This window comes from Ralstonia sp. 25C (genome assembly GCF_051904805.1).
Classification (GTDB): domain Bacteria; phylum Pseudomonadota; class Gammaproteobacteria; order Burkholderiales; family Burkholderiaceae; genus Ralstonia.
This window is the reverse complement of record NZ_CP196738.1, coordinates 1,544,164-1,774,849: the sequence shown is the minus strand read 5'-3', so window position 1 is coordinate 1,774,849 and position 230,686 is coordinate 1,544,164. Positions and strand designations below refer to the sequence as shown.

Genomic DNA, 230,686 nt, shown 5'->3' with positions numbered 1-230,686 from the left:
GCCCACCAGGTAGACATCGACGATGTCCGGGCGAATGCCTTGGCTTTGCATGTCCGAAATCGATTGGCCCGAACCGAGCCCGACGAGCACGCGCGACGGCTTGCCCAGCTTGGCGACGAGCGCGGCGCTTGCCGAAGTGTTGGCGGTGCCGCCACCCGTGCTGCCCGTGCCACCGCCACCGGTACCACCGGTGCTGGTGCCGCCGCCCCCGCCGCTACCGTTTCCGCCTTGTGTTCCCGTACCGCTACCCGTGCTTGTCGTGCTGCCACTCTGCGCGCCATCGGTACCGCCGCCACCGCAGCCGAACAATGCCAGGGCAACTGCAGTCACCACGAGAAAGCGTCGCCCCGAAAGCACCCCGCCCCGCGAGCCCGCATCAAGGCCCGCTCCGGGCGCATTGCGCGCCCCGCCTACTGTTTTCATCTTTCCCGACCTCTTTTAATTCGTTTTTATTGAACTGCAGCACTACCGTGCGTTTGGCCCGAAAACATCCGGCCAAACGCCTCTTTCAACTTGCATGGACAACCCGCAATGCTAGCCCCCCGGCCCGCTTTGTCGGCATCCGATTCTAGGGTGGCCGCGCTGCACGGCACAAACACCATCTGGGTATAGGAAACCATACCGGCTCGGCATAACTCGACGGCAAACCGCAATAGCACGGTGGAGGTTGGCCGCCGCTAGGTCGATTCCAGTGAGAATCGGTATAGACGGATTCCAAATCCGCATCAGATTCAATGCGCCTGGGCAATGACACGTATGTCGTATCAATCCTGAATTTTTCTCAACTCTCCGCGATCGGCGCCGGCACGCTGATGAAACGCTCTATCCTTTCCGACCACCCCCCAATCTATCTAATAAGTCGGGTGTAAAAAGTACTCGGGGAGCATTCAAAATGAAAACACGATTCCATGGAGGAATTGGGCATTGGCACGTCCGTCGGTCGCTGACCGCAGCTGCCGCAGCAGCACTCTGGGCTGCCATGCCGGCAGCACACGCAGCCGAACTCGGCGTGCTGCATCTGCATTCAGGGATCGGCCAACCGCTTGATGCGGAAATCGATTTGATGGGCATACGCCCCGAAGACGCGCAAACCCTGGTGCTGCATCCGGGCGGACGCGAAGCCTACCAAGCGGCCGGCTTGCCTTATGGCGCAAGCACGACCTCGCTGCGTACGACATTGATACAGCGGCAAGACGGCAGCTATGCCGTTCACGTATCTTCAACCGTGCCGCATAGCGATCCGATTGCGGACGTCATCGTCGCCCTTGCTGGGCCAGGCGGCGAGCGCGTGGCTGCGTACACGGTGCTGCTCAGCCCACCGGGCAGGGCTGGCGCGCCGGACACCTTCCTGCAGACGCAGCGCAACGTCACACCCGCGTTGCGCGTGTCACCGGCCAGCAGCACCGCGGCGCAACGCGTCAACACCCCGCCGGTGACCACCGCATCTGCACCGGTGGCGATGACCGCATCGGCCAGCCAGCCCCGCGCACAGCAGCCGTCGACCACCACGACCACTTCGGCGAATTCAACCACTTCGGCCACGCCGCCCGCAAGCGAACGCGACGAAGCCACTGCCAGCACCTACACCATCAAGGCCGGCGACAGCCTCTCGGGCATCGCGTTGAACACCTCGCCGGATCAAAAGGACATCTCTTCCGGGCAAGCACAACTCGCGCTGTATCGGAACAATCCGCAGGCCTTCATTGGAGGGAACATCAACCAGCTGCGCGTGGGCGCCACGTTGCATTTGCCGTCGCAAGAACAAGCGCGTGCGGTCACACGCAGCGACGCCGATCGCCAGATCCGCGCACTAACGCAAGCCAATGCCGCCGCCCCAGTCGGCGCCAAACAGCCTCCGGAAACAGACGCATCAACGCACACGCAAGCGCGCCCGATACCCGCCGACGCGGCCGGCAAGGACACGCTGCGCCTGTCCGCCGCGGGCACGCAAGACCGAATGGCAGAGCAACTCAACGACGAACTGGTTGCGGCCAAGCAGAGGATCCGCGAGCTTGAATCGCGCCTCGCGCAGGTGGAGCAAAACGTGGCCGACATGCGGCGGCTTGCGGCGTTGAAGAGTGGAGCCACACCTGCCGCTGCGCAGGGATCGCCCAAGCCAGCGGACGATGCATCGGGCACGCCCCGCGTGGACGGCACGACGCTCGCCACCGATGAGACGCCGCTGTGGATGCGTGCCGACATCGTCGGCCCGGCGGTGGGTGTCTTGCTCGCCGCGTTGGCAGGGGCGCTGGTGTTCTACCGTGTGCGCATGCGCAAGGTGCAATCTGCGCTGACCACCATCTACACGCAGTTCAACGAGGGTGATCCGCTGACCGAACGCGGCCGCCCTCAACAGCGCAACGACCAGAAGGCAAAAGCCCAACGGGCCATACCGCGCAACGCAGTGACGACGCAGTAAGCGCGCCGCAGCCATCACCACCAATGCACCGCTACTCTGCGGTGCGGTCTGTCCCCTCGCCTGTCGCTGTTCAGCGCAGGCGGTGACGCATTCATTTCGCTTTCGCGCGATCGGCTTCGGTGCGACATCCACGCGCGCCGCGGCTCGCCCTTACAGTGCGGCCAGCTTGACCGCTGGCGCAGACCATTTCCCGATGCTGGATGCAATGGATGCGCCCCTTCAACACAGGCACTCAGCCGAATACCAAGGACCGATCATGAAAGCGAAATTCATTCTGACCGTGCTGCTCGCACTGGCCACCGCGACGGCGTTCTCGCCGGTTTACGCAGATGACATGATGGCCGCCCAGCAAGCCGGCAATGGCGGCGGCATGTCGTCGCAACAGCAAAGCAACGAGGATATGGCAGCAGCCCAGCGAGAGGGCGAGGCGGCTGGCATGGTGTGCCAGGGCTGCCACTAAAAAGACAAAAGCTGCGACCACCTTCGCGCGATGGTCGCAGCCCATTCGCCTACGCTCTCTGTCCGGTTGCAAACCGCAGCCGGACGGAGATCTGTCGATCCACCTCAGTTGCTATAGATCAGCCCGCGAGCGACACCATTGACGTAGATGCGGCCATACGTGTTCCAGTCGCCTACAACGACGGCGTTGCCCCCGAACTGGTGCGCGTCATCGTTGAAGCGCGACCACGTTGCGCCGCCATCGTCGGAGCGGAAGATGCCCCATTGGCCATTGACCGTGCCTTCCACGTAGACCGCGGCCGAGTACGGCGCGCCGGTTTGCGCCTTGCCCAGCGTGATATTCGTGGCGCCCAGCGTGCCGTTGGCAGTGGCAAACGCGTTGAGCTTGGTCCAGGTCGCGCCCGAGTCCAGCGAGTGGTACACGGCATTGCCGTCGGCCACCCAGATGTCGCCCTCGGCGTTCGGGTTCACCACCATCGACGTATCGCCCCAGGCATTCCAGGCCATGTTCGCGTTCACCGAGCCCTGGCTCAGCGTGAACGTGTGGCCAGCGTCGGTCGACACATAGACTTTGCCACGCTGCCAGCTCCAGCTTGCACCGCCCGAATCGAAGGCATAGACCTTGTTCGGGTTCTTGCGGTCCACGGCCAGGCGATACGCACGGAAGAAGCCGTTCCAGGTGGCGGTGAACGCCGGCAGGTTGGTTTGCGTCCAGCTCGCGCCATTGTTGGTGGTGTACGACGGCACCGAGTCTTGCGGCGCCCAGACCAGGTTGTTGCGCGACGTGACTGCCACGCTTTGCACTGGGCTCGAGCTGTTCGAGCCACCGTTAGGCATCGACGCGAACTGCGACCAGCTATTGCCGGAGTCGCCGGACCAGAAGGCCTTGACGACGGCACCGTTGGCGTTGTCGACGCCGGTGACCGCAATGTAGGACGGATCGGCCCACGCCATGTCGGCCGCATTGCCGCTGCTCCATCCGGGCATCGGCGCCCGCGTCGGCCGCGTCGCCAGGTCCGTGATCACCCACGCGCCGATGTCGCCAGCGGCGTTGATCAGCTTGTACTGCGCGCCGGCCGGCGGTGCGGCAGCGAACAGCGTAGCGGTCTCTTCCAGGTTGTTGACCTTGGGGCTCCAGGTTGGCGTGGCTGCCGAGGCGTTCGTGGTTTCGCAGATGCCGCCGCCGTGGATGTGCATGATGTGGTCGCGGTTGGCGGGGTCGATCGTGACACCCTCGATCCAGCCGCGGCACGTGTCGGACGTATGCGGCATGTTGGCCTCGACTTCGCGCCAGGTGGTGCCGCCATCATCGGACAGTTGAATTTGCTTGCTGCCGTCGCTCCAGCCTGTCATACCCACCGCAATGCGGGCGGTCGAGCCGGTGCCATAGACGGACAGACCGGCCATCCCCATGCTGGTGGAGCTGGTGAGTTGGGTCCAGGTGCTGTTGTTGCTGCCGCCGAACTTGTAGAGATAGCTGGGGCCGCTGCCGCCCTGCACCTGAGGCGCCGTCGGGCGGAACGTCATGTAGAAGGTGCCGTCGGACGTCTTCACCACGTGGGGGATGTCGTAATTGGCTACGTTGGGCGGAACCGCCACCGGCGCCCACGACGCACCGCCATTGGTGGACCGGTACAGCGTCGACGTCAGGCCTGCCGCCTGGGCGTAGTCGGAGGCGACGGTGGCCCAGATGATCCACGTCGGCTGCCCGGTCCCCTTGGATGGGGTATCGAACACGATTTGTTCGACGCCGATCGGGGTCCCACCGCCTGTCATCGTGGTGCTCGAGAAGCTCGTGACCTGACTCCATGTATGGCCCGAGTCCGTGCTCTTCCAGATACCGGCCCTGCGCGAGCCGAACATCAGCGTCGACGGATTCTGTGGGTCAACCGCCAGGCGTTCGCCGTAGCCCCGGGCGTTATCGTTGCCGCCCACCGCGAACGGCAGGTCGTAGTGCGTCCAGCTGTTGCCGCGGTCGCTCGAAATGTAGATGCGGCCGGGGGCGTTCTGACTCACCGTATCGCCGGTCATCATGTAGACCAGCTGGTCGTTGTTCGGGTCGAGGGCAATGCTCTCCACACCGTGGTACTGGCCTTCGCCGGCGCCGAAACCCAGACCGTCAGTGATGGGCGTCCACGCCGAGTTGGTCGCGTCCCAACGATAGGCGCCGCCAACATCGGTGCGTGCGTACAGCAGGCTCGCGTTGCTCGGGTGGTAGATCAGGCCCGTCACATAACCACCACCGCCCCATTTCACGCTGGTCCAGCTGGTGCCCTGCTGGGTGCTGGCGGGAGTGCCGCCGCTGTTCTTGCCCCCGCCGGTCTGGCCACCACTACCATTGTTCGCGCCTGTGGAACCACCACCGGTGCCGCCTTGCGTCCCAGTACCCATCGTGCTGCCGCTCTGCGTGCCATCGGAGCCACCACCGCAGCCAAATAGCACGCACGTCATTGCCGCGACAGCAATCCATCGCTGTTTCATTTTGCTCATTGATCCACCCGGTTTCTTTTTTGTCGTCAAACCTGCGGCTCTGCCGCACGAACCACCGCCACCCCCTGCTAAAGAGGGGTATCGAGATTTGTGCCGCCATTGAACACAGCCTGTCGACGCGCAGCAACCTTGAAGCAGATTTAGTGAGCTTTATTGAGAATATGCGTACCCAATCGTTCGTTTATGGCGCCACCGAATCTGCTTGTGGCGTGCGGGCGGGCGCGTTATTTCTTCTCGGCGTCCAGGCTCTTGGCGAACGTTGCAATCGCATCCGCCATCGCCGCAGGCTGTTCCGGCGCGAAGGCATGCCCGGCGTTGGGCACGACAACCACCGTCACACGATCGCCCAGCATCGATTTCAGTACCTGTGAGAACCGGCGCGGCGCCACGGCATCGTGCTCGGCCTGCAAGTCGAGGATCGGCGCAGTGCCGGCCGCAAAGTACGCGTCGACCGGGGTCACGTTGCGGGCATGCGATTCGGCCTCATGCGTCTCTTCGTGCCAACCATCGAGCCACACGCGTGGGTCATTGCCCGGCGCAAAGAACGCCTGACGCAGATATTCCAGGCGCTGCGCTTCCGACAGGTGCATGTCACCTGCACCGTCGATAGCCTTGCGCATCTCCGCGTTGATCGGTTTCTCGGCCGAGCCGGGCGGCACCTTGCCAGCGGACGCTGCCACCAGAACCACACCACGCACCAATTCGGGGCGATCCACGGCCACCATACGTGCCGGGAAATTGCCCCAGGCGTGGCCGACCACAACGGCCGGCCCTTGCTTTTCATGCTCGATCACCGCGGCAACGTCGGCAGCAAAGGCATGCATGTCGAGGTTGGCCATCGGCCCCTTGCTTTGACCAATGCCGCGCGGCTCCGGCCTCAGCACACGGAAGCCCTCGGTGACGAGCCTGTCTGCCACCTGATCGTAGTCGCGCCCCGAGCGGCCGAGCGACGGCAGAATGACGATCAGCGGGCCCTTGCCCTGCCGCATCACCTCAATCTGCACGTTGTTGTACTTGACCAGCTCCCGATCCATTTGACCGGCATCCGTAGCTGCCAGCGCAGAGAAGGAAAGCATGGCCGCTGCCAGTGCGGTGCAACCGTATTGGATCAATTTCATGGTGTTCTCCTTGGTATGGATGGGGCGACGACCCGGTTGCGCTTGTTTCAGGCAACAGTTGCCCCACGCGGCTGGATACCAACCGCGGCGCTTCAGACAACGACAGTGGATCGGCTTACTTGGCGGGAATCGGGTCGAGCCCGGTCTGAATCAGCTTGGCAGCGACTTCTGGCGAGCGCAGATACGTGATGAGCCCTTCGGCGGCCTGGCGGTCCTTGGCGTCTTTAGCCACCGCAACCGCAATCACGCTGGTCTTCTGCACCTCGGCCGGGAGCGGGCCCACATATTGGATACCGCTGAATGCGCGCAGCTCACTGATCTGCTGCAAGCCCAGATCCGCCTCGCCACGCTCGAGCGCGGAGCCGACCAGCTCCTTGCCGCGGATCAGCACGCTCTTGGCTTTCATCCGCTCGGCAATGCCTAGACGCTCGAACAGCGTGCCGGTGATGTAGGTGCCGCTTGCACCCTCGGAGAAGGCCACTGACTTGGCCGCCAGCAGTACGTTGCGCAGCTCGTCCACCGTGTGGATCGTTGGCACCGGCAAACCCTTGCGCACCGCCACGCCGACACCCGACCCGACTAGATCCACACGCGACTCCGGAATGAAGTGCCCCTGCTTGACCTGCTCCGTCAACGCGGTGCCGATCATGAAGCAGACGTCCATCGGCTCGCCGTTCTTGATGCGCATCGGCAGAGCATCGGGCGAGCTTCCGTAAGACGGACCCCACGCGATGATGAGATGGTTGCCCGACTGTCTCTCGTAGGCGGGTATGACCTGCTCGAACGCGGCATGCAATGCGCCGGTTGCCAGCACGTGAATATCGGCGGCCCAGGCGGCACCGGCGGCAGCGACCAACGGCACGGCACATAGCGTGCGCGCTGCAAACCGGCGCATCGCGGATTGAAATGGCATGTCTTGTCTCCTTGTTATGGGTGGGCGCCAGGAACAGCCGGTGCCTCAAAAATAGAGCCGCCGTGGGTTGTGGACCAGCACCGCTTGGGCAGCTTCGACGCCGCAGGCGTCTTGTATGAAGGCGAGCAGGCTGCTGTCGTCTGGCACGTCGCCTTTGATGTTGGGATGGGGCCAATCCGTGCCCCAGATAGCGCGGTCCGGCGCGGCTTGCACTAGGCGCCTGACCAGCGGCAAGGCGGCGTCCCATGGGGGGGCCGCGCCTTGCATGAGGCGGTCGACGCCCGACAGCTTGATCCACCGCTTGCTGTAGCGCAGATGGCGCTCCAGCGCGCGCACGGCAACTTCGTCCAGCGGATGTGTCGCATCCTGGCGCGCCATGTGGTCGATCACCAGCGGCACGTCCAGGTCTTCCCACGCGTCGAGCACAGGCAACAGTTGATCCAGTTGCCCATGCAGCAGCACGTGCCAGCCCATTGGCGCCACGCGTTCGGCAAGCTCGCGCAGATGGCCCAGATCTCGATCGCCTGGCAGGTGGCCCATGAAGTTGAAGCGGATGCCACGGACGCCGCCTTCATGCAGGTCGCGCAGGGTTTCGTCAGTCGTGGTGTGGTCGACCAGCGCGACGCCTCGGTAGCGCCCTTGCGTCATGGCCAGCGCTGCCAGCAGCGCGCCGTGATCAGACTGGTAGCACGCCGCCTGCACCAGCACGCCGTGCGTGACACCCAGTTGCGCATGCAGCGCAAGCAACTGCGTCATGGGCGCTTCCGCTGGGCGATACGAGGCATCGGCCGGCAGCGGAAACGCATCCCAGGGCCCGTAGATGTGCGTGTGGCAATCCCACATGCCGCCGTTCAGTGTGCCTTGCATGATCAGTCGCACCGTGCCGTCATGCCGCCGTCGACCACGACTTCCGTGCCGGTGACAAAGCGCGCCTCGTCAGACGCCAGGAACAGCGAGGCATGCGCGGTGTCGCGCCCATCGCCCATGAAGCCGAGCGGAATGCGGGCAAGGCGGCTTTCCAGCAGCTTGTCGACATCGCCGCCAGAGCGCTGGCCCGCCAGGCGCGCTTCCACCATGGGCGTATGCAATTGCCCCGGCACCACGGTATTCACGCGGATGCCCTTCTTCGCATACTCCACCGCCACCACCTTTGAGAGCTGGATCACACCGGCCTTGCACGCTGCATACGCCACTTGCGCCGACCCCGTCCAGCGAATCCCCGACGTGGATGCCGTGTTGACGATGGCACCGCTGCCCTGCGCCTCCATCACCGGCAGCACGTGCTTGCAGGTGAGGTACACGCTCTTGAGGTTGAACGCGACCTGTGCGTCCCATTTGTCCTCCGACAACGCCACGGGGCCGCCAGCAGCAGAGCCACCCACGTTGTTCACCAGGATGTCCACCCGGCCGTACTGTTCGACACAGGCATCCACCATCGCCTTCACGGCGGCGGTGTCGGTCACATCGCAGGTGTACGGCGTGACATCGCCACCGGCCTCGCGCACGCGGCGCAGCGTTTCTTCCATGGCCTCCATGCTCTTGTCGACGGCGAAGATGCGCGCCCCCGCCATCGCAAACAGCACGGCCACGGCGCGGCCATTGCCCCAGCCGGGGCCGACGCAGCCTGCGCCGGTCACGATGGCGACCTTGCCGGCCAAACGGCCCGCGGCCGTGGCTTGTTCAAATTCAATCGTTGCTTGCACGGTGTGTTCCTTATGGCTTATTGCAGATGCGTCGGCAGTTCCGGCATAGCGCCCGCGGGCGGCGGCACATTGAATGCCTTGATGGTCATGGAGATGAGCGTGTAATAGCCGGCAATGCCGACCAGATCGACCACGCCGTCCTGCCCGATGGCGTCCACCAGTTCGGCGTACAGGCCGTCATCCACCTCGCGCCTAGCATGCAGTTGTGTGAGGAAGGCGAAGACGAGTGCCTCGTCACGCAGCTCAAATACCGGGTTCATGCCGTCGCGGATGGCATCGATCACCGCAGGCGACACGCCGGCCTCCAGCGCGAACGGCTTGTGCGCGGCCCATTCGTATTCCGCCAGCCAGTAGCGGCCCATGAAAAGGATGGCCAGTTCGGACAAGCGCGGTGGCAGGCTGCTGTCGTAGCGGCAGTAGCGTCCGAGTGCTTGGGCGCGGTCCGCCAGCAGCGGGCGATGCAGCCAGACAGCGAGTGGGCCTCGCACACCCTTGCGGGGGCCATTGGCGATGGCGTCGTACACGGCGCGCTGGTCGGCGTCCAGCGCATCAGGATTGAGGGCGGGAATGCGTTGCATGTGGGGAGTGCTCGGTGATGGCTCAGTGAGTGAGTGCGTCTTGCGCAACCGCAGCCTGTGCGGCGGGCTTCTGTAGCTTGAGGAGGGACGAACGGGCTTGGCCGCCGGTCTCGCGGTGGAAGGCTTCCGCGTCGAACGCGCCTTCCCAGCGGGCAATGGCGAACACGGCCATGGTGTTGCCCACCACGTTGACGAGTGCTGTGGCGATGGCCATCACGCGGTCGATGCCAAACAGCAAACCCAAACCGGCCACGGGCAGCGAGCGCACCGATTGCAGCGTGGCCGCCAGCTTGACGAACGCCCCGCCGGCCACCGTGGTGCCCCCCTTGGAGGTCAGGCTAAGAATGGCGAGCAACCCTAACTGCTGCCAAAGCGAGAATGGCGTATCCGTCGCCTGCGCAATGAACCCCACGGCGATGGCCATGTAGATCGACGTGCCATCGAGGTTGAAGCTGTAGCCGGCGGGCAGCACGAAACCGACCACCGCTTCATCGCAACCGGCGCGCTGCAGCTTCTCCACCAGACGTGGGAACGCCACCTCGCTCGATGCGGTGCCGAAGATCAGCAGGATCTCGTCACGAATCAGCCTGAGCACGCTGAAGTACGGCAGGCCGATCGTCCAGCTGATCGTGCTGAGCACGCCGAACACGAACAGCAGCGACGCGGCGTAATACAGCACGATGACCTTGAGCAGATACAGCAGCGTCAAACCACCGTAGCTACCCACTGCCGCTGCCATGGCACCAAACGCGCCCAGCGGTGCCAGCTTCATGATGAAGCCGAGCATGCGGAACAGCACCGTCTGCGCCTCGTCAATGCCGCGCAGCAGAGCAGAGTCCGGCCCCACCGACAGGTTGAGTGCCAGGCCTGCCAGGATCGAGATGATCAGCACCTGCACGATGTCGCCCTTGGCAAACGCATCGACCAACGTGTGTGGAATCAGGCTGAGCAGGTAATTGACAGCAGAGATGCCGCCAGCGTTGGCTGTGGCCTTCACGGCATCCGCGCTTTCCCCAAGGTTGGTGGCATGCAGCCCCACGCCCGGCTCGAACACGTTGACCAGCACAAACCCCAGCACCATGGCCACCGTGCTGACCACTTCAAAGTACAGCAGCGATTTCACCCCCATGCGGCCCAGCATGCGCAGGTCACGCACATGCGCCAGGCCCTGCACCAGCGTGCAGAAGATGATGGGGGCCAGCATCATCTTGAGCAGCGCGATGAACGCCTGCCCGATGGGTTTCATGGCGATGGCCCATTGCGGCGCAACGATGCCAAGGACGACTGCACACGCCAGGCCGATCAAGACCTGCACGTACAGCTTCTTCAGGTGTTTCATGGTGTCTCCTGCGTCCAGTCGTTCAGGGGCCTGCCCAAGGAATTGGGCCGACATCCTGGCTGGACTTATTTGCTTGAAAGCTGCCGTCACTGACGACGGGAACCGCAAGGGTTGAGGTGCCGCGTGGGCTGTCTCCGGGGCAAATCCATCGATTTGCTATTTACGGAAAGCATAGATTGACGGTCTTTTCTTGACAAAGACCAAGTGAACATACAAAGCTATGCCGATCCGGTATAGATCAACATAGGTATGGACATCCGCGAACTCAAAAGCTTCATCCGCGTGGCGCGTGCTGGCAGCTTCAGCCGCGCTGCGGCCGAGCTCTATATCGCGCAACCGGCGTTGAGCCGGCAGATTGCAAAGCTGGAAGCGGAGATTGGCGTGCCGTTGCTCGTGCGGCACGGCCGAGGCGTGCGGCTGACTGCTGCGGGGTCACGCTTGCTGGAGCGCGCCGAGATGATCACGCACCTGCTGAGCGAAACCAGCGAAGACGTGCGCGCCAGCGCCGACGAAGAGCGCGGTCACCTGGCAGTCGGTCTGCCGCCGACGATGGGCGCGCTGATTGGCGCCGAGCTGGTTCAGGATTTCTGCGCCCAGTGGCCGCAGGTATCGCTCCATGTGCGCGAGGGTCTGAGCGGTTCGCTGCAGGAATGGGTGCTGGATCGCCGAGTCGATCTGGCCGTGGTCTATAACCAGCCGCCGCTGGATACCTTCAACGTGCGCCCGCTCTTTAGCGAGCCCATGATCCTCGTGGGCCCGCCCGGCACCGACTCTGGCACCGAAGCCGGCAAGCGCGAATACCCGATCCGCGACCTGGCCAGCGTCCCGCTCATCCTGCCGGGGTTGCCGCACAGCAATCGACGCTTGATCGAACAGGCCGCCATTCAACACGGTGTACGTCTGCGCGTTGCGCTGGAGGTGGACAGCGTAGCGCTCACCAAGCAATTGGTGAAAGCCGGTGTGGGGTATTCCATCCTCACCTACATCGCCATCCAGGAGGAAATCGCGCGTGGTGAACTCGTGGCGCATCGCATCGGCCGCCCGGGCATCCGGTCGAGCGTGGCGATCACCACCCTGCGCGAGAATCCGCCCTCGCGCTTCGCCGCCGCCTGGACCAGCCTGCTGCAGAGCAAGCTGAAGCGATTCATCGCCACGGAACCATGGAAGGCCGATGTGGTCTGGCCGAGCGACGCGGCCCCCTAGTCGCTAACACGACCGATGCGCCGCGTCGTGACTGCAGCAATCAGACCGACAGGCAAAGCTTGCCGAAATGCTTGCCCGCCGCCTGATGGGCAAACGCCTGGGCAATCTCGTCCAGCGGGAACGTCTGGTCGATCACGGGCTTCATGCCGGTGGCCTCAATGGCACGCACCATGTCTTGCTGGTGGCGGCGGCTACCGACAATCAACCCCTGCAGCGTCTGGTGACGGCGCATCAGCTCGACCGTGGGCAATGCACCCTCAATGCCGGTCAGCACGCCAATCAACGCAATATGCCCGCCCGTGCGGCAAGCACGAATCGACTGCGCCAGCGTATCCGGCCCACCCACTTCGATGACCTGATCGACCCCGCGGCCCTGGGTGACTTCGAGCACCTTGGCCGCCCAGTCCGCGTCGCGGCGGTAGTTGATCGTGTGATCCGCGCCGAGCGCACGCACGCGCTCCAGCTTTTCGTCGGATGACGACGTGGCAATCACGCTCGCGCCCATCAGCTTGGCAAACTGCAGCGCAAAGATCGACACGCCACCCGTGCCGAGCACAAGCACGGTATCGCCTGCCTTGATGCGCGCATCCACAACAAGGGCGCGCCAGGCAGTCAGCCCTGCCGTCGTGAGCGTTGCCGCTTCGGCATGGGTGTAGCCGCGCGGCGCATGCGTGAACCACTGGGCAGGGCGGACCACGTATTCGCAGGCGTAACCGTCCACGCCGTCGCCAGGCACGGTCTGGAAATCGGACAGCGTTGCGCCGCCGTCCAGCCAGGTCGGGAAGAACGTCGACACGACGCTGTCGCCCACGGCGAATTCGTCCACGCCTTCGCCAACCGCTTCGACGATGCCGGCACCGTCCGACATCGGAATGCGGCCGTCCGCAGTTGGCATCCGGCCGAGGACGACGCCCAGGTCATGGAAGTTCAACGAGCTGGCGTGGATGCGCACGCGGATCTCGCCCGCACGGGGCTGGCCGGGATCAGGCAAATCAACACGTTGGAGATGGTCGAGGCCAGCGGGCTGGCGCAGGGTAATGGCTTTCATGCGGAATATTCCTCTGTGACGTGACAAGGCCACCGCAACACTGCGGCGATTGCGGGCATTGTCGAGGCGTACGTCGCTTACCGCAAGAACGTACAATTTTCACCAGTACGATCATTTTTGTAGGTATCAACCCATGCGACTCAAACGTCTGGATGGCAAGAGCGGCTGCTCTGTGGAAGTCACGCTGTCGGTCATCGGCGGGGTGTGGAAGCCCGTGATCCTGTTCCACCTTCTGCCCGGCAAGAAGCGCTTCATGGAGCTGACGCGGCTGATTCCCAATGCGACACAGCGCATGCTGACGCTGCAATTGCGCGAGTTGGAGGCCGACGGCGTCATCGTGCGGGAGGTCTATCCCCAGGTGCCGCCCAAGGTGGAATATGCGCTGACCCCGTTGGGCGAATCGCTCGCCCCGGTGCTGATCAGCCTGCGTGAATGGGGGGAGTCGTATCGCGCACGCGGGATGGGGCAGACGCAGGAACAAGAACAGGGTCGCCAGCAGCCCGAGGTGGCCTGCGTTTAGCGGTGGGCCGGTCGGCAGCCGTCGCGTTGTTACATTTTTCTTTGCCCCGCCTGTCGCCACCTGTCGATTTCGCGCTCCGTCATTCGACGTACAAAAGAGAGACGCGAATCTCTCGCGGCTCCACCCTCAACTCCAAGGAGAAACAACATGCGATTCATGGTTCTGCGATTGGCTGACAAGGACACCGAAGCCAGTGTGATGCCCAGCGAAGAACTGCTGACCGTCATGGGCAAGTACATGGAAGAGCTCGCCAAGGCGGGCGTGCTGCTCGGCGGCGAAGGGCTGCACCCCAGTTCGCGCGGGGCCCGCGTGGAATTCCACGGCGGCAAGCCGACGGTGATCGATGGGCCATTTACCGAGGCCAAGGAGTTGATCGCCGGCTACACGATGCTGCAGGTCAAATCGGAAGAAGAAGCACTGGAATGGGTCAAGCGCTGGCCGGCGCTGGATGCCGGTGGCAATGTGCGGCTGGAAATCCGCCGCGTGTTCGAGGCCGAAGATTTTGGTGCGGAGTTCACACCCGAAGCGCGCGAGCGTGAAGAACGCCTGCGTGCCGAGCTCGCGGCCAAGCAACAATAAGCGCCCTGACGATGGCCAAGATGGCCGAGATGGCGCAGACTCACCGCACCATCGATGCGGTCTGGCGCATGGAATCGGCCCGCATCATTGCTGGGCTCGCGCGCCTGCTGCGCGACGTGGGCCTAGCCGAAGAGCTGGCGCAGGACGCACTGGTGGCGGCGCTGGAGCAGTGGCCCACCTCCGGCATCCCCGACAACCCGGCGGCATGGCTCACCGCCACCGCCAAGCACCGGGCGATTGATCGGCTGCGCCATCACACACTGGCCGCGCAGAAGCATGCGCTGCTCGCCCTCGAGCTGGAGATCGAACAGGAGTTGGCGCAGGCCGAGTCCAACTCCACCCGCGACGAAGCGATCGGCGACGATCTGCTGCGCCTCGTCTTCATCGCCTGCCACCCGGTGCTGCCACACGAGGGCCGTGTGGCGCTCACCCTGCGGCTGCTCGGCGGCCTCACCACGGACGAGATCGCCCGCGCGTTTCTCGTGCCGGAGCCCACCGTAGCGCAACGCATTGTGCGCGCCAAAAAGACGCTCTCTGCCGCACGCGTGCCGTTTGAACTGCCGGAGCCCGATCAGCTGGCCGAGCGGCTGTCTGCGGTGCTGCAGGTGATCTATCTGATCTTCAACGAAGGCTATGCCGCTACTTCGGGCGATGCATGGACGCGCCCCACGCTGTGCGAAGAAGCGCAGCGCCTGGGCCGCATCCTCGCGGGGCTGATACCGAACGAACCGGAAGTGCACGGCCTGCTGGCGCTGATGGAGCTTCAGGCTTCACGCCTGCGCGCGCGTGTCGGCCCCGGTGGCCGCCCTGTCCTGCTGATGGATCAAGATCGCAGCCGGTGGGACTACCTGCTCATCCAGCGCGGCTTTGCGGCCCTGGCACAGGCAGAAGCGTGCGGGCGCGGACTCGGGCCGTACGGCTTGCAAGCCGCCATTGCGGCGTGCCATGCCAGCGCCCGCCGCGCAGACGACACCGACTGGATACGCATTGCCGCGCTGTATGACGCGCTGGCGCAGCTCGCACCATCACCCGTGGTGGAACTGAACCGCGCGGTGGCGGTGTCCATGGCGTATGGGCCTGCGGCAGGGCTTGAAATCGTCGATGCGCTCACGGCCGAGCCTGCGCTGCGCCATTACCATCTGCTGCCCAGCGTGCGCGCGGACTTTCTCTCACGCCTCAACCGCATGGACGAGGCCCGCGCGGAATACGAGCGCGCAGCGGCCCAGGCGCAGAACGGGCAGGAGCGCGCGCTGTTGCTGGAGCGTGCGGCCAAGTGCATCACACCCGAGTAACCGCACAAACGCTCGCCATTGCCAGGGTGAGCCATTCACCACGAAGGGCGACCGCAATGCACTGATGCTGTAGAAGCACGGTTGCAGCAGATTGCGCGCTGTCGCACATCCGGAATTTGTCTTTCGATATAAGAACGCGCCATTGCAGATTGGCAACATCGAACACAGACTTCAATTCCCTTTACTGCTCAGAGACTTAGCGACAAACGCGAGCATTGAAATATAGATGCTCCGATTTCTACGTATGCCGCTGCGGGTTGTGCAACGCAGAATGATTTGCAAGCGCAGGAGGTGCCCTTGGGGCGGCTGCGCTCACGCAGGTAAGTCATTTCGTTGGTTGCACAAGCGCAGAGGTGTTCAAGATGAGTCGCAAGTTCAAGGTCGTCGCTGTTTCGGGGAGCGTGCAAAGCCCCTCGCGGACACTCGTATTGGTTGAGCAGTTGCTGGCCGCCCTCGCCGAGGTCGCGCCCATCGACACACACCTCATCAAGCTTGAGGACCTGGCCCCCGCCATCGGCGGTGTGTCGTATCGCAATCAATTGCCCAGCGCAGTACAGGCCGAACTGGCTGCCATTGAATCGGCTGATGTGCTGGTGGTGGCAAGCCCGGTGTATCGCGGTTCGTACACCGGGCTGTTCAAGCACCTATTCGATCTGGTCCACCATGAAGCGCTGATCGACGTGCCCGTCCTGCTGGCGGCCACCGGCGGTAGCGACCGCCACGCACTGGTGATCGACCACCAGTTGCGTCCCCTCTTCAGCTTCTTCCAGGCGCGCACGCTGCCGCTGGGCGTGTACGCGTCCGAACAAGATTTCAGCGGCTACGAGATCACCAGCCAGGCGCTGCGCGACCGCATCGCACTGGCCGCATCGCGCGCGCTGCCGCTGCTGACTGCACCGCAGTCTGAAGACATTCGCACCGCCCCAGTGGCGCAAGCCGCCTGAAGCCTAGCTTCGTTTCGCCCCCAATCCAGTACCGGACAAAGGACCATTGCGATGAGCCAATCTTCTTCCAACGCCAACATCAAGTTTGCCTATTGGGTGCCGAACGTCAGCGGGGGGCTGGTGGTCAGCACCATCCCGCAGCGCACCGACTGGAGCCTCGAATACAACCAGAAGCTGGCGCAGACGGCCGAGAGCGCAGGCTTTGACTACGCGCTGAGCCAGATCCGCTTTACCGCCGGCTACGGCGCAGAGCATCAGCACGAATCGGTGTCATTCAGCCAGGCCATCCTGCATGCCACGACCAAGCTGAAAGTGCTGGCCGCCATCCTGCCGGGGCCGTGGCATCCGGCGGTGGTGGCCAAGCAACTGGCCACCATCGACCACATCTCCAACGGCCGCATCGCCATCAACGTGGTCAGTGGCTGGTTCAAGGGCGAGTTCCAGGCGCTGGGCGAGCCGTGGCTCGAGCACGATGAGCGCTATCGCCGCTCCAACGAATTCATCCGCGTGCTCAAGGGCATCTGGACGCAGGACAAGTTCACCTTTAAAGGTGACTTCTACCGTATCAACGACTACACGCTGAGCCCCAAGCCGCTGCAGAAACCGCACCCGGAAATCTTCCAGGGCGGCAGCTCCCGCGCGGCGCGCGACAACGCGGCCAGCGTGTCGGACTGGTACTTCACCAACGGCAACACGCCCGAGGGGATCAAGGCGCAGATCGACGATATCCAGCAGAAAGCCAAGGCCAACGGCCACAAGGTCCGCATCGGGGTGAACGCGTTCATCATCGCGCGCGATACCGAAGAAGAAGCCAAGGCCGTGCTGCAAGACATCATCGACCACGCACACGTGGAGGCCGTCCACGCCTTTGGTGATGCGGTCAAACAAGCCGGCAAGGCCTCGCCCGAGGGCGAAGGCAACTGGGCCAAATCCACCTTTGAAGATCTCGTCCAGTACAACGACGGCTTCCGCACCAACCTGATCGGCACGCCGCAGCAGATTGCCGAGCGCATCGTGCATCTGAAGTCGATTGGCGTAGACCTGATCCTGGCGGGCTTCCTGCACTTCATCGAAGAAGTCGAGTACTTCGGCCGCAAAGTGCTGCCGCTGGTGCGCGAACTGGAAGCCCAGCGCGCCGCCACCAGCGCGCACGCGCCCCAGCCCGAGCCCGCCGCGTCCGTCGCCTGATCTGACACACCCGCGTTTCCCTGCATCGCGCCCGCTCGGCTGAACGGGCGCGGGGGAGTCGTGCTGCCTGTTGCTTTGCGGAGATCCACCATGCCCCAGACGTCCGCTGAACTGCTTGTACCGCCGCCGCTCGCTCGACGCACCACCAAGCCCGAGCCGAATACTGCGGATGCGCCGTCGCTTGCATCTGCCGTTGACGCCAATGCTGTACAGGCCGCAGCACCTGCGCTCCGGCTGGCGGGCATCGACCTGTCGTTTGGCGGTATCCAGGCGCTCAGCGGTATCGACCTGACGGTGGCGCCGGGGGAAATCCGCGCCATCATCGGCCCCAACGGGGCGGGCAAGAGCTCGCTGGTCAACGTCATCAGCGGCCTATACCGGCCGGACCGTGGCGGCATCTGGCTGGATGGCCGGGCGTTCTCCAAGGTATCGCCGGCACGGCTGGCCCGTCTGGGCATTGCGCGCACGTTCCAGAACCTGGCGTTGTTCAAGGGCTTGAGCGTGCGCGACAACATTGCACTGGGCCGCGTGCAGCACAGTCGTTCCGTCTTCGTCGAGCAGTTGGTTGGCCTGGGCCGCGCGCGCCGCGAGCTGGCCGATGCGCGCGAGCGTGCCGAGCAAGCGATCGACTTTGTCGGCCTGACCGACGTGCAAGACCAACTGGCCGGCACGCTGTCTTACGGACAGCAGAAACGCGTTGAACTCGCGCGTGCGCTGGTGGCCCGCCCACGCCTGTTGCTGCTCGATGAGCCGCTGGCCGGCATGACGGTCACGGAGAAGGCGCAGATGGCCGAGCTGATCCGCGCCGCGCGCGACCAGTGGGGCACCACCATCGTGTTGATCGAGCACGACATCGGCATCGTGCTGGGTCTGTCAGACCGCGTGGCGGTGCTCGACTACGGCCGCAAGATCGCCGACGGCACGCCAGACGCGGTGCGCGATGACCCGGCCGTCATCGATGCCTACCTCGGCGTTGCACACGAGGCCGAACACAACGAAAGCAAGGCCGCATGATGGGCGACTTCGATTTCGCGTTCTTTGCCGAGGTGCTGGTCGGCGGCCTGCTCTCCGGCGTGATGTATTCGCTGGTGGCGATTGGCTTTGTGCTGATCTACAAGACCTCGGGTGTGCTCAATTTTGCGCAGGGCGCGCAACTGCTGTTTGCCGCACTCACCTTTGTGAGTCTGGTGGAACGCGGTGTGCCCTTCCCGCTCGCGTTGCTGCTCACGTTTGCATTGATGCTGCTGCTGGGCCTCGGCATCGAGCGCGTGGTGCTGCGGCCGCTGGTCAACCAGCCGCCGATCACGCTGTTCATGGCCACGCTCGGCCTGTCGTACGTGATCGAAGGCGTAGCGCAACTCGTGTGGGGCACACAGGTGCACGAGCTGAACCTCGGTATCTCCGATGCGCCATTGCAGATCGGCGGCATCCTCGTCTCCAGCTTCGACCTGTTTGCTGCCGGCACCGCGGCCGTCATGGTGACGGTGTTGTCGGTGTTCTTCCGCTACACCCGTGTGGGGCTGGCGTTCCGCGCCGTGGCCGACGACACGTTTGCGGCCATCGCTGTCGGCCTGCGCCTGCCGCGCATCTGGGCGACGGTGTGGGCCACGGCCGGGGTGATCGCCCTGGTGGCCGGGCTGCTGTGGGGCGCGCGCCTGGGTGTGCAGTTCTCGCTGTCGCTGGTGGTGCTCAAGGCGCTGCCGGTGCTGGTGCTGGGCGGCTTCGATTCGATTCTTGGCGCAGTGGTCGGCGGCTTGATCATCGGCGCGCTGGAGAAGCTGGCCGAGGTGTATCTCGGCCCGTTTGTCGGCGGCGGCATCGAGAGCTGGATCGCCTACGTGGCCGCGCTGGCCTTCCTGCTGGTCAAACCAGGCGGGCTGTTCGGCCTGCGCCACGCCGAGAGAGCCTGAGAGCACCACGCCATGACAACGACACTGGATTCCACGTCTGCCCCTGCGGCACACAACACCGTCGCTCGACGCACCTTGCGCTGGCCCATCTGGGCAACGCCTGCGGCGACCTTGCTGCTGGCCTACCTCGTGGTGCCGCTGGTGGCATCGGGCTACTGGCTGGACGCCATCCTCATCCCCTTCCTGGCGCTGTCATTGGCGGCGGTGGGCCTGAACCTGCTGACCGGCTATGCGGGCCAGTTGTCGGTGGGCTCGGCCGCGTTCATGGCAGTCGGCGCGTTTGCGGCCTACAACTTCAACCTGCGCGTGGAGGGCTTGCCGTTGCCGGTCAGCATCGTGCTGGCCGGGCTCGCCGCTACCGCTATCGGCGTGGTGTTCGGCTTGCCGAGCCTGCGCTTGCGCGGCTTCTACCTCGCGGTGTCGACGCTTGCTGCGCAGTTCTTCGTGCAGTGGGCGCTGACCAAATATGGCTGGTTCAGCAACAACAACGCATCGGGCGTGATCGACGCACCGCCCATCGTGGTGGCCGGCTTTGCGTTCGATACGCCAGCGCTGCGCTACGTGTTCGCGCTGACGGTGGTGTCGATCCTTACCGCGCTGGTCTGGCGGCTCGTGCACACGCCCACTGGCCACCATTTCATTGCCGTGCGCGACAACGAACTGGCGGCGCGCGTCACTGGCGTGCCCGTACTGCGCACCAAGCTGCTGGCCTTCGCCATCTCGTCGTTCGTCATTGGGGTGGCCGGTGTGCTGTGGGGCTTCGTCTACCTGCGCACGGTGGAGCCGGCGGGCTTCAACCTCGATCGCTCATTCCAGATTCTGTTCATCGTCATCATCGGTGGCTTGGCCACCATCCGGGGCGCGTTCCTCGGTGCGGCGCTGGTGGTGGTGTTCCCGTTGCTGCTCTCCCGCTTTGGCGCCTTCGTGTTTGGCAGCCGATTCGATTCCGGTGTGCTGGACCTCAGCCAGCGCATCGTGATCGGCGCGCTCATCGTGGCCTTCCTCATTGCCGAGCCGCAGGGACTAGCTGCCCTGTTGCAGCGGGTGCTGCGTCGAATCGGTAGCGCAGCACGCCCGGCTTCTCCAACCTGATTTCCCACGTTTTCTCCATTCAACCGACGTCGTATCGATACCAGGAGTTTTTGCACCATGTCTCTCCCCCGCACCATCAAGATGGCATTGCTGGCCGGCGCGCTTGCGATCTCCGGCCTGGGCGTACAGACCGCCCATGCGGATGAGCAGTTCTTTCCGTTGCAAAGCTACCGCGTCGGCCCCTACGCAGCCGGCGGCACGGGGTTCTTTGGCGGCTTCATCGATTACCTGAACCTCGTCAACACGCGCGACGGCGGCGTGGGCGGCGTCAAGCTGACCTGGGAAGAAGGTGAAACGCAGTACGAAGTGGAGCGCGGCGTGGAGGTGTACGAACGCCTGAAGACCCACCCCGGCATCGCCACGTGGAACCCGCTGTCGGTGGGCATTGCCTATGCGCTGCTCGACCGCGTGACGGCTGACAAGGTGCCGCTGCTGACCATCAACCACGGCCGCACCGACACCACCGACGGGCGCGTGTTCAAGTACATCTTCCCGCTGCTGCTCAACCCGTATAGCGAGACCTCGGGCATCGTCAACTACATCGGCACCAAGGAAGGCAGCCTCGACAAGCTCAAGGGCAAGAAGATCGTGGTGCTGTATCACGGCTCGCCGTACGGCAAAGAGACGATCCCCGTCTACGAACTGCTGGCGAAGAAATACGGCTTTACGGTGCAGCAGATCGAGGTGCCGCACCCCGGTAACGAGCAGCAGTCGCAGTGGCTGGCCATCCGCCGCGCCAAACCCGATTACGTCGTGCTGCGCGGCTGGGGCGTGATGAACCCCGTGGCGCTCAAGACGGCGCAGAAGACGGGTTTCCCGGCCGACCACATCATCGGCAACGTGTGGTCCAACTCGGAAGAAGACGTAATTCCGGCCGGCGATGCAGCCAAGGGCTACGTAGCCATCACCACGGTGGCGGCGGGTGTGCAGTACCCGGTGCTTCAGCAGATCACCAAGACGCTGTACGACAACGGCAAGGGCAACCTGCAAGACAAGAAGCGCATCGGCAGCGTGTATCACAACCTTGGGGTGCTCAACGGCATCCTGAACGTGGAAGCCATCCGCATTGCACAAGCCAAGTTCGGCAAGCGGACTTTGACGGGCGATGAAGTCCGCTGGGGCCTGGAGAACCTGAAGATCGACCAGGCCCGTGCAGCGGCGCTGGGCGCCAAGGGCCTGTTCCACTCCATCAACGTCACGTGGGACAACCACGAAGGCGATGGCCGCGTCGCCTTCCAGCAGTGGGACGGCACCAAGTGGAACGTGATCTCCGACTGGATCGCGCCGGATTGGAAACTGCTGCGGCCGATCATCGAGAAATCGTCGCTGGCGTACGCCAAGGAGAAAAACATCAAGGTGCGTACCAGCATCAACGATTGACGGCCGATCCCGCCCACCCCGACCACCTTCCCCGATTTGATGGAGGTTTGACATGACCCAAGCACACGCCAGCACGCTCTTCGGCGCCGAATACGAGGCCCTAGCGCAGAAGTACCGCCCTATCTTCGAGCGCATTCGCGATACCGCCTTGCAGCGCGAGCACGACCGGCAGCTCGGCGTGGACGCCATCCAATGGCTCAAGCAAGCGCGCTTTGGCGCGGTGCGCGTGCCGGCGGAATATGGCGGCGACGGCGCCACGCTGCCGCAATTGTTCCAGCTGCTGATTGAACTGGCTGATGCGGATTCCAACATCGTGCAAGCGCTGCGTGGGCACTTCGCCTTTGTGGAGGATCGACTGAACGCACCGCGCGACGCCCGCACCGAGGTGTGGCTGCGGCGCTTTGCGGCGGGGGATCTGGTCGGCAACGCTTGGACAGAGGTGGGCGATGTGGCCATCGGCGACGTCATCACCCGTGTGTCGAAGCGAGATGGCCGCTGGGTCGTCAACGGCCGCAAGTACTACAGCACCGGCAGCATCTTTGCGGATTGGGTGGACCTGTACGCACGTCTGGAAGACGGCACCGACATCATCGCCGCCGTCAGCTCCCACCAGCCCGGCGTCACGCACCATGACGACTGGAACGGTTTCGGTCAGCGCACCACGGGCAGCGGCACCTCGGTGTATGAAAACGCCACCGTGGAAGACGAGAACATCTTCCCGTTCACCAGCCGCTTCAAGTACCAGACAGCGTTCTACCAGCTCTTCCACCTGGCCACGCTGGCCGGCATTGCACGCGCCATCACGCGGGAAGTCGCGCAACAGGTACGCGAGCGCAAGCGCATCTTCAGCACCGGCAACGCGCCGGCCGTGGCGCAAGACGTGCAGGTGCAGCAGGTGGTGGGCGAGGTGTCCGCCCTCGCCTACGCAGCCGAAGCGACCGCCATCCGCGCGACCTTTGCGGCGCAGCGTGCTTACGACGCGCACTGGGCCGGCGATGCCGCGCAGGAGCACCAGACGAACATCGACGCCGAACTGGAATCCGCACAAGGCCAAGTGGCGATCGCAGACCTCGTGCTGCGCGCGGCCACGCAGTTCTTCAACGCGCTCAGCGCATCGGCCACCGCCTCGGGCAAGGCGCTGGATCGCCACTGGCGCAACGCGCGCACGGTGGCATTGCACAATCCGCTGATCTACAAGGCGCGCATCATCGGCGACTGGCACATCAACGGCACCGAGCCGCCGTACGTCTGGCAGATCGGTGCGGGGCCTGGCGCGGTGGCGGCAGCAGCAACACCGCCGGTCGCCAAGGCGGCTTGAGGGGCCGGCAATGAGTGACTCCGCTGCCATCCTGCGCGTCAACGCCGTCGAGGCGACTTACCAGAACGCCATCGTCGCCCTGCACAACGTGAGCCTCACCGTGCAGCGGGGTGAGGTGCACGCGCTGCTGGGCGCGAATGGCGCGGGTAAATCGACCACGCTCAAGGCCCTCTCAGACCTGCTGGTGCCTGAGCGCGGGCAAGTCACGGCCGGCACCGTCCACTACGACGGCCACGATGTTGCGCGGACCACGCCTGCGCAACTTGTACGCCTGGGGCTCGTGCAAGTACTGGAGGGCCGGCGCTGCTTTCCCAATCTGTCCATCGAAGCCAACCTCATCACGGGTGCACTGGGCCGCAGCGCTTCGCGTGCGGAAACTGCAGCCGATCTGGAGCGCATTTACGCGATCTTCCCGCGTCTGCATGAGCGCCGCCGCATTGCTGCGGGCCTCACATCGGGCGGCGAGCAGCAGATGGCGGCCATTGGCCGCGCACTGATGTCGCGACCGCGCCTGCTGGTGCTGGACGAGCCGTCGATGGGCCTGGCGCCGCTGGTGGTGCAAGACATCTTTGCGCGGCTGCGGCAGCTCAACCGTGACGAAGGGCTGTCGATCCTGGTTGCGGAGCAGAACTCCACGGTCGCACTGCAATACGCAGATCGCGCCACGGTGCTGGAAGCCGGCGTGACCGTGCTCAGCGACACGGCCTACGCGCTGCGCCAGCGCCAGGACATCCAGCATTTCTATTTCGGCCGTGACGTGGCACGGCAAGCGCCGGCATTGGCGTAGTTGGCCTCACCTCTGGCCCCACCCTCTTTCCGATTCTTCATGACGACCGAGACGGCGATCCCTCCTGAAATCGACATTCCGGCGACACCCATCCGCCAGTCAGCCAAGGCGCTGGCGGCGCAGTTTGCACAAACCGCTGTGGAACGCGATGCCGCAGGTGGCACACCACTGGCCGAGCGCAACGCTCTGCGGCGCAGCGGCCTGCTGGCGCTGGCGATTCCCAAGCACTACGGCGGACACGGCGCCAGTTGGGCTGAGACGCTAGACACCGTGCGCGAGTTTGCGCAGGTGGATAGCTCCATCGCGCACGTCTACGGGTTTCACCATCTGCTGCTGGCAACCGTGCGTCTCTTTGCGCGGCCAGACCAATGGGAACCGTGGTACGAACAGACCGCGCGCAAGCACTGGTTCTGGGGCAATGCGCTCAATCCACTGGACGACCGCACCATCGTGCGCCGGTTCGACGGCTGGTACGAATTCTCCGGCAAGAAAAGCTTCTGCTCCGGCGCGCTGGATTCGCAGATGCTGATTGCCTCGGGGCTGGACGAGCACAGCCGCAAGCTGTTGATTGCCGCCGTGCCCACGGCACGCGCCGGCATCACGATCAACAACGACTGGAACGCCTTCGGGCAACGGCAGACCGACAGCGGCAGCGCCCTGTTCGAGAAAGTCCGCGTGGAAGATAACGAACTGCTGCGTGATCCGGGGCCACTGACCACGCCCTTCTCTTCATTGCGTCCGCTGCTGGCCCAGCTTGTGTTTGTGCACGTATTTCTAGGGCTGGCGGAAGGCGCATTCGAACAGGCCAAGCACTACACGCTGCATGAAGCACGCCCCTGGCATCGGTCCCCGGCAGAACGCGCCAGCAAGGATGCCTATACGCTGGCGCACTATGGCGAGTTCTTCGTGGGCCTGGAAAGCGTGCGGCTGCTGGCACAGCAGGCGGCCACCCGGTTTGATGAAGCCTGGGCACAAGGCGCGGTGCTCACCGCGCGCGAGCGCGGCCATGTGGCCGTTGCCGTGGCCATGGCCAAGGTGGCAGCCACGCGCGTTGGGCTGGATTTGACCAGCCGGATGTTTGAGACCACCGGCGCACGCGCCACGCACGGCGCGCTGGGGCTGGACCGCTTCTGGCGCAACCTCCGCACCCAGACGCTGCACGACCCGGTCGACTACAAGCTCCACGAGCTGGGCGACTGGGCGTTGAACGGCGCGCTGCCCGAACCTTCCTTCTACTCCTGAACCCGACGGAATGGACGACCATGGCGACGTTCCCTGTATGGCCTCCGCCGCCGGGCCACGCGCCAGCGGCCAGCGCCCCTGCGTGGATCTTTGAAGATCCGCGCTCACGGGCGCTGCTCGATGAAGTTGAACAGGTGGCGCCCAGCGACGCCACCGTGTTGATCGCCGGCGAAACCGGCACCGGCAAGGAACTCATTGCCCGCTATCTCCACAACCGCAGCACGCGGCAGGATGGCCCGTTCGTGGTGGTCAGCTGTGGCGCCTTTTCTGATGCACTGGTCGATGCCGAACTCTTCGGCCACGAAAATGGCGCGTTTGCCGGCGCCTTCGGCACGCAAGTCGGGTGGTTCGAGCAAGCCAACGGCGGCACCATCTTTCTGGACGAGGTCAACGACCTGCCGCTGCCAGTGCAAAACAAGCTGCTGCGTGTGCTGCAGGAGCGCGAAATCGTGCGCTTGGGTGGGCGCACGCCCATCCCGGTCGATCTGCGGATCGTCGCGGCCACAACCGTCAACCTGGAAACACTGGTCCAGGAAAAGCGCTTTCGCAAGGATCTTTATTACCGGCTGAACGTCGTCAACCTCGATGTCCTCACGCTGAAGGAACGGCCGGGCGATATCGTGCCGCTCGCGCGCTACTTCATCGACACCTACAGCAAGCGGCTGGGCCATGCGCGCGCTACGCTCACGCCCGAGGCCGAGCACCTGCTCACGCATGCACCCTGGCACGGCAACGTGCGCGAACTTGAAAACGTCATCCACCGGACGCTGCTGCTCTGCGACGGCAACACCATCGACGCTACCAGCCTGCGCCTGTCGAACCGCTCCAGCTGCCCTACGCATGCGGAAGTTTCGCCGCCCACCGTGCCTGTCACCGCACCGCCTGCACAGGTACCGGCGGACGTCGGCGCAGACGACGTCGGTGCGCTGCGCAAGGCGATCCAACAGCTCTGCAATGCCAACGTTCCGGATGTCTATCAGGTGGTGGAAGACGCCCTGTTCCGCGAGGTGTTCCGGTACTGCCACTACAGCCAGAGCGAAACCGCGCGCTTGCTGGGCATCAGCCGCAACGTCGTGCGCGCCCGGCTCATTCGCTTGGGGGAGGTAGGCGCGCCACGCAAACCGCCGTTTGCGTCCACAGCGTCGGCAACGCCACACGCAGACACGGTCGGCACGTAGCTTGCTGGGCAGCTTGGGTTGCACGTTGACCGGCCCAAGTTGTGAACCGTTCCTCTTCTTCCCTCCAAAGCATCCAGGCCTTGCGGGGCTTTGCTGCGCTCTACGTCGTCGTATTCCACTCGGGCTTGGCACTCGCCCATGCGGACGTCCCTGCCCTGGCATGGCTGACCACCCATGTGATCAAGCGTGGGCACGTCGGCGTAGATGTGTTCTTCGTCATCAGCGGCTTCATCATCGCGTGGGTTGCTGTGCTCGGCCAAGGTCGGGGCAAGGCACCGGAGGCGCCCGGCGAATTCCTCGTCAAGCGCGCGTTCCGGTTGGCGCCGCCGTACTGGTTGATGTCCATGCTGCATTCCGCCTGGCTCAACCCGGTATCGACGGGCGTGTTGCTGACCTCGCTCGCGTTCATGCCGCAGGCCAATGCGGATGCACCGTACTTCGGGTATCCGGCGCTCTACGTGGGCTGGTCGCTCAACTACGAGGCGTTCTTCTATGCGTTGTGCGCGCTCGGCCTGGCACTGTTTGGCCGCCGCGCGCTGTGGCTGGTGGCGTTGGCGCTGTTCACCACCACGGTCATCGTGCCGTTCTGGCACAGCGGTGTGGTACTGCGCGACCCGGAGGCGCTCTACGCATGGGCGACACCCTTGCAGGCGATGGCCGCCAACCCGCTGGTGCTGGAATTTCTGCTAGGTGCGGGGCTGGCGTGGGTCTATGCGCTGCACCGGCGCCGCCTGACGCCCACCATCGCGCGCGTGCTACTGGCCATGGGGCTGGGCGCGTTCCTGATCTCGGTGATCGCGCCGGCGCCCAAGTTCGACCTGTTCTGGCGTGGGCTGCCGGCGGGCGCGCTGTTGGCTGGGTTGGTCGCCATGGAGCACTGCGGCCAGCTGCGTGTGCCGCGCGTGGCCGTCTGGCTGGGTGAGCTGTCGTACGCACTGTACCTGGCGCACCCCAGCGTGATCGAAGCGACGCACCGGCTGGTAGGCGTGCTGGCGCCGGAATGGATCGGCTCGCAATTGATGCTGTTTGCCGTCAACCTGACGTTGACGCTGGCGCTGGCCACGCTGCTGCATCGCTATGTCGAACAGCCTTCCATGACTCTCGGCCGCCGCACGATCGAATGGATGCGCAACCGGCGGCCCACATGGCGCGCATGGCTGGGGCTGCAGAAGTCGTGAACGGCGCATAACGTTTCCGGTTTTTATTCGTTCCCCGCACGACGGATGTCTCACACAATGGCTGCCTCAGAAACAATCTGTCGCACGCCATGTTTGCTCCTTCCACTAGGTCCCGTTTTGCTTCCGCCGCGCTGGCCGCCGCTTCTCTGTTGACAGCCGTGGCCGCGCATGCCGATGCCACGCTCGACAAGATTCAGCAGCGCAAGAAACTGGTGGTGGGTGTGGTGCTGTCGGGGGGCCCCTTTGGCTCCATCGACCCGGCCACGCAGCGCGCAACGGGCTTCAATGTGGACTTGGCGCAGGCGCTGGCGCGCGGGCTCGGTGTGGAAGTCGAAACCGTGCAAGTGCAGCCCTCCAACCGCGTGCAGTTTCTGCAGCAGGGCCGCGTGGATGTGCTGGTGGCATCCATGGAACTGAACCCCGAGCGCGCCGAACTGCTGGCCCATGTGCCCACACCCTACTACCGCGTGGGCGGCGTGGCGCTGGTGCCCAAGGACAGCCCGGTGCGCCAGTGGAGCGACCTGAAGGGCAAGGACGTGTGCCTGTCGCAAGGCAGCAGCTACACCAAGCCGCTGGCCGCCGACATTGGCGCCACCCCCAAGGGCTTCAAGAGCCCGGCTGAATCACTGCTGGCGCTGCGCGGCAACAACTGCGCCGCTGCCGTGCACGACGCCACGCTGTTGCAGCCGCTGCCGCGCACCAACCCCGAATGGAAGGATTACCGCATCGTCGGCCCCGACCTCATCCCCGCACCCACCGTCATCTGGGCGCGCAAGGGCGAGGACGACACCGTGGCCGCACTCGACCGCGTGGTGCAAGGTTGGCATCGCACCGGCTGGCTGATCGAAACCGAGAAGAAGAACGGCATCCAGCCGCCCTCGCCCGCGCTGGTGGAGTGGCATGACAAGCTGAAGGCCAATCGCAGTTGATCGAGGATCTGTACTTGACCGACGACCTCCTCCAGCGCGCGATTGCGCTGGTCCGTCACACGGGCCTCGACTACGGCTTCCTGGCCGAGGCCTACGAGCGCACTTCGCTGCTGCAAGGCGCGAAGACTTCGTTGCTGGTGATGCTGAGCACCGTGGTGCTGAGCCTTGTCTTTGGGGTGGGGCTGGCGCGGTTGCTGGTGTCGCCGCACAAACGCGTGGCATGGCTGGCACAGGGCTTTATCGAACTCACGCGCAACACGCCGACGCTGGTGCAGTTGTGCTGTGCGTTCCTGGTCGTCAACACGCTCATCACGCAAGCGCTGGCGCAGTGGCAGTTGACCAACCCGCTCACGCCGTTTTTCTGGGCGGTAGCGCTGCTGTCGTTGCACAAGGCGGCGTTTCATGCAGAAGCGTTGCGCGCCGGCATTGAAGCGGTGCCGCCGGCCATGCTCGAAGCCGCCACCTCGCTGGGCTTCAGCGCACGCGAGCGCTTGTGGCGCGTGCAGTTGCCGCTGGCGTTTCGCGCCGCGTTGCCCTCGTTGATGAACAACACGGTGGAATTGGTGAAGGCGTCATCGCTGGCATCCGCCATTGCAGTGGGCGACATCACGTATAGCGCGCTGATGATCTGGACGCAGCGAGACAACGTGCTCGAATGCATGGTGCTGTTGCTGCTGTTCTACGGCGTGGTGACCTACGCAGTGCATGCCCTGGGCGTGTGGATCGAACGCCGGCTACGGATGCCGGGCTATGGCACCGCCGGTCATATCACGCCAGGAGGCATCGCCCATGCCTGACACCCTTCTGGGCACGCTGCTGCACTGGTCGCCCGCGTTGCTGCGCGGGCTCGGCATCAACGTCGGTATCAGCCTGTTGGCGGTTGGGCTGGGCACGCTGGCGGGGCTGGCCATCGGTGCGCTGCATCTGTCGTCGGTGCGCGGTTTGCGGCGGCTGGCCGGTGGCTACGTGGTCGCCTTCCGCAATGCGCCTTGGCTTGTGCTGGTGTATGGCATTGCGTATGCCGTGCCGTTCGAGATCGTCGTACGCGGCCATGCGATTCCGTTTCCGGATTGGCTCAAGGTGACATTCGCGTTGGCGCTGCCGGCAAGCGCCCATGTGGCTGAGATCTTCCGTGGCGCGGTGCTGTCGATTCCATCCACACAGTGGGAAGCGGCAGCGTCGCTGGCCTTCACGCGACGCGACATTCTTTGGCGCATCGTGCTGCCGCAGTGCGTGCGCCGCATGCTGCCCTCGTGGATGAACCTGTATGCCGTCATCACCATGGGCACGGCGATGGCCTCGTTGGTGGGCGTGCATGACCTGCTCGACACCGCGCAGATCGCCAGCAACACCGTCAACCGCACGCCGTTCACGGTGCTGACCTACTTCACCGTGCTCGCCTTGTTCTTCGTCTATTGCTACCCGATTTCGCGCCTGACCCGGCGCATGGAGCGCGCCCATGTCGCTGCCTGATCTTCTGCCTCTTGAGTCGCCTACCCCGGATTCGCTTACCCCGATCGCCACGCCACTCGTCTCGCTGCGCGACGTGCACCTGAGTTTCGGCATCACGCCGGTGTTATCCGGCATCAACCTCGACGTGCATCGCGGGCAAGCCGTGTCGATCATCGGGCCGTCGGGCTCGGGCAAATCAACGCTCCTGCGCTGCATCAGCGGCTTGCTGCGGCCGCAGCGCGGCAGCATCACTGTGGATGGCATCCGCGTCGATCAGCTCGCCACCGAAGGCGACACCATCGCCCTGCGCAAGCGCATCGGCTTCGTGTTCCAGCAATACAACCTGTTTCCGCATCTGAGCGTGCTCGACAACCTGACCGCCGCGCCCGTGCGCGTGCTGGGCAAGACGCGGCCAGATGCGGAAGCCACCGCGCACGCGCTACTCAACAAGGTGGGGCTGGCTAACAAGGCACGCGCTTATCCGGGCCAACTCTCCGGCGGACAGCAACAACGCGTGGCGATTGCCCGTGCGCTGGCCATGCAGCCCGAGCTGATCCTGTTTGACGAAGTGACATCGGCCCTCGATCCGGAAACCGTGGGTGAAGTGCTCAACGTGATCGGCGAGCTGGTCGATGACGGGCTGACCTGCGTGCTGGTGACGCATGAGATGGCCTTCGCGCGCGCCATCAGCGACGAGGTGGTGTTCACCGAGCATGGCGTGGTGGTGGAGCGCGGCCCGGCGGAGCAGGTGTTCTCTGCGCCGACGAGTGACCGGACGCGGGCGTTTCTGTCACGCGCCCTGTCCGGTCATGCGGGTGCGCGGCCGCCCGTGCATGCACCATGGCATGCCGCCTTCGCCAGCGCGACGTTTGCCATTTGACGGTCTAAACCTCAGCCACCAATGGCATGCAGGGCGGCCACCGGCGCGTGCTGCAGGGCCTGCTCCAGATCCGCAATCAGGTCATCGGCATCTTCCAGGCCGACATGCAGACGCAGCACGGCACCGGCCTGGTTCCATTGCGCATGGTCGGTCAGCCGCTCGCGCGGCACCACGGTGACCAGGCTTTCGTACCCGCCCCATGAGGCGCCAATGGCAAACAAGCGCAGTGCATCGGCCACGCGCTCTGCTGCGTGCACGTCCGCGCCTTCGAGCACGAACGAAACGAGTCCATTCGCACCCTTGAAATCCCGCTTCCATAGCGCGTGGCCCGGGTCATCCGGCAGCGCGGGGTAATACACCTGGCCGACACCCGGTTGCGTTTGCAGCCATTGCGCGACGCGCGTGGCGTTGCGCTGGTGCTGTGCCATGCGCACCGGTAGCGTACGCACGCCGCGCAGGGCGAGGTAGGCATCATCCGCACCGACGGTGAGGCCCAGCACATCGTGCGCGGCTGCAATGCGCGCGGCCACGGCTTCGGTGCGGGCGATGACGGCACCCAGCATCACATCCGAATGCCCAGCCACGTATTTGGTGGCGGCCAGCACGGAGACATCCGCCCCCGCATCCAGCGGGCGGAACAGGATGCCCGACGCCCAGGTGTTGTCCATCGCCAGCACGATGTCATGGCGCCGCGCCACGTGGGCAATGGCAGCCAAGTCATAGATTTCGTACAGCAGCGACCCCGGCGATTCCGTATAGATCAGCCGCGTATGCGGCCGGATGGCCGCTTCGAGTTGTCCGTTGGCCGGGTCTACATACAACAGTTCAATGCCCAGCCGCTGCAACAGCCCCGCATCGAGCCGGCGCACGGGCGCGTAGATGCTGTCCGTCACGATGACGTGGTCACCGGGTGAGAGCAGCGCCAGAAACGTCAGCGAAATCGCCAACAAGCCAGACGGCACCAGGAACGCGCGCACGCCGCCTTCCAGCGCCAGCAACGCGTCTTCCAGCGCACGGTGCGTCTGCGAACCATGGCGGCCGTAGCTGGCGACGTTCTCACCGGCCTTGCGACGCGCTTGCACGTCGTGCTGGGCGGCGGTGCTGGCGTGGCGCACGGTGCTGGTGCGCTCGATGGGCACGTTGACGGGCGCCGAGCCATTCACAAACGGCGGGCTGCCTGCATGGATGATGCGTGTGGCAAGCGCTTCAGCGGCGTGGCGGGCGTCGCGCGTCATTGCGCCTCCACTTCGTTCGCTTGCGCCGGCGCATGGGCGTTTGCGTCGGGCACGCCCGGCTTGAAACCGGCGCGCTCCTGCGCATCGAGTTGTGCGACGAGACCAATTTCCCAGGCGAGGTAACCGCGCGCGGCGTCGAGGTTACCGTCGTGGCGATCGTGCACGAAGAAGAGGTAGTCGATGCGCTCGGCATCCGTCGGCGATTCGGGCGTGGCTTCCAATGGATACCCAGCGGCGTGCCAGGCCGCAATGCCTCCATCCAAGCGCTGCACGGAGGCCGCGCCCTGTTCGAACAGATCGACCGCAGCCAGCGCGCTGACGGCAGGATCATCATCCACCAGCACCACATGCGCGCCACGTACATCGACCAACAGGCGCCGTGTCGACCACCGTGCGCCGGGAATGTGCCCTGCGCGATAAGCCGCGCTGCTGCGCAGATCAAACACCTGCACCTGCCCGTTCGCAAAGGCATTGCGCAGTGCACCGGCATCGATGCCCGATGGTGCGACCGGCTGCCAGGCTGCGTCGTCTTGCTCGAGCGCGGCGGCGTTCGCCTCGCTAAGGCCGCCCTCCAGCACGGCAGCATCGTGGCCCATCTGCTGCAGCCAACTGACGATCACCGGGGCGCGAATACCGTCGTCGTCAAAGACGATCAGCCGAGCGCCGCGTACGCCAACGTATTGGTCGGTCGCTTGCAGCAACTGACCGCCCGGCGCATGCACCGCACCGGGCAGGCTGCCACGTGCAAAGGCTTCCGCCGTACGCACATCGAGCAGGAAGACGGTGCGTGCGCCGCGCTGCCGCTCGGCCTGTACGTCGGCGGCGGTGATGCTGGGCACGGAAAACCGACGCGACAACTGGGTCACCGCTTCCTGCGCGCGGCGGCGGGTCGGCACGTCGATCGTGTCGGGGTAGCGGCGGTCCGCGCCATGTTCCAGCGTGAGGCCATGCAGTTGCCAGCCCTGCGTGCCGTTTTCCAGGGCGTAGATCGGGTTGCGTAATCCGAGATTGCGCAGCGTTTGCGCGCCGATAATGCTGCGCGTGCGGCCCGCGCAGTTGACGACAACGGGCGTGTCGTCATCGGGAATGAGTGCAGGCGCACGCAGCGCCAGTTCACCGTTCGGGCACGACACCGCACCGGGAATGGTCATGCGGCGGTATTCCGCGACGGTGCGTCCGTCCAGCAGCACGTGCCGCTTGTGCTCGCGCTGCCAGGCTGCCAGTTCGCCCGCCGTGATATGCGGCGTGTGATAGGCCAGCTCGGCCAGTTCGCCAAACGTCTTGGACGGCACGTTGATGCCCTGGAACAGCGCCAACCCGGCGGCCTGCCACCCTGCGTTACCGCCCTCCAGCACCTGCACATTGCCGTAGCCCAGATCGGCCAGCCGCCGGGCAGCCAATGTAGCGAGCGAGCCGCCATCGGCGTCTGTCACCACCAGGCGCACATCACGCCGGGGCGCCAGCCGCACCGCCTCCACCTCCAGCCGGCTGTAGGGCACGGGCGTGGCGAGAAAGAGGTGCCCCTCACCAAACTCGCCGGCCTCGCGCACGTCGAACAGCGCGATTTCTGCGCCGTCATGTAGCCAGGCTTTGAGCGTAGTGGCGTTGATGGAGGGAATGGCGGAAGTCGACATACATGCCTCGCGTATTGCTGCGTGTTTTTGCGGTTCTAGGAGGCAGCCATGGTAGGCACGCTGGCACGCGTGCACGAACGAAGCGATGCGTCTATCCATATGCAGGATCGTGCGTTGGTGGCGCGGGTTCGGCGCTCTATACTAGGGCGTCATTCTTCTGCCTCATTTCTGCGCCGGACCGCCATGAGCCTCGCCCAGCAACGCGAACACGCCATCCAACAAACCCTTGTCGCCATCCGCGCCATTGCCGCGCAGGACGGCATTACGCGCGCATCACTCTCACGCATTGCTGATCGATTGCATGAACTTGCCGCGCAAGAAGCCCTGTTTCCGCTCGACGCATTTCCGCCGCCCGCAGCGGGCGATGCCGACGCCTCCAGCCGCTACCTGCTGCACGCAGAGCCCGACCAGACCTTTGCGCTGTACCTGAACGCCATCAACCCGGGCAAGACCACGCCGCCGCACAACCACACCACATGGGCCGTCATCGTGGCGCTGGAAGGCGAAGAACTGAACCGCGTCTACACCCGCACCGACGACGGCCGCGACCCCGAGCGTGCCACGCTCGCCCTGTCGCACGAAGTGGTGGTGCAGCCCGGCACACCCATCGCCTTCCTCGACGACGACATCCACAGCATCCACGTGGTGGGCAACACGCCCACGCGGCACTTCCACCTCTATGGCCGCGCGCTGGAAACGCTCACCGGGCGCGTCGGCTATGACCTCGCCACGGGGCGCGTGCTCAACTACAACCGCAACTACATGAGCACGACCAAGCAGGCGGCCTGATCCCCCTCACGCGGTCACACTGAACATCAGCGCCTGGATCTTTCCGTCGACGGGGCCTGAGCCGAACTGCGCGGTCAGGGCATCCGTACACACATCGGTGGCATCGTTCAGGGCACTGGGGCCGAATGCCTCCAACTCGCCGCGCACCGGCGTGCCCTGGCAGTAGGCAATGGCGACCACGCGCGCGGTGTCTGCCCGGCTGCGTGCCGTGACGACATCGTGCGTGACCTCTGCGGTAAAGCCGCCCTGGCGGGCGTCCCGTTGAAGGGGGGCTGGGTCGTAGTGGCCGTGCGGCGTACGCACCAGGAACATCGGCGGATGCTCGGGAAAGCGCTTCGCCAGCGCATTCGTCACCACGTTCGCAAAGTCGTTGTCTTCAATCCGATCCCACACGCTGAAGAGCAGCGTGCCGCCCGGCGTCAGCACACGCTGCGCTTCGGCAAAGGCTTTGGGCCGGTCGGGAAAGAACATCACGCCGAACTGGCAGATCACCAGATCAAAGCTGCCGTCTTCAAACGGTAGTTGCTGCGCATCAGCCTGCTGCCATGTCACGGGCCGGCTCGTGCCGACAGCAGCGGCGCGATCGAGCATCGGCGGGTTCAGGTCAGTCGCGACAATCTCGGTGGCTTCCGGCAGCGCACGCGCGAGTGCACGCGTCACCGCTCCTGTGCCTGCGGCAACTTCCAGCACACGGGTGGGCTTGCAGCGGACGGCCCGTGCAGCCATATCCACCGCATACGGCTCGAAGATCAACGGAACCAGCAGCGTGTCATACAGCTCGGGAATCGCGCCGGCGAAAACCTTGTCCGTGCCATGTGCTTCCATCGTTCACCACCTTTGCCCGGAGGGGTTGGTTGGACATGAATGGTTATAGGCCGGAACCGCGCGCGGGGCACTCCACCATGCCGACTAGGCGGCACCTGCCCAGGCAGACAGACAGTGGCAACTAACCGAATTACGCCAGCCTTCGACTGGCCGCACTCGCCTGTCGAGGCATACGTCCCAACGCCGGTTTCAGCACCGGCGCCTGGTTACCCAGGAATTCCCACAGCCGATTCGCGACCGGCCCGTGCGGCTGATCCCGCCGGCGCGCCACCACCAGTTCCTGCACCATGCCGGGAAAATGTCGCCCCGCGATCGACAGCAACCGCCACTCGCGCAATTCCTCGTCGATCAGGAAGCGCGGCAGATGCCCCCACGCCATACCGTGCAGGATCAGCTCCTTCTTCATCAATTGGTCCGGCGCTGCGCACTGCGGGGCACCGTCGATCACGTAGTGGGATTGCTCGGGCGGGTGGCGCGCGGAGTCGTTGATCACGCACTGCATGAAGCGCTGCATCTGCTGCGGCGTGAGCGTCGATGTAATGGGAAACGGCAGAAAGCCGGGTGCCACCACCGGCACCATGGCGATCTTGCCCAGGTCGATCCATTCCATGCGCACATCGCCTTTCGGCACGCGGTGCACGATCAGATCCGCCTCGTCCTCCAGCAAGCGCTCCCATGGTCCGGTCACGGCTTCGAACTGCAGTTGCAATCGCGTCTGCGGGCATTGGCCGAAGAACGCACTGAGCAAGGCCAGCACCGGCTGCAGCGGGCACAGATCGCCCAGCACCACGCGCAGCTCAGCTTCTTCACCCATCGCCAGTTGCTTAGCGTGGGTCCGCAGTTCATCGCTCTCACGCAGCAGGGATTGCACCTTGCGGTGAAACGATTGCCCCGCCTCCGTCAAGCGCACGCGATAGCCGCTACGGTCCAGCAGGCTCAAGCCCAACTGGTGCTCCAGCTTGGACACCGCCGCAAACACCGAAGGGTGCGAGCGGTGCAGCCGCTCGGCCGCAGCCTGAAAGCTGCCGCCAGTCACCACCGCATCGAAGCACTGCAGCTCATGGAGCGTGAAGTTCTGCATTGTCCGCAAAACCTACAAAGTTCGTCAGAACTTCATAGTATCTCTGAAACGCCCCGGCTCCTACGATGACGCCATCCCAATCGTTGTTCTCAGGAGCCCAACATGACCATCCACAACGACCTGTCCTTCATCACTACCGGCGACGGTGTACGCATCGCCTATCGCTTTGACGGCGCATCGGACAAGCCGGTCCTGCTGCTGTCCAACTCCATCGGTACCGATCTCCACATGTGGGATGTGACGGTGCCGCGGCTGGCCAAGCACTTCCACGTGCTGCGCTACGACGCCCGCGGCCACGGCGCTTCCGATGCGCCGTCGGGCCTGTATTCGATGGACCGGCTTGGCCGCGACGTGGTGGAGCTGCTCGATGCGCTCGGCATCCAGCGTGTGCATATGCTGGGCCTGTCGCTGGGCGGCATCGTGGCGCAATGGCTGGCGATTCATGCGCCGGAGCGCATTGACCGGCTGGTGCTCTCCAACACCGCCGCGCATATCGGACCGACGCAGTATTTCGATCAGGCCATCACGGGATTGCAGCACGCGCCCGATATGCGCGAGACCGCCGAAACCTTCCTGCGCAACTGGTTCCCGGCACCGATGCTGGAAGCGAACGACCCCACGGTGGAACCGTTCCGCCGTGCGCTGCTGGCAACGCCGCGCGAGGGCATCATCGGTGGCTGGGCTGCGGTACGCGATTCCGACCTGCGCCGCACCATCACGCTGATCACGCATCCGACGCTCGTCATTGCCGGCCGGCACGATACGGTGACGTCCGCCCGCCATGGCGAGGAAATCGCGGCTGCCATTCCGGGGGCGCAACTGCGCGTGCTCGACACCGTGCACCTGGCCAACGTGGAGCGGCCGGAGGCATTCCTGGAAGCCGTGCTGGATTTCCTGGCCGTGCATGGAACGGCTTGATGCATCGACACGCAGCAACCCCGCCGGTTAACATGGCGGCCATCCAACCGATGTGCCGCCAGACATGTCCCGCATCAAGAACGAAGACGAATTCGAGCTGCGCCGCGAAAGCGTGCTCGACACCGCTGCCGAGGCCTTTGCGGCTGACAGCTACCCGAGCGTGTCGATGAACCAGCTCGCCGCCGCGTGCGGCGGCTCGAAATCGCGCCTGTACCACTACTACGAAGGCAAGGAAGCGATCCTCTTCGACCTGCTCGACCGCTACACGCGGCGGCTGGCCGACTTGGTCGAACGCGCAGAGAGCGACGCGCAGCACGCCAAGCTTTCATCGCGCGCCACGCTGCACCTGTTGGTCCGCACGTTTCTGGCCGAATACGCGACCTCGCGTACGCGGCATGTGGCTTTGCTCAATGACGTGAAATACCTGTCGCCGGAGCAGCGCGACATCGTGCTCGCGCGTGAGCGAGACGTGGTGGCTGCCGTGGGCCGGCAACTCGGCGCAGCGTATCCTGACAAGGTGGATGAGGCCAACCGCACACCCATCACGATGATGCTGTTCGGCATGATGAACTGGACGTTCACCTGGCTCAAACCCGACGGCCCGCTCTCGTACGAGGGCTATGCCGAGATGGTGATCGGGATGCTGGAGAACGGGCTGGGTGGCCCGAACAGCGACGAGCGCTGAAGCTCAGCGCTCGTCGTAGCTGACCACCACGCGCTGCGTAAGCGGCCGCGCCTGGCAGGTCAGCACAAACCCCTGCTGGATCTCCCAGTCTTCCAGCGTGAAGTTCTTCTCCATCTCCACGCGGCCTTCCAGCACCTTGGCGCGGCACGTGCAGCACACGCCGCCCTTGCACGCATAGGGCAGATCGAGCCCCGCGCTCAGCGCACTGTCGAGCACCTTGGCATCCCCCGCCATCGGCACCTCGTGCGATTTTCCGTCGAGCACCACCGTCAGCGCCACATCGCCCGCCACAGCCGCGCGCTTGCGCGGTTTGGCCGCCGCCGATGCATCGTTCACCGGCACACCAAAGCGCTCGGCATGCACACGCTCGCGCGGTACACCGCGTTCGAGCAGCGCGGCTTCCACCGCATCGATCATCGTGGAAGGACCGCAGATGAAGGCGGCATCAATATTGGCGGGCGGGATCAACGTATCCAAAAAGGCATGCGCCTTCGCGTCATCCAGCCGCCCGTTGAACAGCGCAATCTCCTGCGCCTGCCGCGACAGCACGTGATACAGCACGAAGCGATCGAGATAGCGGTCCTTCAAGTCTTCGAGCGCTTCACCAAAGATGATGCTGTCGACGCTGCGGTTGCCGTACACCAGCGTGAAGCGGCTATGCGGTTCGGCAGCCAGCGTGGTCTTGATGAGAGAGAGAATGGGCGTGATGCCGCTGCCGGCTGCAAAGGCAACGTAGTGGCGTGCACTCTCAGCAGCCAGCGGCACGTAGAAGCGCCCATCAGGCGGCAGCACGTCGAGTGTTTGTCCCACGCGGATGCGGTCATGCAGGTGGTTGGAAAATACGCCCGCGTCGACGCGCTTGACGGCAACACGCAGCTCACCGTGCGCGTCGTAGTCCTGCACCGCGCAGCAGATCGAGTACGAGCGCCGCAGTTCTTCCTGGCCGGGCAACTGACCGGGTGGTACGCGCAATGTCAGGAACTGACCCTGCGTGAAGCGATAGGCGTCGCGCAAATCGCTCGGCACGTCAAAGCGCACGGAAATCGTATCGGCCGTCTCGCCGCGCACTTCGGCAACGCGCAGGGGGTGGAATTGCGGGGTCATGGCGGTTGCTCAGTTGGGCTTAGTACGGCTTGAAGTAGTCGAACGGCTCACGGCAGGCGCGGCAGCGGTACAGCGCCTTGCATGCCGTCGAGCCGAAGGCAGAGATCAACACCGTGTCGTGCGATCCGCATTGCGGGCAGGCGATCTCCTCGGCCTGCGCGGGGCGCATCACCCGAATGGGGCGCGCCTCGCCCACCGTCACCACGTGCGCCGGCGGCGCAATGCCGAAGTCGCGCAGCTTGCGATGTCCTTCGGCGGTGATCCAATCCGTCGTCCATGCCGGCGAGAGCACCGAACGCACGCGATACGCCCCCACATCCGCCGCTTGCAATGCGCGGCTCACATCGTCGGCAATCTGGTCCATCGCCGGGCAACCGGAATAGGTGGGCGTGATCGTTGCCACCAGCGTGCCGGCTTCGTCGATCCGCACATCGCGCAGGATGCCCAGTTCGGCAATCGTGACGACGGGGATTTCCGGATCGGTCACGGTTTCCAGCGCGAGACGTGCGCGGTGCAACCGTTCGGCTACCACGATGCCCCCGGAAACTGACGCGCCAGCCCTTGCATCTCGGCCAGCAGATAGCCCATGTGTTCGGAATGCACGCCCTGCTTGCCAGTGCTGACATAGGGGCTAGGTTCCGGCCAGGTGAGCGTGGCCTCGTCCAATGCATCACGCACTGCGGCTTCCCACGCATCGCGCAGGCCTGCCGGGCGCACGCCGATGCCGGCGTCGGCCACAGCATTCTCGACATCATCCGTAGCAAACCACTCGTTGGTGTACGGCATCAGCCAATCGAGCGCGGCTTGGGCACGCGCATGCGATTCATCCGTGCCATCACCGAAGCGCACCAACCAGTCGCGCGTATGGGCGAGGTGGTAGCGCATCTCCTTGACCGACTTGGCGGCGATGGCAGCCAGCTCGGCATCGGTGGACGCCATCAATGCCTCCCACAGGGGCACCATCAACGCGGCGTACAGAAAGTGTCGGACGATGGTGACGGCGTAGTCGCGCTCGGCAGCCGACGTGGCAACCAGAGGCCCGACATGCGGCAGTTCGAGCAGCGTGTAGTTGCGGAAGGCCTGCTCGGCACGCCAGTAGGCGTAGTCGTCTTCGGTGCGCGGCGTACCGGTCAGCGCGCCTTCGATCTGGCCGGCATGCGTGTAAAGCAACCGCGCCTGGCCGATCAAATCGAGGCTCAGGTTGGAAAGCGCGATGTCTTCTTCCAGCACGGGGCCGTGGCCGGTCCACTCGGCGTTGCGCTGGCCGAGGATGAGCGCGTTGTCAGCGAGACGAAGGAGGTAGTGCAGATGCGCGTCGGAAGTCATCACTGCGGCTCACATGTGGTTGACTTCATCGGGCAACCGATAGAACGTCGGATGCCGGTAGATCTTGTCGGCCATCGGATCGAACAGCATGGACTTGTCGTCCGGCTCGCTGGCGGTGATGGCAGCCGAAGGCACCACCCAGATGGAGATGCCCTCCTGCCGGCGCGTGTAGACATCACGCGCCATCTGCAGCGCCTGTTTGGCATCCACCGCGTGCAGGCTGCCGCAGTGCTTGTGCTCCAGGCCCTGCTTGCTTCGGATGAACACTTCCCACAGCGGCCATTCGTGTTGATGCGTGGTGGTTGTCATCGCGATTCCTCAGGCGGCTTGTTCGGTGGCGGCCGCACGTTCGGCCTGTTTGCGTGCATAGGCGAGCGCGGCTTCGCGCACCCACTCGCCTTCTGCGTGTGCGCGCTTGCGAGTGGCGAGGCGCTCGCGGTTGCATGGGCCGTGGCCATCAAGCACGCGCTTGAATTCGGACCAGTCCAGCGGCGAAAAATCGTAGTGACCGCGTTGCGCATTCCACACGAGGCCGGGATCGGGCAACGTCACGCCCAACACGCGCGCCTGTTCAACGGTGGCATCCACAAAGCGCTGCCGCAGATCATCATTCGAGATGCGCTTGATGCCCCAGGCCATGGTCTGCGCGCTGTTGGGCGACGCGGTATCGGGCGGCCCGAACATCATCAGCACCGGGAACCACCAGCGATTGACGGCCTCTTGCACCATGTCGCGCTGCGCCTGCGTGCCTCCCATCATGGTGAGCAACGATTCGTAGCCCTGACGCTGGTGGAAGGACTCTTCCTTGCAGATACGGATCATGGCGCGCGCATAGGGGCCGTATGAGCATCGACACAGCGGCACCTGATTCATGATGGCTGCGCCATCGACCAGCCAGCCGATCACGCCAACATCCGCCCAGGAGAGCGTCGGGTAATTGAAGATCGACGAATACTTGGCACGCCCCTCGTGCAGCGCATCGATCATCTCGTCGCGTGTGCTGCCGAGCGTTTCTGCGGCGGAATAGAGATAGAGCCCGTGGCCCGCCTCGTCCTGCACCTTGGCCAGGAGAATCGCCTTGCGCTTGAGCGAGGGCGCACGGCTGATCCAGTTGCCCTCGGGCAGCATGCCAACCACCTCCGAATGCGCATGCTGCGAGATCTGCCGCAGCAGCGTCTTGCGGTACGGTGCGGGCATCCAGTCTTGCGGCTCGATCTTGTGGTCGGCGCCGATGCGCGCATCGAAGCGCGCCTGCAACTCGGCTTCGCCTTGGGCGGCGGCGGCCAGCTCCTGTTCGGTGGGCACGCCGCCGGGCTGGTCGAGACTTTGGGTGTACATACGATCCTCCGGCCGCGCTTTGGGGGGTGCGAGGCTGGATCGATTATAAACCGTCCGACCGGTCGGTCAATAACGGGTTTCACCGTATGCCTCGCTTGAGACACACGGTGAACCTATTTCTCGATGACCTAGATGGAGGCGGCGGACGATGCCTCGCCCTGCGTCGCCCCATGCGTGCGGGTGCGCACAAACACACCTGCCAACACCGAGCCAAGCAGGGCTGCAACTGCGCCCAGCAAAAACGCGAGGTGATAGCCGCCATTGAGTGCAGTCGTGGCGTCAACGCCTGCCGCAGCCAGACCTTCGGTGCGGGCAGCCGCAAGGCTCGCCAGGATGGCCAGGCCCAGCGCGCCGCCCATCATGAATGACGTATTGACCACGCCCGACGCCAGACCCGACTCATCCGGCGCGACATCGCTCATCGCCGCCAGGAGCACCGGATTGAATGCCACGCCGGCGCCCAGCCCCAACAGCAACATGCCGGGCAGCACATCCAGCGCAAAACTGCCGCCGGCCGGGGCACGCGCAAACAGCACCAGCCCCACCGCCGCCACCAGTAACCCCAGCGACAGCGGCGCGCGAATGCCAAAGCGCATCACCAGCTTGGCCGACAGGCCCAGCGAGAACACCGCCATGATGATGTTGGCCGGCAGGAAGGCCAGCCCCACCTGCATGGCGCTGTAGTTCAGCACGCGCTGCATGTAGAGCGCCGAGATGAAGAACCACGCAAACATCGCAGCCGCCCACAGTACGCCCACCACGTTGGCCGTGGCCACGTTGCGCAGCGCGAACATGTGCAGCGGCATCAACGGATGCGACACGCGCGATTCGATCACCAGGAACGCGACCATCAGCGCAACGGCAATACCCAACTGCGTCAGCGTTTGCGTGGACGTCCAGCCCGCTTCATTGCCGTGCACGATGGCGTACACCGCCAGCATGAGCGATGCCGTCACGGAAATGGCGCCCGCCACATCCAGCTTGGCGCGATCGGCCAGCGGTTTGCCGGCCGGCAGCAGCGCCACGCAGGCGGCATACACCGCCACGCCAATCGGCAGGTTGACCAGGAAGATCCAGTGCCAGCTCAACGCGCTCGTCAACAAGCCGCCCAGCAACACGCCGATGCTGCCGCCGCCCGCACACACGAAACCGTAGATGCCCATCGCCTTGGCGCGGTCCTCGGGCGAGGTGAACAGGTTCATGATGAGCGACAGCGACACCGCCGACACCACTGCCCCGCCCAGCCCCTGTACGGCACGCGCCGTGATCAGCAGCCCCTGCGAGTTCGCCAGCCCGCACGCAGCCGACGCCAGCGTGAACAGCGTAAGCCCCAGCAAGAACAGCTTGCGATGCCCGAACAGATCACCCAACCGGCCGCCCAGCAACAGGCAGCCGCCAAAGGTCAGCATGTAGGCGTTGACCACCCACACCAGCGAGGTTTCGGTAAAGGCCAAATCCGCCTGAATGGACGGCAGTGCAACGTTCACGATGGTCGTGTCCAGCACGATCATCAGCACGCCCAGGCAGAGCACGATGAGGGCAAGCCAGCGCTTGCGTTCGTCGATGCCATGCGTCATGGAACCACTCCTATGATTTGCCGCTGCGCCTGAGTGTGGCTCAGGATTCCGCAGCCGATTTGAGATTGGCGAGGCCGGTCTCAAAATCCTTGCCGACCACCGCATCCATACTGAAGAACAGGCCCATCACCTTCGAGATGAATGGGCTTGGGCCGAACATGGCCCAGGTCACGTGGGTCACGTCGCCCTTGGGTTGCAGCGTGAATTCAGCCGTGTTGTGGGCTTCGAACGGCTTGAGGAAGTCCAGTTGAATCTGGATGCGGCTGGGCGATGTTGCATCGACAATTTCCATGCGTCCTGCACCCACCTTGCTGGAACCTTCCCACGCATAGTTCGCGCCCTTGCCATTGGTCGGGCCGCCGTATGTGCGCTTCATCGCCGGGTCGAGCTTTTCCCACGGCGACCACGTCGTCCAATGGTGGAAATCGTCGATCAGGGCAAACACCTTTTCGGGCGGCGCCTTGATGTCGATTTCACGCTGAACGCGGAAGCTGTCCGGACGCGTCGCGGCAAAACCGAGCACAGCAACAATGGCAACGACAATGACGATCGCAATGATCTTCAGCATGAAGAGCGCTCCAAGAGAGGGGGCAGCAGGTGAAAGACGCCTTCGCGTCGGGCATGCGAAGGGTCGCGGCCAGAACAGCCGGTCATCCAGGGGTGGTTTCGTTGTTGTTGATCAGGCCCTGGTGAATGCGCAGTCTAGCACCGGGCCATCACCCTGCGCCAAGGCAGGCTTTCCTACGGCTTTGCGTAGTACGGCCGCCGCCGGGCGGCCGTTCGCACAGGCAGTGCGATTACATCGGCTTGGGCGCGATCACCATCCACGTGATGCCAAAGCGGTCGGTCACCATGCCGAACGCGTGGGCAAAAAACGTTTCGGCCATCGGCATCGTGACTTGGCCACCGTCGCCCAGCGCCTTGACGGTGCGCTCGGCCTCGGCCTTGTCAGCCACGCTGACAGACAGCCCGAAGCCCTTGAAATCCGCCTTGCCCGAAGCCATGCCGTCGGACGCCAGGATCTGGGTTTCACCCACGCGGAAGGCGGCGTGCATCACCTTGTCGAGCGGGGGCGCCACGCCGCCGCATTGCTCCGCGGTGGGTTGCGCATCCTTGGGCGCATCCTTGTAGTGCATCACCACATCGACCTTGGCACTCAGCGTCTTCTTGTAGAACTCGAGCGCTTCTTCACAACGGCCTTCGAAGAACAGATACGGTTGAACTTGCATCACAACTCCTTGGGGTAGGGACTCGTTGGGGACTGCAAAGCCGCGCATCACGTCACGCGGTCGGGGGAACCATCGGAACCGGAAAACAGTGGATCAGCTACATGCCGCCTCGGGCACCGGCATCGGCACGGAGGCGTGCTCGTGTACGACCTGCCAGCGGCCATCGCGCTTGCGGAAGCACACCGTGGCGCGCGTCTGCGCATCGTGCTTGGCGCCATCGCGATACCGCGCACGCAGGCGGTTCACGCTGAAGCAATAGGCTAGGTCACCGCTCACCTCAAGGTGCAATTCGACGAACTGGAAATCCGCCTGGCCATCCAGCGCATCGAACCAACCCTGCCAGTTACGGCGATACGCCTCTGCGCCTTTGACAAACAACGGCGGCATCACGTCGAAAACCACCACATCCGGAGCGTAGTGCCGCATCACGGCATCAAGGTCTTTGGCGCGAACGGCTTCTGCCCACGCTTCAATCAGGCTGCGCAGTTGCGATGCATCGTCTACGGCCTCGGTTGCATTCGTCATATCGACCTCCTGAAAGTGCTTGGCATCCTGCGTGACAGCGCCTAGTGTTGATTTGTGAACACTGTCCACAAACGATAGCAGACATAATGAACAGTGTCCACATCGCTTTTGCGGAGTTTCACTGCATGACCCAGGAACCACCTCGCCCGCCCGTGCGCTCAACGTATCGCCATGGCGACTTGCGGCGCGCGCTGCTTGACGCGGGCATCGAGCTGGCGCGTGCTGGCGGGCCGGATGCCATCGTGTTGCGCGAGGCCACGCGCCGTGCCGGTGTCGCGCCGAACGCGGCATACCGCCACTTCGCGGGGCGGCTGGATTTGCTGCAAGGGGTACGCGCAGCGGCACTCGCAGCGCTAGCCCGCGCGATGGAGGCCGAACTGGATGCCATTGACCCAGCCTGGCCGGCAGACGCACAAGCCCGGGCTTCACTGCGCGCCATCGGTGTGGGTTACCTGCGTTTTGCGCAAATGGAGACCGGTTTGTTCCGCACCGCCTTTGCCGTGCCCGATGAGGTGGAAAACGACGCCGACCCCGCCAAAGCCGGCGACAGCGGACTCAACCCGTTTCAGCTACTGAGCCTCGCGCTGGATCGCATGACCGCCGCCGGCGTGCTCCCCGCCGAGCGCCGCCCCGGCGCTGAATATCTCGCGTGGTCTGCCGTGCATGGGCTCGCCCTGCTCATCATCGATGGCCCCTTGCGCAGCCGCCCGCCCGAGCAAACCGGTGCCATCGCCCTGCGCGTGGTCGAGATGGTGGAGAACGGCCTGTAGGCGCGTGCCATGTGCGCGCAGCGTCTGACGACATGCGCAATGCTTCGTTTGCCTGCGCAAGCTTCAATGCAACGATGACCGCCTCGCTGCACCCGCCCACCCGGCGGGTGCATGCCCCATCAACCGGAGCGACCCTCCGCGACGAGGATGTCAACGTGACCCAAGCCCATCTCGAAACCACCGCCACCGCCCACACACGCTACGGCGCCGCGCTGGAAAAAGACCTGTTCGACCGCGTTACCGCCGTGCATGCGCCGCACCTGCCGCCCGCACGTACGGAGCCGCCGCGCGACGCGCAAACGCCAGAAGAGCTGGAAGGCGTGATCGACTACGCAGTGTGGAACGCCGCGCACGACTTGTTCATCGTGCAACTGGCCAGCGCTGGGTTGGACCGGCTGTTTCGCGACGAGCCCGACTTCCAGCTCGCACTGTCGCGCCAGATTGGCGATGACGGTTTTCACGCGGTAGCCTCGCGGGAGCGGATTCGCGTGCTATCGGGGCGCGATCAGATCGGGCGTATCGCGCAGGATGTGCGCCATCACTGGGATGTCCTGGGCGACTACCCGCTGACAAGCCAGGCCGCCTTTCTCGCGTGGGAATTCCACTACGAGCACCACATCCTCGCGCGGCTGCAGGTCAACCGACGCACGTCGCGCGTGCTCGATGTCGCCAACCGCGACTTTGCCGAGAACCGCATCATGCCGGACGAGGAAGTGCACCGCATCCTCATCACGGAGTGGTGGCACAACAAGCTCGACGCCGCGTCGGATGGCGAACGCGAACAGCTCGTTGGCGAAGTGCTGGAAGCCGACGACAAGCTGCAAGTGCTGCTCGGTGACTACCTGCGCGAATCGTGGGCGTTGAACGAACGCGCAGCCGGCATCGACACACGCAACTACGTACCGCTGTATGACGCATGGCGGCGCGAGATTCTGGGCGTACTGCTGCAACGCCCCGCCGACAGCCTGCCCGCCCTCACCAGCCTCGGTGCCTGACTGCGATGGCCAAGAAATCGATTCTGCTCAACGCGTTCAACATGAACTGCGTGGGCCACATCAACCACGGGCTGTGGACCCACCCGCGCGATACCTCCGCCGATTACCGCAAGCTCAGCTACTGGACCGACCTCGCCAAGCTGCTGGAACGCGGCTTGTTCGATGGCCTGTTCATCGCCGATATCGTGGGCGTGTACGACGTCTATCAGCAGTCTGCCGACCTGACGCTGCGCGAGTCGATCCAGCTGCCGGTGAATGACCCGCTGATGCTGGTTTCCGCCATGGCCGGCGTGACGGAGCATCTTGGCTTTGGCCTGACCGTCAACCTGACCAATGAGGCACCGTACCTGTTTGCGCGGCGCTTCTCCACGCTCGACCATCTGACCGAAGGCCGCGTCGGCTGGAACATCGTCACGGGGTATCTGGACAGCGCCGCCCGTGCCATGGGCCTGCGCGAGCAGATCGCGCACGACGAGCGTTACGACCGTGCGGACGAGTTTCTCGATGTGGTCTACCAACTGTGGGAAGGTAGTTGGGAAGACGATGCGGTGCTGCGTGATCGCGCTGCACGCGTGTTTGCACAGCCCGACAAGGTGCACCGCATCCAGCATCATGGCCGCTACTACGACGTAGAGGGCTACCACCTGAGCGAGCCTTCTCCGCAGCGCACGCCGGTGCTGTTTCAGGCGGGTTCATCCGCGCGTGGGCAGACCTTTGCGGGGCAGCATGCGGAGTGCGTGTTCCTCTCGGGCCAGAGCCAATCGGCCACGCGCGATCAGGTGGCGCAGTTGCGGCAAGCCGCCGTACAGGCCGGACGTCGCGCGGACGACGTCAAAGTCTTCATGGGCATCACCGTCGTGGTCGATAAGACCGAGAAGCTGGCACGCGAAAAGCTCGCCGAATACCAACGCTATGCCAGTGCGGAAGCCGGGCTTGCGCATTTCTCGGCAGGCTCTGGCGTCGACTACTCGACCTATGCGTTGGACGATCCGCTGCGGGCGGTGAAGACGAACGCGATCGAGTCCTCCATCCGCCGCGCGACTGGGGGCGACACGCAGTTCACCGTGCGCTGCTTGCTCGATCAACTCGCGCTAGGCGGCCGCTACGCCACCATCGTGGGTGACCCGCAGCAGGTCGCAGACGCGCTGCAGCAGTGGATGGATGTCACCGACATCGACGGTTTCAACCTGGCGCGCACGGTAACGCCGGAAAGCTACGCCGACTTTATCGACTTGGTAGTGCCGGAGCTGCAGAACCGCGGTGTCTACAAGACCGCGTATGCGCCGGGCACCTTGCGCCGCAAGCTGTTTGGCACCGACCGTTTGCCGGACGCGCACCCGGGTGCGCAACGGCGTCGCCAGCCCGCACCGGCGCTGGCGGATCAACCCTAAGCACTGGTCGTCGGCGCGCCCAGCATCTGTTGAAAGAGCGGAAGCAACGCTTCGTACGTCCCCAGGTAGCCCGTTGACCCGGCATAGCGTGACGCACGCGCGGCGCAGAACAGTTCGTTGCGCAAGTCGGCAAGCGAAGCGCGCCTGCGTTCGCGCGCGGCACTCGTGCATGCCTCAAACGAGCCCAGTTCTTCATAGCCGTTGAACGACATGGCAAAGGCGAAGACGCCCGACACGTCTGCCGGGTCGGGCAGGTCTTGCCAAGAGATGTCCTTGTTCATGATGCTCCCCACTGCGCTACGTAATCTGCCTTTCGATCACGCGTTCACGCGGCCATCACGTCCCGCACGCTGACCGCTACGTCCACCTTGTGTTCACCGCCGCCGAGGATCATGCCGCGCAGCAGTGAAACGTCGCTGTAATCGCGCCCGATGGCGAGCGTGACGTGATCGAGATCGGCCAGCACGTCGTTGGTCGGGTCAAGATCCACCCAGCCGCTCTGCGGGCAGAACACCGACACCCACGCGTGCGAGGCATCGGCACCAATCAGGCGCGGCTGTCCGGCCGGGGGTTCGGTCCGCAGATAGCCGCTCACGTAGCGCGCAGGCAGCCCCAGCGCGCGCAGGCAGCCGATCATCACTTGCGCAAAGTCCTGGCAGACGCCCCGGCGCAGGTCAAACGCTTGCGTGGCCGGGGTGTCGAAAGCGGTGGCGGTGGGCGCGTATTCGAAGTCCGCATGCAGGCGATGCATCAGGTCGATGGCGCCGGCCACGATCGGCGTGTCCGCGGCAAAGCTTGCACGCGCATAGCGCTCCAACGCGGGGCTCAGTGCGATGTTGGGCGAGGCAAAACAGAACTCCGCTTCGGGGTAGAACACCGAACCGGCCTGATACCGCAGGCGCTGCGCTACAGACTCCCATGCCGGCGTGGCGGCTGGGTCCAGGTTGGTCCAGCGCGGCAGCAGGCGCACTGTGGTCTCGCTGGTCATGCGCAGGCTCTCGTGCGGGGCATCGAGCGAGAAATACAGCACGTCGTTGCCGAAGCCATCCACACGGCTGGTCAGGTATGAGGGCGTGGGCTCGATCTGCTCGTCGTGCGCGACGATCTCTTGCCACGGGCATGCACGCGGGCGAATGGTCGCCAGATGCTGCGCCGTCTCGACGGCCGTTGCGTAGTGGTAGACCGTGCTGTGGGACACCGTCAGAAGCGCCGCGCGTGCATCCATCAGGCCACCTGCGCGGTTGGCGTGCTGGCGTGGCTGAAGTAGCGCGCGCTGATTTCGTTGGACGCGGCGGCCACGTAGTCGCCCAGCTTGTCGCACAGGGCGATGAGGTTGGCGTAGCGGCCGTCGGCGTCGGTCTCGCACAGCGCTTCCAGCGAGGGAAGCGTCTCGATCGCAGGCATCAGATCCGCAAACGGGGGGCGGCGTGTGTCGGCAGCGGCGCGCTCGATCTGCGCCAGTTTGGCCCGCAGCCGGTCGTACACGCCGTACAGGCCACGCGGGTTGGTCAACTCGACCACCAGCAAGTCCAGCAGAGCCGGCACCTCCAACCGCCCGGGATATAGCGAACGGTAGGTGAGCGTGCTATCGAACAGTTGCAGCAGCAGATCAAACCCCTCGGCGGTAGCCAGCTTGCCTCGCTCGGCCATCACGCGCAGGAAAGTGGCCATGGCCCATACGCGCTCGATATGGCGGCCGGCAAACAGCAGGCGCCAGGCCTCGTCACGCGTCATGCGGTCACCCTGCGCACCGCTGATGGCGGAGAGCTGCGTCGCCAGATACTCGAGCAAGTCGACCAGCGCCACACGGTCGGGCGGGCCTTCGGCCGTGAGGTTGGCCAGCCCATCGCGGAAATCGTTGCGTGCGGCGAGGATGGTTCGCCAATGATCGTTCGACAGGCGCCCACGCACTTCGCCCGACGAGCGCGCCTGCGCAGCCAGGCATTGGCCAATACCCGCTGCGCCCGATTGCTCGCTCAGCCCCGCCACCAGCGCGCGCTCAAATGCGCTCGGGCTGCTGCGCGCGAACACATCGGCGCTGAAGATCAGGCCGCATTCGGCCGCCAGCTCCGTCAGCGTGCCGAACATGGTGTCGGCGTCGTTGGCCTCCAGCGAGCCGAGAATCAGGCGACATAGGCGCACGCCGTTTTCCGCACGCTCGCCATAACGGCCGGACCAGAACAGGTTTTCTGCCGCGCGGCTCGACACCGTACGGTGCTTGCGCGCGAGGTCCGCTGGCCGCATCGGCGAGGGCAGCAAGGTAAACGGCGCAGCCGGTTGCGGCTGATTCGACAGCACCCAGGTATCAACGCTGCTGCCGCCCATCTGCATGGAGGGGGAGACTTGTCGCTCGGCGGCCAGGCGCGTGAAGCCACCGGGCATGACGTGCCAGCCGCCGGCCATATCGGCAATCGCAAACACGCGCAGCACGGACGGACGCCCCGCGAGCATGCCGGCCTCGTAGCGCGGTGCGCAGGAATACGGCAACGGGGCCTGTACCGTAAAGGTATCCGGCGCGCTGTCAATGCGGGCGCGCCAGTCGGCCAGCGATTGCGGGCCGCCCGCCATGCCGGGTGGGCCATCGGAGTGGTTTCCGGGCCAGGTGGGCAACAGCAGCCCGGCGGCCAGGCGGCCCTGTGCTTCATCGCGCGCCAATGCCTCGCCGCACCACCATGTCGGCACGCTGGGCAAGGCCAGTGGCTCGCCGAGCAGCGCCTGGGCAATCCGTGGCAAGAAACCGAGCATGGCCGGTGATTCGACAAAGCCGGCGCCGGGCACATTCGACACCATCACGTTGCCCGCGCGCATCACCTGCAACAGGCCCGGCACGCCAATGGTGGAATCGGCGCGCAACTCCACCGGGTCGCAAAACACGTCGTCCAGGCGGCGCAGCACAGCGTGCACACGCTCCAGCCCGTTGAAGGTCTTCAGGTAGAGCTTGTCGCCGCGCACCGTCAGGTCCTTGCCTTCCACCAGGGTCACGCCCAGATAGCGCGCCAGGAAGGCATGCTCGAAATACGTCTCGCTGAACGGGCCGGGGGTGAGCAACGCAATGTGCGGTGAATCGCCTGCCTCGTCGCCGGACATCGTGGTGCGCGCGGCGGCGGCCAGCGTGCTGATCAACTGCGAATACGTGGGCGCCAGGCGCGTGGCATGCAGCTCGCGAAAGGCATCAGCAAACAGGCTGGAGACGATCAGGCGGTTCTCCAGCCCATAGCCGAGGCCGGACGGGGCTTCCGTGCGGTGGCCGACGACCATCCAGTTGCCGGTGGGCGCTCGGGCCAAGTCCACCGCCACGATGTGCAGGTATTGCCCGCCCGGCGGCGTGAAGCCGCGCACCGCACGCAGATAGCCCGGATGGCCGAACACCAGCGCCGGCGGCACCAGCCCCTGCGCGAGCAACGATTGCGGCCCGTAGGTATCCGCCACGATGGCGTTGAGCAGCCGCGCGCGCTGCATCACGCCCTGCTCGATCACGGCCCAGCTTTCGTGGTCGATCAGGAATGGCAGCAGGTCGAGCGCCCATGGGCGGGGCTCGCCTTTGTCGGCGTAGACGTTGTAGCTGATGTCGTTGTCGCGCACCTGCTGCGCAACGGAGGCGCGGGCCTGCTCCAGCCCGACGAGGCCGCCCTCGCGCACATGCTCAAAAAACTGCCGCCACGGCGCACGCAAGGCGCCCGCGGCGTCGCGCAGCTCATCCCAGTGGCCCTCCCGCACCGGCAGCATGCGAAGGAGGGCCAGCACATCCGCGTGGGCGGCTGCGGGTTCGAGCGGCAGGGTCGACTGGTAAGACAAGATCGGCTTGGCTGGAGGGGATTAGTAGCGGCGCAAATCCAGCGTAAACGGAAACTCCAGACTGCGCTCGGGCGCCCGCACTTCCATGGGCCCGGGCGTGTGCCCGATGGTGAAGAAGCGCGCGCGGCGGCGGCTTTCCGCCTCGTAAGCGTTGACTGGAAACGTCTGGTAATTGCGTCCACCCGGATGCGCCACATGATACTGGCAACCACCCAGCGAGCGGCCGGTCCAGGTGTCGGCCAAGTCGAACGTCAACGGCGCATGCACGCCAATGGTCGGGTGCAACGCCGACGGCTGCGACCACGCCCGGAACCGCACCCCTGCCACCTGCTCGCTCACGCGGCCCGTTGGTTGCAATGGCAAGGGAATGCCGTTGACCGTCACCACATGCCGGTTCTCGTTCAAGCCCAGCACGCGCACCTCCAGCCGTTCGACCGAGGAATCGACATAGCGCACCGTACCGCCCTGGGCGCCCTCCTCGCCCATCACGTGCCACGGTTCCAGCGCGCCGCTGAGCGTGAGCGAGATCCCACCCGTATGCAGCTCACCCACCAGTGGGAAGCGGAACGAAAAATGCGGCGCAAACCAGTGGGGCTCAAAGGCATAACCCACCTCACGCAGGTCGGCGAGCACGTCGTCGAAATCCATCTGCACAAAGGTGCCGAGCAGGAAGCGATCGTGCAGCTCGGTGCCCCAGCGCGTGAGGCGCGTGGTGTACGGCGTCTTCCAGAAGCGGGCGACCAGCGCGCGCAGCAGCAGTTGCTGGACGAGGCTCATGCGCGCGTGCGGCGGCATTTCAAAGCCGCGCAACTCCAGCAGGCCCAGGCGCCCGGTGGGGCCGTCGGGCGAATAGAGCTTATCGATGCAGAACTCGGCGCGGTGCGTGTTGCCGGTCACGTCGATCAGGATGTTGCGCAGGATGCGGTCGATCAGCCAGGGCTGAACGTTGGCCGCACCCAGGCGGTCGAGCTGGTGCTGCAGCTCGGCAAAGGCGATCTCCAGTTCGTACACCTGATCATTGCGTGCCTCGTCCACGCGCGGCGCTTGGCTGGTCGGCCCGATAAACAGCCCCGAGAACAGGTACGACAGCGACGGATGGTTGTGCCAATACGCAATCAGGCTTGCCAGCAGATCGGGCCGGCGCAGGAACGGGCTATCGGCCGGCGTGGCCCCGCCCAGCACGAAGTGGTTGCCGCCGCCGGTGCCGGTGTGGCGGCCATCGAGCATGAACTTCTCGGTGCTCAGGTACGACTGATGCGCCGATTCGTACAGGTATTCCGTATGGTCGACCAGCTGTTCCCAGTTGCTGGCGGGGTGGATGTTGACCTCGATCACACCGGGGTCGGGCGTCACCTGCAGCAGCTTCAGGCGCGGGTCACGCGGCGGCGGATAGCCTTCGATGACGACCTGCACGCGTAGCTCGGCGGCCGTGGCTTCCACAGCGGCCAGCAGGTCGAGGTAGTCGTCCAACACCGTCAGCGGCGGCATGAAGACGTGCAGCTGGCGGTGGCCGGAGCCGAAGGTGTCGTTCTCGACCTTGGGGCCGGCGGCGCGGGCGGGGTCGCGCGCTTCCACGCACACCGCGGTGCGGTGGACCCACGAGGCGGATTCGTTCCGCGCGGGCATGCGGGCATCGGCCCGCGAGCCGGTGCCGAGCGCGGCCGATGCGGCTTTCGCTCCCACTGCAGCGCCGGCAGCGTCGCGCTGGTATTGCATGCGCAACTCCGTTGCCGTACGCAGCGGCGCGCTCGGGCCGAACGGATCGTGCGCGTGCTGATACGGGTAATCGCTCTTGCTGACCCACGGCAGCGAGTCGAGCGGCAGGCGATAGCCCATCGGCGAATCGCCCGGAATCAAATACATGCGCTCGTCGCGGAAGACCCACTGGCCCGTCACCCAGCGCGGGCCGCCCAGCGTGGCATCGTCATTGCGCGCGAGCGGCAGCACGTAGCCGGTCACGGCAGACAGCCCCGCATCAAACACGCGACGCAGGCGCACCCGTTCCATTTCATCGTCGAGCCGCGATTCAAACGGGTCGACATTCACGGGCAGGCGCCGCTCGCGCCAGAGGTAGTACCACGTGTCTTCGTAGCCGGGCTGGATGCATTGCTCATCCACCGACAGCTTGCGCGCCAGATGGTGGAGGAAGCGCTGCGCGTCGTCCGACGTGTAACGGCCGGGCTCGCGTTCGTCGGCAAACAGCGTGGGATCGCTCCAGCAGGGCTGGCCGTCGGTGCGCCAATAGAGCGACAGCGCCCAGCGCGGTAGCTGCTCGCCGGGGTACCACTTGCCCTGGCCGATATGCAGAAAGCCGTTGGCACCGTAGCGCTGGCGCAGCTTGTCCATGAGCCCGACGGCGTAGCTGCGCTTGGTGGGGCCGAGGGCGTCGGTGTTCCACTCGGCGGCATCGCGGTCGCGCACGGCCACAAAGGTGGGCTCGCCGCCCATGGTGAGGCGCACGTCCATGGCGTCGAGGTCGGCGTCCACCTGTGCACCCATGCGCACGACGTCTTCCCAGTGCGCCTCGGTGTAGGGCTTGGTCACGCGCGGCGCTTCCAGCACGCGCGTGATCGACATGGTGTGCTCGAACTCCACCTCGCACTCATCCACCGCGCCCGAGATGGGCGCCGCGCTGCCGGGCTCCGGCGTGCAGGCCACGGGGATGTGCCCCTCGCCAGCCAGCAGGCCGGAGGTGGGGTCAAAGCCGATCCACCCCGCGCCCGGTAGGTACACCTCGCACCAAGCGTGCAGATCGGTGAAGTCCACCTCGGTGCCGCTGGGGCCGTCAACGGCTTTTACATCCGGCGTGAGCTGCAGCAGGTAGCCAGACACAAAGCGCGCCGCCAACCCCAGTTGCCGCAGTGTCTGCACCATCAGCCAACCCGTATCGCGGCACGAGCCGGAGCCGAGCGACAGCGTCTCTTCCGGCGTCTGCACACCGGGCTCCATGCGGATCAGGTAGCGGATGTCCTGCTGCAGGCGCTGGTTCAACTCCACCAGGAAATCGATGGTGCGGCGCGGCGTGCGGTCAATGCTGGCGACAAACGCGGCAAAGTGCGGCGTCATCTCCCGCTTGACGAGGTAGGGCGCCAGCTCGGCGGCCAGCGCATCGTCGTAAGTGAAGGGAAACGCCTCTGCCTCGGGGGTCAGGAAGAAATCGAACGGGTTGTAGACCGCCATCTCGGCGACCAGGTCGATGGTGACCTTGAACTCCCGCGTCTTGTGCGGAAACACCAGCCGCGCCTGGTAGTTGGCAAACGCGTCCTGCTGCCAGTTGATGAAATGCTCGGCCGGCTCCACCCGCATGGAATACGAATGGATGGGCGTGCGGCAGTGCGGCGCCGGTCGCAGGCGCACCACCTGCGGCGACAGCTCGACGAGCCGGTCATAGCGATAATGGGTAACGTGGTTCAGCGCGACTCGGATCGACACACGGACTCCTCGGTGGCTCGTAATGGCGTGCCGGCGCGGTGCCGGCGGGCAGTTCAAGCAAGGTTCATGCCGTTTGTGCGGCATACCCGGCTTGGGGCGACGGACCATCGTGCCACGTGTGCACGGCTGTGCGTATGACACGCCAATGCGGTACAACGTTTGCTGGACGGCTCGCCACTGCCACCCCACCATCTTGGTTGGCGAGCGCCCCAAACGCCAGCCCTTGCCCCGCTCTTGGACCGCCATGAAAACGTTCCACTGCAACCGTTGCCAGCAACTCGTCTTCTTTGAAAACGTCTTGTGCGAGCGCTGCGACGCCCTGCTCGGCTACCTGCCCGACGTCGGCGAGATCAGCGCGTTTGAACCCGCCGACGCGCCAGCAGAAGCAACCGAGCCAGCCGAGACGGCAGAGACAGCCGAGGCCACAGGCAAGCGCTGGCGCAGCCTGCACCCCGATGCACAAGGCCGGCTCTACCGCCAATGCCACAACTACGCGGTCGAAAACGTCTGCAACTGGATGATCCCGGCCGATTCGCCCGACACCCTGTGTCGCGCCTGCCAGTTCACCGACACCATCCCCGACCTGAACGTGCCGGAAAACCGGTTCTATTGGTACAAGATGGAGGTGGCCAAGCGCCGGCTGCTCTATACGCTCATGACGCTGGGCCTGCCGGTGGAATCGCGCCTGGAGAACCCCGAAACCGGGTTGGAATTTGCGTTTCTGGAAAGCAAGGAAGACAGCGAGCCCGTGATGACCGGCCACAACCACGGTCGCATCACGCTCAACATTGCCGAAGCCGACGATGCCGCACGCGAAAAAGCCCGCACCGAACTGGGCGAGCCCTATCGCACCCTGCTTGGACATTTCCGCCACGAATCCGGCCACTACTTCTTCGACCGCCTGATCGCCGGCAAGCCGATGTGGGAAGCCGCTTTCCGCCTACGTTTTGGCGATGAACGCGCCAGCTATGCCGATGCCCTCAAGGCCTACTATGACAACGGGCCGCCGGCTGACTGGGCACAGCACTACATCAGCGCCTACGCCACCATGCACCCATGGGAAGATTGGGCCGAAACCTGGGCGCACTACCTGCACATGGTCAACACCCTGGATACCGCCGTGTCATACGGCCTGGCACTGCTGCCCGACCACCCGGCAGAGCCCGAACTGACCGACCAGACGCCGGTGGAAGAAGCCAGCTTCAACAACCTGATGAGCCGCTGGTTTCCGCTCACCTACGTGCTCAATAGCCTCAATCGCAGCCTGGGTCAGCCCGATGGCTACCCGTTTACGCTGGCATCCCCCGTAATCGACAAGCTGCGTTTCGTGCACCGCATCATCGCGGCATCGGCCAAGAAGCCCGGTTGACCGCACCAATGTTGTGCGGCGCAGGCGCCAGTTTGGATCGAGGGAATATTTCGGGTGGCTGCGGGGTTTACCATCTGAAAGGTCAATCCCAGCATTTCCCCCCGGAGAACGCCATGCCAAACCAACTCGGCAGATGGATCAGCGTGACGGCACTTGCGCTGTGCGCGTGTGCCTCGCTCAACCCCGTGCAAACCGCGCAAAAGATGATCGGCCAGCCAGAAAGTGCCGTGCGAGAAACCTTTGGCGCGCCCACCGAGACCTATCAGCTGGCCAACGGCACGCACCGCTGGATCTACTCCAAGCAGCCGCTCGGGCACGAGGTGTATGCCGCCGATTTTGACGCCAACGGCAAGCTCACCAACTACCGCCAAATGCTGACGGAAAAGGAAATCTACGAAGCGCGCCCCGGCGTATGGACCAAGCGCGATGTGCTCGAACGCTTCGGCACACCAAAAGAGCCGACGCAGTACTACCGGCTCATGAAGCGCGAGGCATGGTCATACCGGATGTACGTTGCCGGCTATCAGCAAGCGCATTTCAACGCCCTGTTCGATGACAACGGCGTGCTGGACCGCACCATGATCGTGGTGGACCCACTGGGCGGCAATGACCGCGATGCCCGTAAATAAGGCCGGGCGCGCGCGTCAAACTGGGCGGCGCATTGCACGCCGCCCTAGGGTACGAATGCTGTGTAATCAGCCCAGCGCCGACGCAATCGCCTGTGCCAGTTCGTTGGCCTCGAACTTGGCGACATAGCCATTGGCGCCCACGCGGCGTACGTGGTCTTCATTGGCCGAGCCCGACAGCGACGAGTGAATCACCACCGGAATCGACTGGAACGCCGGTTCGGTCTTGATCTTGCGCGTGAGCGTGAAGCCGTCCATCTCGGGCATTTCCAGATCGGTCAGCACCAGGGCGATCTTGTCGCGCACGGTCTTGCCCTCGCGGGCGGCGTCACGCGCGATGTTCTGCAGCGTGTCCCACGCCTCCTGGCCGCTCTTGGTCATCACGTACGGTGCGCCCATGGCCTCCAGGCCGTTGGCGATCAGCGTGCGCGCTAGACCCGAATCGTCCGCCACCAGCAGCTTGGAGCCGGGCGGCAGCTTGATGGGGCGCTCGTCGCTATCGGGGGCCAGATCGGTGCGGCGGGTCGGGAACACGTCGACCAGGATCTGCTCCACGTCGATCACCTGTGCCAGGCGCGAGTTCTCGGAATTGCCGTCCAGGCGCGCCAGGCTGGTGATGTTGCTGCTGCCCACGCTGGCCTCGGCCGGGAAGATCTGGCTCCATTCCAGGCGCACGATCTCGTCCACCTCTTCCACCGCAAACCCCTGCGTGGTGCGCGCGTATTCCGTAATCAGCAGAATGTTGGCGCTGCTGTTCTTGGTGCCGATCACGCTGGCGAGGTCGATCACCGGGATGATCTGGCCGCGCACATTCACCGCGCCCAGGATATGGGCGCCGGCATCCGCCACGTGCGTCACGGGCGGCATGACCATGATCTCGCGCACCTTGAACACGTTGATGCCGAACATCTCGCGCTGATTGGAACGCGCAGATTCGCCCAGGCGGAACAGCAACAGCTCGAAGCGGTTGTTGTTCGTCAGATTGGTCCGTTCATCGACTTCGTTGTGCGAATGCTGTGACATTGCGTCTTCCCCCGGTTCAAGCACACGTTATGTGGCGGTAAACGGCATGCCGCCAGCCAACTTGAAGGGTTTTACGCATGTGAACGTCACGCCCCTTCCATCGTAGGGGGAAAACCGCCGCCTACGCGACCTTCACATGCGTGACCAGAAAGTCCAGAAATGCCCGCACCCGGGCCGGCAAATGCGCGCCCTGGCCAACATAGACGGCATGGATGTCCTCGGTTTCGCCGGGGTTGTAGTCTTCCAGCACGGGCACTAGGCGGCCAGCGTCGAGATCAGCGCGCACCTGGAACTCCGCCAAGCGCGCCAGGCCCAGGCCAGCCACGGCGACCGCACGCAGGGCCTCGCCATCGCTGATTTGCATGTTGCCCTGCGGCATCACCTCGGTGCGGCGGCCCCGCCTGGTAAAAGGCCAGCCGTTGACTGCACGCGCGTAACTGAACGCCAGGCAGTTATGGTTTACCAAGTCGGCCGGCGTGCGCGGCGTGCCCGCCCGTGCCAAATAGGCGGGTGAAGCCACGACCATCAGCCGCGTCTGCCCCAGCTTGCGCGCAACCAGCCGCGAGCTCTTCAGCGGCCCACTGCGCAACGCAACATCGGTGCGATCTTCCAGCAGGTCGATCACGCGGTCCGTAAGCGCAATGTCGAGCGACACCTGCGGATGGCACGCCAGAAACGCTGGCACGATCGGCAGCAGCAAGTGGGTGCCGACCGGCACATTGGCGTTGACGCGCAACCGCCCCGAGGGCTGCGCGCCGGATGAAGCCTCGCGCTCAGCCTCATCCAGGTCCGCCAGCACCGCCACGCTGCGCTCATAGAAGGCCGCACCTTCGGGCGTGAGCTGGAAGCGCCGCGTGGAGCGATTCACCATCCGCGTGCCCAGCCGTGCCTCCAACCGCGCCACCAGCTTGCTCACCGCCGACGGCGTCATCCCGCACGCCCGTGCAGCCGCGGAAAAACCGCCCTGCTCCACCACCCGCACGAAGACTTCCATCTCGCCAAAGCGATTGACATCGAGCCGCGACATTGTGATTTCAATTCATAGATGTTGTGCTTCAAGGCAGTCTATCGCACAGATGCAACGCTTCGCATACTGGTCGTCTTCTTTGCCATCCAGCTCAAAAACCACACCATGGCTACCGAAAACAAAGTCGCGCTCGTCGTCGGCGCGCAAGGCGTGATCGGCCGCAACCTGATTGACCACCTGGCCACGCTAGACGACTGGCACGTCGTCGGCCTGTCACGCCGTGGCGGTGAGCCGACCGAACGTGTGCGCCACATCGCCGTCGACCTGCTCGATGTAGCCGACACGCTTGCCAAGCTCAGCGCACTCAGCCACGTCACGCACCTCTTCTACGCTGCCTATCAAGACCGCCCTTCCTGGGCCGAACTCGTGCCGCCCAACCTCGCCATGCTGACCAACGTGGTCGACGCCATCGAGGCGGTGGCACCCAGCCTCACGCACGTCAGCCTGATGCAGGGCTACAAGGTCTACGGTGGACACCTTGGGCCGTTCAAGACCCCGGCACGCGAAACCGACGCGCACTTCATGCCGCCCGAATTCATGTTCGACCAGCAGACGTTTCTGGAGGCGCGCCAACAAGGCAGGGCGTGGACATGGTCGGCCATCCGCCCGTCGGTGGTCGGCGGCTTTGCGCTGGGCAACCCGATGAACCTGGCCGTGGCGATTGCCGTGTACGCCTCGATGTCGAAAGAACTTGGCCTGCCGCTGCGCTTTCCCGGCAAACCCGGCGCGTACGACCACCTGCTGGAAATGACCGACGCCGGCCTGCTCGCCCGCGCCACCGCCTGGGCCGCCACCGACCCACGCTGCGCCAACCAGGCCTTCAACATCAACAATGGAGACCTGTTCCGCTGGAGCGAAATGTGGCCCAAGATCGCGCGCTATTTTGATCTGGAAGTCGCCCCGCCGCTGCCCCTGTCGCTCGACACCGTCATGGCCGACAAGGCGCCGCTCTGGCAAAACATGATCGCCAAACACGGCCTGGCCGACACGCCCTACCGCGATGTGTCTTCATGGCGCTTTGCCGACTTCGTCTTCTCGTGGGATTACGACATGTTCGGCGACGGCTCCAAGGCACGCCGCTTCGGCTTTCACGAATACGTGGAGACAGAAGCGATGTTCATGGGCATCTTTGACGACTTGCGGCGGCGCAAGATTATTCCGGGGTAGAGCATCCGGATGCCCCCGCCAGCGGCGATCACTGTCCGATCCGGCTAGGGGGATGTCCCGACTCGGGTTTCCTCAGGAAGGGTCGATATAGTAAAGGCGGGGCGGTAGCTCATGGGTCGAGCGGCAACGGCTAACCGTTGCAGGCAGGCAGGTTCAAGTCCTGTACGCCCCACCAATTCTTCGGTACGCCGCGCTTTTCTGGACATGTGCCGTTAAGCATAATGACCGGCGCCAGGCTGAACGGTTTTTCCCGCCTGCGGTTGGAGAGATGGATGCAAAAAGAAAGCCGGCCACTTGGCCGGTTTTTTTGTTGCTTCGTCTTTGGTTCGGGTCGTTCAGTCTGCCCAGATACGTCCTCTGGCGTCCCGAAGCAGGCCGATGACATCGCTAACGCTGCCGAGAACCTCTTGGGCACAATCTCGCTGTTGGAATGAATCTGCTGCTGACTGGAAATGGAACTTAGGCAACTGCGCTACTTTCTCAGCGTCGTCGAACATGGGAGCATGGGCAAGGCGGCACTCGAACTCAATGTCGTCACGTCGGCATTGAGTCAGCAGATTAGCCGCCTCGAAAGCGAACTCTCAACGCGGTTGCTTCAGCGAACGTCAACCGGTGTCATACCGACGGATGCTGGACTCGCCTTCTGGCGCCAGGCCCAACTTGCACTGCGTCACGCTGACGATGCCGTGCTTGCTGCGCGCGAAGCGCGATTGTCGGGCCATGTCAGCATCGGCATGGCACCGACCACTGCGAGCGTGCTGGGAGTCGCGTTCATGCAAGCGATGCGTGAGCGCTATCCAGAGATACGGCTGCGCATCGTCGAGAGCCTTTCGGGCTATGTGAGTTCCATGCTAAGCGCGCGGCAGATTGATTTGGCCGTACTCTTTCGTGAAGAACCAGCCCAACGCTGGAGCGTTTTACCGTTGCTAGACGAGCGCCTGTTCGTCATCGGTGCGAAGGGTCTGGACGGTATGCCCCGCGGCCCGAAAGTACGAATCGCGGAGCTTGGCAAGGTCCCGTTGATTCTGCCGAGCGGCACCCACGGTCTGCGAACCTTACTTACGGCAGCATTCAAGCGCGCGAGATACGAACCACACGTCGTCGCAGAGGTCGATGGCCTTTCGCTCTTGATGGATTTCGTGCGTGCGGGTATTGGCGCGACGATACAACCGGGCGCGGCACTCGCGCGTCCGGACAATGCCGCCCTGGAAAGCATTGCCGTTGCAGATACATTCGCTACCCGCCCCAACCTTATCGTCAGCGTGTCGGATGACGAACTGTCGCCCGCCGGCCTTGCGGCGCGTGTCGTGTTGACGGATGTCGCACGACAGTTGGTGCGGGACGGACGCTGGCCAGGCGCGCGATTGCGCCCCGCCGACTCTTCACAAAAACTGAAGACCCGTTGACAACCTGCGCCTAGCGGCGGATGCGCCGCGTCTCTACAGTGCTTCCGAAAGGAGGCATTGGAGATGGTCAACGTACTCATCATCGGAGGAGGCAATGCTGCGTTATGCGCGGCATTGATGGCGCGTGAAGCGGGTGCATCTGTCCTGCTCCTGGAATCTGCACCGCGCGAATGGCGCGGTGGCAATTCACAACACACCCGCAATCTGCGCTGCATGCACGATGCACCGCAGGACGTTCTGGTAGACGCCTACCCGGAAGAAGAATTCTGGCAGGACCTGCTGAAGGTCACGGGGGGTATCACCAACGAACACTTGGCGCGGCTTGTGATTCGCGCGTCCGCGACTTGCCGGCCCTGGATGCGCAAGCACGGCGTGCGTTTTCAACCGCCGCTCTCCGGCGCGCTGCACGTGGCGCGCACCAATGCCTTCTTCATGGGCGGGGGTAAGGCACTCGTCAATGCCTACTACCGCAGCGCCGAAGCTCTTGGTGTGCGGATTCGATATGAGACACCCGTTGACGCCATCGAGCTGGAGGGCAACCGCTTCGTCGCCGCGATGAGCGGTACTCAGCGATTCGAAGCCCGCGCGTGTGTGCTCGCAGCGGGCGGCTTCGAGTCGAACCGGGAATGGCTGCGTGAAGCCTGGGGGCAGAATGCGCGCGGCGAATGGCCTGCCGACAATTTCCTGATTCGCGGGACGCGGTTCAACATGGGTGTGCTGCTCAAGCACATGATTGAGGTCGGTGCAGATGCCATCGGCGACCCGTCTCAGTCGCACTGTGTCGCCATCGATGCACGCGCACCGCTCTATGACGGCGGCATCTGCACGCGCATCGACTGCGTGTCCCTCGGCGTTGTCGTCAACGGACAGGGAGAGCGCTTCTACGACGAAGGCGAAGATTTCTGGCCCAAGCGCTATGCGATTTGGGGCCGCCTCGTCGCACAACAGCGCGGCCAAATCGGCTACTCCATCATCGACTCCAAGGCGGTCGGCCGCTTTATGCCCCCGGTGTTTCCTGGCGTGAAGGCCGACTCGCTAGCCGAACTCGCGCGCAAGCTCGCGCTGCCCGAAGCGCAGTTCACCGAGACACTGCGCCGGTACAACGAAGCCTGCAGGATCGGCACGTTCGACCACACCTCGCTCGACGATTGCCACACCGAAGGGCTGTCTCCACCGAAGACGCATTGGGCTCGCCCAATCGACACACCGCCGTTCTACGGCTATGCCTTGCGGCCAGGTATCACGTTCACCTATCTCGGTCTCAAGACGAATGACCGAGCGCAAGTTCATTTTGGAGAACTGCCGAGCGACAACCTGTTTGTCGCGGGCGAAATGATGGCTGGCAACGTTCTCGGGAAGGGTTACACAGCGGGAGTAGGCATGTCGATTGGCACAGCCTTCGGCCGTATCGCCGGCGCCGAAGCCGCACGCCATGCACTGCAAGCTACGGGAGTTCACTGTGCATAAGCCTGACACGTTCGCGTCAACAAAAACGCGTGCCACTTCACATGCTGCCGGTGCGGCCCCTCGCTTGGCGAAAGGCGCTGCTTCGCGCGTCATCCCTATCGTGCCGATGACCCAGAATGAAAGTGAAGTCGCGCGTCAGATGCAAATCTGTAACGCGTGCCGATACTGTGAGGGTTTCTGCGCGGTGTTTCCAGCGATGACCCGTCGCCTCGAGTTTGGAAAAGCAGACGTCAACTACCTGGCCAACCTCTGCCACAACTGCGGCGCCTGCTATCACGCGTGCCAGTACGCTCCACCGCACGAGTTCGGAGTCAACGTGCCAAAGGCAATGGCGAAGGTGCGTCTCGATACCTATACGGAATACGCCTGGCCTGCGGCGTTCGGTGCGCTCTACAAGCGTAATGGCGTCACGGTGTCCATCGCGCTGGCTCTTGGGCTCGCCTTGTTCCTACTGCTGGGCACGGCGATGCACGGCGGCCTGTCGCAAAGCGTCGGCTCAAATTTCTACGCAGTCTTTCCACACAATCTGCTCGCGGTGGTGTTTGGCGCGGTGTTCCTGTTCGCCTTCACTGCCTTGGGTATCGGCGTCACGCGCTTCTGGCGCGATGTCACAGCGGGAACGGCGCGTGCAAGCGTACCCGCGGTGACCGAAGCGGCAAAGAACGCCCTGACGCTGAAGTATCTGGATGGCGGTCACGGGGCCGGCTGCAATGAGTCGGACGACGCCTTTACCCTGGCCCGGCGGCGCTTCCACCATTTGACGTTCTACGGTTTCATGCTGTGCTTTGCAGCGACCGTGCTCGCCACGCTCTATCACTACGTACTCGGGTTGCATGCTCCGTACCCCTTCATCAGCGTGCCGGTGTTGCTCGGCACCGCTGGCGGAATCGGCCTTCTGGTCGGCCCGGCAGGGTTGCTCTGGCTCAATCTACGCCGTCATCCTGAACAGGGCGACGTAAAGCAGCGCCCAATGGACCGCAGCTTCATTGCGCTGCTGCTGCTGACGAGCGCTTCAGGTCTAGCACTGCTCGGCTTGCGCGAGACGTCCGCCATGCCATTCCTGCTCGCCGCGCATCTGGGCATCGTCATCGCGCTTTTTTCAACGCTCCCTTACGGGAAATTTGCGCACGGCATCTATCGGTCTGCAGCGCTATTGAAATCATCAATCGAGAAGCGGCAGCGTAACGAACTGCAGCTCGGCTCGGACTAGACGGACAGCGGTGCGGCGCACCGCTTCAAAACTATAGGATGGAGACTCCGTGAACCCCACTACCCCCATTGACACCACGCCCGGCGCCTTGCGCACGCACAAGGTGGCGGCCGTACTGCGCGTGACGAGCGGCAACTTTCTCGAACAGTTCGATTTCTTTCTGTTCGGCTTCTACGCCACGTCCATCTCAAAAATTTTCTTCCCGGCTTCGAGCGAGTTCGCGTCGCTGATGCTGACTTTCGCCGTGTTTGGCGCCGGCTTCCTGATGCGTCCGCTCGGCGCAATTTTCCTTGGCGCTTACATCGACCAGGTTGGGCGACGCAAGGGCTTGATTGTGACCTTGTCGATCATGGCGAGCGGCACGATTCTGATTGCATGCGTGCCAAGCTACGCCGCGATGGGTCTGGCCGCGCCCGCGCTCGTGCTCATCGGCCGGCTGCTGCAGGGCTTCTCTGCGGGGGCAGAGTTGGGCGGCGTGTCCGTCTATCTCGCAGAGATGGCGACGCCCGGCAACAAGGGCTTCTACACGAGCTGGCAATCCGGAAGCCAGCAGATTGCGATTGCCGTCGCTGCCGCACTGGGCTATGGGCTGAACCACTGGATGACTGCACAAGAGGTCAGCGCCTGGGGTTGGCGCATTCCGTTCTTCATCGGCTGCGCAATTGTGCCGTTCCTGTTCGTGCTGCGCCGCTCATTGCAGGAAACCGCTGCATTCCAGTCACGGCGTCATCACCCGCAGGCACGCGACGTGTTTGCAATGCTGCTGAGCCACTGGCGCACCGTGATTGCAGGCATGCTGCTCACGGCGATGACGACCACCACGTTCTATCTGATTACCGTCTACACACCGACCTTCGGCCGAACCGTACTCAAGCTGTCGACGGAAGACAGCTTGATGGTGACGCTGCTCGTTGCCCTGTCGAACTTCGCGTGGTTGCCAATCGGTGGTGCCTTGTCGGACCGCATTGGCCGAAAGCCGATTCTCGCTGCGATCGCGGTGCTGGCAATCTTCACCGCGTATCCATCGCTGTCCTGGCTCGCGAGCGCACCGAGCTTCGGACGCATGCTGACGGTGTTGCTCTGGTTCTCATTCTTCTTCGGGATGTACAACGGCGCCATGGTCGCCGCGTTGACCGAAGTGATGCCCGTCGAGGTGCGCGTTGCGGGATTCTCGTTGGCGTTCAGCCTAGCAACGGCACTGTTCGGAGGCTTCACGCCTGCAGTCTCCACCTACCTGATCGAAGTCACACATGACAAAGCGTCCCCGGCCTACTGGCTCATCTTCGCGGCTTTGTGCGGGCTGTGCGCGACGTTCGGCTTGTATCGTCAAGGAACGCAGAGAATGCCAACAGCGACGTCTGGGTAGTCGCGGGGATGCACGCCACCGTGCGCATCGACGAGCTTGATATTGACCGGGCTGTGCCACCGCCAAACGCTGCGACATGCGGCTTTCCCTGTCAGGCTGTTTCAGGCCCTTGTCGATACGCATGTTTGCCGGCGCAAGTCCGGCCCCTCTATACCTTTTTTGTCTGTGCCCTCCCTTTTTGCGGGCGCGCCCGCTTCCCCGTTCATTCGTTTTCTTGTTCGTTGTCTTGAGAGCTGACCGCAAGCAGCATGGCGATGCAGCACACCTCGATGAGGAGCATCGCACCGCAAATTCCAGCTTTGACCAGCAACGCCAATTCGGGATCCGGAATGCATGCAATGCACGCGGCAGCAGGCTTCTGGATGAGTATTCCGATCGCAGTCAAGCAGAGGGCAAGCAGGAGCAACCCGCCGCGCAATAGCGGCGATGCTGACGGCTGGCCATAAAGATTGCTCTGCATCCTGCCTCCCGTGTGTTCTGGGTTGGAATCGGGGCATTGCAGAAAAAATCGTGCGCTCACCCCGACGTTTTGTGGTGACGGAGAATAGCTGGCGGGGCAATAGGAGCGCTAGAGTACGTTTGTACCTATTCCGAGGCGGGATGCATCCCAGCGAGAGACCAGCACGGCGAGGCTTGTCCGATTCGCGCAGCCGGTTTTCTCCATGATATTGCTCAGGTAGTTTCTGACCGTGTTTTCAGAGATGCCGGCCAACACGGCAATTTCGGCATTACTCTTCCCCGTGCCGATCCATGAGGCAACCTGCTGTTCTCGCCGGCTCAAGCGCGCCATGGCCGCCGATGCGTTGACCAACTCCTTTTCCACATCGGAGACCGCTCGCATCAGCGTGCGGTGCAATACGGGCGTGAGTTCCGACAGGATTGCCTCAAGGGATGGCTCGTCCACCGCAGGCAGTCGGTGGAAGCTGAAGTAAGTGCCGATGCAGTGGGCTTCATCGTAGACGGCATCGGCCACGCCGTTTCGCAGGTCGTTGGCGGTGAATTTTGCAAGCCACTCGCGATCAATGTCTGGCCACGGGTCGGCCGCATTGAAGTACACGGGGCGGCGCGTCGCGAGCCAGCGGCGCATCAGCGGCGTATCGATGCCGCCAGCTGTGTTCTTGATTGCCAGAAGGTGCGCAACCGGGTAGTCAACGAGGACAATGTGGTCCATCAAGACGCCAGAAGACGTGATGCGTCCATGACCACAAGCCAGGCACTCGTTTCCAACGATGAGACTCACATGGCTTCGGACCCACGCTTTGAAAGCATCTACGTTTTGGACATCTTCTGACGCTGCAATACAGCGCTCAAGGGCGGCGTTATGCATCTTCAATTTATGCTGCTTGATTACCGTTTCTTAACCGAATAACCAAGCCTCCTCCGGCGAAGCGGGGCGCCATGCTGCCAGCGAGGAAAACGGTTGTCAAATCGGTTCCCATCGCCCTCGATCTTCGCCCCCAAGGTCCCCTGCTCGCAGGCTGCCTCCGTCGTAGTCAACTATCAGAAATGGTGGTCGTAGCGGATCTCGAACTTGTCGCCCTGGGTGTGGTTGCGCACCGCAAATTCCTGGTAGTAGTGGAAGAACAGGAAATCCTTGGGCGATAGCGCCACCATCGCTGCCGGCCCGAGCCCGATGACCTGCTCGCGCCGCCCTGGCACGTTGACGCCGTTGACCTTCGTATCCGTGATCTGCTTGAGCCAGTAGCCGCTCAGACCGGCCACAAGTCCCTGCTTGATCTCGTACTCGACAGCGAAATTGCCATGCAGCGCCTGACCGGCCTGGGTGGACGTGGCCCCGCTTCCGAAGGCGACATTCGGATCGCTATTGCGGGCGTTCCATAGATAGTTGAAGCGGCCGCTAACACTCAGCTTTGGCGTCGCCCAGACGGTCACGGCCCAATACGGATCGAACGACCAGAAATTGCTGCCGGGGCTGACGGCGGCGGTACGGTCGTAGTGGCCGGTGGGTGCAATCCCCTGCAGTTCGAAGCGCTGCGAGAACAGGGGCCCTTGTGCCCCCATGACCGGATCAAACTGCAGCGACACACCGGCGGCCAGATCACCGATGCCGCGCGCGCCCGTGAGCACGGCGTTGTTCATTCCGTCATCGACGCGTGCTGCGGCCACCCATGGCAGCAGCAGTTGGAAGCCCAATTGCTTGTTGCCCCACTTGGCGCCGTCGGGCACGAAGATCAGCTGGCTGATGGGCACCGTCACATCAAACTTCTGCTTGGGCGGAAAGGCGGATTGACTACCGGCGTTGTCGATCAGCTTGCTGGCCGAATACTGGGTCAGGTATTCGACAAAGTAGAAGCCCGGTCCGCCCGGCAGCGGCGCGCCGTCAAAGAAACTGGTGCCGCCCATGTTGACGGCCGGTTGATCGAAGGCCCAGGTGGCCGATGCGCATGCCGCCAGACAAGTGGCCAGCAGGGTGCTCTTCATGTTCATGTGGTGTCTCCTTCGCGGGCCCCGCTCAAGCGGGCGCGCAGACTTCGCTCGCGCGCCATGCCTTGAGGGCTTTCTGTGTGGTTTGTGAGGTATGGGAGCGCGTTATTTGTCGAGCTCAACCGCCATGGCTGCCATGCCGGTTTGGCGTTGGCGTGACGGTGCGGTTTCCAGCAGGAAGAGCGACACCATGGCGCCGCAGACAAAGCCGCCAAGCGCAGCGTGCAACCGGGTGACCGGCCGCGCGAACGCTGGGAGGCAGCCCAGTGGCTGCCCAACCTCAAACGGGGTGAACGGGAAGCCGCGTCAGTAGTAGGTGGAAACGAGCCCGCCATCGACGGGCACGTTCACGCCGTTGACCCACCGGGTCTCATCCGCGCATAGCAGTGCGATCACGGGGGCGATCTCGTCCGGATAGGCAGGGCGCTTCATGCGGTGCGCGTCGTTCTCCACGCGCTCGGCGCCGAGCATCGTCACAAAATCGCCCAGGATAGGCGTGAACACCGGCCCCGGCGCCACGCAGTTCATGCGCACGGAGCGTTGCAGGAAGATCTTCTGCGCTTGCGTGAGCGCCCACACGATCAGCGCTTCCTTGAAGTACTGGTAGCAGGTGGCCTGCGGCACCGGTCGCTCCTTCAGCCAGGCGGCGCCCGCATCAAAGCCGCGCGTTTCGGCCAGCGCCTTGTGCAGATCGACGCGCTGCGGCCATTCCGCACCCAGGATGGACGCCACGTTCACGATGGCACTGCCCTCTCCCATGCGTGGCAGCAACTGCTCGGTCAGATGCCGCAAGCCGAGATAGTTGACGCGCGCCACCAGGTCCACCGGCGCGGTGCCCGGCACGCCGGCGATGTTGCAGAGCGCGTCGACCTGCGTTGGCAGTCGCGCGACGGCCTGGTCGATCCCCTCAACGGTGGACAGGTCGGCCTGGACATAGCCGTCTAGGGTGATACCGGGCGCGTTGCGGTCTACGCCAATCACGCGCGCGCCGTGAAAGCGCAGCAGGCGCGCCGTCTCCGCCCCGATGCCCGATGACGCCCCGGTGACGACGATGGTCTTGTTGCTCAATTGCATGGTTGTCTCCTCTTTGATTTCTATTTTTTTGAAACTGCTTCAGAACGGGTATTGCGGCGCGCGTTCCTTGACGGTCGTCCACTGCCACTGGGTGTATTCCTCCCAATCCGCTGGGCCGCCCACGCTCGTGCCGTTGCCTGCGATACCGGGGCCGCCGAACGGGTTGACGCAGTCGTCGTTGACGGTCTGGTCATTGATGTGGACCATGCCGACGCGCAAGCGCTGGCCTAGCGCCATGGCACGCCCCACCGACGCAGAGATCACGCCCGCAGACAGCCCGCCCTGGCTGGTGTTGGCCAGCGCCACGGCCTCGTCGTCGGTCTGGAAGGTGATGATGTTGGCCACCGGCCCGAACACCTCTTCGTCGAACACGCGCATGCCGGGCCGTACGTCGCCGAGCACCGTGGGCCGATAGAACAGGTTCTCGTACGTGCCGCCCGCCAGAAGCTTGGCGCCGGCGCCCACGCTGTCCTGCACGATGGCATGCACGCGCTGCAGTTGTTTCTGGTCAATCAGCGGCCCAAGCGCAACCTGTCCGCTGGCGCCATCGCCCACCGGCAAGTGCTGGGCCTTGTCAACCAGCCGTGCAGTCAGCTCGGCCGCCAGCGATGCGTGCACCAGAATGCGGTTGGACGCCATGCAGATCTGCCCCTGATGCAGCCATGCCCCCCACGCCGCGTTGCTCACAGCGAGGTCGAGGTCCGCATCGTCGAGGATGATCAGTGCGTTGGCGCCACCCAGCTCAAGCGACACCTTCTTCAGATGCTGCCCCGCCAGTGCACCAATGCGACGGCCCACGGCCGGTGAACCGGTAAAGGCAATCATCGGCACCTGCGCATGGACGACCAGCGCTTCGCCCGCTTCCACGCCGCCCGGCAGCACATGCAGTAGCCCGGCCGGCAAGCCGGCCTCTTCAAAGATGCGCGCGATCAGGTATCCACCCGACACCGGCGTGCGCAGATCCGGCTTGACCACCACGGCGTTGCCGGCAGCCAGTGCGGGCGCCACCGAGCGCAATGTCAGGATCAACGGAAAGTTGAACGGCGAGATCACGCCCACCACTCCAAACGGCGAGCGGCGTGCATAGCTCAGCCGGCCAGCGGGGCTCGCCAGCACCTGGCCCTGCGCTGCGAGCGGCATGCCCGCGGCCAGATGGCACAGCGTGGCTGCCTCGCGCACCTCGTGCTGGCCCTTGAACAGCACCCCGCCCGTTTCGCGCGCCACGGCCAATGCCAGCTCATCGAAATGCTGCTCGAACAGTGCGGCTGCGCGGCGGAATACCTCGGCACGCTCGCGCGGCGGTCGAGACACCCAAGCCCGCTGGGCGACAGCCGCCGCCTGCACCGCAGCGGCCACATCATCGGCATCGGCCAGCCCGACACGGGTCAGCTTTTGGCCCGTCGCCGGCTCGATCACGTCAACCGCTTGCGGATGCAGCGGCGGCACCCAACTGCCCTGGAACAGCAGACCGTCCCATTGGGCGGCATCCAGAAAGCGCATGGTTTGAGGGGCATTCATCGATCGTGTCTCCTGGGGTTGTTGTGGTGAGATCGTGTCCGGCGACGTGTTGAGCGCCGGCTGTCGGCGCCCTGATTTGCAAGCGCTATGCCATTTGCGTCTGCGTGCGTGCTTGCCGTTGAGCAACATCGCGTGCGTGCCTTAACCGGTCTCGCTTTTCGGGCCGATCAAGCGCCCATCGAGCTGCGATCTGCGGCAGCGCAGCAACGCAACTGGCCCGACCTGACTTGCGGATTTGATGAAATCGGCACAGTATCAGGAGCCCTGATATTTCCATTTGAAGAAACGACCCGGAGCTTCCATGGCGCAACTGCCCCGCATCTCCCTTGCCGAAGTGGCCCGCACCACGGGCAAGGTGCTCAGCCCGGCGGGCAGCGACCGCTGGTGCGCCGACTCGCAGCCCACCCTGGCGGACATCAGCGAATGCCTGTACTTCTCCCCCGGCGACGGACGTATCTGGCTGAACGATCAGCGCATGCTGTTGCTGCACAGTCGCGCCATGGGCACCTTGCGACGCGAGCTGATCGATAGCCTCGGCATCGACCGCGCACGCGGGCTGCTCACGCGCTCCGGCTACGTGTCGGGCGCGCACGATGCGCGGCTGGTGCGCGAGCGCTGGCCGGATGCCGAGCCCTCCGCCATCTTCATCGCCGGTACACGGCTGCACACGCTCGAAGGCGTGGTCAAAGTCGTGCCCGTCAACTTCAGCTACGAGCCCGAGAGCGGCCGCTACCAAGGCGAATTCCTCTGGCACAACGCCAGCGAAGACGATGAGCACCTCGACGCCTACGGTGTCGGCACCTCGCCCGCCTGCTGGCTGCAGCTCGGCTATGCCATCGGCTATGTCAGCACGCTGCTCGGGCACCTAGTGATCTTTCGGGAGGTGGAATGCCGCTCGATGGGCGCGGCGGTCTGCAGGGTGATCGGCAAATCGGCCGAGTTGTGGGACGACGCCAGCGAAGACCTGCGCTACCTGAACGCGCAGGACTTTGTCGACTCGGGCATGCTGGCCGCGAGCGTGCCCGCATCCGCACCACGGCCCGGAGATGCCGAAGCCAGCGACGGCGCGGCAACGCCGGAAGACCGCGACACCGAAGACAGCCCCAGCCCAGCGTTAGTGGGCGCATCGTCTGCATTCAACGCTGCCTGTCATCTGCTGCAACGGGTGGCGCCCACCGATGCCACCGTGCTATTCACCGGCGAATCCGGCGTCGGCAAGGAGCGCTTTGCGCGCATGCTGCACCAGATCAGCCGGCGGCAAGACAAGCCGTTCATCGCCATCAACTGCGCCGCGATTCCCGAGACGTTGGTGGAGGCGGAACTCTTTGGCGTCGAGCGCGGCGCGTACACCGGTGCCACACACTCGCGCGCTGGGCGCTTTGAACTGGCGCACGAGGGCACGCTGTTCCTCGACGAGATCGGCACGCTAAGCCTCGTGGCACAAGGCAAGCTGCTGCGCGCACTGCAAGAAGGCGAATTCGAGCGCGTAGGCTCCACCCGCACGCAACGGGTCAACACGCGCGTGGTGGCCGCCACCAACGAAGACCTGCAGCAAGCCGTGCGCGAGGGGCGCTTCCGCCAAGACCTGTTCTTCCGGCTCAACGTCTTCCCGATCCACCTGCCGCCGCTGCGCGAGCGCCGCGACGATATCCCGCTGCTGATGAGCCATTTCCTCAAAAGCTATGCGCACAAGCACGGGCTGGCCGTGCGCGGGTTCAGCCTCCGCGCGGTCAAGGCGCTGGTCAACTACAGCTTTCCCGGCAACATCCGCGAGCTGCAGAACCTGGTGGAGCGCGGCGTGATCCTCGCGCAGACGGGGCTGGTGGACCTGTCGCACATGTTCATCAGCGGCGAGGCCCTGAACCAGGAGGTGCTATCCCTGGCCATTGCCGGCGAAGTGGCGACATTGACGCAGAGCAACGAAGCGAGCGCGCCATCGCCCCAGCCCGAAACGCTGCTGGACCTGGTGAACCACTGGAGCCAACAGACGCGCGGCAGCAGCACATCGCTGCCGGCGCTGGAGCAGCAATTGCTGGAAGAGGCCGTGGCACGGGCCAACGGCAACCTCTCATCAGCCGCGCGCACGCTTGGCATTACGCGCGCGCAACTGGCCTATCGGCTCCAGCGGCGCGCCGATGCCCCGTCAGCCATGGGCTGAGCAGGCCTCCACGGCAATCACGCGGGCGTCGCCGCCGCTATAGAGTGCGTCGATCAACGCGGCACGGCGGCCCAGCACAGCACGCTGGTTGATCGAGCCCTTGTCGGTGATCTCGCCGTGGTCGATCGACGGCGGCTCTTCCAGCAAATGCAGACAGGCAATGCGACTCGCCGACCCGGTGGCAGCGCGGTTCAGCCGATCCAGCAACGCCACGAAATGCGCCCGAACTGGCGCGCTACGCAAAATCTGTGCAGCACTCGCATCCGGTGACAGCCCGGCCAACGCAGCACAGTGCTCCAGCCGCGGAAACACCAGCACGCGAACGTCGTCGCGGTTCATGCCGGCCACCACGGCATCCTGCACATAGGGCGCGCCCTCGCTGATGATCCGCGCGCGCATCGGCCCCACGCTCACGAAGGTGCCGGAACTGAGCTTGAAGTCTTCGGCGATGCGGCCATCGAACATCAGGCCGATCTCGGGGTGCGCTTCATCGACGAAGCGGACGGCATCGCCGGAGCGGTAGTAGCCCTCGTCATCGAACGTCTCGGCTGCCAGCTGCGGTGCGCGCCAGTAGCCCGGCATCACGTGCGGCCCCTTGAAGCGGGCCTCCAGCTTGCCGTCAGTCCGCACCAGTTTGACCTCGCAACCCGGCGCCGGCAGCCCGATGTAGCCTGCCATCATCACAGGGCCGGTGGTGAAGGTGCAGGACGGTGCGGTCTCCGTCATGCCCAGGCCGGCCATGATGCGGATGCGCTCGCCGCAATGGGCTTCGCTCACCTGTTCGAGGCGGTTCCAGGCGGCTTGCGAAAGCCCCGCGCCGGCAAAGAAGAACAGCCGGACCTGCGCGTAAAAGTGCTCGCGCAAGGCCGCGTCGGCTTCCAGCGCTTCGGTCAACATCTCCCAGCCTTTCGGCACGTTGAAGAACACCGTGGGCTGGATCTCGCGCAGGTTCTCCAGCGTTTGCGCGAATGCCTGCGGGGTCGGCTTGCCGCCGTCGATGTAGTACGTGCCGCCGTTGTACAACGCGATACCGACGTTGTGACTGCCGCCAAAAGTGTGGTTCCACGGCAGCCAGTCCAGGAGCACCGGCGGCACCTCGCCGAAGCACGGAAACGTCTGCAGCAGCATCTGCTGATTGGCGCACAGCATGCGGTGCGTCGTCGTAACGGCCTTGGGTTGCTTGGTGGAGCCGGATGTGAAGAGAAACTTGGCGATCGTGTCCGGGCCGACCGTGGCATTGGCGGCATCGATGTCGGTGGGCATGGTGTGGCACAGGGCCGCAAAGCGGGTGACCGCGCGCCCTTCCAACGCGCCGCAGTCGATCACGATCTCGGTGTCTGGCGGCGTAACCGCGCGCAGCGCATCGCCAAACTGCGCGGCATCGGTGGCGTAGACCATGCCGGGCGTGAGGTGCTGCACGAGATAGGCGAGCCGGCTGGTGTCCTGCGTGAGCAGCGCGTACGCGGGCGAAACCGGGCTGTACGGAATGCCCGCATACATGGCGCCCATGGCCAGTTGCAGATGCTGCAAGTCGTTGCCCGACAGGATCATCAACGGCCGCTCCGCCGACAGCCCACGCGCCAGCAGCGCCTGGCCGATGGCACGCGCACGCTCCAGCATCCGTGCATACGACATGCGCTGCCACTGGCCATCCGCGCCGCGCTGCGCAACCAGCGTGCGATCCGGATACTCGCGGGCACCGCGCACCAGGCAATCGGTCAATCGAGCAGGGTACGTGCCGATGGCTTCCGTCGAGCGCAGGTACCACGTGCCGTCCGCTGTGCGACGCACCTCCACCGGCGCCCCACCAATCGACACGGGGCGATAACGCGGCGCACGCTGGGGCGCCTCCGCTTGCTTCAACATGGCTGTCTCCTTCCATGACGGGCGCTCGCGTGCCGGCACGACCGTGCCCGCCGCGGCAGCTCCGTTTTTTTGTGTGGCGCTTGCGGCTCAGCCGCGTTTGTAGGTCTGCAGGCCCGGCTTGATGCTCTTGTCGTCGAGAAACTGCTTCAAGCCATGCTGCCGGCCCTTCTCCGGATCACGGTGACTGGACTGGTCCACCTTGGCGTACAGGTAGTCCTCGTTCTGTTCCCACGTCAGTTCGCGGCAACGCTTGAAGCCATGCTTGGCATAGCGCAACACCACCGGGTTCTTCTCGAGCAGCTTGCCGGCCAACACCGCCACCGTCTCGCGCAATTGCGCGCGCGGCACGCTCTGGTTGATGAGCCCCATCTCGGCAGCCTCTTTGCCGGTAAAGGTTTCGCCAGTCATGATGTAGTGCAGCGCGGCGCGATGGCCCATGGTGTCGGCCACCGCCTTGCTCACCAGGTTGCCCGGTGGGATGCCCCAGTTGATCTCCGACAGGCCAAACACAGCCTCATCCGCCGCAATGGCCAGGTCGCACGCCACGAGCGGTGAAAACGCACCGCCAAAGCACCAGCCGTTGACCATGGCGATGGTCGGCTTGGAATAGAAACGCAGCAGCTTCCACTGCCATTGCGAGCAATCACGCCGGGCGCGCTCCTGCATGATCTCGGGCTGGCCGTCGGTCTCGCGAAAGTACTCCTTCAAGTCCATGCCGGCCGACCACGACTCGCCTGCGCCCGTCAGCACCAGGACCTTCGCATCGGCATTGAGCTCGAGCGTTTCCAGCACATCAATCATTTCGCGATTGAGCGTTGGGCTCATCGCGTTGCGCTTTTCCGGGCGATTCAACGTCACCCAGGCGATGCCGTCTTCAACATCAACCTGCACGGTGTTCCAGCGGCCTTTGTACTGCGTCATGGTGGTGTCTCCTCTTTCCAAGTTTTTATCAGGAATCCTGATATTGAGTGCGAATTGTCGGGCGCAATGTGCTACTGGCCCGCAAGTGAAAACGTGTTGATTCGCGCATGCGTGTGCGATGACCGCTTCAGTTGATATCAGGCCTGCTGATATCCTTGGCGCAAGACATCCTCAGCACAACATGCGAAAAACATCTCAAACGAAGCCGCGTGCAGCCGGCAAACCCATGGGGATTGCCTACCTGGTCGGCCGCCTCGATCACGTACTGAACCGCCGGCTACGCGACAACCTGCTACCGCTCGGCCTGACCGTGCCGCAATACACCACGCTGTCGTTCCTGAGCACCCACGGCCAGCTCTCCAATGCGCAACTTGCCGAGCGCTCGTTGATCTCCCCTCAGTCGGCCAACGAGATGGTCAAGATGATGGAGAGCCGCGGATGGATCCTGCGTGAGCCCGACCCTAACCACGGCCGCATCATCCACATCATGCTGACCGAGCAAGGGCAAGACCTGCTGCGCCAATGCGACATCGTCGTCGCGCAGGTCGAAGCCGCCATGCTGGCCGACATGGACAGCAGCACGCGCACCCAGTTTCATCAGCAGTTGCGCGCCCTTGTCCGAATGTTGAGCGTGGACGCGGACTAGCCCAGCGAATCCAGCAATCTAGATATCCAGCACCAGCAGCCCGCGGGCGCGCGATACACAGGGCAGGAAACAGCCTTCTGCGCGTTCCTCGTCAGTCAGGTAGTTGTCGTGGTGCTGCACGTCGCCCTGCAGCACCTTGATCAGGCAGGTGCCGCACACGCCTTGCTCGCACGATGTCGGCCAGTCGATGCCGCTGCCGCGCAATGCGTCGATCACCGTTTCTCCGGCGTGCACCGTCATCGTCTTGCCGGCGTGCGCCAGGCGGATCTCGAAGGCGTCCGTCTCTGCTGATTCGGGCGCTGGCAGTGCGGCAGCGAAATACTCGCGATGCAGGTTGGCGTCCGGCCAGCCAAGTGCACGCGCCTGATGCAATGTCGCGTCAATGAAGCCGGCGGGGCCGCACACATACACGTGGGTGTCAGCGCTCGGCTGCGACAACACGGCGGCCAGATCGAGCCGCCTGTCCGGCGGGGCATCATCGACATAGCACCGCGTGTGCGGCGCCAGATGCCCGGCGGCAAGACGATCGCGGAACGCGGTACGCTCCGATGAACGCGTGGCGTAATGCAACGCAAACGAAGCACCCTCCGCTGCGAGCTGCTCCGCCATCGCCAGCAACGGCGTCACGCCGATACCACCTGCCAGCAAGATCGAATGCCGCGCCTCCGCTGCCAGCGGGAAGTGGTTCTTCGGCGCGCTGATCTCGAGCGTGTCGCCCACCGCCAGCGCATGCATGGCCACCGAGCCGCCACGCGAGTTCGTATCACGCAGCACGCCGATCTGGTAGCGGTGAGTTTCTCCTGGCCGGTTGCACAGTGAGTACTGCCGCACAAGGCCTCCCACATGCACGTCGATGTGGGCGCCGGCGCTGAACGGCGGCAGCGCAGTCCCATCGGGCGCGGCAAGCTCGAACGTCACGATGCCCTGCGCGGTATCCGCCTTGCTGACGACGATCACTTGCATGGCACAGCCTCCTGCTGCTCCTGTTGCTCACGCTCCATCAAGCGCTCCAGCACGCGGCGCGACTGCACGCCCCCGGCGTCGATGTTGAGCTTGAGCAGCTTGCGCTCCGGATAGGCCAACAGGTTGCGCTGCTGCTGTTCGAGCATGTCGAGATCCTCGCTGAAGATCTTGCCCTGCCCGGTGCGAATGGTGTCGGTCAATGCCGCATCGTCCACGCAGAAGTTGCGCGCCATGCCCCAGAAGTACCAGATGGAGGTTTCCGTTTCCGGCGTGATGAAATCAACCACGATACTGCTGACCTTGTACTGCGGGTCCGCGTGGTATCCGCCCTTGCCAGCGTGCGCCACGCCCACTTCAATCATCACGTGGCTGGGCGGCGTAAAGCGGCAGATCTGCCAGCGATCGCACGGCACGTTGTCCGCCAGGCCCGCGCCGCGCAGCGCGGTGGCCCAGAACGGCGGCGGCAGGATGTTCTCCATGAAGCGGCTGGTGATGACGGTGTCGCCGTCGGTCTTGGTGTGCGGCGCGGCTTCTTCGATTTCCGGCTGGCCGATGCTGGTGGCGTGCACGTACGTCTCGTGCGTGAGGTCCATCAGGTTGTCGATCATCAGCCGGTAATCGCACTGGATGTGGTATAGCCCACCGCCGTACGCCCATGCCGGGCTCTCCGCCCATTCGAGGTGATGAATCAACGCGGGGTCAGCCTGCGCAGCATCACCGGGCCACACCCAGATGAAGCCGTAGCGCTCCACCATCGGGAAATGGCGGATGCACGGAAACCCGCCCACGCGCTGGCCGGGCATGCTGGCGCATTTGCCGTCGGCCTGCATCGTCAAGCCGTGGTAGCCGCAGACCAGTTGGCCATCCCGCACAAAGCCGAGCGACAGCGGCGCGCCACGGTGCGGGCAGAAGTCTTCCAGCGCGACGGCTTTCCCGCCCTCGCCGCGATAGAACACCATGCGTTCGCCACAGATGCGGCGGCCCAGCGGTTTGTCGGCAATCTCGTCGGGGGTACAAGCCACGTACCACGCGTTCTTGAGGAACATGCGTGCGTCTCCTTGAAGTTCTCGTTTTGACGGCCATCGGGTGGCCTTGTTTTGATCAGTCTGATATCAGGGTCTGGATACAGCAAATTTATTGTTATGATGGTTCGCATTCATGTTGCGAATGCCAGCCATGCTGCCGAAACGACTCGATCTGAACCTGCTCAGCGTGTTCCAGGCGATCTATGAGACGCGCAACGTCACGACGGCGGCCAAGCACTACAACGTGACGCAGCCCGCTATGAGCAATGCGCTGGCGCGCCTACGCGAAGTGTTTGACGATCCGCTGTTTGTACCGGGCCCGTACGGCATGCGGCCGACGCCCTATGCCGAGCAGCTTGCCGTGCCCATCGAGCGGGCACTGCGTGAGGTGGGGCAAGCGCTGGAGTTGAGCAAGCACTTCGACCCCGCCACCAGCGACCGCGAGTTCCGCATGCACCTGACCGACTTCGCTCAGGTGGCGTTCCTGCCAAGCTTGCTGGCGCAATTGCAGGCGCAGGCGCCCAATGTCGTGATCAAGGTAGATGCGCTTGCCGCCGACACCGTGCCCCCTGCCCTGGACGATGGTCGCCTCGATTTCGCCTTCGGGCGATTACCCAAAGCGGTTGGGCAAGGCATTGCCCGCTACACGCTGTTCAAGGACCGCTACGTGGTGCTGATGCGTGCAACGCACGCGCTGGCGGGGAAAGCGCTGTCGCGCAAGGATTTCGCCGCATACGGGCATGCCCTGGTCTGCACGACGGGCCACGAGGTCATCGAAGGCGTGCTGGCCAAGATGAGCGCACGCATCGCCCTACGTTTGCCGAGTTTTCTGGTGGTGTCGCGCATCGTGGAAACGTCGGACCTCATGGTCGTCATTCCCGCGCGCCTGGCGGAACAGTGTGTCGCCACGGGCCCATTTGCGATGGCCGAAGTGCCGGCCACGATCCCCTCGTTTGATATCGACCTGTTCTGGGCGGACAGTCGCGCGACCGATCCGCCGCTGGTCTGGATGCGCGGATTGCTCCAGCACTTGTTCGGCCCGCAGCCCTGAGCGGACGGGACCGATACTGCCTACCCCTGCTGACCAGCGTCCCGCACGGGCAACGCCGTCGAATACTTGATCTCCTCCATCACAAACGACGAGCTGACGTCCGACAGCGATACGGCGCGGATGAGCTGCCGGTACACGCGGTCATAGTCGTCAATGCCGGACACCGCCACGCGCAGCAGATAGTCCATGTCGCCGCTCATCCGGTAGACCTCGACCACCTCCGGGATATCGCGCACCACCTGGGTAAAACGCTGCGCCCACTTCTCCGTATGCTGATCGGTCCGCACGGCAACGAACACCGTTGTGCCGACGCCCAGCTTGCGCGCATCGCACAGCGCCACCTGCGCGCGGATGACGCCCGTCTCCTTCAGCCGCTGCACCCGCTTCCAGCACGGCGTTTGCGAAAGATTCACACGCTGCGCAAGCTCGGCAATCGGCAACGTCACATCGGCCTGCAACAGCCTGACTAGCTCGCGGTCAATCGCATCCATGCTTCAGCTCCTGTGTTGAATCGGGGGTCCGTCTGGTGGTATCTGAAGGGTCGGGAAATACCCGCCTTAGCCGCACAGTATAAATATCTTCCAATACGACATACAGAAGAATATTTATCTACCAAATACGAATATTGCAGTGAATTTAGGATCATTTTTCCCACCGTACGCCAGTATCATTTCTGCATTCCACCGCGCAAGACAATGACATGAGCGAACGCAACACGCCCCATTACCTCGACTACGCAGCCACCACGCCAGCGGACCCCCGGGTCATTGAATCGATGATGGCCTGCCTCGGCATTGAAGGCGCGTTCGGCAACCCGGCTTCAAGCTCGCATGCCACCGGCCGCGTGGCCCGGAACAAGGTGGAGCAGGCCCGCGAACAAGTGGCCGCGCTCATTGGCGCCGACGCCGACGAGATCATCTGGACATCGGGCGCCACCGAATCCAACAACCTCGCGCTGAAGGGCTACGCCGAAGCGGCCACCAGCAAACGCCACCTCATCACCAGCCGCATCGAACACAAGGCCGTGCTGGACACGATGGTCAGCCTGTCGGCGCGCGGCTGCTCGGTGACCTACGTGTCGCCGACGCCTGCGGGTGAAATCACCGTCGACGCTGTCGCCGCGGTCATCGGCCCGGATACTGGCCTGGTTTCGCTCATGCTGGTGAACAACGAACTCGGCACGCTGACGGACATTCGCGCGATTGCCGAGATCGTTCACGCCGCTGGCGCGCTGCTTCATGTCGATGCCGCACAAGCGCTGGGCAAGACGCCGATTGATGTGCGCGCGCTCGGCATCGACATGCTGTCGATGTCCGCACACAAGGTCTATGGCCCGAAGGGCATTGGCGCGCTGTTCGTGCGTCGCGACGTCGCCGCACGCATCGCCCCGCAAATGCACGGTGGCGGACACGAGCGTGGGTTGCGCTCGGGCACGCTGGCCACCCACCAGATCGTGGGCATGGGTACCGCCTGTGCGTTGGCAGCAGAAGACCTCGAACACGAAACGCTGCGGATTTCGGCGCTCAGCACGCGGCTGAAAACGGCGGTTCTCGTCCTCGGCGATGTGGTGCAGAACGCGGAGGCAACGCGGCGCATTCCCCACACCCTGAGCTTGACGGTCAACGCACCGGGCTTCTTCCCGTTCATGCTGGGCGATGCGCTGGCCGTGTCGTCCACCTCGGCATGCAACTCCGCTGCCGGCACACCCTCCCACGTGCTGACGGCCATCGGTCTGGATACCGCTGCGGCCGGGCGAACCGTGCGCGTCAGTCTGGGCCGCTTTACAACGGAAGACGACGTCGATGTGGCCATCGCATGCTTCCAGCATGCCATTGCGCAATGCCGCGCCACGGCGGCCGATGGGGTGACCACCTCCCGACAGATCAGCCGGGCAGACCTCAAAGCGATTCGTGATGCGGGGTTCCGTTCCGTCATCTGCAATCGGCCAGACGGAGAGTCCGCAGACCAGCCAGCATTCGACGAGATCGCCGCGGCCGCCCGCGCACTCGGCATGGACGCATGCTACCTGCCGGTCACCCCGGATCACATCGGCGATGCTGAGGTGCAAGCGTTCGGCGCATTGGTCGACGCATTGCCCAAGCCGATCCTCGCGTATTGCCGCAGCGGCAACCGCGCCGGAATGCTCCGGAATCGGCTGACCGCGCAGCGCAACGGCTGATCAGGACCATGGCGATGCAGGCAGGCATCGGCGCAAAGCGCGTCGATGCCTGCCGCATCGCCCCTCAGATCAACGCAGCGTGCCGAAAGCGGCTGCGACCAACCGACGCTGTTCCACCTGATGCGCCCGCACTGAGGCATGCGCGCCGGACGGCGTCGCACTACGGCACACGCCAGTCAGCCGACGCCCAGTTGGTAAGCAGGCTTCCAGCGCTTCACGCACGAAACGCCACGCGCCCTGGTTAGCGTCTTCCTCCTGCGCCCAGACGACTTCCTTCAGGTTCGGGAATGCCTCCAGCGCATCCGTAAGTGCCGCCTGCGGAAACGGATACAGCTGCTCCACGCGAATCAACGCCACATCCGCACGGGCATCCTGCTCCCGCCGGGCCAGCAACTCATAGAAGAACTTGCCGCTGCTCAGCACCGCGCGTGTAACGGCTTCGGGGTCGGTAACGCCCGCATCCGCCAACACCGGCATAAAGCATCCGTCCACCAAATCGTTCACAGGCGAATGCGAGCGCCCGTTGCCATACAGCTCCGCCTTGGGCGACATGACAATGAGCGGCTTGGGCGCTGCCAACGTGGCCTGTTCGCGCAACAGATGAAACCACTGGCCCGAAGTCGACGGCATGACCACACGCAGGTTGCCGTCTGCGCAAAGCTGCAGAAAGCGCCCCAGGAACGCATTGGAGTGCTCCGGCCCGACACCTTCGTGACCGTGTGGAAGCAATACCACCAGCGCCGATTGGTTGCCCCACTTGTACTCGCCCGACGCGATGTACTGATCGATAAAGACCTGTGCACCATTGGCGAAATCGCCAAACTGCGCTTCCCACAGCGTCAGCCGTGTGCGGGTCTGCACGCTGTAGCCGTATTCAAAGCCGAGTGCGGCTTCTTCCATCAACGGCGAGTTGACGATGTCAAATGCGCCCTGGCACTCGCCCACCTGCTGCAGCGGGATGTACTGGCCACCCTCGCCGGATGCTGCGGCTTGCGAATGCCACACCGCATGCCGGTGCATGAACGTACCGCGCCCGACGTCCATGCCCGACAGGCGGACGCTGTGCCCCGACTCCAGCAAGGTGGCATGCGCCAGGTTTTCGGCCATGCACCAGTCGGCCCGATGTTCGCCGCTCGACACCGCCGTACGCCAGCGCTCGCACAGGCCACGCACCACATCGTGCAGCAGTACCCCGTCGGGCGGCGTGGTGAGCGTGTGCGTCAGCGCCTGCAAGCGCTGCAGCGACAGCGGCGGAAGCGCGCGACGCGCGACGCTGTGTGCCGTTGATGCGTTGACCGGAAGCGCTGCTGCGGCACCGTCTGTCTGCAGGTCACGCAAGGCCGCTTCGCGCAGCTCCGCCAGGCGCGTCTCCTCCGCGCTGGCGGCGTGGTATTGCTCGGTGACCGTCGGGTGCGAGGCAATGGCCGCGTGCAGCGCTGGCTGCGTCAAGGCCGGCGTGTCGTGCTCCGAATGCCCCAGCCGGCGATAGCCGATCAGGTCGATGACGATGTCGGCACCGTGTTCCATGCGATAGGCGATGGCAATGCGGGCGGCGCGCAGCACGGCTTCCGGGTCGTCTGCGTTGACGTGCAGCACCGGCGCATCGACCATGCGCGTCACATCGGTGCAGTAATCGTTCGCGCGCACGTCCATCACATTGGGCGTGGTGAAGCCGATCTGGTTATTGACGATCACGTGCACGACGCCGCCCGCCGTATAGCCGGCGCGGCGGGTCATGGTCAGCGTCTCCATGACAACGCCTTGCCCCGCGAAGGCAGCATCGCCGTGCACCATGATCGGCAGGCATGGCATGTCAGGATGCTCATCCACATGCGCGCGCGCCATGCCGCAGACCACCGGATACACGCTCTGCAAGTGCGACGGGTTGGGTGCCAGCACCAGCGTGAGGTCATGACCGGCAACCGTGCGCCGCGCGACGCCGCCCAGGTGATACGGCAGATCCCGCTGGGCGATGGCGACGTCGGAATCGGGGTCGAGCCGATCCAGCATGCCGTGTGCGTCAAACCCCATCACGTTGACAAGCGTGTTCAGGCGCCCCCGATGCGGCAAGCCGAGAAAGACCTGACGCACGCCGCAGCCACCGGCCGCGTCCACCAGCGTATCGAGCAGCGGCACCAGGCTCTCGCAGCCCTCCAGCGAGAACCGCTTGGCATGCGCGAACGTGCCGCCGGCCAGGCGCTCCCACATCTCCGCAGCCACCAGCCGGCTCAGCAGCCAACGTTTCTGCTCCGGCGCCAGCGGCGGGGCCTGCAGTTCGGCCTCCATCCGCTCGTAGAGCCACGTGCGGCGCTGACGCTTGCGCACGCCGCTGCAATCGAGGCCGATCGCGCCGCAATACACATGCTTGAGCTGCCATTCGAGCTCCTGCAGGGTCGTAGCGGTGGGCAGCACATCGCCCACCGGCTCGCGCTTGTGTGCGGGGTCCAGACCGTGGAACGACAGGCGGAGCTCCGGCACTTCGGGCAGGGGCACGCGTGCGAGCGGGTCCAGGCGCGCGCGCCGATAGCCGAGCTCCCGGTAGGCGTCGATCAGGTGGGTGACAGGGGTGGATGAAGGCGCCGCCACTGCGGCGCCCGCTGGCACAGGATGCGCGTCAAACGCTGCGGACACACCTGGGCCAGCCAATTGAGAAACGAGCGAGGACATGGTTGTTCAGGAGAAATGAGACACGTGGGTGGACCCCGCCATCGGCACGCCCGCGTTCCCACGCGTACACCCCTCTGAACAGCTCAGCGGTTGCGTAGCAGGCAAGTGTTCGGCAGATGGCGGGACCGTTCGAAACGCCAAAGCGGGCAAGACGCCCCCGGGCGCTACGTCGATTCCTTCTTTTACGGGCCACTTGGCAGCGACCCGTGCCTCCTCCGTGGGACTGCTTACAGCAACATCACTGCGGCAACAGCGCTGCAACTACGTACGGCAAAAGCGGTTGCGCTCAGCTCCAGGCGGCGCGTGCCATGAGAGCTTCGCCACCCTGCGCGGCGTGCGCGCGGCCGGAGGTGTCGGCATGGAGCTTGAAAGTGCTGACCATGTCGGCCAGTTGGTCGGCCTGGTCCTGGAGGGACTGTGCCGCCGTGGCGCTTTCCTCCACCAGCGACGCGTTCTCCTGCGTGGCCTTGTCCATCTGGGTGATGGCCTGGTTGATCTGCTCGATGCCATCGCTCTGCTCGCGGCTCGATGCGCTGATCTCCGACACGATGTTCGTCACGTTCTGGATGCCGGCCACCACGTCGCGGATGATCTGGCCCGCCTCTTCCACCTTGGCGGTGCCGGTGCCGACGTGGCTGACGGAGTCTTCGATCAGTGCCTTGATCTCCTTGGCCGCTGCGGCGCTGCGCTGCGCGAGGCTGCGCACCTCGCCGGCCACCACGGCAAACCCGCGCCCCTGCTCGCCGGCGCGTGCGGCTTCCACCGCGGCGTTGAGTGCCAGAATGTTGGTCTGGAAGGCAATGCTGTCGATCACGCCGATGATGTCGACGATCTTGCGTGACGACGCATTGATGGTGCTCATGGTCTCGATCGCCTCACCCACGGCATCGCCGCCCTTGGTGGCAACCCGCGATGCGTTGGAGGCGAGGAGGCTGGCCTCTTGCGCGTTGTCTGCGTTCTGCTTGACGGTGGAAGTGAGCTGCTCCATGGCCGCCGCGGTTTCTTCCAGCGAGCTGGCCTGCTGCTCGGTGCGGTTGGAGAGGTCCATATTGCCGCTAGCGACCTCGCGCGACGCCCGGGTGATGGTGTCCGTGCCATCGCGCACACGGCCGACGATGCCGTGCAGGTTCTCCGTCATGTGCTTGAGCGCGGCCAGCAGACGACCGATCTCGTCTTGCGAGTCCACTTCCAGACGGTGCGTCAGGTCGCCCTGCGCGACCGCCTCGGCCAGATGCACCGCATGGTGGATCTGACGCGTAATCGTGCGGGTGATGAAACCGCCCGTGGCAATGGCCAGCAGCGTGGCCAGCACAGCCAGCACGATCATCTGAATCTTTGCGTTGGCACCCTGCGCGGCGGCTTCGCTCACGTCGCGTTCCATCTCGCCGGCCTGGTGGTCCACCATCTTGTCGACCAGCACGTAGTACTGGTCTTGCAGACGACTCATGTCCCCCTGGTAAAGCACGCGCGCATCTTCGGGCTTGTTGGCATCCACCAACTCGAAGAACTTGCGCACGCTGGCACCGTAGGCGGAGCGCGCATCGAACTGCTCCTTGAAGAGCGCCTTGCCCTGATCGGTCGTCAGCAGCTTTTCCAGGCGGCCATAGGCCTGCCCATTGGCCTGGCGGATGGCCGCGTAGTCGCTCATGTACTTCGCTTTCTGATCCGCCGACGAGGCCAGCAGCAGATTGCTGAGAATGCCGTTGGCCTTGTAGCCGTTGTTCTTGATCTGGTTACTCAGCGCGATCAGCGAATAGCGCTCGCTGACGATCCGGCCCATCTTTGTGTTGTTGTCATCCAGCCGCTGGATGCCGACCGCCGCGGTACCGATCAGCAGCGCCACAACCAGCGCAAACGCGGCACCGAGTCGTACCCCGATCTTCATATCCGAGATTCTCATTTGCTTCTTCCTGTTTCACGGCTTCAAAGAGAGACGTCATGCCCTGCGCAATCCATTGCCGAACGATTCGGCAATGAAAGTCAGTTGCATGCGTTGAAGCAGGAGAAGCTCGGGGAAAAACGCGGCTGTCGTTGACCGATCTTCAAAGCCGTCGCACCCGAGATTGCCCAGGCTGCTTCCATCGAGGATGTCGGCATCGGCAAAGGATTCTTGAGCGCGCTGTGGGTATCGCCATGGGCCGCAATGGGCCTCAAATCAGGGCATACCGGGCGGTACGTATGCCCGATGATGGCGTGCATGGCGCCAATACAGGTAAGAAGCGCACATGCAATCGCAATGGAGAGAATCAACGCGCACCAGAGGTGAGCTTTTTTGAATCTTGATGGCGTGGAATCTTCTGATCTGAAATTATTTTAATTCTCGTCTAAGGCCGTGTCACATATAGCGAAAAAACACGGCCCATCGATCAGACACGCAATGCGGGGCCGCCTTTCTGTCCGTTTCGCCATGGGCGAACGCACTGGAGGCAGCCCCGCTGTCTATTGCACCGGCGATGGCCTCAGTTGGGCACCGACACGGTCGCCACACCGCCCGATACGTTCACCGAGATGCGGTCGGCTGCGGCGGGCGTGTTCGTAAAGCTCGGCACGTTGGCGGCGCTGATGGCCGGTGCGGCACCCGCCGTGCCCCCGCGCGGCGTGGTACGCACCACTTGCGACGGCGGCAGCGGCGTGCCGTTCTTCAGGTTGGCGTACACCGCATCCAGCGCGCGTTGCTCGTACAGCACGAGCGGCACGAACAGCGTGTCGTAACCGGGCACAGCGTCGATGAACCCGTCGAAGTGCTGGGCGTTGGTCACCTCGATATACGACAGCTTGCTGTTCGCCTCCACCTGCGCGTTGAGCCCCAGGTATGGACGGGCGCCATGATTGACCGGCAGCAGCGCGTCGTTGCGCCCCTGCACGATCAGGGCTGGCCTGCCACCCAGGTTGCCAGTACGCAGTGTCTGCGAAATGCCGAGCTGTAGCGCCTGCGAAGCGGCATCGCTGCCGGTGAGCAGATTGCGCAGGCACAGGGCGCCATCCAGGTTGGCCGCCTGCGTGCCGGAGGAATCGACCGACTGCTTGCTCTGCGTGGGGCCACCTTGCGCGAGGTTGTTGATCAACTGCACGCCCGTGGTCGGCGGAATGCCATTGCCGGTGCCGGCCAGTTGTGCCAGCACCGTGGCGTTGACGGCGGTCGGGTGGAAAGACGCATCGACGGCGGCAAAGCTGAAGTTGCAGAGGTTGTCGAGCACGCTGGAGCGCGACAACGCGTTGCCGAACGTGGTGGCCACCGACGGGTCGATCTCGAAATACGCCATTGACGCATGTACGAGATCGGATTCGGGCTCCCAGCCGTAGGTGTGCAGCTTCTGCAGGGCCTCGTCAGCTTGGGCTGCCGTGGTGGACGCCGACAGCAGGCCGTTGGCATGCAGCGCGGCACAGCGGTTGGCCTGCACGCTGGCCGGCCAGCCGACGTTGCCGGCAAAGAACGACTGTGCGGGCGCTGCCGAAACGCTGCTCGAAAGCGCTGCACACAACCGAAACTCGTTGGCATAGCTCACGTAGTCGAACAATGGCTTGCCGCTGATGGGCAAGGTCACACCGCCGCGCTGCACCTGCACCGTGGTGGTGGCCGGCAGGTTCAGCCCCGGCTCGCCCACGGCCACGCCGTCAATGAGGTTGTTCGTATCCTGCTCGGCTGCCGCAATGGCGGCGCCCCCACCGTTGGACACGCTGGAGGCAATCACGATGGTGTTGTCCGGCCGCACAGGCAGCGTGCTGCTGGCTGGACCGGAACCGCCGAGCTTGTCGTTGATGGCCCAGAACGCAAACTGCACCGCCTGCAGCGTGAAGCGGCCCCAGTCCTTTTCGGGGTTGCGCTGGGAATGCGCATGCTTGAACGCCAGCCGGTTCGGCGTAGCCACATTGAAAGCGGCAAGCTGGCTATCGCTGAGCGGCGCGGCAAACTGCGCCTTGCTGCCGGCCGCCGCGCGCGTGGTGCGGGTGCCGTCTTGCAGCGGCACGGTATCGGTGGCCAAGTCGTGCGGGCCGGCGCCCGTGCCCTTGTCGGTATAGGCGACTGCGCACTTGCGCTTGAGCCCCCATTCGCCCGTCGAGATGGCGCCGTAAACGCCGCGCGAGCCCGATGAGGTGGCGGTGATGATGCATGCGTTGGCCGCATCAAAGGCATCCGGAATCTGCACCAGCAGCACCACGTTCTGCTGGCCGGAGCCGTCGTCCGAATAGGCGATGTATTCCGTGCCCGGCACCATGCCGCTGCCCGACGTCACGTTTCCGCTGGCATCGACATTGGGGCCGTAGAGCGTGCCGTAACCGCCCTTGGCGTTCGTATCGACCAGCGCACGGTAGTTGTTGTAGATGGCCAGGCGCCGCAGTTCTGCCGCAGTCGGCGCGGTGGCGTTGGCCACCGTGGGCGCCGTGGCCGAGGCAAGCCCCGATGCACCCAGCCCGGCCGTCAGCAGATCGTCGTTCACGCCGTCGAAATGCTTGACTGTGACGGCGCCCACAAACGACGGTTTGACGTTGCCCGCGGCCGGGTTGTTGTCATTGCTGCCGCCGCAACCGGCCACCACGGGCAGGGCCGACGTGGCCATCACCATCAGCAGTGCACCGCGCAATCGACGGCCACGGCCCTTTCCTTGCATCGTTTTCATACGGTCTCCCTGTTATTGGTGTTGCGTGTGAAGCATTCCATGACGACGACATTACGACGAGACTGCCAAAGCCGAACGGCGCAAACATGCATCGGTATAGGACGGATTGCCGCCGCCCGACAGGGACAGCCATTCGGGCGAGACCGACGTAGGGCCTACGAGTGCGTAGCCAAGGTCAGGCCATCGGCTATCCCATTTCAGTCGCCCTCCGGCACGCGCGCAATCCGTTGTTCCCCCGTACCCTAGTCCACTGAATCACTAAAATTGGTCGGTGCTTGCCATGCCCTGCGGGCGCATCGTGTCGTTGCAAATGCTCGCAATAGCCCGCTATTGCTGCGCTTTGCGCCTAGCACTGCATCCCGCAGGGCATGTCCCTCACCTCCCATTTCAGTGATTCAGCAGACTAGAATCCTTCATCCCCTCAGATGACAACCAGCATGACCGTGTCTCAGCCGGAACGCAGCGGCTCCGTACTCGAGGTATTGGGCGTTTTTCTCAAATTGGGCCTGACGAGCTTTGGTGGCCCCATCGCCCATCTCGGCTATTTCCGCCACGCCTTTGTGGAGCGCCGCCGCTGGCTCGATGACGCGGCATTCACCGACCTTGTGGCGCTTTGCCAGTTTCTGCCGGGGCCGGCCAGCAGCCAGGTGGGGTTCTCCATCGGCCTGCTGCGCGCGGGCTGGCTCGGCGGATTGGCCGCGTGGTGCGGATTCACGCTGCCCTCTGTTTTCCTGCTGCTGGCCTTTGCCGCCGTTGCACCGAGCCTGACTGGCGCCCTGGGCAGTGGGCTCGTTCACGGGTTGAAGCTGGTGGCCGTCGCGGTGGTGGCGCAGGCGGTGTGGGACATGGCCCGCCGGCTGTGCCCGGACCACCGGCGTGCGGCCATCGCGCTGGTCGCCATTGCCCTGCTGAGCGTGCTAAGCACCGTGTATGCGCAGTTGATCGTGATTGTCCTAGGCGCGGTGCTTGGGTTGCTGCTGTGTCGGACGTCGGACGCGCAGCCCCTGAGGCGAACCGGTGAACCACAGCACGGGTTCCGAGTCGGGCATGTCGCGGGTGTTATCGCGCTGGTGTTGTTCTGCGTCTTGCTATTTGGGCTGCCGGTTCTGGCGGCGCTGGATGCATCGCCGTCGCCCAGGGTGTTCGACGCGTTCTATCGCTCCGGTGCGCTGGTATTTGGCGGCGGGCATGTCGTGCTGCCACTTCTCGAGCAGCAAACAGTGGCCACCGGCTGGGTGGCATCCAGTGATTTTCTGACCGGTTATGGCGCAGCCCAGGCAGTGCCGGGGCCGTTGTTTACGTTTGCGGCGTTCCTCGGCTGGAACATTGCTCCGGGCCCGAACCACTGGGCGGGCGCGGCGATTGCTACCGCCGGCATCTTTCTGCCGGGCTTGTTGCTCGTGAGTGCGGCATTGCCTTACTGGCAAGCCATGCGCGGCCGCCCTGCCATGGCATCGGTGCTGGCTGGCGTGAATGCGGCGGTGGTGGGGTTGCTGGCCACGGCGTTGTATTCACCGGTGTGGACGAGCGCGGTGCACTCCGCACGCGATTTCGCCGTCGCGGCCATCGCATTTCTGCTGCTGGTGCGCTGGAAGGTGCCGCCGCTGGCTGTGGTGGTGCTGTGTGCGGCGGCAGGTATCGGCCAGGCCGTTCTGGGTTGATTCGCCCTCCCCTGCATTTCGAGCGCGCATGAAAAAAGGGGCCGAAGCCCCTTTTTTTCCCGTCGTACGGATTAGCCGTTCAGGGCTGCGTCCTTGACCTTCTTCAGGGCACGGACCTTCACGCGCACCGTGGCCGGCTTGGCTTCAAACCACTGCTCCAGGCCGGTGAACGGGTTCTTGCCGAAGCGGCGCTTGGTGGCCGGCACCTTGACCGACGTCACCTTGAACAGGCCCGGCAGGGTGAATTCGCCAGCGCCCTTCTTGTGCAGCGCGCCGACGATGGCCTGCTCCAGATGCGCCAGCACGGCCTTCACGGCCTTGGCGTCAACCTGTGCCTGCTCAGCCAGGTGGCTCACGAGGCTGGATTTGGTGAACGTGTCCTTCAGCGGCTTCACCGACGCTGGTGCGGCGGCGGCCTTCTTCGCCGGCGCGGCTTTCTTTGCCGGCGCGGCCTTCTTCGGGGCAGCCTTCTTTGCTGTGGTCTTCGCTTTGGTCGCCATAGTTGAAATCAGAGTGAGGTGAATGGAGCTTCCAGGTTCAGCGTATCGCGACTGCGATACGTTGCGCAGAAGCATAGCAAATCTAGGGTCTGTTTACTACGCAATGCTCAGCGTTCCGCCTGCAAAAGCGGGCGATCGCGCTTGTGCACCACCGGCGATGCGGCCAGCGCCTCTATGGCGGCACGTGCGTCTGCACCCCGGCCCTGGGCGCGTAGCACGCGCGCTGCGTAGAACTGCAGGCTGGCCCATTCGGGGCGATCCGCCGGCACGGCACGCGCTGCATCGGCCGCCGGCAAATCGGCCGCGGATGGCTGGCGGGCCGTCATGAGCGCGGCGAGCAGCCAGGCGTTGTCCTTGGTCTCCTGCCAGCGTGCGAGCGCGTGAGTGTGTTCGCTGTCACAAGTGGCGGCGTCCGGCGCACCGGGGCCACCCGAACAGGCCTGCACGGCAATCACGAAGTCAAACCAGGCGTGCTGGCGCATGGACTGCGCAAACGCCCCCGTGGGCCGGTCGGGCGATACACGCGGATACAGCTCTTGGAAAAGGGCCAGCATGCCCAAGGAATACGGGCTGGTTTCCGGATGGTCCATGGCGGTCATCACCCAGCTCAGCGGAATGGCGGGCGCCAGTTGCACCAGCATGCGGCGCACGGTGTAGTTGGTGGCATCTTGCACAGGCGCGAATGCAGCGTCCGCCTTGATCGCCTGCGCACGCGCCTCCAGCTCCTTCAACACGGCGCTGACGCGGGCATTGCGGCGTGCGGCCGGCTCGCGCACCGCCTGGTTGAAGGCAGCCCCGCGCAGGCCGCGTTTGGTCCAGACGTCGTCCACGGCGGCCTCCCACTCGGCGTCACGCACGGCGCCGCGCACGATGCTGCGAAACGCCCCCAACGCAGCCCACGGCCGCATCGGGTTGCCAGGCTCGGCGGCAATGGCGTCGAACTCGCGGCGGGCAGCGGCAAAATCATCGCCATAGAACTGCGCGGCGGCGTGCTGGTAGGCATAGAGCGCCTTCAGCTTGGTCAACGCATTCGCCGGCAGGGGCGCGGGCAGCGCGGGGGCGGGCGTGGTGCCGGGCGCCCAGGAGCAGCGCGCAAAGACGGCGTCCTGGCGCGTGACCCAGGCGCGGCGGTCGGCGTCCGTCAACATGGAGTCGACCGCCAGGCCGTTCAGCATGCGCGTGGCAAAGGCATAGGCGTCGGGGCCACACTGGCCGGTCTCGATGTCGATGGCGGGCAGCCCTGCTACCTGCAACTTGCCGGGGCGGAAGTACGCGGGCGCCACGGCCGGCGGCTTTGGCACCAGGGCAGCGCGTGCTTTCAGCCAAGCGTCAATTTCGTCCTCACCACGCTTGGCAGGGGGCTTGGCGGGGCCGTTGACCCAGTCCCCCTGCCGCCGATGGCTTTCCTTGGCCACGGCACCCACGGGCAAATGCATGACGCGCCAGGCGACAAACAGCGACGCGCGGCCATAGCTGGGCCGGATCAGCCCGAGCGTGCCATGTGCGTAAGCCGTGTCGTCCGCCGGGCCGACGATGGGGCCGACGTAGCCAGTGCGCAGGCTTTCGGGCAGGTCGCGCTCATCGACGGCTGGCAGGGCCGCATGGCCCGCAGATGCGAGTGAGAGCGCAGCAAGGGCAAAACCAAGGCGGCGAAGCGAAGTGCATATCATCTTCATAGGACGATCTTCATGGGACGAGGTAGCGTGGAGGACGAGCAGGGTTCGACCAGGCGGACTCGTCGAACCAATAGGGGCGTGTCGCGCGGGCCAGCAATGCCGGCGACGGTGGATCGTTGGTGGCAAAACCGAGCGCCGGGCCACGGCAGCGTTGCGCGAGGCCGGCAGCGTCCTGCGTGAAGCGGCGGCGCCAGTCATCCGCATGCGGGCCGAGGCGATACAGCATCGGCACAACCTCGTCGACGGGGAGGCGGTCCAGCCAATCGCCCTGCGTGCACCAATGCGCCAGCACCGTGACGCTCAGGCGCACTTGCGCAGGCAGCGTGTTGCGTACGGCGGCGACCAGCGTGCGGTATGCCTCGCGCTGGCGTAGCGGCGCTTCGAAATCGAGTTGCAGCAGACCGCCGCCCGCGACAGCGGTGGTGGCTTGCCTGCGCACGGCGGCAAGAATGGTGTCGACCTGGGCAGGCGTGAGTTCGGCAGCGGTATCGGCGGCCGACTCGACATGCACCACGGGGATGATGCGTACACCGGCGGCCAGCGTCAGGGGTGCCGTGCGAGCGTTACGCTCAGTGCTGCCGTCGGCGCGTAGCACGAGCGATTCCACCAGAACGGCGGCCTCGCGGTATGGCGCCACATTGGTCGACTTGGTCTGCGGGCCATTGCTGTTGGGCCAGATCCACGCCACCCCGCGCGCAAGCGATGCGGCAACGTCGGTGGGGGAAACGACCGCCCGCGCGTCAAGCCGGGCGCTGGCCTGCCGGGCATACGCCAGCCAACCTGCGGCCAGCACCACGCCAGCGGCGATGCATAGCATCCCCCGCATGACGCCCCGACGGCGTATGTACGCGTTGTGTGTGAACAGACCCGCCCCCAGTGTCCCGTCGCCCCGCTCCGCCGGCTTGGCGCGGAGGCGATCGGTGCCATTTTTGTGGCGCTATTGTAGGGAGCATTCGGGGCGCGGTCGCGAACCTGTGTCCGAAATCGCACAGCCTTTTAGGGGGATGCCCCCGGGACATGAGTGCACCGGAGGCGCGGGGCTTTGCGTGCGCTAGTCGAGCTGGCCGTGGCAGACGTACTTGGTGTGAAGGTAATCATCCAACCCGTGGACGGAACCCTCGCGGCCGTAGCCCGATTCCTTCACGCCGCCAAAGGGTGCCGCCTCGGCCGCCAGCGCCCCTTCATTGATGCCGACGATGCCGCTCTCCAGCGCGTCGGCGACACGCCAGATGCGGCGTACATCCTGGCTGTAGAAATAGGCGGCCAGCCCGAACGGCGTGTCATTGGCGGCGGCAATCACCTCGTCTTCGGTCGTAAAGCGCGTCAGCGGCGCGACGGGGCCGAAGGTTTCTTCGCAGGCGCACGCCATGGTGGCATCGGCGTGGGTCAACACCGTGGGCGCGTAGTAGTTGGGGCCGAGCTGGGTGAGGCGTTCGCCACCGGTCAGCACCTTGGCGCCCTTGGCGACCGCATCCTGCACGTGCCGGTCAATCTTTTCGACGGCGCGCGCGTTGATCATGGGCCCGATCTGCGAGGCGGGGTCGCTAGCCGGCCCGACGTTGAGCGCAGCCACCCGTGCGGCGAGCTTGCTTGCAAACGCATCGTGGACGGTGTCGTGCACGAACACGCGATTCGGGCATACGCAGGTCTGCCCGCCGTTGCGGAACTTGGCGGCCATGAAGCCGTCGACCGCGGCATCGATGTCGGCGTCTTCAAACACGATGAAGGGCGCATTGCCGCCAAGTTCGAGCGACAGCTTCTTGAGCGTATCGGCGCTGCGGCGCGCCAGGTGTTTGCCGACCGCTGTCGACCCCGTGAACGTGAGCTTGCGCACGCGCGGGTCGTCCAGCCACACGTCCACCACCTCGGGCGTACGTTCGCGCGACGCCGTGACGATATTGAGCACACCGGGCGGCACACCCGCTTCCTGCGCGAGCCGCACCAAGGCGAGTGAAGTCAGCGGCGTGTCTTCGGCGGGCTTGCAGACCACGGTGCAGCCCACCGCCAGCGCCGGCGCAATCTTGCGCGCGATCATCGCCGCCGGAAAATTCCACGGCGTAATGGCCGCCACCACACCCACCGGCTCCTTGAGCGCAAACATGCGCCGGCCGGGTACGGGCGCGGGGATGATCTCGCCGTTCATCCGCGTGGCCTGTTCGCCAAACCATTCGATATAGCTCGCGGCGTAGGCCACCTCGCCCTTGCCCTCCGCCAGCGGCTTGCCCTGCTCCAGCGAGATGAGCTTGCCCAGGTCGTCCTGATGCGCGAGCACAAGATCGTTCCATCGCTTGATGATCTGCGCGCGCTGTTTGGCGGGCACCTTGCGCCAGGCGGGAAAGGCCGCGTGGGCCGCATCCAGCGCGGCGTGGGCTTCCGTTGCACCTGAATCGGGCACGCGGGCGATGACATTGCCCGTTGCCGGGTCGGAAACATCCAGCAGCGAGCCAGCGGCGGCCGCCCATTCGCCAGCGATGTAGTTGGCGTTGCGGATCAGGTCGGTGCGGGTGAGCGTAAGAGACATGGTTCGAATCGGTAAAAAGTCAGCGATCAAGCGACAGCCACCAGCGCGGCAATTGCCTCGCCGATCTGCGTGGTGTTGGCCGTACCGCCCAGGTCCGGCGTGTGCGGGCCGACTTTCAGCACCGTCTCGATGGCCGCCACGATGGCATCGTGCGCGGCACGCCCGGCGCCCTGCCCTTGCGTGAGGAAATCCAGCATCAGCGCGCCCGACCAGATCATGGCGATCGGGTTAGCAATGTTCTTGCCGTAGATGTCGGGCGCGGAGCCATGCACCGGCTCGAACAGCGACGGGAAGGTGCGATCCGGGTTCAGGTTGGCCGACGGCGCCAGGCCGATCGTGCCGGTCGTCGCCGGGCCGAGGTCGGACAGGATGTCGCCGAACAGGTTGGTAGCGGCTACCACATCAAAGCGGCCCGGCTGCAGCACGAAGCGCGCAGTCAGGATGTCGATGTGCTGCTTGTCGAGCGCAACGTCGGGGTACTGCTTGGCCACCTCCTCGGCGCGCGCATCCCACCACGGCATGCTGATGGCGATGCCGTTGCTCTTGGTGGCGAGCGTCACGTGCTTGCGCGGGCGGCTCTGTGCGAGGTCGAAGGCGAACTTCAGCAAACGTTCCGCACCACGGCGCGAGTAGACCGACTCCTGGATCACGATCTCGCGGTCGGTGCCTTCGTACATGATGCCGCCGAGCGAGGTGTACTCGCCCTCGGTGTTCTCGCGCACCACGTAGTAATCGATGTCGCCCGGCTTGCGGTTGGCCAGCGGGCACGTCACGCCTTCGAACAGGCGCACGGGGCGCAGGTTGATGTACTGATCGAATTCACGGCGGAACTTGAGCAGCGAACCCCACAGCGAGATGTGATCCGGCACCGTGGCCGGCCAGCCCACCGCGCCAAAGAAGATGGCGTCCATGCCCTTGAGCTGGGCCTTCCAGTCGTCCGGCATCATCTTGCCGTGTTGCGCGTAGTAATCGCAGCTGGCCCAGTCGATGTGATGGCACTCCAGCTCGAAGCCAAAGCGCTCGGCCGCCGCCTGGATGACGCGCAGGCCCTCGGGCATGACTTCCTTGCCGATGCCGTCTCCGGGGATGATCGCGATGCGGAATGCGGGGTTCATGTTGCTCCTTTTGTCTTATTAGGCCGAGAGGGCCGCCGCCGGATGGGGCATCACGTGGTCCCGCTCGTCAAGCCAGCCTTGGCGCAATTCAGGCACCGAGTTGGCAAGTTGCTCATAGTACGGGTGATGTGGGCCGTGATCGAAATCGGCGCGCGCCACCTGCGTGAGCTTGCGGCCGTGCTGCATGACGATGATCTCGTCGCACACGGCGCGCACGGTGTGCAAATCATGACTGATGAAGAGGTATGACACACCCAGATCGCGTCGCAGGTCGGCCATGAGGTTGAGCACCGCCGCACCCACCACGGTGTCGAGCGCGGATGTCACTTCGTCGCACAGGATGAGGTCAGGCTCGGCAGCCAGGGCACGCGCCAGGTTCACACGCTGCTTCTGCCCGCCCGACAAGCCGGCAGGCAGGCGTTGCGCCACGCTGTGCGGCAGGCGCACGAGATCAAGCAGCTCGCGGATGCGCCGCTGCAAGGCCTCGCCCTTCAAACCCTTATAGAACTGCAGCGGCCGCGCCAGGATGCGCTCGATGGTATGCGACGGGTTGAGCGCCGTATCCGCCATCTGGAAGACGATCTGGATGCGGCGCAACTCCTCGTGGGTCCGGTTGGCCAGCAGCGGCTTGAGCTCGCGGCCGGCGAACGTCATGTTGCCTTGGCACGGCGCAATCAACCCTGCGATGGCGCGCGCCAGCGTGGTCTTGCCCGAGCCCGATTCGCCAATCACGCCAATGGCCTGCCCGCGATAGAGCTTGAAGTTGATGTCATCAAGGATGCGTGTGGCGGGTTGACCCTTGGCGTTCACGGGGCCGTAGCCGGCACCCAGTTCGTGTACGTCGAGCAGCAATTCGCCCTCGCCCAGGCAGTGCTCGGCCGGGCGCGCCTGGGGGCGTGCCGCTGCCAGCAGGCTCTTGGTGTAGTCGTGATCGGGCGTCGCCAGGATGTGCGCCGTCGGGTTGATCTCCTGCATCTGGCCGCCGCGCAACACCAGGATGTGATCGGCCATCTGCGCGACCACGGCCAAGTCATGGCTCACGTAGACAGCGGTGGCGCGGCGCTCGCGCACCACACGGCGGAACGCGCGCAGCACTTCGATCTGCGTGGTCACGTCCAGCGCGGTGGTCGGCTCGTCGAGGATCACCAGATCCGGATCGATGATGAGCGCCATGGCGGCCATCAGCCGCTGCAATTGCCCGCCCGACACCTGATGCGGATAGCGGTCCCCAATCGTTTCGGGATTGGGCAATGCGAGTTCGCGGAACAACTCCACGGCCTTGGCCTCGGCTTCCGCGCGCGACATCGTGCCGTGAATGCGGGCAGGCTCCACCACCTGATCGAGGATGGTGCGCGACGGGTTGAACGACGCCGCCGCACTCTGCGCGATGTAGGCCACAGTGCGCCCGCGCAGGGCGCGTTGCTCGGCGGGCGGTAGATGCAGGACATCGATGTCGCCAATGCGCACGCTGCCACCGGCAATCTCGCAACCATGGCGCGCGTACCCCATTAGCGCCAGTGCGGTGGTGGTCTTGCCGGAGCCGGATTCGCCAATCAGCGCGAGCACCTCACCGGGCTGGATGGCAAAGTTGAGATTGTCTACGAGAGTCTGTTCGCCTGCGGTGATGTGCAGGTCTTTGACGACAACGGACGCGCCCATGTTCAACGCCCTCCGCGTTCGCGGGCCGCACGGCCCGGCAGGTTGTCGATGACGAGATTGACCGCGATGGTCAGGCTCGCAATGGCCAGCGCCGGCACGATGACGGAGGCGCCCGCATCCGGCAGCGCGCCGATGTTCTCGCGCACGAGCGAGCCCCAGTCCGCCGACGGCGGCTGAATGCCCAGGCCCAGAAAGCTCAGGCTCGCCAGCAACAGCACGACGTACACAAAGCGCAAGCCCAGATCGGCCAACATGGGCCCGAGGATGTTGGGCAGGATTTCGCGCAGCATGATGTACAGCGTGCCCTCACCGCGCGTGCGTGCCACCACAACGTAGTCCAGAGCGTTGATGTTGACCGCCAGCGACCGCGCAATGCGGTACGCACCCGGCACATAGATGATGGCGGCGGTCACCACCAGCATCGTCACCGAAGAGCCAAAGCCCGCCACCATCAGCAGTGCAAACATCTTGCTCGGGATGGCGGTGAGCGTATCGAGCACGCGGCTCAACGTGGCATCGACCCACCCGCCCATGGCCGCGGCGAACAGGGCCAGCACCGTGCCCGTGCCGCTCGCCAGCAAGGTCGCCACCAGCGCCACGCCCACGGTGTAGCGCGCGCCTTCCACCACGCGCACAAACATGTCGCGGCCGAGGTAGTCGGTGCCAAACCAATGTGCGGCGCTCATCGGGCTGAACACATCGCCGTTGCCGTCACCGCTGGTAATCAGATGCGCAGGCAGCAGCGCGGGGCCAGCCACCGCCGCCAGCAGCCAGAACACCAGCACGGCCAGCCCGATAAGACCAGTCGCGCCGAAGCCGCTCAGCACGCGCCGAAGCCGGTGGCGCGGCGCGGGTGGCGGTGTCGTGGTTGGCAAGGTTGGGGAAGTGGGCGTGGTTTCCATCGTCAGGGTCTTATCCATGGTGTCTCAGCGATGACGCAGACGCGGGTTGGCGACGATGCCCAGCACGTCGGCCGTGGTCACGAGCAGCAGATAGCCCGCGCAGAAGATCATGGCGCAGGCCTGCACCAGCGGCATGTCGCGCTGGGATACGCCGTCGACCATCAGCTTGGCGATGCCAGGGTAGTTGAAGATCGTCTCGATGATGATCACGCCGCCCAACAGATACGACAGCGACAGCGCCACCGCATTGGCAATCGGCCCCACGGCATTGGGCAAGGCATGCGCGAGTACCACGCGCATGGGCGACGCGCCCTTCAAGCGCACCATTTCGATGTAGGGGGCTTCCAGCTGATCGATGACAGCCGCGCGGCTCATCCGCATCATCTGCGCGACGATCACGCAGCACAGGCTCAGCACGGGCATAGCAAAGGCCTGGAGCATCTGGCCGAGCGATTCTATGTCGTTGACGTAAGACAGCGCAGGCAGCCAGCGCAGCTTGACGGCAAACACCAGCACGGCAAGCGTCGCCACCAGAAACTCCGGCACCGACACCACCGCCACCGATGCGGTGGATGCCAGCCTGTCGAACCACGAGCCGCGCCACACCGCCGAGGCAATGCCCAGGCTCAGCGCAATCGGCACGGAAAACAACGCCGTCACCGCTGCCAGCAGCAGCGAGTTGGGCAGGCGGCTGGCCACCAGCTCTGCCACCGGCATCTGCGTGGTAGTGGATTGCCCAAGGTCACCGCGTGCAATGCCAGCCAGCCAGTGTGCGTAGCGCTGCGGCGCGGGCACGTTCAGGCCCATCTGCGCGCGCAATGCGGCCAGAGCTTCGGGCGTGGCGTCCTGGCCCAGTTGCTCCTGCGCGGCGTCGCCCGGCAGCACGGCGGTGATCGCAAACACGATCACCGATACCGCCAGCAGCGACAGCAGCGCCAGCGCCACGCGCCGCGCCAACAGCTTGAGGATGACTCGATTCATGGCAGCACCTTCATCACCTTGTGCATGGACGCCCCTGCTCGTCTCGCTTCGTCAGGCGTCGAGCCAGACGTTTTCAGCAAACGAATAGCCCATCAGGCCGCCCAGCGGAATCGGCGCCAGGCCCTTGAGCTTGGTCGTGTGCCCGTCGATGCTGGCCAGGAACATCGGAATGCCAATACCCGCTTCGTTGTGGATCATCGTCTGCATGTCGGCATACATCTGCTTGCGCTTGGCGACATCCGTCTCGGCGCGGGAGCTCGTCAGCAGCTGGTCGAACTTCGGGCTCTTCCAGCGCGACTCGTTCCAGGCTGCGTCGGACTTGAAGAACTGCGTGAGGATGGTGTCGGCGCTCGGGCGCGGGTTGACGTTGCCGAAGCCAACCGGGCTGTTCAGCCAGTGGTTGGACCAGTAGCCGTCGGCCGGCATGCGCTTAACGTCGAGGTCCAGACCGATGCGCTGTGCGGTCTGCTGCAGCACCAACGCGATCTCAACCGAATACTGGGCCGCCGGCGACGCCACAACGGGAACCTTGCCCGTCACGCCCGACTTCTGCAGGTGGAATTTCGCCTTCTCAATGTCGAAGGCACGCTGCGGCAGCTCCTTGAAATAGAAGCGGTTGGTCGGGTCGATCGGCTGGTCGTTGCCAAGCACCGCGTAGTCCAGCGCGATGGTCTTCTTCATCTGCTCGCGGTCGAACAGGTACTTCATCGCCATCACGAAATCGGGGTTCGCGCCCGGGCCCGTGTCGCGACGCATGATCAGGTCGGAATATTGGCCGGATTGCGTGGCGAAGATCGCGTAGCCCGGCGTGCTCTTGACGCGGGCCACGGCGCGCGGGTTGACCGAAGCCACCAGGTCCATCCCGCCGGAGAGCAGTGCATTGACGCGTGCACTTTCATCGCCGATCCCGACAAATTCGATCTCGTCGAGGTACGGCTTGCCCGGTTTCCAGTACCCCTCGTTGCGCACAACCACCGTGCGCACGCCGGGCTTGAACTCCTTGAGCTTGTAGGGCCCGGTGCCAATGCCGGCGCTGAAATCCGTAGTGCCGTCCTTGACGATGTGGAAGTGGAACGTGCCCAGGATCACCGGCAAGTCAGCGTTGGGAGCCGTGAGCACCACGGTGACTTCGTTCGGGCCGGTGGCCTTGACGCTCTCGATCTGGTCGGCCAGGACCTTGGCCTTGGAAGCCGTGGCCGGATCTTTGTGGCGCATGACCGAATACACCACATCCGCCGGGGACAGTGCCTTGCCATCGTGGAAGGTCACGCCCTTGCGCAGCGTCAGCACCCAGGTCTTGGCGTCAGCCGTGTGATACGACTCGGCCAGCGCGGGGCGCGGCGTCAGGCTGCCGTCCAGCGCGAACAGGCTGTTGTAGACCATGTTGCAGCGCACGTAGTCGTTCTGGTTCGACTGCTTGGCCGGGTCCAGCGTATCGGTGGCGGCCGCCGTGGCCGCCGCCACGCGAATGCGCCCGCCACGGCGCGGCGTCTGCGCATAGACCGACACGGCGGTGCCCGCCAGGCTACCGGCCAGCGTGGCCTGCATACCGCCCGCCATCAGCATCTTCAACACATCGCGGCGCGAGGCACCGCGCTTGAGCGACGCCATCACGCGCTGGCTTTCGGCGGGGCCGACAAGGTTCTCGAACTCGTTACGGCTGTCGCTCATGGTGGGGCTCCTGATGACTCTGTAGTGGAAACAGCAAGATTGTGTTGTGATGAGGAAGCGGGTGGATGCGCGACTAGGCGAATCTGTCTTTCAACTGGTAGTACATGCCCACCGCCGGCAAGAACCACGGCGGGCCAAAGTGACCGGGAATGGCGCTCCACGCGCGATCGCGCCACGGGTTGGCGGCAGCGTCGCCGGCCATCACCGCAGCCATGCATTCGCCCATGTGCACGGACATCTGCGTGCCGTGGCCGCTATAGCCCATGGAATAGAACAAGCCGTCGCGCTCGCCCGCGTGCGGCAGGCGGTCTTGTGTGATGTTGACCAGACCGCCCCAGCAATAGTCGAGGCGCACGTCATGCAACTGCGGGAAGGTCTGCGTCAGGCCGGCGCGCAGAACCTCCCCGCTCACCGCATCCTGCTGCGGGCTGGACACCGCAAATCGCGCGCGTCCACCGAACACCAGCCGGTGGTCCGGCGTCAGGCGGAAGTAATGATGGATGTTGGCCACTGTCACATACGTGCGGCGCGCGGCCAGCAGCGCGTTTGCGCGCTCTGCACCCAGCGGTTCCGTGGTGACGATGAAGCTGCCGATCGGCACGATGCGCCGGCGCAGCCAGCCGAACGTGCCGTACCCGCCATGGCGCGAGGCTCCCGTGGCCAGCAGCACCTGCTTGGCGAGCACCGTGCCACGCGAGGTATGCACGCGATGCACCTGCCCCTGCACACGCTCGATGCGTTGCACGCAAGTGCGCGTATGAATCTGGGCGCCCTGGCGTTGTGCCGCCATGGCCAAGCCTTGTGCGAATCGGCCCATGTGCATCTGACCGCTGCGCTTGTAGAGCAGGCCACCATGAAAGCGCTCGCTCTGCACTTCGGCGCGCACGCGGGCAGCGTCGAGGATTTCCACGTCGGTATCCACGCCATCGGCAATCAGGCGGTCCGCGCTGCGTTGCAGTGCGTCCATCTGATGCAGTTTGGTGGCGAGCTTGAGCTTGCCGTTGCGCTGGAAGTCGCAGGCGATGCCTTCGTCGCGCACGATGCGCTCCACCGTATCCACGGCAGCGTCATAGGCGTGATACCAGGCGCGGGCACGCTCCACGCCCACCTTGGCAGCCAAGTCCGCGTAGTCGACGGCCAGGCCATTGTTCACGTGCCCGCCATTGCGGCCCGAAGCCTCGGGTGCCACCCGCTCCCCTGCCTCCAGCACGACCACGCTGGCGCCGCGCCGCGCAAGCGCCAGCGCCGCCGACAACCCCGTGAAACCGCCGCCGACGATGGCCACGTCCACCTGCGCCGGCAGATCGTGCGCCTCCAGCGCCAGTGCGGGCACCGAGTCGTTCCAGTAGGAGTCGAGTTTCATGGAGGTCATGTGGGGTGGCTAGGGAGACTCGACTTAGAGACCAACGACGCCCGGCAGCCCGCCGATGTCTTGAATCTCGGTATAGCGATACGCCGGGTTGCCCGGGCCGTGGCCGCGGTTGACGAACACCTTGTTGACGATGCCCAGATCATCCGCCGACATCAAGTCGTAGCGCAGGCTGGACGACACGTGCAGTACGTCTTCCGGGTTGCAGCCCAGCGAGTCGAACATGTATTCGAAGGCTTTCAGACGCGGCTTGTAGGCCTGGGCCTGCTGCGCGGTGTACACGCGGTGGAACGGTGCACCCAGCATCGCCACATTCTTCTGGATCTGCGCGTCGTCTGCGTTGGACAGGATCACCAGTGGAATCTCCTTGGCCACTTTCGCCAGCCCGGCCGGTACGTCGGCATGCGGGTCCCACGTGGGCACGGCGTCGTAGTAGGCCTGGCCGTCGGTGTCGAAGTACTGGATCTTCCATTTCTTGCACAGGCGGCGCACGGCGTTCTTCAGCACCACCTCGTACGGCTTCCAGTCGCCCAGCACTTCATCGAAGCGGTAGGCGGTGAAGTCTGCAATGAACGCCTCCATTTGCTCGGCCGGAATGCGGTCGGCAAACAGTTCGCGCGTCATCTCGCCCATGCGGAAGCGGGTGAGCGTGCCGTAGCAGTCAAAGGTGATGTACTTGGGGCGGAAGGTCATGGCGTCGGGTCCTAAGGTCCTGGATGTGGCTGCTGTTATGCAGTCTTTGCAGCACGGTTATGACGAAATCATTGAAGCACGCAGACTCGCAGTCGTTATAGGGAAATGCACGGTCTCACGTGAGAAAGCTGCTGTTTCAGAGGGCACTCCCGGCATGCCATGCGGTCTGCACCGGTGGCGTGCCGCATGCACCGCCAATGCGCCGCTAATGCGCCGCAGCAAAGTCGATCAGCACGCTTTTGAAGCGCAGGTTGGCCTCCACGGCTTGCCGGCCCAAATCCTTGCCGATGCCCGATTGGTGATAGCCGCCAGTGGGGATGACGAAATCTGCGCTGCGCCCGTAGCGGTTGATCCACACCGTGCCCGCCGCAATGCCGCGCATGGCGCGCAGGGCACGGCCAATGTCGGCGGTATGCACGCCGGCGGCCAGGCCGTAGTGCTCGTGCGCCGCCAGTGCCAAGCCCTCCTCTTCGTCGTCAAAGGTCTGCACGGTCAGCACGGGGCCGAAGATCTCTTCCTGCACAGCCGGGCTATCCGCGCGCACGCCTTCGAGGAGTGTCGGCTGAAAGTACGCGCCACCCGGGCCATCGCCAAACAGACCGCCGCCGCAACGCACCTGCGCACCGGCGTCGCGCGCGCGTTCCACGATGTCGAGAATGCGCGCCGCCTGCGCCGCAGAAATGATCGGCGGCAGCGTGGCCGTGTCATCCCACGTGGCGCCGGGCCGCAACGCAGCAAAGCGGGTGGCGATGCGCTCGATCAATGCCTGGGCAATGCCCCGCTGCACGATCAGCCGCGAGCCCGCCACGCACACTTGTCCGGCATTCCCGGTGATGGCGCCCGCAATGATTCCCGCCAGCCGGTTGATGTCCGGCGCGTCATCGAACACGAGTTGCGGGCTTTTGCCGCCCAGCTCCAGCGTGACCGGCTTGGGGCCGTGCGATGCGCACGTCGCCATGATGGCGGCGCCCGTGCGCGTCGAGCCGGTAAAGGTCATCTTGGAGATGAGCGGATGCCGCGTGAGCGCATCGCCCGTGGTGCGGCCATCGCCCTGCACCACGTTGAACAGGCCCGGCGGCACGCCCGCCTCAATGGCCAATTCAGCCAGGCGGATGGCGGTGTACGGCGTCAGCTCGGACGGTTTGAGCACCACCGCGTTGCCGGCCGCCAGCGCCGCACCCACCTTCCACGACACCATCACCAGCGGGAAATTCCACGGCGTAATGGCGCCGACCACGCCATAGGGTTCGGCCACCACCATGCCGAGGTTGTCGTGCCGTGTGGCGGCCACGTCCCCGCCGAGCTTGTCGGCGTATTCAGCAAAGAAGCGCAGGCCTTCGGCGGTGAACGGCACATCCCACGCGGCCGCGTCGCGCACCGGGCGGGTGGAACAGACCGCCTCCAGCGGCGCCATGTGCGCCACGTCGGCGTCGATCAAATCGGCCCAGCGGCGCAGCACGCGCGCCCGGTCGCGCGGGGGGCGGCGTGCCCAGTCGCTCGTGCGCCAGGCTTGCCATGCGTCTTGCACGGCGGCATCGACGGTGGCGGCATCGGCCAGCGGCAGTTCGGCATGCACGATGTTGTCTGACGGGCGCCGCACGGTGATGCGTCCGGCATCAGACACCAGCCTGCCGCCGATGAAATGGCCCGACGGGACGTGAAGGGTTCGGGGGTCGAAAGTGGTCACGAAAATAGGGGGCGCCGAAGGCCGGCACCCATATCGAAATGAGGTCATTGATGCTAGGCAGGAAGGCTCGGCATTTGTGTTCGTAACCGAGGGCGCTACCGCATCGAATTGCGAAACCGACACCCTCGGCAGACGATGCTTGCAAATTGCGGGCAAACCCCAATTCGGTCTGGCCCAGCGGGGCGATGTCGTCCAAGATGAGTGTCGGTGCCACCCTCCTCCTTCGTCAGAAGGACCCTCCCATGTCTTCCTCATCCGTCCCCGTCCAGAACAGTCACGCCGACGATGGTGTGGTGCTGCGTCCGATGACCGCCGATGACCTGGCCCAGGCGCACGCCCTATCGGAAGAACAACGCTGGCCGCACCGCCCGGCCGATTGGGCGCAGAGCTTTGCGCATGCCGAAGGCTTCGTCGCTGAGCGTGACGGCCAGATCATTGCCACCGCGCAACGTTGGCGCTGGGGCCCGCGCCACGCCACCATCGGTCTGGTGATCGTCACGCCGGCATGCCAGGGCCGGCGCATCGGCCATCGCCTGATGACGGCGCTGCTGGATGGCCTGGATGACCACACGGTGCTGCTGCACGCCACCGCCGAAGGGCGCGGCTTGTATGAACGATTGGGCTTCGTGCGCGTTGGCGAGGTCCGCCAGCACCAGGGCATTGCCCAGCCCACGCCGCTGATCGCCCTGCCCGCCGGCTGGCGCCTGCGCCCCGCCGGGCAGAACGAAGCTGCGGACTTGCGCCGCCTGGATGCCGAGGCACGCGGCATGCCACGCGATGCGCTGATCGACGACCTGCTCGCCAGCGCGGACGCCTGCGTCGTACTAGACGACGACGGCGAACCACGCGGCTTTGCCATGCTGCGCCGCTTTGGCCGTGGCCACGTCATCGGCCCCGTGGTCGCCCCGGATGCCGAGAGCGCCAAAGCGCTGATCGCGCATCTGGCTGGCATCAATGCCGGCCACTTCACGCGCATCGACATCGATTTCGAGAGCGGCTTGGCCGAGTGGCTGGAGAGCATTGGCCTGCTGCGCGTGGATGCGCCCACCACCATGGTGCGCGGCGCACCGCTGACGACTCCACCCGGTGCACCCGCACTGTTTGCCATCGTGACCCAGGCGATGGGTTGAGCCTCCGACATTCCGCCTAACGTCAAACGCCCTGCCCCACCGTGACCACCACCTTCCTCTACAAGTCCGACCCCGTCCGCGGCCAGCAATGGGCCGACGTCTTCCGCCAGCACGCGCCGGAGATCGACTTCCGCATCTGGCCCGACATTGGCGATCCGCTGCGGGTGCGCTTTCTTGCGGCGTGGGAGCCGCCTGCCGATATCGCCACGCAGTTCCCGCATCTGGAAGTGCTGTTCTCATCGGGCGCGGGGGTGGATCAGTTCAACTTTGCGGCGCTGCCGCCCGCGCTGCCTGTCGTGCGCATGGTTGAACCTGGCATCGTGCGCGGCATGGTGGAGTACGTCACGCATGCCGTGCTGAGCCTGCACCGCGACATTCCCGCCTACCGGCGCCAGCAGCAGGCGGAGCAATGGCGCCCGCTGCCGGTGCGCCCGGCCGGTGAACGCCGCATTGGCGTGCTGGGGTTGGGCTCGCTCGGGCAGGCGGTGCTCGCGCAGCTGCAGGATTTTGGTTTCGATTGCGCGGGCTGGAGCCGGTCGCGCCACGCCGTGGAGGGCGTGCAGTGCTTTGCCGGACAGGAAGAACTGGCGGCATTCCTCGCTCGCACCGACATCCTGATCTGCCTGCTGCCGCTGACCGATGCCACGCGCGGCGTGCTGAACGCCGCCCTGTTCGCGCAGTTGCCGCAGGGCGCCATGCTGGTGCACGTGGGTCGTGGCCCGCAGCTTGTGAGCGACGACTTGGTCGCCGCGCTCGATAGCGGCCAGCTCGGCGAAGCCATGCTGGACGTGACCGACCCTGAGCCATTGCCCGCCGGCCATGCGTTGTGGAAACACCCGCGCATCCACATCACGCCGCACATTGCCAGCATGACGCAGCCGCGCTCCGCCGCCGCCGTGGTGATCGACAACCTGCGCCGCTTCCATGCGGGCGAGCCGATGATCGGGCTGGTAGACCGCGCGCGCGGGTACTGAACGCCAACACTCGACCCGCAAGGCACATCGTCCGAGCACTGACAACCGATGCCGGGCCTCCAAGCTCCGGCGTCGGACCTCTCACCTCCGCCAATGCGCCTCGGCGCTCCGCCACCTCGGACCTTTGACGTCCGATGTCGAGGCTTTGAGCCTCACCCTCCGACCTTTTTGCTCCGCCGTCGGACCTCTCAAGCTCCGGAAGCGCCCCTTTCAGGTGCAGCGTCGGACCTCTGCCCCTCCGCCGTCGGACCTTTGAAGTCCATCAATGCACCTTTGACCTCCGACGTTGGACCTCTGAGGTCCGGCATTGGACCTCGGAAGGTCCGCTGTTGACGCTCCAAGGTCCGTCCATGGAGGCCCGACCTCCGCTGCTGCACCTCAGAGCACCGCACGATCTGCTGCGACAGCCCACACAACAGCAGCCTGCTTCGTTCCGCACCCGCAAAGCAGCATCACTCCATGCGCGGCTCGGCCTACTCTTGAGTCCATTGATTGCCCCCAGTCATTGCCCTGCACGAATGGACTCCACCATGTCACAGCTCACCGATCTGCCCCAGCTTGCCTCGCTTGATGCCATTGACCGTGCGCACCTGATCCACCCGGTGGCCTCGTGGCGCACGCACGAGCAACGCGGGCCGACCGTGCTCACGTCGGGCCGCGGTGCGTGGCTGACCGATGCGCAAGGGCACGAACTGCTGGACGCCTTCGCGGGGCTCTGGTGCGTCAACGTCGGCTATGGACAAGAGAGCGTGGTACAGGCCGCCGCCGAACAGATGCGCCGTCTGCCCTACGCCACCGGCTACTTCCATTTCAGCAGCGAGCCCGCCATCCGCCTGGCCGACAAGCTGGTGCAGATCACGCCGCGCTCGCTCAATCACGTGTACCTCACGCTGGGCGGGTCGGAAGCGGTGGACGCTGCGGTGCGCTTTATCGTCCAGTACTTCAACGCGATCGGCCAACCGTCGAAGAAGCATTTCATTTCGCTGGAGCGTGGGTATCACGGCAGTTCGTCGACCGGTGCGGGGCTGACGGCGCTGCCAGCGTTTCATCGCGGCTTCGACTTGCCGCTGCCGACGCAGCACTACATTCCGTCGCCCAACCCGTACCGAGCAGCTGACCCGACGGATGCCCAAGGCATCATCGCGGCCTCGGTGGCGGCGTTGCGCGCCAAGGTGGCGGAGCTGGGCGCAGACAACGTCGCCGCGTTCTTCTGCGAGCCCATCCAAGGTTCCGGCGGCGTGATCGTGCCGCCCAAGGGCTGGCTCAAGGCCATGCGCGACGCCACGCGCGAGCTGGGCATCCTGTTCGTGGTGGACGAGGTCATCACCGGCTTCGGGCGCACCGGCCCCATGTTTGCCTGCGATGCCGAAGGCGTGGCCCCCGACATCATGACCATGGCCAAGGGACTCACGGCAGGCTACGTGCCGATGGGCGCAACGATGATCTCGGACGCCATCTACAACGGCATCGCCGACGGAGCACCCGCAGGCGTCCCTATCGGTCACGGCGCCACCTATTCGGCGCACCCGGTGGGCGCTGCGGTGGCGCTGGAAGTGCTGCGCCTGTATGAGGAAGGCGGCATTCTCGCCAACGGCCAGCGCGGCGCGGCCAGCTTTGCGGGCGGGCTGGACGGCCTGCTCGCGCACCCGCTGGTGGGCGACTCGCGCCACCGTGGCCTGCTCGGCGCGTTGGAACTGGTGAGCGACAAGGCCACCAAGCGTGGCTTTGATGCAGCACTTGGCCTGCCCAACCTGATTGCCTCGGCTGCGTATCGCAACGGCCTGGTGTTCCGGGCGTTTGGCGACAACATCCTGGGCTTTGCGCCGGCGCTGACCTTTACCGAGGACGAATTCGCACAGCTGTTCGCCCGGCTGAAGACCACGCTCGACGACGTGCTGGCCATGCCGGCCGTTCGCGCCGCACTGGACTGACGCAACAACCTGACACAAGAGACGCTGGCTGCCGCAGAATCGATCCATCTTCCACGCACGCGCCACCGCCATGACCGAAGCCCTCAAGATCGATCGTCTAGACCTGCGCATCCTCGCCCAGCTGCAGAAGAACGGGCGCATGACCAACGTGGACCTGGCCGATGCCGTGGGCCTGTCGCCCAGCCCGTGCCTGATCCGCGTCAAGCGCCTGGAGCAGGCCGGCTACATCTCCGGCTACGGCGCGCACATCCGGCTGGAGAAGCTGGGCGACACGCTCACCGTCTTCACCGAGGTCACGCTGTCGGACCACCACCGCGAGACCTTCGTGCGCTTTGAAGCCGCCATCCGCGAGGTGGACGAGGTGCTCGAATGCCACCTGCTCTCCGGCGGTTATGACTACCTGCTGCGCTTCATCACGCGGGGCGTCAATCACTACCAGGAAGTGATTGAAGACCTGCTGGAACGCAACATCGGCATTGCCAAGTACTTCAGCTACATCGTCATCAAATCGCCGTTCATCAAAACGCACTGTCCGATCGAACGGTTGTTCCCCAACCAACGCTGACGCCCGTCGAACCCACCCGCATGACAACCGCCCTGATGCTGCACCGCGCCGATGGCGCCCCGCTTTCAACTGCGTTCCGGCAAGCCGCCCTGAGCCCCGATGACCCGTTCGCGCAAGAACGTGAGATTGCCTGGGAAGGGCCGAACGCAATGAGCGCCGGCCGGGCAAGCTTTGTGGGCGAACGGGATGTCGCGCGCTTTCCGCATACGGAGACGCTTGCCGTCGTGGAGGGCGAACTCACGCTCACGGCGCCGGGCGCGGCACCGCAGGTGATTGGCGTGGGCGCTGGCGCGGTGATCGCTTCTGGCACAGCCGTGCGCATCGAGGCGGCTACCGGCGTTCGATTCGTGTTCTGCGCCGCAGGGGGTCATGCGCCCACCACGCCGGGGTTCATCCCGCTGCGTGCGGAGGCGGACTTCAAGCCATCGGGCGGTCCGGCTGCGGAGGTGCTGATTGGGCCGGCGCCGCAGTGCCGCAGCGACAACGTCTTCACCGACGAGCCAACGCAATACCGCGCCGGCACGTGGGATTCGACGCCCTACCACCGCATCGTTCGCCCGCATCCGGTGAACGAGTTCATGGTTGTGCTGGATGGCGGTGTGCGATTCGCCAGCCCCGATGACCCAGACGGCAGCGCGCTCTCCGTGGGCACGGGCGATGCCATCTTCGTGCCGCAGGGCGCCTCTATCGGGTGGGAGAGCACGGCGCGCGTCGCCAAGTTCTACGTGGTGCAAAACGCCCAGGCCTGAACGAACGAGGAAAGCGAGTGATGTCTCAACCGTTGCGCCTGATCGAGAGCGCCTCTCCCCTGCCTGCGCAAGCCGACGTTGTCGTGATCGGCGGCGGCATCATCGGCGTGTTTGCTGCCTACTACCTGGCCAAGCGCGGTGTTTCGGTGGCCGTGGTCGAAAAGGGCCGCATCGGTGCCGAACAGTCGAGCCGCAACTGGGGCTGGTGCCGCCAGCAAAACCGCGATGCGCGTGAGCTGCCGATGGCGACCAAGAGCCTGGAACTGTGGGAGCAGTTTGCCGCAGACACGGGGGAAGACACGGGCTTCCGCCGGTGCGGCCTGCTCTATCTCAGCAACGACGAAGACGAACTGGCCCGCTGGACGAAATGGCGCGATTTCGCCAGAACGGCCGGCGTGACCACACATATGCTGAGCAGCGCTGAAGCCTCTGAGCGCGGCCGGCTCACCGGTCGCGCGTGGAAGGGCGGCGTGTTCTCACCCAGCGACGGCACGGCGGACCCGGCCAAGGCAGCACCTGCGGTGGCCGCTGCGCTCATGCAGCTCGGTGGCACCGTGCACCAGAACTGCGCCGCACGGGGTATTGAACTCGAGGGCGGGCGCGTGTGCGGTGTCGTCACGGAAGCCGGCACCATCAAGACCCGCACCGTGGTGTTTGCGGGCGGCGCCTGGGCATCGTCGTTCTGTCGCCAATTGGGCATCCGCTTTCCGCAGGCGACGGTGCGCCAGTCCATCGTGCGCGTAACCGGGGTGACCGAGCCGGTGCCAGACGCCCTGCATACGGCGCGCGTGTCCATCACCCGCCGCAGCGATGGCAGCTACAACCTTGCTATCAGCGGGCGCGGACGCGTGGACCCGACGGCGCAGCTGCTGCGCTTCGCACCGCAGTTTCTGCCGATGTTCGCCAAGCGCTGGCGCAACGTGTTCCCCGGCGGGTTGGAAGGCATGCGCGCGGGCCACGAAACCCTCGCGCGGTGGCGGCTCGATGCCCCCACGCCCATGGAGCGCATGCGCATCCTCGACCCACGGCCCGATGCGGCAGCCGTCAGGCAAACCTACAGCCGCGCCGTCGAACTGCTGCCGGTGCTCGGCCAGGCGGGCATCGCCAATGCCTGGGCCGGTTTCGTCGACAACACGCCAGACGGTGTGCCCGGCATCGGTGAAGTGCCGGAGATCCCGGGCTTCATCCTCGCCGCAGGCTTCTCAGGCCACGGGTTCGGTATCGGCCCGGGTGCGGGCCATCTGATCGCCGATCTGGTGACGGGCGCAAAGCCGATCTTCGACCCCGCGCCCTATCACCCCGCGCGCTTCAAGCAGTCGGCCTGGGGCAAGGTGGCGGATTTCTAACGAATGAACATGGCTGCCGTTCAAGAACCTGATGGAGCGGCGGCCAGCGCGCGGCGTGCAACCTCGCAGAACCAGCGCACACCCAGTGGCAGCGCGTCGTCGTTAAAGTCGTAACAAGGGTGGTGCAACGGGTATTCGCCATCGGGGCCGGCGTCCGCACGACCTTGGCCGAGCCAGAGATAAGCGCCAGGCTTGCGCTGGAGCATGAAAGCGAAATCTTCCGAGGTGAACGCTGCACGAGGCGCCACCTGCGCCTGCAAGCCGATCGCCTGTGCCGCCTCCAACGCGAGCGCGGCTTCGGCTGGTGTGTTGATAGTGGCCGGGTAGTACCGGCGGTACTCCACCTCCACCTGTGTACCGCTGGCCAGCGCCATGCCATTGGCCGTGTCGCGCAAGGCCGCCTCAATGCGGTCTTGCGATGCGGCATCAAAGCTGCGCACCGTGCCGGTAATGCGCACTTCGGCCGGCAGCACGTTGTGGCTGTGTCCACCTTCGATGCGCGTGACGGACAGCACGGCCGATTCGTTGGGATCAATGCGGCGCGACACGATGGTGTGCAGCTGCGCCACAAGCTGGCTCGCCGCGAGGATGGCATCCGCCGTGTGGTGGGGCTGGGCCGCATGCCCGCCACGCCCGCGCACGGTGATGTCGAACCGGTCCGCCGCCGCCATGATCGGGCCCTGCCGCGTTTGCGCGTGGCCCAGCGGCAGGTCCGGCCAGTTGTGCAGCGCGTAGACGCTGTCGCACGGAAAGCGCTCGAACAGACCGTCTTCGATCATGCGGCGCGCGCCGGCCTGGCCCTCTTCGGCGGGCTGAAAGATGAAGTGGACGGTGCCGTCGACACCCGTGCGCGCCAGTTTGCGCGCGGCACCAATCAGCATGCTGGTGTGGCCGTCATGCCCACAGCCGTGGTGCTTGCCTTGCGTGCGACTGGCATGGGGGGACCTCCCCAGCTCCACCATCGGCAGCGCATCCATGTCGGCCCGCAGCGCGACACTGCGAGTGCCGCTACCGCCGCGCAACGTGCCGACTACGCCGGTACCACCAATGCCCTCTTCCACCGCCAAACCCAGCACACGCAGCGACTGCGCGACGATGCCGGCCGTACGGTGCTCTTCGTAGGCGATTTCCGGGTTGGCATGCAGATCGCGGCGCAACGCCACGAGATCCGGCAGCAGATCGGCCACCGGCTCCGCAATGGCGCCCGCCTTCATTTGCCGGCCTCCACTGCATCAGCCAGTTGTGCCAGCGTGTGGAAGTGATAGTCCGGCACGGTGTGCTCGGATTCGATGGTGCCGCCGGAGCCGCTCATGCCGTGGCGGCGTTCGATCCAGCAGGTGGTGATGCCCAGCCGCTTGGCGATGCCGATGTCGTGGTACTGGCTTTGCGCCACGTGCAGGTTGTCGGTTTGCTTGAAGCCCCACGCGCCTTCGTAGCGGCCGCGTGCATAAGCGAAATAGCGCGCGTCGGGCTTCTCGCACAGGGCGTCGTCACAGCTGAGCAGCAGGTCGAACGGCGAGCCCAGCGTGCGCTGGAAATGTTCGAGTGCCCACGACTGCGCATTGGTCATGGTGACCAGCTTGAAGTGCTTGCGCAGCCGCTGCAGCGCCTCGACCGAATCGGGAAATGCCGGCCATTCGGCCACGGAATCGCGAAAGCCCCGCGCCAGTGCGTCGCTATCGGGCAGACCAAGCTGCTGCGCGACGATGTGCCAGCACGGCACGAGATCGTCGGGGTACCACTCGGTCTGGCCTCGCTTGCGCGCTGCCCGGTAGGCGCCGAGAAAATCCTCGTCCGTGACCTTGCTGTCGGGCACGGCACTGCGGAGGTAGGCGAGCATGCCGCCCTCGAAGTCGATCAACGTCCCGACGACGTCGAAGGTCAGTACTTTGAAATCGCGAAGGGCCATGCGCCTGCTCCTGAGGGGGTGGATGTCAAAACGAACGCGTGTGGCAAGCCACCCGCTGCATGACATCAAGCTTAGAAGCAGCGGCGCAGACGATGTTACCGTTCGCGCCGCACTGCACGGTAGTGAATTGCGTTTTGGCCGGTCAATCGGCGTGATTGTGGGCAGGGCCGCCCATGTTGGGGAAATGGCGAAATAGCGGGCACGACAAGGAAATCGCCCGAGCGCTGGACGTTGCCGAAAGCACCGTCAAGATCACGTGTAGAACGGTTAATCCTGTAGCCGACGCTCATGGCTGGGCGCGTACCCAAACTGCGCCCGATACGCCTTGCTGAAGTGGCATTGCGAATGAAAGCCGCAGACCGCCGTCACACGGGCAATAGAGGCGTTCGTGGTCCGCAGTAGATCGCGTGCGCGCTTGAGCCGCAACGTCAGGTAGTAATGCGTAGGCGACACGTTCAGATAGCACTTGAACATCCGCTGCAGGTGCCGCTGCGACAGATTCACCAGCCGCGTCAGCTCTTCGAGCGAGAGCGGTTCTTCAATGTTTGCTTCCATCAATCGCAGCACTTCGATCAGTTCGGTCCGCAGGGCACCTACGCGCATGTCCACCGGAATCGGTTGCACATCGGTCGTGCCTCGGATGCGCTCCAGCACGAACTGCTCCGCCACCTGTGCCGCCATGCGCTGCCCGAAGCGCATGCCGACGAGATTCAGCATCATGTCGATCGGCGCGGTACCGCCCGTGCACGTCAGCCGATCGCGGTCCACCACAAACAGCTCATCGGCAAACTGCACGTGCGGAAACGCCTCTTGCAGCGCCGTGCGGTTCTCCCAATGGACGGAACAGCGGTATCCGTCCAGCAGTTGCGCCTGCATCAACGCATAGGCGCCCGTGCAGATACCGCCCAGCGGTATGCCGCGCTGCGCGGTCGCGGCCAGCATGTCGCACAACTCGGCATCCACTACGTCGCGGATGCGCGTACCACCGCACACGACCATCACGTCGGGCAGTTGCGTCGCGTCTACGGGGCGCGTGGGGTGGACTTCAATGCCGTTGCTCGCCTTTACTGTCGTACCAGTGGGCGAATAGATCGACCACGTGTAATGCTCTGCGCGCCCGACGTAATTGGCCATGCGCAGCACTTCCACCGCGCTGGAGAACGCGATCATCGAGAAGTTCGGCAGGGTCAAAAATCCGAAATGCGCGAGGGTCGGCATCGACCGTGAAGCGCTGGCGCGCGGGGCCTCCAGCGCAGCAACAGCAGACGACATATCGGTCTCCTGATAAGCGAACGCGATGCGCGCGGCCCCACCACGGCCGCCGCGGGCACCAGCAAGACGTCGGGGAAGGTCGCCGCCGGAAGCTCAGGCCGGCGGCGCGGCAGATCAGGTTTGCGCTGGCTGTGCCTTGGCGCTGAACAGTTGCTTCAGCCCAGGGAACATCGCCGTTTTCGGCGCGCCAGGCGCGCGCCCGAAGCTCTCGGTGATACGGTCCAGCATGATCGCCAGCAGCACCACGGACAGGCCGCTTTCAAAGCCGAGGCCGATATCCAGCCGCTGGATACTCGCGAGCACCTCATTGCCCAGGCCGCCCGCTCCCACCATCGACGCGATGATCACCATCGACAGTGCCATCATGATGGTCTGGTTGACGCCTTGCATGATCGACGGCAGCGCATTGGGAATCTGCACCTTGTACAGCAGCTGGCGCGGCGTGCAGCCGAAGGCTAAGCCAGCCTCGACAAGCTCCATATTGACTTGGCGGATGCCAAGGCTCGTCAGTCGCACGGCCGGCGGCATGGCAAAAATCACCGTCGACAGAATGCCCGGCACGCGGCCCAGGCCGAACAGCATCGCCGCGGGAATCAGGTAGACGAAAGCGGGCATCGTCTGCATGAGGTCCAGGATGGGGCGAACAATGGCCGCCACCGCGCGGTTGCGCGCCGCCCAGATCCCCAGTGGCACACCAAGCGCCAGACTGATGATGGTGGACGACAACGTCAGGCCCAGCGTGATGACGGTCTGGCCCCAAAAGCCCGTGGCCGAGATGACGAACAGCGACGCCGCAGTGAACAGTGCGAATCGCCAGCCAACACGCCAAAGCCCAATACCGATGAAGAACGCCATCATGGCCCACATCGGAACGGCCTGCAGACCGTGCTCGATCCACTCGGCAAGCCCTTCAATGGCGCGCCCAACTGTATCGAACGCAGCGGCGTCATGGTCCAACAGGTAGTGAACAGCCTGGTCAACCCAATGGCCGATGGGGAGCGTGTCAGACATGATGGCCTCGCGAGCGCGTGATGGCTTTCAGGATGAGGGCACGGCTGACCGAGCCACGGTAGCAGCCGTCGTGATCGACCACCGGCAATGCGTTGGGGTTCTCGACCACTCGTTCGACCACGTGCTCGAGCGACGCATCGTGGCGGATGCTCTCCACCGGTTGCACGTTGGGCGCGGCAGCGCGCGTGACGCAACCACGAACGCGGCGTTGCATATCGAGCACGAAGGCGTAGTCGACGCTGCCGTTCAGCGTGGCGGCAATGCTGGCGGCGTCGAGCTTCGAAACAACCGGCACGGCGTCCGTCTGCATCAGGTCGCCTGCGGTGAGGTATCGGCTGGTGTCGATGCCATCGAAGAAGGTGCGGACGTAGTCGTTGGCGGGGTTGCTGATGATCTCCTGCGGCGTGCCCACCTGCACGAGGCGACCGCCCTCCATGATGGCGATCCGGCTGCCGATACGCAGTGCCTCTTCCAGGTCGTGCGACACGAACATGATCGTGCGCCGGTGGTCCTTCTGCAGCTGCAGCAGCACGTTCTGCATTTCCTTGCGCTTGAGCGGGTCCAGCGCCGAGAACGCCTCGTCCATGATCATCAGCGACGGATTGACGGTCAGCGCACGTGCCAGGCCCACACGCTGCTGCATGCCGCCCGACAGCTCACGCGGCAACTTCTGCGCGAAGGCCGCCAAGCCCACCTGCTCCAGCACCACCATGGCGCGGCGCTCTCGCTCAGCCCGGCCGACGCCGGCCACTTCCAGCCCAAACGCAGCGTTCGACAGCACGGTGCGCTGCGGCATCAGCGCAAACGACTGGAACACCATGCTCATATCCGTACGGCGCAACGCGATCAGCTCAGAACGGCTCACGGTGGCCACGTCGCGGCCTCCAATCAGGATCTTGCCGGCGGTCGGCTCCACCAGACGGTTGACCAACCGGATCAGTGTCGACTTGCCCGAACCAGACAGGCCCATCAACACAAAAATCTCGCCTTCCTGCACGTCAAACGACACGTCATGCACGCCGACGACCTGACCGGTCCGGCGGAACACTTCATCTTTCGTTGACCCGGCAGCGAGCATGTCAAACGCCTGACGCGGGTTGCTGCCAAATACCTTGCTCAGACCTTCGACTACCACCTTGGGACTATTCATCGAAACCTTCTCCTGGTACTGACCCACACGTCACATGGCGTGCTGCCGGAATGCCTTGGCAACTGCTTTTTGCGCATTGCAAACGGGCCGGTGCGATTCCCCTACATGGTTGCCAAAAGCCGCCATCGTCTGCCGACGATTTCCGACAACTGCTTGTTCAAATGCGACAGCCGAAACGCCCTGCAACGATAGCGGACATCCGCTTGTTCCCGAGCGACACCGACCTTAAAAAAACGGCAGGCAAGTCCCAGCGATTGCCCTGCATCAAGGTTGGCGGCTCAATACCAGCCCAGTGGCGATTCGGTTCTATCGGTGCCGCCGCCCACCCTGCTTTACTGCGCGCATGGCCGGCGCTTGTCAACCTGCGGCGCCGGCGTCCAACCCGAAAAAGGAATCGCATGGACGCGCCATCCCGTTCGCCATCCTTCATCCTGACGCTGACCTGCCCGAGCGGCCCCGGCCAGGTAGCTGCCGTTGTCGGCCTGCTCGAGCGCCACCGCTGCTACATCGACGAGCTGACCGTCTTTGACGACGACCTCAGCCAGCGCTTCTTCGTCCGCTGCGTGTTCCACCCGACCGGCGCCGATAGCCTGCACATCGACCTACTGCGCCGTGAGTTCACGCCCATTGCAGCATCGTTCGGCATGCAATGGTCCATCCACGATGCCCGGGCCCGACCGAAGGTGCTGATCATGGTGTCGAAGCTGGAACATTGCCTGGCCGATCTGCTGTTCCGGTGGAGGATGGGTGAGCTGAAAATGGACATCGTCGGCATTGCATCCAACCACCCAGACCTGGAGCCGCTCGCTCGCCAACATGGCTTGCCGTTCCGCCATTTCCCCATCGCCCCGGAGACCAAAGCGCAGCAGGAAGCGCAGTGGCTCGACCTGTTCGAATCCAGTGGCGCAGAACTGGTGATTCTCGCGCGGTACATGCAGGTGCTCTCGCCGGAGACCAGTGCCAAGCTGGTCAACCGCGCCATCAACATCCACCACTCGTTCCTGCCAGGGTTCAAAGGTGCCAAGCCCTATCACCAGGCCCATGCGCGCGGCGTCAAGCTGATCGGTGCCACGGCGCATTTCGTCACGGATGACCTTGATGAGGGTCCGATCATCGAGCAGGTCGTGGAGCGCGTCGACCACTCCTATCGGCCGGAACAACTTCTGGCGGTCGGCCGCGATGTGGAATGCCTGACGCTATCGCGCGCGGTGAAGGCGTTCATCGAGCGCAAGGTGTTCCTCAACGGCGACCGAACTGTCGTGTTCCAGTAAGCATCACGCCAACCGCAAACCGGCCACGATCGCGGTGCGAACGTGGCCGGTGTTTTTTTCTTGTCTTGGCGCGTGGGGCTATTGCGATTGCGCGCCCTCAAGCCAGCCGCTCACACGGTCGGCATGCGCGGCAATCCACGCATCAGCTGCGGCGTCTGGCTTGGTACCGTTCTGAATGGCCAGCATCACGCTGTCAATCTCGCCCGGCTTCCACTGGAATTTCTTGAGAAATGCCACCACGGGTTTCGCTTTCGTCTCCAAACCCGGATTCACCACGTTGTCGACATGTTCAGCATCGCCAAACACTTTCTTGGGATCCTCCAGGAAACGCAGCTTCCACTTGGCGAACATCCAGTGCGGCGCCCAGCCCGTCACGATCACCGGCTTTTTCGCGTTCATCGAGCGCGCCAGCTCTGCCGTCATTGCGCTGCCGGAACTGGGCATGAGTGAGTAACTCAGCCCATAGGCCTTGATCGCGTCGTCCGTCTTGCGCATCACGCCCGCCCCGGCATCAATGCCGACGATCCGCCCCTCGAACGCTGCCTTGTTCGCGTTCAGGTCATCAATGCTCTTCGCGCTGACGGCGTCCGGCACAATCAGGCCGATGCGCGCATCGGTAAAGTTCGGACCGAGGTTGACCACTTTGGTCTTGAACTGGTCCCAATACGCACCCTGGGTGACAGGCAGCCACGCCGACAACGTCGCATCCAGATCGCCCCGCGCAACGCCCTGCCACATCACCCCTGCCGCCACCGGGACGAGCTGCACTGGATACCCCAGCTTCTTTTCAATGATGCGGGCCGCCACGTTGGTGGTGGCAACACTGTCGTCCCATCCTTCGACATAGCCGATCTTCAGGGCGGGCTTTGTCGCGCCGAGTGCGAGCGCGCTCCACGTCAACATCACCGATGCGGCACTGGCAAAAACCAGCTTTTCGAGAAACTTCATGGTGCTTCCTCCTATATTCCGCGTTTGGGCGCGGTTGTTTACTGACGACCCACAGTCGCAATCCGTGGCTGGCGTTCGGCACCCACGCGGGGATACCGACGCCGGCTTCTATTTGTCAATCACCAGATCCGACAACGGTTTGCTGCAACACAGCAACACCATCCCCTGGTCGATTTCACGCTGGCGGATGCCGCCGTTGTGCTTCATATCCACCTGGCCAGACACGAGCTTGACCTTGCAAGTACCGCACATCCCCTGCGTGCAGGACGCCGGCAGACGCACGCCGGCCTGGCGCGCCGCCTCCAGCACATGCTGGCTGGAACCGCAGGCGATCTCGCGGCCGCTCTTTGCAAAGCTGATGCTGAACTGCGGCGCGGTGGCATCCGCGTCCATCGCAGGTGCGACGTCCGGAGCCGGCATATCGGCGGCAGCCTCGGCCATCAGGGATTCAAACGAGAAGCTCTCTTCGTGATAGTGCGCACGATCGAAACCGGCCTCATCCAGCAAACCGCGCACGGCTTTCATATAGGGCGCGGGGCCGCAGGTGAAGATCTCGCGCTCCATGAAATCCGGCGCGATCAGCTTCAACAACGGCAGCGACAGAAAACCTGTGATGCCCGGCCAATTGGTGCGAGCACCAACGCGTTCCACCACAAACGCGGCACGGAAGTTCGTGTGATTTGCCGCGATGAGATCCAGCTCACGCGCAAAGATGATGTCGTCAGGCGTACGCGCACTGTGCACAAACACGATGTCGCGGTCTTCAGCTAGATCGTGATGGGCGCGGCTCATCGACATCAACGGCGTGACACCCGATCCCGCCGAGAGAAACAGGTACTTGCGTGCCGGATGCCGGGCACACGTGAATTCGCCCGCCGGGCCAAGCACGCGTATCGCCATGCCGGGCTGGAGGTTGTCATGCAGCCAGTTCGACACCTTACCGCCCGGCACACGCTTGACGGTGATGGACAGCGTGTGCGGCCGCGCGGGCGACGACGAAATCGTGTAGCACCGGTTGATCGTCTCGCCGTCGATCTCCAGCTCGAGCGTGATGAACTGGCCCGGCTCGAACGAGAACGCATGGCCACGCGGCGAACGGAAAAAGAAGCTCTTCACATCGTGCGTTTCTTGCCGGACGTGACAGCACACCAGGGTTTCTTCAACGTCGCTCGTCCAGCGTTCTGGCAATACAGCCCAGAACGCTGGCCGCGTCACACGGCTGTCCATCAGATCGAATTGGCCCGCATCTCGCATCATGTCGTGCTCCCGCTCTCAGGCTGACTGCGCCGTTTCGATCTGCTCGGCCAGCCGGGCGATGTACCAGGCGGAGAACTTCTCGACGAGACCTTCGGTGTACGGGGAATACGGTCCCGGCTCGTACGCGCTGCTCTCCGACCCGCGCTGCGAATACTCCACCAGCGCACGATCCTGATCGTTCGTCGCATTCCACACGGCGGTCAGGTTCTTCACGTCATAGTCGACACCTTCCACCGCGTCTTTGTGCACCAGCCATTTGGTGCGCACCAGCGTCTCGCCGGCCGACAGTGGAATCACCGAGAACGCCACGATGTGGTCGCTCATGAAGTGGTTCCACGAATTCGGCTGCGTCCAGAACGACAGCCCGCCGAGGTCCGCCTGTTTGAAGCCACCAAGCAGTTTCTTTGACGCAACCCTGCCGTCAAGCGTCTGTGATTCACCGCTGCGGTCCAGCGGCAGGCGTTGCGTGCGGAAGCCGGTGGTATCAAGTAGCCGCTCGATCTCTTCCGACGGCAAGCCCATCTCGGCCCACTGCTTGCCACGGGTGATGCACGTCTGCACAAAGGCGTCCATGCCTTCGGCGTTGGCGTCGGAGCGCTGATAGCCGAAACCATACTCGTACAGCGACACCGTCAGTTCCGGGTGGTTGGCCACGCAGTGATAGCACTCGCGGTTGTTTTCCAGCGTCAGCTTCCAGTTGCCCTTTTCGATGATGTCGACCTGCGCGGCGATCTTCGTGTTGGGCAGATCGTGCGGCAGCAGGTAGGGCTCCATCGCCTCGCGCATCGCCGAAAAATCAGGCGGATTGTCCGCCAGGCAGATGAAGATCAAGCCCGCCAGATTTTGCACATGCACCGGCTTGAGGCTGTGCTTGCAGCGGTCGAACTTTTCGCCCATGTGCTCGGCAAACATCAGCTGGCCGGTCAGGTTGTACGTCCAGCTGTGATACGGGCAGACAATGTTGCCCACCGTGCCCTTGTCCGCATTGCACAGGCGTGCGCCCCGATGCCGGCATACGTTGTGAAAAGCGCGGATGGCCATGTCGTCGTCGCGCACGACGAGGATGGAATCACTGCCCAGCTCCACCGTCACATAGTCACCCGGCTCCGGCACGTCCGGCTCCACCGCGACCTGGATCCAGTGCTGGCGGAAAATGGCCTCCATATCAAGCGCGAAAATCGCTTCGCTATGGTAGAAGGGCGCCTCAAGGCTGTAGCCGGCTTTGCGCCGTTCGATCAACGCACGAATATCTGCCGATACTTTCATTGTCTGCTCCGGACTCCTTGCATCCTTGGTTCTTGCGACAGGCCCTAGTAATCGATGAGTTGATGCTCGCGCAAATAGGCGAGGATCACTTGTGCTTTTTCGACGGAAGTTCCTTCAATTACGACGTTGCCGCCGCGGCTTTCCGTGGTGGTGGCTGACAGCATCCGGGCATGTCCGGAGCGCTTTTCCGCAGCCACGAGCTTCACCGGTTTGCGCTCAACGGGGCCGATCTTCCACGCGGCCGCCTGCGCATCCGCCCCAGGCGCCACCCGCGTCGGCCGGATAACGCCGGCACGCAACCGGGCATAGGCGTAACGCGGCTGGGCATTCGCCAGTGGATGCACTGCCACCACAGCCGGCAACGTGGTTTCCACGCGCCGTCGTACGCCCTTGGGGAGGAACTGTCGAATCGCCGCATGGCCGTTGTCGATCGACACGTCCACAGCCTGCCCCACCAGCGAATATCCGAGCGCCTCGGCAACGCGGTAAGGGAGCATCCCGGTGTCGTACGCGCCTTCCGCGCGCGTGCCGGTGAGGACGAGGTCGCAGCCTTGCAGACGTTCCGCGATGGCGGCCGCCGCGTCATCTCCGTCGTCGCAAGCCAGTAAGACGATTTCCTTTGCCCCCAGCGCAAGATATTCAGACAGCGCGGGGTTGTCCGGGTCACCCGCATGGATGACATCCAATTGGGCCAAGTGGCGGTCGGCGAGCTGACGACCGATCTCCAGGGCGACTGCGTCGTTGCGGCTATAGCGTGCCGCGCCGCTGACCGGATGGCGTCCAACCGATACCAGCACGGCAAAACGCTTCAACTTTCGGGGCGCGTTCATGCTGCGATTTCCTCCGCTTCACGGCGTTCTACAGCGGCCGCGGGCTGACCACGCTGTGCGCGTGCGGCCTGTACTTGATCAATCAGCGCGGCGATGATTGCCTTAGCATCCCCCACTACAGTCAGGTCTGCGCGCTTGGCAATCGGCGCGCTGCCGTCCAGATTCACCGCGATCACATGGCGGCAGTCCTTGATGCCCTGCAAATGCTGTACGGCGCCGGAGATACCGAACGCGATGTAGACGCTTGCCTCCACCGTCTTGCCCGTGGCACCAACCTGCTTGTCGCGCGTGAAGTGGCCGTTATCGACTGCCACGCGGCTTGCGGCGATTGCCGCACCAAAGGCGCCGGCCAGTCGCTCGAACGCACCAATGTCCGACACGCCGTTGCCGGCTGACACGATGAAGTCCGCTTCTTCAAGAGCGACCTGTGCGGCATCGACTTCCTCCAGCCCGAGGTCCCGCATGCGTTGCGCGGCGGCGGCTGAAGAAGCCAGGAAGTCGGCGCAGACATGCTCACCAGCCCCAACGAACGGCAGCTTCGCCTCTACAGCATTGGGCGCCAGTAGGATGACTTCAGGAAGCGTCCGGGTGGCAAAAGCACGTTTCGCCAGGGTATATGCACCAACGTGCTGCGCGTCGATCTCGACCACGTGCGTGGCCACACTTGCGCTGGAAGATGCCGCATATCGACGGCCCAGGTCTCCGTCGCCGGTTGCGTTGTCGGGGAGAAAAACGTGCTTGGGTGTAAAGGCCGCCACGCACGCCTGCACAACCCGGAGTTCCTGCTCCGGTGCGAACACACGGCGGTCGAACTCCGGCAGCACGACAACTTTGTCGGCGCCCAACGCAGCCGCGTCGTCCTTCCATTCGCCAAACACGAGCAGTACCACTTCGGTCTGCGCGTCTGCCAGCAGCGCTGCGGCGGCCACTGCCTGGCGGGCGTGATCATCCAGCGCACCGCGATCGGTATGGGTGACCACAAGCAGCGCGTGTGCCGGCGCATTCAATGCGCGGCGCGGCTTGGCAGTTGTGCCATGTGCACGGGCCGGCCAGTGATCGGCGCCGGTGCCCGCACTGCCCACCTCACCCAGCGTGATGCGCTTGAGGCCAGCGGCCGTGATGATGAACGGCCGGCGCGGATCGATTCGTTTGATCGTATGCATCGACTCACTCCAGCGAGGCAGCAACGAGTTCAGCCACATCCAGCACATCGGGCCGCGGACCAACAACACCCTCCAGCATGGCCGTGCAGTTGGGGCATGCCACGGCAACCACCTCGGCATTGATCGCCCGTGCATCGGCGATACGGATGTCCGGAATGCGCTGCTTGCCGGGAATGTCCGTCAACGGGGCCCCGCCACCACCGCCGCAGCAGCGGCCGCGCAGCCCGCTGCGCTCCATTTCCATGACTTGAATGCCGATCGACTTCAACAGCTTGCGCGGCGCTTCGGTCTCGCCGCTGTAGCGGCCGAGGTAGCAGGGGTCGTGATACGTGGTGCGTTTTTCGCGCAACGCATCGACGGCCTTGGGCGCAATCTTTCCGGTTGCGGCGAGCTCTGCCAGATACGTGGTGTGATGCTTGACCGTGACACGCAAGCCCAGCGCGCGATATTCGTTGCGCAGGCTGTGCAAGACGTGCGGGTCCGCCGTCACGATCTGCTGGTATGAGAGCGTGTTCAGCGTGCCGATGAGCCGCTTTGCCATCTGCTGGAACGTCGCCTCGTCGCCAAGCCGGCGCGCTACGTCACCGGTATCGGTTTCTACGCCGCCCAGCACCGCGTAGTTAACGCCGGCCTTGTTCAGCACCTTGACGAAAGCGCGCAGCGTCCGCTGATAGCGCATTTCGAAAGCGCCCTCGCCCGCCACGAACAGCACATCGACCGGCTTGCCTGGCTGCGCAATTGGGGCATTCAGGTCGACCGCCCAGTCGTAGCGCGCTGCCGTGTCGTAGCCGCCCATCGTGCCGGTTTCGCGCAGGTTGGCCAGCACTTCTGGGCCCTTGCCCGGCACGGCGCCATGCACCAGGTTCTGGTTGCGGCGCATATCGACAATTGCGTCGACGTGCTCGATCAGCATCGGACATTCCTGCACGCAGGCGCGGCACGTTGTACATGACCACAGCGTTTGCGCTTCGATCAAGCCGGAGACGATTGCGCCGTTCGGCTCGCCACGATGCTGACCGACCGCGATGCCCGGCGTTGGGCTCCCGGCATAGGCCGCATCTGTTCCACCCGCCATGCCAACTACAAGGTCCTGGATCAGTTTCTTGGGGTTCAACGGCTGGCCCGAGGCAAACGCCGGACACGCGGCCTCGCACTTACCGCACTGCACACACGCGTCGAAGCTCAGCAGCTGGTTCCAGCGGAATTCGACCGGCTTGGCGACGCCGTACTCCTGGCGCTCGATCTCGGGGAGCTTGAGCGCAGTCGGTGGAGTGGCGGTGCCGCCGCCGGTGTACGACGCTGACGAACCGGCAAAGCGCTCCTGGCGTGGATGGAACGCTAGATGCATCAACCCGGCAATCGCATGCTTCATCGGGCCTCCCTGAGCGGCACCGAACGTCATGGCGAACGCCCCTACGCCGATCAGCAAAGCACAGAGCACGGCAAACGCGCCCGACATCGTGCTGGTCGGCACCATCATGTACAGCACAAGACCCAGCGCAAACGCGCCGAGCAGCCACGGCAACGTATTCCACGGCCCACGCGACAACCGCGCCGGCATATCCGTCGCCGCGCGGCGACGCCAAACAAACACCACCCCGATCAGCATGGTGAGCGCCGCCAGCAAGATCAGCCGATCCAACCATGGCGAATAGATCGCAAACCCATAGTTGACGAACACGAGTGCCAGTGCCGCAATCGCGCCGCCCGCCGTTGCAACGTGGGTCTTGGCGATGTACGGGTCGCGCGCGACAACGTGATGCAGATCCACGAAGTAGCGCTTCGGAATAGCGAATAGGTTCGCCACGCTGAACGCGCCGGGCGCCGTAGCCCGCCCGAGCCGCCAGTAGGACGCGCGCTTCGCCACGGCAAACGCGAGCCCCGCCACCGACAGCCACAGCAATGCGGTAATCAGGAAGGACGGATTCATGGCGTCAGAAATCCTTCGTCAGGCGCAGCGCGTCGTAAATCGCGCCGTGGATGTTGTGCATGGAGATGCAGTCGCCAATGCGAAACAGCAGGAAGCGCCCGTTGCCGAGTTCTTCCGACAGCCAGGGTTGCGGCTCTGCGGCAAAGAGCTTGTGCACGTCGACCTGGCCGAGATTCAGCGATTCCGGCTTGAGCTTCCAGTACAAGTCATCGTTGGGCACGATGCCGTTCTCGATGACAACCTGATCGACCGCGCGCTCCTCCTGTTCTTCGGTGTACTCGTTGCGCAGCACAGCGATGGTCTTGCCGTCCTCCTGGTACACGCGGTCAAGCCAGTAGTTGGGGGTCTGGATTACGCCCTGCGCATACAGTCGCCGATAAAAGATCGGGAACGTCGTACCGCCGCAGTCGTCAGCCACCTTGACGTCGGGCGTGACGATTTCGACCTTCGACCCGCGGCTCGCAATGAAATCCGCCACCCCAGATCCAGCATGCGTGCTGACGCCGTCGTACACGAGTACGTTCTGTTTCGGCTCCACCTTGCCGGACAGGATGTCCCACGAGCTGACGGCCAGCCCCTCTGCAACACCCCACGCCGGCACCTGACCGGTGAAGCTCGATCCGCCCGTCGCCAGCACGATGATGTCCGGCTTTTCCGCCATGATCATCTTCGTATCGGCCGCAACGCCAAGCCGCCTGTCCACGCCGAGCCGCTTTGTTTCCATGTCGAACCAGCGCACGATGCCGGCCATCTGCTCGCGCTGCGGCGCCTTGGCTGCCAGCAGAATCTGGCCGCCGACTTCGTGGTGTTTCTCGAACAGCACCACGTCATGCCCGCGCGAACGCGCTACGCGTGCGGCTTCCAACCCCGCCGGTCCGGCACCGACCACCACTACCTTGCGTTTGGGGCCGCGCGATTTCTCGATGACGTGCGGCATCGTTTCCTCACGCGAAGTGGCCGCGTTCTGGATGCACAACACGTCCAGGCCGTTGTACTGGCGGTCGATACAGTAGTTGGCGCCCACGCATTGCTTGATCTCGTCTTCGCGACCATCGCGAATCTTGATCACCATGTGCGGATCAGCCATCTGCGCACGCGTCATGCCAACGAGGTCGATCATTCCGCTGGCCAGCAGCCGTTCCGCCTGGCCGGCATCGCGAATGCTCTGTGCGTGCATGATGGGCAGCTTGACCACCGACTTGATGCCGGCGGCAAGATGCACAAACGGCTCGGGCGGCAGCGCCATCGGCGGCATGCAGTTCGCCAGGGTGTTGTGGGTGTCCGCACCGGAGCCGATCACGCCGAGATAATCGATCAGCCCCGTTTCGGCCATGGCCTGTGCGATCTCCTTCAACTGCGCGTGATCCAGGCCGTCTTCGTGGAACTCGTCACCGCACATCCGCAGGCCAACGCAGAAATCCTTGCCGACCGCTTCGCGCACGGCTTTCAGCACTTCAACGCCGAAGCGCAGACGATTCTCCAGGGTGCCGCCCCACTCGTCCGTGCGGTGGTTGGTGCGCGGGCTCCAGAACTGGTCAACCAGATGCTGGTGCGCGGCGGAGATTTCGATGCCGTCCATACCCGCCGCCTTCACGCGCTTGGCTGCCGCAGCGAAGTCGCCGATGATCCGGCGGATCTCTTCCACCTCGATGATCTTGGCGTTGCCACGGTGCACTGGCTCGCGCACGCCAGAGGGCGACATCAGATGCGGCCAGTGCTCGCCGTGGAACGCCGAGCGTCGGCCCATATGCGTGGCCTGGATCATGATCTTCGCGCCATGGCGATGCATGGCTTCTGCCAGCCGCGCCAGCGGATCGATGACCTTGTCCGTCGCCAGGTTCACGGATTTCCACCAGCCTTGCGGGCTGTCGATCGACACCGGGCTCGAACCGCCACACACGGCAAGGCCAACACCACCCTTCGCCTTCTCCTCGTAGTAGCGGATATAGCGCTCGCCCGGCAGGCCGCTTGGTTCCGCATACACCTCCGCATGCGCGGTACTGACGACCCGGTTCCGCAGCGTGAGCTGGTTGAGCTGCAAGGGCTTGAACAAGTGGGGATAGCGCATCGCTAGCGGCCTCTGGTATTCGTGATTCTGGTCTTGCGGATGGGGACGGTGCCGCCGCGTCAGTGCGCGATTGGCGAGACCTCGAAGATGCAGTGGTCATGCCCCTCGGCAGCGCACTGCACCTCCTTCGACTGCGCACGCGGCGCGCTCTCGCCCTGCGGGGTGTTGTCGTTCACCCAGTCCATGGCACCCGCAAACCAGCCGGCGAACATGTAGCAAAGCTTGCCTTCCTTGCCGGGTTGCGCGAGCACGAACGACGAGTGACATAGCTCGATCCGGGCATGCGCACGAGCGGGGTCGGCTTCCAAAATCGAGAACAGTCCCCAACCGCGTTGCGACAGCCGCTTCAGGTAGTGCTCGAACACCGCCATCCCCTGCATGCCGTGCAGCTTGGCTTCCTTGTCGCACCAGTGGTAGGCGGATTTGTAGCCGGCCTTGTAGAGGATCTCGGCATAGGTGTCGCGGCCCAGCGCGTCTTCCACAGCCGTGTGGTTGTTCGTGAAGAAATGGCGCGGCACGTACAGCATCGGCAACGCATCGGTGGTCCAAACGCCTGTGTTCGGGTCAACGTGGATGGGCAGTTGAGGTTGCATGTGTGGCTCCGTGAGGAAGAATGTCGGCCCCCGCCTGATCGCAGGCGCGGCCTTGCCCGCGCACCCCGCGCAACTTGCGCGGGCACGTCCGGCTTCTTGTTAGTGAAATGGCTCGTTCGGGCTGCGCCTATGCGCCCCACACATCCTTGAACACGCGCACCCAGTTCTCGCCCATGATCTTGCGGATGCGCGTTTCCTTCCAACCGTGTCGTTCCATCGCGGCGGTCAGATTCGGGAATTCGCCGATCGTGCGAATGCCATCCGGATTGATCACCTTGCCGAAGTTCGTGAGCTGGCGATAACGGCCCTTGTCATGCGTCAGCATGTCGAAGAACTCCTTCGCAAAATCCTGCGTGAAATCCGTGCCGATGCCGACCGCGTCTTCGCCGATCAGGTTCACGACGTAGTCGATCGCCTCGATGTAGTCGTCGATGTTCGCCTCGATGCCGCGCTTGAGAAACGGCGCGAACATCGTCACGCCTACAAAGCCACCCGCATCGGCAATTTCCTTGAGCTGCGCATCGCTCTTATTGCGTGGATGCTCTTTCAGACCCGATGGCAAGCAGTGCGAGTAGCACACCGGCTTCTTCGAGAACGCGATCGCTTCCGACGACGTATTGCCGCCCACATGCGACAGGTCAACCATGATGCCGACGCGGTTCATCTCGGTGATCACCTCGCGGCCAAAGTCCGACAAGCCGCCGTCGCGCTCGTAGCAGCCGGTGCCGACCAGGTTCTGCGTGTTGTAGCAAAGCTGGACGACACGCACGCCCATGTCGGCAAACGCTTCGATGTAGCCGAGGTTGTCCTCAAACGCATGCGCGTTCTGGAAGCCCAGGATGATCCCGATTTTGCCGTCCTTCTTCGCGCGGAAGATGTCGTCCGTCGTGCGCACGAGTGTGAGCAACTCGCCGTTGTCGCGGATCTTCTGCTTCATCACGCCGATGTTGTCGACGGTCTTGGTGAAGTTCTCCCACACCGACACGGTGCAGTTGGCGGCGGTAATGCCGCCTTTTCGCATGTCTTCAAAGACCGGCCGCTCGAATTTCGAGATGTTCAGACCGTCGATGATGATGCTGTCTTGGTGCAGCGTTCCCATGGTGGCTCCAGCGCGTTCGGTCATCAGGTCAGTAGATCGGGAAGCGGTCGCACAGCGCGAAGATCTCGCGGCGCACGCGTTGCTCGGTGGCCTGGTCGCCCTCCGGGTTGGCGCGCAGCGCTTCGAATACTTGCAGGATCAGCCGGCCGACCAGCTCGAATTCCGGAACACCAAAGCCGCGCGTGGTTGCGGCAGGCGCGCCAAGGCGGATGCCCGACGTAATGGAGGGTTTCTCGGTATCGAACGGGATACCGTTCTTGTTGCAGGTGATGCCCGCGCGCTCCAGCGCCTGTTCCACCTGCGTGCCCTTGAGCCCCTTGGGCCGCAGGTCGACGAGCAGCAGATGGTTATCGGTGCCACCCGTAACCAGGTCCACGCCACCGGCCTTCAGCACCTCGCCGAGCGCCTTGGCGTTGGCCAGCACGTTGTCGATGTAGGTCTTGAATTCGGGCCGGAGCGCTTCGCCAAACGCAACCGCCTTGCCGGCAATCACGTGCATCAGCGGGCCGCCCTGCAAACCCGGAAACACGGCTGAGTTGATCTTCTTGGCGATGTCTTCGTCGTTCGTCAGCACAAAGCCGCCGCGCGGGCCACGCAGCGTCTTGTGCGTGGTGGAGGTGACGACGTGGGCATGGTCCACCGGGTTCTCATGACGCCCTGCGGCAATCACGCCGGCGATGTGCGCCATGTCGACCATCAGCTTGGCGCCCACGCTGTCAGCAATCGCGCGAAAGCGAGCAAAGTCCAGTTTGCGCGGGTAGGCCGAGAAGCCGGCGATGATCAGGCTGGGCTTGTGCTCGCGTGCCAGCGCTTCGACCTGGTCATAGTCGATCAGCAGCGTGTCGCGGTTCACGCCGTACTGCACTGCGTTGAACCACTTACCCGACAGCGCGGGCTTGGCACCATGCGTGAGGTGGCCACCGGCGTCGAGCGACATACCGAGCACCGTATCGCCCGGCTTGGTCAGCGCCAGCATCACCGCGCCATTTGCCTGCGCTCCGGAGTGTGGCTGCACGTTGGCGAAACCGGCATTGAACAGCTGCTTCACGCGGTCAATGGCAAGCGCTTCCACCTCGTCGGCATATTCGCACCCGCCGTAGTAACGCTTGCCCGGATAGCCCTCTGCATACTTGTTGGTAAAGACCGAACCCTGCGCCTCCAGTACCGCGCGCGAGACGATGTTTTCCGAGGCAATCAGCTCCACCTGCGACTGCTGCCGTTCGAGTTCCTTCAGGAGGGTGCTGCGCACCGGCGCGTCGCGCTCGGCAAGGGGCTGCGAGAAGAAAGACTGCGTGTTCGACATGGGGCTTCCGTGATTGGTTGGGGGCTGGCCGAAGGCTTGCAGAACCGGCTTGCAAACCAACGGTGCCGAGCGTTCTTGTCTGGTCAACGCTGCGTGGTTGACGGCTCTATTCTTGACGCCGGCATTCTTCGTCGATTGACGAATTCAGACGTGTTCTTTTCCTTTTCCGCCATTCGCGTCCGTTTTGTACAAATTCAGAATCGAGCACCCAGGCACGCGCACATGGCTACACGTGCATGCCGCATCGCAGCAAGTGCGCGCACCACGACCGTGCCTGTCGCGCGGCATAGGTGCGCCTTCTCACGCATCAGGTGCAACGTGTTGTCACTCCTGCGCGTTTCACCCCGTTGAGTAGGGTTTCGCCGTATGGCCCGATAGTTGCAATCCCTCTATCAATAAGCGACAGAGCCTTAGCCGGTACCAGGGATTACCTGGACCCAACGGCCAACTGAAATCAAGGAACGCCCCCATGTCCTCCGACCGAACTGCGTCGCTGCAGCACTTCGCGTTCATGCCGCTGCCCAACTTCACGATGATCGCGTTCACCAATGCGATCGAAGTCTTGCGCATGGCGAACTATCTGAGCGGTCAGGAGCTGTACCGCTGGTCCATCGTTAGCCCCGAGGGCGGGCCAGTTGCGGCCAGCAACGGGCTGGCGATCGATACCAAACCGGCAGACAGCATCGATCGGCCCGATATCGTTTTTGTCTGCGGCGGTATCGACGTGCAACGCGCGACCACTGCCACGCACCTCTCGGCACTGCGGCGTGCTGCGCGCGAGGGCATCCTCCTGGGCAGCCTGTGCACCGGCACGTATGCGCTGGCCAAGTCGGGCCTGCTGGCCGGCTACGCCTGCGCCATTCACTGGGAAAACATGTCGGCGCTGAAAGAGGAGTTTCCCGACACGCGTTTTCTGAAGGAGCTTTTCGTCGTCGACCGCGACCGCGTGACCTGCACCGGGGGCGTGGCACCGCTCGACATGATGCTGAACCTGATTGCCAAGCGGATCGGCACGGCCCGTGTCACGCAGATCGCCGAGCAGTTCATCGTTGAACACGTGCGGGACACGGGGGCGCAGCAGAAAATGCCGCTGGTGGCGCGCCTGGGCTCCGCCAACAAATCGCTGTTCGAGGTGGTCTCTCTGATGGAGAACAACATCGAAGAGCCGCTGTCGCGTGAGGAGCTTGCACGGCTGGCCAGCATGTCACAGCGCCAGTTGCAGCGCCTGTTTCGCGACCACCTGGGGATGACGCCAACGCATTACTACCTGACACTGCGCCTGCGCCGCGCGCGCGAGCTGCTGCTCCAGACGGACATGTCGATCATGCACATCACGATGGCATGCGGCTTTCAGTCAGCCTGCCATTTCAGCAAGAGCTATCGCGATGCCTTCGGCGTGGCGCCCACGCGAGAACGCCGCGCGCAAGCGGCCCCGCTGGCGCGCACTTCGACGCCCACCGTATCGCCGTCGTATTCCGCTCAGGTGATGTACGCCGGCTGATCCGACTACCGCCATCCAATAAAAAAAGGGCAGCCGATACGGGCTGCCTTTTTTCGCTTCCGGTGGCCAATCAGGCTGCCAGCAACCCATGCGGGTCGATGACGAATTTGCGCGGTGCCCCACCATCAAACTGGCGGTAACCCTCTGGCGCGTTGTCCAGCGAGATCACCGTCACGTTGACGATCTCCGCAATCGGCAGGCGGTTGTGCAGAATCGCCTGCATCAGGTTGCGGTTGTACTTCAGTACCGGCGTCTGCCCGGTATGGAACGAATGCGACTTCGCCCAGCCCAGGCCGAAGCGGATGCTCAAACCGCCATGCTTTGCAGCGACATCCTTTGCGCCCGGATCATCCGTCACGTACCACCCGGGGATACCGATGGCACCGGCGGGCCGCGTGATTTCCATCAGCGAATTCAGCACCGTGGCGGGCGCCTCTTCTGTGTGGCTGGAACCGTGGCCGTGCGCCTCGAAGCCGACACAATCGACCGCGCAATCCACCTCGGGCGTGCCGAGAATGGCGGCAATCTGCTCGCCCAGCGTCGCGTCCTTCGATAGATCGACCACTTCAAAGCCCATGGCCTTGGCGTGCGCCAGACGCGCGGGGTTCATGTCGCCTACGATCGTGCAAGCCGCGCCCAGCAAGCGCGCCGACGCGGCCGCTGCCATGCCGACCGGGCCCGCGCCGGCAATGTAGACCGTAGAGCCGGGCTTGACGCCAGCGGTCACGGCGCCGTGATAGCCCGTGGGCAGAATGTCGGAGAGACAGGTCAGATCGCGGATCTTTGCCATGGCTTGATCGCGGTCGGGGAACTTCAGCAGGTTGAAGTCGGCATACGGCACCAGCACGTATTCGGCCTGCCCGCCAATCCAGCCGCCCATGTCGACGTAACCGTACGCACCGCCCGCGCGTGCCGGGTTGACGCTCAGGCAAACGCCGGTGTGTTGCTCCTTGCACATCGCGCAGCGTCCGCAGGCAACGTTGAATGGCACCGAGACCAGATCGCCGATCTTCAGTGTTTCGACATCGCGGCCAACTTCGACCACTTCGCCGGTGATCTCGTGACCGAGCACCAGGCCGACCGGCGCAGTTGTGCGCCCGCGCACCATGTGCTGATCCGACCCGCAGATGTTCGTGCTCACGACTTTGAGAATCACCCCGTGGCCAATCGGACGACCGCTGGGGTCGGCCATTTTCGGATAGTCGATGTTCTGTACCTCGACCTTGCCCGGGCCAAGATAGACGACGCCTCGGTTATTGCGCATAGCCTTGTCTCCATGTCTTGTTGAATCGCACGGCTGCCGGGCAGACCAGCACGGCGCCGTCTTCGAGCGTAGCCGTGGGCACCAGGGTGCCGATGTGCAAAACACGACGCGCGCTTGGCCGCCACCGCCATCGCAACGAGATGCCACAAGCTCCATGTCGTAATTCCGCAGACCTGCGACGGTTTTGCGCCAGAGCGGCAGCGCCCAACCGCGTCTACTGGTGATTCGACCCTTTCACCCAAGGATGAGGACGCCATGCCCACCGCATTTCCAGACCCTGCCCACGCGAGCGCGGCCGCGCGGCTCGAACGCCTGCCGTTTTCCGGCTATCACAAGCTGATCTTCGTCATCATTGCCATCGCGTTCTTCTTTGATTCGGTCGATCTGGCGACGATGACGTTCGTGCTCGGCTCGATCAAGAAGGAGTTCGGGCTATCCACCGCCACGGCCGGCTTGGTGGCCAGTTCCAGCTTCTTCGGCATGGTGATCGGCGCGGCGGTTGCCGGGTTGCTGGCAGACCGCTTTGGGCGCCGGCCGGTGTTCCAGTGGAGCATGGTGTTGTGGGGCGTGGCGTCCTACTTATGCTCGACCGCGCAAAGCGTGGAGGCGCTGATCGTGTGGCGCGTGCTGCTGGGTATCGGGATGGGAATGGAGTTTCCGGTGGCGCAGACGCTGCTGTCGGAATTCGTGCCCACCGCCAAACGCGGGCGCTTGATTGCGTTGATGGATGGCTTCTGGCCGCTGGGCTTTATCACGGCGGGCATCGTTTCGTACTTTGTGCTGCCGCAATTTGGCTGGCGCGCGGTGTTTGCGTTGCTGGCGGTGCCGGCGTTCTTCGTGCTGATCGTGCGCCGCGCGGTGCCGGAATCGCCGCGCTGGCTGGAACATGCCGGCCGACATGCCGAAGCCGATACCGTGATGCGCAACATCGAGGCCAAGGTCATGCGATCGACCGGTCTGTCGACGCTTCCCGTGCCGGCACCGCACAGGGCGGCCACGCCAGCTCGCGGCCGCAGTGCGTTGCGTGAAATCTGGAGCGGCCCGTATCGCCGTCGCACGACGATGGTCTGGTTGTTGTGGTTCTTCGCGTTGCTCGGTTTCTACGGGCTGACGTCGTGGCTGGGCGCGCTGTTGCAGCAGGCCGGTTTCGCGGTCACGCAATCGGTGTACTACACGGTGTTGATCTCGCTCGGTGGCGTGCCCGGCTTTCTGTGCGCAGCGTGGCTGGTGGAGCGCTGGGGGCGCAAACCCACTTGCATTGCATCGCTGCTCGGCGGCGGCGCCATGGCGTATCTGTATGGCCAGAGCGCGCTGTACGGCGGCAGCGTCACGCTGCTGATCTGCACCGGCTTGGCGATGCAGTTCTTCCTGTTCGGCATGTGGGCGGTGCTGTACACCTACACGCCGGAGCAATACGGCACGGGCGCGCGGGCAACGGGCTCCGGCTTTGCCTCAGCCATCGGCCGCGTCGGCTCGCTGATTGGTCCTTACGTGGTGGGCGTGGTGCTGCCGGTGTTCGGGCAGGGTGGTGTTTTCACGCTCGGCGCGCTGTCGTTCGCGGTGGCTGCGTTTGCGGTATGGGCGCTTGGGATTGAGACCCGCGGCGTGGCCCTGGAGGCCCTGGCGTCAGGCGACGCTGCAGACGAAACTGACGGGTACGCCGCCGTGGCGGACAAGACTTCGTAGCCGCCCTCGGGGCCGGAACACGAATGTCCGGCCCCGAGATCAAGACATTAGAACTTGTGGCGAATCGCCAGGCGAGCCTGGAATTGCCTCGCCGTCGACGACGCGTCCGCTGCTCCGGGCAGATCGGCCAGGTCCAGCGCGTTACCCGTCTTTCCGCCCGCTACACGCGCGTAGGCCGCTTGGACATAGACGTCCGTGCGCTTCGAAAAGTTGTAGTCCGCCATCAGCCCAATGGCGTGCACTTTCGGTTTCGCTTCACCCGACGATGCCTGGAAGTTCTCCACGGTCAGCGTATACACCGCACCGGCGTAGAACGCTGGAGTGAACTGGTACTTGAAGTTCACCTCGAAGTTCTGGAACCGTAGCGAACTCAACGTACCACCCGCCGGAAGGATGGACCCAGAGATATACCCGGTCGACAGCGGTTGGTTGAAGTTGCTGTTGGAGTAGGCGAAGCCCGCTGTGGCCGCACCGAACGTGTAGTTGACACCCGCTCCGAAGATACGCGTGCGGTTGGCCAGGAAGTTCTGGTCACCGCCGTTGTTGATGGCACCACCGGCCGTGGCCGACGGGTTATCCGCCTGCAAGTACGCCGCGGCCAGCAGCAAGCCACCATTCGTGTACTGCATGCCCGCACCGTACTGGCGGTTGTTTGCAAAGCCGGTGTTGTTGCTGAAGCTGTATGTGCCGCCAAACTGGAAGCCGGAAAACACGGGGCTCGTGTACTTGACCGTGTTGTTCACCCGGAACGAGTAGATGAAGTTGTCGTTGTCGTATGGGTGGCCGAACATGGTGCCGGCCCAGTTTCCGGCAGCGGTCGTCTGCGACAGATAATCGATCACCGAGTCGTACTGCCGCCCGAGCGTGACGGTACCGAACCGATTGTCGGCAAGCCCAACGTATGCCTGGCGCCCGAAGAGCAACCCGCCTTGGCCTGCCTTGCCGGTGTCGGCGTTGAAGCCGCCTTCCAGCTGGAACAGCGCCTTGGTGCCGCCACCGAGGTCTTCGGAGCCCTTCAGCCCCCAGCGGCTGCCTTGCGCAAAACCGCTGGCCATTTCGACCAGGCTCTTTCCGCCGACGTTGTTCGTGTAGTTGATGCCTTGGTCGATCACGCCGTAGAGCGTGACGCTGCTTTGTGCAAAAGCGGGCGCGGACAGCATCAGCGCGATACTCGACCCAAGCGCCGAGCCCAGTGCGACTTTTTTCATTGGATTTCCTCCTCGTATTGTCGAATCGCGCCGCTGCCCAACCCGTCAGAAAGACAGCGGCGACGCTACGAGAGTAGTCTCCGGACCCCAAATATCTGATGCAAAAACCGACACGCGCTTGAACGCCGCCGCCATCGGCGTGAGGGCTGATCAGGCAGCCTTTTCGCTACGACGGAGGTAGTCGGCTCGCGTCCATTCCAGTGCAACACCCACGCGCTGCGTGCCCGGCCGGATCTTCGGCTTATGCACGGCCAAAGTCAGGGTGCCGAGCGCCGGCCATTCTCGGAACGAGAACGCTGCCAACTCCGTCACCAGCGTCTCTAGCAAGCGCGTATGCGCTTTTTCTGCGAGGAACGCAGTGATGCCCGCGCAATAGCCCTCGTAGTCGATCCAGTCGGATTCTTCGCGTGGCTCGCAGCCGTAACCGAGGCGCGCGTCGATGACGATGGGCTGCGGCGCATCGTGTTCGTGCGGATGAATGCCGATGCGCACCGGCACAGTCAGGGCATCGACGAACACGCTCCAGCCGCGGCCGGGCAGCAGCGGCATATCGAGCGTGGGGAGTGCCTCCCGAAACGCGGTTTCGATCGGCTTCATGTCGTCAGCGGCGTGGCCGCATCGAGCATGATGCGGATGAAGTAATCGGCAAAGCTGCGGCGCACGACGATCTCGTATGCGTCATCCCCCGTCGGGATCAACACGATCGATGCCTTGAAGTAGTGCGATTGCGCACACTGCCCCGGCTTGAACATGCGCGGATGCAAGTCGAGCGGGCACCCGCGCGCCAGCACATCGCGCGTGCAATTGCCGCTGATCTCGACCACCGTGTAGCCACTACCCACGTCCACTGCTGCCGCATACGCCCCCTGCACGGCCTCGGCCAGCTTCGCCTCCAGCGCCCCGGCCTGCACCGGCACCACCGAGCGCACGAGCCATTCGTCGGGGCCGAGCCACAGCACGTCGTAGTCTGCGCTGCGTGCAACGGTATTGGGTGCAGCCGGCGGGCGACAACCCACCACGCGTTCAAAAGCGGACACAAACGCCGGGTCGCTCAACTCGCCGCGCACGTTGACGAGGTCAAGAAACGGCCGCTCGCGCAGCATGAACTTTTCCGGCGCGCGGGCCTGCCGCGACTTCAGCAGGTCAGCTGCACCGATGAAGGGCGACTCCAGACGGACGCTGTGCATGCTCGCCACCTGCGCTTCGGTTCTCGATTCATTCCACATGTTGGCGCACCCCTTCGGTATCGTAGAAAACCGGGCTTGAGATCGTTGCAGTGACGCGCTTGCCATTCGCCAGCGGAATCACCACGCTCTCACCCATCTTGCTCAAGCCGCCCTTCACCACCGCCAGCGCGATCGAGCGCTTCAGGATCGGGCTGTAGTAGCTTGACGTGACGTGGCCCAGCATTGGCACGGGCGCCGGCGTCCACTCGACGGTCCCCACCTGCGTGTCCTTCTCCACAATCTGCGCGCCTTCCGGCAGCACGAACTGGTCGTCTTCGGTCAGCAAGCCGACGAACTGCTTGCGGCCTTCCTTTGCCGTATCCGAACGCGTGAGCGATCGCTTACCGAGGAAATCCTTCGATTTGGCGACCAGGCCACCCATGCCCAGGTCATACGGTGTCACCGAACCGTCCGTGTCCTGGCCGACGATGATGTAGCCTTTCTCCGCACGCAGCACGTGCATGGTTTCGGTGCCATACGGCGTGATATCGAACTCGGCACCGGCCGCCATCAGCGCTTCCCACACCGCGCGGCCCGCGTTGGCCGGCACGTTCACTTCATAGGCCAGTTCGCCCGAAAAGCTGATGCGCATAACGCGCGCCTTCGCACCGGCCACCGTGCCGTTGCGGTAGCTCATGAACGGGAATGCCTCGTTGGCGAAGTCGATGTCCTGACACACCTTCTGCACAACCTTGCGGCTCTTGGGGCCCACCACTGCAAACGTCGCCCAGTGGTCCGTCACCGACGACAGCCGCACCTTCATGTCCGGCCATTCGGTTTGCAGCCAGCGCTCCAGCCACGTAAGCACGCGCGCGGCGCCACCCGTGGTGGTGGTCATCATGAAATGCTGGTCGGCCAGGCGCACCGTCACGCCATCGTCGAAGACCATGCCGTTCTCGTCGAGCATCAACCCGTAGCGGCACTTGCCGACTTCCAGCTTGCCCCACGGATTGGTGTACATCCAGTTCAGCAGCTTGACCGCGTCCGGGCCCTGGATGTCGATCTTGCCCAGCGTCAACGCATCCAAAATGCCGACGCTGTTACGCACGACCAGGCATTCGCGCTTCACGGCGGCGTGCAGGTCTTCACCCTTCTTTGGGAAATACCACGGCCGCTTCCAGTTGCCGACGTCTTCAAACAACGCGCCATGTTCGACGTGCCATTCGTGCACGCAGGTCTTGCGCACCGGGTCGAGGAAGTTGCCCAGCTCGCGCCCGGCAAACGTGCCGAACGACACCGGCGTGTAGTTGGGGCGGAACGTGGTCGTGCCTGTTTCCGGAATCGACTTGCCCAGTGCCTGAGCAAGAATCGCCATGCCGTTGATGTTGCCGAGCTTGCCCTGGTCGGTACCGAAACCCATGGCGGTATAGCGCTTGACGTGCTCGACCGACTCAAAGCCCTCGCGCGCGGCAAGCAAGATGTCCGTCACGGCCACGTCGTTCTGAAAGTCGACAAACTGTTTCGGCCCGCGCGTGGCCGCTTCGGGTGTGCCGATCAGCCAGAGCGGCTGCAGCGGGCTTTCCACAGCCTCTGAAACTTTGGGTGCGACAGGCCGCTGCACAGCGGCCAAACCAGCCGCCGTTGCCGCTTCCGAACCGGCGTCGATCGCCTGTTGCAACGCGGCCGCAAAGCTGAACTCCCCTGCCGCCGCGCCAACACTTTGCTCCGCCTGCAGGCTCTTGCCCGGTACAAAGCAAGCCTTGTCATCGCTCCACTGCGCCTTGCCGCCCGATTGCGCAAACAGGTGCAATACCGGGCTGAAGCCGCCCGACGTGGCCACCAGATCGCATGGCAGCGTCGCCAGCTTGGCACCAACCTTCCCATTCGCGTACGCAGCCACCTCCACCGACGACACGCGCAACTTGCCGGCCGCCGTCGTCACCACCGACCCGCTCATCACCGTCACGCCCTGACGTTTTGCAGCGGCAGGCAGTGCGCCATTACTGGCAGCACGCGAATCCACCAGCGTCACCTTCGCGCCGCAGGCCTTCAGATCGATCGCGGCCTGGTAGCCGTGGTCGTTGTTCGTGAACACGACAGCCTCGCGCCCGGGCAGCACACCGTAGCGATGGGTGTACGCCGACACCGCCCCCGCGAGCATCACGCCTGGCAGGTCGTTATTGCCGAACACAATGGGCCGCTCCTGCGCGCCCGTTGCCAGGATCACGCGCTTCGCACGCACCTTCCACAGCAACTCACGCGTGCCCTTGCGCATCGAAATGGGCAGGTGGTCGGTCAGGCGCTGCGTCACGGTGACGAGGTTGTGATCCTGATAACCGAATGCCGTGCTGCGCGAGAGGATGGTCACATCGGGCAGCTTGCGCAGTTGCGCCTCGATCTTCTCGACCCATTGCAGCGCGGGCTTGCCGTCGATCTCGGCGCGGCTCGACAGCAGGCTGCCGCCAAGCTCGCGCTGGTCGTCGACGAGGATGACGCGCGCACCCGATACCGCCGCAGCATGCGCCGCCGCAAGCCCCGTCGGCCCACCGCCCACGACAAGCACGTCGCAGTGCGCGTAGCACTTGTCGTAGCGTTCGGCATCGCGCATGTCGGGCGCTTTGCCCAGGCCGGCGGCTTCGCGAATCTTCGCTTCGTACTTCGGCCACATCTTGCGCGGCCACATAAAGGTTTTGTAGTAGAAGCCCGCCGGCAGGAAACGTGCGAACTTCTGGTTGATCGCATAGCGATCATTCTCCAGCGACGGCTCGGCGTTCACGCTCGTGGCCACCAGCCCCTGATACAACTCGATCTCGGTCGCGCGGGCATTCGGCACCGTGTACGGCCCGGTTTCCAGCTGCACCACCGCATTCGGCTCGGCGACGTCGGCCGTCATGATGCCGCGTGGGCGGTGGTACTTGAAGCTGCGCGCGACAAAGTGCACGCCGTTCGCCAACAGCGCAGAGGCCAGCGTGTCACCCTGGAAACCCTGATACGTGCGGCCGTTGAACTGGAAGCTCAGCGGAATCGCGCGGTTGATACGTCCACCGGTACCGAGACGGTCTTTCTGGCTCATTTGCTCGCCCCTTCTTGCTTTGCGTTGGCATCGGGTTGGCTTGCAGTTGCGCCACCACCGAAGTGTTCATAGCCTTTGATGTCGTAGGTGACGGTGTCGCGGGTCACCTTGAACCAGCGCCGGCAGCCTTGCGTGTGCAACCACTGCTCGCGCGCGATGCCGCGCGGGTTTTCGCGCATGAACAGGTAGTCGCCCCATTCCCGGTCGGACATGGTCTCGTTGTCCACCGGGCGCACGATGTCGGCCTCACCACCGCACGAGAATTCGGATTCGGCGCGCGGCCCGCACCACGGACATTCGATTAGCAACATGTTGGGTTCTCCTCGTGGTGGTGCATCAGTGCGCGACGGCGGCGGCGCCGTGCTCGTCGATCAGGTGGCCGGTGTAGAAGCGGTCAAGCGAGAACGGCGCGTTCAGCGGGTGCGGTTCGTCACGCGCGATGGTGTGCGCGAAGACCCAGCCCGATCCCGGCGTCGCCTTGAAGCCGCCAGTGCCCCAGCCGCAGTTGAAATAGAGACCCTTCACGTCGGTCTTGCTGATGATCGGGCACGCGTCCGGCGACACGTCCACAATGCCGCCCCACTGGCGGTTCATCCGCACGCGCGAGAACACCGGGAACATCTCGACAATCGCCTGCAACGTGCCTTCGATGATGTGGAAGCTGCCGCGCTGGCCAAAGCCCGTGTACTGGTCGATGCCCGCGCCGATCACCAGATCGCCCTTGTCGGACTGGCTGATGTAGGCGTGCACCGCGTTGGACATGATCACCGAGTTGACCACCGGCTTGATCGGTTCGGACACCAGCGCCTGCAGCGGGTGGCTTTCGATCGGCAGGCGGATGCCGGCCATGTCGGCCAGCGTGGTCGTGTTGCCGGCGGCCACCACCGCCACCTTCTTCGCCTTGATAAAGCCCTTGACCGTATCCACGCCGACCACCGCACCGCCTTCGCGGCGAATACCCGTGACCTGGCAGTTCTGGATGATGTCGACACCCGCACGGTCTGCCCCGCGCGCAAAGCCCCAGGCCACCGCGTCATGGCGCGCAACGCCTGCACGACGCTGAATCGACGCGCCCAGCACCGGGTAGCGGCTGTTCAGGTTGATGGTCGGCTCGATTTCCTTGATCTGCGCGGGCGTCAGGAATTCGGCATCAACACCGTTCAGGCGGTTGGCGTTCACGCGGCGCTCGGTGTCGCGCACGTCCTGCAGCGTGTGGGCGAGGTTCATCACGCCGCGCTGGCTGAACATCACGTTGTAGTTCAGGTCTTGCGACAGCCCTTCCCACAGCTTCATCGCCTTCTCGTACAGCGCGGCCGACTCATCCCACAGGTAGTTGGAACGCACGATCGTTGTGTTGCGTGCGGTATTGCCGCCGCCGATCCAGCCCTTCTCCAGGATCGCCACGTTCGTGATGCCGTGCTCCTTGGCCAGGTAGTACGCCGTGGCCAGGCCATGCCCGCCGCCGCCGACGATCACGACGTCATATTCCTGTTTCGGCTCCGGGCTCTTCCACTGCTTTTCCCAGTTCTCGTGATACGACAGGCCGTTGCGGAACAGGCTGAATATCGAGTAGCGGCTCATTGTGGTTGCCCCTTCATTAGCATTCGATGACGTTCACGGCCAGGCCGCCGCGCGACGTTTCCTTGTATTTCGTTTTCATATCGGCGCCCGTTTCGCGCATCGTCTTGATGACGGAATCGAGCGACACGTAGTGGGTGCCGTCGCCCTTGAGCGCCATGCGCGACGCATTCAGCGCCTTGATCGCACCCATCGCATTGCGCTCGATGCACGGAATCTGAACCAGCCCGCCGACCGGGTCGCACGTCATGCCGAGGTTGTGTTCCATGCCGATCTCGGCGGCGTTTTCGACTTGGTCTGGCGTGCCGCCCATCACGGCGGCCAGCGCGGCAGCGGCCATCGAGCACGCAACACCAACCTCGCCCTGGCAGCCGACTTCCGCGCCGGAGATCGACGCGGTTTCCTTGTAGATGATTCCGATAGCTGCTGCGGTGAGCAGGAACTCAACGATGCCGGCATCGTTCGAGCCCGGCACGAATTTCACGTAGTAGTGCAGCACGGCAGGAATTACGCCCGCCGCACCGTTCGTGGGCGCCGTGACGACCCGGCCGCCCGCCGCGTTCTCCTCGTTGACGGCCATCGCATACAGGTTGACCCAGTCGAGCATCGACAGTGGGTCGCGCAGCGATTCTTCCGATCGGGCGCGCAGGCGGGCATTCAGCTCAGCCGCGCGGCGCTTCACGCGCATCGGCCCGGGTAGTTCGCCCTCGGCCTTGCAGCCGCGCTCCACGCAGGCGGCCATCGTGCGCCAGATCGTCAGCAGGCCTTCGCGTACCTCTTGCTCCGAGCGCAGCGCACATTCGTTGCGCAGCATCAGCTCAGCAATCGAGAGCCCGTGCTCGCGGCACTGCCGCATCAGGTCATCGCCCGTGCGGAACGGATACGGCACGTCGGCCACCGCGCGCACGCCGTTCACGCGATCGCCATCTCGGTTGACGACGAAGCCCCCGCCGACCGAGTAATACTCCTTCTCGACCAGCAGTTGCCCGTGCTCGTCAAACGCCTGGAAGCGCATGCCGTTCGGGTGCACAAGGCCCGTGCCGCTCATCAGCTTGCGGTAGAAGCCGATGTGCTCTTTCTCCTCAAAGCGGATCGCCTGCTTGCCGAGCAGCGACAGCGACTTCTCCGCGCGCATCGCCACCAGGCGCGGCGCGATCAGGTCGGGGTCGATGGTGTCGGGCAGATGGCCTTCCAGGCCGAGCAGCACGGCCTTATCAGTGCCATGCCCCTTGCCCGTGGCACCCAGCGAGCCATACAGCTCCACCCGCACGCGGCGCACGAAGCCCAGCAGGTTGGCATCTTCGATATGCGAGGCGAAGCGGCAGGCGGCAATCATCGGGCCGACCGTGTGCGAGCTGGACGGGCCGATGCCGATCTTGAACAGGTCGAACGCGCTGACGTTCATCTGGCAGCCTTTGCGTGGGGACGCGTTGAATGACGTTGGCCGCCAGTACACCAAAGCCTAAAATTGGCAGATAGAACAAAAACGGCATCGGCGTGGGATGGCGCCGCCAAGCCCCTGCAGGGCCGCCGCCGTGGACGTATTGGCGATGGTTTGCGGCGGAAAACCACAAGTCCGCGCACGACCAATCGGCGACGCTGACAGCTCTGTGCGGGCGCGGATTGCCGGTTTTGCCCACCACACAAACGCTGCCCGCACGGCACCCAAGACTGGCCGCAATGACACCCGACGCACCCGACGTACGCGCCTTGGCCGCTTCAGCTGCCTCCGAAACCTTGCCTGCCACGGCCTCCAAGCGCATCCGCTTCGGCATCGTGCTACTGCCGAACTTCACGCTGACCGCGTTCTCGGGGTTCGTCGACATGCTGCGGCTCTCTGCCGACGACGGCGACTACAGCAAACCCGTGCGCTGCGCGTGGAGTGTGATTGGCGAGACACTCGCCCCGGTGCGCGCTAGTTGCGGTATCCAGATCACGCCGTGGGAAACCTTTGACGAGGCCCAACCGTTCGATTACGTGGTGGTCGTGGGTGGGCTGCTGCACTCGGGCCCGCAGGCGGGGCCGGAGACGCTGGACTTCATCCGGCGCACGGCCGCTGCGGGGGCAAACATCGTGGGCATCTGCACCGGTGTGTTCACACTGATGCGCGCGGGCGTACTGGAGGGTCATCGTACGTGCGTGAGTTGGTTCCACTACTGGGATTTCCTCGAACGCTTTCCCGCTGCCAACCCGGATCTGCTGATCGCCGATCGGCTGTTCGTGATCGACCGGCGTCGCATCACCTGTTCGGGCGGGCGCGCATCCATTGATGTGGCGGCGGCGATCCTGCTGCGCCATTTCGATCATGCAACCGTGCAGAAGGCGCTGCGCATCCTGCTCGTTGGAGAAATGCAGAAGGGCAATGCGCCACAGCCGCATCCTCCGGGGTTGGAGCCGGCCACGCACCCGAAGGTCAAACGCGCGATTCTGCTGATGGAGCAGCACGTTGGGCGTGCGCTGCCGCTGGAGGAACTGGCCTACAAGCTCGACATGTCCACCCGGCAGTTGGAACGCCTGTTCAAGGCCGAAACGGGCAAGAGCCCGCAGGCATTTGCGAAGCAGGTGCGCCTGCGCACGGCTGCGTGGCTGCTGACCAGCTCCGACCGCACAGTGGCCGACATCGCCCTGGGTTGTGGATTCGCCGACGCATCGCACCTGGGCCGCGAGTTCCGCAAGCAGTTTGGCGTGCCGCCCGCCGCCTACCGGGAAAAGGGCGCGCCAGCACATTCGCCAGAGCAGCCGGAAAGCGAAGACACCGCATTGCCGGAAGACGAGCCGATACCACTCGAGTAAGTTTCTGCGTGCCCAGGCAGGCAACACAACGGGCCCAAAACAGGCCCAAACCCCGCCGAATGCCGATTCAAGAATGAAACGGAATCGACGGGTTTCTTCCGCCGCCGCAACATGCCGTTTCGGCAAGCCCTGCAACTTCAAACCACTGCGGCGGATGGCATGATCTTCGCTCGCTTGTGGAACCCACACCGCGCCTCATGGATACGGCGGACGGAAGTGGCGTGACCCGTCAAGGTTTCCGCTGCTCGCGTCGCCGCATGGAGGCCGCTCATGCGAAGCATCGCAACCGTCTTCAGCACGCCCCCGGGAGCCTATGCAACGGCACCCCGGCATGCGGCTGCGCAACACAATCCAAAAACGAAACAGGATCCGCACACGCCAAGCTGATGGCGTGCGCGCGGCCAATGCCCCAATGCTGTTTCACACCATGGAGAACGAGACCACCTCATAAGAACGGTAGTACGCACACATTGAAAGGGGGACACCGCAGCAGATTGACCACGCGCCATCTGCCGCGGTAACACTGGGACAGGCACGCCGCCGTCGAGCACGTGTGGCGTTCGGCTTTGTTGTTTTGGCAAAGGAGACGCAACATGACGACCAAACAACGATTGCTGGCATTGGCATGGACCAGTTTGCTGGCAGCAGGTAGCGGCATGGCGGTGGCCGCCGGGCCGACCGGCACAGGCGCCAGCGGTGCCCCACCCCAACCCAATCCCCACATGAAAGACGGCAAGGTGGTTCCCCCGCCGCAGCCCACGGTGCCGACGGTGATCCTGCCCGGCATGCCACGTTCATTGATGCGCGAAGCCGAACATGGGCACAGCCGAGGCGGCGCCATGGCACCACCCGACGCGGTGCGGCGCCAGAACGGCAATGTGTGGGTGGACTAGGGGCCGATCATGAAAAAACTGCTATTGACTTGCCTGCTGGCACTCTGCCTGCTGGTGGCGATGACGCGCCCCCCAACGGTGCCGTCTGCGCAGGCCGCCACGCCCATCAATGTGCTCGTGCTCTACGACGCGCCGCCCAACACGCCCTATACCAACCTGGGTTTCGCCTACGCAATCATGCTGCGCAACCTGCTGGGCCACTGGAACACCAACGTCAACCTGATGCCGGTGCAGAACTACACGGCGGGCATGGCGCAGGCCAATCAGGTCACGTTCTATATGGGCAGCTACTACAACAACCCCATTCCATCAACGTTTCTGCATGACGTCATGACTACCACCACCTCCGTGGTGTGGTTCAAGTACAACCTGTGGGAACTCGCCTGGGACACGACCGATTACGCCAACCCCACCTTTACGCAAAAGTTCGGGGTGCAGTTCAACCAGCTCTATGGCTTCAACGGGAATGTCTACCCGTCGTCGAGTAATCCAAACCCGGGGTTCTACGACACCGTGACGTACAAGGGCATGTCGATGGTGAAGTACTACGCCTTCAATGCCACCACCGGTGCGGTCAGTGCCGACCCCGACATCGGCATCACACAGGTGACGGACGCTACCAAGGCCAAGGTGCTCGTCAACATCACCGACAGCCAGACCAGTGCCGTGGCGCCCTACGTGGTGCAGGCCGGCAACTTCTGGTACGTCGCCGACATTCCGTTTTCCTACATCGGGCCCCGAGACCGCTACCTGGCGTTCTGCGACTTGCTGCACGACATCATGGGCGACAGCCCCTCTACGGTGTACACGCACCGGGCCATGGTGCGCTTTGAAGACCTGAACGCCTACACCACCACCAGCTCGATGAAGAAGCTGACGGACTATCTGTACTCGGTGCACGTTCCGTTTTCGATGGCGACCATCCCCGTGTACACCGACCCGAACGGCTACTACAACGGCGGCGTGCCGGAAACCATTCCCCTGGCGAATGCAACGGGGCTGCGATCGGCGCTGAACTATGCGCTCAAACATGGCGGCAAGGTGGTGATGCACGGCTACACGCACCAGTACGAGAACGTGGCCAATATCGACAACGCCGTCAGCGGCAATGACTTCGAGTTCTGGTATGCGGTCAACAACACGCCCACTGACGACGACTCCGTGCAATGGGCGGGTGGCCGGCTCGATGCGGGCCTGCAACAGTTCACCAGCAACGGCTACACCCCCTTTGCATGGGAGGCGCCGCACTATGAGTCCTCGCCGCTGTCGATCCAGGCGGTGCCGCCGCGCTTTACTTCAACGTATCAGCGCGTCGTGTACTTCGCGTGCAGCAACAACACCTACAACAGCGTCACCCAGCTCTACAACACCTGCAGCAATTCGGATCTGTACACGCTCAATTCCACGGCCAACAACCATGCGTTTGCGGTGGGGCAGTTCTTCCCCTACGTGATCAATGCCGACTACTACGGGCAACGCATCGTTCCGGAGAACCTGGGCAATATCGAATACAACATCTGCAGCGTCGATCCGTTCTCGTGCCTGACCTACACGTGGAAAGACCTCTACCTGAATGCGCAGTACGCGTGGGTGGTGCGCGATGGTTTTGCATCGTTCTTCTTCCATCCGTTCTGGGTGGATTCCGACATGCAGGGCACCGCGGCATCCAACGCCTTCCATGACTTCCAGAGCCTGGTAAGCGGCATTACCAAGCTTGGCTACCAGTGGGTGGACGCGAGCACGGTCAAGTAAGCACCGCCGATGGGCCGGAACAGGGCCGGCCCCGGGAGGGACGAGCGAGAATTGTTGAGCTTTTCAGCTGGCGGGCGGCCGCACAATCGACGCAGCGTCCCGCCAGGCGGCGTGGGCGCGATATGTTGCTGCCCCACCTGAACCGCTGATGATCGATCCAAACGAGCTTGAGGCGTTGAACGTCTCAATCAACACCAACCTCGCCAATGTCTCAAAACTCGGTGCCCGCGTTGTCGTACTAAGCCGCTTCATTGCCGCGGTCTTTCCGCATGTGCCCGCCAGCGAATGCGCCGCCATCGAGCAAGCCTTCCGGCGCGAGATCAACAACGCCATGTTGATGACCAGCGACGAACCCGTGCCCGGCATCTACGAAGAAGCGCTGCTCCACGAAGTCAACCTGCTGATTGCCGCGCTCAAGCAGCGCTCGCAGATGCTGCAGTAGGCACGGCGACAATCGCCGCACTCAATCGGCGGGGCGGCCACCAAACCGCTGCCGGATCAGGGCAGACGGGTAGCGGTAGTTCCAACGCAGTTCGGTGCCGGCCGCCACGGGCTCGGTGGTGAAAAACGCGCGGATGGAAAAGCACCGCCCGCAGCGTGACGCGGCCTGGAACACGGCGGCCTCCATGTTGTAGCCGGCCTCGGCCTGTCGATCCGGTTCGTTGCCGGTGTAGGCGAATACGGTATTGGCCATCGCCAGGATGTTCTCGCCATCCACCCACGATTCGATGCCGCCTGCCGCGGTGGACAACACGAACGCATCGTCAACGCATGTGTAGTAGGTAGCGGGCGTCATCAGGCGGCCACCGTACACGCCCACGCATTCACCCGCCGCAATATCCCGTACCGCAAACACACCGCGTTCGCCCACGAGCGCATGTTCGCGCGCGTCGCGCAGGTCTTCAGGGCGGACAGGCCGGCAAAGCAGCTTGCGGTGGTACAGCGCGCCGCGCGCGTCTGGCGCGGCATCGGCCTGCAGATAGGGCCAGACCGCATCGGCCGGGTAGCTGCGCGAGCTGCCCGCCGGGTGGCCGGCGTCGGCCAGCGTATGGACGATGATCGGCTCACTCGCTGCGTCCCGAAACGGATAGCGCGTATCCAGCTCGGGCGAGTATGGCAACCGCGCAATCGGGTGCCTATGCTTGAACGCAGCAACCTCCTCGTGCAACGCCTGTACGCAGCGCATGACAGCCTCGTCGTCCGGTTCTTCGGACGCGAATTCCAGAATCTCGGACTTGAGCGTGTGCACGACCGCGTAGAGGGCCTCATGCCGGGCCACGAGTTCGGCGGCCTCGGCTGCCTGGCGGATGCACCGATCAATACGCGCAATCAGCGCGTCTACAGAAGGCAATGCGAACGAAGACATGTGGCAATCGTGAGAAAGGCGACATGCGCCGAGTGCGCCAAATCCGCCGTATGGCAACCACCATAGCGACTGAACCTCGAGCCACACGGCACACAAGCGAAGCCAACCATCACGGGGCGAAGGACAACGCCGCCCGCTCAGCCGCTTTCTCAAAAATCCTCATCAAACCTGCCATTTCTTTGACGCGAGCGACGCACTGCGTCAGGGCGCGCTGCAGTACGGAGCACCCCCTCGTCCTGGGGGTATATGGCATGGTTCGTGCAGATTTGCGTGAAGTTTGACCACAACCCATCTTGTCGAAACCCCTCAGCGATGAAAGCCACACCCTTCCTGGCCGTACTGACAACGCTGGCAAGCGCCACCGCCGCCCACGCAGCTGATGCCCCGGTCTCCACGCAATGGGGCACCGTGAGCGAACCAAGCCTGCCCGCCGCCGTGTGCGGCACGCCGCTTGTTGCGTCCATCACGCCAGTCAACGGCTCGGTAGATGCGGTGGACGGCAACGCGTCCAACTCGCAGCCGGATACCAAGCGCATTCAAGCCGCCATCAATGCGTGCCGGGCGGGGCAAGCCGTCAAGCTGGTGGCGGGCGCGTCCGGGCAAACGGGCTTCCTCTCCGGCCCGCTGACCCTCAAATCGGGGGTGACGCTGTGGATCGACAAAGGCGTGACGCTGTTCGCCTCGCGCAACCCAGCCGATTACGACAACGGCGTGGGCACCTGCGGCACGGCCACCACGGCCAACGACAAATCGTGCAACCCGCTCATCACCGCGCGCGACACCGTGGGCAGCGGCATCGTGGGGGACGGCACCATCGACGGGCGCGGCGGCAGCCTCGTCACCAGCGGCCCGAACGCCAACCGCCTCACATGGTGGGACATCGCCTATCTGAACAAGACCAAGGGCCTGAACCAGCAGAACCCGCGCCTTGTACAACTCTTCAATGGCAGCAATTTCACGCTGTACCGCGTGACGGTGCAGAACTCGCCCAACTTCCATATCGTGACGACGGGCACGGCGGGCGTGACCGCCTGGGGCATCAAGATCGTGACGCCGAGCCTGGCCTACTCTGTGCCCGGCTACAAGTGCGCCGCCGGCACCACGCCCGACCAGGTCACCCCCGCCACGTGCTTCACGCCGGAAACCGCCAAGAACACCGACGGCTTCGACCCCGGCCAGTCGACCAACGTACTGCTCGCGTATTCGTACATCAGCACGGGGGATGATCACGTAGCCGTCAAAGCCAGCAGCGGCGCGGTCAAGAACCTGACCTTCGCGCACAACCACTTCTACTACGGGCACGGCCTGTCGATTGGCAGCGAAACCAACGCGGGCGTCAGCAACATGCTGGTCACCGACCTCGTCATCGACGGCAACGACAGCTCGGGCGGTGGTGGCCTGCGCATCAAGTCCGACGCCTCACGCGGCGGCCATGTCGACAACGTGGTCTACAACGGCATCTGCATGCGCAACGTCAAGGCGCCGTTGGTGTTCGATCCGTTCTACAGCAGCAGCAAAGGCAAGCTGTATCCCAGCTTCACCAACATCGTGGTGAAGAACTTCCACGACACGGGCACTGCCAAGCTGAAGGCGCGCACCATGACCTTCCTCGGCTACGAGGCCAAAAAGCAGAAGCATCCGCTGACGATCACGCTGGACAACGTGGTCTTTGACGGCACGCAGCCGGCGTTCGCGAGCGCGCACGACGGTGGCCTCGCCTCCCCGGCTGATGTGCACTTCACGTTTAGCGGCACGGGGCCGGTCAGCTTTGCCAGCAGCATCGTCACGTCATCGTCCAATGACGTGACCGTGAGTGGCGCTCCGGGCTCGGCCGCGCCCGTCGATTGCAGCAACGTGTTTGTGCCGCTGAAGTCGGTGGCACCCAGTTCGCCGATCTAATGCGTCCGTTTTAATGCCCGTACTGCGCCCGGTAGTGGGCTTCCGCACCGGCGTAGTCGGGCATTTCGTTGTGATAGCGCGCGCGATGATCTTCAGCCCGGTGAATCATCTGCTGCTCTTGCGCGGTCAATTGACGTGGCTGCGTACGCACGGCCTGCGAGGCGCGACGCACGGAGCTTGGTCGCGCGGGCTGGCGTACAACTCCGCCAGCGCACCTTGGCGGGACCGTGCAGCGCGTCCGTTCGACGGCTGTTGTGGTGCTACGTTCTCTTTGTCGGCCGTGCTGCGGCGATGCGTTCCGATGGCAGATTGGAGCCCGATCCGATAGTTGCTCATGATGTGTCGTTTGCAGGTTGAAAACCGCCATTCAGAGCGCTCGGCCGGCACGCGGCATTGTTGGCCATGCTAGCCTTGCCCCCGCATGAGGCTCGTCGCCGCGGCCGAAAAGCGACGGCTTCAGCCGAAGTCATTGTCGCCCCCAAACGCCACGGCCTTGCCAGGCAAGGGCGAGCTCCACACCACACAGACCTGCGGCGAGGCTCGGCAACGCATGCCATTCCAGATCGTTTTCGAACATCCGACTGCACGATGCCCGCATTGCTCTCCCTGACATCTGTGGCCTTTGCCGTTCGTCGCCGTCCCCGCGTTACCGCCCTGCTCATCGCGCTGTCCATCACGCGACATGCCTACGGTCTTACCGAAGACGATCCGCACCGGTTTCATATCGAACGCGCATCGCTCGAGCACGTGCTGATGGAAATCACGCGCGTGAGCGGGCACACAGTCTCGTTCGCATCCAGTCTGGTCAAGGACCGCGTGGCGGGCCCGATTGAAGGCACCATGACAGCCGCAGAGGCGGCCCGGCGCGCGCTGCAGGACAGCGGGTTGGCACTGGCCGCATTGCCCGACGGCACACTCACCGTGGTCACCACCACGGCGGACGCAAGCGACATCGAACCGGCTCCCAACCTCGGCACGCTGCCGCCCTCTGAAGTGCGTGGAGCGGCGGACCAGGGGTTCGCTGAGTTCTCCACCGCCGCCATCACCCGTGTCGAAATGCCGATGACGAGCATGCCGCAGGCCGTCAACACCATCACCAACGGCCTGCTGACCAGCCAGCGGCCGCCGTCGCTGGCGGCGGCCCTGGCGCAAACCGGCGTCACCTCGGTGCAGACTGCCCCGACCGCGCCGCCGCTCTACGCCATTCGCGGCTTCATGACCGACACGATCTCGGTGGATGGCCTGCCCGACAAGCTCGCCTCCTTGCGCCCAATGGAAGCGCTAGAAGACATCAACGTCATCAAAGGGCCGAACGCCGATGTGGCGGGCGTCACCATGGCGGGGGGCGCCATCAACGCGAACCTGAAAGCACCCACCAAAGCCACGCAGCGCAGCGTCACCGTAGAGGTGGGCTCGCACGCAGAACGCAAAGTGGTGGCAGACCTCGCGGGCGCCCTCGGGACGGACGGCTTGTCCTACCGCGTGGTCGCGCTCGACGACACCACCGCCAACAGCGACGGCGGCTACGCCGGCCACCGCGTCAGCTACGGCCACGGCGCGCTCGGTTGGCACGACAGCATCACGGACATCGCCGTGGGGGCGGAAACCCTGTCCAGCCGGCAGCCGATCCAGCTGTCTACGTTTGCGTTGAACGGCGCGCCGGCACGCATCCCGACGCAAACCCCGCTCGGCAATGCAGATGACCGCATTACGGGCAACGGCACGCGCGTGTACTACACGCTCTCGCACAGCCTGTCGGACGACTGGGCCGTACACTCGCGCGCCAGCTATGAATCCGTGTCGGAAGAGTCCGTGCAATGGCGCCTGGGGTCAGCGCCAGCCAACACCGTGCCGAACACCATGTTGGGCCTGGGCTATCGCACGGACAACCACCTCTGGGCGCTCTCCAACGAATTGACCGGGGCCTTCTCGCACGGCCCCCTGCGCCACACGCTCACGCTGGGGTGGGACGAGCTTCATGAGCGCCAGGACATGCTCACGCCCGGTGGCTATTCGGTGGCGACGCAAGACCCGTTTGCACCGGTTGTGCTGCCGACGGCAGTCTTCATCCAAGGCATACCGCTATCGCAAACGGTGCGGCAATCCATCTTCCGCCTGCGTGACCGCATTGCCATTGGTGACCGCTGGGAGGTGTCGGGCTCCATCCGCGCGAACAACTACGTCGCCAAACTGCCCTACGCACACCTGCAAGGCGTGGCATGGACGCCGGCCGCAGGCGTGCTCTACAAGCTGACGCCGCACACCGCCTGGTTTGCCGATTACTCGCGCGGCTTCCAGATCAACACGGGCTATTTCTACAACGGCAGCGCCATGCAACCCGAGCGCAGTCGCCAACTGGAAACCGGCCTGCGCTGGGAGAACACCGCGCGCACGTTGACTGCGCAGGCGGCGCTCTATCGCATCCACGCCAGCAACGTCAGCGTGGCCGACGTCGCACATCCGGGCTACTACACGCAGATCATCGACCAGACCAGCCAGGGGCTGGAGCTGTCCATGCAAGGCACGGTGGCCCCGGGTTGGGAGGCTACACTGTGGCTGGCGCTGTCCCGCATATCGGGTGCACTGCCGGGTGGCGTCCTACCGAGAACGCCCACACGCGGCGGTTCACTGTGGACGACGTACACCGTCCAAGGCGGCGCGCTCGCAGGCTTCGGCGCAGGCCTCGGTATCAACGCGCAGAGCAGCGTCGATTCCTGTGGCCAAACGCCCTACCGCCTGCCGGGCGCCGTTCGCTTTGATGGCAGCCTGTTCTGGCATCAGAAGCCATGGCGGGTGGACCTGTTCGCACGCAACCTCTTCAACGTGCGCGCGTACGAAAACACGCTCACCGGCAACTTCATTCCGATCCTGCCCGGCCGCACGCTGGCGCTGCGCATATCGCACGATTTTTGAACCGACACGATTTCTGAACCGGCGCGGCCCGCACCCGTCGGCTAGTGGGCTAGTGGGCTAGTTGATCAGGTCCTTGGCGGCCTTGCTGCCCTCTTCCATCAGCTTGGCCTGCGTGTTGGCACGGTTCAGTACGTTTTGCATTTCCGCGCTGCGGATCATGGTCTCTGCCTGCATCTGCATGATGCGTTCCATGCGCGAATCGGCATCCGACTGCGTGCGGGGCAGACTCGTTCGGGCGCGCTTGCTCGGAGGTTGCGCGGGGAGATCGTCGCCGGATCGCGGCAAGGGCCTCTTGCTCCGCCCAGACAATGCACCCAGTTCCCCCTGCGCGTTGCGCGCCGTGCGCTGCGGTGCCTGTGGCGTTCGCGGCGCTTGCGTCGGCGACGTGCTGGGCGTGTTGGTGCGGCTGATATGGGGTTGGACGCTCGGTCCGCTGATCTTTGGCGATGGCATGGCGTGGAGCCCTGGATCAATGACGCTTGCATGCTAGGTAGTCCATTGCAGCGCCCAATACGGCAGAGCGAAGGGATGACGACGCGCACGAAGCGCGCACTCTCGCCCGCGCTCAGCCCCCACTCAGCCCTCGCGGCAGCGGCATTCCCAGCGCCTTTCATTTCGCCCCAGCGATCAGCGCTTCGGCCCGCACAGGTCGCATGACAGGCCGCATTCACTAACGTTCCACCAAAGTCGCCCGACCGGCCATTTCGCCTTGCGAGTGGCCTGTCGGCACGCGGCTGCCCTGGGCTGCGCGGCCCGGCACAGGCAGCCCCTAGGCCATCCCGGCCCCGCGACCCGAACCGGAATCGGAAGCGATTGCGGTGCCGGCGTTTCTCTGGAGGCGCCGGTCACGCGGCGTTTCTCTCCTCTCTGTATTGGCATTGCCTCCAGTCAGCGGCCTGGGCAGTGCCAAGCATTACGCCTGCCCACTGAGGTGACTCATGAACATGAAAGTCCAAGACAACGCATCACTCAATATCTCGGCCCAGTTGCAGTTGGATCAAACCAACAAGCAGCCGAACCAGGCAGAAAGCCCGCTGCAGCATCTCGTGCAAGACATCCTGAAGGTGATCGAAGCGATGCTGCGCAATGCCACTGCAAACGGCGGCGCCAATGCGGGTGCCGGCGGCGGCTCGGGTGCACCGGCCGGCGGCGGTGCACCAGCCGCTGGGGGCGCGCATGGCCCGTCTGCAAACCAGGGCTCGCAAGGCGCCCAAGGCCCTCAAGGCGCGCAGGGTGCCAACAAGGGCCAGCAAGTGGGCGATGACAACGGCGACGACTCCAATAGTCAAGACCCGATGCAAGCGCTCATGAAACTGCTGGAAGACCTGCTCAAGTTCATGAAGCTCAGCGAGCAGATGCAGCACAAGTTCGACACGGGCGAAGGCGCCAAGGGCGTCAACGGCGCAGGTGGTGCCGGGGGCGGCAAGGGCCTCAACATGGACGACATGCTCCAGATGCTCGATGACGCGCTGCAATTGATGCAGCAGCAGATGACGGCGAATGCCTTCGGTGGTGCTGGTGGTGCTGGTGGTGCTGGCGGCGCCGATGGTGGCGCGGGCGGTGCAGGCGGCGCTGATGCTTCGGGCGGCGCTGACGCCTCGGGTGGTGCTGACGCCTCGGGTGGTACTGACGGTTCGGGCGGTGCTGACGGTTCGGGCGGTGCCGACGCTTCGGGCGGTGCTGACGCCTCGGGCGGCACTGACGCCTCGGGCGGCGCTGACGCTTCGGGCGGTGCCGACGCCTCGAGCGGCGCTGACGGTTCGGGCGGCGCTGACGCCTCGGGTGGTGCCGACGCCTCGGGTGGTGCAGATGGTTCGAGCGACGCAACAGGCGCCACGGGCGCTGACGGCGCCAACGCCAGCGGTCAGACGGGCAATGACTCCATGATCGAACAACTGCTGAAGGTCCTGGACGACATCCTCAAGATGCTGGCCCAGCAACAACAGCAGGCGCTTGGCGGTGATCAATCGCAAGGTGGCGGCGCTGGCGCTGGTGCGGGCGCTGCAGGCGGAGCGAGCGGCGCAGGCGGCGCGCAAGGTGCCGGTGGCGCAGCTGGCGGCCAGGCAGCCAGCGGTGCAAACGGTGCGTCGGGTGCATCCGGTGCAAACGGTGCATCAGGCACGCCGAACACCTCCACAGCCGATGGCGCGAACGGAGCAGACGGCACGGGCAACAGCGCCAACAACCCGATGGCCCAGCTCGAAACCCTGCTCAAAGACATGATCAAGGTGCTGGAACAACTGCAAGCCCAAAAGGCTGGCGGCGCGCAACAGCAGCACACCCAGGTGCAAGGCGCCTAACGCCAAGCCACTTCACCCGACGGCCGGCAACGGCCGTCATTTTTGCCATCTCAAGCAAGGAGACTCACCATGAGTATCTTCAGCAAAATCAAGCACGCGTTTCAGCACATCGGCGAAGACATCGCCAAGGTCGGCAAGGGCTTTGTCCACGCCGCAGAAAGCGTGGGCAAGACCCTCGTCCACGACGTGGAAGCCGTTGCCAAGCAAACGGCAGCCCTGACCAACGACCTGGTACATCTGCGCCTCCAAAAAGCGTTGCACGACGCCGTGGGCGTTGGCGAGACCGCCTTCAAGGGCATGCGGGATCTGAACACCGCCGCCTTCGACGTGGCTGAGAAATCGCTGGAAAACGCCCACCTGAGCAAGGGCCTGGACAAGGCACTGAGCAAGGTGGACAAGGCCCGCGGCTTCGTCAACGACATTGCTGACCGCACGGTCAAGGGCATCGGCGACAGCGTCAACGGCGTCGCGGACAGCAGCATCGCTGCGGCCAAGGCGGCAGCGCATGGCCACTTCGGCGAAGCGCTGGGCGATATTGGCTCGGCCGCCGGCAACGCTGCACAGCTGGCCTCGGACCTGACACCCGAAGGCCTGGCTGCCAGCGCTGCCTCATCCGTGCTGCAAAAGACGCATCTTGGTGGCGCGGTGGTCGACTCTGTTGTGGAAGGCGCGCTGACGGGTGGCCGTAGCGGCATCAAGGATGCGGTCAAGCTCGCCGCCAAGGAAGGCGCCAAGGCCGAAGTTGGCGTTCAGGCGCAGAACCTGTTCGACAAGGCCGCCAGCAGCGGCAATGGCAAGGGCGCCATGCTGCTCGACGCGGCGGCGACGGGTGCCGGCCTGGCAGGCGATCTCCACGCCTCGCGCAAAACACGCCATGCCTCGCAACCTGAGGCGCACTACGCCACGGCGCAACATCCGGCCCACACCAGCGAGCAAGACGGCGCTGGCCGCAAGGGCAAGAAGAAGCACGAGGCCGAAGTGGATTCGAGCAACGGCAACGGGAACAGCACCGGCAAGACGGGCAACGGCAACAATGCGCAGCCCAACGGCGCCGACCCGACCGGGCAAGACGCGCTGCTGGAGCTGCAACTCCTGCAACAACAGTCCGCACAGCAGCGCACGCTGGCCGCCATCAAGTCGAACGGCAACGACGACGATGATGATGATGGTGACGACGTCACCTCCAAGGCCCCCATCTCGGCACCGCAATCCTCGGGTTCGAGCCAAGTGAGCGCCAGCGCGTTGACGCACAAGAAGGCCGCGTAAGCCATCGCTTGATCTTGTTTCACCTCGGCCCCACGCGATGTTTGCGTGGGGCTGATGCTTTGAGCACGCGCGGTGCTCGCTCAAACCTTCATCGGGCTCCGACACCCTCGTCGCGCCGTTTATTCGTCTCGATCTCCATGCCCTCGATCAATCCATTTCGCCGGACCTCACACGCCCCGGCTGCCGACTCCACGCCGCCACGCGGCGGGGTCCCGCCCTATGTGACGCCCCCGCGCCAAGAACCCGCACAACAACCACGTCGACGCGGCATTGCCGGGCTGTTCGGGCGACGCCGCGCGTCGACCCATGCCGGTGAGGGTTCCTCCGCCCGCCCCCACGTCACGGCCGGTACGCCAGCCGGCACAGCGCGCACGGCGCCGAACAGTCCGCTCCATGGGCACGCCTCGGCGCCAAACAACCCGCTGCATGGTGCCGCCGCCATGGACGCGCGCATCACCGCCTCTGGCGTTCATCAGGCACTGCAACAATGGCACGCGCAGATGCTGTCCCAGATTGCCGACTATCGCCCGGCCAATCCGCCCGCCGGCTTCAGCGCGGCACGCCAGCTCAACAACGCACGAGAGCACATCGAAGACGTGGCCCGAGGCCGCTGGGATTCCGCAGACAAGATCGTGCTGAAGACGACACCCGTGCTTCAACTGCCGGAGTTCGTCTCCGAAATCGCCCACCTCAAGGCGCTTGAACTGTCGGATTGCGACCTGCGCGAGTTGCCGCATGATCTAGGCAACCTGGGCATGCTTGAAACGCTCAAGCTGCACGACAACCGGCGTTTGCTGACACTGCCCAATACGCTGGGGCAACTGCCGCAACTCAAGCACCTCGAACTGGTGGGCAGCGGCGTGCGCGATTTGCCGCCCTTGCACGGCCTGGTGAACCTGGAGCACCTTGCGATCAAGAGCACACCGCTCACGTCGGTGCCACGCGACATTGGCAACGCGCAGAAGCTGAAGACGCTGTCCTTGGCACATACCTACCTGCGCGACGTGCCAGCCAGCATCGGCAATCTGTCCAGGCTCACTGAACTGAAGTTGAACAACAACGTGGGCCTGACGGCGATACCCGAATCCATCGGGAACCTGCGAAACCTGCAAACCCTCAACCTCTCACACTGTCCGCAACTGCGCGCCATACCGGCTTCCATCAGCAGACTGCGCAACGTCACCATCGATTTGCGCGGTTGCACAGGCCTCACCATGGCGGGCCTGCCGACATCGCTCATCACGCCCAAGCCAGGCCGCAAGGTCCACTTTCCTGAACACCTCCGAGACGAGATCGGTAAAGCCCGTGCGGACCTGGCCAAGAAGCACGACCCACGGCTTCAACTCCTGCACGCCGACATCGACCGCAAGAACGAGGAAATGGAAGACGCCGTCTTCGGCTCCGCCGGCGGCATGAACAACGCACAACTGGTATCGGTGGCGTTCCGCTTGAAGGGGGCGCACAACCGACTACCGGCGGTGCAAAACCAAGCCGTGCGCAACCTGATGGCCCCGCAGGCCAACGATTCCGCCGCCATGCGGCAGGCACTGGCCGAGGCATTCAACACCGAGCCGGACCGCGAAGTCTCCAACCGATTGAATACCGCAGCGCGCGCATTGCCGCGCACCTTGCAGCATGAACTTGCCGACCTGGTGCCCTCCAGCGCCGGGCGCCAACTGGTGATCGCCATTGGCGAAAGCGCCTTCGGCGTACGCGGCAACAGCCGGCTTCAGCAAAGGCTGCCCGCGTTCGCGCACAACATTGCCAGCCACCCGCAGATCCAAGCGCTGCGCGAGCAGGCACGGCGCTTTCCATCCGCCAATCTGCCGCACGAAACGGCTGCGAAGCTGATGCCCATCGTCCAGCAACTGTGGGACATCACACTGGCCAAGGCAGCGCTCGAAGCCCTTCCAGTGAATTTGCAGAAGGAACTGAAGCCCATGCTGGCGTCGGCCGGCGGCCGGCAACTCGTGCAGGAACTCAGCAAGGTGGCCGAAGGTGCCCGGGGCACGAGTGCGCTGAAGGCGCTTTTGCCGCAACTGGCGACGCGGATGGCGCAAGACCCGCAAGCGAAGGCCGTCCAGCGGCTGATGCAAGCAGACCGGCAAGCCAGCCCAGAAGAGCGTAGTGCAGGCCTTGCCGTGGCGTTGCTGCCCATCGCTCAGCAGCACTGGCAGACGCTTCAGCGAGAAGGCACTGCCGGCCCGTCACGCCAGGCCTGACGGCTTTCGAGTGCCCACAATGAACAAAGCCTCCCACTGGGAGGCTTTGCTACAGCTGCATGAGGATTGCGCGTTACAGCGCGATGACCCGCGGCGTCAGCAGGAACAACCGCTGAAACCGCTGCCCAGTCGTCTGGTCATGCCGGAACAGCGCACCCAGCAGCGGAATCTTCGACAGACCCGGCACGGCATCCACCCCCTTGGTCTGCTGGTCCACCGAGTAGCCGGCAATCAGCAGGCTCTCGCCCTCGTTGATCAACGCTTGCGTGTTGATCTCGCTCTTGTTGACCACCGGCAGGTTGCCAACCATCTGGTTGGTGATCTGGCCATCTTCAATGTGGATGTTCAGGCGGATGCGCGACGTGCCGCCGTCCGACACCACCATCGGCAACACCCGCAGCGAAACCCCTGCCGAGATGTTGTACAGATCGGCCGACTGATACCCCGCCACTGGCACGTAGAAGTTCTGCTTGCTGTCCATCACGGCCTCGGTGTTGTCCAGCGTGGCCACCTTGGGGCTGGCGGTGATGTGCGCCTGGTTGGTCTGCTGCAGCGCGCTGATGCGTGCCATCAAGTAGCGCGACGCCCCGCCAATGACGGCCGTGAGCACGCCACCGGTCGGCGTGGCCGCAATGGCCGCCGCTGCGTTGGCCGTGGTGGCCACCGAATCGAGCGAACCAGGGTTGGCGAGCTGCGTGTTGGTGCCATAACCCGTTTGTAGATCGACGCGGCTGTTATGCAGGCGCCAGTCGACACCCAGATCTTCCAGCGCGGTTTCGCTGATCTCGATGATGCTCGCGCTGATCTCCAGCACGGCCGGCCGCGTGTCGAGCGACTCGATCAACGACTGGTGTGCGGCCATGCGATCGGCCCGGTCACGCACGAGCACCGAGTTGCTGCGCGGGTCCGCACGGATGATGGGCGCGCTGCCGCCATCGTCCTGGAAGGCGTCGGTGCGGCTGCGCGTTTCACCCGCCGGCAAGGGCGCCGCTGAGTTGCCGCCGGCATATTGGCCGACGCCGCCCGGCGGCAGCGGCGGCTTGCCGCCCAGACCCGCGAGTGCGCGCGTGCCGCCACGGCCGGCATTCGCCTCACCGGGGGCGACGCTGTTGACGCGACGATCCCCACCGCGCGGCGCCTGCGTGCTCTCAGTACTCGGCGCGTTGTTGGCGTACATGCTGTTGAGGATCGACGCCACTCCGCGAATGTTCATGCTTTGCCCGTCGACGACCATGGTGTGATCGGTGGCCCAGGCATAGCGCAACGGAAACGTGCGGACCACGGTACGGTTGGCATCTTCACGGCCGCGATCGATCAGGCGCGCGATGTCCTGCACCAGCTCCACCAGACGCGGCGGACCGGACACCACCACGCTGCCCGTCTCATCGTCATACAGCACCGGAAAGCGCGGGTCCGTCACGCCCAGGCGCGTCAGCGCACGCTTGACCTGCGAGGTGGACGCGCGTTGCAGCGCAATCGTTGCGCTCTGCGCTTCGTTGGCGCCGGTCACGCGCAGCACCGCGCCGTCGTAGTACCACGCAAAACCAAACGTAGCGGCCATGCGGTCCAGAAACTTCTGCGGCGCTTCATTAAAGTTGCCCGTCACGCTGCCCTCGACCTGGGGCGAGATCCACGTCATCACATGTTGGCTCGCACCCAGATCGCGCAATACGTCCTTCACGTCCTTGCGGTCGGCCACGTATTCAAATTTCTGCGATTGCCATGGGATGACCGCAGCCATGGCGCTGCCCGCCAATGACAGCGCCGCGACCATCGCGCCCATCAGGCGCAGGAACACAGCACGCACGCCGCGCGTCCGGCTCGCTGTTCGAGTCAGATGCATGATTGCACTCCGAGAGGATGAAGAAGACGGGCCATGCGCGTGCATGCGCACGGCCACTGGGCGGCTTAACGCCAGATGGTTTCTGACGGGGCTTCGTTGAACTGCTTGCGATAGCCCTTGACCAGTGCCGAACGGCTGCGGATGCCCCAGCGCGATGCCGTGTCGATGATGTTCGACGGCCCACGCCCTTCGTCGAGAAGGTCAGAGCGAATGCCCTCAAGACGCAGGCGGCGAATAACCGAGCTGGGCGACATGCCCACCGCGCTCTTGAAGGCGAGCTGCAGCGCGCGTTCCGTCACGTTGATGTGCGCGGCCACCTCACGCGTGGTCAGGTCGCTGCGCTCGATGTTGTCGAGGATGTAGTGATACGCACGACGGTACTTGGCGGACAGCCGCGCGCTCACGTCATCCGACGCACGCGAGGCGGCCGGCGTGGTCTGCGCGATGCGGCGCACGCCGGGCGATTCCGTGCGCAGGCAGCGCAGCGCGTCTTGCATGTAAGCGGTGTAGTACTTCAGTGCGCCGGCCGCATCGCCGCGCTGTGCGGCCATCTTGGCGCGGCAGTACAGGTAATCGAAGTTCCAGCGGCGCGCACCGAAGGAGGTATCGCGGTTGCAGATCTGGTCGAACACCCTGCCGGCCACGTCATGCTGCTCACCGCTGAGCGCGGCCAGCACGACTTCCACCTTGGTCTGCATCAACAGGCGGCTACCCATGCGGCGCGATTGACCCATGATCGCCATGAGCGGATCGATGGCAGTGCGGTCGCCATCGGCCATACGGCGCAGCAGGCTCAGATATTCAGCGCGGCGTTGGACCATGACGGGAATGGCCGCGTCATGCTTGCCATTGCCGGCCCAGCCATCGCGGCCGCCGTGGTGGTGCAGCAGCGCGGCACCCACTTCTGCCGATTGCCAGAACGCGTGTTCCAGCAAGCGGTTGGAGCAGCGAATGCCGGACTGCACGGCAAATTCATAGACGATCAGATCGAGCGCGGCGATCCAACCGGTGTCCTTACGCTCGCTCGCGATCTCACGGGCGGATTGCAGTGCTTCGTCTGCGGCATCCTGCTGGCCGAGCTGGTGGTGCACCAGTGCCAGGCCCATCATGCCCTCAACGCGCTGCGACCACGTCGCACCTTCATCTTCCGCCATGCGCGAGAAGCAGCCGGCCGCAGCGGAATAGCGATCACGCAGCAACGATTGCCAGCCCGTATTGCGGCACGACACCACCCGCAGTTGATCATCCGAATGGCGGATGAGTCGTTGGGCGGCGCGGAAGGCCTCTTCGGCATCTTCCTCGCACTCGAGCAACATGGAGGCATCCGCCATGGCCAGCACGCCGACGTAGTCGCTTGCATCTTTGCCTTGCAAGCCTTCATGGTCATCGACCAATTGATACGCGCGCTCGAATTCCTCGGCGAAGACAGCTTTCGCATAGTCGGGCAGACGTTCGCGCGTGGCGAGCCCGGAGGCCAAGGCAAAGTAGATATTTCCCAGCATGACGATGCTCCCGTTGAGGTCGTGACAGCCGGCGTGGCGCCGACAATTCCGTGTTGAATCTTCTAAGGACATCCTAAGAAATCACGGGCTCGACAATCTCAACAAAGCTTCGTCAGGCGCTGAACAATCCTCACTGCGGAAGTTTCGGTTTTGACGACCTGCCGTCGCCCGCTGTGTCACCCACCAGCCCGCTCTTGACCCGCTGCAGCAGCTGGCTGTAGGTGAGCGTATCTCGCACCTGGCTGGACATGGCGATCACCAGCGCCGTCACCATCAGGATCGCCACGGCACCCTTGATGGGCTGGCCGAGCGATGCGGGTTCCAGCTTGTCAGCCGCACGCGAAAGCAGCCCGATACCCGCGTCGATCAGGAAGAGCGTCATCATCACCGGCGCTGCCAGCTTGACCGCTGTGGAGAAGATGGAATCGGTCTGCTGCAGCAGAAAGCTTTGCGCCACGGCGCTCATGTCGGGCAACGTCGCGCCCAATGGCCACCAGCGAAACGATTCAAACACCACGCCCAGTAAAAACAGCATGCCACCCGCTGCATAGAACAAGGTCACGGCCAGGTTCAGCAGCGTGTTACCGATGGGCGTGTTCTGGTCCCCCTGCAACGGGTTGCTCATCTGCACGTTGTTGAAGCCCGCCATGTTGTCGACGATCGTGCCGGCTGTCTGCGCCACCCAGAACACCGTGGATGCCGCGTAGCCGAGGCACGCCCCAAGAAAAATCTCCTTGCCCGCAAGCAGGAACCACCGGGCCGCGCTGAGGTGTTCCGCCACGGCTGGCGGCTGCGCCGCTGCCACGATGATGGCGAGCGTGTAGACCACGCCGTTGCGCGCCGTGCCGGGCACGGATTGGTCGCTCGTGGCGGGCAGGATCGCGAAGATCGTCATGATGCGCACGCACGACAGCGCAAGCAGCGCCAGGATGACTTCCGCGCTTTCGTCAACATCAAACCAAGCGCGCAGTACGGTATCGATAGCTTCCATAGGAATGCGTGAAGGTCGTCAGAGGTGTCGGGCCTCAAGCCCCGACGCGGGGGCGTGGCCGCGCGAGGATGGCTTCCACGGCCTCTTCTTCGGTGGCAAGTTCGCGCTCGGTGGCGTCTTGTTGGTCGAGGCGTTCTGCGGTCTTGCGACATTGGTCCAGCATGGCATCTAGCCGGGCCAGTGCTTGCTTGCGCACCACCAGTTCCGCTTCGCGCTCGGCCACGGCGGCGTTTGCAGCAGCCACGGTCTGCTCGGCTTGTACAACCGCATCGTCCAGCTCGCCGCGAAATGCGTCGTAGCGCAGGTACGCATCGGCCAGCAACACAGGGGCGGCGATCAACGCGTCCATGCGTTGGATGTGGCCGCGCAGCCGGTCGTGCGCAAGCTCACAGGCGTGCTCGCTCTCTGCCACTGCTTCCCGCGCGTCGGCCACGGCCTGCTGCGCGAGGGCGATCTCTGCTTCTACGCGGCGGCGCTGGCGCGTCTTGGCCTCGATCAGCGTGTGCCATACGTGCGAGCGCTTGCGCGTCATGCCTGCGCCACCTCGCCTAGCAGCCGCGCGGTCTCGTCGGGGCTGCACCACTCATCGGTACGCTGGCGCAGGAAGTCTTCCATCCAGCCGTTCCACTGCACGGCGGTGTCGGCCACGGCGTCGCTGCCTTCCTTGTACTCGCCCATCTGCAGCAGCGTTTCCACCTCGTTGTACTTGGCCAGCAGCTGGCGCATGCGGCCGGCTGCGGCGCAGTGGTCGGGCGGCGCCACCTGTGTCATCACACGGCTCAGGCTGTTGAGGATGTCGATGGCCGGGTAACGGTTGCGGGCGGCAATGTCGCGCGACAGGATCAGGTGGCCATCCAGAATGCCGCGCACTTCTTCAGCGACGGGGTCGTTGCCGGATTCGTCTTCAGCCAACACGGTGTAGAGCGCGGTGATCGAACCGGCTGCACTCATCCCGGCACGTTCCAGCAGGCGCGGCAGCTCGGCAAACACCGATGGCGGGAAACCGCGCCGCGTTGGTGGCTCGCCCGCGGCCAGGCCGATCTCGCGCTGGGCGCGCGCAAAGCGCGTGAGCGAATCCATCATCAACAGCACGCGCAGGCCCTGATCTCGGAAGTACTCCGCGATGGCAGTGCCGACGTGCGCCGCCTTGGCGCGCTCCACCGACGAACGGTCCGACGTGGCGCACACCAGCACGGAGCGGCGCATGCCCTCCTCGCCCAGAATCTGCTCGATGAACTCGCGCACTTCACGCCCACGCTCGCCAATCAGCACGATCACGTTGACGTCGCATTCGGTGCCGCGTGCCAGCATGCCCAGCAAGGTGCTCTTGCCCACGCCTGCTGGCGCGAAGATGCCCATGCGCTGGCCCTCGGCCAAGGTCGCCAAGCCGTCGATCACGCGTACACCCGTGGCGAGCGGCAGCTCGACCAGGCGGCGCGACATGGGGTCGGGCGCCTGCGCAAACACCGGCATGTAGCCGACCACATCCAGCGGCGGCCCACCATCGGCCGGCCGGCCCAGCCCGTCGAGCACGCGCCCCAGCAAGCCCGGGCCAATGCCCACGGAGAGCGTGCGCCCGCTCGGCACCACGCGGGTCGAGCGCGACAAGCCCACCACGCCGCCAAACGGTGCCAGCAGTGCAAAGTGCTCGCTAAAGCCGACCACCTCGCCCTGCTGCAGTTCAGTGCCGTCGGGCGTGGTCAGCGTGCACAACTCGCCGAGCTTGACGTCTACGCCGCCCACACGCAGCAAGGTGCCGGTCACTTCCACCACCTTGCCGAACCGCTGGACGGTGACCGTGCTGCGGACGGCTTCGTCCAGGGCGTCGATGAGCGCGGCTTTGGTCATTCCGCATCCTCGTCGTATGTGTCGTGGTCGTCGGCATAGGTGGCGCTCGGCTCGACAGGCGTGCGGCGCTTGCTCGACAGCGCTTGCCGCAGCGCGGCCAGTTGCACGCGCAGGCTGGCGTCGGCCACGCCGTGGTCCCATTCGCACTGGCAGTGGCCCGGTTCGGCACGATCATCGGCCAGCACTTCAATCGCAGCGCTGAGTGTGCCGGTTTGCACTGCCTTGGCGAAGGCCGCGCGGGCGGCGTCAATTTCATCGGCACACACGCGCACCGTCAGCCGCGACTGGCTTTGCAGCACGCGGCCAAGCGTTGCCGCCACGCGGGCAAACAGCGCTTGCCGGTCGGTTTCCAGCACCACGTGTTCCACCGCCTGCATCACGGTTGTGGCAAGCCGACCCTCTTCGCGGTGCGTGGCTTCCGCATCCTCAAAGGCGCGTGCGGCCATCGAGGCATGAAAGTCTTCCAACGCGCGACGTTGGCCCGCCGCATAGCCGAGTTTGGCGCTGCGTTGGGCACGTTGATCGGCTTGTCGCAGCATCTCATCGGCGGTGGCCTGCGCCTGAGCGACGATGGCGTCGGCCTGGGCGCGTGCATCGGCCAAGGCGGCGTCGCGCGCGGCCTGCACGGACTGCCATGCAGCATCCAGATCTACCACGTGCCGGTAGTCTTCGGCGCGAATCACGTCCGAGCCAATGCCCAGCGCGGCGTCGCGTCTCAGCCAAATAACCATGACAACTCCGGAAAGAGAACGGGCAACGCAGCCATGAACTGCGCGGTTTGCTCCTCAACTGCGGGGGCATCCGGGCCTACCGCCACGGGCGCTTGCATGTTGATCGTCAGGCGCATCAGCTGCGCCAGCGATGGGTCGGTCACCGCGCCTTCGGCAATCAGCGCGTGCAAGCCGGCCTGTGCCAGTTGCTGCAAGTCCAGCGTCGGCAGGGGGCCGCCCGGGTCGGCAGCCCAGTGCTCGCGCTGCGTCAGGGCCGCGAAGGCTGCGTCACCCAATAGCGCTTCAAGGCTCGCTAGGTAGGTGCCGTCGATGCATCGGGCCAGCGCACCCCGCCTGGCGATCAAGATGCGGGCGGCCAACACGTGCCGGAGGTGTTCTGCATCCAGCACCGCCAGGCGGTGTGCCTGGGCCAGCAACGTGGGCAACCCGACCTGGCGCACCCCCAGCACCAGACACACCTGGCGCCAGTCTTTGACCAGGTCCGCCGGCAAGCCATTCGCCTCGGCTGCCCATGTCGAAGCGTTGACCACGAGCGGCAAGCCCTGCAGCCGTTCCTGATAGGCGTGCAGCATGCGCAGGATCATGGTGGCATCCGGCGTGGTGGCAAAGGCAGGTGCGGCGCTGGCGTGGCTCATGCGGTTGCGCGCTTCTTCCAGCGTGCTGGCAGTTTGTCTTCCACGCGCGCGCGCACTGCGTCAAGTCGCGTCCGGACGGCAGCCAGCCGGGTCGCGGCGCGCCACAGCAGCAAGATCACGCCCAGTGCACCTACCACGCCACCCAGCGTGGCCCACGACACCCCCGCAGGCGCGCGGCTCGCCGCGTCGGAGGTGACCGCTGCGTCGACCGTACCGGGTACGAGCGTGACGCTCACGTTCTCGTAAGTCAGCCCTTCCACGCTATGCACAACGAGGTTCTTGATGCTCGGCACCAGCGACGACACGTTCGCACTCGGCCGGTACTTGATGAACACCGATGCACTGGAGGGCTTGACCACCGTGGCCAGCGGATCGTTGTTCGGCAACACGATCTGCACGTTGGCCACCGCCACGCCATCAATGCGCGAGAGCGTTTGCGAGAGCTGCTGCGACACGCCGTAGATAAAGCGCACGCGCTCTTCGGTGGGGGTGGAGATCAGCCCATCCTTCTTGAAGATGTCGCCCAGGCTCGCGTACTTCTCGTGCGGCAGGCCATGGCTGTGCAAGACCTCCATCGCGCGTGCAAAGGCGTCTTGCTCCACCATCACTGTCCAGGTCTTGCCGTCGTCGGGCGAGTTCTTCTGCGCGTCGATACCGGCTTGCAGCAGCACGGTGAGCATGTCGTTGGCATCGGCCTCGCTCAGTTGTGCGAACAGCTGCTTGTTGCAGCCGGCCAGCAGGGCGCTCAGCACAAACAGCAGTGCCAGCGCGCCACGCCGCGTGCGGGAGGATGCAAGCGCGGTTTGCATCATTGGTTCCGCATCAAGGTCTGCACGGCATTCTTGCCGGAATGCGCGATGGTGCTGCCCAGGTGGATCTTCGTCATGGTGGCCGCGCACTCCATCTGCACACGTACGCCCTCGGCCACCACTTCCTGCACGGACATCCCACGTTCGGCTTCGGTCATGGCTTCCACACGCGCCATGGATGCCTGCACAGCGGCATCCTCTTTCTTCACCAGCTCGCCAACGGCCGACGGCCCTTTGCTGTGGTGCTGGCTGTGTTTGGCGTTCTGCAGCATGGATTCAAAACGTGCGACCAGCTCGGGCGAAGGCGCCGCACTGGCAGCCGCTTCCGTGGGGGCAATGGCGGGGGCCTGCGTGCCTGCAGTCACGGGGGGAATGGCGGTCGGACCTTGGATCATGATGGACTCCCAACAGGATGATGACGATGGTTAGACGCGGGTGAAGTAGTGCGCGCTGTGGTAGGCGCTCAAGTCCACGCTTTCGGCGGCCGGCGCGGCGGCGGCACCGGTAGTACCGGTGAACGTGCCCGCATCCATCTCTTCCTGCACGCCAACCAGCGTGCGCACTAGGGCGACGGAATCCGGGTCTTCGTCGCGCGCGAGCACCTCGTTGGCATACACGTGCCATTCCGGGTCGCCCAGGGCATTCAGGCACAGGGCCATCATGGCCGAGGCAAACGGCACCACACTTTCAGCGCGCTCGCCGTTGTGCAGTTCACGCAAGATGCGCGCGGCGTCGGCGTATTGATGGCGGCCGACCAACAGCCAGCCTTCCACCAGATCGAGCTCGCGGAAGTTCGGGCGCAGCGTGCGCAGCGCAGTCAGCAGCGACTGCGCGTTATCGAACTGCCCGCTGCGGGTCGCATACATCAGGACTTCCAGCAGCCCGCCCAGCAGGCGGTTGCTGCATTGAATCGGTTCCATATCGCAGGGTTCTCCGTGTCAGGTCATGTCGATGCCGGCATGGGGATGAACCGGCCGACCTCGGGTGGAACCATAGACGCCCGCATGCAGCCCGCCGACGGGCCAGCGCGAAAAAGAGCGCCCCACCCCGAAGTCCGCCCGCCCTGTGCGCAGGCGCGCACACCACCGCGCCGCCCTATTGCGTACGGGTTGCCTACGACCTTCGGAACGGCGCATTCGCTTTCGCCCGCGGCGCGAGAAGGCATCACCCGCGTCCCCACAATGCCCTGCATCACCACGGCCGCTTGCGCTCGCACCATGTCGGACGAAAAAACCGAAGAGCCCACAGACAAGAAACTCAAAGACGCGCACAAGGACGGCGAGACCGCCAAGAGCGCGGACCTGATCGCCGCCGTCGTTCTGCTGACGGGCTGTCTGCTGCTTGCCATGACGGCGTCGCTACTGGGCGATCGCTGGCGGGCGCTGGTGGACCTTGCGCTCGATGTCGACAACAGTCGGCACCCCACCATGACACTCAAGCAGACCATCGGCCATGTCGCACTGCAGCTCGCGCTGATGACGCTGCCCGTGAGCCTCGTATTTGCGCTCGTCGCGTGGATCGGCACCTGGGGCCAGACCGGCATCGTGCTCTCGACCAAGCCGCTGGAACTGAAGATGAGCGCCATCAACCCGGCATCGGGCCTCAAGCGCATGTTCTCCATGCGCTCGATGATCGATCTGCTGAAGATGGTCGTGAAGGCGGTAGCGGTGGGCGCCGCGCTGTGGAAGCTGATCCTGATGTTGTTGCCCACCATCGTGGGCACGCCGTATCAGCCCATCATGGATATCGCCCAGATCGGCATGTCGATGCTGGTGAAGCTGCTGGGCGCGGGCGGCCTGCTGTTTCTGCTGCTAGGTGGTGTGGATTTTGGCATTCAGCGCTGGCTGTTCATCCGCGACCACCGCATGAGCAAAGACGAAGTCAAGCGCGAGCACAAGAACAGCGAAGGCGATCCGCACATCAAGGGCCAGCGCAAGCAAATCGCACGCGAGATGGTGGAGGAGGCCAAACCGAAGCAGACCGTGGCCGGCGCGCAGGCCGTGATCGTCAACCCCACGCACTACGCAGTGGCGATCCGCTACGCGCCCGAAGAATGCGGCCTGCCAGTGATCTGCGCCAAGGGCGTCGACGACGAGGCCCTCAAGCTGCGTGAAGAAGCGCAGGCGTTGGGCATTCCGATCATCGGCAACCCGCCATTGGCGCGCGCGCTTCACCTAGTGGAGCTGAACGCCCCGGTTCCTGAAGCGCTGTTTGAGACCGTGGCTGAAGTGCTGGCCTGGGTAAGCGAGATCGGCGCGAAGGACCCCAGCGCCAAACACATGGGCGTCAGCCCTTCCATCTTGAACTGAGGCATCCGACATGGCCAAGAAAACCGCCGTTTCCGAATTCAGCGGCGAAATCGGCATCGCCGCACTGGTGGTGGCCGTCATCGCGTTGATGGTGCTGCCGCTGCCCACCGTCCTGATCGATTCGCTGCTGGGGTTGAACATCACGCTCTCGGTGGTGCTGCTGATGGTGACGATGTACATCCCGGCGGCGACGTCGCTGTCGGCGTTTCCATCGCTGCTGCTGTTCACCACGCTGCTGCGGCTGTCGCTGAACATCGCCTCCACCAAGTCCATCCTGTTGCATGCGGATGCCGGCCACATCATCGAGAGCTTCGGCAAGCTGGTGGTGGGCGGCAACCTGGTGGTGGGGCTGGTGGTGTTCCTGATCATCACCACGGTGCAGTTCATCGTGATTGCCAAGGGCTCGGAACGCGTGGCGGAAGTCGGAGCGCGCTTCACGCTCGACGCCATGCCCGGCAAGCAGATGAGTATCGACGCCGACCTGCGCGCCGGCCACTTGAGCGCAGATGAAGCCCGCAAGCGCCGTGCGCTGCTGGCCATGGAAAGCCAACTGCACGGCGGCATGGACGGCGCCATGAAGTTCGTCAAGGGCGATGCGATTGCCGGGCTGGTCATCACGCTGGTCAACATCCTGGCCGGCATCGTGATCGGCATCACGTATCACGGCATGACGGCGGGTGATGCGGCCAACCGCTTTGCCGTGCTGTCGATTGGCGATGCCATGGTGTCGCAGATTCCGTCGCTGCTGATTTCCGTGGCGGCTGGCGTGATGATTACCCGCGTGTCGGACGATGACCACGGCGCCAAGCCTAGCTCGCTGGGCAAGGAGATCGTGCGCCAGCTCTCTACCAGCGCGCGCGCGATGTTCACCGCCAGCGCGCTGCTGGCCGGCTTTGCGCTGGTGCCGGGCTTTCCGTCGTTCCTGTTTGTGGCGCTCGCGGGTGTGGTGTTCGGCTTTGGCTACACCCTGCGCAAGCGACTGAACAGCGGCAGCACGGCCGACTCCGAAGCGCTGCCCGCGCTGTTGCGCGAGGGCTCGAAGGACAAGGCGCCGACCATTGCGGACAAGGCGCCCTCCTTTACCGCGCCACTGGGTGTGCGGCTTGGCACGCGACTGGCGGAAGGTCTCGACATCCCCAAGCTGGACGCCGCATTCCAGCAAGGACGCCATGCACTGGCCGAAGAGCTGGGCCTGCCCTTCCCCGGCATCGCTGTGTGGAAGAGCACCACGCAACCGGAAGATGCCTACGAAGTGCTGGTGCACGACATTCCCGGCGAAGCCGTGAGCGTTCCCGAAGGCAAGGTGTCGACAGAGGCGCTGCCAGAGCCGTTGCGCGCCAAGATACTCGCCACGCCAGACACGCCGCCGCAAGCCGAACAGGTGATTGCCGACCACGTCGTGCACGTGCTGCGCAAGAACGCCCACCTGTTCATCGGCCTGCAGGAAACCCAGTGGATCATGGAGCGCGTGACCACCGAGTACCCCGGCCTGGTGGCCGAAGCGCAGAAGGCCGTGCCCGCGCAGCGCATGGCCGATGTACTGCGTCGCCTGCTGGAAGAACAGGTGCCGATCCGCAACATGCGCGCGATTCTGGAAAGCCTCGTCATTTGGGGGCCGAAGGAGAAAGACACGCTGATGTTGGTGGAGTACGTGCGCGGCGATCTCGGCCGGCAGATTGCGCACCAGGCCACCAGCGGCTCGCGCAAGATGCCCGCCATCCTGCTCGACCCCACGGTGGAGCAGACCGTGCGGCAGGCGATCAAGCCCACGCCGGCGGGCAACTTCCTCACGCTCGATCCGCAGCAAGTCGACAACATCGTCACGCGGCTCGAACACATGAGCCGCAGCGCGCCGCAATCCGCCGCTGCGCAGGTGGGCGCGTTGGCCATCGTCACGTCAATGGACATCCGCCGCTACGTGCGCCGCATGATCGAACCGCGGTTGCAGGCGTTGAACGTGTACTCGTTCCAGGAGCTCGGGCCGCACGTGGATCTGCAGCCCGTCGGCAAGCTGACGCTGTAATGGTGTAAACGGCCATGACCACATCTGTACGCCTGTGGCGGGCGCCGCCCATCACCCCAGCGCCCCACCCCGCCACGCCCGCCCGGCGTGCTGCCACGTCACGCAATGCAGAGGCGCGCGCCAGCACACCAACTGGCCCCAGCCCCGCCGAGCACGCGCTGTGGCTGCCGCCCGATGGTGACGACAGCGACACGCGTGAAGCCATGCCCGAGCGCGAGTCATCCTCGTCAGACGACGGGGCCGATGCGCAACCAGAAGACGCCACACCCGACACGCCCACAGCGCAGCACACCTCGGCCATGGCCAACCGCCTGGTCCGCGCGTGTTCGGAAATCAGCGTCGGCAACACCGTGACCGAACACCTGGCGCAGTTGCTCTCGCGTTTCTGCGGCTCGCACGTCGTCAAGGCGGGCGGCGAATGCTGGGAGGTCACGCTGGACCTTGACCCCCGCGTGCTGCCCGAGACCCGGCTCACGCTGCAGCTTTCGCCCCACACGCTATGGCTTCGCTTCCATGCCGGACACCCCAGGGCGCGCGACTTACTCTCCGAACATGGCGATGCACTGCGCCAACGCGTCCACGTTTTGCTGGAGCAGCGCATCGATGTTGAACTCGAAGTGTGGTGACGCCCCGCCGGCGATCCCGCACGCGCACTCTGCCGACTCGCTATGAACCACGGGCCAACGCCGTCCCCGCTCGATGCGCATCTGCGTGCGTTCACGCCGGCCGAGGCTGCGTTGACGCGGCTGATCGGCACGCCGTTTTCTGAGGGCGATGCCGGTACGTGGCAACTGCGCCTTGCTGACCATGCCGACCACGCCACGCCGATGCAAGCGCCGTTGCGCCTGGGCATCCGCGCTTCGCAATGCACTGCGGATGTCGTGATTGATGGCGCAAACCATCCGGCACTGCATGCCATCGCCCAGGAAGGCGATGCTGACCGGCGTAAGGCGCTGGCCGGGCTCTGGCTGACGCCGATGCTCGACGGGTTGTCGGCAGCCGGCCTGGGGGATGCCGCTTTGGCGGCGTTTGCGCCCGAGCCCAGCGGCACGCCAGGGCCTGCGTTGTCCATGCGCCTTGATGGCCCGCATGGCGAAACCCGCTGCCGCGTCGCCTCGCTGGATTGGCATCGCGCGCCGCCCGCTCCGCCCATGGCCGATCGCAACACCGTGCTGGCCCAGCTTGGCGTGATCGGCCTGCCCGTGCATGCACGCATCGCCAGCCGCCAATGTGCAACCGCCACGCTGGCATCGCTCGCCCCCGGCGACGTGCTGCTCGGTTGGGGCCACCACGCCTATCAGCCGGATGCCGAAGAAGGTGCCCTGCACCTGACGTTCGGCAATCGCCGACAGCTCCACTTCACTGCCCATGCTCACTACAAGGAAGGCACCGTGACGATCCTCGATGTTCCCACGCTCGCAGACGACGACACGCCCACGGCGGACAACACCGCGCAAGACGGCGCCTATGACGCCGCAGACGGTATCGCCGTGGAGGCACTGGAAGTGCCGGTGCACCTGGAGGTGGCCGTGATGAGCCTGCCGCTGGCAGAGCTGGCCGCGCTGGCGCCCAGCCATGTGCTGCAATTGCCCGTGCTGTTGCGCGACGCTACGGTGCGTCTGGTCTGCCACGGCCAAACGCTGGGCCACGGCCAGCTCGTCGCGGTGGGCGATCACCTTGGCCTGCAGATCTCGGCAATGAGCGCCCGCCATGCAGAACATTGAGTTCGCCTCGCTCATCATCGCGGCGGTCGCGATTGCGCTGCTGCCGTTTGCCGCCATGGTGGTCACGTCGTACACCAAGATCGTGGTGGTGCTCGGCTTGCTGCGCAACGCGCTGGGGGTGCAGCAGGTACCGCCCAGCATGGTGCTCAACGGCATTGCGATGATCGTGTCGTGCTTCGTGATGGCGCCGGTCGGCATGGAAGCGATGCAGCGTGCGCACATGCAGCTCAATGACTCCAGCGCGAACGTTAGCCAGGTCATGCCGCTGCTCGACGCTGCGCGCGAGCCCTTCCGCCAGTTCCTCGACAAGCACACCAACGCGCGTGAGAAGGCGTTCTTCATGCGTTCGGCGCAGCAACTATGGCCGCCCGCCAAGGCGGCGCAGCTGAAGGAAGACGATCTCATCATCCTCGCGCCCGCCTTCACGCTCACGGAGCTGACCTCCGCCTTTCGCATCGGCTTTCTGCTGTATCTCGTCTTCATCGTCATTGACCTCGTGATCGCCAACCTGCTGATGGCGCTGGGCCTGTCTCAGGTCACGCCCAGCAACGTCGCCATTCCGTTCAAGCTGCTGCTGTTCGTGGTCATGGATGGGTGGTCGGTGCTGATTCACGGGCTGGTCAACACTTACCGCTAAAGGGCCGCAATGGACTACGACAACATCACCCGGCTGACCAGCACGGCGCTCATGCTGTGCCTGCTCGTCTCGCTGCCCGCTGTGGCGGTGTCGGCCATTGCGGGCCTGCTGATCTCGTTCGTGCAGGCGGTGACCTCGCTGCAGGACAGCAGCATCTCGCATGGCTTGAAGCTCATCATCGTGTCGGTGGTGATCGTGGTGGCGGCACCGTGGGGCGCGGCGTCGATCCTGCAGTTCGGCAACACGATCCTGCAGTCGCTGTTCCAGTAAGGGGCGTGCCATGACGCGTATCTCCGCCTCGTCGTCGGGCCTGTACTCGCTGCCCGATCCTGTACAGACGCAGCCGTCGACCCCGGTTACGCCGCACCACCGCAAGCACCATCGGCACGGCGTGCATGGCCACGGCCATGACGCCGCCGAATTGCAGGTCGAAGAACAGCTTCATCACCACAAGCACCTGGCGCAGGTCGCCAAACGCGTTCGCAGGCCACGCACGGGCAAGCGCAGCGGCGCCGGCTCGCCCGAAGAACCCATCACGGACAGCACGTTTGAAGAACTGCTGCTCATGCTCGAAGAGCATGCGAAGAAGGTCGAGCCGTTGGTCGTTGGGTTGTCACCCCGGCAAGGCCAGAGCGATGGCGAAGACGACCAGGCAAGAGATCGCCGAAGCTCCGAGGGCCGCCGCGCAGTGCTACTGCAGTACCTGCAGGAAACCGCAAACGAGGCCCCCGCCGCCGTGGGCAAAAAGGCCTCGGTTGCCGAAGCCGGTGCATCGTCCGCCGACGCACTGCTGGCTGAGGTGCAAGCCTCCGGTTACCAGCGTCTTGAGCAAGAGTTGCTGGCGGTGCGACACGCCATGCGTACTGGCCACCCGATGCCGCTGCGCATAGCGTTTGACATTCTGCGCAGCTATTTGAAACAGACGCCTGTCGAAGGCACGCCCGCCACGCTGCTTGCGGTCAAAGACCGCCTGCTGGCAACAACGGCTGCGCAACACCCAGCGGCCAGCGCGCTGACGGACCGCGAGAAGACGTTCAACCTGCTGTTTCCCCTGTTACTGCTCAGCCCATCGCGGCCGCGCATTGGCCGCGAGCGCGGCGAAAGCATCGCCCGCAGCAGCGCCGTGGCGCGCCGCTGGACAACCGAGCTCTGGTCCTATCGGGCCGGGCTCGGTCTGGCCCTGCCACACATTCCTGATCCTTCTCTGCAATCACCATGAACAAGCACATCCGCGTGTTGGCAGGCGCGCATGCCGGCGCCTGCCTCGACCTGAACCCGGGCCGCTGGACGGTGGGCCCCGACGTGCAAGCCAGTATCCGCGTCACCGATTGGACTGCGGAGCCGCTCGCCTTGCGTGTCGATGCCGAGCACGGTGTCCTGCTGGAATCGGAGGACGGCGATACGGTCTGGGACGACCTTTCACCTCGCCGCTTTGGCGACGTGGTCCTCTGCGTCGGCCCCGCCGATGAGGCATGGCCCTCTGACCTGACCCTCCTGGAGCGTGTGCTGTCGCCCACGCTCGCCGACGCAAACGCCGACAACGCGATCGCCACACAAGCGCCGGTGTCCAATGCGCCTGCTTCTGCGCCGGCCCGGCCTCGCTCGCGCAAGGGCTGGATGGGTGTGACGGCAGTCGCGTTGCTCACACCGTGTGCACTGCTGCTGGCGTCCACGCGCGAAACATCCCTCGCCGCGCATTCCCCCCCCACGGCACAGCCGCCGCTGCTGGAACGCGTTCGGCTGTGCCTGGCGCAGCATCGCATCGACGGCCTGCAACTCGAGCAGCACGACAACGAGATCATCGTGCACGGCATCGTTACCTCGGCGGCCGAAGAGCTCTCCACACTGCGCGACCTGCATGCGCTGTCGCCGTCCATCCACACCGATCTGTCGATCACGCAGGAGGTGATTGAAAACCTGCGCGAATCGCTGCAGGAGCCGGCGCTGCGCATCAGTTATCTGGGCGGCAACCGGTTCGCCATCGCTGGCCCGGCGGTTCACCCCGAGCGTGTACGCGCAACGGCGGACCACGTACGCAGCGACCTGGGCGGCAACATCAAAGACATCGTCCTGGACATCACGCAGGCTCGCGTGCGCAATGGCAAGGTCGATGCCACGTCTGCACTGTCCGTTGATGAGCTGAGCTACATCGAAAGCTCTGACGGCACCAAGGATTTTCTCGCCGCGCAGCACTAAGGCGGCCCCACGTTCGTGCCTCTTCCCTCTTGTTTTGGAGACTCCCATGTTTGATCACTTCACGCTCGACATCATCGAAACGTTTGACGGCATTCAGGCCTTTGCCAAGCAAGAAGGCCCGAAAGATTTCGGCCCGCTGCACAAGGCCGTCGAAGCGCTCCAGCGCACCGCCATCGACATGGAACAGCGCGCCATTCGCGCCATCGACGTCAACCAGCGCGAGCAGCTGCGCGTGCTGTCGCATGGGTTCTCCAGCGCGGCGCAAGTGTGCTCGGGGCTGATCCCCGCGTAACGCGCATACGACCCGTACGGGGCTTCGCGAGACGACATCACATTTCGCGTCTTCGTCAGCCCAGCATCGCGCAATACACGATGATGTCTTCACGGCGAACACAACAGCAATACGTTCGCTGAACCAAATCGACGACATGCTTCTTCTGGCTTGTTGTTGAAAACCCCGGCTCTCACCCGAGACCATTCATCCACTGCAAAAGGAGTTTCCTATGTCCGCTATTACCGCAGCCGCTGGCCTGGGCGATGCTGCTAGCCGTCTGTCGTTCAACGCTCAAAACGAAGCCATTACCAAGGAAGGCGAGCAAGACATGCTGAACGCTGCCAAGCTGCAAAACGAGCTGAACCGCGTCAACATGTTCGCCAAGCTGATGGAAGCAGGCCCGAAGGCCGCCAAGGACCTGATCTCGTAATGATCGGTTCCGGACGGCACATCCTGTGCCGCCGACGTTCGGGAACGGGGCCGCGCCGTTCCCGAGCGGTTTTTTCTTAGGCATCACCCGCGCGCTTCTGCTTCTCTCACTCGGCCCCTCGCGCCGCAGCCGATTCACTGAACACTGAATCCGGCCCCGCCACCGCGATCCCGACACGACACCGATCCACCGCAACACCTTCACCGCTGCGCAAGCCCGTACCTTACCGGCAGGCGAATCGACATCGCACGCTGGCCAGGACTACGCGGCCACACCCGCGCAGGATGCCCTGCAAGCCGTGGTTTCCACCTGCACCGCGCACACCCCCATGGACAGGAACAGCGCGCCATTCGCGCAACCGACGTCAACCTGCGCGAGCAGCTGCGCGTGCTATCGCTCGGTTTTTCGAGCGCGGCACAGGTGTGCTCTGGACTGATCCCGGCATGAGCCGCATACGGTGCTTTCACGCTTCGCGAGACGACATTCGGCTTCGCATCTTCGCCAGTTCAGCACCGAGAAATCCACGATGATGTCTTCACGGCGAACACAACAGCAGCACGTTCGCTGAACCGAATCGACGACATGCTTCCTCTGGCTTGTTGTTGAAAAACCCGGCTCTCACCCGAGACCATTCATCCACCGCAAAAGGAGTTTCCTATGTCCGCTTTGACCTCTGCCGCTGGCCTGGGCGATGCTGCTAGCCGTCTGTCGTTCAACGCTCAAAACGAAGCCGTCACCAAGGAAGGCGAGCAAGACATGCTGAACGCAGCCAAGCTGCAAAACGAACTGAACCGCGTCAACATGTTCGCCAAGCTGATGGAAGCGGGCCCGAAGGCCGCCAAGGACCTGATCTCGTAATGATCGGTTCCGGACGGCACATCCTGTGCCGCCGACGTTCGGGAACGGGGCCGCGCCGTTCCCGAGCGGTTTTTTCTTAGGCTTTCCCGCGCGCTTCTGCTTCGCCTCACTCGGCCCATCGCGCCGCTGCCGATTCACTGAACACCGAATCCGACCCGCCACCGCGATCCCGACATGACACCGATCCACCGCAACGCTTTCTCAGCCGCCCAAGCCCAAGCACTGGGCGACTCGACATCGCGCACTGACCAGGCCCACATCGCTGCGCACGCGCAGGACACCTTGCAGGCCGTGGTGTCCGCCGGCACCGATGACATGCGCAACGCCGCCCGGCTGGAAGACGCTCTGAACCGCACACAGGCGTTTGCCAAGCTGATGGAAGCTGGCCCCAAGGCCGCCAAAGACCTGCTGACCTAAAGCATGAGCACAGAACAGCGCGACAGCCTCATCCGCGACATGTGCATGCATCTGCAGATTCCGGATGCCGATGCGATCATCGCCGCCGGACGCCTCGCGGTGGAGGGCTTTGAAGTCATCATCGACGCCGTTGAAGACGACCCCGACGCGTTCTACCTGAACTTCGACTACGGCATCGTTACCGGCGGCCGAACGCTGCGGGTGTTCCGGCTGATGCTGGAGGCCAACCTCACCATCTATGCGCAGGACCACGCGCAGCTCGGGCTGGACGGCGACACGGGCGGCATCATCCTGATCGTGCGCGTGGCCTACGATCCTGACCTTGACGGCGAACAGCTGGCCGAGTTGCTCGGCCACTATGCCGAACACGGCCGCTACTGGCGCGACAACATCCTGCAGACCACGGACGACATGTTCGAGAGCCTCTCGAACGGCACCTATGTATGGATTCGCGCTTAAGCGCCGCTAACAAAAACCCCGCGGCGCATTCCTGGCAAGCCGGAGCGACAACACCGGAAGGGTTTTCTTAGCGGCGCTTAGGCGCGCACCCATGCGCTGGCATACCGGCGCTGCTTGCAAGCCGCGCCGGTGTCTTTCCATCAGAGCGTCAGCACACTGCCCTGCTGGTGCGGGTTCGCGCGGCGCAACCCTTCGATCCAATCTGCCGTTGGCAACCCGAATGTGGATTGCAGCGCCTCGGCACGCGCCTGCAGTGCAGCCCACTCAACGGTGAGGGTCGGGCCGTTGAACGCCAGCGCGATCGTGTTCTCCACCATGGTGATCGGGAACATCAGCACGCGATAGTCAAACACCTCGCAAATGCGCTCCATGTTGCGGCCAAAGCCCTCGTTGGAACAATGCAGGTTGATCGCCATCACGCCGGGGGCGCGCAGCACCTGCCGGCACGCGCGATAGAACGCCAGCGATTGCAGCGTCGGGCAGCCATCGTGCACACCGTCGTACACGTTGACCTGCAAAACGTTGACCGTGCCTTGCTGTGCGGGGGCAATGACCCAGTCCAGCGCGTCTTGCGCCAGCACCTGCAAGCGGTGGTCATCGGGTGGCAGATGAAACGCGGTGCGGGCCGCCTCGATCACCAGCGGGTTGATTTCCACTGCCGTGACGCGCGCCTCGGGCAGCTTTCGGTAGCAAAAACCGGTCAGTGAGCCAGGGCCCAAGCCAAGCTGGGCGACATGTGCATCGGCCAGCTGTGTCGGGTCCAGAAACAACAGCCACGCCATCATCTGCTGCGCATAAGGCAACAACAGGCGGTCAGGCTCGGACAGCAGGATGGCGCCCTGCGTGCAGTCCTCGGCGCCCGCAAAATGCAGGAATCGAACACCGTTGTGTTCCGAATAGCTGACGGGCGTGGGAGCGGTGGCGACGGCGGGTGCCGCGCAGTCAAGGTCTTGGGAGGTCATGGGCGTAGAGGGTCGATAAGAGGCCACGTGGAAGAACATCACACAGACAAGGCTGTGCACCGCGACAGCCTGCCACACCGAGCTGCACACGGCAGACATCGCTTCGTTTCTGCGGACGTTGCATCGCGCCGACCACCCCAAGGTTTCAACGCGCAGGCAGCGTGCTTCGCCATGCCCATGTCAACTTCGTGAATGCGCACACGCACCGAAACGCACGGTCGTACGCTCACGGCATTGCATGTAGGTGCACGCCGCTGCCGGCTGACCGGCGCACGGGGCATCGCTCACCCATTCCATGTCTGCCTCACGCACGCCGCAACTTCCTCACGCTACAGTTCCGCATTTCCGTGCGGACGATCCCGCAGTATTTACGGCCGCCCCTTTGCGCATCGGCATCTATCAGCTTTGGTTTGCCTTTGATACGTTGGATGCGCTCGACGGCCCATCGGATTCAGTCACGGTCTGCATTGAGCTAGGTGCGCCAGTCGACGTGGACCTAGAAGCGGCGCTCCACCTGATGCTTGGTCTGTGCCTTGATCTGCCGGCTGCATCGCGCGGCAGCGTGGTCCTGCACCCGCCCACGGGCCGGTTGATCTACCGCTTTGCCTACGTGTTGGATGACGACCCCACCGGCACGCGCCTGGTCAACGCGATGGCCACCTTGGCCGCGCCCGCTACCCTACCCGCGCATTTGGCGGTGCACTGACGCGGCGTCCGAGTCGGCCTCGACTCAGCTTCGCCGCTGTCACCGAGGCTTCGCGTGCGCGGCGCGGTTGTCATGCGGTCGCGTCAAAGTGGTGTCTCGATTCACCCGCGCGGTGCCAGACCGTTCATCTCCATGCCACGCCCACGTCTGTCTCCTCTCAGCACGCCCGCTTCCCAGTCGGAATACGAAACACTCCACGACTTCGCAGCCCGCACGCCGTCGCCCACCAATGGCCCCGAGGGGGCCGTTGCGCAACCACGCAAAAAAGGCTGGCTCGGCAATCTGAAGTCGCGCGTGCGCGAGAAGCTGCCAAACAGCGACGAGACGGAACTGGCCACGCTGCTGACGGACCGCAAGCGGTCGGGGAAGTCGCTCAATTCGGTCAACGACTACAAGCCGCCCACGCGCGGCACGCTGACCACCACGCCGCAAACGACACCGCAAACCACACCGCAGGCATCAGCGCATGGCACGTCGGCACCGGCAACGCCCAACGTGCAGGAGATGGGCGATATACGCCGTGCAGAACGCTCGCAACGCAAGACCTCATCCATGATGCAACGCGCGCAACAGGGTGCCCAGCGCCTGCGCGAGCGCGGAAAGACATCGCCGGCACCGGCCACCCCTTCGCACACACCGCTCACGGTGCCCACCACGCCCGAAGCGTTTCGTGGCGCGGTCGCGCAGTTGTTTCCTGGCGCCCGCAACGCTGCCGAACGTGAGGCATTGAGTGAGCGGCTCGGCGTGCTCGCCGCGCCGGCCGAAGGCACGTCATCCACTGCAGGCAGCTTTGTGCGGCCGATGCTGGCTGCCCGTGCGCTCGCGGCCAGCAGTGGCGGCAACGCATCGGATGCGCTGCGCGTGCTGCAGCATGTCGCCCAGACGGTGCGCTTTGACGCGGCTGCCTTTACCGCGCCTGAAACGCCGAGATCATCCGCGCGCTCCAGTACCTCCGACCTGGGCTTGCATCAGCTGTTTGGCGAGGGAGAAGGCGAAGCCTCGGTACACGGCTCCGAGCTGAGCTTGAACGCGTTTGCTGATCACGGAAGCACAGGAGCCGTATCCCGGCAATCGAGCCTTTCCGTGCAGTACGGATCGGAGGCCCCATCGTTGCACGCGCCGCCGTCTCCCACGCCAGAGCCGATGAGCGAGGCCGCTGTCACGAGCGCCGCGTGGCGTACCGCGCAATTGCTGTCGCACACCCATCATGGCTTCGAAACGCTGTGCAGCCTCATGCAGACGCCGCCCACGCCCGAGTTGCGCCAGACCGCGCGCAGCTTTCTGCAGGCGGCGGACCATCTGCACACCGCTGCCACATCGGCATCGGACCCGGTTGCCCTCTTGCAGGCACATGCTGCGGGCAGCGGCACGCACGCAACGTCACTGGCTGTGAGCGTGCTCCATGCCGCCGCCGCCAAGCTGCGCGGCGAACCCGCGAGCGCACCGGCTGCGGGCGCGCTGTTTGCCTGGCGCCAGGGCTTTCGGGAAGACGGCCCTGGCTCCGATCTGGCCAACACCAAGGCGCGTCTGGCCAAGTTTGTCGGCCGCAGCATCCCGCGTGTGGAAAAGCAAGGCGTGAGCCGCCATTTCTGGCAGATGATCGGCAAGAAAAAGTCGCCGCTGTCTGCTGCGGCGCTTGGCATGCAGGGCGCGCATCGGCCAGGCGTGGTCAAGGAGATGGACGCCTATACCGCTGCCCTGCGCACCATGATCGACACGCTCGCCTACACCGGCGAGGCCCCCGCACCGCACCGCATTGCGCACCCCGGAGACCTGTGGCGCAACACCATCCTCGCGCATTGGGCCGAGCTGGCAGCCACCAACGCACCGCTCGCCGACTATGCGCTCACGCCCGAGAAGCTTCGCGAGATGCAGCCTGAAGTGCACGCTGAGGTCAGCCTCCTGCAGCACGAAATGTCAGCCGCAATGGCCACCGCCCGTATCCCGGGAAGCTCGCCGGCCCACCGGGAGTTCGCGCAGCTCGCAGCGCAAGCCGGTCTGACCAGCGATGCGCAGACTCGGGACTGGACCCAGCACCGGCTGGGCGACCTCGCCACTGAGGAGGTGAGCGCGGCGCGGGCGCATTTTGCGAAGCTGGTCGACCACGCCGGCCTGGCTGGCGAGCCGCCGGAGTATCTCGTCGGGTTGCAGCCATCGGCATCGCTCCTGCGCTATTGGAGCAGTTACACCAGCGAAACCGCCGAGGCGCCGGAATTCCACAGCGCACTGGAAGCTGCCGACAAACTCGAACACCCCGACGATCTCAAGATGCAGGCGCCCACCATGGAAGACGCCCGCAAGACGCTCGAGACACTGCTCTCCACCATGGAGTCCGGCAACAAGGTGCGGATGTCCAACGGCGGCTGGATGGGCCTGAGCACCTCGGGCGTATCGACCGGCCTGTCGCACGTGGGCAAGGCGCTGCCGGTGCCCGTGTCGGTGCAGCTGGACGCCAACGTGGGCACCAGCCGGCAAGCCGTGGTGGAAGTCGGGCGCAGCTCGCACGGCCGCGACCTGTTCCTGGGTACCGACCGCATGACGCGCGTCTCGGTCGGCGTGGGCGCTTCTGTCGGTTACGACATTCCCACGTGGGGCAAGCGCCTGCGTGCCAATCTGCTTGGCGTCAAGGTCACGCCGATTGACCGTGAAGCCAGCGAGCCACGCGGGGTGGTCATTCGTGCCACTCGGCCCACGCAGCGCCCGGTGGAAGGCCATGACGACTGGGAAGCCATCAAGTACGACGACAAGGCCGCGGCCGATACCATCGTCAAGGCGGCCAATCTGCTGTTCGAGCAGGCCGCCGCGGCGCCCGCGCACCGGCCCGATGCCAACACGCTGTGGAACACGCTGGCCCAGCACAGTGGCGATAACGAGCATCTTTCCGTTGGCTGGGTCGACCAGACCAAAAAGCGCTGGCGTGCATCGCTCGAAGGCAGCGTCGGCTTGAGCGTGCGCGTGAGCAGCAAGCACACGCCGGTGCGTGTCGGCCCCTCCGCGCGGCTGCGTGGCGAGAAAACGCTCAGCAACACCGCCACCGTGCACGAAACCACCGGTGCGCTGCGCGTGGAGCAGTTCAGCATCAGCACGGCCCACAAGGTAACGGCGCGGGCGGGCCTGGCGTTCTCGGTGGGCGAGACGTTCTACACCGCCGCACCGAATGACAACGCATCGGCCAAGGCTGGCGAGAGCGGCAAGATCACGCAGGGATTCGTGGGCGGCATGCCGCTGGGCTACAACTGGAAGCTGGCCGAAGGCGGCCACACCACCAAGGTCAAGATGGCCTATCACAACGGCAAGATTGCCGACCGCGTGTGCTACTTCGACACCGAATACCGCAGCGCCAAGGAATACCTGGCCGTGGTGCGCAGCGAGCGCGACGCCTGGATCGAGATGCTGGCCCACAAACCCGGCGGCACGGTGGAAAAGGCCACCAAAGAGTTCGAGGCCTACTGCGAAACCGTGGAAAAGCACCAGCGCCCCAATCAGCGGTATCTATATCGGCACCGCCTCCGCCCCGCCGACGCGCGCAAGATGGAGGGCCACCTGGACTTGGCCGACCTGCACCGCAGCCTCGACCCCAACTCACCCGATGCGCAGGCCTCAGAAGCGCTGGCCCAGGCGATCTTGCACTCACCTGACGCGCGCTTGCCGGAAAAGCTCGCCATCGTGGAGCAGGTCTCCACCAGCCGCAGCCGGGGCTTTACGAGCACCATCCAGGCCCGCGCAAATAACGAGGTGGAAGGCACGCGCGAGTTGGCCGCCATTAAATTCGGCTGATTCGGCTAACGTACATTCATCTAGTTGTCTGAAGACCCGTCAACACGACGAAATGCTGGAATGCACCGTCATGTATGGCTTTCTTCGCATGCTGAAGCCGGGTGAATTCACAGGGCACATGATCAAATGGCACTCAATCGGTGCCCTAAAAAAACTAATTCAGAGTTAAGAGCAATTTCACTCTTTGTAGGGATGTTTGGAGAAATTGTGAACGTTATGCTGGGCTCCTGTTTGAAGCGCCCCCTCTAATGACACGTCATTGCGGGGGCAAGAAAGGGGAGCACCATGAAGTTCGCAATACTGACTGCCAATACATCCGGCTTTGCCTATGTGGAAAGCTGTCTGCCAATGCAGGACGTGGAATGCGTCCGCTTTGACGATGCCCTGTCGCTGCTGCGCGCGCGCCGGTCGGAAACGTTTGATCTGCTGATGATCGACGCGCAGCAGTTCCGCACCGCCGGGCAACTCGTGCTGTCGTGGCGCGAGTGCAATGCCGACATGTGCTGGCCCACCCTGGTGTTTGGGCAGTTTGCCGACCGCGGCGACATGGCGCTGGCTTTCGATGCCGGGGTGGACGACGTGCTCACCGGCCACTTCACCGCCGAGGAGCTGCAGGCCCGCGTACAACGCGCCCTGCGCCGTGTCGAGCCCGTGCGCAAGAACGCTGGCATCAACGTGGTGGTCGGGCCGTATCGCCTATGCCGGCTCACGCGTACGGCCACGATCAACAACGTGCCCATCCGCATGACCGCGCGCGAGTTTGCGACGGCGTGGCTGCTGTTCTCATCGCCGGGGGCCTTCCTCTCACGCCAGCAGATCGCCTCTGCCGTGTGGGGTGCGGATGCCAGCATTGTCGAACGCTCCATCGAGCAGCACATCTACAAGCTGCGCAAGAAGCTCCAGCTGGGCGCGGAAGTCGGCGTCGAACTCAAGACCGTGTATGCGCGCGGCTATCAACTCACCGTGCAGACGGCCGAGAACACGTCGCCCGCCGCCCTGCCCCCTACCGCACTCGCCGCGTAACCAGGCCGCGCAACGCGGCCTTTTGCGCAAACGATTGCGCGCCACGCAGCCCCATCGCTCGCAGCGAATTGCACTTCAGTGTTTTCAGCAAACACTTCAGGACGAAGTGTTTGAATGCCGCCTGAATAATTTCAGCGTCGGCTTAATATAATCTTTGCTGTGTTAATCGTTACCGCGTTAATCATTACCGCGTTAATGATTTTCCCCTGTTCGATTTTCGCGGACGCATTGCTGATAGAGCGCAGCCAATTCCGTCCGATTACGCGCTTGCAAGCGCATCAAAATCTGCCGCACATGCGATTTCACGGTTTCCACGCCGATATGCAGCGCCTGTGCAATCTCCACGTTGGACTTGCCCGACGCTGCCTCGCGCAGGATGTCCCGCTGGCGCCGCGTCAACGCCGACAGCGCTGTCTTTTCTGACCGCACAGGAGCCTTTTGGCGCCGTGCCTCCAGCATCCGCCCGAGCATGGCGTGCGCCTGCTCGAGCGTGACGGGCTGCGGCGGTGCAGGTTCGCCGACGGCCTCGGCCAACTCCGTCAGGTCGATCAGGAGCATGCCGGGAGCGGCCAAAACGGCCCGCGCGGTCGCGACGGGAAACGGTGCACCAGCGGGCGCACGCCAGCCCCCCGCAACCTTCGGCAGGGAAGAGAAATACCGGCTTTCGGTGGTCGTGTCGGCTGCTTGTAGCAGCACGTCGTTCTGGACTCGGGCGTTCATGTCGTCCTTCGCTCTGATGTGAGCATTGCATCGGGATGCAATCGGCGCGCCGGGTTATCCGTACCGCGGCGCCCTCTTACTCTCTCTGTGCAACGTACGCGGAAAACCGGAACCGGAATCCCAAAAAAAATTGCGGGCGGTCGGCTGCCGCTCAACGGGCGGCGATGCGCACCCATACGCCGGCCAGTTCCCGCACCTGGATGGGCAGCGTTTCGGCCAGCATCTGCAGGGCGCGGTGCACGTCGAGCGGAAACCGCCCTGTCACGCGCAGGCCGGCCACGTCGGAGTGCAGCTCGATCACGCCGTGGTGGTACGGGCGCAGGGCGTCGATCACGTTGGCCAGCGGTTGGTGTTCGACTTCCACCAGGCCGCGCGTCCACGCCGCGGCGGAGCGCGCCAGCACATCCAGCGGCTGAATGCCGCTCGGGCTCAGGCGTCGCACTTCCCCTGCGCGTACCGTCGATACCGCGCCAGCTGCCGTGGCCACCGAGGCGGTGCCCTCCAGCACGGCCACCCGCATCGTTCCGCCGGGTTCCAGCGTTGCGCAGACCATGCCGCCCGCGCATTCAATCGACCCCGCCGCCGACCACACCCGCACCTGCGCCGATGGCGACGCGGCCACAGCGAGCACATTGCCGCGGCGCAAGCGGACATCGGCACCCGCCGCATTCACCGACGCATCGACCGCGCTGCGTGCGTTCAAGCGCAACAGCGAACCGTCGGCCAGCCTGAAATCACGGCGCTCCGCGGTGGCCGTGCGCATATCGGCGCCCAGGCCAGACAGCGGAATCTGCAGATCCACCAGCGCCGCCACGCCAGCGCCGATCCCACCTAGGACCAGCGCGCGCCGCACGTGCCGCATCGGCGATGGTGGTGTGTCCAATAGGTGCCGTGCCGCCTGCCGATGCGGCGCCGACACCGACGGCAACCTCAGCGAACCCAGACCGCCTTGCAGACGCTGCACCGCCGCCGCGTGCGCGGGGTCGGCTTCCTGCCAGGCCGCAAAGCGCTGGTGGTCTGTGTCCGAGGCCAGGCCCGAGCGCAACAACACCAGCCACTGGATGGCCTGCTCGGCGATCCGGTCATCCAACGGCTGTTTCACGATACGTCGGCCAGGTAGCACAGGCGCAAGGCCTGCGTCATGTATTTCTGCACCATGCGCACCGATACATCCAGGCGCTCGGCGATCTCGGGGTAGGTCAGCCCATCCAACTGGCTATAGAGGAACGCAGTGCGTGCCTTGGCAGGCAGCCCATCGAACACGCGGTCGATGGTCGTGAGTGCTTCCAGGAGCAGGGCCCGCTCTTCGGGGGAGGGCAGCGTGGCCTGGGGCTGGTCGGCGGCCCAGGTCAGATAAGCCTGTTCCAGATCGCGCCGGCGCCAGATCTCATACAGCAGCCGCTGCGCAATCGTGGTCAGCAGCGCGCGCGGCTCGCGGGTGTTCTGCCAACCCGGCTTTTGCAGCAGTTGCGCAAACGCCTCCGACGCCAAGTCCTCGGCGCCAAAGCGGCAGCCTGTCTTGCGGCCCATGCGGCCGGCGAGCCAAGCGTAGTGTTGTCGGAACCAGTCGGATGCCAGCGCGTTGGCTGGCTCACAGGCTTGCGTCACGGTTTTACCCTCCGCGAGTTTCAGTGCGGGCCGTTCACAACAAGCGGCCTCGCTCAGACCGGGGTCCCAAATGGCCCCACCGGGATGTCAAATTTTACCCAGGAGTGATATTTCAGGTGAGCGTTTTTTCGGGGGGGATACCGATATTTCGGTGGCCCTGCAACATCGCAGCCCCCCGGCTGGCATCGTTTTCCGGTGCAACCGGGTTGCTGCACTGTGTTGCAGCCGCCCCCTCCCCCCGAGCCATGCCCCCCCACGAATCCGCCCCCTCCCCCCTGCCAGACGACGACACCACGCCCGCGCGCGCGCTGCATATCGGCCGCCGGCGCATCTGGCTGGCCTACGACGGCTACACCGAACCCGACGCGCTGGTCGTCTACCTCGAACTCGGCACGCGCGACACGCTGGACGTTGCCATCACGCTCAACCTACTGCTCAGCCTGTGTCTGGAGGTAGAAGGTGCCGCACGCGGCACGGTCGTTCGCCACCCGCAGAGCAGTCAGATCATCTACCGCTTTTGTTACACCCTCGACGACGATCCCGAGGCCACCGGCCTGCTCGATGCCATTGCCGCGCTGACGGCCGAGCTGGATGCCGGCGTGGATCCCAGCACGTACTAAGAGCCGCTAACAAAACTGTCCTGGCTAGGCGTGCCGACGCAGACAGTACGTGTAGTACCTAATGTTCGTCACTGCGGGAGGCGCAACGACGCCAGGGCGGTTTTGTTAGCGGCTCTAAGCCAACGACAGCACACCAGCGTGGCCGGCTTCGGCTGCCGACGCACCGCTTCGGCGTGCGTGACATTCGCCGACAGGGGCTGGCTACGCTTGCAAGGTTCACTGTGCCGGGGCGAGGCTGCACTGCCCGGGCATGCCAACCTCGGAGCCTCCTATGCCCTTCCCGAAAATCTTTTCCCGCTCCTCCGGCACAACAGCGCCCGTCGCGACGACGCCCACGAGCACTTCCGCCGCGCCACAGCCGTCGATGCCCAGCATGCGCAAGACCTCGCGGTTGCCTGGCGCACTGCGCGACCTTGCCGACAAGCGCGTGGCACGTAACCAGAAGGCAGAGGCGAAACGTCTCCCCCCCGAGGAGCTCATCAACAAGTTCAATGAGGCGCAGTCGAGCACGACAATGAGCGGGCGTGAAATCCGCGCTGTGCAACGAGAAGTCCGCAAAGGCATTCGCGCGGGGACGCTGCAATGGCCGCCACAACAACCGACGGCGGCCCCGCACACCGCTGCCACGCAGACGCCTGAGCTTACGGCCAGCACCAGCGGCACAGCACAAGGCTCCGTGCTCCACCAGGAAACGCACGTCCCGCCTGCAACCACGCACACGCAGTCCGCCGACACGGAGCACACCGCGCACGCCGAGACATCGGCCCAAGGCAGCATGGCCCTGGCACTGACGCAGACGCCACTCTCGCGCCAAACCTCTTCAGCAAGCTCCACACATACGGAGGGCCATCATGCACCGCCGCAGGGCCCTGTCTTTGACCCGGACACCGGCGCACTGAACAAGCCGCAACTGCGCCAGATGGTGAGCGCACTGAAAGATGCACTGCCGACCGTACCCGCTGCACTGACGCACTCGCACAGCCGCAGCGTCGCGCTGCATGCCGTGCTCCAACAGCGGCTCACGAAGATCAACACCATCGCAGCCGACAATAGCCACAAGCCGCCGCACGAAGTGGGGCTGGCTGTGCGCGATGCCTTCGCTGCGGCGGCCAAGACGGCGCGCAAGCTCGGTAAATCGCTGGGCCGCCATGACCCCGCCGATGCCTACAAGGGGATCGCCGCGCTGCTCACCGAGCTCAAGCGCACGCACCTGAGCGGCAGCGCGAACGATGTGCTCACGCACTACGCCGCCAAGGAAACCGCCAACCTGGAAGTCAAGGCGCCGGGCATCAGCACCGGCAAGTCGGGCTCCAACGTGAGCACCAGTACCTCGGGCAGCCTGACGGTATCCGCATTCCCGACCAACAAATACGCAGCCGCCCACGTGACAGCCAGCGCAGGCGGTAGCACCAGCCGGCTGTACACGCTCGATGACGACGGCGACGTCGACTTCATTCCCGGTAAGCAGGCCTTTGCTCAAGCGGCGCTGGGCGGCAAGCTGGGCGAGTGGGCAGCGAACCTGGCCGGCAAGTATGCCTTCTCAGGCCACAACGTCTACCTCGAACACGACGACCTGCAGCAGCTCGTCAAGATTGTCGCCAACCACGATGCCAACCACGCCTGGATGAAGACGAGCTCCGCCGGCCCGCGTGCACGCCAGTTGATGCGTCAGCTCGAATCACTGGCCAACATGGTGTCGCACGCCGTGGGCCGCAACTACACCGAGGCCGCCGGCAAGCCGTACTACCTCACCGATGCCAAGATCGCCAAGGGCTTCAACACCTTCAAGATGACGCTGCTGGCCGGCGCGATCGACCACAAGCTTGGCGGCAACCACTTCAGCACGCTGATGAACAAGGCCTATCCGCCCGTCGCCGACGTGCTGACGGAACGCGTCCGCACTGGCCAGCCCCTGCCAGCTCAGCCGCGCCGCGATATTCCCGATTCCGTGGCCTATGGCGATCGCTTCCTGGCCTATCGCCAGCACACCGTCGCCGTGGACGCAAGCGCCGGCGACAAGACGCACGGCGGCACCAATCTTGAGGCCAACGTCAACTTTGACATCACCGGCCGCGCCGACAACGCAAAGTGGTATACGGAAACCGCTGCCGCACCGCACGCGCTGCTCGACCCCGGCTATCACAAGGACTACCAGGCCACCTTCAAGCTGCATCAGCAACTGGATGAAGCCTGCAGCGGCGAAGTGCCGCCAGCGCAGCTCCATCTGTACAACGAGACGCGCAAGGCGCTGACGCAGGATCTGCACGCCGGCCCCGCACTGCCGTTCACGGAGGCCGAGCGCCTGCACTACGGTGAAGAAGCCAACATCCCGGCGCAGTTCCACAACGCCATCACCCATGCGACGCCTGAGCAACTGAATCACGCGACGGACCAGCTCGAACACATCGTGAACACGTACCAGCATTTCGCCGAAGATGCCGGCGCCGTGCTCGCCAAAAACGACCGCTTCATGCCTGCTGAACAGCGCGGCGCGCTCACACAGCAACGCGAAGCCGCCTTTGCGCAGATCAACCAGTCCGTCTGGCACGGCCGCTACCCGCAGAAGGACGCGCTGGCCAAGCCCGAGGAATTCATCGCCAAAAGCCATGCCGCCATCAGTCTGGCACTGGGCTGCGTGGGCGCGCACATCTCGGTGATCAAACAGCAGATGGCACAACGCGCGGCCGGTGCCGATCCGCATGTGGATGAACAAACCGCCATCCTGACAGCGGACTCGATGTACAAGACTGCGCGCGAGCTGCTCGACAAGACGTACCTGCCGCTCAAGAACTACGACGTGCAGAAGAACGGCCCGCTGAAGGACAAATCGCTGTGGCAGCGAACGGACGTCAGAGTCAGGGCCACGGTGTCGGGTGGCGCGCAAGGCAGCGCACTCAACGCCATCCTGAACCGCTTCCACCGGTTGACCGACAAGGTGGATCTGGGTCACCTGACGGGCTCCATTTCGGTCAGCAATAGCGCGGGGCAGGTTTCCCTCAGCGCGGAAGCCCGCTGGATGAATGCCACGCACCAGCCCAACCCCAGCCGCACGGGCAAGTTCTGGCAGTTCACGTTCACCGCGCAAGGCGGCGCGCCCATTACCGGCCTGATGATCAACAAGGCCATCGAGGCGGCCATCGCGAAGTTCGCGCCGAACCTGCGCCTGCAGGAGCAGAAGATCGATCCGCATGAGTTGATCCGCCAGACGCAAGGCCTGGTGTTCGACATCACCGATGGCACGAGCATCGTCGTAAAGCTGCGCCAGCCGCCCGACGTGCAGAACGCACCGATGGAGCTGCAATACGCACGCGTGCTGCGCAACAAGAACAGCGGCATGAACCTGTCGATGACGATCCCCACACCAAAAGGCACCTTCACGCCCAGCGTTTCGCACACCGACAACGCGCAGAGCTTCGCCGGCGAGATCGTGGGCACCGACACGAGCTACCTGATCATGCAGCACCCGTTCCTGTCCAAGATCGTCGATGCGGAAGCCAACCGCGAAGACGCTGCGCTGCGGCAGGCCTTTGACGCCAACCCGATGCAGCGCGACCGCTATCTGGCCAACCCGAACCTCATGGTCGAGGTGGTGGCCAAGTACGCAGCAGCCCGGCAGGAGATCGACACGGCCGCGGCAGAGAATCGCGCGCCCGTGATCAAGAACGAGTTCGTGCGTTACCACGCCGCAACGCCCTTTGCCCGCGCGGCACAGGTGTCGGCGCAGGTGGCCGCGCACGCGCCGGGCTCCACCGCCAAGGGCGAGGAAGCGTTCAAGCTTGCCGAGCCGCTGACCAAGCCCATCGACGTCAGCCACCTCGATCTGAACGCCATGCGTGCGCACCTGCAGTCCCTGCCGACCATCGGGGCGCGCGCCGACTATCTGTGCAACTCGAACGAGGGCCGACCGCTGCTCGACGCGTTCTCCAAGATCATCGGCAACACGCGGGCGATCAACTCGGCGGCACTGCTCCACGCCGATCAACGCAACACCGGCATCCAGACCCTGCTGCGCGATCCGAAGGGCTTGCAACGCGAGAACGCGCGCACGCAGACCGCCCTGCACGGGGCGCCGCAACCCACCGGTACCGCCGGCCAGTTGCGCACGCGCCTGCAGCCGGCCAAGGCATCAGTCAAGCAGGCGAGCCTCGACCAGCTGCAGCAACTCGGCAGCCCCAACCTGGCCGGTCTGCCGATCGGGAAAGAGGCGCAGTCCGAACTCGATCGCCGCAAGGCACTGCTGGGCAATGCCTTCCCAGCCGAGAGCGGCGGCGCTAACTCCTAAGCCTCTGCCACTCTGCCGCCAGCCTACGGACGACGTAGGCTGGTTTTTTATCCTTCGCCCGCAGGCAGCGTCGCTGCAACCAAAAACAACAAGGCCGGCATTCGCCGGCCTCGGGTACATCAGAGCACTGACAGCGTTTTATCCAGCGCGCAGCCAGGTGCGCGCCACAGCCATGTGCTTGTGTGCGCTATCATCACCCGCCCCGACATAGCGTTCGACATAGCCCTGCAGCGGCGCCCAGTGTGCAAGCTGCTGAACGGCTTCATCGATGGAGCCATCGGCGGCGTCACGCTCCAGCAGCGTGGCAAAGGCCTCCGTGCGCAGCAGGTTGCTCGCGGCGTCCTCAGGCAATGCGTGGTCACGCAGTCGCTCGTTGAGCAGCAAGGTCATCAGCTCGCCGAGCGGCAGCCCGCCATCATCCAGATCCCCCAGTGCATAACGCTCGTGCGCGCGCTGAAAGACGTGGCTGCGCAGCACCGCCGAATCGCACAGGCCATCGACCAGCAGCGCCAGGCGGCGGGAATCGCGATGCGCACGCACCACGTCGGGCGTGACGGTGTTGATATAACGCTCCAACCAGATATGTAGCGCGTCGCTGCCGTATTCGCTGCCATAGGGCTGCAAACGTGCGCGCCAGCTCTCGCGCAGCGCATTCCAGTCGATGATGCTGACGGCGCGGCGCTCGTTGGCGTGCGGCGCGGCGGGCCGCAGATCCGCCAGACGGGCCGACAGGTGTGCCGGCACGTCGATACGGCAATGGGCCGGCAAGGCGCGCAACGTATCGGGCAAATCGGACAGTGCATAGCAGCCGCGCAGGTCCAGATGTTCCAGCTTGGTTAACTGCCCGACCGAGGCCGGCAAGGCGCGCAGCGAGAAGCAATCGCGCAGTCGCAGCGTACGCAGCGCGGCGCACTGGCCAATGCTCTCTGGCAGTGCCGCCAGTGCCGACATGCCCGATGCATCCAGGGAGTGCAGCTTGTGCAGGCGGCCCAGCGTGTCGGGCAGCGTGGTCATCGCATGCGCGTCGCGCAGGTCCAATCGCTCCAGCAAGGTCAGGTTGCCAAGCGTATCGGGCAGTGCCGCCAGCAGCGGGTTGCCACGCAGATTCAGCCGGCGCAACTGCCCCAACTGGCCCAGGCTGATAGGCAATTGCGTCAGCAAGCGGCTCGACACCAGGCTCAGCGTTTGCAGGTGCGCGAGCGCGCCCAACTCCACCGGCACGATGCGCAGCTCGGGGCCCTGCAGCACCAGGCGCTCCAGCCGGGGCAGTTGCGACAGCGACGCCGGTAGCGCCCGCAACGGCGAATCCAGCACCACAACCTCACGCAGTTCCAGCAGCTTGCCGATGCGCCCGGGCAGCGCGGTCAGGCGAGGATTGCGCGAGAAGTGCAGCACGCGCAGGTTCAGCGGCAGCCCGCCCGATGCGGGCCACTCAAACACGTCGCAATCGTGGATGACCAGCTGCTCAAGCTGGTCTGCCAGGCACAGCGCGGCAGGCAGGCGCATCACCGGAATGCTGTCGAGCACGAGATGCCGATTGTGCTGCTGCATGGCCAGCAACATGCGCGTAGCGGCCAGCGCCAGACCTTGTGCTGTCGGCTGGCGGGTATCGGCCAGCAAGGGGCCGCTATAGCGGTGCAGCCGGCGCGCCATGTCTTGCTGCCAGCCGGCCACGGCATCGCACACCGCCAGCCAGTGGTTGCCCTCCGTTGCCGGCTCGGCGGCGCGCAAGCCATGGCCATGCGGTACCGCTTGTTGAATGCGCAATGCATCGCGCGCGGCCACGGCGCGCAGTTGATGCTGCGCACGTGAAGACGCCGGCGCCGGCTGGCGCTCGTGATGCTGCAATAGTGCATGCGCGCGGGCCGAAACTGGCGGCTGTTTGCCATGGACAACGCGCTGCAACGCACGCCGCAACGCGCGCGACAGCCGACCCGCAAACGCGCCCGGCTCTGGATGCAAAGAGGCACTCTCGAAATGTGATTGCATGATGTCGCCTGAAGAAGAGGAAGTGGCCATCGGCAGAAAGCAGTGTGCGCCGCTAGAAAAACCCAGCGCAGCGGTCCTGGCTAGGCGTGCCGGCGAGACAGTACTGAAGTACGGCAAGACGGCACAACGACGCCAGGAGGGTTTTGCTAGCGGCGCCAACCCTTTCCGCCTGTTCCTCCATCGTATGGGGCATGACGCACCGCACCGCGTGCCGGCACGAACCCTTCGCGCTCGCACCGAACCCCATGTGGCAACCACCGGGCGACGCCGCTTCGCTCCAGCGCAAGCGAGTTCGCAGCGTGTGGGGCTGCCACGCCGCGCGCGTTTCTATGATCGGCGCATCTTCATTGCACGAGAGTCATCATGCATGCCCCATCGCCCCGCACCCTGGCTGCGCGCGAACGTCGCGCCAACGCCCACGTTGCGCGACCGGCCGTGCGCCGAGACACGCATCACACGTGGCAGCAACAACGTCTGCATCAACGCCACACCATCGCACGCCGCTGCGCCGGCACCCAGCCGCATGCGAACGCGTAATGCATGGGTGCGCGGCCTGCTCGCGCTGTTGGCGTGGCTGCCTGCACACGCACTGGCCGATTGCATTGACGATGCTGCGTCCTATCACGGTGTGAACCCGCAAGTGCTGCGCGCCATCGGCTATCAGGAATCGCACCTGAACCCGCAGGCGCACAACCGCAATCGCAACGGCAGCGAAGATCTGGGCATGTTCCAGATCAACACGATCCACCTGCCCGAACTGTCCCGCTACGGCATCGGCCGCCAGGCGCTGTACGACCCGTGCGTGAGCGCCTACGTGGCGGCATGGCACTTGGCGCGCAAGGTCCAGTTGCACGGCAACAGCTGGCGGGCCATTGGCGCGTACCACTCGGAATCGCCGGGCGAAAACGGCGTCTACGCGCGCGCGGTGGAAGGCATTCTCAATCGCAAGCTCGGAGCGCGCGCACCCATTGCAGCCACCGCGCGCGCGCAGGAGCCCGCCGCACAGCCGCTGCGCGATACCGCGCAACCCATGCGTGCCGTCACGCTGCGGCATACGGCAAGCCAAGCACCCGAACACCAGGCACCACCCGATGACCATTGGCTCGACGCGATGCTGACCAACCTCAACCAAAGCGCGAGCCTGCGTGAGCGGTTCAGCCGCTGAAAAATCATCAATCCTCACAACACCGCGCATGGTATGGATTGAACGCGGCAGCGCTGCTAAAGTCGCGCCCAGCTTGACACGACCGCAGGCCCAGCGCCGTGCCGGGTAAGGCGGAATCATGGCCCCTCTATGGTTCCGCCGCCATGTCCCCGGTATGGCGTGCAGGCGGATGCGTCAACGCTGCACGATCTAGCGATCGCGCCATGACAACGCTGCGGCGTTGTCTCCCTGTTGTGTGTTTTTGGACGATCCAAACCCGCCTCCATGGCGGGTTCTTTTTTGCCTGCGCGCGGCAGGCGCTGAACAAAGTTGAGACTTCAAGCCAGACATCGGGCAGGGCTTCGCCTACGCTGCTTCTCATAGAAAGAACAAGCGCGACATCACACACCCGCGCATGCCAACCACAAGGGGGCCCGGCTTCGACAGCGGGTCCCTTTTTGTTTCTACTTTTTCCGTTGACCCACCCAAACCAACCATGACGCCAATGTTGATTCGCTCCCTCGCCTGCATCGCCGCCTGTGTGGCGGTTTCGCCCGCACTCGCACAGGGCCCCCGCATCCCCGTGCAAGACGTCGTGGCCGTCGAGCAAGCCCTGGCTGCCGGCAAGCAACTGAACGCCACCATCGACCTCACCCGCTGCACGGGCGACACGCCCACCACCCCGGCCGGCACCACACGCGGCGGGCTGACCGTCGGCGCCTACCGCATCCTGCCCGACCACACCCTCAGCTTTGCCGACACGCACGTCACCGTCCGGCAGGATGGCACGCCCATCACCCAATTCCTGCGCTACACCATCGACGCCACCGGCACGGCGCACTTCGCGTCGTACATCTTCGCCATGCCCGCCTACACACTGCAAAGCCAGGTGTCGTACACCTGCAAGTTGGGCGACGGCGTCAAGCTGTTCGTCCAATACTGAGCGCAAACCGCACCGCGCCAACCGCCAACGTGCACGCCCCGGCACCCGCCGGCATTGTGCGTTGGCGTAACGGGCGGTATCGTGTCGCGGTTTCCCCGGCCCACGCCGGCCCGCCGCTTTCCGATACCACCCGTGACCGATCACCCCACCCTCAGCTGGACCGACGACCGTCCTGAAACCGCCAGCGACGCCGTCCACACCGCCCTCTGGCGCTCCGAAGCCGGCAACCCGCCGCCCAAGCGCGTGGTCATCGCCGATGACCGCACCTCGGCCGACACCGCCTACCGCCTCGCTTGCGAAGGCACGGCACTGCTCTGGCAAGGCGACTTCCAGAACGCACGCCAACTGCTGCAGGCCCTATCCCGTCGCACCGACCATCGTAAATCCGGCAAACCCGGCAAGCCGCGCAAGGAAGCCGCCTCGCCCATCGATGCGTTCAACCTGCACCGCCTGGCCCAATCGCAGCGGGCCCGCACGCTCGGCATGCTGCTGATTCCGTTGGATGCGGATTACACGATCCCCCTGCGCCGCGCGCCCGACGTGCGCGACGCGTGCACCGAGGCCTATGGCGCCGGCCATGCCGCATCTGTCGTCTCACTGCGCGAACTGCTCGGCTTGATCGGCGCGCACGAATGGCGCAAGAAGGGTGTCGAGATTCCCGCCCTGGGCACGTTGGGCGATGGGCGCGTTCACCCGCACTACGGCGTGTTCTCGCCGGTGCGTGGGGAATACATCGATCTGCTGGCCCATGCGCCGTTGCCCTCGAAGGCGCTGGCATTCGACATCGGCACAGGCACCGGCGTGCTGGCTGCGGTGCTCGCCAAGCGCGGCGTGAAGCGCGTCATCGGCACCGACCAGGACCCACGCGCCCTTGCCTGCGCGCGCGAGAACGTCGCGCGCCTCGGCCTGCAAACCCGGGTGGAAGTGGTGGAGGCCGATCTGTTTCCCGAAGGCCGCGCGCCGCTGGTCGTGTGCAACCCGCCGTGGGTGCCGGCACGGCCCAGCTCCCCGATCGAGCGTGCCGTCTATGACCCGGAGAGCCGCATGCTGCGCGGCTTTCTCGATGGCCTGGCCGCGCATCTGGAGCCCAACGGCGAAGGCTGGCTGATCCTGTCGGACTTTGCCGAGCACCTGGGCCTGCGCACGCGTGAAGCCCTGCGCGCAATGATCGACGCGGCCGGTTTGCAAGTCGTCGGCCGCGAAGACATCAAGCCGAAGCACCCCAAGGCATCCGATGAGAACGACCCGCTGTACAAAGCTCGCGTTGCCGAGGTGACGTCGTTGTGGCGCCTGAAAGCGCGCCAGTAAGCCAGTGCGTTAGCGGTGCAATGCCGCTAAATAGTCGAGCGCGCCCTGCCCCGCAGCGGCGCCGCTCGCAAAGCACGCCGTCAGCAGATAGCCACCGGTCGGCGCTTCCCAATCGAGCATCTCGCCCGCGCAGAACACGCCGGGCAGGCGCTCGATCATCAGCTTGGCATCCAAGGCCTCAAACGCGACACCACCGGCACTGCTGATCGCCTCGTCAATGGGCCGCGCGCGCGTGAGGCGCAACGGCAGCGCCTTGATGGCCTTGGCGAGTTGAGGCAGATCGGCAAACGCCTCCTTGCTCAAACATTCGCGCAGCAGCCCCAGCTTCACGCCGGTGATGTTCAGCTTGCTCTGTAGATGGCTCGACATGGAGCGTGCGCCGCGCGGGCGCATTAGCTCATCGGCTACGCGCTGTGCACTCCAGCCAGGCGCCAGGTCCAGCCAGACCGTGGCTTCACCGTCCGCCAACAACGCGTCGCGAATGGGCGCGGACAGCGCATAGACGAGACTGCCCTCCACCCCCGTCTGCGTGACGACGAACTCGCCCTGGCGGAACTGCAGCGCACCGCCCTCGCCCGACGGCAAACCGATGGCGACCGACTTGACGGGCTGCCCTGCAAAGCGCTCCTGAAAGTGCGCGCTCCAATCCGTATCAAAGCCGCAGTTGGCGGGCTGGAGCGGCTGCACCTGCACGCCGCGCGCCTCCAGCAGCGGCACCCAGGCGCCGTCGGAACCCAGGCGCGGCCAGCTGCCGCCGCCCATGGCCAGCACCACGGCATCGGCTTGCACAAGCCGCTCAACATCGGCGGTTTCAAAGCGCAGCACGTGCGCGTGGTCGGATGGCTGCGCCCAGCCCACCCAACGGTGCCGCATATGCAACTGCACGCCCGCTTGCCGCAACCGATGCAGCCACGCGCGCAGCAACGGCGCCGCCTTCATCTCGGTGGGGAACACGCGGCCCGAGCTGCCAACGAACGTATCGATGCCCAGACCGTGAATCCACGCGCGCAGCGCATCGGGGTTGAAGCGATGGATGAACGGTGCCAGTTGCTCGCGGCGCGCGCGATAGCGGCCGAGAAATACATCGATCGGCTCCGAGTGCGTGATGTTCATCCCGCCGATGCCCGCCAGCAGGAACTTGCGCCCGGCCGACGGCATGGCGTCGTACACGTCCACCCGCACGCCATGGCGGGACAGCACTTCGGCAGCCATCAGCCCGGCAGGGCCGGCGCCGATCACGGCAACGAGGGGGGCGTTATGGGGTTCAGACATGCAATGGCAGATCATGCAACGGGCAAGCAAACGGGGCGCCATTGTCACACCTCGATCGGGCTCCAGCAAACCATAGCAAACATAGTTAGCTATTTTGTTAGCAATTTGCTAATATTGCGAGATGCACGCCATCGAGTTCACAAAACAGGCCGCGCAAGCCCTGAAGACCATGCCACGCAATGTCGCGGCAACCGCGGTAACGATCGGAGCCAAAATCGATGCACTCGCAGTCGACCCCTATGCGCCAAACCCGAACGCAAAGAAGCTCGCCGGACGTGAGGGCTACCGGCTCCGCGTGGCCGACTGGCGTGTGCTGTATCAGATTGAAGACGGCCGCGTCGTGATCGTGGTGCTGGCCATCAAACCGCGCGGAGGCGCATACAAATGACCCAAGTCCAATTCATCGAACGTGACGGACACCGTGAATTTGCCGTGGTGCCCATCGAGCTTTGGGACCGCATCAAGCATCTGGCCGAAGACCTGGACGACGAAACGCTGTTCGACCAAGCCAAGGCCGAAGACGACGGCTTTCGTGTGCCGGCCGCCGTTGTGGATGCAGAACTTGCAGGCGATCACCCCGTGCGCGCGTGGCGCAACTACCGGCGCATGACCCAAGATGCCCTGGCCGAAGCCACCGGTATCAGCAAACCCTATCTCAGCCAGATCGAAACCGGGCAGCGCGGCGGCACCGCTGAACTGCTCAAGAAGTTGGCCGATGCACTGAATGTGCCCCTCGACCTCCTGGTCGACGCATAAAACTGCTGGTCGACGCATCAACATTGATTCACGCACGATGTCCAACAACACCCACGAAATCCGCCCGAACCAGTCCATCGAGCTGCTCAAGGAACTGCACATCCTGACGCGCGACGGCAAGATGAACCAGGACAGCCGCCGCAAGCTCAAGCAGGTCTATCACCTGTTCCAGTTCATCGAACCGCTACTGGCCGACGTGCAGCAGGTCAAGGGGCACGTCTCGCTGGTCGACCACGGCGCCGGCAAGTCGTACCTCGGCTTCATCCTGTACGACCTGTTCTGCAAGGAACAACCCGGCGACGGCACCTCGCACATCTACGGCATCGAAACGCGCGAAGAGCTGGTCACCAAATCGACCGAACTGGCGGCACGGCTCGGCTTCAAGGGGATGTCGTTCCTGAACCTGTCTGTGGCGGAGTCCATTACGTCAGACAAGCTGCCGGCCACCATCGACATCGTCACCGCGCTGCACGCGTGCAACACCGCCACGGACGATGCGATCCGCTTTGCGCTGGAGAAGAAGGCCCAATACATCGTGCTCGTGCCGTGCTGCCAGGCCGAGGTGGCCGGCGTGCTGCGCAAGAACAAGGGCAAGTCGCTCGGCAATGCGCTCACCGAGATCTGGCGCCACCCGCTGCACACGCGTGAATTCGGCAGCCAGGTCACCAACGTGCTGCGCTGCCTGCAACTGGAAGCCCACGGCTATCAGGTGAGCGTGACGGAGCTGGTTGGCTGGGAACACTCGATGAAGAACGAACTGATCATCGCGCAGTACAAGAACCTGCCGCGCAAGCGCCCGACCGAGCGGCTGCATGAGGTGATCAGCACGCTGGGGCTGGAAGAGCTGCATGAGCGGTTTTTTGCGCCGGCCTGAGCGGCACTGAGCAGCATCCGCCTGCACGGTCTGAGGCATCCCCGCCCGTCTCGGGGACACGTCCGTCTAGTTGTTACTGACGCTCGCCAGCCCGCTCTACGGCGGTCAGCACTTCCCACGTTTCGGGGTTGACCTGGCACCCCTCCAACACCATCGAGACAAACGCGCCGATGCCATCCAGAAACCCTGCCCGATATTCCGGTGGCCGGGTGCTGGTATGGGCCAACGCCCAGCGCAGCGTATCGGGGCGGAACTGGCGGTGGACGCGCAGATCGGCCTGCGTGCGGCAGAGGTAATCCCGCGCGGCCAATGCACCGGTGAGGTAAGTACGGCGTTGGGTGGGGGTCATGGCGTGCCTCCTGAGAAACGGGGGCAGCGTGTGGGGGGCGATGGGTAAGACGCAACTGGCATGAAGCCTCCTTGGGTCATTGAAGGCCCGCCGCTCATTTCCACGTGAGGGAGGCGGGCCCGACGGCGGAGGTGGAAACTGATACCCAAGGCAATCAGCCAGCCCGAAGGCTGCTCCGCCCGGCCCGCCATAAAGAAGGCGCGCGTGAGCGCTCTCGGACAGTCACTGTCCGCCTTGAGTGGTCGGGTTTCCACGCCCGGCTACCGTTGGTCCGGCAGCGGTCGCAATTATAGCGATGCGGATCGCGCCCCGATTCCGATTCTCCGGTTCTTGTGTGTCGCAGAAGGGCATCCCAAATTAGGCGCAGTCCGATAGAGCGTGCTCGGCAAGTCCGCTAGCGTGGCCGGTTTCGTCCGCCAGAGAGAAACCCATGCCGAGTTCCACCGCTTGTATTGGCCGCGCCCAGGCCAACAACGTCTGTCTGTCACTCCAGCGCTATCGCAGCACCTTGCCGCCCAATCAGTGGCCCAACAGCATTGACCAGTTCAGCCGCGCCGACGGATGGCATATCGGCACCGAGTTGCTCAATGGCGATTTCGACCTCGATCCGGTGTTGGCTGCGCAGTTGATTGGCAGCATGGTGGCGGCCTCCGAACAAACGCCGGCTACCGCCAACGGCGGTACATCGTGGATGCTTGACTACCTGTACGGCAGCCCCAGCGGCAAACCGGGGACCGCTGAGCGGTACATGTCTGAGGCACGGAATGCGGCCTTTGGCCCCGGGGGCTTGTTAGCCAACTTGAATACGGGAATGTCGGCCGCCCATGCATCGCACGGCGTGCGTCTTGAGAAGTCAATTCAGGCCGGCGCGCAAAAGATTCTGTCCGGCCAGAGCAACAGCGTGCGTATCAGCCCCTATGCCACGCTCTACAACGCCAACACCAGCGGCAAAGGCCGACCGAGGCCGAAGATTCGGATTACCAACATGCCCATCGAGACGGTACAGCCGGCGCTGCTGGGGCAGAACGGGAGGATCAATGCCCGCACGCAGGTGGCGACAGCAACGGTCAAGAACGCCAATTTGCGGGAGCTTGCCCCCAAGGTGTCACCGCTATCACGGATGTATATCCGGGGCGGAGGTGGCAACGCAGTCCTGACATTTGCCCCGAGCCTTGTGCTGGACACCGTGGATAGCATTCATCGGGATACCAACGGGAAATTGAAGTTTGACACCAGACGGTTTGCGATTGCTTCGGCGCGAAGCCAGAGCGGCAACTTGGTCGGGTTTATTACTTCCGGTGCGATCACTACAGGCGTTGGGATTGTGGGTGGCGCCGCTCTAGCTGCCAGCGCACCGATCATCCTCGTTGCACTAATCGCGGGCGTCGCCGTGCAAATGGTTTGGGGGGCTTCCGGCAAGGGCGACGATTTGGCTGAATTTGTTCAGCAGAAATTGGGAGAGTGATTTGCTAACTTCTTTCGATGGCGCAAAATTTGGATTGAAGAAAACCCCATTCATCGGAATGTGGCTGAATTTCGCATTCCTTGGTTTGACTGGACTATTCCTTGATAAACGACTTAGCCTTGACGGAGTGTTTAACGCTTGGGATTTTGCCTTATTCTCGGCAGCCACCGGCCTAGCACTTGGAATTTGGGTCAAATATCGAACCGAATTCTCCGTCAAATTTTCATTGAATTTGGCGTACTACTTCTTGTTTATAGGACCGATAATATTTGGAGCGACGTGCTCCATATTGGCATCGGATATTTCTGGCGCCGGCGATTCGGCGGAAATCTTTGTTGTTTTATACCTTGCATCAATTATTTCTCCATTCGCCTTCTCCCTTTCACGATCATTGGCAGAAATTCGTAATCTTCGCAAGATTGGTCGTGACGACTGGAAAGCGCCTTATAGAAAATTTGTCGATTTCAATAGCTACAGAATTCAACCGACACCAGGAAATGGGGACGGTGATTCTGACAAGCTTAAATCGGCAGGGTGGGTAGCAGGCTCTCTGGCGGTGAACATTCCCTTGCTGTTCCAGATATTTACGGGATCAAAGAACAACGTAATGCTAATTGCGATGCCGATGATAGTCGGCGTGTTTGCGTACCTCTCCCTCAAGAAAATTGGCCCCGGGATCGCAACTCTATACACACTCCGCCAATACGAAAAACAAACCAACCGCCGCTTCATCAACGCCGACTACGAAAAAATCCAAGAACTCCGCCGCACGTTCTTCCTGTCGCGCTGGCTGATGAAGGACTACTGCCCGGCAGCAAGTCAGTAACTGAAAACGGAGGCCGACGCCTCCGTTTTCTTTCGTGATGCGAGAATCACCGACACCGAGGGAATCATTGCTAACAGACATAGAGAGCGCCCGATTCATCGTGCCGAGAGCGCCGTTGCGCTTTGGCTTATGCGGCGCACCGACTTTCCTAATATTTAACATAGCAATAAACTCCGTGGAATTCAAAGACGGCCTCCTTGAATTTGTTATCAGCATGACCGCGATTGGGCTGATCTTCGGGTTCTGGGTGAAATATCGATCAGACTTCTCAATTCGATCTTATTTCCTATCTCTCCTGTACCTTTTTCCGCTCTTCATTTTTCTATTCGGACCCATATCGCTCCTTGTTGCCGACAAAATTGGCGCCAAAGAAATCAGAATACCTATCCTCATACTTTACCTAATGACCATCATCACTTCAGTGGCATTTGGCGTGCTAATTCATCTTAAAAAGATCAACGCCGTTCGACACCGAGACGAAGAAAAGTGGAAGAAGAAAATCATGATCGGCGTCGATTTTGAAAACTACGTGATTGACCCAGTAAAAAGCTCCGGCAACGAATCTCATAACCTACTCACAGCCGTTGGCCTAATTTTCATAGTCGTCATCACCATACTGAAGTTATTTGGCAATATCTACGATTCGATTTTTATCATGATGCCTATGGTGATGTTCTTTTCCATATATTACGGCCTCAAAAGCGGTGGCAGCACCCTCGCAAAGCTGTGCTCACTCCGCCAATACGAAAAACAAACCAACCGCCGCTTCATCAACGCCGACTACGAAAAAATCCAAGAACTCCGCCGCACGTTCTTCCTCTCGCGCTGGCTGATGAAGGACTACCGCCCGGCAGCACGCCAGCAATAAAAAAACGGAGGCCAACGCCTCCGTTTCTTCATGATGACGGCTGACGGGGTATGCCGATCAAACCGCAGCGCCCTCTTCCGCCTTCTTCTTGCGCGGCCCCCGGTTAAAGCGCACCGACAACGCCTGCCGCGCGGTATCCAGCGCCTCGCCCTGGCCTGCCACCTTCAGGTAGGCATACCCCTCCAGCGAGGCCGTCATCAAATCACTGCCCAGCGCCATCTGCGAATCGCGCATCCGCTCGCAGAGCTGCTCCACGCGCATCAAACGCGGGCGCAGCGCATCAAACGCGGCCAGATCATTCTGGACTTCCGCCAGGCTGTAATTGACCGACAGCACGCCCGGGTTGTTGCCCAGCACCTCCACGGCCTTGCGGCAAAACGCTTCCGACTTGTCGCCCATCTTGGTGATCGTGCTGCGTTGCTCGATCGACAGGTCAATCAGGCCAGCAAACACCGACTCCAGGGTCGCAAGCGCGGCATCCGCGGCGGCCAGTTCAGCCGGCCCCAATTGAAGCGAGATCAAATTCTGAGACATCACACTCCTCATCCTATGGTTGGAATGTCGCGCCGGTTGGCACGACGGGGCAGAGCGTGGCCCGTCATCGCCCGCAAAACAAGGCTGGAAGCGGGTTTCGGCGCAAAATCTGAATCGTCCTATGCCGTTGCGTAACCCTGCGTCACAGATCGGCCTCCAAGGCCCAGTGATGCGGCATCAACCGTCGAACATGGCCCGCCGAGCCTCGAGCATGGGCCTCCGACCCTCGCGCCTGGATGTCTGAGGGCCGAACGCCGGCCCCAGACCGCCGCGCTCCGCCCGCTGAGGTCGAAAGTTCCGGCCTCAGACCACCGGCTTCCACCCTCTGACAGCCGAACACGGGCTTCAGACGGTCGACTTCGGGCCTCGGAGGGCGGAATACGGGCCTCAAACCGTGGAGGGGTCGGGGGTTTGAGGGCCGATGGCGGGCCTGCGCGGGCGGAACGCTGCCCTCTGAGGGCCAAACACGAGCCTCAGACCTCCAAACGCGGCAGTTGGAAGCCCGAGATCGGCCCTCCGACACCCGCACCCCGCCCTCTTACGCGCAAGCACGTGGCACAGCGCGCCGAATGCGCAGCCTTGAATACGGCACGGCCTCCGGCGTGCCTTACATGACGCCCGACGGCAAGTGGACGCTCAAGGCCGCAGCCAACACCAGCAGCCGTGGCGACGTGGGCGCAACGTTTGGCGGCGGTTACGTCTGGTAATCCGTCAGCAAGGCTCTAGCCGCACGTAAGGTCTGCTCGCCTTTGGTCTTGTTCCTTCCTGTTCCGTCCTAGTGGGGCGAGCTGGTCGAACGTGCGGCACATGAGGGAAAGGGCTCTGGGTAACCAGAGCCCTTTTTTTGCTTCCACACGTTGTTGCACCGTTTTAGGACGCTTCCGCTTTGCGCATGCCGTGCAGGTCAATAGAGTCGTGGCTTGGTTTCGAGAAGCCTCCTGCGGCCGATACCCCACCCCGGCCATCAACGGTTGCACCATGAACCCCATCCTGATCCGCGTCGCTGTGGCCGACGACCATCCGGCCATCCTGTTTGGTGTCAGGCATGACTTTGCTACCAACCCGTCGATCCTGGTCAACGGCCTCGCGCGCAACTCCTCTGATCTGATCGCGCTGCTCAACCGCATCCGCGTCGATGTGGTGGTGTGCGACTACGCCATGCCGGGCGGCAGCCATGGCGACGGGTTGGCGCTCCTGTCGTTGATTCAGCAGCGCTATCCACAGGTGCGCGTTGTCGTGCTGACGATGATCGAGAACCCCGCCATCTTGCAGGCGCTCACGCAGGAAGTCCGCTGCATCGTGAGCAAGGCCGATTTGATGGACCACCTGTCGCTGGCGGTGCATGCGGCGTTTGCCAATGGCCGCTATGTCTCGCCCACCATCGAACGCATCCTGCGCACCGCCACGCCAGCCCGCCGCAAGCGCCACAGTGAGACACCGCTGACCCCGCGCGAACTGGAGGTGGTACGTCTGTTTGTATCCGGCCTGACCGTGAACGAGATCGCGGCGCGGCTACAGCGCAGCAAGAAGACGATCAGCACGCAAAAGACGGCCGCCATGCGCAAGCTGGGTCTCGAGCGGGATCTGGATCTGGTGCACTACGGCATCGAGACGGGGCTGATCCCTTCGGCCGTACGCCCTCATGTGAAACGAGAGAACTGAACCCCGACCCTGGTCACGTACCGCGCCGCGCAAGCGCTTCCTGCGCCATGACCACAAGCTGATCGAGCGCTGGCCCCAGGCGGGCAAGGTCCTCGCCCTGTTTGGTCTGCTGCTCCATTGCGGCACAGGCGTTGGAGACGTCCTGCTCGTAGATCATCGCAAAGGTGCCTTTCATGGCGTGCAGGTCGCGCAGTGCGGCCTTGCGGTCGTCGGTCAACAATGCCACGCGCAAGTTGGCAAGCTGCTCTTGTGTGGATTGGGTAAGCGCGGCAAGGATGGCGTCGGGCAAGCGGCCTTCCCCAATGCCTGCCGGGGCGGGGGCCGCCTTGCTGCCGGACGTTCCGGCAGACGGGGCGTTGCGCAGCATGCGGCGCAGCGTGGCATCCAGCGTCTTGAGCAGCACCGGCTTGACGAGCACACCATCAATGCCTTCCTGCACACAGCGGCGATGTTCTTCCACCTCGGCATTGGCCGTCAGGGCGATGATGGGCACGCGTGAGCCCTGCTCGCGCAGGCGGCGTGCCAACGCATAGCCATCCATGCCGGGCATGTTGAGATCGGTCAGCACGAGGTCGTGCGGTTGCGCGTTGAAGCGCTGCAGCGCGTCGTTGCCATCCTCGGCCATGTCGACGCGGTAGCCGAGCGCTTCCAGTTGCATGCGGATCAGCTCGCGGTTGGCTGCCTGGTCATCAGCGGCCAGCACACGAATGTTGGGGGGCGAGGTGCCTGCGTCGGGCGCTTGTGCCGGGTCTTCGTTGGTCTCGGGCGCAACGTCGGCCACCGCAAAGGGCAGCGTCACAACAAACTCGCTGCCCTCCCCCGGCGCACTGTGCAACGTGATCGTGCCGCCCATCAAACCGACCAGCCGGCGGCAGAGCGCCAGCCCCAGCCCCGTGCCGCCAAAGCGCCGTGTGATGGTGGAATCCGCCTGCATGAAGGGCTCGAACAGGCGCGCCTGCTGCGCTTGGCTCATGCCGATGCCGCTGTCGGCTACGCTCAGCACAATCGCGCCGTCCTGGGCGCCGAGCGCTACCCGCACGCTGCCCTGGTCGGTGAACTTGATGGCGTTGCTCAGCAGGTTCGATGCAATCTGCCGCAGGCGCGTGGGGTCGCCCATGTAGTGCGCGGCGACACCCGCATCGATGGCGCACTCGAACTGCAAGCCCTTCTCTTGTGCGATGGGCGCGAAGATGGCGGCGGCGTCGCGAACGACGGCGGCTGCGTCAAACGCAATCGATTCGATGGACAACTGCCCGGCTTCGATCTTGGAGAAATCGAGCACGTCATTGATGATGCCGAGCAGCGCGTTGGAGGACGAAGACACCGTCTGCAAGCGCTTCCCCAGGGCGGGCGGCAACGGCAGGCGCTGCATGAGTTCGAGGTTGCCGAGAATCGCGTTGAGCGGCGTGCGGATTTCGTGGCTCATCGTGGCCAGGAACACGGATTTGGCGCGGTTGGCGTTGTCGGCCGCCTGCTTGGCTTCACGCAATGCCAGCTCGGTGCGCTTCTTGTCGGTGATGTCGGTGAACGCCGTGACGAGCACGTCGGCATTGCGGTAGTGCGTGGGCACCAGGTTGACGGCGAGGTCGATCTGACCGCCATCCACCGTGGCAAGCGCGATGTCGTCGCGCACGGTGCCCGCGCCGCCGCGCTGGGCGTAGCGCTGCGTCAGCTTGGCGGACAGCGACAGCGCATCCACCTTGGTCTGCGCTGCGACGTCTGCCATGACGGGGCTGCGCAGCATGGGCTCGCCGGTGGTTGCATCAATGACACCGAGGCCGACGGGTGCCATCTCGATCAACATGCGGTTCAGGCGCTCGGTTTCCACCACACGCTCGGAGCGCTCGAGCATCGGCACAAACACGCGCCGGTTGAACCACCACAGCAAGATCCACAACACGGCGATCAGCCCACCGGTCAGGAACGTCGTCAGGCGGATCATGGGCCAGACACCGGCCAGCACGTCGCGCCATGTAAAGGCATAGACAATGCGCCCGCCGGCCAGCCCCGGCGGGGTGGCCGCCATGATGACGCCGTTGCTGGCCCGCTGTAACCCGTCTGAAGCAGGCGCCAGTTCACGCACGGCGGCCAGCACATCAGGGCGCGTGTCCCCGGCACTGGTAGCAATAGGCACGCCGTCGCGACCCAGCACGACAAACGTGCCGTCGAATCGATCCATTGAGAGCGGGGCCAGCACTTCCTCGGCGGGAATCTCGCAAACGAACACCGCGAAAGGCTTGCCGCTGGCATCCAGCCCGTAGATCGACATGCGTACCGACGCCACCCCCGTCAGCGGATTGCGATATGGCGTGAGCCAACGCACGGCGTGTAGGCCGGTGCGTGCGTCCATGACGCTCTGGGGAGCAATCGACTCGCCCGCGTCTTGCGTGAGCGCCGCAAAGAGCGCGGGCCGATCTGCCAACGCGGCATCCAGCTTGGCCGCATCGGGCAGTGGAAACGGCGACATCGCCAGAAAATCGCGCGACGGCGTGTACAGATAGGTGGTGACGCGGTAGCCCTGGATGCTGGCGGTGGCGGCCAGCGTGCGCGAGACGGCATCGGTCAGCGCGATGAAGCGCTCCACATCAGGCGTGGGCGTGGCCGACTGCGGCGCGGCACTGGCAAAGACGACGGAATGCAGTCCGCCATCGTTTGTACGCACCAGCTTGCCGCCGTCGGCATGAAAGCGCGCGGTGGCATCGGGGTCGGCAGTGACGCGTTGGTTCCACACCAGCTCCGCCAGATAGATCGTGCTGCGCAGGACGATCTCGGCCTTGGTCACCTCGCTCGCCATGCGCTGGCCCTCAATGGCGAGTTCACGCCGCTCGGCATCGATATGGGCGTGGATCATCGAGGCCACCGCAATCCCAAACGTCAGCAGCGCCATCAACGTCAGGACGACGCCGCCGCCAAACAGCCCAGAACGCCGGAAGCGGCGCATGGCTGAAAGCACGGTGGATGACTGGGTGGTGGGCATGGCGTGGCAATCCTTTATCGGCGCGAAGCATTGCGCGTCATATTACGTGACCCGAAAACGAACAACCCGCTGCGCAGACGCGAGCGGGTTGCTGACATACGCCGGCGCAACCGGCTCGACCAGCACTACGGCATCACCATGCCCAGCGCACGCCGGCATTGCCCATGAGCGTGCGTTGATGCTCACCGCCCAGATTCGTCAGATAGCTGACCGTGGCATAGGCGCTGGCCTGCTTGGTGACCTGCGCGACGAGCCCCGCGCCGATCTGCCCGGCGGTCTGGCTGATCTGCGTGCCAATGGTGGTGCTACCGCCGAAGGTGGTCTTGTCATCCGCACCGAACGCGCGCAACACGTTCAGGCGCAGATACGGCTTCCAGTTCACGCCGCCAGATGTGAAGGCGCATTGCAGGCGCGCGCCCGCGCGGGTCAGGAACGTGTTGCCGTTGTTCCAACTCACGTCGGAAGCGCCGTCGTTGAATGCATTCCACGACGTCCATCGCCACACGATCTGTGCCTGCGGCTCGAGCGTCAGGTGTTGCGTCAGCGGAATCGGCAAGCCGGCCTCCATCGACCCCGTGATTGCCTTGCCGTTGGCCGATCCGCGCACATTGTCATTCGCACTGGTGTGCACTGTCAGGGCGCTGCCCATCAGGATGGCGTCGGTGTACCAGCCGCTCGGGGCGATGTGCGTCCAATAGCCGCCAAGGTCATAGGCATTGACTTGCAGCGAGCCGACGCCCAGCCCCTGCTGTGCCAGCGCAAAGCCGCTCACATCGCCCGTCGCGCGTGAGAAACCGAGCAGCACGCCGTAGTGGTTGCGATGGCTGTTCGCTTGCGTATCCGCAAGCAGGTCTTGCCCGGCCTGCATGCCCCACACGGTGCCGTCAAACGACGGGCTCGCATCACCCGCTTGCGACAGCTTGGTGTTGCCGCCCCACACGCGTGCCCACGACGCGGGTAGCTTGCCGTTTTCGGTCAGCAGGCCTTGTTCGCCTTGGCGGTCGTGGAAGGTGTCGATCTGCAGCAGGCCGAGCTGACGGGCGACGGCCGGGGCTTCGGCATACAGCGGCACGGACTCACGGTAGATCGGCACCGGACCGGCGCCCGGTGTGGCCTCTGCAATGGCTTCGGTAATCGCGGTTGGCGTGCCGACTGCCGCATTCACCGGTGCAGTAGGCGTGGCGGCTGTGACCGTGTTGCGCAGATACCAGTTGTTGCCCGATCCGGCGGCCACACCGCCTCTCACCAGGTAGTACGAGAAGGCCCCCGCGTTGACCGTACCGCCGGAAAGCGTGAACGCGCTGGCGCTCGTCGTGCCGCCGTTGGTGGCCTGCACGACCTGGATACCGTCGGCCATCGTTTGCGCGCCGGGGCCGCCCACGTTGAGCACCTTGAGCGTGCTGGTGCCGCTGGTGCTGCCGCCGCTGATGATCAGCTTGTCTGAGGCGGCGCCGTCCGTGCCCAGATAGGTATTCAAGCCGATCGTTCCGCCCTGGCCGACGTAGTTGCCGGCCACCGTGAGCGTGTTGCCGACACCGCTGCCGCCAAGCTGCACTTGGCCGGCGTTGATCAGGTTACCGTTGATCTGGAAGTTGCCAGTGGCACCGCTGGCGAGGCCCGTCACGGCATTGGCGGCCGCAATCGTGCCGTTGTTCACCACATTGCCCGTAACGCTGCCGTAGCCACCGAGCGTTGCACCCGACGCGACCGCCACCGGCCCACCGCCGCTGAGCGCGGCAGACGCACTGCTGCCATCCCCCACGATGACCGATCCCGCGCTGACCTGCGTGCCGCCCGCATAGCTGTTGACGCCATTGAGCGTGAGCGTGCCGCTGCCAAGCTTGGTCAGCGACCCAGCACCCGTGATGCCTTGCGCAAGCGTCGAGTTGAAGCCTTGGGTATCGATCGTGCCGTTGTTGGCCGTGATGGACACCGTACGGCCGGACGCCAGGTTGAATGTGCTGCCAAGCTGCAGTGATCCACCGTTGAGCGTGAGCCCACCGGTGGATGCGCCCAACGCGTTGTCCGCCGCCACCGACAGCGCGCCTTGCGTGATGGTGGTACCGCCCGAATACGTGCTGGCACCGGATACCGTCAATGTGCCGGCGCCGGTCTTTTCTACGGCACCGCTGCCACCGATCGCCCCCGCGTACGTGCCTGCGCTGTCCTGCTGGAAGCGGACGAGCCCGTTGTCGGTGACCGACAGCGGCAGGTTCGCCGCATTGGCCTGCAGCGTTGCGCCGTTGTTGACCGTCGCCACCACCGACGCCGTGGTCGCGCCCAACGTCCCGGTCAGGTTGAGCGTGCCGCTTTGCACCAGCGCGGTCGAGAACGTGCCCGTGCCGGCCCACGTCCAGTCCGTGCCCGCCATCGTCAGGCTCTGGAAGTTGGCAAACGCATTCGATGCCGTGCCCGTGCCCTGCAGCGTGACCGTATTGGTGCCGCCGCCTCCGTTGGCTGTACCGATGATCTGCGAGCCGGTCTGCAGGATCAGCGTCACAGGGCCGTTGCCGCCCTGGATGGCGGTGCCGCCTCCGCCCTGGATCAGCCCTGCATTGGTGATGGTGGTTGCGCCATTGGTCGACCGCACGCCGATACCGTTGTTGCTGATGATCTGGCCGCCCGCCTGGTTGGTAATGGACGCCGTAAAAGAACTGCCGAGCGTGTTCGACACCACCGCGTCAACACTGCCGCCGCTCGTTGCGGTGCCCGTGGTGCGGATCGTGCCGCTGTTGACGAGCGAATCGTTGTTGCCCTGCATGTAGACGGCAGGCGCGTCGCGGCCATTGGTGGTGAGCGTGCCGCTGTTGTTGATGATGCCGCTGCCGCCCAGCAACGAAGCGGCTCGGGCGTTATTGCCGGAGGTCGTCACCGTACCGGTATTGATAATCGTATTGCCCGACGCTCCGGTATTGCTTTGCCCCCATGCCGCCGTCAACCCATAGGAATTGTTGCCGGTGGTGGTAATCGTGCCGTTGTTGACCAGCGTGTTGTTATTGCCGTTTGCCGCTACCCCATCGTTATAGGCGCCCGTGGTGGAAATCACGCCGCCCGCAGCATTGGTGATGGTATTGCCGTTATTCACGCCCAGCAACATCGCACCACGGTTGGCCACGCCCGTCCCATTGCCCGACATCGACAGATTACCGCTGTTGGTGATGGCGCTCGAGGTATCTACCGAAAATGGGGTAGGCGCAGTGGACAAGACAAAACTGCCACTGGCCGTTGAATCGACATTGATAGCGACGTTGGTGCTGCCACCTACGGCCACGACGGAGGGAACACTGGCTCCGGAACACGTTACGGTGGCACCGCTGACCGGCGCCGTTGACGAACAGGCGGCATAAGTGCCTATCGGCACCGCGCCGGTGAGAATTGCCGCTCCTCCAACACCCAACTTCCACGCATGTCTTTTCATTTTTCTCACTCGCAATCGGACGGGGAATCTTGCTGAGATTTTTTGAGACTTTTACAGCGTGGGATGGGTTATATCACCTGATTGAAATTTCTCGCAAGGAAGGTTTTTCAATACTGCATAGCAGTATGGATTGATCGTTGTGCACCGCACTGCCCGCACCGAACCAAAATTGCGCGCCGAACGGAGCCTCCCTACATTTCTTGATTCACCCCAAGCGTTTTAGGGCGGAGAGCACCTGGCGCCGTCCTCCGACAAGAAGGACAGCACTGGCATTTTCTATGTGCCAACGAAAACGGCCCTGCCAGACATAAAGTCTGGCAGGGCCGTTTTGCATTCACACACCAGGCTTGAGGCCGACCTGGCGAGTCAGCTCGTATGCTCGCGATACATCCATCGCGAACGCGTGTTTAAAACTTGTAGCGCGCGCCCAGATAGATTTCGTGCGATACGAGATTGGCGCGCAGCATTTCGTCTTGCATGCCGACGGCGTTGGTGAATGCGTTCCAGCCGCTTTCCGTCTTGCCCATATCGACATAGCGGTAGCCCAGGTCCAGCGTCAGCTTCTTGATCGGCGAATACGAAACGCCCGCACCCAGCGACCATGCCAGGTTGGTCTGGCTTGCGGAATTGAACGGGCCGCCAAAGCCGTTGGCCGGGTTACGCTGTGCACCTTCCGACTTCAGCATGGCCAGACCCAGGCCGCCCATGGCGTACACCGACACATTCTTGGCCACCGCGAAATCGCGGTACACATTGGCCATCACGCGTTGTGATTTGATGTCGTGATAGTTGTTGCTGGGCCAACGGGTCGAACCGCTCACGAAGGAATCGGTACGCGGCAGGGTGTATTCACCTTCCACGCGCCAGCCATTGGCGAAGTCGTAACCCAGTGCGAACGAACCCGTGACGAGATTGGTGTTGTTGTCGATCTGCACGAAGGAGCCAATACGCGGACGCGCGCTGGAGTCCATGTTGTCGGCCTTGTGCTTGGCACCGACGATGCGGGCTGCACCGTAGTAGCCTTCTTCCTTCGAAGCATCGGCGGCTTGGGCGAACGCGGCACCCGAGAACAAGAGCGCCACGGCGCCCGGCAGAGCAAGAGTCTTGAACATGAAAACGGTCCTTGAAACGATGAGAGGAGAGAGACCGTCATCGTAAAAAGCAGACCGTTTCCGTTGAACCCGGTTGGTTACGGGCCTGACCTCCGTAGCGCTACGGAGGCTCGTCAGCACGCCTCTGCACCATGCATCAGATCGCGCGACGGCGATGTGCCCGGGGGGTATCACATACCTGCTTGTTTGAGGATGCCGTAATCGGCCATCCAGGTCGTTGCATAGTCGCGCACCAGCTCAGCCACTGAACTCGCCTGCAGTTTGTCAAACACATTGGCGCGGTAGGTCTCAACCGTGCGCGGCGACAGGCCACCCAGATCGCGTGCGATCTCCTTGTTGCTCAAGCCACGCACGATGCCGTCGAGTACTTCGCGCTCCCGCCCGCTCAATGTCTCGATACGGGCGGCACGCGCTTCCTTCGTCTCATTGCCCACGCGCGACTCCGCGTGCTGACGGATCGCCTGCTGAACCACGTCGATTAGCTCGTCGTCGTCCACGGGCTTGCGCAGAAAATCGAGCGCACCGCGCTTGAACGCGCGCCGGCACGCGTCGATGCTGCCGTGCCCCGTCATGACAATGACCGGCAGATCGCGAAGTTCGCGCATTTGATCCAGCAAGTCCAGTCCGCTCATGCCGGGCATGCGAATGTCGACGAGCGCGCAGTCAAGCGCGTCATTGTCGGCATCGGCCAAGAATGTGCTTGCATCGGGATAGCAGTGTGTCTGCAAGCCGACCGTACGCAGCAGCAAGGCAAGGCCATCGCGCACGGCCTCGTCGTCATCCACGATGGCGACGACAGGGGAAGTGGTTCGCGCATTCAGATTGACGTTCATGCGAGTTCCTCTGCAAGTGGCAGCATCAGCACGGCTTGGGCGCCACCCGCCGGCAGGTTCTGCAGTGTCAGGGTGCCGTCCAGGCGCTGTGCAAGCGTTTCACACAGCGGCAGACCAAGGCCCAGGCCGCCGGAACGGGTCGTGAAGAAGGGTTCAAACAGGCGGGGCAAGGCGTCGGCTGGCACGCCGGGGCCGTTGTCGACGACGCTGAACCGATAGTGGTGCCCCACCCGCTTACCACTGACGCGGATCTCTGCGCGTACGCCACTGCGCGGCATGGCTACCAGTGCATCGCGTGCGTTGCGGATCAGGTTGTAGAGAATCTGTTCGACAGCCACGTGTTCGCCGAGTGGTTGAGCGCGCGGTTCGGTATTGCTCCATACAAGTTGGATGGCGTCGCGCGCCAGTTCGTCGCGCAACAGAAACAGCAGCGTGCCCATCAGCGCATCGACGTTGAGCGCACTGCGTTTTTCGGCTTGCGCGGAGGTGACAGCGGCACGCAGCCGCTCGAGAATCGCCGCGGCACGCTTGGCCTGCCCTACGCTGGTTTGCAAGGCACGCCGGATGCTGTCGCGCTCGCTCGGCATGTCCAACATCCGCTCGGCAGCGCGTGTGTTGGAGATGATGGCCGTCAGCGGTTGATTCAGTTCATGCGCAAGGCCGGCCGCCATTTCACCAAAGGTGTCGAGCCGGCCAAAGCGGTCGATGCGGGCACGCGTGTGCTCGCGCTGATGCGCTTCACGTAGGCGCCACAAGCCCAGCGCCCCCAGCAGGATCAGCACGGAAACGGCATTCCACAGCGCAATCGGCAGCCACGGGAGGTCGGCCAGCGTGAGCGTGCGCGTGGTGTTCAGCAAGAAGGCCTGCGGCTGCACCGGCAGATTTTTTTGAAGGTGGAACGTCCAACCGGGTTGCTCAGTGGCAGTTGCCCGCTGCAGCAGAGCAAAGGCCTTGTCCCGCAGATGCAACGTGGCGGAAGAGATGGAGTACGACCAGTCGCTCGCGTCGAGCATCCTGGCGGGGTCCACACGCACTGCCCAGCCCGTGCCGGCCACAAGCCAGTACGCCCGCGCGCCATCGAACTCGAGCGTGAACTTGCCATCGCTGTCGCGTGTAGGCGCAGCGGCTGGCATGAATCCGCCCTCGCCTTGCCAACCGACACCGGGCCGCCAGAATGCAATGGCGGTGACTTGCGGCATGCGCTCGCGCAGGCTGCTCAGCATGTCCGCCGGCAACGCAGCAAGCGGTGTGGCGCCAAGCGTGGCGAGAATAGCCTCGTGCTGCGCGGCCTTCTGGCTCAGTTGCCGAATGGTGATGCTGGAGTCCTGAAAGAACTGGTTGTACGCCTGCGTGACAGAGCGGGAGACGATCAACCCTGTCCCCGCCAGGCTGAGCGCCAGCCACATCAACACCATGACGAGACGCGCGGGCATCTGCATGCGTGCGTTGGGGGTCAGCAAATGTTGCTCGGCGTCTTGCTGGACGCGCTCAGCGATTCGCCACCGGCGGCAGCAAGCTGCAGGCGTGCGATACCGGCGATACGCTGAAAGGCTTTGAGTTGCTCGCCACGTAGTGCCACGGCGTTGGATTTGCGGATCAAGGCCAGCGGATCGATGGGCTCATCACCACGCTTGACCTCAAAATGCAGGTGCGGGCCAGTGGCCGTTCCGGTCTTGCCCACGGCGCCAACCCGTTGCGCGCGGAGGATATGCATACCTTTGCGCAAGCTGCGTTCGATTTTGGAAAGGTGGGCGTAGTACGAGGCATAGCCATTCGCGTGCTTGATGACGACGTACTTGCCGTAGCCGTGTGAGTCGTTGCCGATGTGGGCGACGACGCCATCTGCGGCGGCATGTACCGGCCGGCCCATTGGCGCGGCCAAGTCAACGCCGGAATGAACATGCTGCTGCCTCGACACCGGGTGCACGCGCCCGCCAAACGTGGAGCTGACGCGTGTTGCCACCACGGGAAAGGTGAACCGCAAGCCCGACATCAGCGTGCCATCGAAACGATAGAAGGCGCCATTGGGCCGCTCGTCCGTCACGAACCAGACGCCGGCGTAGGTGGTGCCCCGAAATTTCACGTCCAGCGCAGTCAGTTGGAACGCTTGCCCGCAGCAGCTACCGTCAACGGGTTCGTACACCACACGAAAATAGTCGCCGGCGTGAGCCCTGGCTGACGTGTCAGCGGTCTTGCCGACCTCGCGCGTGAGCTGCTGCAGCACATCGGCTGGCAGATCGGCTTGGGCGAGCGCGTTGCGCAACGTCGTCGTGATCTCGCCCGCCATGGACTGAGACGGTGATACGTCGCCAGGCAGGTCGAATGGGGTGTTGGAGGCGAGCGCGAACGCTGCTTGCGTGGGGATGCCTGGTACGGGCATCACGCCGAACACGGCAACGGGTGTCACCGCGGTCACGAGCCCGGACAGTAGCGCCATGAAAGCGCATGACCATCGGACTCGGCGTTTGGAAACTTCTGGGCGCATGGGCAGACCTTGTTCGCGTGAGAGACGGAAAGGCCGGCCGAACCGCATGGCGTCATCACCCGCTGGGAAAAAATTGGAACACAGACATTCGAAGGCGCCGCGCGGTGACCGTTCAAGGCTCGTCACAATTCGGCACGAGTGCGAATGTACTGATGCACCACCAGCGGGCGTATCGGAACGGTCTGATTTAGCGAGGAATACGTCGGCGAGTGCGCTTTACGACGCGCGATAGTGCTCGCCCATGTAGTCGACGAAAGCCCTTACCTTGGGCGCGACATGACGGGCGTGCGGATAGAGGGCGTAGTAGAGACGCTTGCCCAACGTGCAGCCCGGCAGAACATGGACCAGATGTCCGCGTGCCAGCGCAGGCCGCACAGTGTTCCAAGTAAATGCCGCAATGCCGACGCCCGAGAGCGTGGCCGAATAAGCAGCGGTAATGGCGTCCGTGGCCAGCCGCGCCTGCAGAGGAACCGGTACGACATCGCCCTGCGCAGTTTGCACTTCCCACGCAGTCGCCGTTTGTGAGCCTGAGAACGCAATCAGTTCATGCTTCGCCAAATCTTGCGGCGCGGTCGGCAACCCATGCCGGGCCAGATAAGCCGGCGATGCAACCAGCACGATATTGGATTCGACCAGGGTTCTGGCCACCAAGCTGCTGTCGCCTAGCGGCTGGCTGATCCGCAGCGCGACATCAAAGCCTTCGGCCACCAGATCGACCATCTCGTCACTGCACGACAGATCGAGCTGGATGTCGGGATAGCGCTGCTGGAACGCCGGCAACCAGTCGGCAAGTTCCAGCGTATCGATGGCCAGCGGCACGCTTACGCGCAAGGTGCCGGCAACACGCTGGTGCTCGTTTGCCATGGCCTGCGAGGCGGCTTCGACGCGCGCGAGGATGTCGACGCAGCTTTCGTAATAGCGCTGTCCGGCGGCTGTGAGGGAAAAGCGGCGCGTGGTGCGATTGAGCAGTTGCACACCGAGTTCGGCCTCCAACCGCTTCAACTGCCGCGAGATCGACGAATGCGTACTATCAAGACGCTCCGCCGCAGCGGAGAAACCTTGCGCCTCCACGATGGCGCAGAACACGCGCATTGCAAGCAACTGGTCCATGGGTGCTAACGGAAAAAAGCGGGCACCAGCCCGCTTTAGTGCATCAGAACTTGGAGTTAGCGCAACGGAAGGCGCTCGATCTCCGCCGTCTTCATGACGTAGCCGAAGGTGTCTTCGACTTCTGCCAGGGCTGCGCGGTGGAGGTCATCCTTGTTGATCTTCTCGCCATTTGCGCGGGTGATGTCACGTGTGGCGGAGGCGTCGGATGCTACCACGACGTTGTAGCCCAGCGGCGCAGCATCACGCGCAGCCCCGGCCACGCAAGCGTGCGTCATCAGGCCGGCAATCACGACCGTCTTGATGCCCTTGGCCTTCAGTTGCTTGTCGAGTTCGGGCTTGAAACTGTTCGCGTTAGAGAACACGCTCACGGTGTCCTTCTTCACCAGAATATCGTGCGCCCGCGGCTCCATGCCCGGCTGGAACTTCACGGTGTCGCCATCGACGGCAAACACAGCAGAACCCGCCGGCGTGACGTGCTGCACCTGGAACACAGGCATCTTGTTCTTGTCGGCAAAGGCGATCAGCTTCTTTGCGTTCTCGGCGGCTTTGGCGCCGTCCGGAATCGGCATCTTGCCGGTGGAGTATTCCTTCTGGAAGTCGATCACGACCAGCGCGGTCGTCTTCGGATCGAGATGATCCAGCGTGCCGGCACCGGCCATGGCGCGAATGGTCGGATGCGCGTTGGGTTGCGCTGCCGATGCGTTGGACACCACGGCGGCCGTGAGCGACATGCCGGTGGCGAGCGTTTTGATGAAATGGAAAAGGCGGAAGGTCATGGCTGCTCCTGATGAAAAAGTCAGGAGCGCAGTCTGTCAGCGTGCCCTGCTCAGAACCAGATCTGTTGGGCAACAGGATTTGTGCGCCGGACGTACAAATCGCGTGACTACGCCTGCCGCCTGCCCTCGTGCTGGAAGAGCTTGCCTTCCCACAGACGGACCTCATCCGGATGAACTACCCCCGCCCTTGGGCGCCGCCGCCCGCCCGCGTCACGAAGCATCCGGATAGATCCAGTGATTTTTGACTCCACAGGATCGACTGACGCGGCGCGTACAGTTTTGCTTTATCTGCGGTTGTAATAATTCGCCGACAGATTTTATGGAATATTAAAAAATCGCATTCACCCTTTCCATTTTTCAATGCGATTTGCAGAACCCACCCGCGCATACCGCGATTCCGGCTCGCCTCATGCTTTTCCATGCCAAAAACTACAAATCGCCGGGCCGAAAATTGTCTCGCGCGATTTAAAAAACTTCGTCTCGATTCAGAGAACTTTTCCTCCAGAATCCGTGCATCCCGCGCGCTGGCTGTGATTTACACCGCGCAAGACGCGGGAAATTCCTTGTCCCGATTCAGCGGCCAGCCCCCCTTTTTCTTTCTGAGCTGTGGGCCGCCGATTCGTTTCCATCTCAGGAGAAATGCAATGCGGGATTCGACAACCCACCGTCGTATGGCCACGACACGCACGTCCAGCACGTTCAAACTGGCACTGGTCGCGCAGGCTGCAGCAGCGCTGATTCTGGCGGCCTGCGGCGGCGGCGGAGACGACGCGCTCACGCCGGCCGGCGGCAAACTGGACAACAACGGCTCGCAGCAGCAGGGCAATACCAACAACGGCAATGGCAACGCACAGGCGCCTGCCGTTGATGCATCCGTGCCACCGGTGGAGCTGCCGGACTACATCAAGCCGATCAATTACAAGCTGTGGTTCCGCCCGAGCGCCGACCTCAACAGCTTCTCGGGCCGCGCAGATGTTGAGATCAAGGTCACCAAGCAGACCGGTGCCGTTTCGCTGGCCGTGCGCGACCTGAAGTTCGATGCCTCGCGCCTGACGCTCACGCCCACGTCGGGCGGCCCGTCGCGCGTGCTCGTGCCGATTCCGCAATCGCAAGGCGCCTTCTACGATCTGCGCGACCCGACCGGCGACATCAAGCCCGGCAACTACGTGCTGCACATGGAGTGGACGGGCACGATCAACTTCACCAAAGCCGAGGGCATCTTCAAGCTGGGCCTGCAGGCTGCCACGGGTGAAAGCTCGGATGCCATCGTCACGCAGGGGGAATCCAACTTCGCGCGCGAATGGTTCCCGAGCTGGGACGAACCCGCCTTCCGCAACACCTTCGAGGTGACGGCCGAGATTCCGGGTGACTGGAAGGCCGTGGCCAACGGCAAGCAGACCGGCGCGACCAAGCTGCCGGATGGCTATCAGCAGGTGACGTTTGCCAAGACGCCGTCGATGCCGGCGTACCTGCTGTTCTTCGGCGCCGGCAAGTTCGACATTGCTGAAGACACGTTCACCAACCCGCTCGACGGCAGCAGCATGCGCCTGCGCTGGTGGGTGCCGCCTGGCGAGGCGCATTCGGCCACGGCCGGTATGCAGTTCACGAAGGAAGCGTTGAACCACTACTACAACTACTTCCAGATCCCGCTGCCGTTCGACAAGATGGACACCATCGCCGCCAACGACAGCTACGACAACAAGAACGCCGGCTTTGGCGGCATGGAGAACTGGGGCGCCATCTTCGAATTTGCCGACCAGGTGCTGGTGCCGCCCGATGGTGCGCCCACCTCTGTCCACACGATGGGCAAGGCGCGCTCGTTCGTGGTGGTGTCGCATGAACTGGCGCACCAGTGGTTTGGCGACTTGGTCACGCTCGACTGGTGGGACGACATCTGGCTCAACGAATCCTTCGCCAACTGGTTCGAGAACGTCACCAAAATCACGCTGCACCCCGAGTTCCCGGGCAACACCTGGGATGGCTATGCGGCGGTCAAGCAGCGTGTCTACACGCTCGACCTGCAGCCCACCTCCGTGCCGGTGCAGCACAACCTGAGCGATGCCGGCTCGATGGACTTCCTCGACCGCTTTGCCTACAACAAGGGCGGCCATGTTCTGCAGATGATCGAGAACTACGTCGGCAAGGACGCCATGCGCCGCGGCCTGCAGAACTACCTGAACAAGTACAAGTTCGGTAACGGCACGCCGCCACGCCTGTGGGCAGAACTGGAAGCCGCCAGCGGCAAGCCGGTTGGCAAGGTGGGCGACAGCTTCGTGCGCCAGACCGGCGTGCCGCTCGTCACCATCGACGCGCAGTGCAACCCGGCCACCAACCAGAACGTGCTGACCATCACGCAGAAGGCGTTCCCGAACAAGAACGTCTATTCCGGCTATCAGTGGAATATTCCGCTCACGATCACCTACGGTGACGGCCTGGCGCAAACCCAGACGGTGGTGCTGGACCAGCAGACCGCGCAGGTGACACTGCCGACGTGCTCGGCCGTGCTGGCCAACCCGACGGGCCTGGACTACTACGTGACCAACTACAGCCCGACACTGTGGAGCGCGCTGCTGGCGCAGGCCGGGTCCATCACCAACAAGGCCGCCACGACCAACATTGCGGGCGATGCGACGCAGTTGTACAACGCGCAGATCATCGACAAGGCGCTGTATGACCAGATCGTCGGCATCCAGAACTTCCAGCCGACCGTCGCAACACTGCGCGCCCAGGGCGTCACGCCGACCGGCTCGCTGCGTCCGCAGGCGGTGCAGCTGCAGCAGATGCAGTCGATGGATCGTCCGATCCACAAGTTCCGCTACGAAGGCGTCATGAAGCACCTAACCGACCTGAAACGGTAAGCGCAAAAGCAAACGGGCCGCTTCCCGGGGTGTTGGGAGGCAGCCCGCTGCAACGTTGGCTCCTGATTTGCGGCGGACACTGTCCGCCGTTTTTCATGCGCGCATCACACCATCGTCAACCCGTGCGATGCAGGAAGGTGGCCTGGATCACGTCGGTCATCCAGATCGCACTGTCACCGGTCTGGCCGTGCTCCAGCACCTTGACGGCGCTTTCGAACAGGATGTTGGCCAGTGCATCCGATGCAATGATCTCGATGCGCACGCGCGGCACGAACTCCGTCAGGTCTTCCTTGATGGAATGCGGCCCAGCCTGCGAGGCTGTGGGCGGATAGCCGTTCACCTCGCCCACCGTCATGCCGGGGAAGCCCGGGCAACTGCGCAGTGCTTCATGCACGCGCTCCAGCAATTGCGGGCGCACTACGATGCGGATTTCCTTCATGCCTTCGACTCCTCATCAAACCATTTGTACAGCGTGGGTAGCATCACGAGCGTGAGCAGCGTGCAGGTCAGCAAGCCGCCGATCACCACAATGGCCAGCGGCCGTTGCACCTCCGAACCCGGCCCCGTGGCAAACAGGAACGGGATCAAGCCCAGCATGGCCACGGTGGCCGTCATCATCACGGGGCGGAAGCGCATGCGCGAACCCAGCCGCACGGATTCTTCCACCGACATGCCCTGCTCGCGCAGGCTGCGGATCGTGCTGACCAGCACCACCCCGTTGAGCACCGCGATACCCCATAGCGCGACGAAGCCCACCGATGCCGGCACCGACAGGTATTCCCCGGTGACGAACAACCCGATGATCCCGCCCACCGATGCAAACGGCAGCACCAGGATGATCAACGTGGCGTAGCGCACCGAGTTGAACAGCAGGAACAGCAGGAAGAAGATGGCTGCCACCGTAATCGGCACAATCACCTTCAGGTGGCCCATGGCGCGTTCCATGTTCTGGAACTGGCCGCCCCACTCCAGGTAGTAGCCCTCCGGCAGCTTCACCTTCTGCGCCACGGCCGATTGCAGCTCGGCCACGAAGCCGCCCAAGTCACGATCCCGCACGTTCACGCCCACCACCACGCGGCGCTTGCCGAGTTCACGGCTGATCTGTGCGGGGCCGTCGGTCACCTCGATGCGGGCGATGCTCTCCATCGGTACTTGCGCGCCGTTGGGGGCTGCCACGATCAGGTTGCGGATCGCCTCCACACTGCCCCGATAGCTCTCGGGCAAGCGAACCACCGCGCTGAAGCGGCGCTCGCCTTCGAACACTTCCGTAGCCTCCTTGCCGCCAATGGCGGTTTCGATCACGTTATGCACGTCAGCCGCGTTCAGGCCGTGACGCGCGATGGCCTGGCGGTCGATGGCGATCTGCAGATACTGCTGGCCGGTGATGCGCTCCACGCGCATGTCTTGCGCGCCCTGAATGCCCTGCGCGACCTTGGCAATCGCCTCGGCCTTCTCGCGGAGCGTATTCAGGTCGTCACCAAACACCTTGATGGCCACGTCCGAACGCACTCCGGTCACCATCTCGTCCACGCGATCGGAAATCGGCTGGGCCATGACGATCTGGACGCCGGGCAGCACCTGCAAAGCCTTGCGCATCGCCTCGGCAATGTCGTCCTGGTTCCAGCCCTTGGGCCATTCATCGCGTGGTTTGAGGGAGACGATCGGGGTCGACTCGTTCTGGCCCTGCGGGTCCGCCGGCGATTCACCCCGGCCCACGCCCGACACGGCGGACTTCACGCCCGGCACCTGCATCACCAGGCGCATGGCCTCCATCTCCATACGGATCGACTCTTCCAGCGAGATGTTCGGCGCGCGGTTGATACCGGGTACCACCGAACCCTCCTTCATCTCGGGGATGAACGCCGTGCCGAGGAACGGCATCAGCGCGCCGGTGGCGAGGAACACTGCCACCGCCACGATGACCGTCTTGCGACCGTTATTCAGGCTCAGCTCCAGCAAGCGCAGATACGGCTTCTTCATCTTGCGGATGAGCCACGTGTCGTGCGCGTCGTGCTCGGCGTGTGGGTCGTCGCCGTGGCCGCCTTCCACGTGCCTGTGTGCCTTCGGCTTCAACAGATACGAAGACAGCACTGGCGTGAGCGTGAGCGACAGCACCAGCGAGAAGAACAACGCAATCGCAATCGTGAAGGCCAGCGGCGCAAACATCTTGCCCTCCATGCCTTGCAGCGTCATCAGCGGCAAGAACACGAGAATGATGATGCCCACACCGAAGATCACGGGCGTCGCAACCTCCGTCACGGCATGCAGGATGATGCGTACGCGGCTCTCATTCGGATCACGCGGTTTGGCCAGATGTGCGAAGGCGTTTTCCACCACGACCACGGAGCCATCGACCATCAAGCCGATTGCAATCGCCAGCCCGCCCAACGACATCAGGTTGGCGGAGATGCCGAGCTTGTTCATCGCAATGAACGTCAGCAGCGGCGTGAGGATCAGCGTGCCGACCACGATGAGCGACGAACGGATATCGCCCAGGAACAGCAGCAGCACGATCACCACCAGCACCACGCCTTCGGCCAGCACCTTGATGACGGTCTGCAAGGCGGAATCCACCAGCTCCGAGCGCTCGTAATACGGCACGATCTTCAGGCCGTCGGGCAGCATGCCATCGTTGTTGATGGCCTTGACGCGATCCTGAATGCGCGCGACGACTTCCTTCGCGTTGCCGCCGCGCATCATCATGACCACACCCCCAACGGACTCCGTCACGCCGTTCTTGACCACCGCACCTGCGCGCACCGCGGTGCCGACCTTCACCTCGGCCACATCGCGAATGGTGAGCGGCGTGCCGTTGACCTCTTTGAGCACGATGGCGCCAATGTCATTCGTGTCGCGCACCAGACCCACACCGCGAATCAGGTATTGCTCCGCAAAGTGCGGCAGCACGCCACCGCCCGAGTTGGCGTTGTTGGCGGCCAGTGCCTCGAACACCTGCTTGACCGTCACGTTGTGATGGCGCAGGCGTTCCGGGTTGACCAGCACCTGGTACTGCTTCTCGTAGCCGCCCTGTGAGTTGATCTCCGCCACGCCCGGAATCGATCGCAACAGAGGACGCACTACCCAATCCTGCGCGATGCGGCGCTGGGTGAGCTCTTCAACCGAGAGCTCCTTGTTGCCGTCATCTGGCCTGTCGAGCGTGTATTGGTACACCTCGCCCAGACCCGTGGAGACCGGCCCGAGCACCGGTGTTACGCCCGTCGGCATGCGCGACTGCACTTCGATCAGCCGCTCCATCACCAACTGGCGCGCAAAGTACACATCGGTCTCATCCGTAAAAACGAGCGTGATGAGCGACAGGCCAGGCTTGTTGAGCGAGCGCATCTCGGTAAGCGCAGGCAAACCGGTCATCGCCATTTCCACCGGCACGGTCACGAAACGCTCGACCTCTTCCGGCGAACGGCCAGGCGCCTCGGTGGCGATCTGCACCTGCACGTTCGTCACGTCAGGAAACGCGTCCAGCGACAGCTTGCGTGCAGCGTCCAGCCCAAAGAACAGCAGCACGGCAGCCACCACGGCCACCACCAGCCGCTGCTTGAGCGCGCCGCGAATCAATGCGTCGATCATGCGCCCTCCATCTCGGCGCGTTTGCGCTCATTGTTCAGATGGAAGCCACCTTCTACGACGATGGGCTGGCCGGCCTGCACACCCGAAAGCACCGGGCGCACACCGTTGGACTCATCGCCCAGCTTGACGGCGGTGAGCCGGTAGTTCGACTCGCTCGCACGCACGAACACGTAGTCGCGGTTGTCCTCACGCACCACGGCGGAGGTCGGCACCACGAGCTTCTCTTCGGGTCGCGACTGGATCAGCAGCGTCGCCAGCATCGACGGTTTGAGCATGCGCTCGGCGTTGTCGACTTCGGTACGCACCGTCACCGTGCGCGTTTGCGGGTCAACGATGTCGGACACCCAGATCAGCTTGCCGACAATGCGTTCGCCCGCGCCGGTGTCGATCTCCACAGCCTGCCCCGCGCGCACACCGGCTGCGGCGTTCTCGGGCACCTCGCCCACCACCCACACGCGTGACAGGTCCGCCACGGTGAACAGCTCATCGGCCGGCTGCACCACTTGGCCGCGCGTGACCTTGCGCTCCACCACCGTGCCGCTGATGCTTGCCACTACAGGGGAGATCGACGACATGCCACCCGTGCGCATATTGGAAAGCGTGCCCGGCGACACGCCCATCACGCGCAGTTGATCGACCGCCGCGCGCACTTCCGCATCGGCCATCGCCAGTTCGCTCTGGCGCTTCTGCAACTCGGCCGAACCGATCACATCGGCGGCCAGCAGCAACTTGGCGCGTTCCAACGCACGCGCCTGCAAATCACGCTGCGCAGCGGCTTTCTGATACGCGAGCTGCGCGGCGCCGAGCTCCGTGCTGTGCAGCTGCGCGAGGATGTCGCCCGCTTTCACGCTCTGCCCCGGCGTGGCAATCAGCTCCGTCACACGCCCCGTGACCGTGGCGCCGATACGCGCGACACGTTGTTCATCGAAGGCAATTTGCCCTGGCACGTGCAGACGCTCGGCAATCGGCTGCTTGCCGACCGGTGCCACTTTCAAACGCTGTACCAGCGTGGGTTGCGCGACGACCAGGTTCGGGTCAGCGGCTTGTTGTGCAGCCTTGGCGTCGGCTGGGGCGTCTTTGCCGCAAGCGCCGAGCAGCAGCATCGCCGCCAAGGCAATGCCTGCCAGCCGGATCGAAGAAGAGAAAGAAGACGGTGTGTTCATGATCAGACTGGATTCGTGAGTTCGGGAAGCGGCGCGATGGCACGGGCGTGTCATGGGGCCTCCGGGCGCAGGCGGTCGAGTTCAACAGCGGCGGTGCGCAAATCGGCGCGCGCGGCAATGAGGTCGTTGCGTGCCTGGCGGAAAGCGCGCTGGGCATCGAGGTAATCCAGGATGCCGCGCTCGCCGTGGCGGTAGGCGGCCTCGGCCACACGCAGTGCGGATTCGGCTTGCTTGACCACGCCCGATTCCAGCGCACTCACTTGCGACTCGGCGATCTCGTATTGGCGATAGGCGGATTCAACGGCTTGCCTGGTGCGCAGCTCACGATCGCGCAGCAAGGCGCGGGCGCGTTCGAGCGCAGCCACGGCCTCGCCAATCGGGCCTTCGCGGCGGTCAAACAGCGGAATCGACATCACCAGGCCAACGCGGCTGTCTTGCAGATCGGGCTGGCGATCCACTGAGCCGCGCAGCGCGATCGACGGCCAGCGTTGGCTGCGCTCATGCGCCAGGCGCGCCTCCGCTTCGCGTACGGCGGCACGGTCGGCTTCCAGATCAGGATGCGTCGCCACCACCTGGCTCAGAAGATCCGCCAGCGGTGGCAGATGCGCGACGGCAGGCGTGTCGGCGCCCGCGTCCACATCAAAGGTCAGTGGCAGGTCAGCGCCAACGGCGCGGCGCAGTTCCGCCAGCGCCTGCTGCACGCGCAGCGCGGCGGCCTGCTCGGTGCGTTGGGCGTTGAGCAATTCAGCATCGCCCCGGATCAGTTCGTAGCGCGGTGCTTCTCCAGTTTCGACACGCACCGCCACACGTCGGCGGATCTGCTCGACCAGCGTTACGTCTTCGCGTGCGTTGCGCTGCTCGGCTTCGCGGCGTACGACATCGAAGAAGCGCAGCTTGAGCGCTGCCTCCACATCGCGGGCGCTCGATTGTGCGACGGCCTGTGAGCCTTCGTACGCCGCGTCGGCGGCGCGCGTACGGGCGGCGCGCTGCCACGGCAGATCGAGCTTTTGCGTGATCGACACGCTATTGGTGCGACCTTCTACCGCGCCCGGCATGCGGGCACGCTGTCGGCCGGCCATGGCCTCCACCTCGGGATTCGGCCAAGCGCGTGCGGTGGCGATGCCGGCTTGCGCGGCTTGCACCTGCGCCTGTGAAGCGGCCAGTGTGGGGTGATTGGCGCGGGCCAGCTCCAGCAACTGCGGCAGTGTGTAGCGCGGTTGCGGTAGCACCTCGTCACGCTGGGGCTGGATGGCCGCTGTAGCGATGGAGTGAGGAGGCGCAGGAGGTGCTGCGTGGGCGTGAACCGCCATCACGGCCAGCACGGCGGAAAGAACAAAGCGTCGCGACGCGCGTGCCCCCGCTGCGGGGCACGGGACGGCCGCATCCTGATTGGACAACATCCGAAATCATCCTGAAAAAGAAGAACAGGCAAGCGCGAGCGTCCAGCCGGTTGAAAAGGCCGGCTGGCACTGCACTAACAACTCAAGGGGATGGTTTCCGGCGAATGCCGGAGATCAGGCGCGTGCGGGAGGACGCAGCATCGGGGCCGGCGTGGGGCCAGCCTGGAACGGCGGTAGAGCAACACGGATGCGCGCTACCCGCAGGCCGGGCGTCAAGACCATGGGAGGTGGCGGCAGCCAGAGTTCCGGCGCGTCGCTGGGGTGATCGGGGGCGGCGGCGTTGGTGGCCGGCGCATCTGGGGCGTCTTGCCCTTGGGTGGCCCAATGCTCGGCACTGAAGCACTGGTTGGGTTGCGTCAAGCGCTTGTCGAGCGCGGCGCTGATGGCGCGTTCGAACCCTTGGCTTGGCTTCATTGCCGGGGTTGCATCCGCAAGCCCATCGTCCATCGCGGCGTCGATGGCTTCCAGCGCCTCGTCCGCGGCTTGCCCGTCGGGGAAATGCGTGGCCGAAAATACCGACACCGTGAACAACAGGCACCAGATTGTGAGGACCCATCGCACGCCGCGCATGCGCGAACGCTGCCCACGCGCATTCGCACGCGGCAGCACAGGCGAGGAGGAAAAAAAGTCCGTCACAAACATTGACCCGGATACTAGCAGGAAAATTGCTGCATCTGCACACAACTGCCGTCAGCGGGCCGCAATGTCAAACGCAGAAGACGCGTTTGCTGGCGCGGTTTGCACTGTGCCTTCAGGCGCGAACGATCTTCAGGTACTGCGCAACCACGTCGTCCATGCCTTGTTCGAGGCACTCGACCACGAAGGCGTGTCCGATCGACACCTCTGATACGTTGAACGCTTGCAGCAGGGTGGAGAGGTTCTGCAGGTTGAGGTCGTGACCGGCATTCACGTCGATGCCGCAAGACTGTGCGGC

The 230,686-nt window shown here is 64.3% G+C and carries 199 protein-coding genes, 1 tRNA gene and 1 pseudogene (2 of these 201 running past the window's edge); 88 read left to right on the top strand and 113 right to left on the bottom strand.

From position 1 onward, the window contains the following. On the bottom strand, positions 1-330 hold the start of the coding sequence (locus ACS7SF_RS26460) for a hypothetical protein (RefSeq protein WP_439893425.1). 915 nt of this gene lie to the left of the window's left edge; the window shows 330 of its 1,245 coding nt (coding positions 1-330); the start codon lies at positions 328-330; its stop codon lies off the left edge, out of view. 649 nt (positions 331-979) lie between these two features. On the opposite strand from ACS7SF_RS26460, the gene ACS7SF_RS26455 reads away from it, so the two are divergent. Together ACS7SF_RS26455 and ACS7SF_RS26450 are read left to right on the top strand one after the other, a co-directional pair. Then, on the top strand, positions 980-2,419 hold the full coding sequence (locus ACS7SF_RS26455) for a type IV pilus assembly protein FimV (protein ID WP_439893424.1): 1,440 nt from the start codon (positions 980-982) through the stop codon (positions 2,417-2,419). Positions 2,420-2,675: 256 nt separating this feature from the next. Beyond that, the gene (locus ACS7SF_RS26450) at positions 2,676-2,879 is read left to right on the top strand and encodes a hypothetical protein (RefSeq protein ID WP_439893423.1); all 204 of its coding nucleotides are present in this window, start codon (positions 2,676-2,678) and stop codon (positions 2,877-2,879) included. 104 nt (positions 2,880-2,983) lie between these two features. On the opposite strand, the gene ACS7SF_RS26445 is transcribed toward ACS7SF_RS26450, so the two are convergent. From ACS7SF_RS26445 to ACS7SF_RS26415, 7 genes are all read right to left on the bottom strand, one after another. Continuing rightward, entirely contained in the window at positions 2,984-5,359 is a 2,376-nt protein-coding gene (locus tag ACS7SF_RS26445; protein ID WP_439893422.1) for a dockerin, read from the bottom strand. A gap of 233 nt (positions 5,360-5,592) precedes the next feature. Continuing rightward, complete coding sequence (locus ACS7SF_RS26440) at positions 5,593-6,486, bottom strand: alpha/beta fold hydrolase (RefSeq protein ID WP_439893421.1); 894 nt, start codon at positions 6,484-6,486, stop codon at positions 5,593-5,595. A gap of 115 nt (positions 6,487-6,601) precedes the next feature. Then, positions 6,602-7,399 (bottom strand): substrate-binding domain-containing protein, encoded by a 798-nt coding sequence (locus ACS7SF_RS26435; protein ID WP_439893420.1) that lies wholly within the window; start codon positions 7,397-7,399, stop codon positions 6,602-6,604. Positions 7,400-7,444: 45 nt separating this feature from the next. Further along, positions 7,445-8,266, bottom strand: a complete 822-nt coding sequence (locus ACS7SF_RS26430; protein WP_439893419.1) for an amidohydrolase family protein — start codon at positions 8,264-8,266, stop codon at positions 7,445-7,447. A gap of 2 nt (positions 8,267-8,268) precedes the next feature. Then, positions 8,269-9,102, bottom strand: a complete 834-nt coding sequence (locus tag ACS7SF_RS26425) for an SDR family NAD(P)-dependent oxidoreductase (RefSeq protein WP_439893418.1) — start codon at positions 9,100-9,102, stop codon at positions 8,269-8,271. A gap of 17 nt (positions 9,103-9,119) precedes the next feature. Beyond that, complete coding sequence (locus ACS7SF_RS26420) at positions 9,120-9,680, bottom strand: carboxymuconolactone decarboxylase family protein (RefSeq protein ID WP_439893417.1); 561 nt, start codon at positions 9,678-9,680, stop codon at positions 9,120-9,122. Positions 9,681-9,702: 22 nt separating this feature from the next. Beyond that, positions 9,703-11,019, bottom strand: a complete 1,317-nt coding sequence (locus tag ACS7SF_RS26415) for a cation:dicarboxylate symporter family transporter (RefSeq protein ID WP_439893416.1) — start codon at positions 11,017-11,019, stop codon at positions 9,703-9,705. A gap of 249 nt (positions 11,020-11,268) precedes the next feature. On the opposite strand from ACS7SF_RS26415, the gene ACS7SF_RS26410 reads away from it, so the two are divergent. Then, on the top strand, positions 11,269-12,222 hold the full coding sequence (locus ACS7SF_RS26410) for a LysR family transcriptional regulator (protein WP_439893415.1): 954 nt from the start codon (positions 11,269-11,271) through the stop codon (positions 12,220-12,222). Positions 12,223-12,262: 40 nt separating this feature from the next. Here the strand turns inward: ACS7SF_RS26410 and ACS7SF_RS26405 are convergent, their stop codons facing one another. Continuing rightward, on the bottom strand, positions 12,263-13,270 hold the full coding sequence (locus tag ACS7SF_RS26405) for a zinc-dependent alcohol dehydrogenase family protein (protein ID WP_439893414.1): 1,008 nt from the start codon (positions 13,268-13,270) through the stop codon (positions 12,263-12,265). Between the two features lie 133 nt (positions 13,271-13,403). Here ACS7SF_RS26405 and ACS7SF_RS26400 point away from each other — a divergent pair, with 133 nt between their 5' ends. The 18 genes from ACS7SF_RS26400 to ACS7SF_RS26315 all read left to right on the top strand — a co-directional run bounded on the left by ACS7SF_RS26400 (position 13,404) and on the right by ACS7SF_RS26315 (position 31,139). Continuing rightward, positions 13,404-13,790 (top strand): winged helix-turn-helix transcriptional regulator, encoded by a 387-nt coding sequence (locus tag ACS7SF_RS26400; protein WP_439893413.1) that lies wholly within the window; start codon positions 13,404-13,406, stop codon positions 13,788-13,790. Between the two features lie 147 nt (positions 13,791-13,937). Further along, a complete protein-coding gene (locus tag ACS7SF_RS26395) occupies positions 13,938-14,369 on the top strand; it encodes a YciI family protein (protein ID WP_439893412.1) in 432 nt (143 codons plus the stop codon). 11 nt (positions 14,370-14,380) lie between these two features. After that, entirely contained in the window at positions 14,381-15,661 is a 1,281-nt protein-coding gene (locus ACS7SF_RS26390; RefSeq protein ID WP_439893411.1) for an RNA polymerase sigma factor, read from the top strand. Positions 15,662-16,023: 362 nt separating this feature from the next. Then, entirely contained in the window at positions 16,024-16,605 is a 582-nt protein-coding gene (gene msuE, locus ACS7SF_RS26385) for an FMN reductase (RefSeq protein WP_439893410.1), read from the top strand. Positions 16,606-16,656: 51 nt separating this feature from the next. Continuing rightward, positions 16,657-17,793: a dimethylsulfone monooxygenase SfnG gene (gene sfnG / locus ACS7SF_RS26380; protein WP_439893409.1), complete on the top strand. Its 1,137-nt coding sequence runs from the start codon at positions 16,657-16,659 to the stop codon at positions 17,791-17,793. A 90-nt stretch (positions 17,794-17,883) separates the two neighbouring features. Then, positions 17,884-18,807 carry an ABC transporter ATP-binding protein gene (locus tag ACS7SF_RS26375; RefSeq protein ID WP_439893408.1) on the top strand — a complete coding sequence of 308 codons (924 nt, stop codon included), beginning with the start codon at positions 17,884-17,886 and terminating at the stop codon, positions 18,805-18,807. Next, positions 18,807-19,703: a branched-chain amino acid ABC transporter permease gene (locus ACS7SF_RS26370; protein ID WP_439894487.1), complete on the top strand. Its 897-nt coding sequence runs from the start codon at positions 18,807-18,809 to the stop codon at positions 19,701-19,703. Before ACS7SF_RS26375 ends, ACS7SF_RS26370 begins: the two co-directional genes overlap by 1 nt. Before the next feature lie 12 nt (positions 19,704-19,715). Next, positions 19,716-20,795 (top strand): branched-chain amino acid ABC transporter permease, encoded by a 1,080-nt coding sequence (locus ACS7SF_RS26365; RefSeq protein ID WP_439893407.1) that lies wholly within the window; start codon positions 19,716-19,718, stop codon positions 20,793-20,795. Between the two features lie 81 nt (positions 20,796-20,876). Beyond that, on the top strand, positions 20,877-22,175 hold the full coding sequence (locus ACS7SF_RS26360) for an ABC transporter substrate-binding protein (RefSeq protein WP_439894486.1): 1,299 nt from the start codon (positions 20,877-20,879) through the stop codon (positions 22,173-22,175). A 52-nt stretch (positions 22,176-22,227) separates the two neighbouring features. Further along, on the top strand, positions 22,228-23,493 hold the full coding sequence (locus ACS7SF_RS26355) for a monooxygenase (protein ID WP_439893406.1): 1,266 nt from the start codon (positions 22,228-22,230) through the stop codon (positions 23,491-23,493). Between the two features lie 10 nt (positions 23,494-23,503). Continuing rightward, positions 23,504-24,280, top strand: a complete 777-nt coding sequence (locus tag ACS7SF_RS26350) for an ABC transporter ATP-binding protein (RefSeq protein WP_439893405.1) — start codon at positions 23,504-23,506, stop codon at positions 24,278-24,280. 39 nt (positions 24,281-24,319) lie between these two features. Further along, positions 24,320-25,522 (top strand): acyl-CoA dehydrogenase family protein, encoded by a 1,203-nt coding sequence (locus tag ACS7SF_RS26345; RefSeq protein ID WP_439893404.1) that lies wholly within the window; start codon positions 24,320-24,322, stop codon positions 25,520-25,522. 20 nt (positions 25,523-25,542) lie between these two features. Next, a complete protein-coding gene (locus ACS7SF_RS26340; protein WP_439893403.1) occupies positions 25,543-26,700 on the top strand; it encodes a sigma-54 interaction domain-containing protein in 1,158 nt (385 codons plus the stop codon). 41 nt (positions 26,701-26,741) lie between these two features. Continuing rightward, positions 26,742-27,878 carry an acyltransferase family protein gene (locus ACS7SF_RS26335; RefSeq protein ID WP_439893402.1) on the top strand — a complete coding sequence of 379 codons (1,137 nt, stop codon included), beginning with the start codon at positions 26,742-26,744 and terminating at the stop codon, positions 27,876-27,878. 89 nt (positions 27,879-27,967) lie between these two features. Next, positions 27,968-28,807 carry a transporter substrate-binding domain-containing protein gene (locus ACS7SF_RS26330; RefSeq protein ID WP_439893401.1) on the top strand — a complete coding sequence of 280 codons (840 nt, stop codon included), beginning with the start codon at positions 27,968-27,970 and terminating at the stop codon, positions 28,805-28,807. Positions 28,808-28,821: 14 nt separating this feature from the next. Further along, on the top strand, positions 28,822-29,604 hold the full coding sequence (locus ACS7SF_RS26325; protein WP_439893400.1) for an amino acid ABC transporter permease: 783 nt from the start codon (positions 28,822-28,824) through the stop codon (positions 29,602-29,604). Further along, entirely contained in the window at positions 29,597-30,280 is a 684-nt protein-coding gene (locus ACS7SF_RS26320; RefSeq protein WP_439893399.1) for an amino acid ABC transporter permease, read from the top strand. Before ACS7SF_RS26325 ends, ACS7SF_RS26320 begins: the two co-directional genes overlap by 8 nt. Continuing rightward, entirely contained in the window at positions 30,267-31,139 is an 873-nt protein-coding gene (locus ACS7SF_RS26315; RefSeq protein WP_439893398.1) for an amino acid ABC transporter ATP-binding protein, read from the top strand. Before ACS7SF_RS26320 ends, ACS7SF_RS26315 begins: the two co-directional genes overlap by 14 nt. Before the next feature lie 11 nt (positions 31,140-31,150). Here ACS7SF_RS26315 and metC read toward each other — a convergent pair whose 3' ends face one another. Then, on the bottom strand, positions 31,151-32,374 hold the full coding sequence (gene metC / locus ACS7SF_RS26310) for a cystathionine beta-lyase (protein WP_439893397.1): 1,224 nt from the start codon (positions 32,372-32,374) through the stop codon (positions 31,151-31,153). Next, positions 32,371-34,008 (bottom strand): rhodanese-like domain-containing protein, encoded by a 1,638-nt coding sequence (locus ACS7SF_RS26305; RefSeq protein WP_439893396.1) that lies wholly within the window; start codon positions 34,006-34,008, stop codon positions 32,371-32,373. Before ACS7SF_RS26305 ends, metC begins: the two co-directional genes overlap by 4 nt. Before the next feature lie 183 nt (positions 34,009-34,191). Between ACS7SF_RS26305 and ACS7SF_RS26300 the strand changes: the two genes are divergently transcribed. Next, the gene (locus tag ACS7SF_RS26300; protein WP_439893395.1) at positions 34,192-34,797 is read left to right on the top strand and encodes a cysteine dioxygenase; all 606 of its coding nucleotides are present in this window, start codon (positions 34,192-34,194) and stop codon (positions 34,795-34,797) included. A 6-nt stretch (positions 34,798-34,803) separates the two neighbouring features. Here the strand turns inward: ACS7SF_RS26300 and ACS7SF_RS26295 are convergent, their stop codons facing one another. Together ACS7SF_RS26295 and ACS7SF_RS26290 are read right to left on the bottom strand one after the other, a co-directional pair. Continuing rightward, positions 34,804-35,622 (bottom strand): class I SAM-dependent methyltransferase, encoded by an 819-nt coding sequence (locus ACS7SF_RS26295; RefSeq protein ID WP_439893394.1) that lies wholly within the window; start codon positions 35,620-35,622, stop codon positions 34,804-34,806. Positions 35,623-35,752: 130 nt separating this feature from the next. Continuing rightward, positions 35,753-36,703: a LysR family transcriptional regulator gene (locus tag ACS7SF_RS26290; protein ID WP_439893393.1), complete on the bottom strand. Its 951-nt coding sequence runs from the start codon at positions 36,701-36,703 to the stop codon at positions 35,753-35,755. Positions 36,704-36,805: 102 nt separating this feature from the next. Here ACS7SF_RS26290 and pcaD point away from each other — a divergent pair, with 102 nt between their 5' ends. Together pcaD and ACS7SF_RS26280 are read left to right on the top strand one after the other, a co-directional pair. After that, positions 36,806-37,621: a 3-oxoadipate enol-lactonase gene (gene pcaD, locus ACS7SF_RS26285; protein ID WP_439893392.1), complete on the top strand. Its 816-nt coding sequence runs from the start codon at positions 36,806-36,808 to the stop codon at positions 37,619-37,621. Positions 37,622-37,685: 64 nt separating this feature from the next. Further along, positions 37,686-38,306 (top strand): TetR/AcrR family transcriptional regulator, encoded by a 621-nt coding sequence (locus ACS7SF_RS26280; protein ID WP_439893391.1) that lies wholly within the window; start codon positions 37,686-37,688, stop codon positions 38,304-38,306. A gap of 3 nt (positions 38,307-38,309) precedes the next feature. Here ACS7SF_RS26280 and paaE read toward each other — a convergent pair whose 3' ends face one another. The 9 genes from paaE to ACS7SF_RS26235 form a co-directional block, all read right to left on the bottom strand. Next, entirely contained in the window at positions 38,310-39,410 is a 1,101-nt protein-coding gene (gene paaE / locus ACS7SF_RS26275) for a 1,2-phenylacetyl-CoA epoxidase subunit PaaE (protein WP_439893390.1), read from the bottom strand. Between the two features lie 19 nt (positions 39,411-39,429). Next, complete coding sequence (gene paaD / locus ACS7SF_RS26270; protein WP_439893389.1) at positions 39,430-39,942, bottom strand: 1,2-phenylacetyl-CoA epoxidase subunit PaaD; 513 nt, start codon at positions 39,940-39,942, stop codon at positions 39,430-39,432. After that, positions 39,936-40,736, bottom strand: coding sequence for a 1,2-phenylacetyl-CoA epoxidase subunit PaaC (paaC, locus tag ACS7SF_RS26265; RefSeq protein WP_439893388.1), 801 nt, complete (start codon positions 40,734-40,736; stop codon positions 39,936-39,938). The genes paaD and paaC overlap by 7 nt, the downstream gene beginning before the upstream one ends. Before the next feature lie 9 nt (positions 40,737-40,745). Next, positions 40,746-41,045, bottom strand: coding sequence for a 1,2-phenylacetyl-CoA epoxidase subunit PaaB (gene paaB, locus ACS7SF_RS26260; protein WP_439893387.1), 300 nt, complete (start codon positions 41,043-41,045; stop codon positions 40,746-40,748). Positions 41,046-41,054: 9 nt separating this feature from the next. Continuing rightward, complete coding sequence (paaA, locus tag ACS7SF_RS26255; RefSeq protein WP_439893386.1) at positions 41,055-42,074, bottom strand: 1,2-phenylacetyl-CoA epoxidase subunit PaaA; 1,020 nt, start codon at positions 42,072-42,074, stop codon at positions 41,055-41,057. Positions 42,075-42,202: 128 nt separating this feature from the next. Beyond that, positions 42,203-43,651: a DHA2 family efflux MFS transporter permease subunit gene (locus ACS7SF_RS26250; RefSeq protein WP_439893385.1), complete on the bottom strand. Its 1,449-nt coding sequence runs from the start codon at positions 43,649-43,651 to the stop codon at positions 42,203-42,205. Positions 43,652-43,691: 40 nt separating this feature from the next. Continuing rightward, positions 43,692-44,219 carry an SRPBCC family protein gene (locus tag ACS7SF_RS26245; protein WP_439893384.1) on the bottom strand — a complete coding sequence of 176 codons (528 nt, stop codon included), beginning with the start codon at positions 44,217-44,219 and terminating at the stop codon, positions 43,692-43,694. Between the two features lie 229 nt (positions 44,220-44,448). Beyond that, positions 44,449-44,880 carry a VOC family protein gene (locus tag ACS7SF_RS26240; RefSeq protein ID WP_439893383.1) on the bottom strand — a complete coding sequence of 144 codons (432 nt, stop codon included), beginning with the start codon at positions 44,878-44,880 and terminating at the stop codon, positions 44,449-44,451. 93 nt (positions 44,881-44,973) lie between these two features. Further along, positions 44,974-45,405, bottom strand: coding sequence for a YybH family protein (locus tag ACS7SF_RS26235; protein WP_439893382.1), 432 nt, complete (start codon positions 45,403-45,405; stop codon positions 44,974-44,976). Positions 45,406-45,530: 125 nt separating this feature from the next. Between ACS7SF_RS26235 and ACS7SF_RS26230 the strand changes: the two genes are divergently transcribed. From ACS7SF_RS26230 to ACS7SF_RS26220, 3 genes are all read left to right on the top strand, one after another. After that, entirely contained in the window at positions 45,531-46,175 is a 645-nt protein-coding gene (locus tag ACS7SF_RS26230; protein WP_439893381.1) for a TetR/AcrR family transcriptional regulator, read from the top strand. Between the two features lie 155 nt (positions 46,176-46,330). Then, positions 46,331-47,170, top strand: coding sequence for a hypothetical protein (locus ACS7SF_RS26225; protein ID WP_439893380.1), 840 nt, complete (start codon positions 46,331-46,333; stop codon positions 47,168-47,170). 5 nt (positions 47,171-47,175) lie between these two features. After that, the gene (locus tag ACS7SF_RS26220) at positions 47,176-48,561 is read left to right on the top strand and encodes an LLM class flavin-dependent oxidoreductase (protein WP_439893379.1); all 1,386 of its coding nucleotides are present in this window, start codon (positions 47,176-47,178) and stop codon (positions 48,559-48,561) included. Here the strand turns inward: ACS7SF_RS26220 and ACS7SF_RS26215 are convergent. The 4 genes from ACS7SF_RS26215 to ACS7SF_RS26200 are packed head-to-tail and all read right to left on the bottom strand — an operon-like array spanning position 48,558 to position 55,788. Next, entirely contained in the window at positions 48,558-48,842 is a 285-nt protein-coding gene (locus ACS7SF_RS26215) for a hypothetical protein (RefSeq protein ID WP_439893378.1), read from the bottom strand. The genes ACS7SF_RS26220 and ACS7SF_RS26215 overlap by 4 nt on opposite strands. Positions 48,843-48,886: 44 nt before the next feature. Continuing rightward, a complete protein-coding gene (locus tag ACS7SF_RS26210; protein WP_439893377.1) occupies positions 48,887-49,786 on the bottom strand; it encodes a transglutaminase family protein in 900 nt (299 codons plus the stop codon). Then, positions 49,786-52,356, bottom strand: coding sequence for a circularly permuted type 2 ATP-grasp protein (locus tag ACS7SF_RS26205; protein WP_439893376.1), 2,571 nt, complete (start codon positions 52,354-52,356; stop codon positions 49,786-49,788). Before ACS7SF_RS26205 ends, ACS7SF_RS26210 begins: the two co-directional genes overlap by 1 nt. Before the next feature lie 21 nt (positions 52,357-52,377). Then, the gene (locus tag ACS7SF_RS26200) at positions 52,378-55,788 is read right to left on the bottom strand and encodes a DUF2126 domain-containing protein (RefSeq protein ID WP_439893375.1); all 3,411 of its coding nucleotides are present in this window, start codon (positions 55,786-55,788) and stop codon (positions 52,378-52,380) included. Positions 55,789-56,032: 244 nt separating this feature from the next. On the opposite strand from ACS7SF_RS26200, the gene ACS7SF_RS26195 reads away from it, so the two are divergent. Further along, positions 56,033-57,157, top strand: coding sequence for a zinc-binding metallopeptidase family protein (locus ACS7SF_RS26195; protein WP_439893374.1), 1,125 nt, complete (start codon positions 56,033-56,035; stop codon positions 57,155-57,157). A gap of 113 nt (positions 57,158-57,270) precedes the next feature. Beyond that, on the top strand, positions 57,271-57,786 hold the full coding sequence (locus ACS7SF_RS26190; protein ID WP_439893373.1) for a hypothetical protein: 516 nt from the start codon (positions 57,271-57,273) through the stop codon (positions 57,784-57,786). Between the two features lie 66 nt (positions 57,787-57,852). On the opposite strand, the gene ACS7SF_RS26185 is transcribed toward ACS7SF_RS26190, so the two are convergent. Further along, positions 57,853-58,806, bottom strand: a complete 954-nt coding sequence (locus tag ACS7SF_RS26185; protein WP_439893372.1) for a chemotaxis protein — start codon at positions 58,804-58,806, stop codon at positions 57,853-57,855. A gap of 121 nt (positions 58,807-58,927) precedes the next feature. After that, complete coding sequence (locus ACS7SF_RS26180; RefSeq protein WP_439893371.1) at positions 58,928-59,833, bottom strand: LysR family transcriptional regulator; 906 nt, start codon at positions 59,831-59,833, stop codon at positions 58,928-58,930. Between the two features lie 105 nt (positions 59,834-59,938). Here ACS7SF_RS26180 and ACS7SF_RS26175 point away from each other — a divergent pair, with 105 nt between their 5' ends. The 6 genes from ACS7SF_RS26175 (at position 59,939) to ACS7SF_RS26150 (ending at position 66,449) form a co-directional block, all read left to right on the top strand. Then, on the top strand, positions 59,939-61,000 hold the full coding sequence (locus ACS7SF_RS26175) for an SDR family oxidoreductase (RefSeq protein ID WP_439893370.1): 1,062 nt from the start codon (positions 59,939-59,941) through the stop codon (positions 60,998-61,000). A 98-nt stretch (positions 61,001-61,098) separates the two neighbouring features. Continuing rightward, a tRNA-OTHER gene (locus ACS7SF_RS26170) sits at positions 61,099-61,175 on the top strand. A gap of 277 nt (positions 61,176-61,452) precedes the next feature. Beyond that, positions 61,453-62,406: a LysR family transcriptional regulator gene (locus ACS7SF_RS26165; RefSeq protein WP_439893369.1), complete on the top strand. Its 954-nt coding sequence runs from the start codon at positions 61,453-61,455 to the stop codon at positions 62,404-62,406. 63 nt (positions 62,407-62,469) lie between these two features. Then, positions 62,470-63,873, top strand: a complete 1,404-nt coding sequence (gene tcuA / locus ACS7SF_RS26160; protein ID WP_439893368.1) for an FAD-dependent tricarballylate dehydrogenase TcuA — start codon at positions 62,470-62,472, stop codon at positions 63,871-63,873. Next, positions 63,839-65,083 carry a tricarballylate utilization 4Fe-4S protein TcuB gene (tcuB, locus tag ACS7SF_RS26155; RefSeq protein WP_439893367.1) on the top strand — a complete coding sequence of 415 codons (1,245 nt, stop codon included), beginning with the start codon at positions 63,839-63,841 and terminating at the stop codon, positions 65,081-65,083. The genes tcuA and tcuB overlap by 35 nt, the downstream gene beginning before the upstream one ends. 49 nt (positions 65,084-65,132) lie before the next feature. Then, positions 65,133-66,449, top strand: coding sequence for an MFS transporter (locus ACS7SF_RS26150; protein WP_439893366.1), 1,317 nt, complete (start codon positions 65,133-65,135; stop codon positions 66,447-66,449). A gap of 202 nt (positions 66,450-66,651) precedes the next feature. On the opposite strand, the gene ACS7SF_RS26145 is transcribed toward ACS7SF_RS26150, so the two are convergent. From ACS7SF_RS26145 to ACS7SF_RS26125, 5 genes are all read right to left on the bottom strand, one after another. Continuing rightward, positions 66,652-66,909: a hypothetical protein gene (locus ACS7SF_RS26145; protein ID WP_439893365.1), complete on the bottom strand. Its 258-nt coding sequence runs from the start codon at positions 66,907-66,909 to the stop codon at positions 66,652-66,654. Positions 66,910-67,017: 108 nt separating this feature from the next. Next, positions 67,018-67,776, bottom strand: a complete 759-nt coding sequence (locus tag ACS7SF_RS26140) for a helix-turn-helix transcriptional regulator (protein WP_439893364.1) — start codon at positions 67,774-67,776, stop codon at positions 67,018-67,020. Between the two features lie 173 nt (positions 67,777-67,949). Then, on the bottom strand, positions 67,950-68,897 hold the full coding sequence (locus tag ACS7SF_RS26135; RefSeq protein ID WP_439893363.1) for a SphA family protein: 948 nt from the start codon (positions 68,895-68,897) through the stop codon (positions 67,950-67,952). 303 nt (positions 68,898-69,200) lie between these two features. After that, complete coding sequence (locus ACS7SF_RS26130; RefSeq protein ID WP_439893362.1) at positions 69,201-69,968, bottom strand: coniferyl-alcohol dehydrogenase; 768 nt, start codon at positions 69,966-69,968, stop codon at positions 69,201-69,203. Positions 69,969-70,007: 39 nt separating this feature from the next. Beyond that, positions 70,008-71,486, bottom strand: coding sequence for a benzaldehyde dehydrogenase (locus ACS7SF_RS26125; RefSeq protein WP_439893361.1), 1,479 nt, complete (start codon positions 71,484-71,486; stop codon positions 70,008-70,010). 301 nt (positions 71,487-71,787) lie between these two features. Between ACS7SF_RS26125 and ACS7SF_RS26120 the strand changes: the two genes are divergently transcribed. After that, positions 71,788-73,644: a sigma 54-interacting transcriptional regulator gene (locus tag ACS7SF_RS26120; protein WP_439893360.1), complete on the top strand. Its 1,857-nt coding sequence runs from the start codon at positions 71,788-71,790 to the stop codon at positions 73,642-73,644. On the opposite strand, the gene ACS7SF_RS26115 is transcribed toward ACS7SF_RS26120, so the two are convergent. Together ACS7SF_RS26115 and ACS7SF_RS26110 are read right to left on the bottom strand one after the other, a co-directional pair. Further along, on the bottom strand, positions 73,630-75,510 hold the full coding sequence (locus ACS7SF_RS26115; protein ID WP_439893359.1) for a feruloyl-CoA synthase: 1,881 nt from the start codon (positions 75,508-75,510) through the stop codon (positions 73,630-73,632). The genes ACS7SF_RS26120 and ACS7SF_RS26115 overlap by 15 nt on opposite strands. 87 nt (positions 75,511-75,597) lie before the next feature. Then, on the bottom strand, positions 75,598-76,431 hold the full coding sequence (locus ACS7SF_RS26110; RefSeq protein WP_439893358.1) for a p-hydroxycinnamoyl CoA hydratase/lyase: 834 nt from the start codon (positions 76,429-76,431) through the stop codon (positions 75,598-75,600). Positions 76,432-76,612: 181 nt separating this feature from the next. Here ACS7SF_RS26110 and ACS7SF_RS26105 point away from each other — a divergent pair, with 181 nt between their 5' ends. Continuing rightward, positions 76,613-77,077 (top strand): MarR family winged helix-turn-helix transcriptional regulator, encoded by a 465-nt coding sequence (locus ACS7SF_RS26105; protein WP_439893357.1) that lies wholly within the window; start codon positions 76,613-76,615, stop codon positions 77,075-77,077. A gap of 18 nt (positions 77,078-77,095) precedes the next feature. Here the strand turns inward: ACS7SF_RS26105 and ACS7SF_RS26100 are convergent, their stop codons facing one another. After that, positions 77,096-78,040: a PDR/VanB family oxidoreductase gene (locus ACS7SF_RS26100; protein ID WP_439893356.1), complete on the bottom strand. Its 945-nt coding sequence runs from the start codon at positions 78,038-78,040 to the stop codon at positions 77,096-77,098. Beyond that, a complete protein-coding gene (locus tag ACS7SF_RS26095; protein ID WP_439893355.1) occupies positions 78,031-79,086 on the bottom strand; it encodes a Rieske 2Fe-2S domain-containing protein in 1,056 nt (351 codons plus the stop codon). Before ACS7SF_RS26095 ends, ACS7SF_RS26100 begins: the two co-directional genes overlap by 10 nt. A 130-nt stretch (positions 79,087-79,216) precedes the next feature. Between ACS7SF_RS26095 and ACS7SF_RS26090 the strand changes: the two genes are divergently transcribed. Then, positions 79,217-80,116 carry a LysR family transcriptional regulator gene (locus ACS7SF_RS26090; RefSeq protein ID WP_439893354.1) on the top strand — a complete coding sequence of 300 codons (900 nt, stop codon included), beginning with the start codon at positions 79,217-79,219 and terminating at the stop codon, positions 80,114-80,116. Positions 80,117-80,136: 20 nt separating this feature from the next. Here ACS7SF_RS26090 and ACS7SF_RS26085 read toward each other — a convergent pair whose 3' ends face one another. Continuing rightward, on the bottom strand, positions 80,137-80,607 hold the full coding sequence (locus ACS7SF_RS26085) for an Lrp/AsnC family transcriptional regulator (RefSeq protein ID WP_439893353.1): 471 nt from the start codon (positions 80,605-80,607) through the stop codon (positions 80,137-80,139). Between the two features lie 209 nt (positions 80,608-80,816). Between ACS7SF_RS26085 and ACS7SF_RS26080 the strand changes: the two genes are divergently transcribed. Next, positions 80,817-82,295 carry an aminotransferase class V-fold PLP-dependent enzyme gene (locus ACS7SF_RS26080; RefSeq protein WP_439893352.1) on the top strand — a complete coding sequence of 493 codons (1,479 nt, stop codon included), beginning with the start codon at positions 80,817-80,819 and terminating at the stop codon, positions 82,293-82,295. Between the two features lie 69 nt (positions 82,296-82,364). On the opposite strand, the gene ACS7SF_RS26075 is transcribed toward ACS7SF_RS26080, so the two are convergent. The 4 genes from ACS7SF_RS26075 to ACS7SF_RS26060 all read right to left on the bottom strand — a co-directional run bounded on the left by ACS7SF_RS26075 (position 82,365) and on the right by ACS7SF_RS26060 (position 89,527). Further along, positions 82,365-84,962, bottom strand: coding sequence for a 2-oxoglutarate dehydrogenase E1 component (locus tag ACS7SF_RS26075; protein WP_439893351.1), 2,598 nt, complete (start codon positions 84,960-84,962; stop codon positions 82,365-82,367). A 286-nt stretch (positions 84,963-85,248) separates the two neighbouring features. Next, positions 85,249-86,862: a methyl-accepting chemotaxis protein gene (locus ACS7SF_RS26070; RefSeq protein ID WP_439893350.1), complete on the bottom strand. Its 1,614-nt coding sequence runs from the start codon at positions 86,860-86,862 to the stop codon at positions 85,249-85,251. 80 nt (positions 86,863-86,942) lie between these two features. Next, positions 86,943-87,161 (bottom strand): hypothetical protein, encoded by a 219-nt coding sequence (locus ACS7SF_RS26065; RefSeq protein WP_439893349.1) that lies wholly within the window; start codon positions 87,159-87,161, stop codon positions 86,943-86,945. Between the two features lie 260 nt (positions 87,162-87,421). Next, the gene (locus ACS7SF_RS26060) at positions 87,422-89,527 is read right to left on the bottom strand and encodes a 3-hydroxybutyrate oligomer hydrolase family protein (protein WP_439894485.1); all 2,106 of its coding nucleotides are present in this window, start codon (positions 89,525-89,527) and stop codon (positions 87,422-87,424) included. A 479-nt stretch (positions 89,528-90,006) separates the two neighbouring features. Between ACS7SF_RS26060 and chrA the strand changes: the two genes are divergently transcribed. Next, positions 90,007-91,242 carry a chromate efflux transporter gene (gene chrA / locus ACS7SF_RS26055; protein WP_439893348.1) on the top strand — a complete coding sequence of 412 codons (1,236 nt, stop codon included), beginning with the start codon at positions 90,007-90,009 and terminating at the stop codon, positions 91,240-91,242. A 71-nt stretch (positions 91,243-91,313) separates the two neighbouring features. Here chrA and ACS7SF_RS26050 read toward each other — a convergent pair whose 3' ends face one another. From ACS7SF_RS26050 to ACS7SF_RS25995, 12 genes are all read right to left on the bottom strand, one after another. Continuing rightward, positions 91,314-91,742 (bottom strand): HU family DNA-binding protein, encoded by a 429-nt coding sequence (locus ACS7SF_RS26050; protein ID WP_439893347.1) that lies wholly within the window; start codon positions 91,740-91,742, stop codon positions 91,314-91,316. A gap of 107 nt (positions 91,743-91,849) precedes the next feature. Next, complete coding sequence (locus ACS7SF_RS26045) at positions 91,850-93,418, bottom strand: hypothetical protein (RefSeq protein ID WP_439893346.1); 1,569 nt, start codon at positions 93,416-93,418, stop codon at positions 91,850-91,852. A gap of 10 nt (positions 93,419-93,428) precedes the next feature. Then, positions 93,429-94,235 carry a hypothetical protein gene (locus ACS7SF_RS26040; protein WP_439893345.1) on the bottom strand — a complete coding sequence of 269 codons (807 nt, stop codon included), beginning with the start codon at positions 94,233-94,235 and terminating at the stop codon, positions 93,429-93,431. A 234-nt stretch (positions 94,236-94,469) separates the two neighbouring features. Further along, positions 94,470-95,939 carry an NAD-dependent succinate-semialdehyde dehydrogenase gene (locus tag ACS7SF_RS26035; protein WP_439893344.1) on the bottom strand — a complete coding sequence of 490 codons (1,470 nt, stop codon included), beginning with the start codon at positions 95,937-95,939 and terminating at the stop codon, positions 94,470-94,472. Positions 95,940-95,965: 26 nt separating this feature from the next. Beyond that, positions 95,966-97,054 carry a tartrate dehydrogenase gene (locus ACS7SF_RS26030; protein WP_439893343.1) on the bottom strand — a complete coding sequence of 363 codons (1,089 nt, stop codon included), beginning with the start codon at positions 97,052-97,054 and terminating at the stop codon, positions 95,966-95,968. A gap of 18 nt (positions 97,055-97,072) precedes the next feature. After that, entirely contained in the window at positions 97,073-98,713 is a 1,641-nt protein-coding gene (locus ACS7SF_RS26025) for an ABC transporter ATP-binding protein (protein ID WP_439893342.1), read from the bottom strand. Positions 98,714-98,715: 2 nt separating this feature from the next. Continuing rightward, positions 98,716-99,615: an ABC transporter permease gene (locus ACS7SF_RS26020; RefSeq protein WP_439894484.1), complete on the bottom strand. Its 900-nt coding sequence runs from the start codon at positions 99,613-99,615 to the stop codon at positions 98,716-98,718. A gap of 24 nt (positions 99,616-99,639) precedes the next feature. After that, a complete protein-coding gene (locus ACS7SF_RS26015; RefSeq protein WP_439893341.1) occupies positions 99,640-100,596 on the bottom strand; it encodes an ABC transporter permease in 957 nt (318 codons plus the stop codon). Between the two features lie 51 nt (positions 100,597-100,647). Next, entirely contained in the window at positions 100,648-102,267 is a 1,620-nt protein-coding gene (locus ACS7SF_RS26010) for an ABC transporter substrate-binding protein (RefSeq protein WP_439893340.1), read from the bottom strand. Positions 102,268-102,340: 73 nt separating this feature from the next. After that, complete coding sequence (locus ACS7SF_RS26005) at positions 102,341-103,630, bottom strand: NAD(P)/FAD-dependent oxidoreductase (RefSeq protein ID WP_439893339.1); 1,290 nt, start codon at positions 103,628-103,630, stop codon at positions 102,341-102,343. Positions 103,631-103,663: 33 nt separating this feature from the next. Further along, the gene (locus ACS7SF_RS26000) at positions 103,664-104,329 is read right to left on the bottom strand and encodes a haloacid dehalogenase type II (RefSeq protein WP_426400553.1); all 666 of its coding nucleotides are present in this window, start codon (positions 104,327-104,329) and stop codon (positions 103,664-103,666) included. Between the two features lie 205 nt (positions 104,330-104,534). Beyond that, positions 104,535-106,016: an aldehyde dehydrogenase family protein gene (locus ACS7SF_RS25995; protein ID WP_439893338.1), complete on the bottom strand. Its 1,482-nt coding sequence runs from the start codon at positions 106,014-106,016 to the stop codon at positions 104,535-104,537. Between the two features lie 242 nt (positions 106,017-106,258). Between ACS7SF_RS25995 and ACS7SF_RS25990 the strand changes: the two genes are divergently transcribed. From ACS7SF_RS25990 to ACS7SF_RS25965, 6 genes are all read left to right on the top strand, one after another. Then, positions 106,259-107,146 (top strand): GNAT family N-acetyltransferase, encoded by an 888-nt coding sequence (locus ACS7SF_RS25990; RefSeq protein ID WP_439893337.1) that lies wholly within the window; start codon positions 106,259-106,261, stop codon positions 107,144-107,146. A 41-nt stretch (positions 107,147-107,187) separates the two neighbouring features. Next, on the top strand, positions 107,188-108,120 hold the full coding sequence (locus ACS7SF_RS25985) for a 2-hydroxyacid dehydrogenase (protein ID WP_439893336.1): 933 nt from the start codon (positions 107,188-107,190) through the stop codon (positions 108,118-108,120). A 530-nt stretch (positions 108,121-108,650) separates the two neighbouring features. Continuing rightward, complete coding sequence (locus ACS7SF_RS25980; protein ID WP_439893335.1) at positions 108,651-110,051, top strand: aspartate aminotransferase family protein; 1,401 nt, start codon at positions 108,651-108,653, stop codon at positions 110,049-110,051. Positions 110,052-110,121: 70 nt separating this feature from the next. After that, a complete protein-coding gene (locus tag ACS7SF_RS25975) occupies positions 110,122-110,616 on the top strand; it encodes an Lrp/AsnC family transcriptional regulator (RefSeq protein WP_039599256.1) in 495 nt (164 codons plus the stop codon). Between the two features lie 20 nt (positions 110,617-110,636). Continuing rightward, positions 110,637-111,365, top strand: a complete 729-nt coding sequence (locus ACS7SF_RS25970) for a cupin domain-containing protein (protein ID WP_439893334.1) — start codon at positions 110,637-110,639, stop codon at positions 111,363-111,365. 20 nt (positions 111,366-111,385) lie between these two features. Beyond that, positions 111,386-112,711: an NAD(P)/FAD-dependent oxidoreductase gene (locus ACS7SF_RS25965; RefSeq protein WP_439893333.1), complete on the top strand. Its 1,326-nt coding sequence runs from the start codon at positions 111,386-111,388 to the stop codon at positions 112,709-112,711. 20 nt (positions 112,712-112,731) lie between these two features. On the opposite strand, the gene ACS7SF_RS25960 is transcribed toward ACS7SF_RS25965, so the two are convergent. The 5 genes from ACS7SF_RS25960 to ACS7SF_RS25940 all read right to left on the bottom strand — a co-directional run bounded on the left by ACS7SF_RS25960 (position 112,732) and on the right by ACS7SF_RS25940 (position 118,053). Then, entirely contained in the window at positions 112,732-113,925 is a 1,194-nt protein-coding gene (locus ACS7SF_RS25960) for an amidohydrolase (protein ID WP_439893332.1), read from the bottom strand. Further along, entirely contained in the window at positions 113,922-114,620 is a 699-nt protein-coding gene (locus tag ACS7SF_RS25955) for an HAD-IA family hydrolase (RefSeq protein ID WP_439893331.1), read from the bottom strand. The genes ACS7SF_RS25960 and ACS7SF_RS25955 overlap by 4 nt, the downstream gene beginning before the upstream one ends. 267 nt (positions 114,621-114,887) lie before the next feature. Beyond that, entirely contained in the window at positions 114,888-115,892 is a 1,005-nt protein-coding gene (locus tag ACS7SF_RS25950) for a GlxA family transcriptional regulator (RefSeq protein WP_439893330.1), read from the bottom strand. Between the two features lie 114 nt (positions 115,893-116,006). Next, entirely contained in the window at positions 116,007-116,903 is an 897-nt protein-coding gene (gene choW / locus ACS7SF_RS25945; RefSeq protein ID WP_439893329.1) for a choline ABC transporter permease subunit, read from the bottom strand. Beyond that, the gene (locus ACS7SF_RS25940) at positions 116,896-118,053 is read right to left on the bottom strand and encodes a quaternary amine ABC transporter ATP-binding protein (RefSeq protein ID WP_439893328.1); all 1,158 of its coding nucleotides are present in this window, start codon (positions 118,051-118,053) and stop codon (positions 116,896-116,898) included. Before ACS7SF_RS25940 ends, choW begins: the two co-directional genes overlap by 8 nt. 398 nt (positions 118,054-118,451) lie before the next feature. Here ACS7SF_RS25940 and purU point away from each other — a divergent pair, with 398 nt between their 5' ends. After that, positions 118,452-119,324 carry a formyltetrahydrofolate deformylase gene (purU, locus tag ACS7SF_RS25935; protein WP_439893327.1) on the top strand — a complete coding sequence of 291 codons (873 nt, stop codon included), beginning with the start codon at positions 118,452-118,454 and terminating at the stop codon, positions 119,322-119,324. 78 nt (positions 119,325-119,402) lie between these two features. On the opposite strand, the gene ACS7SF_RS25930 is transcribed toward purU, so the two are convergent. The 10 genes from ACS7SF_RS25930 to ACS7SF_RS25885 all read right to left on the bottom strand — a co-directional run bounded on the left by ACS7SF_RS25930 (position 119,403) and on the right by ACS7SF_RS25885 (position 131,781). Next, positions 119,403-120,272, bottom strand: a complete 870-nt coding sequence (locus tag ACS7SF_RS25930) for a glycine betaine ABC transporter substrate-binding protein (RefSeq protein ID WP_439893326.1) — start codon at positions 120,270-120,272, stop codon at positions 119,403-119,405. A 108-nt stretch (positions 120,273-120,380) separates the two neighbouring features. Continuing rightward, a complete protein-coding gene (locus tag ACS7SF_RS25925) occupies positions 120,381-121,529 on the bottom strand; it encodes an FAD-binding oxidoreductase (protein ID WP_439893325.1) in 1,149 nt (382 codons plus the stop codon). Positions 121,530-121,544: 15 nt separating this feature from the next. Beyond that, entirely contained in the window at positions 121,545-122,795 is a 1,251-nt protein-coding gene (locus ACS7SF_RS25920; RefSeq protein WP_439893324.1) for an aromatic ring-hydroxylating oxygenase subunit alpha, read from the bottom strand. Between the two features lie 44 nt (positions 122,796-122,839). Further along, entirely contained in the window at positions 122,840-123,625 is a 786-nt protein-coding gene (locus tag ACS7SF_RS25915; RefSeq protein ID WP_439893323.1) for an electron transfer flavoprotein subunit beta/FixA family protein, read from the bottom strand. Beyond that, positions 123,622-124,788 carry an electron transfer flavoprotein subunit alpha/FixB family protein gene (locus ACS7SF_RS25910; RefSeq protein WP_439893322.1) on the bottom strand — a complete coding sequence of 389 codons (1,167 nt, stop codon included), beginning with the start codon at positions 124,786-124,788 and terminating at the stop codon, positions 123,622-123,624. Before ACS7SF_RS25910 ends, ACS7SF_RS25915 begins: the two co-directional genes overlap by 4 nt. A 4-nt stretch (positions 124,789-124,792) precedes the next feature. Next, positions 124,793-126,718, bottom strand: a complete 1,926-nt coding sequence (locus ACS7SF_RS25905; protein WP_439893321.1) for a (Fe-S)-binding protein — start codon at positions 126,716-126,718, stop codon at positions 124,793-124,795. Between the two features lie 4 nt (positions 126,719-126,722). Continuing rightward, a complete protein-coding gene (locus ACS7SF_RS25900; RefSeq protein ID WP_439893320.1) occupies positions 126,723-128,786 on the bottom strand; it encodes an FAD-dependent oxidoreductase in 2,064 nt (687 codons plus the stop codon). A gap of 59 nt (positions 128,787-128,845) precedes the next feature. Continuing rightward, positions 128,846-129,379 (bottom strand): DUF5943 domain-containing protein, encoded by a 534-nt coding sequence (locus tag ACS7SF_RS25895; protein WP_439893319.1) that lies wholly within the window; start codon positions 129,377-129,379, stop codon positions 128,846-128,848. 127 nt (positions 129,380-129,506) lie between these two features. Then, entirely contained in the window at positions 129,507-130,478 is a 972-nt protein-coding gene (locus ACS7SF_RS25890) for a dipeptidase (RefSeq protein ID WP_439893318.1), read from the bottom strand. A gap of 28 nt (positions 130,479-130,506) precedes the next feature. Continuing rightward, positions 130,507-131,781 carry a serine hydroxymethyltransferase gene (locus ACS7SF_RS25885; protein ID WP_439893317.1) on the bottom strand — a complete coding sequence of 425 codons (1,275 nt, stop codon included), beginning with the start codon at positions 131,779-131,781 and terminating at the stop codon, positions 130,507-130,509. Between the two features lie 469 nt (positions 131,782-132,250). On the opposite strand from ACS7SF_RS25885, the gene ACS7SF_RS25880 reads away from it, so the two are divergent. After that, on the top strand, positions 132,251-133,282 hold the full coding sequence (locus ACS7SF_RS25880; protein ID WP_439893316.1) for a GlxA family transcriptional regulator: 1,032 nt from the start codon (positions 132,251-132,253) through the stop codon (positions 133,280-133,282). A 70-nt stretch (positions 133,283-133,352) separates the two neighbouring features. On the opposite strand, the gene fdhA is transcribed toward ACS7SF_RS25880, so the two are convergent. Further along, a complete protein-coding gene (gene fdhA, locus ACS7SF_RS25875; protein WP_439893315.1) occupies positions 133,353-134,546 on the bottom strand; it encodes a formaldehyde dehydrogenase, glutathione-independent in 1,194 nt (397 codons plus the stop codon). A gap of 255 nt (positions 134,547-134,801) precedes the next feature. Here fdhA and ACS7SF_RS25870 point away from each other — a divergent pair, with 255 nt between their 5' ends. Further along, positions 134,802-136,232 (top strand): MFS transporter, encoded by a 1,431-nt coding sequence (locus ACS7SF_RS25870; RefSeq protein WP_439893314.1) that lies wholly within the window; start codon positions 134,802-134,804, stop codon positions 136,230-136,232. Positions 136,233-136,279: 47 nt separating this feature from the next. On the opposite strand, the gene ACS7SF_RS25865 is transcribed toward ACS7SF_RS25870, so the two are convergent. The 7 genes from ACS7SF_RS25865 to ACS7SF_RS25835 all read right to left on the bottom strand — a co-directional run bounded on the left by ACS7SF_RS25865 (position 136,280) and on the right by ACS7SF_RS25835 (position 144,662). Then, entirely contained in the window at positions 136,280-137,440 is a 1,161-nt protein-coding gene (locus ACS7SF_RS25865) for a porin (RefSeq protein WP_439893313.1), read from the bottom strand. Between the two features lie 150 nt (positions 137,441-137,590). Further along, positions 137,591-138,037 (bottom strand): dihydroneopterin aldolase, encoded by a 447-nt coding sequence (locus ACS7SF_RS25860; RefSeq protein WP_439893312.1) that lies wholly within the window; start codon positions 138,035-138,037, stop codon positions 137,591-137,593. Further along, positions 138,034-138,666 carry a sarcosine oxidase subunit gamma gene (locus tag ACS7SF_RS25855; RefSeq protein ID WP_439893311.1) on the bottom strand — a complete coding sequence of 211 codons (633 nt, stop codon included), beginning with the start codon at positions 138,664-138,666 and terminating at the stop codon, positions 138,034-138,036. The genes ACS7SF_RS25860 and ACS7SF_RS25855 overlap by 4 nt, the downstream gene beginning before the upstream one ends. Continuing rightward, positions 138,656-141,679, bottom strand: a complete 3,024-nt coding sequence (locus tag ACS7SF_RS25850) for a sarcosine oxidase subunit alpha family protein (protein ID WP_439893310.1) — start codon at positions 141,677-141,679, stop codon at positions 138,656-138,658. Before ACS7SF_RS25850 ends, ACS7SF_RS25855 begins: the two co-directional genes overlap by 11 nt. Continuing rightward, positions 141,676-141,990, bottom strand: a complete 315-nt coding sequence (locus tag ACS7SF_RS25845) for a sarcosine oxidase subunit delta (protein ID WP_439893309.1) — start codon at positions 141,988-141,990, stop codon at positions 141,676-141,678. The genes ACS7SF_RS25850 and ACS7SF_RS25845 overlap by 4 nt, the downstream gene beginning before the upstream one ends. Positions 141,991-142,015: 25 nt before the next feature. Then, on the bottom strand, positions 142,016-143,260 hold the full coding sequence (locus tag ACS7SF_RS25840) for a sarcosine oxidase subunit beta family protein (RefSeq protein ID WP_439893308.1): 1,245 nt from the start codon (positions 143,258-143,260) through the stop codon (positions 142,016-142,018). 16 nt (positions 143,261-143,276) lie between these two features. Further along, the gene (locus tag ACS7SF_RS25835) at positions 143,277-144,662 is read right to left on the bottom strand and encodes an L-serine ammonia-lyase (RefSeq protein ID WP_439893307.1); all 1,386 of its coding nucleotides are present in this window, start codon (positions 144,660-144,662) and stop codon (positions 143,277-143,279) included. Positions 144,663-144,937: 275 nt separating this feature from the next. Between ACS7SF_RS25835 and ACS7SF_RS25830 the strand changes: the two genes are divergently transcribed. The 4 genes from ACS7SF_RS25830 to ACS7SF_RS25815 all read left to right on the top strand — a co-directional run bounded on the left by ACS7SF_RS25830 (position 144,938) and on the right by ACS7SF_RS25815 (position 149,137). Beyond that, positions 144,938-146,050: a GlxA family transcriptional regulator gene (locus tag ACS7SF_RS25830; protein WP_439893306.1), complete on the top strand. Its 1,113-nt coding sequence runs from the start codon at positions 144,938-144,940 to the stop codon at positions 146,048-146,050. Positions 146,051-146,643: 593 nt separating this feature from the next. After that, entirely contained in the window at positions 146,644-146,943 is a 300-nt protein-coding gene (locus tag ACS7SF_RS25825) for a hypothetical protein (protein ID WP_439893305.1), read from the top strand. A 9-nt stretch (positions 146,944-146,952) separates the two neighbouring features. Next, positions 146,953-148,695: a DUF2334 domain-containing protein gene (locus ACS7SF_RS25820; protein ID WP_439893304.1), complete on the top strand. Its 1,743-nt coding sequence runs from the start codon at positions 146,953-146,955 to the stop codon at positions 148,693-148,695. A gap of 148 nt (positions 148,696-148,843) precedes the next feature. Beyond that, positions 148,844-149,137, top strand: a complete 294-nt coding sequence (locus ACS7SF_RS25815) for a hypothetical protein (RefSeq protein ID WP_439893303.1) — start codon at positions 148,844-148,846, stop codon at positions 149,135-149,137. Positions 149,138-149,158: 21 nt separating this feature from the next. Here ACS7SF_RS25815 and ACS7SF_RS25810 read toward each other — a convergent pair whose 3' ends face one another. Then, positions 149,159-150,061: a type III effector protein gene (locus ACS7SF_RS25810; RefSeq protein WP_439893302.1), complete on the bottom strand. Its 903-nt coding sequence runs from the start codon at positions 150,059-150,061 to the stop codon at positions 149,159-149,161. Positions 150,062-150,373: 312 nt separating this feature from the next. Here ACS7SF_RS25810 and ACS7SF_RS25805 point away from each other — a divergent pair, with 312 nt between their 5' ends. Continuing rightward, positions 150,374-151,960 (top strand): glycoside hydrolase family 28 protein, encoded by a 1,587-nt coding sequence (locus ACS7SF_RS25805; RefSeq protein ID WP_439893301.1) that lies wholly within the window; start codon positions 150,374-150,376, stop codon positions 151,958-151,960. 10 nt (positions 151,961-151,970) lie between these two features. Here ACS7SF_RS25805 and ACS7SF_RS25800 read toward each other — a convergent pair whose 3' ends face one another. After that, complete coding sequence (locus ACS7SF_RS25800) at positions 151,971-152,132, bottom strand: hypothetical protein (protein WP_439893300.1); 162 nt, start codon at positions 152,130-152,132, stop codon at positions 151,971-151,973. A 416-nt stretch (positions 152,133-152,548) separates the two neighbouring features. On the opposite strand from ACS7SF_RS25800, the gene ACS7SF_RS25795 reads away from it, so the two are divergent. Next, positions 152,549-154,873 (top strand): TonB-dependent siderophore receptor, encoded by a 2,325-nt coding sequence (locus tag ACS7SF_RS25795; RefSeq protein ID WP_439893299.1) that lies wholly within the window; start codon positions 152,549-152,551, stop codon positions 154,871-154,873. Between the two features lie 57 nt (positions 154,874-154,930). Here ACS7SF_RS25795 and ACS7SF_RS25790 read toward each other — a convergent pair whose 3' ends face one another. Beyond that, positions 154,931-155,065: a hypothetical protein gene (locus ACS7SF_RS25790; RefSeq protein WP_439893298.1), complete on the bottom strand. Its 135-nt coding sequence runs from the start codon at positions 155,063-155,065 to the stop codon at positions 154,931-154,933. Between the two features lie 752 nt (positions 155,066-155,817). Here ACS7SF_RS25790 and ACS7SF_RS25785 point away from each other — a divergent pair. The 3 genes from ACS7SF_RS25785 (at position 155,818) to ACS7SF_RS25775 (ending at position 160,661) form a co-directional block, all read left to right on the top strand. Continuing rightward, positions 155,818-157,173 (top strand): hypothetical protein, encoded by a 1,356-nt coding sequence (locus ACS7SF_RS25785; protein WP_439893297.1) that lies wholly within the window; start codon positions 155,818-155,820, stop codon positions 157,171-157,173. Between the two features lie 69 nt (positions 157,174-157,242). Next, positions 157,243-158,439, top strand: coding sequence for a hypothetical protein (locus ACS7SF_RS25780; protein ID WP_439893296.1), 1,197 nt, complete (start codon positions 157,243-157,245; stop codon positions 158,437-158,439). A 440-nt stretch (positions 158,440-158,879) separates the two neighbouring features. Continuing rightward, positions 158,880-160,661, top strand: coding sequence for a leucine-rich repeat domain-containing protein (locus tag ACS7SF_RS25775; RefSeq protein ID WP_439893295.1), 1,782 nt, complete (start codon positions 158,880-158,882; stop codon positions 160,659-160,661). 73 nt (positions 160,662-160,734) lie between these two features. On the opposite strand, the gene sctC is transcribed toward ACS7SF_RS25775, so the two are convergent. The 10 genes from sctC to ACS7SF_RS25725 form a co-directional block, all read right to left on the bottom strand. Continuing rightward, positions 160,735-162,435 carry a type III secretion system outer membrane ring subunit SctC gene (gene sctC / locus ACS7SF_RS25770; RefSeq protein ID WP_439894483.1) on the bottom strand — a complete coding sequence of 567 codons (1,701 nt, stop codon included), beginning with the start codon at positions 162,433-162,435 and terminating at the stop codon, positions 160,735-160,737. Between the two features lie 134 nt (positions 162,436-162,569). Continuing rightward, entirely contained in the window at positions 162,570-164,006 is a 1,437-nt protein-coding gene (locus tag ACS7SF_RS25765; RefSeq protein ID WP_439893294.1) for a helix-turn-helix transcriptional regulator, read from the bottom strand. Positions 164,007-164,136: 130 nt separating this feature from the next. Then, a complete protein-coding gene (gene sctT, locus ACS7SF_RS25760) occupies positions 164,137-164,997 on the bottom strand; it encodes a type III secretion system export apparatus subunit SctT (RefSeq protein ID WP_439893293.1) in 861 nt (286 codons plus the stop codon). A 34-nt stretch (positions 164,998-165,031) separates the two neighbouring features. After that, the gene (locus tag ACS7SF_RS25755; protein WP_439893292.1) at positions 165,032-165,529 is read right to left on the bottom strand and encodes a type III secretion protein HrpB7; all 498 of its coding nucleotides are present in this window, start codon (positions 165,527-165,529) and stop codon (positions 165,032-165,034) included. After that, a complete protein-coding gene (gene sctN, locus ACS7SF_RS25750) occupies positions 165,526-166,845 on the bottom strand; it encodes a type III secretion system ATPase SctN (RefSeq protein ID WP_439893291.1) in 1,320 nt (439 codons plus the stop codon). Before sctN ends, ACS7SF_RS25755 begins: the two co-directional genes overlap by 4 nt. Further along, positions 166,842-167,576, bottom strand: coding sequence for a type III secretion system stator protein SctL (gene sctL, locus ACS7SF_RS25745; protein WP_439893290.1), 735 nt, complete (start codon positions 167,574-167,576; stop codon positions 166,842-166,844). Before sctL ends, sctN begins: the two co-directional genes overlap by 4 nt. Then, positions 167,561-168,211 carry a type III secretion protein HrpB4 gene (locus tag ACS7SF_RS25740; protein WP_439893289.1) on the bottom strand — a complete coding sequence of 217 codons (651 nt, stop codon included), beginning with the start codon at positions 168,209-168,211 and terminating at the stop codon, positions 167,561-167,563. Before ACS7SF_RS25740 ends, sctL begins: the two co-directional genes overlap by 16 nt. Beyond that, a complete protein-coding gene (gene sctJ, locus ACS7SF_RS25735) occupies positions 168,208-169,020 on the bottom strand; it encodes a type III secretion system inner membrane ring lipoprotein SctJ (RefSeq protein ID WP_439893288.1) in 813 nt (270 codons plus the stop codon). The genes ACS7SF_RS25740 and sctJ overlap by 4 nt, the downstream gene beginning before the upstream one ends. Continuing rightward, a complete protein-coding gene (locus ACS7SF_RS25730) occupies positions 169,020-169,415 on the bottom strand; it encodes a type III secretion protein HrpB2 (RefSeq protein WP_439893287.1) in 396 nt (131 codons plus the stop codon). The genes sctJ and ACS7SF_RS25730 overlap by 1 nt, the downstream gene beginning before the upstream one ends. 30 nt (positions 169,416-169,445) lie before the next feature. After that, complete coding sequence (locus tag ACS7SF_RS25725; RefSeq protein ID WP_439893286.1) at positions 169,446-169,940, bottom strand: HrpB1 family type III secretion system apparatus protein; 495 nt, start codon at positions 169,938-169,940, stop codon at positions 169,446-169,448. Between the two features lie 297 nt (positions 169,941-170,237). Here ACS7SF_RS25725 and sctU point away from each other — a divergent pair, with 297 nt between their 5' ends. From sctU to ACS7SF_RS25660, 13 genes are all read left to right on the top strand, one after another. After that, positions 170,238-171,329 (top strand): type III secretion system export apparatus subunit SctU, encoded by a 1,092-nt coding sequence (gene sctU, locus ACS7SF_RS25720; protein WP_439893285.1) that lies wholly within the window; start codon positions 170,238-170,240, stop codon positions 171,327-171,329. 10 nt (positions 171,330-171,339) lie between these two features. Further along, entirely contained in the window at positions 171,340-173,352 is a 2,013-nt protein-coding gene (locus ACS7SF_RS25715) for an FHIPEP family type III secretion protein (RefSeq protein WP_439893284.1), read from the top strand. 14 nt (positions 173,353-173,366) lie between these two features. Beyond that, complete coding sequence (sctP, locus tag ACS7SF_RS25710; protein ID WP_439893283.1) at positions 173,367-173,978, top strand: type III secretion system protein SctP; 612 nt, start codon at positions 173,367-173,369, stop codon at positions 173,976-173,978. A gap of 42 nt (positions 173,979-174,020) precedes the next feature. Further along, positions 174,021-175,076: a type III secretion system cytoplasmic ring protein SctQ gene (sctQ, locus tag ACS7SF_RS25705; RefSeq protein ID WP_439893282.1), complete on the top strand. Its 1,056-nt coding sequence runs from the start codon at positions 174,021-174,023 to the stop codon at positions 175,074-175,076. Continuing rightward, positions 175,063-175,713: a type III secretion system export apparatus subunit SctR gene (sctR, locus tag ACS7SF_RS25700; RefSeq protein WP_426400624.1), complete on the top strand. Its 651-nt coding sequence runs from the start codon at positions 175,063-175,065 to the stop codon at positions 175,711-175,713. The genes sctQ and sctR overlap by 14 nt, the downstream gene beginning before the upstream one ends. A 9-nt stretch (positions 175,714-175,722) precedes the next feature. After that, positions 175,723-175,983: a type III secretion system export apparatus subunit SctS gene (gene sctS / locus ACS7SF_RS25695; protein WP_024978147.1), complete on the top strand. Its 261-nt coding sequence runs from the start codon at positions 175,723-175,725 to the stop codon at positions 175,981-175,983. A 10-nt stretch (positions 175,984-175,993) separates the two neighbouring features. Then, positions 175,994-176,932: a type III secretion protein HrpV gene (locus tag ACS7SF_RS25690; protein ID WP_439893281.1), complete on the top strand. Its 939-nt coding sequence runs from the start codon at positions 175,994-175,996 to the stop codon at positions 176,930-176,932. Then, positions 176,929-177,909 carry an HrpD5 family protein gene (locus ACS7SF_RS25685; RefSeq protein WP_439893280.1) on the top strand — a complete coding sequence of 327 codons (981 nt, stop codon included), beginning with the start codon at positions 176,929-176,931 and terminating at the stop codon, positions 177,907-177,909. The genes ACS7SF_RS25690 and ACS7SF_RS25685 overlap by 4 nt, the downstream gene beginning before the upstream one ends. 46 nt (positions 177,910-177,955) lie before the next feature. After that, positions 177,956-178,201: a type III secretion protein HrpX gene (locus ACS7SF_RS25680; RefSeq protein ID WP_426400628.1), complete on the top strand. Its 246-nt coding sequence runs from the start codon at positions 177,956-177,958 to the stop codon at positions 178,199-178,201. A 211-nt stretch (positions 178,202-178,412) separates the two neighbouring features. Next, positions 178,413-178,613 carry a serine kinase/phosphatase gene (locus tag ACS7SF_RS25675; protein ID WP_439893279.1) on the top strand — a complete coding sequence of 67 codons (201 nt, stop codon included), beginning with the start codon at positions 178,413-178,415 and terminating at the stop codon, positions 178,611-178,613. A gap of 657 nt (positions 178,614-179,270) precedes the next feature. Continuing rightward, complete coding sequence (locus ACS7SF_RS25670; protein ID WP_426400633.1) at positions 179,271-179,471, top strand: serine kinase/phosphatase; 201 nt, start codon at positions 179,271-179,273, stop codon at positions 179,469-179,471. Between the two features lie 174 nt (positions 179,472-179,645). Then, a complete protein-coding gene (locus tag ACS7SF_RS25665; RefSeq protein ID WP_439893278.1) occupies positions 179,646-179,888 on the top strand; it encodes a hypothetical protein in 243 nt (80 codons plus the stop codon). A 3-nt stretch (positions 179,889-179,891) separates the two neighbouring features. Next, on the top strand, positions 179,892-180,347 hold the full coding sequence (locus ACS7SF_RS25660; protein WP_439893277.1) for a molecular chaperone Tir: 456 nt from the start codon (positions 179,892-179,894) through the stop codon (positions 180,345-180,347). Positions 180,348-180,487: 140 nt separating this feature from the next. Here ACS7SF_RS25660 and ACS7SF_RS25655 read toward each other — a convergent pair whose 3' ends face one another. Beyond that, positions 180,488-181,309 carry a spermidine synthase gene (locus ACS7SF_RS25655; protein WP_439893276.1) on the bottom strand — a complete coding sequence of 274 codons (822 nt, stop codon included), beginning with the start codon at positions 181,307-181,309 and terminating at the stop codon, positions 180,488-180,490. Positions 181,310-181,691: 382 nt separating this feature from the next. Between ACS7SF_RS25655 and ACS7SF_RS25650 the strand changes: the two genes are divergently transcribed. The 3 genes from ACS7SF_RS25650 to ACS7SF_RS25640 all read left to right on the top strand — a co-directional run bounded on the left by ACS7SF_RS25650 (position 181,692) and on the right by ACS7SF_RS25640 (position 186,815). Further along, complete coding sequence (locus ACS7SF_RS25650) at positions 181,692-182,015, top strand: hypothetical protein (protein ID WP_439893275.1); 324 nt, start codon at positions 181,692-181,694, stop codon at positions 182,013-182,015. A 132-nt stretch (positions 182,016-182,147) separates the two neighbouring features. Next, complete coding sequence (locus ACS7SF_RS25645) at positions 182,148-185,792, top strand: hypothetical protein (RefSeq protein ID WP_439893274.1); 3,645 nt, start codon at positions 182,148-182,150, stop codon at positions 185,790-185,792. Between the two features lie 285 nt (positions 185,793-186,077). Next, positions 186,078-186,815, top strand: coding sequence for a response regulator transcription factor (locus tag ACS7SF_RS25640; RefSeq protein ID WP_439893273.1), 738 nt, complete (start codon positions 186,078-186,080; stop codon positions 186,813-186,815). A 192-nt stretch (positions 186,816-187,007) separates the two neighbouring features. Here ACS7SF_RS25640 and ACS7SF_RS25635 read toward each other — a convergent pair whose 3' ends face one another. The 3 genes from ACS7SF_RS25635 to ACS7SF_RS25625 form a co-directional block, all read right to left on the bottom strand. Next, complete coding sequence (locus ACS7SF_RS25635) at positions 187,008-187,373, bottom strand: response regulator transcription factor (RefSeq protein ID WP_439893272.1); 366 nt, start codon at positions 187,371-187,373, stop codon at positions 187,008-187,010. A 313-nt stretch (positions 187,374-187,686) separates the two neighbouring features. Then, positions 187,687-188,637: a FecR domain-containing protein gene (locus ACS7SF_RS25630; RefSeq protein WP_439893271.1), complete on the bottom strand. Its 951-nt coding sequence runs from the start codon at positions 188,635-188,637 to the stop codon at positions 187,687-187,689. Beyond that, on the bottom strand, positions 188,634-189,143 hold the full coding sequence (locus ACS7SF_RS25625) for a sigma-70 family RNA polymerase sigma factor (RefSeq protein ID WP_439893270.1): 510 nt from the start codon (positions 189,141-189,143) through the stop codon (positions 188,634-188,636). Before ACS7SF_RS25625 ends, ACS7SF_RS25630 begins: the two co-directional genes overlap by 4 nt. A 245-nt stretch (positions 189,144-189,388) precedes the next feature. Between ACS7SF_RS25625 and ACS7SF_RS25620 the strand changes: the two genes are divergently transcribed. Continuing rightward, positions 189,389-189,763 carry a hypothetical protein gene (locus ACS7SF_RS25620; RefSeq protein ID WP_439893269.1) on the top strand — a complete coding sequence of 125 codons (375 nt, stop codon included), beginning with the start codon at positions 189,389-189,391 and terminating at the stop codon, positions 189,761-189,763. 216 nt (positions 189,764-189,979) lie between these two features. On the opposite strand, the gene ACS7SF_RS25615 is transcribed toward ACS7SF_RS25620, so the two are convergent. Then, positions 189,980-190,138 (bottom strand): hypothetical protein, encoded by a 159-nt coding sequence (locus ACS7SF_RS25615; RefSeq protein ID WP_439893268.1) that lies wholly within the window; start codon positions 190,136-190,138, stop codon positions 189,980-189,982. Here ACS7SF_RS25615 and ACS7SF_RS25610 point away from each other — a divergent pair. Further along, entirely contained in the window at positions 190,137-194,045 is a 3,909-nt protein-coding gene (locus ACS7SF_RS25610; RefSeq protein WP_439893267.1) for a type III effector protein, read from the top strand. The two genes, ACS7SF_RS25615 and ACS7SF_RS25610, sit on opposite strands and share 2 nt — an antisense overlap. 138 nt (positions 194,046-194,183) lie before the next feature. On the opposite strand, the gene ACS7SF_RS25605 is transcribed toward ACS7SF_RS25610, so the two are convergent. Further along, entirely contained in the window at positions 194,184-196,034 is a 1,851-nt protein-coding gene (locus ACS7SF_RS25605) for a leucine-rich repeat domain-containing protein (RefSeq protein ID WP_439893266.1), read from the bottom strand. A 523-nt stretch (positions 196,035-196,557) separates the two neighbouring features. On the opposite strand from ACS7SF_RS25605, the pseudogene ACS7SF_RS25600 reads away from it, so the two are divergent. The 3 genes and pseudogenes from ACS7SF_RS25600 to ACS7SF_RS25590 form a co-directional block, all read left to right on the top strand. After that, a pseudogene (locus ACS7SF_RS25600) lies at positions 196,558-197,025 on the top strand (lytic transglycosylase domain-containing protein); the annotation flags it as partial. Between the two features lie 649 nt (positions 197,026-197,674). Continuing rightward, positions 197,675-198,121, top strand: coding sequence for a VirK family protein (locus tag ACS7SF_RS25595; RefSeq protein ID WP_439893265.1), 447 nt, complete (start codon positions 197,675-197,677; stop codon positions 198,119-198,121). A 132-nt stretch (positions 198,122-198,253) separates the two neighbouring features. Further along, positions 198,254-199,429, top strand: a complete 1,176-nt coding sequence (locus ACS7SF_RS25590; protein ID WP_439893264.1) for a methyltransferase — start codon at positions 198,254-198,256, stop codon at positions 199,427-199,429. 9 nt (positions 199,430-199,438) lie between these two features. On the opposite strand, the gene ACS7SF_RS25585 is transcribed toward ACS7SF_RS25590, so the two are convergent. Continuing rightward, on the bottom strand, positions 199,439-200,701 hold the full coding sequence (locus tag ACS7SF_RS25585; RefSeq protein WP_439893263.1) for a TIGR03862 family flavoprotein: 1,263 nt from the start codon (positions 200,699-200,701) through the stop codon (positions 199,439-199,441). Positions 200,702-200,822: 121 nt separating this feature from the next. Here ACS7SF_RS25585 and ACS7SF_RS25580 point away from each other — a divergent pair, with 121 nt between their 5' ends. The 3 genes from ACS7SF_RS25580 to ACS7SF_RS25570 are packed head-to-tail and all read left to right on the top strand — an operon-like array spanning position 200,823 to position 202,331. Continuing rightward, a complete protein-coding gene (locus ACS7SF_RS25580) occupies positions 200,823-201,089 on the top strand; it encodes a type II toxin-antitoxin system RelE family toxin (RefSeq protein WP_439893262.1) in 267 nt (88 codons plus the stop codon). Beyond that, positions 201,086-201,457, top strand: coding sequence for a helix-turn-helix domain-containing protein (locus tag ACS7SF_RS25575; RefSeq protein ID WP_439893261.1), 372 nt, complete (start codon positions 201,086-201,088; stop codon positions 201,455-201,457). Before ACS7SF_RS25580 ends, ACS7SF_RS25575 begins: the two co-directional genes overlap by 4 nt. 37 nt (positions 201,458-201,494) lie before the next feature. After that, positions 201,495-202,331, top strand: a complete 837-nt coding sequence (locus ACS7SF_RS25570) for a class I SAM-dependent methyltransferase (RefSeq protein WP_439893260.1) — start codon at positions 201,495-201,497, stop codon at positions 202,329-202,331. 73 nt (positions 202,332-202,404) lie between these two features. Here ACS7SF_RS25570 and ACS7SF_RS25565 read toward each other — a convergent pair whose 3' ends face one another. Continuing rightward, positions 202,405-202,680 carry a hypothetical protein gene (locus ACS7SF_RS25565; RefSeq protein WP_439893259.1) on the bottom strand — a complete coding sequence of 92 codons (276 nt, stop codon included), beginning with the start codon at positions 202,678-202,680 and terminating at the stop codon, positions 202,405-202,407. 430 nt (positions 202,681-203,110) lie between these two features. Here ACS7SF_RS25565 and ACS7SF_RS25560 point away from each other — a divergent pair, with 430 nt between their 5' ends. The 3 genes from ACS7SF_RS25560 (at position 203,111) to ACS7SF_RS25550 (ending at position 205,839) form a co-directional block, all read left to right on the top strand. Then, positions 203,111-204,145 carry a hypothetical protein gene (locus ACS7SF_RS25560; RefSeq protein ID WP_439893258.1) on the top strand — a complete coding sequence of 345 codons (1,035 nt, stop codon included), beginning with the start codon at positions 203,111-203,113 and terminating at the stop codon, positions 204,143-204,145. Position 204,146: 1 nt separating this feature from the next. Continuing rightward, complete coding sequence (locus ACS7SF_RS25555; RefSeq protein ID WP_439893257.1) at positions 204,147-204,971, top strand: hypothetical protein; 825 nt, start codon at positions 204,147-204,149, stop codon at positions 204,969-204,971. Positions 204,972-205,146: 175 nt separating this feature from the next. Then, complete coding sequence (locus ACS7SF_RS25550; protein ID WP_439893256.1) at positions 205,147-205,839, top strand: hypothetical protein; 693 nt, start codon at positions 205,147-205,149, stop codon at positions 205,837-205,839. Between the two features lie 57 nt (positions 205,840-205,896). On the opposite strand, the gene ACS7SF_RS25545 is transcribed toward ACS7SF_RS25550, so the two are convergent. Next, the gene (locus ACS7SF_RS25545) at positions 205,897-206,373 is read right to left on the bottom strand and encodes a hypothetical protein (RefSeq protein ID WP_439893255.1); all 477 of its coding nucleotides are present in this window, start codon (positions 206,371-206,373) and stop codon (positions 205,897-205,899) included. A gap of 569 nt (positions 206,374-206,942) precedes the next feature. Here ACS7SF_RS25545 and ACS7SF_RS25540 point away from each other — a divergent pair. Beyond that, positions 206,943-207,080 (top strand): YadA-like family protein, encoded by a 138-nt coding sequence (locus ACS7SF_RS25540; RefSeq protein WP_439893254.1) that lies wholly within the window; start codon positions 206,943-206,945, stop codon positions 207,078-207,080. 271 nt (positions 207,081-207,351) lie between these two features. Then, complete coding sequence (locus ACS7SF_RS25535) at positions 207,352-208,035, top strand: response regulator (protein ID WP_439893253.1); 684 nt, start codon at positions 207,352-207,354, stop codon at positions 208,033-208,035. Positions 208,036-208,048: 13 nt separating this feature from the next. Here ACS7SF_RS25535 and ACS7SF_RS25530 read toward each other — a convergent pair whose 3' ends face one another. The 8 genes from ACS7SF_RS25530 to ACS7SF_RS25495 all read right to left on the bottom strand — a co-directional run bounded on the left by ACS7SF_RS25530 (position 208,049) and on the right by ACS7SF_RS25495 (position 220,746). After that, positions 208,049-211,012: an ATP-binding protein gene (locus ACS7SF_RS25530; RefSeq protein ID WP_439893252.1), complete on the bottom strand. Its 2,964-nt coding sequence runs from the start codon at positions 211,010-211,012 to the stop codon at positions 208,049-208,051. Positions 211,013-211,145: 133 nt separating this feature from the next. Then, positions 211,146-214,430, bottom strand: coding sequence for an autotransporter outer membrane beta-barrel domain-containing protein (locus tag ACS7SF_RS25525; RefSeq protein WP_439893251.1), 3,285 nt, complete (start codon positions 214,428-214,430; stop codon positions 211,146-211,148). A gap of 407 nt (positions 214,431-214,837) precedes the next feature. Continuing rightward, positions 214,838-215,542: an outer membrane protein gene (locus ACS7SF_RS25520; RefSeq protein ID WP_439893250.1), complete on the bottom strand. Its 705-nt coding sequence runs from the start codon at positions 215,540-215,542 to the stop codon at positions 214,838-214,840. Positions 215,543-215,712: 170 nt separating this feature from the next. After that, on the bottom strand, positions 215,713-216,375 hold the full coding sequence (locus tag ACS7SF_RS25515) for a response regulator transcription factor (protein WP_439893249.1): 663 nt from the start codon (positions 216,373-216,375) through the stop codon (positions 215,713-215,715). Beyond that, a complete protein-coding gene (locus ACS7SF_RS25510; RefSeq protein WP_439893248.1) occupies positions 216,372-217,835 on the bottom strand; it encodes an ATP-binding protein in 1,464 nt (487 codons plus the stop codon). Before ACS7SF_RS25510 ends, ACS7SF_RS25515 begins: the two co-directional genes overlap by 4 nt. Continuing rightward, positions 217,829-218,812 (bottom strand): M23 family metallopeptidase, encoded by a 984-nt coding sequence (locus ACS7SF_RS25505; RefSeq protein WP_439893247.1) that lies wholly within the window; start codon positions 218,810-218,812, stop codon positions 217,829-217,831. Before ACS7SF_RS25505 ends, ACS7SF_RS25510 begins: the two co-directional genes overlap by 7 nt. Positions 218,813-219,076: 264 nt before the next feature. Beyond that, on the bottom strand, positions 219,077-219,970 hold the full coding sequence (locus ACS7SF_RS25500; RefSeq protein WP_439893246.1) for a LysR family transcriptional regulator: 894 nt from the start codon (positions 219,968-219,970) through the stop codon (positions 219,077-219,079). A 56-nt stretch (positions 219,971-220,026) separates the two neighbouring features. Next, positions 220,027-220,746: a cysteine hydrolase family protein gene (locus tag ACS7SF_RS25495; protein ID WP_439893245.1), complete on the bottom strand. Its 720-nt coding sequence runs from the start codon at positions 220,744-220,746 to the stop codon at positions 220,027-220,029. 644 nt (positions 220,747-221,390) lie between these two features. On the opposite strand from ACS7SF_RS25495, the gene ACS7SF_RS25490 reads away from it, so the two are divergent. Then, on the top strand, positions 221,391-223,604 hold the full coding sequence (locus ACS7SF_RS25490) for a M1 family metallopeptidase (RefSeq protein ID WP_439893244.1): 2,214 nt from the start codon (positions 221,391-221,393) through the stop codon (positions 223,602-223,604). Positions 223,605-223,719: 115 nt separating this feature from the next. Here the strand turns inward: ACS7SF_RS25490 and ACS7SF_RS25485 are convergent, their stop codons facing one another. The 6 genes from ACS7SF_RS25485 to ACS7SF_RS25460 form a co-directional block, all read right to left on the bottom strand. Continuing rightward, positions 223,720-224,043, bottom strand: a complete 324-nt coding sequence (locus tag ACS7SF_RS25485) for a P-II family nitrogen regulator (RefSeq protein ID WP_439893243.1) — start codon at positions 224,041-224,043, stop codon at positions 223,720-223,722. Continuing rightward, positions 224,040-227,189, bottom strand: coding sequence for an efflux RND transporter permease subunit (locus ACS7SF_RS25480; protein ID WP_439893242.1), 3,150 nt, complete (start codon positions 227,187-227,189; stop codon positions 224,040-224,042). Before ACS7SF_RS25480 ends, ACS7SF_RS25485 begins: the two co-directional genes overlap by 4 nt. Further along, a complete protein-coding gene (locus ACS7SF_RS25475; protein WP_439893241.1) occupies positions 227,186-228,406 on the bottom strand; it encodes an efflux RND transporter periplasmic adaptor subunit in 1,221 nt (406 codons plus the stop codon). Before ACS7SF_RS25475 ends, ACS7SF_RS25480 begins: the two co-directional genes overlap by 4 nt. Further along, the gene (locus ACS7SF_RS25470) at positions 228,403-229,752 is read right to left on the bottom strand and encodes a TolC family protein (RefSeq protein ID WP_439893240.1); all 1,350 of its coding nucleotides are present in this window, start codon (positions 229,750-229,752) and stop codon (positions 228,403-228,405) included. The genes ACS7SF_RS25475 and ACS7SF_RS25470 overlap by 4 nt, the downstream gene beginning before the upstream one ends. A 114-nt stretch (positions 229,753-229,866) precedes the next feature. Further along, complete coding sequence (locus ACS7SF_RS25465) at positions 229,867-230,394, bottom strand: hypothetical protein (protein ID WP_439893239.1); 528 nt, start codon at positions 230,392-230,394, stop codon at positions 229,867-229,869. Between the two features lie 109 nt (positions 230,395-230,503). Continuing rightward, positions 230,504-230,686: the 3' portion of a pyridoxine 5'-phosphate synthase gene (locus ACS7SF_RS25460; RefSeq protein WP_439893238.1), read on the bottom strand. 546 nt of this gene lie beyond the right edge of the window; 183 of the gene's 729 nt are visible here — the last part of the coding sequence; the start codon falls outside the window, past its right edge; its stop codon occupies positions 230,504-230,506.

Bases quoted from the DNA above. Each gene is read 5' to 3' on its own strand.
- ACS7SF_RS26455 (WP_439893424.1), top strand. From the start codon at position 980: ATGCCGGCAGCACACGCAGCCGAACTCGGCGTGCTGCATCTGCATTCA.
- ACS7SF_RS26450 (WP_439893423.1), top strand. From the start codon at position 2,676: ATGAAAGCGAAATTCATTCTGACCGTGCTGCTCGCACTGGCCACCGCG.
- ACS7SF_RS26445 (WP_439893422.1), bottom strand. From the start codon at position 5,359: ATGAAACAGCGATGGATTGCTGTCGCGGCAATGACGTGCGTGCTATTT.
- ACS7SF_RS26440 (WP_439893421.1), bottom strand. From the start codon at position 6,486: ATGAAATTGATCCAATACGGTTGCACCGCACTGGCAGCGGCCATGCTT.
- ACS7SF_RS26435 (WP_439893420.1), bottom strand. From the start codon at position 7,399: ATGCCATTTCAATCCGCGATGCGCCGGTTTGCAGCGCGCACGCTATGT.
- ACS7SF_RS26430 (WP_439893419.1), bottom strand. From the start codon at position 8,266: ATGCAAGGCACACTGAACGGCGGCATGTGGGATTGCCACACGCACATC.
- ACS7SF_RS26420 (WP_439893417.1), bottom strand. From the start codon at position 9,680: ATGCAACGCATTCCCGCCCTCAATCCTGATGCGCTGGACGCCGACCAG.
- ACS7SF_RS26415 (WP_439893416.1), bottom strand. From the start codon at position 11,019: ATGAAACACCTGAAGAAGCTGTACGTGCAGGTCTTGATCGGCCTGGCG.
- ACS7SF_RS26410 (WP_439893415.1), top strand. From the start codon at position 11,269: ATGGACATCCGCGAACTCAAAAGCTTCATCCGCGTGGCGCGTGCTGGC.
- ACS7SF_RS26405 (WP_439893414.1), bottom strand. From the start codon at position 13,270: ATGAAAGCCATTACCCTGCGCCAGCCCGCTGGCCTCGACCATCTCCAA.
- ACS7SF_RS26400 (WP_439893413.1), top strand. From the start codon at position 13,404: ATGCGACTCAAACGTCTGGATGGCAAGAGCGGCTGCTCTGTGGAAGTC.
- ACS7SF_RS26395 (WP_439893412.1), top strand. From the start codon at position 13,938: ATGCGATTCATGGTTCTGCGATTGGCTGACAAGGACACCGAAGCCAGT.
- ACS7SF_RS26390 (WP_439893411.1), top strand. From the start codon at position 14,381: ATGGCCAAGATGGCCGAGATGGCGCAGACTCACCGCACCATCGATGCG.
- msuE (WP_439893410.1), top strand. From the start codon at position 16,024: ATGAGTCGCAAGTTCAAGGTCGTCGCTGTTTCGGGGAGCGTGCAAAGC.
- sfnG (WP_439893409.1), top strand. From the start codon at position 16,657: ATGAGCCAATCTTCTTCCAACGCCAACATCAAGTTTGCCTATTGGGTG.
- ACS7SF_RS26375 (WP_439893408.1), top strand. From the start codon at position 17,884: ATGCCCCAGACGTCCGCTGAACTGCTTGTACCGCCGCCGCTCGCTCGA.
- ACS7SF_RS26370 (WP_439894487.1), top strand. From the start codon at position 18,807: ATGGGCGACTTCGATTTCGCGTTCTTTGCCGAGGTGCTGGTCGGCGGC.
- ACS7SF_RS26365 (WP_439893407.1), top strand. From the start codon at position 19,716: ATGACAACGACACTGGATTCCACGTCTGCCCCTGCGGCACACAACACC.
- ACS7SF_RS26360 (WP_439894486.1), top strand. From the start codon at position 20,877: ATGGCATTGCTGGCCGGCGCGCTTGCGATCTCCGGCCTGGGCGTACAG.
- ACS7SF_RS26355 (WP_439893406.1), top strand. From the start codon at position 22,228: ATGACCCAAGCACACGCCAGCACGCTCTTCGGCGCCGAATACGAGGCC.
- ACS7SF_RS26350 (WP_439893405.1), top strand. From the start codon at position 23,504: ATGAGTGACTCCGCTGCCATCCTGCGCGTCAACGCCGTCGAGGCGACT.
- ACS7SF_RS26345 (WP_439893404.1), top strand. From the start codon at position 24,320: ATGACGACCGAGACGGCGATCCCTCCTGAAATCGACATTCCGGCGACA.
- ACS7SF_RS26340 (WP_439893403.1), top strand. From the start codon at position 25,543: ATGGCGACGTTCCCTGTATGGCCTCCGCCGCCGGGCCACGCGCCAGCG.
- ACS7SF_RS26330 (WP_439893401.1), top strand. From the start codon at position 27,968: ATGTTTGCTCCTTCCACTAGGTCCCGTTTTGCTTCCGCCGCGCTGGCC.
- ACS7SF_RS26320 (WP_439893399.1), top strand. From the start codon at position 29,597: ATGCCTGACACCCTTCTGGGCACGCTGCTGCACTGGTCGCCCGCGTTG.
- ACS7SF_RS26315 (WP_439893398.1), top strand. From the start codon at position 30,267: ATGTCGCTGCCTGATCTTCTGCCTCTTGAGTCGCCTACCCCGGATTCG.
- metC (WP_439893397.1), bottom strand. From the start codon at position 32,374: ATGACGCGCGACGCCCGCCACGCCGCTGAAGCGCTTGCCACACGCATC.
- ACS7SF_RS26305 (WP_439893396.1), bottom strand. From the start codon at position 34,008: ATGTCGACTTCCGCCATTCCCTCCATCAACGCCACTACGCTCAAAGCC.
- ACS7SF_RS26300 (WP_439893395.1), top strand. From the start codon at position 34,192: ATGAGCCTCGCCCAGCAACGCGAACACGCCATCCAACAAACCCTTGTC.
- ACS7SF_RS26295 (WP_439893394.1), bottom strand. From the start codon at position 35,622: ATGGAAGCACATGGCACGGACAAGGTTTTCGCCGGCGCGATTCCCGAG.
- ACS7SF_RS26290 (WP_439893393.1), bottom strand. From the start codon at position 36,703: ATGCAGAACTTCACGCTCCATGAGCTGCAGTGCTTCGATGCGGTGGTG.
- pcaD (WP_439893392.1), top strand. From the start codon at position 36,806: ATGACCATCCACAACGACCTGTCCTTCATCACTACCGGCGACGGTGTA.
- ACS7SF_RS26280 (WP_439893391.1), top strand. From the start codon at position 37,686: ATGTCCCGCATCAAGAACGAAGACGAATTCGAGCTGCGCCGCGAAAGC.
- paaE (WP_439893390.1), bottom strand. From the start codon at position 39,410: ATGACCCCGCAATTCCACCCCCTGCGCGTTGCCGAAGTGCGCGGCGAG.
- paaC (WP_439893388.1), bottom strand. From the start codon at position 40,736: ATGACTTCCGACGCGCATCTGCACTACCTCCTTCGTCTCGCTGACAAC.
- paaB (WP_439893387.1), bottom strand. From the start codon at position 41,045: ATGACAACCACCACGCATCAACACGAATGGCCGCTGTGGGAAGTGTTC.
- paaA (WP_439893386.1), bottom strand. From the start codon at position 42,074: ATGTACACCCAAAGTCTCGACCAGCCCGGCGGCGTGCCCACCGAACAG.
- ACS7SF_RS26250 (WP_439893385.1), bottom strand. From the start codon at position 43,651: ATGACGCATGGCATCGACGAACGCAAGCGCTGGCTTGCCCTCATCGTG.
- ACS7SF_RS26245 (WP_439893384.1), bottom strand. From the start codon at position 44,219: ATGCTGAAGATCATTGCGATCGTCATTGTCGTTGCCATTGTTGCTGTG.
- ACS7SF_RS26240 (WP_439893383.1), bottom strand. From the start codon at position 44,880: ATGCAAGTTCAACCGTATCTGTTCTTCGAAGGCCGTTGTGAAGAAGCG.
- ACS7SF_RS26235 (WP_439893382.1), bottom strand. From the start codon at position 45,405: ATGACGAATGCAACCGAGGCCGTAGACGATGCATCGCAACTGCGCAGC.
- ACS7SF_RS26230 (WP_439893381.1), top strand. From the start codon at position 45,531: ATGACCCAGGAACCACCTCGCCCGCCCGTGCGCTCAACGTATCGCCAT.
- ACS7SF_RS26220 (WP_439893379.1), top strand. From the start codon at position 47,176: ATGGCCAAGAAATCGATTCTGCTCAACGCGTTCAACATGAACTGCGTG.
- ACS7SF_RS26215 (WP_439893378.1), bottom strand. From the start codon at position 48,842: ATGAACAAGGACATCTCTTGGCAAGACCTGCCCGACCCGGCAGACGTG.
- ACS7SF_RS26210 (WP_439893377.1), bottom strand. From the start codon at position 49,786: ATGGATGCACGCGCGGCGCTTCTGACGGTGTCCCACAGCACGGTCTAC.
- ACS7SF_RS26195 (WP_439893374.1), top strand. From the start codon at position 56,033: ATGAAAACGTTCCACTGCAACCGTTGCCAGCAACTCGTCTTCTTTGAA.
- ACS7SF_RS26190 (WP_439893373.1), top strand. From the start codon at position 57,271: ATGCCAAACCAACTCGGCAGATGGATCAGCGTGACGGCACTTGCGCTG.
- ACS7SF_RS26185 (WP_439893372.1), bottom strand. From the start codon at position 58,806: ATGTCACAGCATTCGCACAACGAAGTCGATGAACGGACCAATCTGACG.
- ACS7SF_RS26180 (WP_439893371.1), bottom strand. From the start codon at position 59,833: ATGTCGCGGCTCGATGTCAATCGCTTTGGCGAGATGGAAGTCTTCGTG.
- ACS7SF_RS26175 (WP_439893370.1), top strand. From the start codon at position 59,939: ATGGCTACCGAAAACAAAGTCGCGCTCGTCGTCGGCGCGCAAGGCGTG.
- ACS7SF_RS26165 (WP_439893369.1), top strand. From the start codon at position 61,453: ATGGAACTTAGGCAACTGCGCTACTTTCTCAGCGTCGTCGAACATGGG.
- tcuA (WP_439893368.1), top strand. From the start codon at position 62,470: ATGGTCAACGTACTCATCATCGGAGGAGGCAATGCTGCGTTATGCGCG.
- tcuB (WP_439893367.1), top strand. From the start codon at position 63,839: ATGCACTGCAAGCTACGGGAGTTCACTGTGCATAAGCCTGACACGTTC.
- ACS7SF_RS26145 (WP_439893365.1), bottom strand. From the start codon at position 66,909: ATGCAGAGCAATCTTTATGGCCAGCCGTCAGCATCGCCGCTATTGCGC.
- ACS7SF_RS26140 (WP_439893364.1), bottom strand. From the start codon at position 67,776: ATGCATAACGCCGCCCTTGAGCGCTGTATTGCAGCGTCAGAAGATGTC.
- ACS7SF_RS26135 (WP_439893363.1), bottom strand. From the start codon at position 68,897: ATGAACATGAAGAGCACCCTGCTGGCCACTTGTCTGGCGGCATGCGCA.
- ACS7SF_RS26130 (WP_439893362.1), bottom strand. From the start codon at position 69,968: ATGCAATTGAGCAACAAGACCATCGTCGTCACCGGGGCGTCATCGGGC.
- ACS7SF_RS26125 (WP_439893361.1), bottom strand. From the start codon at position 71,486: ATGAATGCCCCTCAAACCATGCGCTTTCTGGATGCCGCCCAATGGGAC.
- ACS7SF_RS26120 (WP_439893360.1), top strand. From the start codon at position 71,788: ATGGCGCAACTGCCCCGCATCTCCCTTGCCGAAGTGGCCCGCACCACG.
- ACS7SF_RS26115 (WP_439893359.1), bottom strand. From the start codon at position 75,510: ATGTTGAAGCAAGCGGAGGCGCCCCAGCGTGCGCCGCGTTATCGCCCC.
- ACS7SF_RS26110 (WP_439893358.1), bottom strand. From the start codon at position 76,431: ATGACGCAGTACAAAGGCCGCTGGAACACCGTGCAGGTTGATGTTGAA.
- ACS7SF_RS26105 (WP_439893357.1), top strand. From the start codon at position 76,613: ATGCGAAAAACATCTCAAACGAAGCCGCGTGCAGCCGGCAAACCCATG.
- ACS7SF_RS26100 (WP_439893356.1), bottom strand. From the start codon at position 78,040: ATGCAAGTGATCGTCGTCAGCAAGGCGGATACCGCGCAGGGCATCGTG.
- ACS7SF_RS26095 (WP_439893355.1), bottom strand. From the start codon at position 79,086: ATGTTCCTCAAGAACGCGTGGTACGTGGCTTGTACCCCCGACGAGATT.
- ACS7SF_RS26090 (WP_439893354.1), top strand. From the start codon at position 79,217: ATGCTGCCGAAACGACTCGATCTGAACCTGCTCAGCGTGTTCCAGGCG.
- ACS7SF_RS26085 (WP_439893353.1), bottom strand. From the start codon at position 80,607: ATGGATGCGATTGACCGCGAGCTAGTCAGGCTGTTGCAGGCCGATGTG.
- ACS7SF_RS26080 (WP_439893352.1), top strand. From the start codon at position 80,817: ATGAGCGAACGCAACACGCCCCATTACCTCGACTACGCAGCCACCACG.
- ACS7SF_RS26075 (WP_439893351.1), bottom strand. From the start codon at position 84,962: ATGTCCTCGCTCGTTTCTCAATTGGCTGGCCCAGGTGTGTCCGCAGCG.
- ACS7SF_RS26070 (WP_439893350.1), bottom strand. From the start codon at position 86,862: ATGAGAATCTCGGATATGAAGATCGGGGTACGACTCGGTGCCGCGTTT.
- ACS7SF_RS26065 (WP_439893349.1), bottom strand. From the start codon at position 87,161: ATGCACGCCATCATCGGGCATACGTACCGCCCGGTATGCCCTGATTTG.
- ACS7SF_RS26060 (WP_439894485.1), bottom strand. From the start codon at position 89,527: ATGGTGATGGCCACGTCGGCCCTGCCCGTGGTGGCCGGTTGCGGCGGC.
- chrA (WP_439893348.1), top strand. From the start codon at position 90,007: ATGACAACCAGCATGACCGTGTCTCAGCCGGAACGCAGCGGCTCCGTA.
- ACS7SF_RS26050 (WP_439893347.1), bottom strand. From the start codon at position 91,742: ATGGCGACCAAAGCGAAGACCACAGCAAAGAAGGCTGCCCCGAAGAAG.
- ACS7SF_RS26045 (WP_439893346.1), bottom strand. From the start codon at position 93,418: ATGAAGATGATATGCACTTCGCTTCGCCGCCTTGGTTTTGCCCTTGCT.
- ACS7SF_RS26040 (WP_439893345.1), bottom strand. From the start codon at position 94,235: ATGCTATGCATCGCCGCTGGCGTGGTGCTGGCCGCAGGTTGGCTGGCG.
- ACS7SF_RS26035 (WP_439893344.1), bottom strand. From the start codon at position 95,939: ATGTCTCTTACGCTCACCCGCACCGACCTGATCCGCAACGCCAACTAC.
- ACS7SF_RS26030 (WP_439893343.1), bottom strand. From the start codon at position 97,054: ATGAACCCCGCATTCCGCATCGCGATCATCCCCGGAGACGGCATCGGC.
- ACS7SF_RS26025 (WP_439893342.1), bottom strand. From the start codon at position 98,713: ATGGGCGCGTCCGTTGTCGTCAAAGACCTGCACATCACCGCAGGCGAA.
- ACS7SF_RS26020 (WP_439894484.1), bottom strand. From the start codon at position 99,615: ATGGAAACCACGCCCACTTCCCCAACCTTGCCAACCACGACACCGCCA.
- ACS7SF_RS26015 (WP_439893341.1), bottom strand. From the start codon at position 100,596: ATGAATCGAGTCATCCTCAAGCTGTTGGCGCGGCGCGTGGCGCTGGCG.
- ACS7SF_RS26010 (WP_439893340.1), bottom strand. From the start codon at position 102,267: ATGAGCGACAGCCGTAACGAGTTCGAGAACCTTGTCGGCCCCGCCGAA.
- ACS7SF_RS26005 (WP_439893339.1), bottom strand. From the start codon at position 103,630: ATGAAACTCGACTCCTACTGGAACGACTCGGTGCCCGCACTGGCGCTG.
- ACS7SF_RS26000 (WP_426400553.1), bottom strand. From the start codon at position 104,329: ATGACCTTCCGCCCCAAGTACATCACCTTTGACTGCTACGGCACGCTC.
- ACS7SF_RS25990 (WP_439893337.1), top strand. From the start codon at position 106,259: ATGTCTTCCTCATCCGTCCCCGTCCAGAACAGTCACGCCGACGATGGT.
- ACS7SF_RS25980 (WP_439893335.1), top strand. From the start codon at position 108,651: ATGTCACAGCTCACCGATCTGCCCCAGCTTGCCTCGCTTGATGCCATT.
- ACS7SF_RS25975 (WP_039599256.1), top strand. From the start codon at position 110,122: ATGACCGAAGCCCTCAAGATCGATCGTCTAGACCTGCGCATCCTCGCC.
- ACS7SF_RS25970 (WP_439893334.1), top strand. From the start codon at position 110,637: ATGACAACCGCCCTGATGCTGCACCGCGCCGATGGCGCCCCGCTTTCA.
- ACS7SF_RS25965 (WP_439893333.1), top strand. From the start codon at position 111,386: ATGTCTCAACCGTTGCGCCTGATCGAGAGCGCCTCTCCCCTGCCTGCG.
- ACS7SF_RS25960 (WP_439893332.1), bottom strand. From the start codon at position 113,925: ATGAAGGCGGGCGCCATTGCGGAGCCGGTGGCCGATCTGCTGCCGGAT.
- ACS7SF_RS25955 (WP_439893331.1), bottom strand. From the start codon at position 114,620: ATGGCCCTTCGCGATTTCAAAGTACTGACCTTCGACGTCGTCGGGACG.
- ACS7SF_RS25950 (WP_439893330.1), bottom strand. From the start codon at position 115,892: ATGTCGTCTGCTGTTGCTGCGCTGGAGGCCCCGCGCGCCAGCGCTTCA.
- choW (WP_439893329.1), bottom strand. From the start codon at position 116,903: ATGTCTGACACGCTCCCCATCGGCCATTGGGTTGACCAGGCTGTTCAC.
- ACS7SF_RS25940 (WP_439893328.1), bottom strand. From the start codon at position 118,053: ATGAATAGTCCCAAGGTGGTAGTCGAAGGTCTGAGCAAGGTATTTGGC.
- purU (WP_439893327.1), top strand. From the start codon at position 118,452: ATGGACGCGCCATCCCGTTCGCCATCCTTCATCCTGACGCTGACCTGC.
- ACS7SF_RS25930 (WP_439893326.1), bottom strand. From the start codon at position 120,272: ATGAAGTTTCTCGAAAAGCTGGTTTTTGCCAGTGCCGCATCGGTGATG.
- ACS7SF_RS25925 (WP_439893325.1), bottom strand. From the start codon at position 121,529: ATGATGCGAGATGCGGGCCAATTCGATCTGATGGACAGCCGTGTGACG.
- ACS7SF_RS25920 (WP_439893324.1), bottom strand. From the start codon at position 122,795: ATGAAAGTATCGGCAGATATTCGTGCGTTGATCGAACGGCGCAAAGCC.
- ACS7SF_RS25915 (WP_439893323.1), bottom strand. From the start codon at position 123,625: ATGAACGCGCCCCGAAAGTTGAAGCGTTTTGCCGTGCTGGTATCGGTT.
- ACS7SF_RS25910 (WP_439893322.1), bottom strand. From the start codon at position 124,788: ATGCATACGATCAAACGAATCGATCCGCGCCGGCCGTTCATCATCACG.
- ACS7SF_RS25905 (WP_439893321.1), bottom strand. From the start codon at position 126,718: ATGAATCCGTCCTTCCTGATTACCGCATTGCTGTGGCTGTCGGTGGCG.
- ACS7SF_RS25900 (WP_439893320.1), bottom strand. From the start codon at position 128,786: ATGCGCTATCCCCACTTGTTCAAGCCCTTGCAGCTCAACCAGCTCACG.
- ACS7SF_RS25895 (WP_439893319.1), bottom strand. From the start codon at position 129,379: ATGCAACCTCAACTGCCCATCCACGTTGACCCGAACACAGGCGTTTGG.
- ACS7SF_RS25890 (WP_439893318.1), bottom strand. From the start codon at position 130,478: ATGGGAACGCTGCACCAAGACAGCATCATCATCGACGGTCTGAACATC.
- ACS7SF_RS25885 (WP_439893317.1), bottom strand. From the start codon at position 131,781: ATGTCGAACACGCAGTCTTTCTTCTCGCAGCCCCTTGCCGAGCGCGAC.
- ACS7SF_RS25880 (WP_439893316.1), top strand. From the start codon at position 132,251: ATGTCCTCCGACCGAACTGCGTCGCTGCAGCACTTCGCGTTCATGCCG.
- fdhA (WP_439893315.1), bottom strand. From the start codon at position 134,546: ATGCGCAATAACCGAGGCGTCGTCTATCTTGGCCCGGGCAAGGTCGAG.
- ACS7SF_RS25870 (WP_439893314.1), top strand. From the start codon at position 134,802: ATGCCCACCGCATTTCCAGACCCTGCCCACGCGAGCGCGGCCGCGCGG.
- ACS7SF_RS25865 (WP_439893313.1), bottom strand. From the start codon at position 137,440: ATGAAAAAAGTCGCACTGGGCTCGGCGCTTGGGTCGAGTATCGCGCTG.
- ACS7SF_RS25860 (WP_439893312.1), bottom strand. From the start codon at position 138,037: ATGAAGCCGATCGAAACCGCGTTTCGGGAGGCACTCCCCACGCTCGAT.
- ACS7SF_RS25855 (WP_439893311.1), bottom strand. From the start codon at position 138,666: ATGTGGAATGAATCGAGAACCGAAGCGCAGGTGGCGAGCATGCACAGC.
- ACS7SF_RS25850 (WP_439893310.1), bottom strand. From the start codon at position 141,679: ATGAGCCAGAAAGACCGTCTCGGTACCGGTGGACGTATCAACCGCGCG.
- ACS7SF_RS25845 (WP_439893309.1), bottom strand. From the start codon at position 141,990: ATGTTGCTAATCGAATGTCCGTGGTGCGGGCCGCGCGCCGAATCCGAA.
- ACS7SF_RS25840 (WP_439893308.1), bottom strand. From the start codon at position 143,260: ATGAGCCGCTACTCGATATTCAGCCTGTTCCGCAACGGCCTGTCGTAT.
- ACS7SF_RS25835 (WP_439893307.1), bottom strand. From the start codon at position 144,662: ATGAACGTCAGCGCGTTCGACCTGTTCAAGATCGGCATCGGCCCGTCC.
- ACS7SF_RS25830 (WP_439893306.1), top strand. From the start codon at position 144,938: ATGACACCCGACGCACCCGACGTACGCGCCTTGGCCGCTTCAGCTGCC.
- ACS7SF_RS25825 (WP_439893305.1), top strand. From the start codon at position 146,644: ATGACGACCAAACAACGATTGCTGGCATTGGCATGGACCAGTTTGCTG.
- ACS7SF_RS25820 (WP_439893304.1), top strand. From the start codon at position 146,953: ATGAAAAAACTGCTATTGACTTGCCTGCTGGCACTCTGCCTGCTGGTG.
- ACS7SF_RS25815 (WP_439893303.1), top strand. From the start codon at position 148,844: ATGATCGATCCAAACGAGCTTGAGGCGTTGAACGTCTCAATCAACACC.
- ACS7SF_RS25810 (WP_439893302.1), bottom strand. From the start codon at position 150,061: ATGTCTTCGTTCGCATTGCCTTCTGTAGACGCGCTGATTGCGCGTATT.
- ACS7SF_RS25805 (WP_439893301.1), top strand. From the start codon at position 150,374: ATGAAAGCCACACCCTTCCTGGCCGTACTGACAACGCTGGCAAGCGCC.
- ACS7SF_RS25795 (WP_439893299.1), top strand. From the start codon at position 152,549: ATGCCCGCATTGCTCTCCCTGACATCTGTGGCCTTTGCCGTTCGTCGC.
- ACS7SF_RS25790 (WP_439893298.1), bottom strand. From the start codon at position 155,065: ATGGAACGCATCATGCAGATGCAGGCAGAGACCATGATCCGCAGCGCG.
- ACS7SF_RS25785 (WP_439893297.1), top strand. From the start codon at position 155,818: ATGAAAGTCCAAGACAACGCATCACTCAATATCTCGGCCCAGTTGCAG.
- ACS7SF_RS25780 (WP_439893296.1), top strand. From the start codon at position 157,243: ATGAGTATCTTCAGCAAAATCAAGCACGCGTTTCAGCACATCGGCGAA.
- ACS7SF_RS25775 (WP_439893295.1), top strand. From the start codon at position 158,880: ATGGACGCGCGCATCACCGCCTCTGGCGTTCATCAGGCACTGCAACAA.
- sctC (WP_439894483.1), bottom strand. From the start codon at position 162,435: ATGGTCGCGGCGCTGTCATTGGCGGGCAGCGCCATGGCTGCGGTCATC.
- ACS7SF_RS25765 (WP_439893294.1), bottom strand. From the start codon at position 164,006: ATGCTGGGAAATATCTACTTTGCCTTGGCCTCCGGGCTCGCCACGCGC.
- sctT (WP_439893293.1), bottom strand. From the start codon at position 164,997: ATGGAAGCTATCGATACCGTACTGCGCGCTTGGTTTGATGTTGACGAA.
- ACS7SF_RS25755 (WP_439893292.1), bottom strand. From the start codon at position 165,529: ATGACGCGCAAGCGCTCGCACGTATGGCACACGCTGATCGAGGCCAAG.
- sctN (WP_439893291.1), bottom strand. From the start codon at position 166,845: ATGACCAAAGCCGCGCTCATCGACGCCCTGGACGAAGCCGTCCGCAGC.
- sctL (WP_439893290.1), bottom strand. From the start codon at position 167,576: ATGGTTATTTGGCTGAGACGCGACGCCGCGCTGGGCATTGGCTCGGAC.
- ACS7SF_RS25740 (WP_439893289.1), bottom strand. From the start codon at position 168,211: ATGAGCCACGCCAGCGCCGCACCTGCCTTTGCCACCACGCCGGATGCC.
- sctJ (WP_439893288.1), bottom strand. From the start codon at position 169,020: ATGCAAACCGCGCTTGCATCCTCCCGCACGCGGCGTGGCGCGCTGGCA.
- ACS7SF_RS25730 (WP_439893287.1), bottom strand. From the start codon at position 169,415: ATGATCCAAGGTCCGACCGCCATTCCCCCCGTGACTGCAGGCACGCAG.
- ACS7SF_RS25725 (WP_439893286.1), bottom strand. From the start codon at position 169,940: ATGGAACCGATTCAATGCAGCAACCGCCTGCTGGGCGGGCTGCTGGAA.
- sctU (WP_439893285.1), top strand. From the start codon at position 170,238: ATGTCGGACGAAAAAACCGAAGAGCCCACAGACAAGAAACTCAAAGAC.
- ACS7SF_RS25715 (WP_439893284.1), top strand. From the start codon at position 171,340: ATGGCCAAGAAAACCGCCGTTTCCGAATTCAGCGGCGAAATCGGCATC.
- sctP (WP_439893283.1), top strand. From the start codon at position 173,367: ATGACCACATCTGTACGCCTGTGGCGGGCGCCGCCCATCACCCCAGCG.
- sctQ (WP_439893282.1), top strand. From the start codon at position 174,021: ATGAACCACGGGCCAACGCCGTCCCCGCTCGATGCGCATCTGCGTGCG.
- sctR (WP_426400624.1), top strand. From the start codon at position 175,063: ATGCAGAACATTGAGTTCGCCTCGCTCATCATCGCGGCGGTCGCGATT.
- sctS (WP_024978147.1), top strand. From the start codon at position 175,723: ATGGACTACGACAACATCACCCGGCTGACCAGCACGGCGCTCATGCTG.
- ACS7SF_RS25690 (WP_439893281.1), top strand. From the start codon at position 175,994: ATGACGCGTATCTCCGCCTCGTCGTCGGGCCTGTACTCGCTGCCCGAT.
- ACS7SF_RS25685 (WP_439893280.1), top strand. From the start codon at position 176,929: ATGAACAAGCACATCCGCGTGTTGGCAGGCGCGCATGCCGGCGCCTGC.
- ACS7SF_RS25680 (WP_426400628.1), top strand. From the start codon at position 177,956: ATGTTTGATCACTTCACGCTCGACATCATCGAAACGTTTGACGGCATT.
- ACS7SF_RS25675 (WP_439893279.1), top strand. From the start codon at position 178,413: ATGTCCGCTATTACCGCAGCCGCTGGCCTGGGCGATGCTGCTAGCCGT.
- ACS7SF_RS25670 (WP_426400633.1), top strand. From the start codon at position 179,271: ATGTCCGCTTTGACCTCTGCCGCTGGCCTGGGCGATGCTGCTAGCCGT.
- ACS7SF_RS25665 (WP_439893278.1), top strand. From the start codon at position 179,646: ATGACACCGATCCACCGCAACGCTTTCTCAGCCGCCCAAGCCCAAGCA.
- ACS7SF_RS25660 (WP_439893277.1), top strand. From the start codon at position 179,892: ATGAGCACAGAACAGCGCGACAGCCTCATCCGCGACATGTGCATGCAT.
- ACS7SF_RS25655 (WP_439893276.1), bottom strand. From the start codon at position 181,309: ATGACCTCCCAAGACCTTGACTGCGCGGCACCCGCCGTCGCCACCGCT.
- ACS7SF_RS25645 (WP_439893274.1), top strand. From the start codon at position 182,148: ATGCCACGCCCACGTCTGTCTCCTCTCAGCACGCCCGCTTCCCAGTCG.
- ACS7SF_RS25640 (WP_439893273.1), top strand. From the start codon at position 186,078: ATGAAGTTCGCAATACTGACTGCCAATACATCCGGCTTTGCCTATGTG.
- ACS7SF_RS25635 (WP_439893272.1), bottom strand. From the start codon at position 187,373: ATGCTCCTGATCGACCTGACGGAGTTGGCCGAGGCCGTCGGCGAACCT.
- ACS7SF_RS25620 (WP_439893269.1), top strand. From the start codon at position 189,389: ATGCCCCCCCACGAATCCGCCCCCTCCCCCCTGCCAGACGACGACACC.
- ACS7SF_RS25610 (WP_439893267.1), top strand. From the start codon at position 190,137: ATGCGCAAGACCTCGCGGTTGCCTGGCGCACTGCGCGACCTTGCCGAC.
- ACS7SF_RS25615 (WP_439893268.1), bottom strand. From the start codon at position 190,138: ATGCTGGGCATCGACGGCTGTGGCGCGGCGGAAGTGCTCGTGGGCGTC.
- ACS7SF_RS25605 (WP_439893266.1), bottom strand. From the start codon at position 196,034: ATGCAATCACATTTCGAGAGTGCCTCTTTGCATCCAGAGCCGGGCGCG.
- ACS7SF_RS25595 (WP_439893265.1), top strand. From the start codon at position 197,675: ATGACGCCAATGTTGATTCGCTCCCTCGCCTGCATCGCCGCCTGTGTG.
- ACS7SF_RS25585 (WP_439893263.1), bottom strand. From the start codon at position 200,701: ATGTCTGAACCCCATAACGCCCCCCTCGTTGCCGTGATCGGCGCCGGC.
- ACS7SF_RS25580 (WP_439893262.1), top strand. From the start codon at position 200,823: ATGCACGCCATCGAGTTCACAAAACAGGCCGCGCAAGCCCTGAAGACC.
- ACS7SF_RS25575 (WP_439893261.1), top strand. From the start codon at position 201,086: ATGACCCAAGTCCAATTCATCGAACGTGACGGACACCGTGAATTTGCC.
- ACS7SF_RS25570 (WP_439893260.1), top strand. From the start codon at position 201,495: ATGTCCAACAACACCCACGAAATCCGCCCGAACCAGTCCATCGAGCTG.
- ACS7SF_RS25565 (WP_439893259.1), bottom strand. From the start codon at position 202,680: ATGACCCCCACCCAACGCCGTACTTACCTCACCGGTGCATTGGCCGCG.
- ACS7SF_RS25560 (WP_439893258.1), top strand. From the start codon at position 203,111: ATGCCGAGTTCCACCGCTTGTATTGGCCGCGCCCAGGCCAACAACGTC.
- ACS7SF_RS25545 (WP_439893255.1), bottom strand. From the start codon at position 206,373: ATGTCTCAGAATTTGATCTCGCTTCAATTGGGGCCGGCTGAACTGGCC.
- ACS7SF_RS25540 (WP_439893254.1), top strand. From the start codon at position 206,943: ATGCGCAGCCTTGAATACGGCACGGCCTCCGGCGTGCCTTACATGACG.
- ACS7SF_RS25535 (WP_439893253.1), top strand. From the start codon at position 207,352: ATGAACCCCATCCTGATCCGCGTCGCTGTGGCCGACGACCATCCGGCC.
- ACS7SF_RS25530 (WP_439893252.1), bottom strand. From the start codon at position 211,012: ATGCCCACCACCCAGTCATCCACCGTGCTTTCAGCCATGCGCCGCTTC.
- ACS7SF_RS25525 (WP_439893251.1), bottom strand. From the start codon at position 214,430: ATGAAAAGACATGCGTGGAAGTTGGGTGTTGGAGGAGCGGCAATTCTC.
- ACS7SF_RS25520 (WP_439893250.1), bottom strand. From the start codon at position 215,542: ATGTTCAAGACTCTTGCTCTGCCGGGCGCCGTGGCGCTCTTGTTCTCG.
- ACS7SF_RS25515 (WP_439893249.1), bottom strand. From the start codon at position 216,375: ATGAACGTCAATCTGAATGCGCGAACCACTTCCCCTGTCGTCGCCATC.
- ACS7SF_RS25505 (WP_439893247.1), bottom strand. From the start codon at position 218,812: ATGGCGCTACTGTCCGGGCTCGTGACCGCGGTGACACCCGTTGCCGTG.
- ACS7SF_RS25500 (WP_439893246.1), bottom strand. From the start codon at position 219,970: ATGGACCAGTTGCTTGCAATGCGCGTGTTCTGCGCCATCGTGGAGGCG.
- ACS7SF_RS25495 (WP_439893245.1), bottom strand. From the start codon at position 220,746: ATGACCTTCCGCCTTTTCCATTTCATCAAAACGCTCGCCACCGGCATG.
- ACS7SF_RS25490 (WP_439893244.1), top strand. From the start codon at position 221,391: ATGCGGGATTCGACAACCCACCGTCGTATGGCCACGACACGCACGTCC.
- ACS7SF_RS25485 (WP_439893243.1), bottom strand. From the start codon at position 224,043: ATGAAGGAAATCCGCATCGTAGTGCGCCCGCAATTGCTGGAGCGCGTG.
- ACS7SF_RS25480 (WP_439893242.1), bottom strand. From the start codon at position 227,189: ATGATCGACGCATTGATTCGCGGCGCGCTCAAGCAGCGGCTGGTGGTG.
- ACS7SF_RS25475 (WP_439893241.1), bottom strand. From the start codon at position 228,406: ATGACACGCCCGTGCCATCGCGCCGCTTCCCGAACTCACGAATCCAGT.
- ACS7SF_RS25470 (WP_439893240.1), bottom strand. From the start codon at position 229,752: ATGTTGTCCAATCAGGATGCGGCCGTCCCGTGCCCCGCAGCGGGGGCA.
- ACS7SF_RS25465 (WP_439893239.1), bottom strand. From the start codon at position 230,394: ATGTTTGTGACGGACTTTTTTTCCTCCTCGCCTGTGCTGCCGCGTGCG.